Origin of the sequence: Sphingopyxis selenitireducens, from assembly GCF_051550705.1 — a bacterium.
Taxonomy (GTDB): domain Bacteria; phylum Pseudomonadota; class Alphaproteobacteria; order Sphingomonadales; family Sphingomonadaceae; genus Sphingopyxis.
The window spans coordinates 398557-626212 of the sequence record NZ_JBPULG010000001.1; the positions used below are offsets into that span (position 1 = coordinate 398557).

The 227656-nt window shown below is 64.1% G+C and carries 216 protein-coding genes and 1 tRNA gene (2 of these 217 running past the window's edge); 118 read left to right on the plus strand and 99 right to left on the minus strand.

Translation table 11 applies throughout. The annotated features are described in order from the left end of the window. Nucleotides 1-25 carry the 5' end (the start) of a TonB-dependent receptor plug domain-containing protein gene (locus ACSYDV_RS01805; protein WP_438322027.1) on the minus strand. Its footprint begins 2345 nt before the window's first position, so only the first 25 of its 2370 coding nucleotides appear in the window; its start codon is at nt 23-25; its stop codon lies beyond the left edge, outside the window. A 225-nt stretch (nt 26-250) separates the two neighbouring features. After that, a complete protein-coding gene (locus ACSYDV_RS01810) occupies nt 251-2323 on the minus strand; it encodes a TonB-dependent siderophore receptor (protein WP_438322028.1) in 2073 nt (690 codons plus the stop codon). A gap of 88 nt (nt 2324-2411) precedes the next feature. Between ACSYDV_RS01810 and ACSYDV_RS01815 the strand changes: the two genes are divergently transcribed. After that, complete coding sequence (locus ACSYDV_RS01815; protein ID WP_438322029.1) at nt 2412-3563, plus strand: acetyltransferase domain-containing protein; 1152 nt, start codon at nt 2412-2414, stop codon at nt 3561-3563. A gap of 109 nt (nt 3564-3672) precedes the next feature. Here the strand turns inward: ACSYDV_RS01815 and ACSYDV_RS01820 are convergent, their stop codons facing one another. The 11 genes from ACSYDV_RS01820 to ACSYDV_RS01870 form a co-directional block, all read right to left on the minus strand. Next, nucleotides 3673-4470 (minus strand): sulfite exporter TauE/SafE family protein, encoded by a 798-nt coding sequence (locus ACSYDV_RS01820; RefSeq protein ID WP_438322030.1) that lies wholly within the window; start codon nt 4468-4470, stop codon nt 3673-3675. Beyond that, on the minus strand, nt 4467-6047 hold the full coding sequence (locus ACSYDV_RS01825; RefSeq protein ID WP_438322031.1) for a bifunctional protein tyrosine phosphatase family protein/NAD(P)/FAD-dependent oxidoreductase: 1581 nt from the start codon (nt 6045-6047) through the stop codon (nt 4467-4469). The genes ACSYDV_RS01820 and ACSYDV_RS01825 overlap by 4 nt, the downstream gene beginning before the upstream one ends. A gap of 31 nt (nt 6048-6078) precedes the next feature. Then, nucleotides 6079-7029 carry an MBL fold metallo-hydrolase gene (locus ACSYDV_RS01830; protein WP_438322032.1) on the minus strand — a complete coding sequence of 317 codons (951 nt, stop codon included), beginning with the start codon at nt 7027-7029 and terminating at the stop codon, nt 6079-6081. After that, nucleotides 7026-7895: a creatininase family protein gene (locus ACSYDV_RS01835; protein ID WP_438322033.1), complete on the minus strand. Its 870-nt coding sequence runs from the start codon at nt 7893-7895 to the stop codon at nt 7026-7028. The genes ACSYDV_RS01830 and ACSYDV_RS01835 overlap by 4 nt, the downstream gene beginning before the upstream one ends. Beyond that, entirely contained in the window at nt 7882-10665 is a 2784-nt protein-coding gene (locus tag ACSYDV_RS01840) for a M14 family metallopeptidase (RefSeq protein WP_438322034.1), read from the minus strand. The genes ACSYDV_RS01835 and ACSYDV_RS01840 overlap by 14 nt, the downstream gene beginning before the upstream one ends. A gap of 31 nt (nt 10666-10696) precedes the next feature. After that, nucleotides 10697-12004, minus strand: a complete 1308-nt coding sequence (locus ACSYDV_RS01845) for an MFS transporter (protein ID WP_438322035.1) — start codon at nt 12002-12004, stop codon at nt 10697-10699. A gap of 42 nt (nt 12005-12046) precedes the next feature. Beyond that, complete coding sequence (locus ACSYDV_RS01850) at nt 12047-13501, minus strand: amidohydrolase family protein (protein ID WP_438322036.1); 1455 nt, start codon at nt 13499-13501, stop codon at nt 12047-12049. A gap of 113 nt (nt 13502-13614) precedes the next feature. Beyond that, complete coding sequence (locus ACSYDV_RS01855; protein WP_438322037.1) at nt 13615-14532, minus strand: polysaccharide deacetylase family protein; 918 nt, start codon at nt 14530-14532, stop codon at nt 13615-13617. 13 nt (nt 14533-14545) lie between these two features. Continuing rightward, on the minus strand, nt 14546-15304 hold the full coding sequence (locus ACSYDV_RS01860; protein ID WP_438322038.1) for an SDR family NAD(P)-dependent oxidoreductase: 759 nt from the start codon (nt 15302-15304) through the stop codon (nt 14546-14548). Next, nucleotides 15288-16316 (minus strand): ketopantoate reductase family protein, encoded by a 1029-nt coding sequence (locus ACSYDV_RS01865; protein WP_438322039.1) that lies wholly within the window; start codon nt 16314-16316, stop codon nt 15288-15290. Before ACSYDV_RS01865 ends, ACSYDV_RS01860 begins: the two co-directional genes overlap by 17 nt. Beyond that, a complete protein-coding gene (locus tag ACSYDV_RS01870; protein ID WP_438322040.1) occupies nt 16313-17080 on the minus strand; it encodes an IclR family transcriptional regulator in 768 nt (255 codons plus the stop codon). Before ACSYDV_RS01870 ends, ACSYDV_RS01865 begins: the two co-directional genes overlap by 4 nt. Nucleotides 17081-17181: 101 nt before the next feature. Here ACSYDV_RS01870 and ACSYDV_RS01875 point away from each other — a divergent pair, with 101 nt between their 5' ends. Further along, nucleotides 17182-18300, plus strand: coding sequence for a M20 family metallopeptidase (locus ACSYDV_RS01875; RefSeq protein WP_438322041.1), 1119 nt, complete (start codon nt 17182-17184; stop codon nt 18298-18300). 71 nt (nt 18301-18371) lie between these two features. Here the strand turns inward: ACSYDV_RS01875 and ACSYDV_RS01880 are convergent, their stop codons facing one another. Next, nucleotides 18372-20171, minus strand: a complete 1800-nt coding sequence (locus ACSYDV_RS01880; protein ID WP_438322042.1) for an amidohydrolase family protein — start codon at nt 20169-20171, stop codon at nt 18372-18374. 203 nt (nt 20172-20374) lie between these two features. Between ACSYDV_RS01880 and ACSYDV_RS01885 the strand changes: the two genes are divergently transcribed. The 5 genes from ACSYDV_RS01885 to ACSYDV_RS01905 all read left to right on the plus strand — a co-directional run bounded on the left by ACSYDV_RS01885 (nt 20375) and on the right by ACSYDV_RS01905 (nt 28214). Continuing rightward, on the plus strand, nt 20375-21661 hold the full coding sequence (locus ACSYDV_RS01885) for a dicarboxylate/amino acid:cation symporter (RefSeq protein ID WP_438322043.1): 1287 nt from the start codon (nt 20375-20377) through the stop codon (nt 21659-21661). A gap of 2 nt (nt 21662-21663) precedes the next feature. After that, complete coding sequence (locus ACSYDV_RS01890) at nt 21664-22128, plus strand: RidA family protein (protein ID WP_438322044.1); 465 nt, start codon at nt 21664-21666, stop codon at nt 22126-22128. A gap of 197 nt (nt 22129-22325) precedes the next feature. Beyond that, nucleotides 22326-25406: a TonB-dependent receptor domain-containing protein gene (locus ACSYDV_RS01895; protein ID WP_438322045.1), complete on the plus strand. Its 3081-nt coding sequence runs from the start codon at nt 22326-22328 to the stop codon at nt 25404-25406. 86 nt (nt 25407-25492) lie between these two features. Further along, nucleotides 25493-26959 carry an amidohydrolase gene (locus tag ACSYDV_RS01900; RefSeq protein ID WP_438322046.1) on the plus strand — a complete coding sequence of 489 codons (1467 nt, stop codon included), beginning with the start codon at nt 25493-25495 and terminating at the stop codon, nt 26957-26959. A gap of 1 nt (nt 26960) precedes the next feature. Further along, a complete protein-coding gene (locus tag ACSYDV_RS01905; protein WP_438322047.1) occupies nt 26961-28214 on the plus strand; it encodes an amidohydrolase family protein in 1254 nt (417 codons plus the stop codon). 27 nt (nt 28215-28241) lie between these two features. Here the strand turns inward: ACSYDV_RS01905 and ACSYDV_RS01910 are convergent, their stop codons facing one another. Continuing rightward, nucleotides 28242-28721: an Lrp/AsnC family transcriptional regulator gene (locus ACSYDV_RS01910; protein WP_438322048.1), complete on the minus strand. Its 480-nt coding sequence runs from the start codon at nt 28719-28721 to the stop codon at nt 28242-28244. Further along, nucleotides 28718-30064: a dicarboxylate/amino acid:cation symporter gene (locus ACSYDV_RS01915; RefSeq protein ID WP_438322049.1), complete on the minus strand. Its 1347-nt coding sequence runs from the start codon at nt 30062-30064 to the stop codon at nt 28718-28720. Before ACSYDV_RS01915 ends, ACSYDV_RS01910 begins: the two co-directional genes overlap by 4 nt. Nucleotides 30065-30380: 316 nt before the next feature. Between ACSYDV_RS01915 and ACSYDV_RS01920 the strand changes: the two genes are divergently transcribed. The 10 genes from ACSYDV_RS01920 to mnhG all read left to right on the plus strand — a co-directional run bounded on the left by ACSYDV_RS01920 (nt 30381) and on the right by mnhG (nt 42644). Beyond that, the gene (locus ACSYDV_RS01920; RefSeq protein WP_438322050.1) at nt 30381-31067 is read left to right on the plus strand and encodes an RNA polymerase sigma factor; all 687 of its coding nucleotides are present in this window, start codon (nt 30381-30383) and stop codon (nt 31065-31067) included. Between the two features lie 14 nt (nt 31068-31081). Beyond that, nucleotides 31082-32287, plus strand: a complete 1206-nt coding sequence (gene metC / locus ACSYDV_RS01925; RefSeq protein WP_438322051.1) for a cystathionine beta-lyase — start codon at nt 31082-31084, stop codon at nt 32285-32287. A gap of 75 nt (nt 32288-32362) precedes the next feature. After that, nucleotides 32363-34843 carry a TonB-dependent receptor plug domain-containing protein gene (locus tag ACSYDV_RS01930; protein ID WP_438322052.1) on the plus strand — a complete coding sequence of 827 codons (2481 nt, stop codon included), beginning with the start codon at nt 32363-32365 and terminating at the stop codon, nt 34841-34843. A 27-nt stretch (nt 34844-34870) separates the two neighbouring features. Next, nucleotides 34871-36364, plus strand: coding sequence for an FG-GAP repeat domain-containing protein (locus ACSYDV_RS01935; RefSeq protein ID WP_438322053.1), 1494 nt, complete (start codon nt 34871-34873; stop codon nt 36362-36364). A 270-nt stretch (nt 36365-36634) separates the two neighbouring features. Continuing rightward, nucleotides 36635-39562, plus strand: a complete 2928-nt coding sequence (locus ACSYDV_RS01940; protein WP_438322054.1) for a monovalent cation/H+ antiporter subunit A — start codon at nt 36635-36637, stop codon at nt 39560-39562. Continuing rightward, nucleotides 39562-39903: a Na+/H+ antiporter subunit C gene (locus ACSYDV_RS01945; protein ID WP_438322055.1), complete on the plus strand. Its 342-nt coding sequence runs from the start codon at nt 39562-39564 to the stop codon at nt 39901-39903. Before ACSYDV_RS01940 ends, ACSYDV_RS01945 begins: the two co-directional genes overlap by 1 nt. Next, entirely contained in the window at nt 39900-41525 is a 1626-nt protein-coding gene (locus ACSYDV_RS01950; protein ID WP_438322056.1) for a monovalent cation/H+ antiporter subunit D, read from the plus strand. The genes ACSYDV_RS01945 and ACSYDV_RS01950 overlap by 4 nt, the downstream gene beginning before the upstream one ends. Further along, nucleotides 41522-42004, plus strand: coding sequence for a Na+/H+ antiporter subunit E (locus ACSYDV_RS01955; RefSeq protein ID WP_438322057.1), 483 nt, complete (start codon nt 41522-41524; stop codon nt 42002-42004). Before ACSYDV_RS01950 ends, ACSYDV_RS01955 begins: the two co-directional genes overlap by 4 nt. Continuing rightward, nucleotides 42001-42282 carry a K+/H+ antiporter subunit F gene (locus ACSYDV_RS01960; RefSeq protein ID WP_438322058.1) on the plus strand — a complete coding sequence of 94 codons (282 nt, stop codon included), beginning with the start codon at nt 42001-42003 and terminating at the stop codon, nt 42280-42282. The genes ACSYDV_RS01955 and ACSYDV_RS01960 overlap by 4 nt, the downstream gene beginning before the upstream one ends. Next, nucleotides 42279-42644 (plus strand): monovalent cation/H(+) antiporter subunit G, encoded by a 366-nt coding sequence (gene mnhG / locus ACSYDV_RS01965; protein ID WP_438322059.1) that lies wholly within the window; start codon nt 42279-42281, stop codon nt 42642-42644. The genes ACSYDV_RS01960 and mnhG overlap by 4 nt, the downstream gene beginning before the upstream one ends. Before the next feature lie 32 nt (nt 42645-42676). Here mnhG and ACSYDV_RS01970 read toward each other — a convergent pair whose 3' ends face one another. The 5 genes from ACSYDV_RS01970 to ACSYDV_RS01990 form a co-directional block, all read right to left on the minus strand. Next, on the minus strand, nt 42677-43798 hold the full coding sequence (locus tag ACSYDV_RS01970) for a beta-barrel domain-containing protein (protein ID WP_438322060.1): 1122 nt from the start codon (nt 43796-43798) through the stop codon (nt 42677-42679). A 35-nt stretch (nt 43799-43833) separates the two neighbouring features. After that, the gene (locus tag ACSYDV_RS01975; protein WP_438322061.1) at nt 43834-45924 is read right to left on the minus strand and encodes an ATP-binding cassette domain-containing protein; all 2091 of its coding nucleotides are present in this window, start codon (nt 45922-45924) and stop codon (nt 43834-43836) included. Continuing rightward, nucleotides 45921-47093, minus strand: a complete 1173-nt coding sequence (locus tag ACSYDV_RS01980) for a TolC family protein (protein WP_438322062.1) — start codon at nt 47091-47093, stop codon at nt 45921-45923. The genes ACSYDV_RS01975 and ACSYDV_RS01980 overlap by 4 nt, the downstream gene beginning before the upstream one ends. Before the next feature lie 306 nt (nt 47094-47399). Continuing rightward, a complete protein-coding gene (locus ACSYDV_RS01985) occupies nt 47400-55502 on the minus strand; it encodes an Ig-like domain-containing protein (RefSeq protein ID WP_438322063.1) in 8103 nt (2700 codons plus the stop codon). 565 nt (nt 55503-56067) lie between these two features. Then, nucleotides 56068-58314: a YadA family autotransporter adhesin gene (locus tag ACSYDV_RS01990; RefSeq protein ID WP_438322064.1), complete on the minus strand. Its 2247-nt coding sequence runs from the start codon at nt 58312-58314 to the stop codon at nt 56068-56070. A 198-nt stretch (nt 58315-58512) separates the two neighbouring features. Between ACSYDV_RS01990 and ACSYDV_RS01995 the strand changes: the two genes are divergently transcribed. Continuing rightward, complete coding sequence (locus ACSYDV_RS01995) at nt 58513-59163, plus strand: response regulator (protein WP_438322065.1); 651 nt, start codon at nt 58513-58515, stop codon at nt 59161-59163. Beyond that, nucleotides 59150-61045 carry a sensor histidine kinase gene (locus tag ACSYDV_RS02000; protein ID WP_438322066.1) on the plus strand — a complete coding sequence of 632 codons (1896 nt, stop codon included), beginning with the start codon at nt 59150-59152 and terminating at the stop codon, nt 61043-61045. Before ACSYDV_RS01995 ends, ACSYDV_RS02000 begins: the two co-directional genes overlap by 14 nt. A 156-nt stretch (nt 61046-61201) precedes the next feature. Here ACSYDV_RS02000 and ACSYDV_RS02005 read toward each other — a convergent pair. The 4 genes from ACSYDV_RS02005 to ACSYDV_RS02020 form a co-directional block, all read right to left on the minus strand. Further along, nucleotides 61202-61278, minus strand: a tRNA-Arg gene (locus ACSYDV_RS02005). 35 nt (nt 61279-61313) lie between these two features. Beyond that, a complete protein-coding gene (locus tag ACSYDV_RS02010) occupies nt 61314-61784 on the minus strand; it encodes a DUF1178 family protein (protein WP_438322821.1) in 471 nt (156 codons plus the stop codon). A gap of 8 nt (nt 61785-61792) precedes the next feature. Beyond that, nucleotides 61793-62053, minus strand: a complete 261-nt coding sequence (gene grxC / locus ACSYDV_RS02015) for a glutaredoxin 3 (RefSeq protein WP_438322067.1) — start codon at nt 62051-62053, stop codon at nt 61793-61795. A gap of 4 nt (nt 62054-62057) precedes the next feature. Continuing rightward, nucleotides 62058-62840 carry a double zinc ribbon domain-containing protein gene (locus ACSYDV_RS02020; RefSeq protein WP_438322822.1) on the minus strand — a complete coding sequence of 261 codons (783 nt, stop codon included), beginning with the start codon at nt 62838-62840 and terminating at the stop codon, nt 62058-62060. A 129-nt stretch (nt 62841-62969) separates the two neighbouring features. Here ACSYDV_RS02020 and ACSYDV_RS02025 point away from each other — a divergent pair, with 129 nt between their 5' ends. Further along, nucleotides 62970-63821 carry a methyltransferase domain-containing protein gene (locus ACSYDV_RS02025; RefSeq protein WP_438322068.1) on the plus strand — a complete coding sequence of 284 codons (852 nt, stop codon included), beginning with the start codon at nt 62970-62972 and terminating at the stop codon, nt 63819-63821. A gap of 10 nt (nt 63822-63831) precedes the next feature. Here the strand turns inward: ACSYDV_RS02025 and ACSYDV_RS02030 are convergent, their stop codons facing one another. Further along, nucleotides 63832-64233, minus strand: a complete 402-nt coding sequence (locus ACSYDV_RS02030; protein WP_438322069.1) for a (deoxy)nucleoside triphosphate pyrophosphohydrolase — start codon at nt 64231-64233, stop codon at nt 63832-63834. Between the two features lie 194 nt (nt 64234-64427). Here ACSYDV_RS02030 and ACSYDV_RS02035 point away from each other — a divergent pair, with 194 nt between their 5' ends. Both ACSYDV_RS02035 and ACSYDV_RS02040 read left to right on the plus strand, forming a co-directional pair. Further along, nucleotides 64428-64598 carry a Flp family type IVb pilin gene (locus tag ACSYDV_RS02035; RefSeq protein WP_438322070.1) on the plus strand — a complete coding sequence of 57 codons (171 nt, stop codon included), beginning with the start codon at nt 64428-64430 and terminating at the stop codon, nt 64596-64598. Between the two features lie 137 nt (nt 64599-64735). Then, nucleotides 64736-64918 (plus strand): Flp family type IVb pilin, encoded by a 183-nt coding sequence (locus ACSYDV_RS02040; protein WP_438322071.1) that lies wholly within the window; start codon nt 64736-64738, stop codon nt 64916-64918. Nucleotides 64919-64994: 76 nt separating this feature from the next. Here ACSYDV_RS02040 and ACSYDV_RS02045 read toward each other — a convergent pair whose 3' ends face one another. From ACSYDV_RS02045 to ACSYDV_RS02065, 5 genes are all read right to left on the minus strand, one after another. Beyond that, entirely contained in the window at nt 64995-66506 is a 1512-nt protein-coding gene (locus ACSYDV_RS02045) for a M48 family metalloprotease (protein WP_438322072.1), read from the minus strand. 137 nt (nt 66507-66643) lie between these two features. Next, nucleotides 66644-67591 carry an acetyl-CoA carboxylase carboxyltransferase subunit alpha gene (locus tag ACSYDV_RS02050; protein ID WP_438322823.1) on the minus strand — a complete coding sequence of 316 codons (948 nt, stop codon included), beginning with the start codon at nt 67589-67591 and terminating at the stop codon, nt 66644-66646. A 10-nt stretch (nt 67592-67601) separates the two neighbouring features. Next, nucleotides 67602-68537, minus strand: a complete 936-nt coding sequence (locus tag ACSYDV_RS02055; protein ID WP_438322073.1) for a tyrosine recombinase — start codon at nt 68535-68537, stop codon at nt 67602-67604. Between the two features lie 23 nt (nt 68538-68560). Continuing rightward, entirely contained in the window at nt 68561-70384 is a 1824-nt protein-coding gene (locus tag ACSYDV_RS02060) for a hypothetical protein (protein ID WP_438322074.1), read from the minus strand. Next, the gene (locus ACSYDV_RS02065; protein WP_438322075.1) at nt 70381-70572 is read right to left on the minus strand and encodes a hypothetical protein; all 192 of its coding nucleotides are present in this window, start codon (nt 70570-70572) and stop codon (nt 70381-70383) included. Before ACSYDV_RS02065 ends, ACSYDV_RS02060 begins: the two co-directional genes overlap by 4 nt. A 64-nt stretch (nt 70573-70636) precedes the next feature. Here ACSYDV_RS02065 and ACSYDV_RS02070 point away from each other — a divergent pair, with 64 nt between their 5' ends. Next, a complete protein-coding gene (locus ACSYDV_RS02070; RefSeq protein WP_438322076.1) occupies nt 70637-71200 on the plus strand; it encodes a shikimate kinase in 564 nt (187 codons plus the stop codon). After that, a complete protein-coding gene (gene aroB / locus ACSYDV_RS02075; RefSeq protein WP_438322077.1) occupies nt 71188-72300 on the plus strand; it encodes a 3-dehydroquinate synthase in 1113 nt (370 codons plus the stop codon). The genes ACSYDV_RS02070 and aroB overlap by 13 nt, the downstream gene beginning before the upstream one ends. Here aroB and ACSYDV_RS02080 read toward each other — a convergent pair. Genes ACSYDV_RS02080 through radA form a run of 4 tightly spaced genes read right to left on the minus strand, consistent with a single transcriptional unit; the run spans nt 72286 to nt 76526 of the window. After that, nucleotides 72286-74172: a cation:proton antiporter domain-containing protein gene (locus ACSYDV_RS02080; RefSeq protein ID WP_438322824.1), complete on the minus strand. Its 1887-nt coding sequence runs from the start codon at nt 74170-74172 to the stop codon at nt 72286-72288. The genes aroB and ACSYDV_RS02080 overlap by 15 nt on opposite strands. 2 nt (nt 74173-74174) lie before the next feature. After that, entirely contained in the window at nt 74175-74606 is a 432-nt protein-coding gene (locus tag ACSYDV_RS02085; protein ID WP_438322078.1) for an iron-sulfur cluster assembly scaffold protein, read from the minus strand. Beyond that, nucleotides 74603-75154, minus strand: coding sequence for a CvpA family protein (locus ACSYDV_RS02090; RefSeq protein ID WP_438322079.1), 552 nt, complete (start codon nt 75152-75154; stop codon nt 74603-74605). Before ACSYDV_RS02090 ends, ACSYDV_RS02085 begins: the two co-directional genes overlap by 4 nt. Nucleotides 75155-75164: 10 nt before the next feature. Further along, nucleotides 75165-76526, minus strand: coding sequence for a DNA repair protein RadA (radA, locus tag ACSYDV_RS02095; RefSeq protein ID WP_438322080.1), 1362 nt, complete (start codon nt 76524-76526; stop codon nt 75165-75167). Between the two features lie 170 nt (nt 76527-76696). On the opposite strand from radA, the gene fsa reads away from it, so the two are divergent. The 4 genes from fsa (at nt 76697) to acs (ending at nt 82007) form a co-directional block, all read left to right on the plus strand. Further along, the gene (fsa, locus tag ACSYDV_RS02100; protein WP_438322081.1) at nt 76697-77347 is read left to right on the plus strand and encodes a fructose-6-phosphate aldolase; all 651 of its coding nucleotides are present in this window, start codon (nt 76697-76699) and stop codon (nt 77345-77347) included. A 232-nt stretch (nt 77348-77579) separates the two neighbouring features. Next, entirely contained in the window at nt 77580-78383 is an 804-nt protein-coding gene (locus tag ACSYDV_RS02105) for an enoyl-CoA hydratase-related protein (protein WP_438322082.1), read from the plus strand. 8 nt (nt 78384-78391) lie between these two features. Beyond that, nucleotides 78392-79900: an acetyl-CoA acetyltransferase gene (locus ACSYDV_RS02110; RefSeq protein ID WP_438322825.1), complete on the plus strand. Its 1509-nt coding sequence runs from the start codon at nt 78392-78394 to the stop codon at nt 79898-79900. A gap of 169 nt (nt 79901-80069) precedes the next feature. Beyond that, a complete protein-coding gene (gene acs / locus ACSYDV_RS02115) occupies nt 80070-82007 on the plus strand; it encodes an acetate--CoA ligase (protein WP_438322826.1) in 1938 nt (645 codons plus the stop codon). Nucleotides 82008-82121: 114 nt separating this feature from the next. On the opposite strand, the gene ACSYDV_RS02120 is transcribed toward acs, so the two are convergent. From ACSYDV_RS02120 to ACSYDV_RS02145, 6 genes are all read right to left on the minus strand, one after another. Further along, nucleotides 82122-82853, minus strand: coding sequence for a proteasome-type protease (locus ACSYDV_RS02120; protein WP_438322083.1), 732 nt, complete (start codon nt 82851-82853; stop codon nt 82122-82124). Nucleotides 82854-82888: 35 nt separating this feature from the next. Next, nucleotides 82889-83692 (minus strand): transglutaminase family protein, encoded by an 804-nt coding sequence (locus tag ACSYDV_RS02125; RefSeq protein WP_438322084.1) that lies wholly within the window; start codon nt 83690-83692, stop codon nt 82889-82891. Nucleotides 83693-83694: 2 nt separating this feature from the next. Further along, entirely contained in the window at nt 83695-84636 is a 942-nt protein-coding gene (locus ACSYDV_RS02130) for an alpha-E domain-containing protein (RefSeq protein WP_438322085.1), read from the minus strand. 130 nt (nt 84637-84766) lie between these two features. Continuing rightward, complete coding sequence (locus ACSYDV_RS02135; protein ID WP_438322086.1) at nt 84767-86209, minus strand: circularly permuted type 2 ATP-grasp protein; 1443 nt, start codon at nt 86207-86209, stop codon at nt 84767-84769. A 233-nt stretch (nt 86210-86442) separates the two neighbouring features. Then, on the minus strand, nt 86443-89178 hold the full coding sequence (secA, locus tag ACSYDV_RS02140; RefSeq protein WP_438322087.1) for a preprotein translocase subunit SecA: 2736 nt from the start codon (nt 89176-89178) through the stop codon (nt 86443-86445). Between the two features lie 109 nt (nt 89179-89287). Further along, nucleotides 89288-89557, minus strand: a complete 270-nt coding sequence (locus ACSYDV_RS02145) for a hypothetical protein (protein WP_438322088.1) — start codon at nt 89555-89557, stop codon at nt 89288-89290. Nucleotides 89558-89772: 215 nt separating this feature from the next. On the opposite strand from ACSYDV_RS02145, the gene ACSYDV_RS02150 reads away from it, so the two are divergent. Continuing rightward, nucleotides 89773-90579 carry an SDR family oxidoreductase gene (locus tag ACSYDV_RS02150; protein WP_438322089.1) on the plus strand — a complete coding sequence of 269 codons (807 nt, stop codon included), beginning with the start codon at nt 89773-89775 and terminating at the stop codon, nt 90577-90579. A gap of 36 nt (nt 90580-90615) precedes the next feature. Here ACSYDV_RS02150 and ACSYDV_RS02155 read toward each other — a convergent pair whose 3' ends face one another. Together ACSYDV_RS02155 and ACSYDV_RS02160 are read right to left on the minus strand one after the other, a co-directional pair. Beyond that, entirely contained in the window at nt 90616-91326 is a 711-nt protein-coding gene (locus tag ACSYDV_RS02155) for a head GIN domain-containing protein (protein WP_438322090.1), read from the minus strand. Nucleotides 91327-91369: 43 nt separating this feature from the next. Next, complete coding sequence (locus ACSYDV_RS02160) at nt 91370-92128, minus strand: head GIN domain-containing protein (RefSeq protein ID WP_438322091.1); 759 nt, start codon at nt 92126-92128, stop codon at nt 91370-91372. A gap of 121 nt (nt 92129-92249) precedes the next feature. Here ACSYDV_RS02160 and ACSYDV_RS02165 point away from each other — a divergent pair, with 121 nt between their 5' ends. From ACSYDV_RS02165 to ACSYDV_RS02185, 5 genes are all read left to right on the plus strand, one after another. Next, a complete protein-coding gene (locus ACSYDV_RS02165; protein WP_438322092.1) occupies nt 92250-92726 on the plus strand; it encodes a GreA/GreB family elongation factor in 477 nt (158 codons plus the stop codon). Further along, nucleotides 92723-92902: a hypothetical protein gene (locus tag ACSYDV_RS02170; RefSeq protein WP_438322093.1), complete on the plus strand. Its 180-nt coding sequence runs from the start codon at nt 92723-92725 to the stop codon at nt 92900-92902. The genes ACSYDV_RS02165 and ACSYDV_RS02170 overlap by 4 nt, the downstream gene beginning before the upstream one ends. 8 nt (nt 92903-92910) lie before the next feature. Next, nucleotides 92911-94089 (plus strand): BaiN/RdsA family NAD(P)/FAD-dependent oxidoreductase, encoded by a 1179-nt coding sequence (locus ACSYDV_RS02175; protein ID WP_438322094.1) that lies wholly within the window; start codon nt 92911-92913, stop codon nt 94087-94089. A gap of 65 nt (nt 94090-94154) precedes the next feature. Then, a complete protein-coding gene (locus ACSYDV_RS02180; RefSeq protein WP_438322095.1) occupies nt 94155-96032 on the plus strand; it encodes a DEAD/DEAH box helicase in 1878 nt (625 codons plus the stop codon). Nucleotides 96033-96133: 101 nt separating this feature from the next. Continuing rightward, nucleotides 96134-97111, plus strand: coding sequence for a quinone oxidoreductase family protein (locus tag ACSYDV_RS02185; protein WP_438322096.1), 978 nt, complete (start codon nt 96134-96136; stop codon nt 97109-97111). Between the two features lie 34 nt (nt 97112-97145). On the opposite strand, the gene fghA is transcribed toward ACSYDV_RS02185, so the two are convergent. The 11 genes from fghA to ACSYDV_RS02240 form a co-directional block, all read right to left on the minus strand. Beyond that, a complete protein-coding gene (gene fghA / locus ACSYDV_RS02190) occupies nt 97146-97994 on the minus strand; it encodes an S-formylglutathione hydrolase (protein WP_438322097.1) in 849 nt (282 codons plus the stop codon). After that, nucleotides 97991-98500, minus strand: coding sequence for a prolyl-tRNA synthetase associated domain-containing protein (locus ACSYDV_RS02195; RefSeq protein WP_438322098.1), 510 nt, complete (start codon nt 98498-98500; stop codon nt 97991-97993). The genes fghA and ACSYDV_RS02195 overlap by 4 nt, the downstream gene beginning before the upstream one ends. Then, the gene (locus ACSYDV_RS02200) at nt 98500-98880 is read right to left on the minus strand and encodes a VOC family protein (RefSeq protein WP_438322099.1); all 381 of its coding nucleotides are present in this window, start codon (nt 98878-98880) and stop codon (nt 98500-98502) included. Before ACSYDV_RS02200 ends, ACSYDV_RS02195 begins: the two co-directional genes overlap by 1 nt. 51 nt (nt 98881-98931) lie before the next feature. Then, nucleotides 98932-99801, minus strand: coding sequence for a formyltetrahydrofolate deformylase (gene purU / locus ACSYDV_RS02205; protein WP_438322100.1), 870 nt, complete (start codon nt 99799-99801; stop codon nt 98932-98934). Next, nucleotides 99801-100184 carry a VOC family protein gene (locus ACSYDV_RS02210; RefSeq protein ID WP_438322101.1) on the minus strand — a complete coding sequence of 128 codons (384 nt, stop codon included), beginning with the start codon at nt 100182-100184 and terminating at the stop codon, nt 99801-99803. Before ACSYDV_RS02210 ends, purU begins: the two co-directional genes overlap by 1 nt. A 7-nt stretch (nt 100185-100191) precedes the next feature. Further along, the gene (locus ACSYDV_RS02215; RefSeq protein ID WP_438322102.1) at nt 100192-101304 is read right to left on the minus strand and encodes an S-(hydroxymethyl)glutathione dehydrogenase/class III alcohol dehydrogenase; all 1113 of its coding nucleotides are present in this window, start codon (nt 101302-101304) and stop codon (nt 100192-100194) included. 425 nt (nt 101305-101729) lie between these two features. Further along, a complete protein-coding gene (locus tag ACSYDV_RS02220) occupies nt 101730-103109 on the minus strand; it encodes an L-serine ammonia-lyase (RefSeq protein ID WP_438322103.1) in 1380 nt (459 codons plus the stop codon). 258 nt (nt 103110-103367) lie between these two features. Then, entirely contained in the window at nt 103368-103982 is a 615-nt protein-coding gene (locus ACSYDV_RS02225) for a superoxide dismutase (protein ID WP_438322104.1), read from the minus strand. Between the two features lie 92 nt (nt 103983-104074). Beyond that, nucleotides 104075-105643, minus strand: a complete 1569-nt coding sequence (locus tag ACSYDV_RS02230; RefSeq protein WP_438322105.1) for a cisplatin damage response ATP-dependent DNA ligase — start codon at nt 105641-105643, stop codon at nt 104075-104077. Then, nucleotides 105640-106668 carry a ligase-associated DNA damage response exonuclease gene (locus ACSYDV_RS02235; protein ID WP_438322106.1) on the minus strand — a complete coding sequence of 343 codons (1029 nt, stop codon included), beginning with the start codon at nt 106666-106668 and terminating at the stop codon, nt 105640-105642. The genes ACSYDV_RS02230 and ACSYDV_RS02235 overlap by 4 nt, the downstream gene beginning before the upstream one ends. 90 nt (nt 106669-106758) lie before the next feature. Beyond that, a complete protein-coding gene (locus ACSYDV_RS02240; RefSeq protein WP_438322107.1) occupies nt 106759-108279 on the minus strand; it encodes a sensor histidine kinase in 1521 nt (506 codons plus the stop codon). Nucleotides 108280-108499: 220 nt separating this feature from the next. On the opposite strand from ACSYDV_RS02240, the gene ACSYDV_RS02245 reads away from it, so the two are divergent. Next, nucleotides 108500-109306, plus strand: a complete 807-nt coding sequence (locus tag ACSYDV_RS02245; protein WP_438322108.1) for a response regulator — start codon at nt 108500-108502, stop codon at nt 109304-109306. 55 nt (nt 109307-109361) lie between these two features. Here the strand turns inward: ACSYDV_RS02245 and ACSYDV_RS02250 are convergent, their stop codons facing one another. Further along, nucleotides 109362-109964 (minus strand): sigma-70 family RNA polymerase sigma factor, encoded by a 603-nt coding sequence (locus tag ACSYDV_RS02250; RefSeq protein WP_438322109.1) that lies wholly within the window; start codon nt 109962-109964, stop codon nt 109362-109364. 194 nt (nt 109965-110158) lie between these two features. On the opposite strand from ACSYDV_RS02250, the gene ACSYDV_RS02255 reads away from it, so the two are divergent. The 4 genes from ACSYDV_RS02255 to ACSYDV_RS02270 all read left to right on the plus strand — a co-directional run bounded on the left by ACSYDV_RS02255 (nt 110159) and on the right by ACSYDV_RS02270 (nt 113140). Then, the gene (locus ACSYDV_RS02255) at nt 110159-110413 is read left to right on the plus strand and encodes a NepR family anti-sigma factor (RefSeq protein WP_438322110.1); all 255 of its coding nucleotides are present in this window, start codon (nt 110159-110161) and stop codon (nt 110411-110413) included. Further along, nucleotides 110413-111048: a sigma-70 family RNA polymerase sigma factor gene (locus ACSYDV_RS02260; RefSeq protein WP_438322111.1), complete on the plus strand. Its 636-nt coding sequence runs from the start codon at nt 110413-110415 to the stop codon at nt 111046-111048. Before ACSYDV_RS02255 ends, ACSYDV_RS02260 begins: the two co-directional genes overlap by 1 nt. Nucleotides 111049-111147: 99 nt before the next feature. Then, entirely contained in the window at nt 111148-112326 is a 1179-nt protein-coding gene (locus tag ACSYDV_RS02265) for a PQQ-dependent sugar dehydrogenase (protein WP_438322112.1), read from the plus strand. 64 nt (nt 112327-112390) lie between these two features. Beyond that, nucleotides 112391-113140, plus strand: a complete 750-nt coding sequence (locus tag ACSYDV_RS02270; RefSeq protein ID WP_438322114.1) for an alpha/beta hydrolase family protein — start codon at nt 112391-112393, stop codon at nt 113138-113140. Between the two features lie 3 nt (nt 113141-113143). On the opposite strand, the gene ACSYDV_RS02275 is transcribed toward ACSYDV_RS02270, so the two are convergent. Continuing rightward, the gene (locus ACSYDV_RS02275) at nt 113144-113662 is read right to left on the minus strand and encodes a GNAT family N-acetyltransferase (RefSeq protein WP_438322115.1); all 519 of its coding nucleotides are present in this window, start codon (nt 113660-113662) and stop codon (nt 113144-113146) included. Nucleotides 113663-113907: 245 nt separating this feature from the next. Here ACSYDV_RS02275 and ACSYDV_RS02280 point away from each other — a divergent pair, with 245 nt between their 5' ends. From ACSYDV_RS02280 to ACSYDV_RS02290, 3 genes are all read left to right on the plus strand, one after another. Beyond that, nucleotides 113908-114372, plus strand: coding sequence for an RrF2 family transcriptional regulator (locus tag ACSYDV_RS02280; protein ID WP_438322116.1), 465 nt, complete (start codon nt 113908-113910; stop codon nt 114370-114372). After that, nucleotides 114365-115060 (plus strand): class I SAM-dependent methyltransferase, encoded by a 696-nt coding sequence (locus tag ACSYDV_RS02285; RefSeq protein WP_438322117.1) that lies wholly within the window; start codon nt 114365-114367, stop codon nt 115058-115060. Before ACSYDV_RS02280 ends, ACSYDV_RS02285 begins: the two co-directional genes overlap by 8 nt. A gap of 276 nt (nt 115061-115336) precedes the next feature. Further along, complete coding sequence (locus ACSYDV_RS02290; RefSeq protein WP_438322118.1) at nt 115337-115783, plus strand: hypothetical protein; 447 nt, start codon at nt 115337-115339, stop codon at nt 115781-115783. 76 nt (nt 115784-115859) lie between these two features. On the opposite strand, the gene ACSYDV_RS02295 is transcribed toward ACSYDV_RS02290, so the two are convergent. Both ACSYDV_RS02295 and ACSYDV_RS02300 read right to left on the minus strand, forming a co-directional pair. After that, a complete protein-coding gene (locus ACSYDV_RS02295) occupies nt 115860-116180 on the minus strand; it encodes a 1-deoxy-D-xylulose-5-phosphate synthase (protein WP_438322119.1) in 321 nt (106 codons plus the stop codon). Nucleotides 116181-116428: 248 nt separating this feature from the next. After that, nucleotides 116429-116863, minus strand: a complete 435-nt coding sequence (locus ACSYDV_RS02300; protein WP_438322120.1) for a VOC family protein — start codon at nt 116861-116863, stop codon at nt 116429-116431. A gap of 167 nt (nt 116864-117030) precedes the next feature. Between ACSYDV_RS02300 and ACSYDV_RS02305 the strand changes: the two genes are divergently transcribed. Then, complete coding sequence (locus ACSYDV_RS02305; RefSeq protein WP_438322121.1) at nt 117031-118350, plus strand: S41 family peptidase; 1320 nt, start codon at nt 117031-117033, stop codon at nt 118348-118350. Next, nucleotides 118334-118801 (plus strand): MarR family transcriptional regulator, encoded by a 468-nt coding sequence (locus ACSYDV_RS02310; RefSeq protein WP_438322122.1) that lies wholly within the window; start codon nt 118334-118336, stop codon nt 118799-118801. Before ACSYDV_RS02305 ends, ACSYDV_RS02310 begins: the two co-directional genes overlap by 17 nt. Here ACSYDV_RS02310 and ACSYDV_RS02315 read toward each other — a convergent pair whose 3' ends face one another. Genes ACSYDV_RS02315 through ACSYDV_RS02330 form a run of 4 tightly spaced genes read right to left on the minus strand, consistent with a single transcriptional unit; the run spans nt 118802 to nt 121473 of the window. Then, nucleotides 118802-119296: a GNAT family N-acetyltransferase gene (locus ACSYDV_RS02315; protein ID WP_438322123.1), complete on the minus strand. Its 495-nt coding sequence runs from the start codon at nt 119294-119296 to the stop codon at nt 118802-118804. Further along, nucleotides 119293-119781, minus strand: a complete 489-nt coding sequence (locus tag ACSYDV_RS02320) for a GNAT family N-acetyltransferase (protein WP_438322124.1) — start codon at nt 119779-119781, stop codon at nt 119293-119295. The genes ACSYDV_RS02315 and ACSYDV_RS02320 overlap by 4 nt, the downstream gene beginning before the upstream one ends. Then, a complete protein-coding gene (locus tag ACSYDV_RS02325; protein WP_438322125.1) occupies nt 119778-120179 on the minus strand; it encodes an acyl-CoA thioesterase in 402 nt (133 codons plus the stop codon). Before ACSYDV_RS02325 ends, ACSYDV_RS02320 begins: the two co-directional genes overlap by 4 nt. A gap of 43 nt (nt 120180-120222) precedes the next feature. Then, complete coding sequence (locus ACSYDV_RS02330; protein ID WP_438322126.1) at nt 120223-121473, minus strand: threonine ammonia-lyase; 1251 nt, start codon at nt 121471-121473, stop codon at nt 120223-120225. A 59-nt stretch (nt 121474-121532) separates the two neighbouring features. Here ACSYDV_RS02330 and ACSYDV_RS02335 point away from each other — a divergent pair, with 59 nt between their 5' ends. From ACSYDV_RS02335 to ACSYDV_RS02350, 4 genes are read left to right on the plus strand one after another with little or no spacing between them, the layout of a single operon-like run. Continuing rightward, nucleotides 121533-122411, plus strand: a complete 879-nt coding sequence (locus ACSYDV_RS02335; RefSeq protein ID WP_438322127.1) for an NAD(P)-dependent oxidoreductase — start codon at nt 121533-121535, stop codon at nt 122409-122411. Next, nucleotides 122408-124054, plus strand: coding sequence for an amidohydrolase (locus ACSYDV_RS02340; protein ID WP_438322128.1), 1647 nt, complete (start codon nt 122408-122410; stop codon nt 124052-124054). Before ACSYDV_RS02335 ends, ACSYDV_RS02340 begins: the two co-directional genes overlap by 4 nt. 4 nt (nt 124055-124058) lie before the next feature. After that, nucleotides 124059-125321 carry an NAD(P)/FAD-dependent oxidoreductase gene (locus ACSYDV_RS02345; RefSeq protein ID WP_438322129.1) on the plus strand — a complete coding sequence of 421 codons (1263 nt, stop codon included), beginning with the start codon at nt 124059-124061 and terminating at the stop codon, nt 125319-125321. Nucleotides 125322-125339: 18 nt separating this feature from the next. After that, complete coding sequence (locus ACSYDV_RS02350; protein WP_438322130.1) at nt 125340-126488, plus strand: alpha-hydroxy acid oxidase; 1149 nt, start codon at nt 125340-125342, stop codon at nt 126486-126488. 81 nt (nt 126489-126569) lie between these two features. On the opposite strand, the gene ACSYDV_RS02355 is transcribed toward ACSYDV_RS02350, so the two are convergent. Further along, nucleotides 126570-127328, minus strand: a complete 759-nt coding sequence (locus tag ACSYDV_RS02355) for a TorF family putative porin (RefSeq protein WP_438322131.1) — start codon at nt 127326-127328, stop codon at nt 126570-126572. Between the two features lie 257 nt (nt 127329-127585). On the opposite strand from ACSYDV_RS02355, the gene ispG reads away from it, so the two are divergent. The 3 genes from ispG (at nt 127586) to ACSYDV_RS02370 (ending at nt 130279) form a co-directional block, all read left to right on the plus strand. Beyond that, nucleotides 127586-128737, plus strand: coding sequence for a flavodoxin-dependent (E)-4-hydroxy-3-methylbut-2-enyl-diphosphate synthase (gene ispG, locus ACSYDV_RS02360; RefSeq protein ID WP_438322132.1), 1152 nt, complete (start codon nt 127586-127588; stop codon nt 128735-128737). Nucleotides 128738-129201: 464 nt separating this feature from the next. After that, complete coding sequence (locus tag ACSYDV_RS02365) at nt 129202-129663, plus strand: host attachment family protein (protein ID WP_438322133.1); 462 nt, start codon at nt 129202-129204, stop codon at nt 129661-129663. A gap of 133 nt (nt 129664-129796) precedes the next feature. Continuing rightward, a complete protein-coding gene (locus ACSYDV_RS02370; protein WP_438322134.1) occupies nt 129797-130279 on the plus strand; it encodes a GNAT family N-acetyltransferase in 483 nt (160 codons plus the stop codon). Between the two features lie 9 nt (nt 130280-130288). On the opposite strand, the gene ACSYDV_RS02375 is transcribed toward ACSYDV_RS02370, so the two are convergent. The 3 genes from ACSYDV_RS02375 to ACSYDV_RS02385 form a co-directional block, all read right to left on the minus strand. Beyond that, a complete protein-coding gene (locus ACSYDV_RS02375) occupies nt 130289-130486 on the minus strand; it encodes a hypothetical protein (RefSeq protein WP_438322135.1) in 198 nt (65 codons plus the stop codon). 13 nt (nt 130487-130499) lie between these two features. Then, a complete protein-coding gene (locus ACSYDV_RS02380; protein WP_438322136.1) occupies nt 130500-131633 on the minus strand; it encodes an acyltransferase family protein in 1134 nt (377 codons plus the stop codon). Between the two features lie 102 nt (nt 131634-131735). Beyond that, on the minus strand, nt 131736-133253 hold the full coding sequence (locus tag ACSYDV_RS02385; protein ID WP_438322137.1) for an acyl-CoA carboxylase subunit beta: 1518 nt from the start codon (nt 133251-133253) through the stop codon (nt 131736-131738). A 239-nt stretch (nt 133254-133492) separates the two neighbouring features. Here ACSYDV_RS02385 and ACSYDV_RS02390 point away from each other — a divergent pair, with 239 nt between their 5' ends. The 3 genes from ACSYDV_RS02390 (at nt 133493) to ACSYDV_RS02400 (ending at nt 135973) form a co-directional block, all read left to right on the plus strand. Continuing rightward, nucleotides 133493-133993, plus strand: a complete 501-nt coding sequence (locus tag ACSYDV_RS02390; protein ID WP_438322138.1) for a thioredoxin family protein — start codon at nt 133493-133495, stop codon at nt 133991-133993. 10 nt (nt 133994-134003) lie between these two features. After that, nucleotides 134004-134783: an SDR family NAD(P)-dependent oxidoreductase gene (locus ACSYDV_RS02395; RefSeq protein ID WP_438322139.1), complete on the plus strand. Its 780-nt coding sequence runs from the start codon at nt 134004-134006 to the stop codon at nt 134781-134783. 287 nt (nt 134784-135070) lie between these two features. Then, nucleotides 135071-135973, plus strand: coding sequence for a DMT family transporter (locus tag ACSYDV_RS02400; protein ID WP_438322140.1), 903 nt, complete (start codon nt 135071-135073; stop codon nt 135971-135973). Between the two features lie 169 nt (nt 135974-136142). On the opposite strand, the gene ACSYDV_RS02405 is transcribed toward ACSYDV_RS02400, so the two are convergent. Further along, on the minus strand, nt 136143-137075 hold the full coding sequence (locus tag ACSYDV_RS02405) for an L-threonylcarbamoyladenylate synthase (RefSeq protein WP_438322141.1): 933 nt from the start codon (nt 137073-137075) through the stop codon (nt 136143-136145). 345 nt (nt 137076-137420) lie between these two features. Between ACSYDV_RS02405 and ACSYDV_RS02410 the strand changes: the two genes are divergently transcribed. From ACSYDV_RS02410 to ACSYDV_RS02445, 8 genes are all read left to right on the plus strand, one after another. Beyond that, nucleotides 137421-139163, plus strand: a complete 1743-nt coding sequence (locus ACSYDV_RS02410) for an acyl-CoA dehydrogenase family protein (protein ID WP_438322142.1) — start codon at nt 137421-137423, stop codon at nt 139161-139163. A 113-nt stretch (nt 139164-139276) separates the two neighbouring features. After that, entirely contained in the window at nt 139277-141565 is a 2289-nt protein-coding gene (locus ACSYDV_RS02415) for an EAL domain-containing protein (RefSeq protein ID WP_438322143.1), read from the plus strand. A gap of 727 nt (nt 141566-142292) precedes the next feature. Further along, nucleotides 142293-144233 carry a ribonucleoside-diphosphate reductase subunit alpha gene (locus ACSYDV_RS02420; protein ID WP_438322144.1) on the plus strand — a complete coding sequence of 647 codons (1941 nt, stop codon included), beginning with the start codon at nt 142293-142295 and terminating at the stop codon, nt 144231-144233. A 65-nt stretch (nt 144234-144298) separates the two neighbouring features. Further along, the gene (locus ACSYDV_RS02425; RefSeq protein WP_438322145.1) at nt 144299-144736 is read left to right on the plus strand and encodes an endonuclease domain-containing protein; all 438 of its coding nucleotides are present in this window, start codon (nt 144299-144301) and stop codon (nt 144734-144736) included. 63 nt (nt 144737-144799) lie between these two features. Beyond that, complete coding sequence (locus ACSYDV_RS02430; protein WP_438322146.1) at nt 144800-145864, plus strand: ribonucleotide-diphosphate reductase subunit beta; 1065 nt, start codon at nt 144800-144802, stop codon at nt 145862-145864. A 127-nt stretch (nt 145865-145991) separates the two neighbouring features. After that, nucleotides 145992-146222 (plus strand): hypothetical protein, encoded by a 231-nt coding sequence (locus tag ACSYDV_RS02435; RefSeq protein WP_438322147.1) that lies wholly within the window; start codon nt 145992-145994, stop codon nt 146220-146222. A gap of 60 nt (nt 146223-146282) precedes the next feature. Beyond that, nucleotides 146283-147713, plus strand: a complete 1431-nt coding sequence (locus tag ACSYDV_RS02440) for a P-loop ATPase, Sll1717 family (protein ID WP_438322148.1) — start codon at nt 146283-146285, stop codon at nt 147711-147713. Nucleotides 147714-148007: 294 nt separating this feature from the next. Beyond that, the gene (locus ACSYDV_RS02445) at nt 148008-148538 is read left to right on the plus strand and encodes a DUF4440 domain-containing protein (protein WP_438322149.1); all 531 of its coding nucleotides are present in this window, start codon (nt 148008-148010) and stop codon (nt 148536-148538) included. A 28-nt stretch (nt 148539-148566) separates the two neighbouring features. Here the strand turns inward: ACSYDV_RS02445 and ACSYDV_RS02450 are convergent, their stop codons facing one another. After that, nucleotides 148567-149196 (minus strand): hypothetical protein, encoded by a 630-nt coding sequence (locus ACSYDV_RS02450; RefSeq protein WP_438322150.1) that lies wholly within the window; start codon nt 149194-149196, stop codon nt 148567-148569. 29 nt (nt 149197-149225) lie between these two features. On the opposite strand from ACSYDV_RS02450, the gene ACSYDV_RS02455 reads away from it, so the two are divergent. Then, nucleotides 149226-149372: a hypothetical protein gene (locus ACSYDV_RS02455; RefSeq protein WP_438322151.1), complete on the plus strand. Its 147-nt coding sequence runs from the start codon at nt 149226-149228 to the stop codon at nt 149370-149372. A gap of 138 nt (nt 149373-149510) precedes the next feature. Further along, nucleotides 149511-149975, plus strand: a complete 465-nt coding sequence (locus tag ACSYDV_RS02460; protein ID WP_438322152.1) for a hypothetical protein — start codon at nt 149511-149513, stop codon at nt 149973-149975. Nucleotides 149976-150087: 112 nt separating this feature from the next. Here ACSYDV_RS02460 and ACSYDV_RS02465 read toward each other — a convergent pair whose 3' ends face one another. Continuing rightward, on the minus strand, nt 150088-150345 hold the full coding sequence (locus ACSYDV_RS02465; protein WP_438322153.1) for a DUF2171 domain-containing protein: 258 nt from the start codon (nt 150343-150345) through the stop codon (nt 150088-150090). 162 nt (nt 150346-150507) lie between these two features. Here ACSYDV_RS02465 and ACSYDV_RS02470 point away from each other — a divergent pair, with 162 nt between their 5' ends. Further along, nucleotides 150508-151281, plus strand: coding sequence for a hypothetical protein (locus ACSYDV_RS02470; RefSeq protein WP_438322154.1), 774 nt, complete (start codon nt 150508-150510; stop codon nt 151279-151281). Then, nucleotides 151235-151909 carry a hypothetical protein gene (locus tag ACSYDV_RS02475; protein ID WP_438322155.1) on the plus strand — a complete coding sequence of 225 codons (675 nt, stop codon included), beginning with the start codon at nt 151235-151237 and terminating at the stop codon, nt 151907-151909. Before ACSYDV_RS02470 ends, ACSYDV_RS02475 begins: the two co-directional genes overlap by 47 nt. Here the strand turns inward: ACSYDV_RS02475 and ACSYDV_RS02480 are convergent. After that, complete coding sequence (locus tag ACSYDV_RS02480) at nt 151906-152379, minus strand: thermonuclease family protein (protein ID WP_438322156.1); 474 nt, start codon at nt 152377-152379, stop codon at nt 151906-151908. The genes ACSYDV_RS02475 and ACSYDV_RS02480 overlap by 4 nt on opposite strands. A gap of 315 nt (nt 152380-152694) precedes the next feature. Between ACSYDV_RS02480 and ACSYDV_RS02485 the strand changes: the two genes are divergently transcribed. Beyond that, nucleotides 152695-153069: a hypothetical protein gene (locus ACSYDV_RS02485; protein ID WP_438322157.1), complete on the plus strand. Its 375-nt coding sequence runs from the start codon at nt 152695-152697 to the stop codon at nt 153067-153069. Nucleotides 153070-153102: 33 nt separating this feature from the next. On the opposite strand, the gene ACSYDV_RS02490 is transcribed toward ACSYDV_RS02485, so the two are convergent. The 5 genes from ACSYDV_RS02490 to mnmA all read right to left on the minus strand — a co-directional run bounded on the left by ACSYDV_RS02490 (nt 153103) and on the right by mnmA (nt 156190). After that, entirely contained in the window at nt 153103-153414 is a 312-nt protein-coding gene (locus ACSYDV_RS02490; protein WP_438322158.1) for a hypothetical protein, read from the minus strand. A 125-nt stretch (nt 153415-153539) separates the two neighbouring features. Beyond that, complete coding sequence (locus ACSYDV_RS02495) at nt 153540-154232, minus strand: DsbA family oxidoreductase (protein ID WP_438322159.1); 693 nt, start codon at nt 154230-154232, stop codon at nt 153540-153542. A 43-nt stretch (nt 154233-154275) separates the two neighbouring features. Beyond that, nucleotides 154276-154416 carry a hypothetical protein gene (locus tag ACSYDV_RS02500; RefSeq protein ID WP_438322160.1) on the minus strand — a complete coding sequence of 47 codons (141 nt, stop codon included), beginning with the start codon at nt 154414-154416 and terminating at the stop codon, nt 154276-154278. A 121-nt stretch (nt 154417-154537) separates the two neighbouring features. Then, entirely contained in the window at nt 154538-154963 is a 426-nt protein-coding gene (locus tag ACSYDV_RS02505) for a hypothetical protein (RefSeq protein ID WP_438322161.1), read from the minus strand. An 87-nt stretch (nt 154964-155050) separates the two neighbouring features. Then, nucleotides 155051-156190 (minus strand): tRNA 2-thiouridine(34) synthase MnmA, encoded by a 1140-nt coding sequence (gene mnmA, locus ACSYDV_RS02510; protein ID WP_438322162.1) that lies wholly within the window; start codon nt 156188-156190, stop codon nt 155051-155053. 144 nt (nt 156191-156334) lie between these two features. Between mnmA and ACSYDV_RS02515 the strand changes: the two genes are divergently transcribed. The 3 genes from ACSYDV_RS02515 to ACSYDV_RS02525 all read left to right on the plus strand — a co-directional run bounded on the left by ACSYDV_RS02515 (nt 156335) and on the right by ACSYDV_RS02525 (nt 157492). Then, nucleotides 156335-156718, plus strand: a complete 384-nt coding sequence (locus ACSYDV_RS02515; RefSeq protein ID WP_438322163.1) for a hypothetical protein — start codon at nt 156335-156337, stop codon at nt 156716-156718. 2 nt (nt 156719-156720) lie between these two features. Next, nucleotides 156721-157020, plus strand: a complete 300-nt coding sequence (gene sciP / locus ACSYDV_RS02520) for a CtrA inhibitor SciP (RefSeq protein ID WP_088473560.1) — start codon at nt 156721-156723, stop codon at nt 157018-157020. A 181-nt stretch (nt 157021-157201) separates the two neighbouring features. Continuing rightward, on the plus strand, nt 157202-157492 hold the full coding sequence (locus ACSYDV_RS02525; protein WP_438322164.1) for a hypothetical protein: 291 nt from the start codon (nt 157202-157204) through the stop codon (nt 157490-157492). A gap of 264 nt (nt 157493-157756) precedes the next feature. Here the strand turns inward: ACSYDV_RS02525 and ACSYDV_RS02530 are convergent, their stop codons facing one another. Beyond that, nucleotides 157757-158410 (minus strand): GNAT family N-acetyltransferase, encoded by a 654-nt coding sequence (locus ACSYDV_RS02530; RefSeq protein WP_438322165.1) that lies wholly within the window; start codon nt 158408-158410, stop codon nt 157757-157759. A gap of 139 nt (nt 158411-158549) precedes the next feature. Here ACSYDV_RS02530 and ACSYDV_RS02535 point away from each other — a divergent pair, with 139 nt between their 5' ends. The 3 genes from ACSYDV_RS02535 (at nt 158550) to ACSYDV_RS02545 (ending at nt 162417) form a co-directional block, all read left to right on the plus strand. Further along, nucleotides 158550-159890, plus strand: coding sequence for a hypothetical protein (locus ACSYDV_RS02535; RefSeq protein WP_438322166.1), 1341 nt, complete (start codon nt 158550-158552; stop codon nt 159888-159890). Between the two features lie 596 nt (nt 159891-160486). Continuing rightward, entirely contained in the window at nt 160487-161767 is a 1281-nt protein-coding gene (locus tag ACSYDV_RS02540) for an AAA family ATPase (protein WP_438322167.1), read from the plus strand. Then, nucleotides 161767-162417 (plus strand): RloB family protein, encoded by a 651-nt coding sequence (locus ACSYDV_RS02545; protein ID WP_438322168.1) that lies wholly within the window; start codon nt 161767-161769, stop codon nt 162415-162417. Before ACSYDV_RS02540 ends, ACSYDV_RS02545 begins: the two co-directional genes overlap by 1 nt. Nucleotides 162418-162580: 163 nt before the next feature. Here the strand turns inward: ACSYDV_RS02545 and lepA are convergent, their stop codons facing one another. The 3 genes from lepA to ACSYDV_RS02560 all read right to left on the minus strand — a co-directional run bounded on the left by lepA (nt 162581) and on the right by ACSYDV_RS02560 (nt 168549). Next, nucleotides 162581-164404, minus strand: a complete 1824-nt coding sequence (lepA, locus tag ACSYDV_RS02550) for a translation elongation factor 4 (RefSeq protein ID WP_438322169.1) — start codon at nt 164402-164404, stop codon at nt 162581-162583. A 139-nt stretch (nt 164405-164543) separates the two neighbouring features. After that, a complete protein-coding gene (locus ACSYDV_RS02555) occupies nt 164544-167435 on the minus strand; it encodes a M16 family metallopeptidase (RefSeq protein WP_438322170.1) in 2892 nt (963 codons plus the stop codon). A 43-nt stretch (nt 167436-167478) separates the two neighbouring features. Continuing rightward, nucleotides 167479-168549: a diguanylate cyclase domain-containing protein gene (locus ACSYDV_RS02560; RefSeq protein WP_438322171.1), complete on the minus strand. Its 1071-nt coding sequence runs from the start codon at nt 168547-168549 to the stop codon at nt 167479-167481. Between the two features lie 230 nt (nt 168550-168779). Between ACSYDV_RS02560 and ACSYDV_RS02565 the strand changes: the two genes are divergently transcribed. Next, nucleotides 168780-170774, plus strand: coding sequence for a lipoxygenase family protein (locus ACSYDV_RS02565; protein WP_438322172.1), 1995 nt, complete (start codon nt 168780-168782; stop codon nt 170772-170774). Between the two features lie 87 nt (nt 170775-170861). Here the strand turns inward: ACSYDV_RS02565 and purC are convergent, their stop codons facing one another. Continuing rightward, nucleotides 170862-171641: a phosphoribosylaminoimidazolesuccinocarboxamide synthase gene (gene purC / locus ACSYDV_RS02570; RefSeq protein WP_088472761.1), complete on the minus strand. Its 780-nt coding sequence runs from the start codon at nt 171639-171641 to the stop codon at nt 170862-170864. A gap of 245 nt (nt 171642-171886) precedes the next feature. On the opposite strand from purC, the gene ACSYDV_RS02575 reads away from it, so the two are divergent. Then, a complete protein-coding gene (locus tag ACSYDV_RS02575) occupies nt 171887-172810 on the plus strand; it encodes a crotonase/enoyl-CoA hydratase family protein (RefSeq protein WP_438322173.1) in 924 nt (307 codons plus the stop codon). Nucleotides 172811-172989: 179 nt separating this feature from the next. Here ACSYDV_RS02575 and ACSYDV_RS02580 read toward each other — a convergent pair whose 3' ends face one another. Further along, nucleotides 172990-174621, minus strand: coding sequence for an alkaline phosphatase D family protein (locus ACSYDV_RS02580; RefSeq protein ID WP_438322174.1), 1632 nt, complete (start codon nt 174619-174621; stop codon nt 172990-172992). Nucleotides 174622-174678: 57 nt separating this feature from the next. Beyond that, nucleotides 174679-175803: a DUF3667 domain-containing protein gene (locus tag ACSYDV_RS02585; RefSeq protein WP_438322175.1), complete on the minus strand. Its 1125-nt coding sequence runs from the start codon at nt 175801-175803 to the stop codon at nt 174679-174681. 78 nt (nt 175804-175881) lie between these two features. Between ACSYDV_RS02585 and ACSYDV_RS02590 the strand changes: the two genes are divergently transcribed. The 23 genes from ACSYDV_RS02590 (at nt 175882) to ACSYDV_RS02700 (ending at nt 196144) form a co-directional block, all read left to right on the plus strand. Next, nucleotides 175882-177168, plus strand: a complete 1287-nt coding sequence (locus ACSYDV_RS02590) for a glutamate-5-semialdehyde dehydrogenase (protein WP_438322176.1) — start codon at nt 175882-175884, stop codon at nt 177166-177168. Continuing rightward, the gene (locus ACSYDV_RS02595; RefSeq protein ID WP_438322177.1) at nt 177132-177827 is read left to right on the plus strand and encodes a nicotinate-nucleotide adenylyltransferase; all 696 of its coding nucleotides are present in this window, start codon (nt 177132-177134) and stop codon (nt 177825-177827) included. The genes ACSYDV_RS02590 and ACSYDV_RS02595 overlap by 37 nt, the downstream gene beginning before the upstream one ends. Further along, nucleotides 177824-178222: a ribosome silencing factor gene (gene rsfS / locus ACSYDV_RS02600; RefSeq protein WP_438322178.1), complete on the plus strand. Its 399-nt coding sequence runs from the start codon at nt 177824-177826 to the stop codon at nt 178220-178222. Before ACSYDV_RS02595 ends, rsfS begins: the two co-directional genes overlap by 4 nt. A 145-nt stretch (nt 178223-178367) precedes the next feature. Continuing rightward, nucleotides 178368-178796, plus strand: coding sequence for a 23S rRNA (pseudouridine(1915)-N(3))-methyltransferase RlmH (locus tag ACSYDV_RS02605; RefSeq protein WP_438322827.1), 429 nt, complete (start codon nt 178368-178370; stop codon nt 178794-178796). Then, nucleotides 178793-180007: a murein hydrolase activator EnvC family protein gene (locus ACSYDV_RS02610; RefSeq protein WP_438322179.1), complete on the plus strand. Its 1215-nt coding sequence runs from the start codon at nt 178793-178795 to the stop codon at nt 180005-180007. The genes ACSYDV_RS02605 and ACSYDV_RS02610 overlap by 4 nt, the downstream gene beginning before the upstream one ends. Nucleotides 180008-180117: 110 nt before the next feature. Next, entirely contained in the window at nt 180118-181506 is a 1389-nt protein-coding gene (locus tag ACSYDV_RS02615) for a S41 family peptidase (protein WP_438322180.1), read from the plus strand. Between the two features lie 12 nt (nt 181507-181518). Beyond that, on the plus strand, nt 181519-182001 hold the full coding sequence (locus ACSYDV_RS02620) for a disulfide bond formation protein B (protein ID WP_438322181.1): 483 nt from the start codon (nt 181519-181521) through the stop codon (nt 181999-182001). Further along, on the plus strand, nt 181998-182513 hold the full coding sequence (locus ACSYDV_RS02625) for a demethoxyubiquinone hydroxylase family protein (protein ID WP_438322182.1): 516 nt from the start codon (nt 181998-182000) through the stop codon (nt 182511-182513). The genes ACSYDV_RS02620 and ACSYDV_RS02625 overlap by 4 nt, the downstream gene beginning before the upstream one ends. A gap of 81 nt (nt 182514-182594) precedes the next feature. Then, a complete protein-coding gene (locus ACSYDV_RS02630; RefSeq protein WP_438322183.1) occupies nt 182595-183194 on the plus strand; it encodes a hypothetical protein in 600 nt (199 codons plus the stop codon). Nucleotides 183195-183540: 346 nt separating this feature from the next. Next, nucleotides 183541-183861 carry a hypothetical protein gene (locus ACSYDV_RS02635; protein WP_438322184.1) on the plus strand — a complete coding sequence of 107 codons (321 nt, stop codon included), beginning with the start codon at nt 183541-183543 and terminating at the stop codon, nt 183859-183861. Nucleotides 183862-183923: 62 nt separating this feature from the next. Then, nucleotides 183924-185267: a TldD/PmbA family protein gene (locus ACSYDV_RS02640; RefSeq protein ID WP_438322185.1), complete on the plus strand. Its 1344-nt coding sequence runs from the start codon at nt 183924-183926 to the stop codon at nt 185265-185267. Between the two features lie 12 nt (nt 185268-185279). Beyond that, nucleotides 185280-186071, plus strand: coding sequence for an inositol monophosphatase family protein (locus ACSYDV_RS02645; protein WP_438322186.1), 792 nt, complete (start codon nt 185280-185282; stop codon nt 186069-186071). Between the two features lie 197 nt (nt 186072-186268). Continuing rightward, nucleotides 186269-186637, plus strand: coding sequence for a 30S ribosomal protein S13 (gene rpsM, locus ACSYDV_RS02650; protein ID WP_088472778.1), 369 nt, complete (start codon nt 186269-186271; stop codon nt 186635-186637). An 82-nt stretch (nt 186638-186719) separates the two neighbouring features. Continuing rightward, nucleotides 186720-187109: a 30S ribosomal protein S11 gene (gene rpsK, locus ACSYDV_RS02655; RefSeq protein ID WP_003040416.1), complete on the plus strand. Its 390-nt coding sequence runs from the start codon at nt 186720-186722 to the stop codon at nt 187107-187109. A gap of 109 nt (nt 187110-187218) precedes the next feature. Beyond that, entirely contained in the window at nt 187219-188277 is a 1059-nt protein-coding gene (locus ACSYDV_RS02660; RefSeq protein ID WP_438322187.1) for a DNA-directed RNA polymerase subunit alpha, read from the plus strand. A 148-nt stretch (nt 188278-188425) separates the two neighbouring features. Continuing rightward, a complete protein-coding gene (gene rplQ / locus ACSYDV_RS02665; RefSeq protein ID WP_438322188.1) occupies nt 188426-188848 on the plus strand; it encodes a 50S ribosomal protein L17 in 423 nt (140 codons plus the stop codon). A gap of 205 nt (nt 188849-189053) precedes the next feature. Continuing rightward, complete coding sequence (locus tag ACSYDV_RS02670) at nt 189054-191213, plus strand: prolyl oligopeptidase family serine peptidase (protein ID WP_438322189.1); 2160 nt, start codon at nt 189054-189056, stop codon at nt 191211-191213. Between the two features lies 1 nt (nt 191214). Then, nucleotides 191215-191718 (plus strand): GAF domain-containing protein, encoded by a 504-nt coding sequence (locus ACSYDV_RS02675; RefSeq protein ID WP_438322191.1) that lies wholly within the window; start codon nt 191215-191217, stop codon nt 191716-191718. A 115-nt stretch (nt 191719-191833) separates the two neighbouring features. Next, the gene (locus ACSYDV_RS02680; RefSeq protein ID WP_438322192.1) at nt 191834-192727 is read left to right on the plus strand and encodes a glycine zipper 2TM domain-containing protein; all 894 of its coding nucleotides are present in this window, start codon (nt 191834-191836) and stop codon (nt 192725-192727) included. Between the two features lie 176 nt (nt 192728-192903). Next, the gene (locus tag ACSYDV_RS02685; protein WP_438322193.1) at nt 192904-193455 is read left to right on the plus strand and encodes a hypothetical protein; all 552 of its coding nucleotides are present in this window, start codon (nt 192904-192906) and stop codon (nt 193453-193455) included. A 196-nt stretch (nt 193456-193651) separates the two neighbouring features. Beyond that, the gene (locus tag ACSYDV_RS02690) at nt 193652-194185 is read left to right on the plus strand and encodes a hypothetical protein (RefSeq protein WP_438322194.1); all 534 of its coding nucleotides are present in this window, start codon (nt 193652-193654) and stop codon (nt 194183-194185) included. 97 nt (nt 194186-194282) lie between these two features. Then, complete coding sequence (locus ACSYDV_RS02695; protein WP_438322196.1) at nt 194283-195605, plus strand: M20/M25/M40 family metallo-hydrolase; 1323 nt, start codon at nt 194283-194285, stop codon at nt 195603-195605. Between the two features lie 104 nt (nt 195606-195709). After that, complete coding sequence (locus tag ACSYDV_RS02700) at nt 195710-196144, plus strand: PilZ domain-containing protein (protein ID WP_438322197.1); 435 nt, start codon at nt 195710-195712, stop codon at nt 196142-196144. A 278-nt stretch (nt 196145-196422) separates the two neighbouring features. On the opposite strand, the gene ctrA is transcribed toward ACSYDV_RS02700, so the two are convergent. Both ctrA and ACSYDV_RS02710 read right to left on the minus strand, forming a co-directional pair. Then, nucleotides 196423-197130 (minus strand): response regulator transcription factor CtrA, encoded by a 708-nt coding sequence (gene ctrA, locus ACSYDV_RS02705; RefSeq protein WP_438322198.1) that lies wholly within the window; start codon nt 197128-197130, stop codon nt 196423-196425. Between the two features lie 186 nt (nt 197131-197316). After that, complete coding sequence (locus ACSYDV_RS02710) at nt 197317-198252, minus strand: LysR family transcriptional regulator (RefSeq protein ID WP_438322199.1); 936 nt, start codon at nt 198250-198252, stop codon at nt 197317-197319. Nucleotides 198253-198387: 135 nt separating this feature from the next. On the opposite strand from ACSYDV_RS02710, the gene ACSYDV_RS02715 reads away from it, so the two are divergent. From ACSYDV_RS02715 to ACSYDV_RS02745, 7 genes are all read left to right on the plus strand, one after another. After that, a complete protein-coding gene (locus ACSYDV_RS02715; RefSeq protein WP_438322200.1) occupies nt 198388-199083 on the plus strand; it encodes a pirin family protein in 696 nt (231 codons plus the stop codon). A 90-nt stretch (nt 199084-199173) separates the two neighbouring features. Continuing rightward, nucleotides 199174-199776, plus strand: a complete 603-nt coding sequence (wrbA, locus tag ACSYDV_RS02720; RefSeq protein ID WP_438322201.1) for an NAD(P)H:quinone oxidoreductase — start codon at nt 199174-199176, stop codon at nt 199774-199776. Between the two features lie 4 nt (nt 199777-199780). After that, nucleotides 199781-200611 carry a DODA-type extradiol aromatic ring-opening family dioxygenase gene (locus ACSYDV_RS02725; RefSeq protein WP_438322202.1) on the plus strand — a complete coding sequence of 277 codons (831 nt, stop codon included), beginning with the start codon at nt 199781-199783 and terminating at the stop codon, nt 200609-200611. Between the two features lie 6 nt (nt 200612-200617). Beyond that, nucleotides 200618-201301 (plus strand): RluA family pseudouridine synthase, encoded by a 684-nt coding sequence (locus ACSYDV_RS02730; protein WP_438322203.1) that lies wholly within the window; start codon nt 200618-200620, stop codon nt 201299-201301. Then, a complete protein-coding gene (arfB, locus tag ACSYDV_RS02735) occupies nt 201294-201695 on the plus strand; it encodes an alternative ribosome rescue aminoacyl-tRNA hydrolase ArfB (protein ID WP_438322204.1) in 402 nt (133 codons plus the stop codon). The genes ACSYDV_RS02730 and arfB overlap by 8 nt, the downstream gene beginning before the upstream one ends. Before the next feature lie 7 nt (nt 201696-201702). Continuing rightward, complete coding sequence (locus tag ACSYDV_RS02740) at nt 201703-202293, plus strand: SOS response-associated peptidase family protein (protein WP_438322205.1); 591 nt, start codon at nt 201703-201705, stop codon at nt 202291-202293. An 87-nt stretch (nt 202294-202380) separates the two neighbouring features. Next, nucleotides 202381-202704 carry a PilZ domain-containing protein gene (locus tag ACSYDV_RS02745; protein ID WP_438322207.1) on the plus strand — a complete coding sequence of 108 codons (324 nt, stop codon included), beginning with the start codon at nt 202381-202383 and terminating at the stop codon, nt 202702-202704. 15 nt (nt 202705-202719) lie between these two features. Here ACSYDV_RS02745 and ACSYDV_RS02750 read toward each other — a convergent pair whose 3' ends face one another. Beyond that, nucleotides 202720-203145: an EVE domain-containing protein gene (locus tag ACSYDV_RS02750; RefSeq protein ID WP_438322208.1), complete on the minus strand. Its 426-nt coding sequence runs from the start codon at nt 203143-203145 to the stop codon at nt 202720-202722. A gap of 125 nt (nt 203146-203270) precedes the next feature. Between ACSYDV_RS02750 and ACSYDV_RS02755 the strand changes: the two genes are divergently transcribed. Next, nucleotides 203271-204200: an isopenicillin N synthase family dioxygenase gene (locus ACSYDV_RS02755; RefSeq protein ID WP_438322209.1), complete on the plus strand. Its 930-nt coding sequence runs from the start codon at nt 203271-203273 to the stop codon at nt 204198-204200. A 22-nt stretch (nt 204201-204222) separates the two neighbouring features. On the opposite strand, the gene ACSYDV_RS02760 is transcribed toward ACSYDV_RS02755, so the two are convergent. Genes ACSYDV_RS02760 through ACSYDV_RS02770 form a run of 3 tightly spaced genes read right to left on the minus strand, consistent with a single transcriptional unit; the run spans nt 204223 to nt 205862 of the window. Beyond that, nucleotides 204223-204825: a Slp family lipoprotein gene (locus tag ACSYDV_RS02760; protein WP_438322210.1), complete on the minus strand. Its 603-nt coding sequence runs from the start codon at nt 204823-204825 to the stop codon at nt 204223-204225. Between the two features lie 6 nt (nt 204826-204831). Beyond that, nucleotides 204832-205233 carry a ribose-phosphate pyrophosphokinase gene (locus tag ACSYDV_RS02765; protein ID WP_438322211.1) on the minus strand — a complete coding sequence of 134 codons (402 nt, stop codon included), beginning with the start codon at nt 205231-205233 and terminating at the stop codon, nt 204832-204834. Nucleotides 205234-205235: 2 nt separating this feature from the next. Then, nucleotides 205236-205862, minus strand: a complete 627-nt coding sequence (locus ACSYDV_RS02770) for a lysophospholipid acyltransferase family protein (RefSeq protein WP_438322212.1) — start codon at nt 205860-205862, stop codon at nt 205236-205238. A gap of 125 nt (nt 205863-205987) precedes the next feature. Between ACSYDV_RS02770 and ACSYDV_RS02775 the strand changes: the two genes are divergently transcribed. Further along, on the plus strand, nt 205988-207400 hold the full coding sequence (locus ACSYDV_RS02775) for a M20/M25/M40 family metallo-hydrolase (RefSeq protein WP_438322213.1): 1413 nt from the start codon (nt 205988-205990) through the stop codon (nt 207398-207400). A 12-nt stretch (nt 207401-207412) separates the two neighbouring features. On the opposite strand, the gene ACSYDV_RS02780 is transcribed toward ACSYDV_RS02775, so the two are convergent. Next, the gene (locus tag ACSYDV_RS02780) at nt 207413-208228 is read right to left on the minus strand and encodes a ferredoxin--NADP reductase (protein WP_438322214.1); all 816 of its coding nucleotides are present in this window, start codon (nt 208226-208228) and stop codon (nt 207413-207415) included. Nucleotides 208229-208457: 229 nt separating this feature from the next. Here ACSYDV_RS02780 and parC point away from each other — a divergent pair, with 229 nt between their 5' ends. After that, nucleotides 208458-210758 (plus strand): DNA topoisomerase IV subunit A, encoded by a 2301-nt coding sequence (parC, locus tag ACSYDV_RS02785; RefSeq protein ID WP_438322215.1) that lies wholly within the window; start codon nt 208458-208460, stop codon nt 210756-210758. 88 nt (nt 210759-210846) lie between these two features. Further along, a complete protein-coding gene (locus ACSYDV_RS02790) occupies nt 210847-212526 on the plus strand; it encodes a putative bifunctional diguanylate cyclase/phosphodiesterase (protein WP_438322216.1) in 1680 nt (559 codons plus the stop codon). Here ACSYDV_RS02790 and ACSYDV_RS02795 read toward each other — a convergent pair. From ACSYDV_RS02795 to ACSYDV_RS02810, 4 genes are read right to left on the minus strand one after another with little or no spacing between them, the layout of a single operon-like run. Continuing rightward, nucleotides 212499-213701, minus strand: a complete 1203-nt coding sequence (locus tag ACSYDV_RS02795) for a CCA tRNA nucleotidyltransferase (protein WP_438322828.1) — start codon at nt 213699-213701, stop codon at nt 212499-212501. The two genes, ACSYDV_RS02790 and ACSYDV_RS02795, sit on opposite strands and share 28 nt — an antisense overlap. Before the next feature lie 2 nt (nt 213702-213703). Further along, the gene (locus tag ACSYDV_RS02800) at nt 213704-214294 is read right to left on the minus strand and encodes a CoA pyrophosphatase (protein WP_438322217.1); all 591 of its coding nucleotides are present in this window, start codon (nt 214292-214294) and stop codon (nt 213704-213706) included. After that, complete coding sequence (locus ACSYDV_RS02805) at nt 214294-214878, minus strand: DUF1285 domain-containing protein (RefSeq protein WP_438322218.1); 585 nt, start codon at nt 214876-214878, stop codon at nt 214294-214296. The genes ACSYDV_RS02800 and ACSYDV_RS02805 overlap by 1 nt, the downstream gene beginning before the upstream one ends. 46 nt (nt 214879-214924) lie before the next feature. Then, a complete protein-coding gene (locus tag ACSYDV_RS02810; protein ID WP_438322219.1) occupies nt 214925-215428 on the minus strand; it encodes a GNAT family N-acetyltransferase in 504 nt (167 codons plus the stop codon). A 90-nt stretch (nt 215429-215518) separates the two neighbouring features. Between ACSYDV_RS02810 and ACSYDV_RS02815 the strand changes: the two genes are divergently transcribed. Then, the gene (locus tag ACSYDV_RS02815; RefSeq protein ID WP_438322220.1) at nt 215519-215902 is read left to right on the plus strand and encodes a dihydroneopterin aldolase; all 384 of its coding nucleotides are present in this window, start codon (nt 215519-215521) and stop codon (nt 215900-215902) included. Further along, a complete protein-coding gene (locus tag ACSYDV_RS02820) occupies nt 215899-216663 on the plus strand; it encodes an SDR family oxidoreductase (protein WP_438322221.1) in 765 nt (254 codons plus the stop codon). The genes ACSYDV_RS02815 and ACSYDV_RS02820 overlap by 4 nt, the downstream gene beginning before the upstream one ends. 44 nt (nt 216664-216707) lie before the next feature. On the opposite strand, the gene ACSYDV_RS02825 is transcribed toward ACSYDV_RS02820, so the two are convergent. Together ACSYDV_RS02825 and ACSYDV_RS02830 are read right to left on the minus strand one after the other, a co-directional pair. After that, on the minus strand, nt 216708-218141 hold the full coding sequence (locus ACSYDV_RS02825) for an NAD-dependent succinate-semialdehyde dehydrogenase (protein ID WP_438322222.1): 1434 nt from the start codon (nt 218139-218141) through the stop codon (nt 216708-216710). Between the two features lie 151 nt (nt 218142-218292). Continuing rightward, nucleotides 218293-218892 carry a TIGR02466 family protein gene (locus ACSYDV_RS02830; RefSeq protein WP_438322223.1) on the minus strand — a complete coding sequence of 200 codons (600 nt, stop codon included), beginning with the start codon at nt 218890-218892 and terminating at the stop codon, nt 218293-218295. A 46-nt stretch (nt 218893-218938) separates the two neighbouring features. On the opposite strand from ACSYDV_RS02830, the gene ACSYDV_RS02835 reads away from it, so the two are divergent. After that, a complete protein-coding gene (locus ACSYDV_RS02835; protein WP_438322224.1) occupies nt 218939-219859 on the plus strand; it encodes an SMP-30/gluconolactonase/LRE family protein in 921 nt (306 codons plus the stop codon). 7 nt (nt 219860-219866) lie between these two features. Then, nucleotides 219867-220556: a VIT1/CCC1 transporter family protein gene (locus ACSYDV_RS02840; protein ID WP_438322225.1), complete on the plus strand. Its 690-nt coding sequence runs from the start codon at nt 219867-219869 to the stop codon at nt 220554-220556. Here ACSYDV_RS02840 and ACSYDV_RS02845 read toward each other — a convergent pair. Beyond that, complete coding sequence (locus tag ACSYDV_RS02845; protein ID WP_438322226.1) at nt 220553-220924, minus strand: DUF488 domain-containing protein; 372 nt, start codon at nt 220922-220924, stop codon at nt 220553-220555. The genes ACSYDV_RS02840 and ACSYDV_RS02845 overlap by 4 nt on opposite strands. A gap of 97 nt (nt 220925-221021) precedes the next feature. Here ACSYDV_RS02845 and ACSYDV_RS02850 point away from each other — a divergent pair, with 97 nt between their 5' ends. Beyond that, the gene (locus tag ACSYDV_RS02850) at nt 221022-222125 is read left to right on the plus strand and encodes a DUF2855 family protein (RefSeq protein ID WP_438322227.1); all 1104 of its coding nucleotides are present in this window, start codon (nt 221022-221024) and stop codon (nt 222123-222125) included. On the opposite strand, the gene ACSYDV_RS02855 is transcribed toward ACSYDV_RS02850, so the two are convergent. Next, nucleotides 222115-222861, minus strand: coding sequence for an SDR family oxidoreductase (locus tag ACSYDV_RS02855; RefSeq protein ID WP_438322228.1), 747 nt, complete (start codon nt 222859-222861; stop codon nt 222115-222117). The two genes, ACSYDV_RS02850 and ACSYDV_RS02855, sit on opposite strands and share 11 nt — an antisense overlap. 118 nt (nt 222862-222979) lie before the next feature. On the opposite strand from ACSYDV_RS02855, the gene ACSYDV_RS02860 reads away from it, so the two are divergent. After that, nucleotides 222980-223627 (plus strand): HAD-IA family hydrolase, encoded by a 648-nt coding sequence (locus ACSYDV_RS02860; RefSeq protein WP_438322229.1) that lies wholly within the window; start codon nt 222980-222982, stop codon nt 223625-223627. Here ACSYDV_RS02860 and ACSYDV_RS02865 read toward each other — a convergent pair. Continuing rightward, complete coding sequence (locus tag ACSYDV_RS02865; RefSeq protein WP_438322230.1) at nt 223624-224439, minus strand: universal stress protein; 816 nt, start codon at nt 224437-224439, stop codon at nt 223624-223626. The two genes, ACSYDV_RS02860 and ACSYDV_RS02865, sit on opposite strands and share 4 nt — an antisense overlap. A 55-nt stretch (nt 224440-224494) precedes the next feature. Next, entirely contained in the window at nt 224495-225409 is a 915-nt protein-coding gene (locus ACSYDV_RS02870) for a LysR family transcriptional regulator (protein ID WP_438322829.1), read from the minus strand. Between the two features lie 88 nt (nt 225410-225497). Here ACSYDV_RS02870 and ACSYDV_RS02875 point away from each other — a divergent pair, with 88 nt between their 5' ends. The 3 genes in view from ACSYDV_RS02875 to ACSYDV_RS02885 are tightly spaced (at most 27 nt apart) and all read left to right on the plus strand, a layout consistent with a single transcriptional unit that may run on beyond the window. Beyond that, on the plus strand, nt 225498-226208 hold the full coding sequence (locus tag ACSYDV_RS02875; RefSeq protein WP_438322231.1) for a CoA transferase subunit A: 711 nt from the start codon (nt 225498-225500) through the stop codon (nt 226206-226208). Then, nucleotides 226208-226858, plus strand: a complete 651-nt coding sequence (locus ACSYDV_RS02880) for a CoA transferase subunit B (RefSeq protein ID WP_438322232.1) — start codon at nt 226208-226210, stop codon at nt 226856-226858. Before ACSYDV_RS02875 ends, ACSYDV_RS02880 begins: the two co-directional genes overlap by 1 nt. A gap of 27 nt (nt 226859-226885) precedes the next feature. Further along, nucleotides 226886-227656, plus strand: partial view of a hypothetical protein gene (locus tag ACSYDV_RS02885; RefSeq protein ID WP_438322233.1) — the 5' portion only. The gene runs 147 nt beyond the window's last position; only the first 771 of its 918 coding nucleotides appear in the window; the start codon lies at nt 226886-226888; the stop codon falls past the right edge of the window.

The window sequence follows — 227656 nt, forward strand, 5'->3', positions numbered from 1 at the left end:
TGGTGACAATCGTGGAACGAAGCATGGGGGGAGTCCTCCTGGTCTGGGCAACTTGCTCTTGGCCGGCATCCTCAGTCGCAGGAGCGACAGACGGGGCAAAACAGGTGTAGCATCGCCTCGCCCGCCGACGCGGCCAAGATTTCTTACCGAAACCGAAGAAAAACTTTCATCTCAATTAAATTGATTGAATTCACTTGGTAGCCCGCGACAATCTAGCGGTCCCGGCCGGGCGTGCTCTGCGCTGCGACCGTCAATATCGAAGCTCGAGCGAAGCCTTTACCGTTCGCGGCGCCCCCGGGAAAATCCAGACGGGACTGTAAGAGCTTTGCGCATAACGCGCGTCGAACAGATTGTCGGCGACGAGGCGGACCGAGGCATGCCGGGACAGCCGGTAGTCGGCCCCGACCTTGGCCTTCGCATAGCCCGGCAGGACAAGTCCGCTCATGTCGATCGCCCCGGCCCGCGGGCCGATATAGCCGAGGCCGGCACTGAGGGTGAGTTCGCGATCCCCGGCGCCGGGGAAACGCGCCGACACGAACAAGGACCCCGCATGTTCGGGCACGTTGAGCACCGCATCGGTAGCGAACGTCGCGTCGTCGGCGCGCGCTTTCGTCCAGGCATAGTTGGCCACGATCTGCCAGCGGCCACCGAGCTTGATCGCCGCGTCCAGTTCGATCCCGCGGCTGGTGAGCCGACCGACCGGCGCAAGATAATTGGGATCGACGGGATCGTTGGTCAAAATTCCCGACTTCGCAATATCGAACCATGTCGCGGCCACGTCGATACCCGGCCAAGCGGCGGTGATGCCGAGTTCATAACCCTTGCCCCGCTCGGGCGCGAAACCTTCAAGCTCGCGGCTGGTGCCCGAGTTAAGAAGGAAACTCTCGCCCCAATTGGCGTGGAGGGCAAAAACGTCACTCAGCCGATACCGGCTGCCGATCCGGAAATTGAGCGGTTCGCCGACCGCCGTCGCTATCGCGCCCGTTCGCTCGTTCAAGATGCGTTGGCGATAGGCATCGAGGCGGATACCGCCCGATAAAGTCAGCCGGTCGGTCGCATCCCACATATCCTGCAGGTAGAGTGTCCCCGACCAGCGGCGTTCGCGGTTCTGAGTGAATGGCAAGAGCGGCGCGGCGCTGCCGCCATAGACGGGATCATATATGTCGATCGCGTGCGGGTTTTCCGCCGTCGGGTTGCGGCGCAGCCAATGCTCCTGATAATCCAGTCGATAGCCCTTGGCCCCAACGCTCAAACGATGCGCCCCAAGCTCGCCGGACAGTTCGAACCGCGCAGAAAGATCGTCAACGACGAAGTCACGCTGGCGCCGCTGACGCCACAAGGTCTGCCCATCGACAAGGCGCGACTGATCGGACGAAAAGCCCTTCAGCGAACCCGTGCGCCATGCAACCCCGCCATTCAGCGTCCAGCCGCCGCCAAGTTCGGCGAGCGCGGTCAGTTGATGCCGGCTGTTGCGGAAACGTGTCGTGCCGTCGCCCGGTTCGCCATAGAAGCGCGACGCGGGAAGAGCGTTCGCATCGCCATTCAGCGCCGGGATACCGCGATCGAACGGCGCATCGAAATGCGTGATCTCGCCCACATAGGTGAGCCGCATACCTCCCGCCGGCTCCCAGGTTAGCGACGGTGCCACCACGTGACGCTTCAGGGTCACATGATCGCGCCAGCCGTCGCTATCCTCTGTCGCCACGACGATCCGGGCGGCAAACTGGTCGGACAAGGGACCGGTCACGTCGAGTTCAACGCGACGCGTGTCGAATGAGCCATAGGTGAAGATCGCACTGGCCGACGGCGAGAAGCGCGGGGTTTTCGACACGATGTTCACGCGGCCCGCCGGATCGATGTCGCCGAACAGCGCACCCGCCGGCCCCTTGAGCGCCTCGATACGCTCGGCGGTCGCCGGATCGCGTGGCGGCCCCATGCCGCGATTGGCGAGGAAGCCGTCGACATAATATTCGGCGCCGCCATCGGGCGTGCCCAGAAACCCGCGGATCGCGAAATTGTCGAGAAAGCCGCCACGATTATTCTGATTGCTGACCCCGCTCACCAGTTCGAGCGCATCGGAGAGGCGCGAGACCGCCGCCGCGCTCAGAAGGTCGCGTTCGAGCGACCTGCTCGACGGCGACATGCGTTCGGTCACGATGTCCGACGAGAGCGTCCGGTCGACACGGCCGCTACGCGTACCGATGACGACGATTTCGCTCACTTCGGCTTCGGTCGTCGAGGGGCCGGCGGGCTCCGCAGCGGCAGGCACAACGGGGGCAGCGGCAGCGAACACCGCCGCAGCAGAGAATTGGGAGAGGGACAAGGGCTTGCCTTTTTTGTTATGATGTATCATTACGCAATGCGAAATGAATATCGTCTTGTCAACCGCCGCCACGCCGGGGCCCATTCGCATGCCCGTCCCTGCCCACACCCGTTCGCGCATCGAGTCCATCGACGCTTTGCGCGGCCTCGTCATTCTGTTGATGCTGGTCGATCACGCACGGGAGTTCTTTTTTCTCCACGCGCAAGTCAGCGATCCGATGGACGTCGCGACCACCTCACCCGGCCTCTTCGCAACGCGCATGGCTGCCCATCTCTGCGCTCCGGTATTCGTCGCGCTCACCGGCCTCGCCGCCTTCCTTTATGGCGATGCCAAGGGCAGTTCGGGGGCAGCCTCGACCTTCCTGTTCAAGCGCGGCCTTTTCCTTGTGGCGCTGGAATGGACGGTGATCAATTTCGCCTGGACCTTTGATCTGACGCCGGCGACGATCTTCCTGCAGGTCATATGGGCCATCGGCCTGTCGATGATCGCGCTGGCGGCCCTCCTCCACCTGCCCCGGCCCGTGCTGATCGCCGTCGGCCTCGGGATCGCGCTCGGACATAATTTGCTCGACGGACTGGCCTTTGCCGACGGAAGCTGGGGCGGGACGATCTGGGCGGTACTCCACGAGCGCGGTCATATCGCCCTGCCATGGGGCGGCACGGCGCGGACCTCCTATCCCCTTCTCCCCTGGATCGGGGTCATCGCGCTCGGCTACGCCATCGGGCCCTGGTTTCGCCGCGACGTCGATCCCGCGGTCCGGCGCACCCGGCTGGTCGCCGCCGGTCTAGGCGCACTCGCAATCTTTCTGCTGCTCCGGTCCGTCAACCTATATGGCGAGCCACTGCCCTGGACGGTCGAGGCGGATACGGTGCGCAGCGCGATGAGCTTTTTCAATCTCACCAAATACCCACCCTCGGCCAGCTTCCTGCTGCTGACGCTGGGTATAGGTGCGCTGCTGCTCGCGGGCTTCGAACGGCTTCCGGCGACCGCTCGCACGGTCCTCGTCACCTTCGGTTCGGTGCCGCTCTTCTTCTATATCTTCCACCTCTATCTCTTGCATATCCTGAACCGCCTCGCCGCAACGATCTGGCCGGTCGGCGAGACGGGGTTCGTCAGCGTTCCCGGGGTCGGCGGCGTGTGGTTGCTTGCCGCAGCCGTCGCCATCCCGTCCTGGTTCGCCTGCCGATGGTTCGCGGCCCGCAAGCGAGCAAGCAACCGGTGGTGGATGCGCTATCTTTAGGAGCTGGCGGGCGTTGACGGGGCCCGGTCCAATAACAGCGGCCCCGACCGCCCAACAATTTTCTCCTATTTTTCGGGACAGCGCGAGCCTCGTGGCGGACGGTGCCGACCTACCCGCCGGCGCCAGCAAAAACCGCGCTTGCGCTGCGGAAGAGCATATAGGCCGCCACCGCGAAGATCAGCCCCGCGAAGATCGCAGTCAGCACACCGCGTCCCGACATTGCGCGCGCGGCGCGCGCTCCCGCGACGCCCCCGACAAGCCCGCCGGCGATAAAGACCCCGGCAAGCGTCCAGTCGATCAGCCCCGATGCAGCATAGCTGAGCGCGGTGGTGAGACCGAAGGCGGTTACCGCGACGAGACTGGTTCCGACCGCGTTGAGGATCGGCATCTTTGTCGATGCGATGAGCCCGGGCACGATCAGGAACCCGCCGCCGATGCCGAAGAAACCTGAAAAGCCCCCAGTCCCGAGACCATAGCCAAGCACCTGAGGCGCATTGTGACGATTGCAGGCAGCCCCCTCGACCCCGGGATTATGGCGTCCGCGCAGCATGAGCACCCCGACACCCAGCATCAGCAGCGCAAAGAGGAAAAGCAGCTTCTGCCCGTCGATCGCCTTTCCGATGGTCGAGCCGGCGAGCGCGCCGACGATGCCGCTTCCCGCGTAGAGGAAACCGCAGCGCCATTTCACCGTTCCAGCGCGCGCGTGCTGCGCAAGACCCGAGGCGGCGTTGGCGGCAACGGCAAGCGCGCTCGTCCCGATCGCGACATGGGGACTCGCGACCCCTACGAGATAGACCATGAGCGGCACCGCGAGGATTGAGCCGCCACCACCGACGAGGCCGAGCGTGAAGCCGACGATGCCGCCCGACACGCCGCCGAGCAGATATTGGAGCGTATCCAGCGTCACCCGCCCGAACCGATGGGCGCCGGCGCGGCAAGCCATTCGCGGCCGCGGAGCATGCCGTGCCAGTAGACGGGAGGCAGGATCTTCTCCTTGAGCAACCACGAAAGACGTGAGGGCCGCGTCCCTTCGATCAGCCATTTGGGAAAGGTCGGGAGCAATTTGCCCCCATAGCCGAACTCGGCCAGCACGATGCGTCCCGCCTCGACCGTCAGTGGGCAACTGCCATAGCCATCATAGACCGCCACTGGCGGTGCGCCGTCGAGCGCCGCCAGCACATTGAGCGCAGCGACAGGTGCCTGTTTGCGCGCGGCGGCCGCGGTTTTGGCATTGGTGGTCGCCGCGACGTCGCCGAGCGCGAAGACGTTCGCATAGTCGGGGTGTCGAAGTGTCGCCACGTCCACCGCGACGAAGCCCGAGGGGGCAGCGAGCGGGCTCGACGCGATGAACGCGGGCGCCACCTGCGGCGGTACGACATGGATCATGTCGAAACGCTCCTCAACGCGGCGCACGTCATCGCCGCGACGCTGTTCGAACAGCGCGATCTTTGCTGCGCCATCGACCGATATGAGGCGCGATTCCAGCTGCATGTCGATGCCGTAACGCGCGATGTAGGCCTGGAGCACCGGGACATAGGCGGCGACGCCGAACAGCGACGGCGTCGCAGTATGAAATTGCACATTCATCTGCCCCAACAGCCCGGCGCGCTCCCAGCGGTGGCATGAAAGATACATCGCCTTTTGCGGCGCGCCCGCGCATTTGATCGGCATGGGCGGCTGGGTGAAGAGCGCGCGCCCCCCGCGAAGCCGGCGCACGAGCCGGTCGGTGTAGGGGGCAAGATCATAGCGATAGTTGGAGGTCACTCCGTCCGAACCCAGCGTTTCGGTCAGCCCCGGAATAGCGCCCCAATCGAGCTTCAGCCCCGGACAGACGACCAGCGCGCGATAGGCGATCACCCGTCCGTCGGCGAGCGTGACCTGGTCCCCGGCGGGGTCGAAGGAGGCGGCCGCGCCGCGGATCCACTCGGCCCCTTCGGGGATCAGGCCCGCCTCGCCGCGCCGTGTCGCCTCGGCTGCGAAAATGCCGCCACCGACCATCGTGAAGCCGGGCTGGTAATAATGATCCTCGCTCGGTTCGACGATCGCGACCGTCACGCCCTTCCGGCGACGCAAGATGCTGGCGGCGGTCGCAAGTCCCGCGCTGCCCCCGCCGATCACAACGACGTCATAATGCGCCACGCCGCCGTCGGCTCCGCGCGCCGCCGCCATCCCGGCGAGCTGTTCGGACCGCGCACCCGAGCGGCAATAGGCAAGCACCGGCGCCGGGAGGTCGGCGAGCGCACGCGCCATCGCGGCGGCGTCGCTTTCGTCGATCCTTCCCCGCACGACGGGTATATGGACAAAGCGAAGACCGTGCGCCTCAGCTGCGGCGGCGACGGCCGCCGCGGTGGGCTGGCCAGCTTCCTCGCCATCTGGACGATTGCAGACGATCGAGCGGAAACCCGATGCGGCGAGCGCGGTAACGTCCGCCGGATCGATCTGCGGCGATACGCGAAGCGTCGGCGTCAGAGTCCTGATGGTCATAATCTCTCCATTCGGGGAAGGGCCCCGGCGTTCACAGCCGGTCGACCGGTATCTTGAGATAGGCGACGCCATTGCTCTCGGCAGGCGGCAGGCGTCCCGCGCGCATGTTGACTTGCACCGCGGGCAGCAGCAGGCCGGGCATCGCAAGTTCGGCATCGCGGGCACGGCGACGTGCGACGAATTCATCCTCGGAAATGCCGTCGCGCGCGTGGACGTTGCCCGCCCTCTGTTCGGCGACGCTCGTTTCCCAGCAATGTTCGCTCCGCTCGGCGGTCAGATAATCGTGACACATGAAGAGCGGCGTTTCGCGGGGAAGTTCGAGAATGCGGCGTAACGACCTGAAAAGGGTCTGGGCATCGCCACCCGGAAAATCGGCGCGCGCCGAGCCGTAATCGGGCATGAACATCGTGTCGCCGACGAACACGACGTCGCCCACGACATATGCGACGCACGCCGGAGTATGGCCGGGAACGTGGAGGACGGTCACCGGAAGTGCGCCAATGGCGAACCGGTCACCGTCCGACCAGAGGCGGTCGAAATCCGATCCGTCGCTCCGAAAATCGGGACCGGCGTTAAAAATGTCGCCGAACACCGTCTGGACGTCGCAGATATGCTCACCGATTGCGATCGCACCGCCAAGGCGATTTTTGAGCCATGGCGCCGCCGAAAGATGATCGGCATGCGCGTGCGTTTCGAGAAGCCAGTCGATGACGATCCCCGTAGCGCGCACATAATCGGCGATCGCCTCGGCCGACGTCGTCGAGGTCCGTCCTGCGGCCGCTTCATAGTCGAGCACGCTGTCGATCACCGCCCCGCGCATCGTTGCAGGGTCGTGGACGACATAGCTGATCGTCGAGGTTGAGGGATCGAAAAAGGCGTGTACCGCCGCCGCGCCCTTTGCCGTACCGCGCAGTTGATCGGTGGCAGACGCCAACGCGGCATCGCCATGCCCGGCGCCGTTCGGGCCGTCCGCCGCGCTCATGACGGGAGCGGCCCGAGATGCGGTTGCGCCGGATCACAGCGCCGGAAATGGGTTGCGAAGTCGGCTATTGCGCCGATGATCCATTCGGAGAAGCGCGCGCCAGCTTCGGCCGAAGCGAGCGCGGGGTCGCCCTGCCCGACCCCGTTCGAGGCAACCTCGGTAACATCGAGCGGCAGCGCAACCTCGAAATCGCCGAACATCACGCTCGCAAACTGACTCGTCGTCGGAAGACCGAGCGCGCTCGAACGCTTTGCCGGCTGCGCTGCGCCCATCCGCATCAGTTCCGGTGTCAGGTGCATCCCGACCGAAGTGACGGGATCGGCGCCATGCCCGCGTGCGTCGGCAGCATGGGCACCATGCACATCGTGCCACAGGCCGTCGGGGATCATCCGCCACAGGTTGAGCGACGCGATCATGATGCCGCGCTGGCGGCGGATCGCGTGCGCGACCTGCGCGATCAGCGGCGCGTTGGTCGAATGGCCGTTGCAGACAATGATGTGGCTGAGGCCATGGTCGAGAAAAGCGGTAACCATATCCTCAAGCAGCATGGTGAAGGTTTCGGCGCGCAACTGGACCCCGCCGGCCGCGCCGCGAAAGAAATCGGCATGACCGAAAGGCAGCACCGGTGCGCAAATCGCGCCGGCACGCTCGGCCGCCGCGAGAGCGAGGCGTTCGGCGAGCACGAAGTCACCCATCGGTGCATGCGGCCCCTGTTGCTCCTGGCTCCCGAGCGGAAGCAGGATGGGCGGATTGTCGGAGAGCCGCGCGCGAAATTCCGGCCAGCTCAGGTCCTGCAACGCGTGGAGCCGCTTGTGCGGGACCTGCGCCCCACCGCCGCCGCCCGCTCCAGCCTCAACGCCCGCCATCGGCGGCGCCCATATAAATGGCGTTGAACAGCAGCTTGAAGGCGCCGTGCGTCTGGGCGCGCAACGCGACCTCGGGACCGAAAAGAATGATGCGACCGTCGCCGCGATCCACCTCGACGATCGCAGCCGCGCCGTCGAGCCGTTCGAGCCCATGCGCCCAGCCGCTTCGCAGCCTCGGCACGCCCGCGAAACGCACCGGCACCTGAACGCCCGGCGCACCCGGCTTGACCTTCCAGACCGGGCTGTCGTCGAAGAAGACATCGACCTTCGCAGGCATGCCATAGGCAAAGGCGGAGGACCGATCGACCGATGCTTCGAGGAGCGCGCCAGGCACATAGAATTTGCTGCGCGGAGGACGCGCCGTTTTGCCGTCCGCCGTCTCGGCAACCGCGTCCTCGACCGGCAGGTCCATCGCCTTTGCGACCGCCTGTGCCGAACCGCCCATCGCGATCAGCGATCCGCCCGCATCGACAAAGGCCTTGAGCGCAGGAACCGTCTTTTCGGTGGTCACCGAACCAAGCCAGCTGCGATATTCAGCAGGAATCGCTTCGGGCTTCGGCTGTTTATCGTCGCCGCGGCCGCGAAACATGCCGTCGCCGCTGGCGCGCGCGGCCGACGGCTGGAAAGCCGCGTGCGGCAAGATGATCAGGTCGAAATCCTTGCGGAGCCTCCCGGCATCGAGCTGTTGCGGACGAACGATGGTGAAAGGAAATTCATGCTGGTCGAATATCCAGCGCATCCAGCCCGTCGGCATTAATCCGCCATAGATATCAACCAGCGCGATACGCGGCCGCTTCATCGCGGCGCGTTCGCCCGCCGGAGCCGTCGCCGCGCGCTCTACGTCAAGCCCGAGGTCGGCGGCACTCGCCTCGACAATGCGTTTTGCCGCTGGGCTGGCAGGCACCCACAGCGCGCCCGGTTCGGCAGCCGCGCCCGCGACTGCGACCGGATCGTGTAGCCACGACACCGGCTGGCCGGCTTTCAGAAGGCGGTTCGAGAGGATGAAGCTGTTGTTCGTGCCGTGCCCGACAAGATAACCAGCCTCGCCTTCGCCGACGATCCGGCCCGGGCGATTGGCGAGGATTGTGCCGACCCGTTCCGATGGCACATCCAGCGCATCGAGAACGCGATCGAAGCCCACGCCCATCTGGAAAGCCGGGGTATAGCCCGTCGCATCAGCCGGCGGGATCGGCGGACCACCGGGATATTCAAAATTCTCGGGATAATCCTGAGGTTCGAACATATCGAGGATATGCGGGCGATAAGCTTGGGCGGTGCGGACGAAATAGGTCCCGGCGGGCCAGGATTTCCCGTTCGCGCTGAAGGGCGCACTGGCGCGGTCAACGTCGACACCAAGCTTGATCAGCGCGTTGAGGAAGCGGATCGCGGTCGGATAGTCGCGCTGGCCGGGGTCGATGACATAAGCGCGTGCATCGCGATTCGCCGGATTCTTCATCACCGCATCGTAGAAGCGGGGGTCGATCGAGCTGCTGCCGCGCGTTCGCGTCGCGACGGGCTTGGCACCGGTCGCAGCGCTCGCGGCGTGCATCTCGGCAATGCGCGTCGGCGTCATCGTCCAGCTGTCGGTGCTGCCGCGCGCGATGCTGTTCGCACCCATGCGATAGATGTTGAACAGCAGTTTTTCGCGGTTGGCGGCGGCATAGCTCAGTACCGCGCGATTGATCGTCATGCTGTATTCTAGCGACTGGCCGATGTGCCATTTCTGCGGTGCGATCGGCGCAGGCTGGTTGTTACCCGGAAGCTGGCGTTCGGGAACAAGCTCTATGTCAATCGGGACCGGCTTGCCGATCGTCTCGGTCAGGATACCGATTGCGTTATGGAAATAGGAGATCGAGCGCAGATTGCCGTTGTACCAAGTGTCATAATGCGCGCCATCGCGTGAGGTGCCCCCACGCTTGCCGTCGGCGAGCAGGCGCGACTGCATCGCTGCCCCCACCTCTTCGAGGCTTGTCATCACGAGTGGATCGAAGTTGAAATTAAACGGGTCGCGGAACGGCGGGATGAAGACAACGGTGCCAGCAGGACCGGTCTGATGCTGGTTGAGCACGACCTGCGGGCGCCAGTCGCGGAACAGAACACGCGTGATATTCTGCGTCTCGGGCATTTCGGCCATATAGAAGTCACGGTTGTTATCGTGGCCGACATAAGCATGATACAGTTTGGGCAGGCTTTCAAAGCCCGCCTCGCGCTTTGCCGGATCCTTGATCCGCATATACCAGTTGGCGACAAGTTCCTGCCCGTCGGGGTTGTTCGCGACGAAGAGCATGATCACATTGTCGCGGATGCGCTTTGCTTCGGCGTCGTCGCTGTTCACGAGGTCGTAGACCTGCTGGATGATCGCCGAATGGGTCAGCGTCTCGGTCGCGTGAATTCCGCCATCGACCCAGATCACGGCCTTGCCCTCGGCCGCCAGCGCGCGTGCCTGCTCGTCGGTCAGCCCTTCGGCGCGGCCGAGCCGTTCCGAGATATCCTTATATTTGTCGAGCATCGCGAGATTTTCCGGCGAAGAGACGATCGCCATGAGCTGGCGCCGCTTTTCGACCGTCGGGCCGATGTCGACGAGCTTGATGCGATCGCTGACGTCGGCGAGCTTCTTCCAATAGGTCGACGTCTCGCTGTAGCTGGCAACATAGCGATCCTCACCCATGTCGTGACCCAGCACCTCCTTTGGCGTCGGGACCGGCCCTGCGATCGCAGCGCTCGTTGTCATCAGCCACGCGCAAGTGGCGGCAACTGCCAGTCGTTTCATAGTCGGGACCCTCTTGGTTGACAGGTGGTGCTTAGCGATCGAGCGCGGTGGCCTGATCGGGCGCTTTCATGCGGAGCAGGAAGACGAGTGTCAGCGCGGCGGCCGACATGACGTAGAAGGCGGGCGAAGCGAGCGCGCCCGTCTGCTGGATCAGCAGGGTCGCGATGAAGGGCGCGAAGCCGCCGAACAGCATCACCGCGCCATTATAGCCGACCGAGAGCGCCGAATATCGCACCCGCGTCGGCAGCAGCTCGCAGAGAAAGGTCGGCGCGCAGCCGCTGTAGAGGCCGCTCAATATTCCCGCCGCAATCGCCGTCGCATATATGGTCCACGGCGTCTGGAAGGTGGCCATCGCATAAAAAAGCGGAAAGACGAGCAGCAAGAAACCGGTTGCGCTGGCAACGAGGAAGGGCTTGCGGCCGAAGCGGTCCGACAGATGGCCAGCGAGCGGGATGACCGCGATATTGACAAGCGTGCCTGCGGTGATCGCCAGCAGCACGGTGCCGCGCTCGATGTGCAAGAGTTCGGTCGCATAGCTGATCAGGAACGCGCCGAAAGTATAGCCGGCGACGCACCAGATGATCGCGACACCAAAGACGTTGGCGACCGCGCCGCGATGATGCGCGAGCACTTCGCGCATCGGGCTGATCGAGCGGTCCTCGCTCGCGGCGCGGTAACGCGGCGTCTCGCGGACGCTCCGGCGCAGATAGAAACCGACCGGTGCGACGAGGAAGCCAAGGAGGAACGGAATGCGCCAGCCCCAGTCGATCATCTGTTGTTCGGTGAGGAGCGCATTGAGCAGGAGCGACGTCCCGAGCGCGGACAGGATGGCAAGGCTCGTGCTGAGTTGCTGCAGCGCGCCATAAAAGCCGCGCCGGTGCGGCGGCGCATATTCGACGAGGAAGGTGGTTGCGCCGCCCCATTCGCCGCCCGCGGCAAAGCCTTGCAACAAGCGGCAGAGGACGAGCAGGATCGGCGCCGCAATCCCGATCGTTGCGTAGGATGGGATGAGCCCCGTCGCGCCGGTCGCGCCGGCCATGAGCAACATGGTAAAGACGAGCGCGGTCTTGCGGCCGTGAAGATCGCCGAAATGACCGAGAACCATTCCGCCCACCGGGCGCATGACGAAGCCGACCCCATAGGTCGCGAAGCTCGACAGGATGATCGTCACCGGGTCGGCCTCAGGAAACATCGCGCGCCCGATCTGGGCGGCGAAATAGCCGTAAATGATGAAATCGAAGAGCTCGAACCAATTGCCTATCATCGCCGAGCCGAGCGCGCGCGCGGTTTCACGGCGCGTCGGTTCGACAGGACTGGCGGGAACCTCGGTCGCGTCCATCGCTCGCTCTCCCCTAGACGGCCGCACGCGCCGCGCCGCGCATCACTTCACGTCCGCCGGGGGCGAGGGCTTCACGAGCGGGGTCGAGACATGGCGCGGCGTGACAAGCGCGCCATCCTCGATCAGCCACTGGCCATCCTTGATAACCTGTTCGACCCTGGCCAGATCGTCGAGATTCTCATCCGGACGCCCGTCGACGACAATGATGTCGGCCAGCTTGCCGGGTTCGATGCTGCCAAGTTCGTCGCCCATGTCGAGGAGCCGAGCGTTGACGATCGTTCCCGCTTTCAGCGCGTCGGTTACCGAATAGCCGCCCCGCACGAACCATTTGAGTTCGGCGATATAGCTGTTGGGCACCATCAGGCTCGCCTCGCCGATCGAGTCCGTGCCGACACCCATGACGATGCCAGCAGCCTTCATTTTCTTGAATTCGTCGAAATTGCCCTGACTGGTCATCGTAAAGCGGCGCGAAGTAGAGCCATAGAAGCCGCCGGCGCGGTCGAGCAGATTCTGATAGACCTGCAGCGTCGGCACGGCGGAAATCTTCTTCTTTGCCATCTTGGCGATCGCGGCATCCGAGCGCGGCAGCGGATGCTCGATCATGTCGATACCCGCGTCGACCGCCATCTCGGTGTAAATCGTTTCGCAGTCGCAGGTGACCTTGAGCCCGAGCAGATGCGCTTCCTCGATTCCGGCGCGGACTTCGTCCGGCGCGAAGTGGCTCGCGATCTTGATGACGCTTGCGCCCTCCTTGAATGCCTTGCGCACCATCCCGCGCCAGGCATCGGGACCATCGACTTCTTTCGCATAATCGGGACCATGGCTGGGGATGACCGGGCGCTCGGTCGCATGGCCGCCGGTGCCGGTGATGATCCATCCTGCAGCGAAAACGCGGGGAGCCGGGATCATACCCGCCGCGCTCCACTGGCTGAGAAGGAATGGCGCGTTGCTCACGCCATTGAGATCGCGCACCGAAGTGAAACCGGATTCGAGGAAATAGCGAAGATTGCGCTGGCCGCGCAGCGTCCCCGCCCCCTCGCTGCCCTGTTCGTCGAAAGGCGAGGCGCGGTCGGGATAGGTGACGTGCGTATGCATGTCGATCAGGCCCGGCATCACGGTTTTGCCCGTGGCATCGATGATCTTCGCGTCGGCACCCCAACCGGTCGCATCAGGCGGCAGCACCGCCTTGATCCGGTTTCCCTGGATAACCACGGTCGCGGGGCGGACACTGCCACTCACCGCATCGAACAGCCGCCCGCCGCGAATGACGAGCTCGGAACCGGCTGCGGCGACGGGCATCATCGGAATACGGAGGGGATCTTCGCTCGTCCGCGCATCGGGTGCGATGAAGGGGCGGCGGTCATTGAGCTTCGCGACGGAGTCGCCGGCGGGCGCCTGCGCGGAGGCGGCGGCCGAAAGGGCAAGAAGAGCCGCTGCGGCCGTGGCCCCGAAACAGGTCCCTACAAGGGACGACTGGAAGGACAGTTTCGCTTTCATGGCGGACAGCGGCTCCTTTGAAGTGAGGACGGGCGCTCGATTCGGCCTGAAAGGCCCGCCCTCGTTGGTTAAGACGCAGCCTGACGGGTTCACCCCACCAGACATTTTCAGGTTCATGCTTTTTCTTCGCCCTCACCCGCTGTGGCGGTGCGGGCATGGGCGACGATGTCGCGGTGCGTCGCGAACCACGCCCCGCGATCGGCAGCGTGGCCGAGAAGCTCGTCGAGAATCCAGATGCGCGACCGCGCGGCGATGATGTGCGGATGGAGCGTGAGCTGGAACAGCCCGCCCGCCTCGCATGCGGCATCGAGTTCGCGGCGGAAGATGTCGAACACGTCAGCGGGTGCAAGGTGCGGCCGTGCCGAACCAAAGCGATCCATCAGGAAATAGGGTGCATCGTCGCGGATCCATTCGACCGGAAGCTCGGCAACGCCGCATTCCTCGCCGTCGAGCAGCAGCTCGTAGCAATCCTCGTCGGCCATGAGCGAGCTGTCATAGGCGAGCCCCATGTCGCGGATCGTGCGAAGCGTGCCCGGACCGAAATCCCAGGACGGTGTACGGATGCCAACGGCGCGTATCCCGCAGACCCCCTCGATCGTATCAGCGGCGCGCAGCATAAGATCGCGCTCGGCCGCTTCGGGCAGCACCGAATTGCGTTCGTGGATCCATCCGTGAAGGCCGATTTCATGACCCTCGGCGACGACGCGGCGCTGTTCCTCGGGATGGAGGAGCGCCGCCACGGCTGGCACGAAAAAGCTCGCGGGGACGCCGCGGCGCGCCAGCAACTCCAAAATTCGCGGCACACCGACGCGCGCACCATATTGACCCCAGCTCAGCCGCGAGATGGAACGTCCACCATCGCGCAGTTCATTGGTCTCATGATCGCTGTCGAACGAGATGGCGACCGCGAATCCCTTGCCGTCCGGCCAGGCTGCAGGCGCAAGCCGGCGTCCCGCGCGCACCCGGTTCACTCGCCCGCGCCATTCGTCTTCGCCCCATTGCCATGGCTCGCGCATTGCCTCGTCGGTCATGCCTGTCGCTCCCTCATCGGCTGCCGCCATCAACGCTCAAAATCTGGCCGGTCACGAACCCCGCCCAATCCGAAGCGAGAAACAGCGTTGCGCCCGCGATGTCCTGCGCGCTGCCAAGCCGGCGCATCGCGATGCCGCCGAGAATGTCCGCCTGTCGCTCGGGGCCATAGGCATCCCATTGGCGGCGCGTGGCTTCGCCGGTGAGAACGAGGCCCGGCGCGATCGCATTGACCCTGATGCCTTGCGGGCCGAGTTCGTGCGCGAGTTGCCGAGTCAGCCCGAGAAGCCCGTGCTTCGCGGCGCAATAGGCCTGAATTCCGGTGAGCGATGCTCTGAGCGACGCGCCCGAACAGATGTTGACGATCGCGCCCGAGCCCGCCTTCGCCATCGGACGAACACAGGCACGCGATAGCGCCATCGCGGCATTGAGGTTGATGTCGAGGACCATATCCCAGTCGCTGTCCGACAGCGTCTCGAACGGCCGATGCGTCTGACCCGCCACGCCGCCCGCATTGTTGACGAGAATGTCGATGCCCCCCGCCGCGCCGACAATCGACTCAATCCAGCCCGCCGCCGCGGCGCGGTCGCAAAGATCGACCACCATGCATTCGACGCCAGCCGCGCTGAGGGCTGGAAAGGCGGAAGGATCGAGATCGCATCCGAACACCCACGCGCCCTGCGCACGAAAGGCCTGGGCAATCGCTACGCCGAAGGCCGAACCCACCCCGCTGACAGCGACGGTGCGGTTTGCCAGATCAGGCAATGATGGCATCGGCGAGTTCCGCAAGATGGGCGTCATCCTGTACCGCCGTGCCATTCTCGATCCGGTGGATGAGCGCGATCAGCCCCGACAGCGCAGGTGTCGCGATGCCGCGCGCGGCCGCGATGTCGGCGACCATGCCGAGCTGCGCATCGACCTCGGTCTTTCGGCGATGGATCGCGAGGTCGCGCCAAACGCCCGAATGCGGCTTGGCGCCGCCGCGATAGAAATCGGCGATCGCCCGGATACTCGCCGCGCTCTCGGCCGGGCGCGCCCGAGCGCCAAACGCAGCGGGGTCAAAACCGTTGAAGCCGGTGGGTTCGACGCCTTCGGCGCGCGCGGTCCTGATCGCCTCACCGGCGAGCGCGCGCCAGAGTGGCAGCAGTTCGGGCCGGTCGAGCGTGGCAGCGATTCCTGCGGTTGCGGTAGCCTCCGCAAACAGCAGCGCGGCATATGCAAGCTTGCCCCAGATGAAGGCCCATATGTCGGGCGTCGCGACCGCTTCGGGTTCGAAGTCGCCGAGCAACCGCCAGAACGCATCGAGACGTGCGGTCGTCGTCCCGTCCCATTCGCCGAGCGCCACCGCGCCGCGATTGCCGAGCATGATCTTGCCGTCGCCGATCCGGTCGGCCCCGAAGTTGACGAAGCCGACGACAACGCGTTCGCGCCCCAGCACATCGGCGGCGATGCGCGCCGCAAGGCCGTTCTGCAAGGTGAGCAAGCAGCCGCTATCGGCGAGATGCGGTGCGATCATCGCGGCGGCGGCGGCGGTGTGATGCGCCTTCACGCAGAGCATGACCTGGTCCCACTGCCCCGCAAGTTCGCCGGGCAGCCAGGCGCGGACCGCACCCGCCCGCACGCGTACCGGACCTTCGACGATCAAACCCCGCGCTGGGTCGCGGAGCGCCGCGACATGACCGGCGTCCATGTCCACAAAGTCGACGCTATGACCCGCATCGACGAGCGCGGCGCCGATCGCGCCGCCCACTGCCCCCGCTCCGCAGATGAGGATGCGCCCGCTCATGCCGCGCCGCGATTGTCGAGACGCGCCGCGATGGCGGAAGCCGCGGCACGAAGCGCGCGCTCGATCTCCTCTTCCTTGCCGACCACGCGCGGCGAGATGCATCCCGCGTTGACCGCGCCGACGACGCGGCCGTCGGCGAGCCGGATCGGCACCGCGACGCCGGTGCCCCCGAGTGCATATTCCTCGGCGACGACCGAGATGCCGCTGCGCGCCGCTTCGTCGATCCGCGCCTCGATCATGGCGCGGTCCGTCAGGCTGTGCGGCGTGATCGGCATCGGATCGACATGATCGAGTAAGGACGCGCGCGCCTCGGGCGGCATTTGCGCGAGCAAGACGCGGCCGATCGCAGTGCAATAGGCGGGCAGTTCCCGGCCAAGATCGATGTCGTAGCGGATATTTTCGTGGGTCACCGCCTTGGCAAGCAGACGGACCATTCCCTTGTCGGTGAGCGTTGCAACGATCGCCGTCTCTCCGATCGCGTCGGCGAGTTCGCGCAGCACCGGCTCGGCAACCGCGATGAGCCGCGCCGCCTGCCCGCCCCATCCGAAACCGCCGCTGCGAAAATTGTCGTTGAGCCGATAGCGATCGCCTTCGCCGCGCACCGCATAGCCCCGCCCGGCGAGCGTGCGCAGCAACATCAACGTGCTGCTCTTGGGCGCGCCGAGCCGCTCGCACGCCTCGGCAAGCGACAGCCCGTCCTCGGCACCTGCGAGCAGTTCGAGAAGGTCAAGCACACGTGAGGCAGATCGAACGCTATCGTTCATATATGTGAACCATATTTGTCATGTTGAACGAGATGGCAGCAACGCCTATGAGTCGTCAAGCCCTTCGGCCGGGCATCGACTCAGCAGCAAGAAGGCCCATCATGACATCAGACGAACAAGCAGTCGCCACGCTCAGCCATTGGCTGGCGCTCGAAAGCCCGACCCACGATGCCGCCGCGATCAACGCGATGCAGGACATGATCCTGGCTGAAATCGCGAACGAGCCGATGACGGTCGAGCGGATTCCGGGCCGCGACGGGCTGGGCGATTGCGCGGTACTGCACGCGGGTGCGGACAATGGCCGGTCCGCGATCCTTGTCGTCACCCATGTCGATACCGTGCACCCGGTCGGCACGCTTGCGGGCGCGCTTCCGGTGCGCCGCGATGGTGACCGGCTTTATGGGCCCGGCGCCTATGATATGAAGGGCGGCATCTATCTTGCGCTGATGGCATTTCGCAACGCCGCTCGCCTCGGCGCGGCGATCGGCCGGCCGATCCGCTTTCTCCTCTCGCCAGACGAGGAGATCGGCAGCCCGACGACGCGCGCGCTTGTCGAAGACCTTGGACGCCGGTCGAGCCACGTTCTCGTGATGGAGCCCGCCCGGCCCGGAGGCGCGGCGGTCACCGCGCGCAAGGGTGTGGGCTGGTTCGACGTCGAAGTCGAAGGCCGGCCCGCGCACGCGGGTTCGCGCCACCAGGACGGACGCAGCGCGATCCGCGAAGCCGCGCGGCAGATTCTCAAGGTCGAGGAAATGACCGACTATGATCGGGGCACCACTGCAACGGTGAGCCAGATCGGCGGCGGCACCGCGATCAATGTCGTGCCGCACCAGTGCCGCTTCGCAGTCGATGTGCGCATCACCAACGCCGCCGAGGGCGAGCGGATGGAACGCGCGATCCTCGGGCTCGAGGCGATGGGCCCCGATGTCGCGCTTCGGGTAGGAGGCGGGATCAACCGGCCCGCCTATGAACGGAGCGAGGGCGTTGCGCGGCTGTTCGAGACGGCGCGGGCCGAGGCCACCACGCTCGGTTTCGATCTGACTGAAGTGCCGATGGTCGGCGGCGGGTCGGACGGCAATTTCACCGCGGCGCTCGGCATCCCGACGCTTGACGGGCTGGGCGTCGATGGCGACGGCGCGCATACGCTCGACGAATATTGTCTCATCTCGTCGATCGAGCCCCGGCGCCGGCTCGTCGAACGGCTCCTCCAGACGCTCTGACCGAGAAGCCCGGCACTGGCGTCGCGGCGAACCGCGAAGCCGGTGCGGGATTCAGCGCGGCATGTTCCGCGTCAGTAAAAGCCGAGATTGTCGATTTCGCCCCAGGCGCTGGCCCCGGCGTCGCGCTGGACGACGACCCCCACCTGCACGAGATCATCGCCGCGCCAGGACGGCGTATCGCCGCGCCCCGGACGCGTCGCCGCGAGGGCGGTGAATGGCACGCGCAGTTCGGACCAATCCTCCTTCGCCTCGATCGGCGCGGTGAATTCGCCGGCGAGCGTGTTGACGACAAGGAGATAGCGGCCGGCGCCGCGCATATCGAGCCGGACGCCCGCGAAGTTGCGCGCATCGACCGGACGGACCAGGCCGCGGCTCAGGGGCACGAGAATGCCGCCCTCGGGCTTGTCCTTGAGCGACATTTGCACCGCGAAGGCGAGAGCCGAACCCTCGCCGCCGGCGTGGAGAACGCGGTTGGAGACCACAAAGGAACGTTCGACGCCGCCGTCCATGTCGGTCAGGCGCAGCGTATCGAGCGCGCTGCGTCCATCGGCACGTTCGAAATCGTCGATCAGCGCCGCGGCGGGCGATGCCGGCAGCCTGGTGGCGAGATTGCCCGCCGGCAGTTTGACCCCACCGCCGTGGACGAGCTTGCCATCGATATAGACGCGGTCGATCCGCTCGACGTCGCCGATCGTCTCCCACGGCTTGCCGTCGATGAGGACCAGGTCGGCGCGCTTGCCCTTCTCGATCGTGCCCCGGTCGCCCGCAAGGCCCAAGGCGAGCGCGCTGTTCGAGGTGCCAGCGAGCAGCGCCGCCTTCGGCGTGAGACCAGCCGCGACGAGCAATTCCATTTCCTGGAGAGTCGAGACGCCATGCTTGGCGCCGCCGATCCCGGCATCGGTGCCGACCGCGATCGTCACGCCTGCGGCGTGGAGATTGCGGACATTTTCTTCGGCGAAGCCATATTTGCGGATACGGAGACGCGTCGCGGCATCATCCTTGCGCCCGGGGCCCATCTCATCGGGTTTCAGCTGATAGATGGCGAGCGTCGGGGCGTAGAAGGTGCCCGCTTTCTTGATCCGGGCGATAGCGTCAGCGTCGAGTACGCCGTCCTGGATACTGTGCGCGATCACGTCGATCCCGGCATCGGCCGCGAGCTTGCCGCGTTCGACGGTCACCGTGTGGGTGAGGACGCGCTGGCCATGCTTGTGCGCCTCGTCGGCAAGTGCGGCGAGCGTTTCGACATTCATCGAAGTTTCCTCGGGCAACTGGCCGTAGCGCCAGCCGTCGGCGAAGGCCTTGATATAATCGGGCCGGTAAGGCTGGAGGGCCTGCACCTCGCGTCGCGCGCTTTCGGGGGTCGCAACCCATTTGGTGGTATGGGTGTCGCCCCAGTCCGCCCCGTGGCCGCCGGGCGTGCTCATGCGTGCGACGAAATTGACGTGGGGCGCGTAAATATCCGCAAGCCAGGCGCGGCGCGGCGCGAAAGCCTCGGGCTGCTGGTGGAAGTCGTTCACCGTCGTAACACCGCTCGCGAGATAGGCGCTGGCGATCTGTGGCAGGGGGCCGGGTGAGCCCGATGGCGACCAGTGCGTGTGAACGTCGATAAAGCCCGGCAGCAGCGCCTTGCCGTCGGCGCGAACGACCTTGGCCCCTTTCGGAACCTTGACGTCGGTGCCGACCGCTTCGATCCGGCCGTCACGCACGACGACGGTTCCGCGATAGGGGTCCTTTCCGGTCGCATCGAAGATCGTCGCGCCGGTGATCGCGAACACCTCGCCGCCCGGTTCGGCAAGCACCGACTGGCTGGCCCAGCCAAGGCCCGCGGCAATTGCCGTTCCCGTTACGAGCATCTTCCGAAAACTGGCCACGCATGTCTCCTCGATCATCTGATTGTCACCCTGCCCTGCTTTGACGCAGTGGCGGCGCATAACCCCACCAGCCTGTTCGGTCCCTGCCCGCCATGTCGCAACAAAATGCGCTTGTCGACCGCATTGCTGCTGCGGAACCTCGCCGCGCCTGCGTCTCTGCTTCCTGTACGCCCCGGCCGGGGCGAAGCCGGAACGGGACAGTCATGAACAGAGCTTTCGCCTTCATCCTTATCTTCGCCATGGTCGCGGGCATCGCGGCCGGCTGGTTCGTCAACTCGAATTTCCCCGCGGCCAAGGCGGCCGAAATCGCCGACAATCTCTCGATCCTCACCGATCTCTTCTTGCGCCTCATCAAGATGATCATCGCCCCGCTGGTCTTCGCGACCCTCGTCGCAGGGATCGCGCACATGGAAGACGCCGCCGCGATCGGCCGCGTCGGCGCAAAGACGATGGGCTGGTTTATCGGGGCCTCGATCGTGTCGCTCTCGATCGGGCTCGTCATGGTGCATCTGCTCCAGCCCGGCGCCAGCCTCGCGCTCGAGCTGCCGACGACGGGAGCCGACGGCATCGTCGCGACGGGCGACTTCTCGCTTAAACAGTTCGTCACCCACCTCATCCCGCAATCGATCGTCCAGGCAATGGCGGAGAATGAGATTTTGCAGATCGTCGTATTCTCTGTTCTCGTCGGTTCGGCGGTGGCCGCGATCGACGACAAGGCACCCGCCGTGCTCGCGCTGGTCGAGCAGGTCGCCGCAATCATGCTGAAGGTCACCGGTTTCGTGATGAAAACCGCGCCGGTCGCGATTTTCGCTGCGCTCGCCTCGACCATCGCGACCCAGGGGCCCGGTGTACTCGTAACCTATGCGGGCTTCGTGTCCGGCTTTTATCTTTCGCTCGGCGTACTCTGGCTCGTGCTGTTTCTCGCTGCGCTCGCCATCATCGGGGCACGCGCCTTCGGCCTTTTTCGCGGCATCCGCACCCCGGTCCTGCTGGCCTTTTCGACCGCGAGTTCGGAAGCCGCTTATCCCAAGACGATGGAGGAGCTCGAGAAGCAAGGCGTCAATCGACGCATAGTCTCCTTCGTCCTGCCGCTGGGCTACAGCTTCAATCTCGACGGTTCGATGATGTATTGCACCTTCGCCGTGCTTTTCATCGCGCAGGCCTATGGCATCGACATGACCATTGGCCAGCAGATCACCATGCTGCTCCTGCTCATGGTCACGTCGAAGGGAATGGCGGGCGTCCCGCGCGCCTCGCTCGTCGTGATCTCGGCAACGCTCGCTTATTTCAAGCTGCCCGAAGCCGGACTGCTCCTCATCCTCGCGGTCGACCATCTGCTCGACATGGGCCGCTCGGCCACGAACGTCGTCGGCAATTCGGTCGCCGCTGCGGTCATCGACCGCTGGGAAGGCCGACGCATGGCGCGCGAAGCCGCCGCGGGCGAACCCGCACCCGCCGAACAACTACCCTCCCTCGCAACCAAGGAATAATCATGTCGCGTATCGAAAGCCGCCTCGCCAGCCTGGGAATCGAACTGCCCGAGGTCTGCCCGCCCGTCGCCAACTATGTTTCATCGACGCGCTCGGGCAACGTCGTCCAGATCTCAGGCCAGCTCTCGACCCATACGGGCGGCGGGATCAAGGGGACCGTGGGATCCGACTGCAGCCTTGCCGACGGCATCATCGCGGCACGATTTTGCGCGATCAATCTCATCGCCCAGTTCAAGGCCGCGGCCGGCGGCGATCTGGGCCGCGTCGCGCGCGTCCTCCGGCTCGGCGGCTATGTTCAGGCCGGCCCGGAATTCTATGAAATTCCGTCGGTGATGAACGGTTGCTCGGACCTTATCGTCGATGTGTTCGGCGAAGCCGGCAAACATGCTCGCTCGGCCATCGGCGTCTATCGCCTGCCGTTCAATTTCGCTGTCGAGGTCGATGCTTCGATTGAAATTGTCGATTAATTTAGTAGACAATCACACTAAGATTGCTAAGGGCTCGTCCCACATAAAGTTGCCTTCGCGTAAGGCCGGTTGAAATTTTCTGCCGCACATTGGTGGGGATTTCATCCGGCGTTGCGTCAGAGTGAATTGAGATGGGCGTCCACGACCCATCCGCTCGCATGGAGGACGACACAGGGTCGACAATCAGGGGACATTGCATGCTTACGCTTCATACACCGCTTCGCCGAGCCTTGCTGCTCGCATCCTCTTCGCTCTGCCTTGTCGGCGCCGGGACCGCTTATGCGCAGGACAGCGGAGCCGAAGAAACAGGTGCCGCCGATTCGGCAGGTTCCGAAATCGTCGTGACCGGCAGCCGCATCGCCGGGTCGAAGATCACCGATGCGCTGCCCGTCACCGTCGTCGGTGAAAGCGAAATCGCCGCCACTGCCGCCGTCTCGGGCGACGACCTCTTCCGTTCGATCCCGCAGATGGGCGACGTCTCCTTCAACAGCAGCAACGGCCAGACGAGCAGCAACTTCGCGCGCGGCGACATCGGCTCGGTCGATCTGCGCGGCCTGGGCGTCGGCAACACGCTCGTGCTTCTCAACGGCCGTCGCGTCGTCCAGCATCCGGGCAGCCAGGCCAGCGCTTCGCTCGCCCCCGTCATCACCTACAACACCAATGCGATCCCCGTATATGGCATCCAGCGGGTCGAGGTGCTGCGCGACGGCGCTGCGGCCCTCTATGGCACCGATGCGGTCGCCGGCGTCGTGAACACGGTGCTGCGCGACAATATCGACGGCGGCAGCTTGTCATTTCAATATGGCGGCGGCGAAGGCACGGGGCTGCGCGAATTCAATGCTTCGGGCTATCTCGGCAAGGATCTCGCCGAAAACCGCGGCAATATCTCACTCCTTTTCAACTACACCCGCCGCACCGCGCTGACCTCGCAGGACCAGGATTTCACCGCAACCGGCGATCACCGCGACTTCTCCGATTTCGCCGGCACCGTCTTCGCGGGAAACAATGCCCTCGATGACCGCAACACGCTCTCGCCTTGGGGCGATTTCACCACCGGTGTCCGCGTCCGCCAGAATGGCGCCAACGTCACGACCAATGCCGGTGTCTTCTCGATCCAGCCAACCGCTAATGGCGGCTGCTCGGTCGCGCTGGCGGGCGGCATATGCATCGATGACGGCACCCGCGCAACGACCGGCGCCGACCGCAACACGCGCTGGAACGCGCAAGCAAATTACCCGATCTCGATCTCGCCGAAACTCGACCGCGTCAACCTGTTCGCGAGCGGCCATTATGATCTGTCGGACAGTGTAACGCTGTTCGGCGAAGCCGGCTATTATTACGGCAAGACGCGCAGCGTGCAGGACAGCGTTTTCACGATCGGCTCGATCCGCATGTCGATCCCCGGGTCGAACTATTGGAACCCGTTCGGACCGGTCACCTTCGCCAACGGCAGCATCAACCCGAACCGCCTTCCCGGCATCGACGCGCCGGCGGCGGGCCTGCCCGTCACGATGACCAACTATCGCTTTACCGACATGGGGCCGACCATCGTCGATGTAACCAATCGCCAGTTCCGTACCCTCATCGGGCTGCGCGGCGAGGCACTCGGCTTCAACTGGGAAACCGCCGCCGTCTATTCGGAGGCCTCGGTGCGCGATACGCAGGACGGCATCAGCGCGACATTGCTCCAGCGCAACCTCGCGCTCTCCACCCCCGATGCCTATAATCCGTTCAACGGCGGCAACCCGGCCGATCCGACCGGCATAGACACCAGCCCGAGCAATCAGGCCGCGCTGGATGCGATCCGTGTCAAGAGCGTGCGGCGCGGCAAGGCAACGCTCGCCATGTGGGATTTCAAAGCTTCGAAGGCCGATCTGTTCGCACTGCCCGCAGGCAATGTCGGCATGGCGATCGGCGGCGAGGTCCGCCGGGATTCGCAACTCGACGATCGCGACGAGCGCATCGACGGGACGATCAAATGGACCGACACAGTCACCGGTGTCGTCCAGGACAGCGACCTCTTCGGCGTCAGTCCGACCCCCGACACCAAAGGTTCGCGCACTGTGTTCGCAGCCTACGCCGAGCTCGCGGTGCCGCTCGTCGCGCCCGAGATGGACGTGCCGCTCATCCGCAGCCTCGAGTTGCAGTTTGCGGGTCGCTACGAACATTATTCGGACTTCGGCAGCATCGCCAAGCCGAAGGTCGCAGCGGCATGGGATCTTTTCGAAGGCTGGCGCATCCGTGGTTCGTGGGCACAAGGCTTCCGCGCGCCCAACCTTGAGCAGACCAACGCGACGATCATCACCCGTGGCAATACGCGCACCGATTACATCCGCTGCGAGGCGGATCTGCGCGCCGGACGCATCGCGACCTTTGGCAATTGCGCACAGAGCTTCGTGACCACGGGCCGCCGGGCGGGCAATCCCGACCTCAAGCCCGAGACGTCGAGCACCTTCACCGTCGGCACCGTGCTCCAGCCGCCTATCTTCAATAGCGGGAGCGTTCGTACCACCTTCACCGTCGACTATTGGCAGGTGAAGCAGAAGGGCATCGTCGGCGTCTATGGCGAAGGCAATGCGCTCATCAACGACTATCTCCAGCGCCTGCAGGGCTCGACCGATCCGAATGTGGTGCGCGCCGCCCCGACCGCCGACGACATTGCGTTGTTCGCCGGAACGGGCATCGCGCCGGTCGGCCAGGTGCAATATGTCGACGACATCTATCGCAATCTCGAACCGCAGACGGTGCGCGGTATCGACTTCGGTTTCAACCTGTCGGTCCGCGACACCGGCATCGGCACTTTCGATTTCGGCGCCAATGCAGCCTATCTGCTGAAATATTTCCGCGATGCGTCGCCCGATATCCAGACCCTGCTCGATGCCCGCGCGGCGGGAACGATCAATGTCGACACGATTATCCCCGAAGGCGGCAGCCTGATCCGGCAGGACGGACTTCCGAAATGGCGCGGCTCGGCCTCGCTGACATGGAAGCTCGGGCAGTTCACTGCGGGCGGCTTCGTAAGCTACACGGGCAGCGTCCTCGACAATGATATCTCGGTCAACGGCGAGAATCTGCTCCTCAAGGCCTACACCACCGGGAACCTCTATCTCCAATACGACCTCAAGGGCGGTTTCACCGACGGTACGCAGATCAGGGTGGGGGTCCGCAACATCACGAATGCGCGGCCGCCACTCGATTCAAGCGCCTTCGGCTATATGGGCTCGCTCTATTCGCCCAACCCGCGCTACTGGTATGCCAGCGTGAAGAAGAATTTCTGATCGCTCTCCCGTCCCACCGCCGCGCTTTCCGGCGCGACGGTGGGATTGCCGCCCTTCCCATCGTTTCCGCACAAGGTGATCCCGGCGTGACACGAAAGCTTACCGACAACTTCTTCCGTCTGCACGGCCGCCGCGCCGCGCGAACCGCGCTCCTTGGTACCGCGCTCGCGCTGCTTGCCGGCTGTTCGGCCGCCGCCACCTCGGCGCGTCCAGCCGATACGCCGCCGCCCGTCCCCCAGCCAAGCGAGGCGGCCACCCCGGCTCCCTTCGCGAGTACCTATCGGCCACGCCCCGCGGCGGACACCGCGATCGTCGGCGCCTCGATCCTGACTGGTACGGGAACGCGGATCGACAATGGCACGGTGCTGATGGCGGCGGGCAAGATCGTCGCGGTCGGCGCCGATATCGCGGTCCCCGATGGCGCGCGCGTCATCGACGGCCGCGGCAAGTGGGTCACGCCCGGTATCATCGACGCGCATTCGCATCTGGGCGTCTTTGCGGCGCCGGGTGTTCAGGGCCATGCCGACGGCAATGAGAATATCGACCCTTATACCGCGCATGTCTGGGCCGAGCATTCGGTCTGGCCGCAGGACCCGGTCTTCACCAAGGCACGCGCCGGCGGCGTCACGAGCCTGCTCATCCTTCCAGGCTCGGCCAATCTCTTCGGCGGTCGCGGCGTCAGCGTGAAGAATGTCCCCGCGGTCACCGTCCAGCAGATGAAGTTCCCCGGCGCTCCCTACACGCTGAAAATGGCCTGCGGCGAGAATCCGAAGGGCCGATACGGCAGCCGTGGCCGCGCGCCTGCGACACGCATGGGCGAAGTCGCGGGCTTCCGCCGCGCGTGGATCGATGCCGCCGAATATGGCCGCAAGGTCGATGCCTATGAGAAGAAACGCGCGCGCGGCGAGGCTGCCGAGGCGCCCAAGCGCGATCTTGGGATGGAGACGCTGGCGGGCGTTCTCAAGGGCGACATTCTTGTCCAGAATCATTGCTACCGCGCCGATGAGATGGCTGTGATGCTCGATGTCGGCCACGAGTTCGGTTACAAGACGCGCGCTTTCCACCATGCCGTCGAGGCCTATAAGATCGCCGATCTGCTCGCCGCCGATGACGTCTGCGTAGCGACTTGGGCGACGCGCTGGGGCTTCAAGATGGAAGCTTATGATGCGATCGAGGAAAATGCCGCGATCCTCAGCAGGGCCGGCGTCTGTGTGGCGATCCACTCAGACGAGCAACGCCTCGTCCAACGCCTCAATGTCGAAAGCGCGGTGGCGATCGCCGCCGGGCGCCGCGCCGGCATCGACATTTCGCAGGAAGAAGCGATCAAGTGGATCACCATCAACCCCGCGAAGATCATGGGGATCGCCGACAAAACGGGGTCGCTCGAGCCCGGCAAGATGGCCGACGTCGTGCTGTGGAGCAAGAATCCCTTCAGCGTCTATGCGATCGCCGAGAAAGTTTTCATTGATGGCGCGCTCGTCCTCGACACCAGCGATCCCGCCACCCGCTACAAGAGCGACTTCGAAATCGGCCAGCCGGTCGGGGAGGAATGAGATGAAACGCCACTTTCCGGCCTGCGCCGCGCTTGCCCTGATCCTCACCGCGACGGCAGGCGCCTCCCCCGCCATCGCCCAGTCCTTCGCAATCACCAATGCGCATCTCGTCACCCCCGGCCCGGTCGGCGAGGTCGAAAACGGCACGGTCGTCGTGCGCGATGGCCGCATCGTCGCGGCCGGCCCCGGCCTCGCGGTTCCCGCAGGGCTGCGCACGATCGACGCCAGGGGCGCGACGGTTACGCCCGGCCTGATCGCGGTCAACACCGCGCTCGGGCTCGTCGAAGTCAATTCGGTGCACGGGTCGGTCGACACCAAGACCGGGAATTCCGGGATCAGCGCCTCGTTCGACGTTCAGTACGGTCTGAACCCGGCCTCGACGCTCATCCCGATCGCCCGCCTTGGCGGGGTCACCCATGCCGTCGTCATGCCCGATTACGACGACAGCGATCAGGAACGCGAGCTGCCCTTTGCCGGCAAGGCTGCGATGATCTCGCTCGGCGAGGGCGCGAACATCCTCCACCGACCGGGCATCGGCATGATGCTCGAACTCGGCGAGGACGGCGCTGCGCGCATCGGCGGCTCGCGCGCCGCAGAATTCGTCCAGCTACGCCAGATCTTCGACCTGGCACGCCAGGCGCCGCGCGACGAATATCCGTTCGAAATGTCACAAGCCGACGTCGCGGCGTTGAAGCCCGTGCTCGCGGGCACGATGCCGCTGATCGTCGTCGTGCACCGTGCCGCCGACATTCAGCAAGTGCTGAGGCTCGCTCGCGACTATAAGCTCAAGATCATCTTGAGCGGCGCGGAGGAAGCCTGGCGCGTGGCCAGCGAGATCGCGGCGGCAAACGTGCCCGTCCTCATCAACCCGACCTCGAACATACCGTCGAACTTCGACATGCTCGGCGCTTCGCTGCGGAATGCCTCGATCCTGAAGGCGGCGGGGGTCGATATCGCGATCGGCGGCAACGACGCCGGCCACCGCGTGCGCGAGATGCGCTACAATGCAGGGCTCGCCGTATCGCGCGGCCTTCCCTACGCCGCAGGTATCGAGGCGCTCACGCTTGCGCCCGCGCGGATCTTCGGCGTCGCCGACCATATGGGCTCGATCGCGCCCGGCAAGGCGGCCGACATCGTGATCTGGGACGGCGATCCGCTCGAACCGCTTACCCAGCCGAGCGCGATCTTCATCGCCGGAAAAGAACAGCCGCTGACTTCGCGCGCCACCGAACTCGGCAAGCGCTACACGCGCTGACGATCAGCGTTGCGCCCGTCCTGCAGGTCAGGACGGGCGCGCCTTGAGCGGCAGCGCCGTGGTGAACTTGATTTCCTCCATCGAAAAAGCCGAGCTTACGTCGGTCAGCCGGATCGATCGGATGATACGCCGGTAGACCGCGTCATAGGCGGCCATATTCTCCACCCTCAGCTTGAGCAGATAGTCGACATCACCGGTCATGCGGTAGAATTCGACCACCTCGGGAATGTCGCGGATCGCCGAGTTGAGCATTTCAAGCCAGGCCTCGCTATGCTCGGAGGCCCGCAGGCTCACAAAGACGGTCAGGTCGAGGCCAAGCGCGGCCGCGTCGAGGATGGTAACGCGGCGCAAGATCACCCCGCTCTCCTCGAGCCGCTTGATCCGCCGCCAGCATGCATTTTGCGACATATTGGCCTTGGCCGCGACGGCAGCGACCGACAGCGTGGCATCCTCCTGGAGTATCCCCAATATCCGGACATCGGCGTCGTCGAGGGAAACGCGGGTCATGCCAATCCTCCTTGTGTGTTCTGAGCATCCGTAGCGCCCGCCGCAAGAGCGGGCTGCGGCACTGCGGTCCCCGCATCTGCCATATCTTCGTTGTCCAGCGCATCGCCGTCACGAAGCGCTGGTCCCATCCGCGCGATCGCCGTCGTCGCAGCGACGTCCATCGTCACATTGCCAACAGTCCGCACAAGATCGGGAATCATTTCGACCGCGATGAGGAGCGCCAAGGGTTCGATCGGAATACCCATCGCCACGCAAATCGGCGCGACCGAAGTCAGGAAACTCACCTGTCCTGGGAGGCTCACCGACCCGATCGTCGTGATCGCTGCGACCGCCGCACCGGCCGCGATCGCCGACGGGGCGAGTGAGAGGCCGAGCCAGTGTGCGACATAAATGGCAACCGCAAGGTTCATTGCCGGGCTCGTCACCCGAAAGATTGCGACCGCCACCGGAAGGGAGACGCGCGACACCGAGCGTTCGACCCCGAGATCGGCCGACGCCTTTAGCATCGGCGGCAGCGATGCGAGCGACGACTGGGTGCTGAGCGCGACCGCCTGCGCGGGCGCCACCGCCTTCGCAAAAGCCAGAAGCCGCACGCGGCCGCCAAATACCGCGACAGGATAGGCCAGCGCCCAGGCGGCAAGACCCGCGCTGGAGACGATCACGACATAATGGGCGAGCGCGCCGATCGCCGAGGTGCCAGCCCGCGCGCCGACGCCAAAGGCCAGCGCAAGCACGCCGATCGGCGCGAGCGCGAGCACCCAGCCCACGATAAGCAGGACCGCGCTTGCGGTCGTGTCGAAGAAGGCGGTCACCGGCTCGCGCTGCGCGGCGGGAAGCCGCGCGAGCGCCACAGCGAAGACGGCGGTGAACAGAATGAGCGGCAGCAGCGCATCGTTCGCGGCCGCGGCAATCGGGTTAGTGGGTACGATCGAACGCAGGAACGCCCCGATCCCGACCGTCGGTGCGCCGACATCAGCGCCGGTCGAGAGGCTCGCGGCAAGCGAACGCGCGGCTTCGGTGGGCATAGGGAAGATGCCAAGCAACGCGGGCACGAGGACCGCTGCCATTGCGGTCGAAATCCAGAGCAGCGCGACGAAAGTAACCACAGAGCGCAGCGCGACGCGATCGCCGCGTGCACTATCGACGGTCTTTGCGATCCCCGTGATCAGGAGCGAGACGACAAGCGGAATGATCGTCATCCGGAGGCCGTCGAGCCAGACGCCGCCGATGCTATCGGATATGGCGACAGCATCGTCCAGACCCGCCAGCCCGAGCCGCGTCCATCCCACGCCCAGCGCCAGCCCGGCGACCAGCGCCGATAATATAAGCCAGGTTCTCGTCATGCGACCACTCCTCCTGCCTCCGCGAAACGGAAGGCCCCTTGGCTTTGACGCGGCGAATACCGAATACCCCATCGCCCAAAACACCATTCCGCGAGGAAGTTTCTCACCCGGCGAGCGATTATTGCATTTCAAAGGCGATTTCAGGACAGACGATTCGACCGAACAAACGTTGCCTATCCCATTATTCGATCAAACAATCGAAGGAATAGCGATTTTTGAGTTCATTTATCCCAATAATCGATGAAACCACCTCAAAGTCGGTAATGAAATCACCCTGATAATCATGTCATAAAATGTCGCCAAGAGGGGACATAAGATGACATTCAGCGCCTACGGGGCCGACCATGGGAATGAAAACGTCATCGACGATGTCGGGCAGGCGTTCGAGGTTACGGCGCCGCCCACGGAAAAGCCGCAGGTTGCTTACCGCTCGGCCTCGGGCGGGTCCGCTCCCGACCTCGTCGAGGCCTTTTGGCCCCACGTCCCCCTCCTCAGAAAATATCTCCGTCGCCGCGTACCGGTCTCCGATCTCGACGACGTCTTGCAGGATGTGCTCCTCAACATCGTCCGGCGCGCCGACGCTGCGGCGGTCGCCCATCCCAAATGCTATCTTTTCCAGGCGGCGCAAGCGACACTCATCGATCGGCATCGCCGCCAGACGACGCGCCGCAAAGACTGTCATTGCCCGCTCGACGAGCCCGACCATCCGGTCGATGACATCTCGCCTTTGCGGATCCTTCTTGCAAAAGACGAGGTTCGCGCAGTCGAGACCACGCTCAGCCAGCTCCCCGAGCGCACACAGGAAATTCTCGTCGCGATCCGCGTCGAAGGGTCAAGCCTGAAGAGCCTCGCGACCCGCTATAATATTTCGACGAGCGCGATCGAAAAGCACGTGACCAAGGCCGCCAAGGCGCTCTCGGTCGTCCGCCGCAGCGATCTGGTCGCGGCGAGCCGCAATGGCCTTTCGCGGCAGCGACAGAAACTCCTCTCCAATTCCATCTGAGAAAGAAAAGATAAATGACGCTTTGCAGCACGGTTCACGAGCAGACGCGGCTCATCCACGGCGACAGTCCGTGCGACGCGCTCCAGCGCACGCCGGGCCCTCCCATCCAGCGCGGCTCGACGGTGCTGCTGCCGAGCTGCGAGGCACTCTATGACGGCGGCAAGGTCACCTATGGCCGTGTCGGCCTCTCGACGCAGCGCACGCTGCGCGATGCCCTGCGCGACCTCGAAAATGCCGACGAGGCGTTCATATACCCCTCTGGCCTCACCGCGATCACCGGCACCTTGCTTGCGCTCCTCTCGGCGGGCGACGAGGTCCTCGCCTGCGACACCGTCTATAATCCGACCCGGCGCTTCCTCGCCGGCACGCTCGCACGCTATGGCGTCACCGCCCGCTATTTCGATCCGGCCGACGACGCCGAGGCGATCCGGGCGATGATCACGCCGGCCACCCGCGTGATCTTCCTCGAATCCCCCGGTTCGCTGACCTTCGAGATGCAGGACGTTCCGGCGATCGCCGCGATGGCGAAGGAAGCCGGCGTGATGACCGTCATCGATAACACCTGGTCGGCTGGCGTGCTGTTCAAACCGCTCGATCACGGCATCGACGTCAGCATCCAGTCGCTCACCAAATATGTCTGCGGACATTCGGACGTGTTCATGGGCCTTGCCGCTGCCAAGGGACATGCCGCCGACCTTCTCGCGACGTCGAGTTACGAGACCGGCTGGGCGGTTTCGCCCGACGATGCCTATATGGCGATCCGCGGGCTGCGCACGCTTCACACCCGTCTCGCGCATCATGGCGCCGCGGCGCTCCGGGTAGCCGAGTGGCTCGAAGCACAGCCCGAGGTCCGCTCGGTCATGTGTCCGGCGCTGCCAACCGATCCCGGTCATGCCATATGGAAACGCGATTTCACCGGCATCTGCGGCCTTATCGGGGCAGTTCTCGAACCCGTATCCGACGCTGCGGTCGCAGAGATGGTCGAACGGCTCGAACTGTTCGGTCTGGGGTTCAGTTGGGGCGGTTACGAAAGTCTCGCGATCCCCGTCGATCCGCAGCTGAAGGCCCGGACCCACAAGCTTAACTATCCCGGCCCCTTGCTAAGATTGCACATCGGGCTCGAAAGGGTGGATGACCTTATCGCCGATTTGCGGCAAGGGCTCGACACCCTTTCGCAGGACACCGCCGCGTCGCAGCCCAGATTGCGGGCCGCAGGATAAACGCCGGAAACGGCAAAAACGAAAATCGAGCAGGTTCACCAGGGGGAACATTTTTCCGTGTTCAGGAGCAAGGCCATGAAAACATATACAAGACTGCTGATGGGGGCGTCATGCATCGCCGGCGCCATGTCGGCGCCCACCTTCGCGCAGGATGTCGCCGCAGACGATGCCGGCGAATCGGTATCCCAATCCGAAATCATCGTGACCGGCACCCGCGGCCAGGGTCGCACCGTCATTTCGAGCCCGACCCCGATCGACGTGATCGGCGGCGAAGAGCTGGAAAAGCTGGGCGGCGGCATGCAGCTGCGCGACGCGCTTACCCAGCTCGTCCCGTCTTTCCAGTCGACGACGGTCGGCAGCTCGTCGTTCAACAGCCTGACGCGGCCTGCCGGCCTTCGCGGTCTGTCGGGCGTCCACGTCCTCGTGCTCGTCAATGGCAAGCGCCGCCACAACAGCTCGATCATCGACTTCAACTCGGGCGCCACCTCGCAGGGCGGCAACCCGGTCGATCTCGACCTCATCCCGTCAAGCGCGATCGAGCGCATTGAAGTGCTGCGCGACGGCGCGTCCGCGCAATATGGCTCGGACGCGATCGCGGGGGTCATCAATATCATCCTCAAGACCAACGATAGCGGCGGCCGCGCGACGATCGAAGCCGGCCAGCGTTATGGCCGCGACGGCAGCGGCAGCGATGGCGAGACTATTTCGGGCAGCGTTTCGCACGGCTTCGCGCTCGGCGATGATGGCTCTTTCACTCTGTCGGTCGAGGGAAAGAAGGCACAAACCGCAATTCGCAACACGGCCATTCCCGATAACATCAATTTCTATGCGCCCCTGCCCGGCGGCGCACGCGATCCGCGCGAGCTGACCGTCAATCGCCGAACTTATCTCGGCGGTCTCCCCGAAGTGACCGACATCAAGGTCGCACAGACGCTCGTTCTGCCGATCGGCAACGTCACATTCTATTCCGACGGCACCTTCGGTTATCGCGACGCGCGCGTCGGCCAAGCCGGTCGGCGCCCAAACACCAATCAGAATATCCTCGAAATCTATCCTGACGGCTTTTCGCCTTTCTACACGCTTAAAGAGACGGACTTTCAATTGACCGGTGGCCTGCGTGGCGAAGCGGGTGGCTGGAACATCGATCTCAGCAGCACCTATGGGCGCAACTATGCGGAGAATGGCGCGGACAATACACTCAACGCGTCGATCGGGCCGTCGAGCCCGACCGAATTCAAGACGTTCAGCTCGGCATTCGACCAGTGGACGAACAATCTCGACATCACCCGCCGCGTCGAGCTTGGCGGCGAGATGGCGCTGCAGGTCTCGCTTGGCGCCGAATATCGTTATGAATCCTATGTGACCAAGCCGCTCGACGTCGACAGCTACCGCAATGGCGGATATTTCTATTCCAGCGGGCCGCTCGCAGGAACTCCCGCACAGGTCGGTGCGCAAGGCGCGATCGTTGTTACGCCCGACGATGCCGCCGACGTGAACCGCAATGTGTGGGCGGGTTATGTCGATCTGGCACTCGACGTCAGCCCTCGTTTCCTCGTCACCGCAGCCGGCCGTTTCGAACATTTCGACGACAGCTCGGGCAGCGTCTTCAGCGGGAAGGTCAGCGCGCGCTATGAGCTGACGGACTGGCTGGCGTTCCGCGGGGCGTTCAGCAACGGCTTCCGCGCTCCCTCGCTTGCCCAACAGGATTTTGCTCAGACATCGACCTCGATCAACCTCGTCGGCGGCGTCTATATCCCCGTGCTCACCAAGATTGTGAAGACGGGTTCTCCCGTCGCGCAGGCGCTGGGGGCGCAGCCGCTGAAACCCGAAAAGTCGAAGAATTACAGCCTCGGCTTCACCCTGACCCCGGCGGCGGGGCTTTCGCTGTCGGTCGATGCCTATCAGATCGATCTCGACGACCGCATCACCCTCACGGGTCTGTTGTCGGGCGCAGGTATCCGCAACATCCTGGTCGCCAATGGCTTCTCCGGCGACCAGTCTGTGCGCTTCTTCACCAACGCCGTCGATACCCGCACGCGCGGGATCGACGTGGTCGGGACCTATGCGTTCGATGTCGGAAGCGCCGGGCGCCTGCGCACCAGCGTCGGCTTCAACTATAATGATACCGATATCAAAAGGATCGCCGCAAACCCGACCGAACTCGCGGGCCTTGGCCTGACCCTGTTCGACCGGCGCACGCAGGGCTGGTTCACTTCGGGTCCGAAGACCAAGCTGATCCTCGGTGCCAATTTCGAATCGGGTCCGTTCGCGATCAATCTCAAGGAAACCCGCTACGACAAGTTCAAGTCGCTCGATAACCTCGTCAACAACCGCCCGGACAACGACCAGAGCTTCGGCGCCAAATGGATCACCGATCTTGAAGTGTCTTACGGCGTGACCGAAAAATTGCGGGTCGCCGCGGGCGCCTATAATATCTTCGACGTCTATCCCGACAAGACGACCGTCGCCAACACCATCGGGCTCGCTCCTTATGGCGCCGGACCGTTCGGCCAATATGGCGGATATTATTATGGACGGATTTCGCTCGATTTCTGACCCCCACCGTCCACGGGAGCCCGCATCATGCGCGATAAACTGATGCGGGCACTGTCGTGGGCCGTCCTGTCGACCGGCGTCGCCGGCGGCGGGGCGGCCCAGACGACGGCCCCCGCGTTCACGCCCGTTCAGGCGGCGGACTTCAGCCTGCCCGGCTCGCTTTCGAACAGCTGGGCCGATTTCGACCGCGACGGCGACCTCGACCTCGCCGTCTCGCTCAAAAACGGGGAGATTCGTCTCTATCGCAACGATCGCGGTCGCTTCACGAGCATCGGCGTCGCGATGGGGCTGCCCGTCACAGGCGCCGAGATGCGCGGCCTTGCGTGGGGGGATTATGACGGCGACGGCTGGCCCGATCTTTATGCGGGCGCCACCAACGAAAGCGCCGCCAACCTTCTTTTTCGCAACAACGGCGGCCGCGGCTTCGTCGCACAGACGGCGGAGCCCGTCGCGGCGGGCCGCTCGGCTCGCCAATCGAGCTGGGTCGATTTCGACAATGACGGCGACCTCGACCTCTTCGCCGCTAACCGCTCTGGCCCGAACGCCCTGTATCGCCAGGATGCAGGCCGCTTCGTGCGCGTCCCTGCCGAGCAGGCCGGCGACGACGCGAGGCCGACCGTCGGCGCCTGCTGGTTCGATTTCGACCGGGATGGCGATCTCGATCTCTTCCTCGCCAACCAGTCGGGCGCAACCGACGCGCTGTGGCGCAACGATGGCGATCGCTTCACTGACGTCGCTCCTGCGCTCGGCATGGACCGTCCAGGCCGCCCGCGTGCCGAAGGCAGCGTTGGCTGCGCGGTTGGCGATTATGACAATGACGGCGAGCTCGACCTGTTCGTCGCGAGCTATGGCCTCAACATCTTGTATCGTAACTTGGGCGATGGCCGCTTCGAGGATGTCGCGTCGCGCCTCGGTCTCGCCGAGGACAATCACGCCGTCGGCGCAGCTTGGGGCGATTTCGATAATGACGGTTGGCTCGACCTCTTCGTCTCCGCCTACACCGGCAAATCGGGCGCTCAGCAGCCCGCGAACCGGCTCTACCGCAATCTCGGCGGAAAGGGGTTCGTCAACATTTTGCCCGCCGGTTCGGCACTCGACGTAGCCGACCACGGCGTTCAGTGGATCGATTATGACCGCGATGGGGCGCTCGATCTCTCAGTCACGCGTGGATACACCGATGTGGGCGGCCATTTTCTTTTCCGCAACGCTCTCGACAAGGTGATCGCCCGGCGCAGCCTCGCCGTTCGCGTCCTCGACAGGGCCGGGCGCTTCACGCGCATGGGCGCCGAAGTCCGCCTGACCGACACCGCCGGAAAGATCATCGCCACTCGCCAGGTTTCGACCGGCGAAGGATATAATTCACAAGGCGCGCAGCCGCTCCATTTCGGTCTTGCGTCGTCCGCGCCGGTGAATCTCGAAGTGACCTTCATGGATAAATCGGGCCGCAAGCGGCAATCGATAGAAGCTGTTGACCCAGCACATTATGTCGGCCGTGAATTGGTCATACGTCTGCATAGATAGACTGCAGACGCTGCGCTTTGAGGCGCAAGGCAGCAATTGCGAGACGTGAAGATAAAATATCAGAATCGGCACCCGAAGGCTTTCTTCTCCGCTGCGGCCCTCGCCAAAACCGTCATCTTCGGGCTTTGATCAATGGGTCCTGACGCGGGCCCAAAACACTTGCGCTGCATTTAATCGGAGAAAAATGCCGACCACACCCTTGCCCCGACACAATGACCGTCTTTAAGACGGATCGGACATCTCACCGTCAGCAGGAGTTCTTTCTCACCGATGCACGACCCGCAATATCTGTTGGCCGTGCTGAGCCTTCCGTTCCTCGGTGGCGTCATTGTGGCGGCCCTGCCGCAGGCCGGGCGCAACTGGGCCTCGGCGATAGCGGGTTCGATCGCGCTGACCGGACTCCTCCTGATCGCGGCGCTTTACCCCGCCGTGGCCGCGGGCGGCATAATCCGCCATGAAGCCTCCTGGCTGCCGTCGCTCGGTCTTCAATTCACGCTGCGGCTTGACGGATTTACCTGGCTCTTCGCGCTCATGGTGCTGGCAATCGGCTCGCTCGTGATTCTCTATGCGCGTTATTATATGTCCCCGGAGGACCCCGTTCCGCGCTTCTTCGCATTTCTCCAAGCCTTCATGGGCGCGATGCTCGGCATCGTCCTCTCGGGCAATCTGATCCAGCTCGCCTTCTTCTGGGAACTGACAAGCCTCTTCTCCTTTCTGCTCATTGGCTATTGGCATCATAATCAGGGCGCACGCGACGGCGCGAGAATGGCCCTGATCGTCACCGGCTTCGGTGGCGTATGCATGCTCATCGGCTTCCTGCTGCTCGGCAGAATAACGGGAAGCTATGATATCGACGCCGTGCTGGCTGCGGGCCCCATCATTCGTGCACACGATGCCTATCTCCCCGCATTGATCCTGATCCTTCTGGGAGCTTTCACGAAGAGCGCCCAATTCCCGTTTCACTTCTGGCTCCCGCACGCCATGGCGGCGCCGACGCCCGTCTCGGCCTATCTTCATTCGGCTACGATGGTGAAGGCAGGCATATTCCTGCTCATCCTTCTGTGGCCCGCGCTGTCGGGGACCGAGAGCTGGTATCTGATCGTGACGACCGCCGGCCTCGCAACGCTGCTCGTCGGTGCCTGGTCGGCCATTTTCCAGCAGGACCTCAAGGGCCTGCTCGCCTATTCGACGATCAGCCACCTTGGCTTGATCACGCTGCTCCTCGGCCTCGGCAGTCCGCTGGCCGCGGTCGCGGCGATTTTCCACACCGTGAACCACGCGACCTTCAAGGCATCGCTCTTCATGGCGGCCGGCATTATCGATCACGAAACCGGCACCCGCGACCTCAAACGACTAAGCGGCCTTGCGAAATTCATGCCGATCACCGCGACGCTCGCCATGGTGGCGGCCGCCGCAATGGCAGGAGTTCCGCTCCTCAACGGATTTCTGTCAAAGGAAATGTTCCTTGCCGAGGCACTCGAGGCGCATAGCGGCACGATCATCGATCTTGTCCTGCCCTATCTGGCAACGCTCGCCAGCGGCTTCAGCGTCTTTTACTCGATCCGCTTCATCCACCAGACCTTCTTCGGCCCTCCCCCCGTGGACCTGCCGCACACGCCGCAGGAGGCGCCCCACTGGATACGGCTGCCGATCGAAATACTGGTGCTCGCGTGCCTGCTCGTCGGCATCCTGCCCACCCTCACCATCGGCCCCCTGCTCGGGATCGCCGTCGAGGCGGTGCTGGGCGAGCGAACGCCGACCTATAGCCTTGCGATCTGGCACGGCTTCAACCTGCCGCTGCTGATGAGCGTTGCCGCACTCGTCGGCGGAGCGTTGGCCTATGCGCGTTTCGGGGCGCGCCTCAATAAGGTCGAGCGCTCGCCGGTGATCGGCCGCCTCAAGGCGCGGCGCACGTTCGAGGCGGTGCTCGCCGCGATCGTCGATGCGGCACGCGACCTGCACCGGATATTGGGGACGCAGAAACTGCAGGTCCAGCTACGGCTTCTTATCGGGGCCGCGATCCTTCTCGGCGCGCTGCCCTTCCTGTTCCTGGGTTACCACCCGGGGTCCGAGCGGATCACGCTGATCGATCCGGTGTTTGCGCTCCTCTGGATCATCGGCGGCCTTTGCGCGGTCGGGGCGGCGTGGCTCGCAAAATTCCACCGCCTCGTCGCCCTGTCGCTGATCGGCGGGGCGGGTCTGGCAACCTGCATCAGCTTCGTCTGGCTCTCGGCACCCGATCTGGGCCTCACCCAGTTGCTGGTCGAGATCGTCACGCTCGTGCTTCTGCTGCTGGGGCTGCGCTGGCTGCCGCTGCGAAAGCCCGATATCTGGCCGGAAGCGCGAACACCGCTGATGGTCCGGATACGCCGCAGTCGCGACCTCGTGCTGGCGATTGCCGGGGGTGCGGGAATGGCCGCGCTCTCCTATGCAATGATGACCCGCCCGCCCGTCGACAGCATATCGCGATATTTTGTCGAAAACGCCTATGCCGAAGGCGGCGGTGCGAACGTCGTCAATGTCATCCTCGTCGATTTCCGCGGCTTTGACACGCTCGGCGAGATTACGGTCCTGGCTATCGTCGCACTGACCGTTTTCACGCTTCTTCGCCGCTTCCGCCCCGCGCCGGAAAGCATCGAACTTCCGCATCAGCAACAGCGCCAGAACGATTTCGACCATGCGGAGGAGGAACGCTCGCACGGCGATACGCTGGCCCATTATCTTTTCGTGCCGCGGATCATCATGCAGTGGCTGTTTCCGGTCATCCTGACCTTCGCCATCTATCTCCTGATGCGCGGGCACGATCTGCCGGGCGGCGGTTTCGCCGGCGGCGTGACAGCCTCGATCGCCATCCTCCTGCTTTACATGGCCGGCGGGACGCGCTGGGTCGAGGCGCGCCTCGACATCCGGCCGCTGCGGTGGATCAGCATCGGCCTTCTGCTCGCGGTGGGGACGGGGCTCGCGGCGTGGATCGCGGGTTATCCCTTCCTGACGAGCTATTTCAGCTATTTGCCGGTCCCGCTGATCGGCAATGTGCCGATCGCCAGCGCGCTGCTGTTCGATATCGGGGTGTTCGCCGTCGTCGTCGGGACCACGGTCCTGATCCTGATCGCGCTTGCACACCAGTCGATCCGGTCGCCGCTCAAAAAGAAGGCGGGCGAAGATCAACCGGCGCCCCCGCCGGAAAGGAACGCCTGATGGAAGTCGTCCTTTCGCTCGCCATCGGCGTCCTGACCGCGTCGGGACTCTGGCTGTTGTTCCGGCCGCGAACCTTTCAGGTCATCCTGGGGTTGTCGCTGCTATCCTACGCGGTCAACCTCTTCATCATCGCGGCGGGGCGCCTTCGCACCGATGCGCCTCCCGTCGTCGGCAAGGGTCCCGCCGATCCGGCGACGTATGCCGACCCGCTCCCGCAGGCGCTGGTCCTGACAGCCATCGTGATCTCGTTCGCGACCACCGCGCTTCTGGTTGTCGTGCTCATGACCTCGCGCGGCCTGACCGGGACCGACCATGTCGATGGCGAGGACGGCGAGCCATGACGGGATGGTTCCAGCACCTGATCATCCTGCCGATCCTGCTGCCGCTGGTCGCCAGCGCGCTGATGCTGTCGCTGGATGAACGGCGCCGTGCGACAAAACGGGTGCTCAGCCTTGGCGCCGCAGCCCTGCTGATCGCCGTCGCGGCAATCCTCCTGTGGTTTGCCCGCGAGGGCGGCCCCGTCGCTTACCGGCTCGGCGACTGGCCCTCGCCCTTCGCGATCACGCTCGTCGCCGACCGCCTGTCCACGATGATGCTGCTTTTGACCAGCATCCTCGGCTTTACGTCGCTCTTTTACGCAACTGCCCGCTGGGACCGATCGGGACCGCGCTTCCACGCGCTGTTTCTGCTTCTGCTGATGGGGATCAACGGCGCCTTCCTGACCGGCGACATCTTCAACCTTTTCGTATTTTTCGAGGTCCTGCTCGCCGCATCCTACGGCCTCATCCTGCACGGGTCGGGGACCGAGCGCACCAGCGCCAGCCTTCACTATATCGCGATCAATATCGCGGCATCGCTGCTGTTCCTTGCCGGCGTGGCCCTCATCTATTCGGTGACGGGCACACTCAACATGGCCGATCTCGCCGTGCGTGTGAGCGCGGTAGACAGCGAGGATCTTGCGCTTCTGGAATCGGGAGCGGCGATCCTTGGCGTCGCCTTCCTCGTCAAGGCCGGCATCTGGCCGCTCAGCTTCTGGCTGCCGCGAACCTATGCCGCCGCCTCGCCTCCCGTCGCGGCGGTGTTCGCGATCATGACGAAGGTCGGCATCTATATCATCCTGCGGCTGTCCTTTCTGCTGTTCGGAAAGGATTCGGGCGGAGCGGCGGGCTTCGCCAACGACGCCCTGCTTTTCGCGGGCCTCGCAACAATGGCGTTCGGCATTCTGGGCATCATGGCCGCGCGCCAGCTGTCCCGGATCGCAGGCCATTATGTGCTGGTGTCATCGGGCATCCTGCTCGCCTCGATCGGTATCGGAGGGGAAGCGCTGACCGCGGCCCTCCTCTTCTACCTCGTCAGTTCGACGCTGGCGGTCAGCGCCTTCTACCTCATCATCGAGCCCACCGAGCGCAACGCCGACGAGGACGATATGATCGAGGGTATCGCAGAGCCGGTGTTCGACGATGAATATGTCGGGGCGATCGAGGAAAAGGATACCGAGATCGGGGTGGTGATCCCCGGGACGATTGCGATCCTGGGCGGCGGCTTCATCTTTTGCGCCCTGCTGCTTGCGGGGCTGCCCCCATTGTCGGGGTTCATTGCGAAGTTCGCGCTGATCGACGCGCTGTTCAGCCATGTCGTGATCGCGCCGTCACACTGGGTCATGATCGCGCTCATCATCCTGTCGGGGCTGGCAACGATGATCTCGATGACGCGCGCGGGCATCGACCTGCTCTGGACGCCGGGGGAGGATTCGCCTTCGCGCCTCAGTCTGATCGAAGTCACGCCGATCGGGCTGCTCCTTGCCGTCTGCCTCGCGCTGATGCTCGCTGCCGGGCCGGTCATGGATTTCATGGAGGCGACAGCCGCCGCGCTTCACGATCCGGATGGCTATATCAAAGCCGCCGGTCCCGCTGCTCCTGTCGTGGACGAGAGCGTGGCAGCAGCCGTGGGTGCCCGTCCATGAGACGTCTCGTGCCTTTTCCGTTTCTGACCCTTTGCCTGTTCGTGATGTGGATTTTGCTGACCGGTTTCTCTCCGGGCCATGTCCTGCTCGGCGGGCTGGTTGCAGTGCTGGTTTCGCGTGCGATGCTGGCACTCCAACCCGAGGACACTGGGTTTAAGCCAAGCCTTGCTGTACTCCGGCTCGTCGGCCTGGTTTCGGTCGATATCGTCCGATCGAACATCGCCGTGGCGAGGATCGTGATGTTTCCGCGCGGCGAACGCAAATCGGGCTTTCTTCACCTGCCCGTTGATCTGCGAAACCCCCACGCCCTCGCGGCGCTGGCGGTCATCATCACTGCGACGCCGGGTACGTTATGGGTCCAGCATGATGCGGGCCGGCACGTCATCCTCATTCACGTCCTGGACCTCGTCGACGAGGAGCAATGGATCCAGCTGATCAAGGATCGTTACGAGCGTTTGCTCATGGAGATTTTTGAATGAGTACGCTGTTTCTGGCCCTCGTCATCACGGCCGCGCAAATTCTGCTGGGGCTCTCGATGCTGTGCGCTACCTACCGGATGCTCCGCGGCCCGCGCGCGCAGGATCGGGTGCTGGGCCTCGACGCGCTCTATCTCGGCGCGATGCTGCTTCTCGTCACCTATGGTGTCCAGACCGGGCGAACGCTCTACTTCGAAGCAGCGCTCGCCATCGGCCTGCTCGGCTTCGCGGGCACCGTCGCGCTCAGCAAATTCCTCATGCGCGGCGAGGTGATCGAATGATCCAGGCACCAAACCTTCCGGTCTGGGCGGCGCTTCTCGTCGGCCTGCTGCTGCTGGGCGGCGCGGGCATCACGCTGATCGGGACATTGGGACTGCTGCGGCTGAAGACGTTCTACGAACGCGTTCATGCGCCCACGCTTGGCTCCACGGTGGGTGCGTTGCTGATCCTCGCGGCATCGATGATCTGTTTCACCGTGCTCCAGTCGCGTCCCGTCGTTCACGAAATCCTGATCGGGATATTCGTCACGCTCACGACGCCGGTCACGCTGATGCTGCTGGCCCGGGCCGCCATCTATCGCGATCGCAGCGAAGACACCGCGCCCGTGCCACCGGACAGCCCGACTACGAAGGGCACCGAATAAGCTGGCCGGCTGCGCGCGCGCCATTCAAGTGCTCAGCGTTCGTTCATCGATTCATCGAATGTTTTCGATATGGGTTTCATCAGATATCCAAGCACCGTGTTCTTGCCGGTCTTGATCTCGACCGTGGCGGTCATACCCGGCTGAATTTCGATCGCTTCGCCCACCCGGGGGCGCAGCGATCGGGCATCCGCGGTGACATTGACGCGATAAAACACCTGCTCACCGGTCGGCTTTTGTTCGCTAAGCGTGTCGGGGCTGATGTAAGTGACAAGGCCGCGCGCCGACCCATAGATTGAGGAATCATAAGCGTCGAATTTCACAGACGCATTCTGACCGACCCGCAAATAGGCGATATCCGTCGGGGACACTTTGGCTTCGATGATCAATTTGTCGCCGGTCGGCACGATCTGCAACACCTCGTCGCCCGGGCGCAGGACGGCGCCGATCGTCGTGAAGCGCACATTTTTGACGACCCCGTCGGTGGGCGCGAACATGATGGAGGCATCCAGCGCAGCCAGCCGCTGCTTCAGCGTCTGCTCGGCGACGACAAGCTCTTCTTCGGTTCGGCTATATTCGGCCTGAAGGTCCTGAAGATATTTATTCTGCCGGTTGGCAATTTGCCCCTCGATATCCGCAACCGACCGCTGAAGACGCATGATTTCGCTGCGGCTGACGTCGCCAAATTCCAGCAGCGGCATGTTCATTTCCAGTTCGCGGCGCGCGATCCCCTGCATGTTCCGCAATGTGCCGATATCCTCGGCCTGGGCCGTGCGCCGACGACTGAAGAGCTGCCTCTGGTTCGCGACGAATTCCGGGAACGCCTGAACATCGTCACTGAAGACGAGCGGGCGGTTGAATAGCTCGGCCTCGATCCGGCTCTTTATGGTGCGATAACTTGCGACCTTCGCCCGCGACTCTTCCACCGCCGCCTGAATCCGGACGGGATCGAGGACGACGAGCTTTTGCCCGCGACGAACGCGATCACCCTCGCGCACCAGGATTTCGCCGATCACACCGCCATCGGCGCTCTGGATCACCTGCACGCGTCCCGCCGGAATCACCTGTCCCATCGCGCGGCTGACCTGATCGATCTCCGCCCAGCCAGCCCAGATGAGGAGGCCGACAAGCGCGACCCCAGTCATATTGATAACCATGCTCGATCGCTGAAGAATTTTGGGAAATGGCATCCTCAACTCCCGGCCTGCGGTTGCGGAATGGCGGACGCCGCCTTCTCTCCGCGGCGCAATTTTTCGATCACCGATGCCGTGTCGCCGTCGAGGACGAGCCGGCCCCCCTGCATGACGAGCAAGCGCGACATGGCGCCGAGAAATTGCAACTTGTGCGTGACGATGATGATCGATGTCGATGGCTCGCTCGCCTTCGTCAGAAATTCCAGAACGCGCGCCTCATTTTCCTGATCGAGATTTGACGTCGGTTCGTCGAGCAGCAGAAAACGGGGCCTCAGCAGGAAGACACGGGCCAGCCCCACCATCGTGCGCTGCCCCCCCGACAATCCGCCGCCACCTTCGAATATCGGAAGATCGAGGCCTTTCGGATGCATGCGGACCAGATCGTCAAGCCCCGTCCGCGACGCGGCTTCCATCAGTTGATCGTCCGAAACGGCCGGCAGGCCCATCGTCAGATTGTCGCGCAATGTTCCCGACACCAGCCGGTAATCCTGCGGGAAATAACAAATCTCCCGCCGCAGACTGTCTTCGGCGATCTGGTCGAGTGCGACGCCGCCAAGCATCACATGCCCCTTTTGTGGCGGGACGAGGCCGGCGAGCAGCCGCAGCAAAGTCGACTTTCCGGCGCCCACCGAGCCGATAATTCCGACGCGTTCGCCCGGCCCGATTTCCAATTTGGGAATGGCGAGCCCGAAACGCGATTCTCCATGCGCGAACGCGATATTTTCCACCTTCAAAGCCGATCCAAGTGAGTCCGGCCGGATTTTTTGCCGATCGAGCGGCTGATCGCTCGGCATCGCCAGCAATTGATCGAGTGCGCGAAGCGACGCCCGGGCATAGCCCCATTGGACGACGAAACCGGGGAGCGATGCGACCAGCGGCCCGTTTATCCGGCCGCTGATGATCGTGCAGGCAATCAGCCCGCCCATCGTCATATCGCCCTGATTAACGCGGTAAGCGCCCCAAACGACGATGCCGACATAAGCGAGTTGCTGCAGGAACGAGAATGTCTGGCTGGCGAAAACCGACCAGCGCTGGACCTTCACATCATGGCTGTTCACCGCATCGATCAGATTGTTCCACGCGGCGAGCATATGCCACCCGCCCCGGTTGGCCTTGATCGTTTCCGAGGCATCGAGCGCCTCGACCAAAAGGCCGTTCTTGCGATTTCCGGTCACCTGCGTTCGGTCGGCATGCTCGCGAATCCCCTTCGAAAACAGAACGGCAAGCAAAAGCGAGAGCATGAAGATTGCCAGCGGCACGATCACGATCACGCCGCCAATCACCCCCATCACGACGAGGAAGAGCAGCGCGAACGGCAGGTCCGCCATAACGAAGACCGAAGCCGACGAAAAAATCTGGCGCACCTGCTCGAGCCCGCGCAGCTGCGCTGCCATCGTCCCGATCCCCGGCGGCCGCGCATCGAGGCGGACCGCCTGCATGCGATCGAAGAAATATTCGGAGACCTCGGCATCGATCGCCATCGCTTCACGCCCGACCATCAACGCGCGGATGACTCGCATCATGAAGTCGATGAGCAGCGCAAAGCCGATCCCCGCAGTCAACACCCAGAGCGTTGCGAAGCCCCCGCGCGGGATGACGCGGTCATAGACCTGCATCGAATAGAGCGAGGTCGCGAGCGCAAGTGCGTTGACCACCACCGTCGCAACGACCGTCTCGAACAAGACATGCTTGCGGCGCATGATGGCCGACCAGAATATGCTGCGCGCACGCGCGAAGCTCTGGCGCTCGGCCATTGCGGGGAAGCGCATTTCGACCAAAAGACTGTTCCGGTCCCACACCACCTCTTCGATACCGCCTAACGCCAGCGCCCGGATCGTCGTCCGCGTTTCCCATTGCTCGGCCAGCGCCCAGCCCGACGAGGTGAAGATCAGCATCGGGAAGGCATTGGCGCGCGGCCTTGCCCCCACCGGTTGCGGCTCCGGCCAGCCCAATGCCGCCGCCAGCCTGTCCGCAGCGTCCCGATCATCCAGGTCCAGGTCATCGGGGGCGCCCGACGCCCAGTCCGGCGCAAGGGTGACGCCGCGCCTGCGCGCGAGCGCCTCGATCAATTCCAGAAACGGCTGGCTCATTGGCTATCCGCCCGTTCGGCCGGTTGCCACTGCCCCGTCCGCATCATGAGCCGGCTCAAATAGACGAGCATATTCACTTGCGCATCCAGTGCGTCGATCTGCGCAGTCGTGCTCTCGCGCACCGCATTCATCACGTCGAGCCATGTGCGCCTGCCGCTCGTGAACTGACGCATATAGGATTCGGTGACGCGCTGCGACGCTTCGGCCGAAAAGCGTGTCGTCGTGGCCCTCGCCGAGGCCGCCTCATATTCGACATGGTCGATCACCAGAATATCGCGCAGTTCGCGCTCGGCAGTTCCGATCCTTGCCTCGCTCGACGCCTGTCGCAGGCGCGCCGCATCGGCGGCGGCGAAGCGCGAAAGCCCGCCATCCATTTGCATCCGCAGCGCGAGGCCCACCTGATGGCCGTTGAACTCGCCATAGCCATATTGGGCGTTGAGCTGTGGCAGGGTCTGCGCTTTGGCGATCCGCGCGTCGGCGTCGGCGACCTCGGCCTCGAGCCGCACGCGGCGGAGACCAGGGTCGAAGATCAGGCCCGCCGCGACGATCGCTTCGCGGTCGAGTTGCGGCAGGTCGGCGGCCTCCCGGTAGGGCGAGGTGACGATGTAGAACGGATCGCCCACAAGTTCGCGCAGGCGCTGCATGGCGGATTGCTGCTGCGCAACCGTCAGATTGATCTGCTGCGACACTTGCGCGGTGCGTGCGCGGACCAGCTCGAGATCGGATCGCGGGCTGACTTCCTGCGCCACGCGCCGTTCCATCGACTCCAGGAGACGCTGGTGCTGCTCCAGACTATTGTCGAGAATAGTTCGACGTTGCGTGGCCCGGAAAAATTCATAATAGGCGCCCGCCACCTGCAAGGTGATATCGAGTACCGCCTGTTCATATCCCGCCAGCGCCGCCTGCTCCGCCGCCCTCGCCCGGCTGATCGAACCCCTGATCCGGCCGCCGGTCCATAGTGGCTGTTCGACCGTGACCGTCGCTTGCGCTCTGTCGGTACGTTGCCCGAGGATCAGGCCCTCGACCCCAAGGCTGGGGAAACGTTGCCATCGCGACGCCCGGAGATCCGCGCCCGCAGCGCGGGCATTCGCTTCGGCCGCGATGATCGAGGGATGGTCCGATGCGGCGCGACCGGCCAATTCTTCGAGTTGCGGATCGAACCACGGCAAGCCTTCGACGCGGTTTTCCGTTGACGGAGGCGGGCCATAGACAGGCTCCGTACCGGACTGCGCAAATGCTCCCTCCGTCAGCGGGAGGGACGAGCAACAAAGCGCCGCAAGTGCGAGCGACGCGCGGCGCCGTCTTCGCGCGAACCTGCATATCTCGATTGCGCCTTCTTTCCCCGACGCCTGGCTCGTCATATTTCAGTAGCTCGCTACATGATGGGAACAAATATTCTGACGCTGTGACGGTTCCGGTCGGTTCCGATGGAGGGGGTGGGCCCGGAACCGACCGAAGGGGGATGTGCAAAAGAGCTACGCAATGACGTGGACGCCCTGTTCGATCAGGACGGTGGTGCCGTTCAGCATATATTGGTCATAGATGGTGCCGCCGATATTCTGGCTCGCACCGGCCACCCATGCCCCGTTCAGGTTGACGATATCATTCGCGTCGCCCGTCACCTGCAGAACGCCGCCGCCGGTTGCCGCCACAATGCCGGCATCGGTGATATTGAGTGTGTTGCTCTGATCGTCGAAGCCGAGATCGATGCGTTCGATATTGCTGATATTGCTGGTGGCTCCGAGCGAGAGATCGATGCCATCGAGTATCAGCGTATCGAAATCGGCATTCCCATTGATCGAAGCGAAATTCAGGCCCGAAAGGACGATGATGTCATTGCCGGCGCCGCCATTGAAGATATCGGCGCCATTGCCGTCGATCAGGATGTCATTCCCCGTCCCACCGGTGAGCACGTCATTCCCGGCACCGCCCACCAGAAGGTCGTTGCCGCTGCCCCCGTCGAGCGTGTCGTCGCCGTCATAGCCGTAAAGACGTTCGAATATTGAGCCCGCGGGCGTCGCCGTCAGATTGTCGTTGCCCGCCGTCCCTTGAACAATGTCGGGGCTGCCACTCGCGCCGAGCAGCCCCTGCAGCACGTCGGCATTTGCGAGCGTCGAGATCAGGTCGGTATCGACCGCTCCGTCCGAATCGGTCGCGGTAACCCGGAAGGTTCCGAGCACGCTGACGTCGAGGCTTGCCGGCGGCAGAAGCGAAAGCAGATTGACGCCCGATTCCAGATGTATCGTTGCGAGCAGTTGATTCACCGCGAAATTGTCGATCAACCGTCCATCGGCCGATGTGATCGTCAGTGTCGAGGTCGGCCCGACGACCCCCAATACCCCCGAAGTGTTGACGACCGAAACCTTCAATCCCAGTTCTGCGGCCAACGCACTCGACACGGCCAGTTCCGCTTCGCCGAGATTGAGGCTGACGAGTGCGGCGTAGGATACGACGACCTGTTGCAGATTCTTGTCGGGGTCGAACGCAACAATCGCCTGTTGGCTGAGGTCGATAATGTTGAGCGCGCTGAGACCGACCAGCCCGAGGAGATCAACGTCGGTGGCCTGTGCGATCGGCGCCCGATTTCCGGGTGTCACCGTTTGCGCGCGGCCATCGAACGACACAGAGGTCGATGCCGTGTCGCCGTCCTTGTCCGCGATCACGGCACCGAGCGTCGTCAAGCCATTTGACTGCGCCGCACTCGTCGCCTGATCGACCACAAGATTGCCACCGGCGAGCAGTTTCCCGATAATCTCCTGCTGTGACGCGAGCCCGCCGACAAGATTGACACCGGTCAGCTGGATTTGCTGGTCAGCGAGCGCCGCGTTGAAGCCTCCGGCGAAACCGCCGCTGGCGCTCAGCGAGATGACCGTATTCCCGCCGACAACAGCGATGTGGATATAGTTGGCAAGATTGCCCGACAGATGGCCGACAGCGCCTTCACCCTGCAGTATTCCGGCAAGATTGATGACATCTCCGCCCCCGTTTACAGGCGCACCATTGAAGTCGGTGATCACATCCAGCGCCGGCGCGCCAACAGTCCCCTGGTCGCCCGCCTCCCATATGAAGCGGTCGTTACCCGTGCCGCCGGTCAGCGTGTCGTTCCCGCGGCCGCCGACAAGGATATCATTACCGGTATTGCCATTGAGCACATCGTTGCCGAGGCCGCCGCGCAGCAGGTCGTTGCCGGCGCCCCCGCTGAGATTATCTATTCCGGCATAGCCATAGAGGCGATCGTCGGTGGCGGTGCCCGCCAGCGTGTTGGCTACACCCGTTCCCTCCGTGATCCCCGAGGGGTCGTTGGCAGGCCCGAGCAAGCTCGTTCCCAGCAAATCCCGTTCGGAATCGGATCCCACAGCGCCCAGTGTGTCGGTCGCCGTGATCGAAATATTGGGCAGCAGGTTGAGCGCCGCGAGATTGAGCCCGCCGGCTTGTTCAACATAGACCGTCGCCAGAAATTCATTCAGCCGCAGATTGTCGATCGGCTGACCATTGGCCGATGTGATCGAAAGGTTTGAGAAAGACTGTGTATTGACGCTGATCGCCAGGGGCGGAATGCCGATGGTGATCGCGAAAATATTGTTGGTCTCGACAACCGTAAGGCCGAATTCGGCGGCCATGGCGGCCGACCATGCAAGGTGGTAGCCCGCATTGATTCCAAGGCTGAGCCCCACTCCGAGCACCGCTTCCGCCCGAATTTGCACCTGCGCAATATTGTTATTGGCATCGACGGCCGTCAGCATCTGATCGCTGCCGATGCCAATCAGACCCAGCGCGTCGGCGTTGACCAGACCGAGCAGACTTGCCGACGCGTTGACATTGACCACCGGCGCCGCGGCCTGCGAGGCGGCCGTCGCGAGCGCCGCATAGCTATATTCGCCCGTCAGCATATCGACTGCGATCGTTTCGCCGGCCGTTGTGTTGATCAGCAACTGGTCACTTACGGCGTTGAAACTCCAGCTGGCGACCGTGCCGAGCGCCCCCGACCCTGTGACGGCGTCGGCGGCTGGATTATATGTGAGCGTATAGCTTCCCACGGTGATCGACTGGACATGCCCGCCGTCGGCGCCATAGCCGACGACCAGATCGCCCGAGGCCTGTCCGGGGACGCCAACGATATGATGTGCAGCCGGCTGAGCCACGGGGGCATCATCGCGGACTTCGACCGTGAGCAGGCCGTTCGAAGACGCGCCGCCATTATCGGTTGCCGTGACCGTGAAGCCCAGCGCCAGCAGATCCTGACCTGCTGCCGCATGGTCGAGCGGGCGCGCGAGGTCGAAGGTATAGGCACCCGAAGCGGCGAGCGTAAGCACCGCAACGGTCGCCCCTCCCGCGGTTCCGGTAAGCGTATAGACGCCGCCCGCGAAACTGCCCGCCCAACTGACCGGCACCCCATTGGACGTCAGCCCTGTCGGGCCGGTTACCGCGACGCTCGTCACCGTCCCGTCGATATCCGAAAGCGACATCGTGCCGGTCGCTCTTGTCGGGGCCGGCTGCCCCCCGCCCTCTAGCAATCCATCGGGCAGGCCCGACTCCGCCACGCCCGCAGTCGCATTGACGACGACCGGCGCGTCATTCACCGGGGCAACGGTCACAGCCACCGATCCCGACGCAGTGCTGCCATTGCCGTCGCTGATCGTGTAGCTGATCGTATCGCTGCCGTTGAAATTGGCATTGGGGGTGTAGGTCAGAGCACCTGTAACGGGATTGATCGTTACAACGCCATTGGTTGCCGTGGCGCCGGTGACCGTCAGCGGATCGCCATCGACGTCGCTGTCATTGGCAAGAACGTCGATCACCACGGGGACGTCTTCCGCCGTCGACGCCGTGTCGGCGGCTGCCACCGGAGCGTCATTCGACGCGGTGACGGTGAACGTCACCACGCCGGTATCCGTCAGCGCGCCATCGGTCACCGTGTATGCGAAACTGTCGGTGCCGTTGAAGTTCGCAGCGGGGGTGTAGACATAGCTGCCATTGGAGGCGATCGTGACGCTGCCGCCCTGCGCTGTCGCGAAGGTCCCTGCGACAGCCGTCAGTACATCGCCGTCGGCATCGGTGTCGTTCGCGATCAAGCTCACCACGGAGGTGAACGGCGTATCTTCGCTCACCGTCACCGCATCGTCGGCCGCGACCGGCGCATCGGCGACCGGCGAGACGGTGACTGCGACCGTTCCTGCGCTGGTGCCACCCGCCCCATCGCTCACGCTATAATTGATCGTGTCGCTGCCGTTGAAATTGGCATTGGGCGTATAAGTCAACGCGCCCGTCACCGTATCGATCGTGACGCTTCCGTTGGCCGCTGTGGCGGCGGTGACCGTCAGCGGATCACCATCGACATCGCCGTCATTCGCCAGCACGTCGATAACAACCGGCGTATCTTCGGCTGTCGATGCCGTGTCGGCGCCCGCAGTCGGTGTGTCATTGACGGCGCTCACGGTCACCGTCACCCTTCCGGTATCGGTCAAGGTGCCGTCGGTTACGGTGTAAATGAAGCTGTCGGTACCGTTGAAGTTCGCAGCGGGCGTATAGACATAGCTGCCGTCGATGGCGATCGTGACGCTGCCGCCCTGCGCCGTCGCGAAAGTGCCCGCGATCGCCGCCAACGGGTCGCCATTCGCATCGCTGTCGTTGGCAATCAGGCTGACCACCGACGTGAACGGTACGTCTTCGGTGGCGCTGACCGATTCGTCGACGGCGATCGGCGCCACCGCGCTCGACGAGACGACGACGATCGCCGTTCCGCCGGCCGTTCCGCCAGCGCCATCGTCGAGCGTGTAATTGATCGTGTCGGTGCCGTTGAAACCCGCATTCGGGGTATAGGTCAGCGCGCCCGTGACCGGGTCGATCGTGACGCTTCCGTTGGCCGCAGAGGCGGCCGTGACCGTCAACGGGTCGCCGTCGACGTCGCTGTCATTGGCCAGGACGTCGATGACCACCGGCGTATCTTCCGCCGTCACGGCTGTGTCAGCCCCGGCGAGCGGAACGTCATTGATGGCGCTCACGGTCAGCGTCACCCGGCCGGTGTCGGTCAGCGTACCATCGGTCACCGTATAGATGAAGCTGTCCGTCCCGTTGAAGTTCGTGGCGGGCGTATAGACATAGCTGCCATCGGCGGCGATCGTCACGCTGCCACCCTGAGCCGTCGCGAAAGTGCCCGCGACAGCCGACAAGGCGTCGCCGTCACCGTCAGTATCGTTCGCGATCAGGCTGACGACCGACGTGAATGGCGTGTCCTCCGCCGCTGTCACCGCATCGTCGATGGCCACGGGCGCATCGAGGACCGGCGAGACAGTGACGGCAACGCTGCCCGTACCCGTGCCACCCCCGCCATCGCTGACGGTGTAGGTGATCGTGTCGCCGCCGTTGAAATTTGCATTAGGGGTGTAGGTCAGCGCGCCGGTCACCGGATCGATCGTCACCGTCCCGTTGAGAGCGGTGGCGGCCGTGACCGTCAGCGGATCACCATCGACATCGCCGTCATTGGCCAGCACGTCGATGACCACCGGCGTATCTTCGGCTGTCGATGCCGTGTCGGCGCCCGCGGTCGGCGTGTCATTCGCCGCGGTCACGGCGAACGTCACCGTGCCGGTATCGGTCAAGGTGCCGTCGGTCACGGTATAAGTGAAGCTGTCGGTACCGTTGAAATTCGTGGCGGGCGTATAGACATAACTGCCATCGGCGGCGATCGTGACGCTGCCGCCCTGCGCCGTTGCAAAGGTGCCCGCGACTGCCGTCAGCGTGTCGCCATCTCCATCCGTATCGTTCGCGACCAGGCTTATGGTCGAGCTGAACACCGTGTCCTCGATCACCGTGGCCGTATCATCGACCGCGACCGGCGAGTCCGGAACGGGTGATACCGTCATTGCGACCGTGCCGGTGCTTATTCCCCCGCTGCCATCGCTCACCGTATAGCTGATCGTGTCGGCGCCATTGAAATTTGCATTCGGGGTGTAGGTCAGCGCGCCCGTCACGGGATCAATCGTCACCGTACCATTGGCTGCGCTTGCGGCCGTTACGGTGAGTGCAGCACCCTCGGCATCGCTGTCGTTCGTCAGCACGTCGATAACCACCGGCGTATCTTCGGCTGTCGATGCCGTGTCGGCTCCCGCGATCGGAGCGTCATTCACGGCCGTCACGGCGAATGTCACCGTGCCGGTATCGGTCAAGGTCCCATCGGTCACGGTATAAGTGAAGCTGTCGGTGCCGTTAAAGTTCGCGGCGGGCGTATAGACGTAACTGCCGTCGGCGGCGATCGCGACGCTGCCGCCCTGCGCCGTTGCAAAGGTGCCCGCGATCGCGGACAAGACGTCGCCATCGCTATCGGTGTCGTTGGCGATCAGGCTGACGGTCGAGCTGAACGGCGTATCCTCGATCACCGTCACGGCATCGTCGACCGCGACCGGCGCGTCCTCAACCGGGGACACGGTGACCGAAACTGTCCCGTCGCTTACCCCCCCATTGCCGTCGCTGACCGTGTAGGTGATGGTATCGCCGCCGTTGAAGTTCGCATTCGGCGTGTAAGTCAGCGCGCCCGTCACCGGATCGATCGTCACGCTTCCGTTGAGCGCGGTGGCGGCGGTTACGGTCAACGGGCTGCCTTCCGCATCGCTGTCATTCGCAAGGACATCAATCTCGACCGGCGTGTCTTCCGCCGTCGTGGCGGTGTCGGCGCCGGCTGTCGGAGCGTCATTGACCTCCGTCACTATAATCGTGGCCGTGCCGGTGGTTGTGCCGCCGGCACCATCGCTGACCGTATAGGAGAGCGTGTCGCTGCCGCTGAAGTTCGCGTTCGGCGTATAGGTCAGCGCGCCGGTCACCGGATCGATCGTCACGCTTCCGTTCGCCGCGGTTGCAGCCGTCACCGTCAGCGGATTGCCATCAACATCGCTGTCATTGGCGAGCACGTCGATGACAACTGGCGTATCTTCTGCCGTCGTGGCGGTATCGGGCCCAGCGGTTGGGGCGTCATTCACTGCCGTCACGGTGAATGTCACAGTGCCGGTATCGGTCAAAATGCCATCGGTGACGGTATAAGTGAAGCTGTCCGTCCCGTTGAAGTTCGCTGCCGGAGTATAGACATAGCTCCCATCGGCAGCGATTGTCACGCTGCCACCCTGCACGGTCGCAAAAGTGCCCGCGGCCGTCGTCAGCGTGTCGCCGTCGCCGTCGGTGTCGTTCGCGATCAGGCTGACGACGGATGTAAACGGCGTGTCCTCCACCACCGTCACGGCGTCATCTATAGCGATGGGCGCATCGGGGACCGGCGAGACGGTGACGGCAACGCTACCCGTACTCGTGCCACCCCCACCATCGCTCAACGTGTAGCTGATCGTGTCGGCGCCGCTGAAGTTCGCATTCGGCGTGTAAGTCAGCGCGCCCGTCGCCGGGTTGATCGTCACCGTCCCGTGGAGAGCGGTGGCGGCGGTCACGGTCAACGGGCCGCCTTCCGCATCGCTGTCATTCGCAAGGACATCAATCTCGACCGGCGTGTCTTCCGCCGTCGTGGCGGTGTCGGCGCCGGCCGTCGGCGCGTCATTGACCTCTGTCACTATAATCGTGACCGTGCCGGTGCTGGTGCCGCCGCCGCCATCGCTGACGGTGTAGGTGATCGTGTCGCCACCACTGAAATTCGCATTCGGCGTATAGGTCAGCGCGCCCGTCACCGGATCGATCGTCACCGTACCATTGGCTGCGGTCGCGGCGGTTACGGTGAGCGCAGCACCCTCGGCATCGCTGTCATTGGCGAGCACGTCGATGACCACCGGTGTATCTTCGGCTGTCGTGGCGGCATCCGGCCCAGCAGTTGGCGCATCATTGACCGCGGCCACGGTCAGCGTCACGGTGCCGACGTCGCTCCCGCCCTTCCCGTCGTTCACCGTATAGTTGAAACTGTCGGTGCCGTTGAAATTGGGGGCGGGCGTGTAGACGTAACTGCCGTCGGCGTTGATCGTGACACTGCCGCCCTGCGCTGTTGCAAATGTCCCTGCCACGACGGTCAGCGTGTCCCCATCGGCATCGGTATCATTGGCGACGAGGCGCACGGTCGAACTGAACGGCGTGTCTTCGGTGGCGCTGGCCGTATCGTCGACCGCAACGGGCGCCCTGTTGACGTTTCCTCCATTGCCGGGGCCTTCATTCTCATTGCCACCCCCGCCGCCGCCTGCGGCAACCCCGATCAAGCCGGCAAGCGCGCCCGCGCCAATAAGGATCGGGGCGATCGAATGACCTTCTTCCGCAACCAGCAACGATTCGATCGACTGCAGCGGCACCAGACCATCGTCGTCCGTACCGGTGGCGCTCCATTGCCAAAGCGCGCCGCTCTCGCGGTCCTCCAACACGAGGTCGTTGGGTATATTGCTGTCGTCATTGAAGAAATGTTCGATCGTCAGCACGTCGCCATTGTCGAACTGTATAATGAGGTTTTCGCCGTCGCGGACGACGTCCTTCACCTCTTCGCGCCGCGCAGTCATCTTCACGACCGTAGGCGACTTCAGCGTTATTCGATTTCCCGAGACAGATATCTGGCGACCCGAATTTTTATCGATCAATACATAATCGACAAGTTTCCCCTGCACCATCTCTAACCTCCCAAGATTAAACGATAATATTTGTCCTATATTTAGATCTATTGTTTTTGATATTTAGGATTAAGCGCCAAAAATACTAATAAAATGTTAATAACTTAACTAACATATGTTACATAGATAACTAACTTATGCTATGTTGAGAAAAAATTACATTTATATTCCTACGGCCTTACTCATAGATTGGCAACTACGCCCTGATACTCCGGACCCGGCAGTTAGTTGCATAGTCGCGACCGCGCCGGAAATCGCCTGAATTCGGGTCATATACGGCAATGGCACGCCGTCGGAGGGGCCCGATATCTATTGTCGGGGAAAAGAAATATTTTCCATTTTCAGATATTATTCTTCACCCTAAGCTGGTCCGGCGGACTGGCTATCTCAGAGCAAATAACAAAAGGCAGAGGCCGCGCCGTTCGTCGGCCAACCTCCGCCAGTAACATTTCCCTTCTGCGGCGCTGCCGCCCGTCTCAAGCGGCTTTGCGCAGGATCGCCCCCGATCCGGCGACGTGGTTGCCGATCCACGCCGCCGTCTCGAGGATATTCGAGCGTGCCGGGCTTAGAACTCCCCGGCCACACCGACCCGCACGGCGGTGTTTTTGCTGCCCGCATAAGAAACGCCGGCGGTGAAAGCCATCGGCGCCCCGGTGTCGAAGCGATGTGCGATCGACGCGCCGGCCGCCTGCTCGCCGCGGAAGGTCGCAAGGTTGAAGGTATAGCTGGTCTTACCTGGCTCCGAAGGCATCGGCGCGGCGGTTAGAGCCACTGCGGCGGCCGTACCGCGTTGCGCCTCGCGGCGATCGCGATCGGTGATCGCATAAAGGTCGCCGATCTGGGCGCTGTGCGTTGCGGCCAGCGCCTGCAGCGCCGGAAGGGCGGTCGACGTCATGGTCTCGAGCGACGTGATCCGGCCATTTTGGGTCGCATTGACCGTCTGCACAGTGGAAATCTGCGCGTCCTGTAACGTGTTGACATCCTCCACAGCCGCGATCCGCCCGTCCTGCACGGCATTCTGGGCCAAGGCCGCGCTGGCATCGGTCGCGGCGCCCGTGGCCGTGGCCTGCGCCGCCGCCGCCTCGGTCCGCGCGGTGTCTGCGGTCGTCTGGGCGGCGGCCGCGTTGGCGACAGCCGCGTCGGCGGTGGCCTGTGCGGCGGTGGCACTTCCAGCGCCGGCATTCGCCGCCGCCAGCGCCGAATTGGCGGTTGCCTGCGCCGCAGAGGCCTTCGCATCAACGACATCAAGCTGTGCCTTGTTCACGGCATCGGTCGCGCCCGTTCCGGCGGCGACGTTGACGACACGGCGTTCGCCGCCAACCAGCCCGACCGAAACGCTATTGGCCTGATTGGCCACAGACCCGTTGCCCAATGCGACGCTGTTCAACGCGGTGGCCCGGCTGCTTGCGCCAAATGCGCTGCTGTTATTCGCCGACGCCGTGGCGCCTATGCCATAAGCCGAGCTGAACCCCCCGGATGCCGTGGTGGAGGAGAAGGTGGTGGAATCATATCCCCCCATCGCGGTGCTCGAAATTCCGGACGCTTGGACGCCATTGCCGACCGCGGTGCTGGAATCCCCTGATGCCGCGCCATGGCCGAGCGCGGTGCCGAAAAACCCCGCCTTGCTCTGCCCACCGACGGAAACCCCGAAATTGGTCGCCTCTGCATTCAGTCCCAGCGCGACCCCGAATTCGCCGGTGACCTTGCTGTCCCGGCCGATGGCCACGCCGTCGGCATGGCTGACCGACGCGCTCTGGCCGATGGCAATGGCATTGCCGCCAAAAGCAACCGCGTCGGCGCCCGTACTGTTGACTTTCACATAAGGATTCGCTGCGGACGCGATGGCGCCTTTGAGCTGCCCCACCGTAGCCGCGTCGCTATCCGCACTGCCCGCCGCGACATTGGTGATCTGGCGAAGATTGAGCCGCGGCGTCAGCGTGGCATCTTCATAAGCGCCGCCGATGGAGAATTCGCCCGACGAAAATTGCGGAGCGGCCAGGCCATAAGCGGTGTAGCCGGCAACTGCGCCCCGGTCTGCATTGGAGTTGGCACCGATCGCTACGGAATTGCTCAGGGTCGTTTTGGCGCTACCGCCGAGGACCACCGCATCATCCGCTCCGGCGGACGCATTGCTGCCGAGCGCCGTGGCGTTTCGCGCGTTGGCCCTCGCCAGGAAACCGACGGCGGTGGCATCGGTTTGCGTGTCATTGCCGGCGCCAGCCTGGGAGAATGCGCCAATCGCCGTGCTTCGGTCGGAGAGGATCAGGCTGGTAGAGCCGATTGCGGTCGCATCGTCAGGTTCGATCCCCGGCTCGGACAAAGTACCGCCGACCCTTGCGTTTCCGCCGATCACAACTGTGCGATTGCCATCCGCCTGCGCCCGATAACCAATGGCGACGCTGGCGTCCGGCACATTGGGAAGACCGTCGGGATTGGGATTGAGTTTGGTCAAACCGACGATGTCGACGACGGCGCCCGTCCCCACGGCGGTTGCGCCATCGGCATAGGTCAGGGCACTGGAGCCCAGCGCTACGGAATTTTCGTTGTTCGCCCTGGCCCTGTAACCAACCGCGCTGCTGCCGTCCCCAAGCGCCTTGGCGTTGGAGCCGACCGCCGTCGCCTTCACCGCGACTTGCGTGCCGTCGTCGCTGGTCACGGTGGCGTCGACCCCGCATTCGGTGGAACTGGGCGCCAGCGGATCGCCGATATTGCATTCGGGGGTCGGATCGGCATGAGCAACGCCCGGTGCCAGCAAGGAAGCAGCAAGCGCCAAAGGCGCGGTTCTGGTCAGAAAATGCTTGGTCTTGATCATGTTCATGGCTCCAAAAATGGGAAGCGCCGCTTGCTTGGCACGGCTTGCTGTTCCCGCACGCTGACCCTGCGACGCGGTTAGCGCGGACGGCGAAGCCTCGCCCCACATGAGCATGTGGCCCCCACCTACCCATTCATGTGGGTTTACTGCGGGCGCCGCGCGGCTATCGTTCGCGAGACAAAAGGACTGGAGACGGTGATGGTGATACGCGTTGCGATTATCGAGGATGATCCGATCCTGGCCGGACGTTTCGCCGAAGCCGTCAACGCAGCGACCGGCATGATGGTCGTCAACACTGCGAACAGCGTGATCAGCGGCAGCGGCCTTGTCGATGCGGGCGGATATGACGTGCTGCTGTGCGACCTTGGCCTGCCTGACGGCGACGGCACCACGCTGATCGCCAAGGAGGCCGCCAAAGGGCGTGACACCGACATTTTGGTCATCACCCAGTTCGCCGATCAGCAAAAGGTTCTCGACAGCATTCGCGCCGGTGCCCGCGGCTATCTCCTCAAGGACCAGCGCATCGAATCCTGTGTCGAGGCGATCGTGGAAATCCGGCGCGGCGGCTCACCGATATCGCCCGTGATCGCCCGCCGTATCATGGAGCAGATGGTCGATGACCGTTCGCCCGCGCTGCCCCCGCCCATTTCGCCCCTGTCGGAACGCGAGACCGAGGTTCTGCATTTGCTGGCGCGGGGATTTTCCTATGCCGAATGCGGCGACATCCTGCACGTCTCGCTCAACACGATTGGGTTTCACGTGAAGAATATCTACCGTAAGCTTGAGGTGAACAGCAGGGCGGAGGCATTGTTTGAAGCTGGAAGTCAGGGCCTTATTGCGCGCAATTAAGGCGCTGTTCCTGTTGCTGTTGGTTTGGCCCGCGCTGGCGCTGGCCGAGCCCCCACTCAACAGCTTCGTCCGCGAAAGCAGTCATGGCGCGACGATTCTGCGCTTTACCGATGCCGATTATATGCGCACCGACAGTTCGAACCTGCCGACGAGCGAATGGGAGCGCGGTCCGGCGCGCAGGGGGTTCGCGTTCGAGAAGATGGGCGCGACCTCGACGACCAAAACGCTCTGGCTGCGACTGCGTTTCGATCGCCGGATATTGCCCCCCGGCCCGATCGCGCTCTACACCGAGAATAATTACGAACGCATCGCGGTCCTGCTCAACGGGCAGGAAATCTTCCGCAACTTCACCGAGGGCGACGATCGCGCGCTCGGCTGGTATCGCCCCGAGATCGTTCGCCTGCCCGCCCCGTTGCTTTCCGAGGGAACCAATCATTTACTGGTCAAAATCGAAAGCAATTACGATCTGGTCAGCGGCGATTATTACATCGGCCCCGCCGCCGCCCTCGATGCGCGGCATGAGCGAATTCATTTCTGGCGGATTACGGGCGTACAGGCCGCCAATCTGACGATGGTCGTACTCGCCGCGGCCGCGCTCTGGTTCTGGCTGCTTCGCCGGGGCGATACGGAGCTGCTTCTCCTCGCCATCCTCGGTTTGATGTGGTTCGCCCGCGACTACAACTTCACGGCCGTCCGGGCGCCCTTCAACATTATCGCGTTCAAGGCGATGACCTATTACGCCGTCTATCCGGCCATGTCGGCGAGCCTTGCCTTTTGCCTTGTCTATGTCCGCCTGCGACGGTGGAAGCTTCATAGTGCGATTCTGCTGACGGCGGGCGTACTTCTGTGTCTGATCCGGTTTGCGACGGTGGAGTGGGGCTGGACCGGCGCCTTTGGCACGGACTCGATCGGGAATTTGCTGGCCGTAGCCTGCGTTGCCTATACCGCCTTCCTGCTACTCATGCATTGGCGTCGGACCCGCGATGCGGGCGCCGCACTGATGACCGCGTGCCTGGCAGCGATCATCGCCGGCACGACCCATGACATCGGCAGGCAATGGGACAGCCGGCTTTGGGACGGTCTGGGATTTTTCTTGCAGCCTTATATCGGCAGCCTCTTCTGCCTCGTCCTGCTGCTGTCGTTCGGGAGGCGGGCCAACCTCGCCTTTGGACGGCTGGAAGGCATTAACGCCGAGCTCGAAACCAGGGTGGAGGATGCGCGCGCGGCCCTCGAGGAACGCGAAAGGGAAGTCCGCAAGCTGGAGGTTGCGCGGGCGATCGAAACCGAACGCGGCCGCATCATGCGCGAAATGCACGACGGAATAGGATCGAACCTCGTCGCCGCCCTGACCGTAGCCGAGCGCCAGAATCACCCGCCCGCATCGATCGCGACGTTGAAGCGCGCGCTTTCCGATCTGAAATTGACTGTCGATTCACTGGAACCCCTTGCAGGGGATGTCGTCGCGTTGCTGGGGAATTTTCGTCATCGGGCCGAGCCCGACCTGATCGAAGCAGGCATCAAGCTCCACTGGAACGTCGATAGTTGCGACAGAATAGAGTGGCTCGATGCGACCAATTCACTGCACCTGCTTCGCCTGTTTCAGGAGGCACTGGCGAACGTGATGGTGCATTCGGGCGCGACAAGAATCGATCTGGCGTGCGTCGAGGATAGCCGTGACACGGCATCCGGGGTGACCGTCTCCATAAAAGACAATGGATCCGGTTTCGACACCGGCCGCATCCTGTCCGGTGGTCAGGGACTCAGCGGAATGCGAAGCCGCGCCGAAGCGATAGGCGGCGCGTTTCTTTTATTCTCCGTTCCCGGCGAAGGAACCGCCATTTCGGTTTGGCTTCCCTACGTCAGGACGACCGGAATTCCTTGATCCGCACCTGCCGCGCTGGCCAAGTTGTCAGGCGGGTCCGCTGAGGCTCATACTGTCAAAGCGCCGCAATGGCGCCACAGCGCAACGGTCGGCCACACCGCCAAGCAGGAAACGACCGCCGGCACTTCCTGCGCCGATCAGCACGATCAATATGGATGGTGCACCCGGCGGGATTCGAACCCACGGCCCCCAGATTAGGAATCTGATGCTCTATCCTGCTGAGCTACGGGTGCGCCGGGGTCCGTGTAGCGGCTGTGCGCCGTCAGCGTCAATTGGCCAAGTCAGGCGGGACGATGGGGACCAGCAACGGCATTGCCGCGATACCGTCGTCGCGCAGCGCCTCGGCCTCTTCGGGCGAGGCCTGGCCATGAATCAGATCCTCGGCGGCGCGGCCTTCGTGCATCGCGCGCGCCGCATTGGCAAAATCGCGGCCGACCCAGCGCGACTGAGGCAGCATTTCGGCCTGTTTGGCCGCGATCTCGGCAATCAGCTTGCGCACCAGTTCAGGCGCAGGTCCGTCCACCTGCTGCTGCTCGCCAGCGGCCGGTTTCACGGACACGCTGACCTGCCGGTTCGACTTGGCGCCGATACGCGGGGCCATCACCGCTTTCCTGATCGCGCTATCACCGCAGATCGGGCAGGAAATCAGCTCGCGCGCCTGTTGGTCGGCGAAGCTGTCGCTGCTCGCGAACCAGGCTTCGAACCGGTGATCGCCGGCCGCACAGCAGAGATCGAACACGATCAAGGTCAGGCGGTCCCCAGCAACGGATCGAGCCCGCCGCGCGCATCCAGCGCCGCCAGATCGTCGCTGCCGCCGATATGCTTTCCATCGATAAATATCTGAGGCACCGTGCGGCCACCGCCCGCGCGTTCGACCATCGCGACGAAGCCCGCGCGATCCATCGTCACGTCAATCTCTTGATAATCGGCGCCCTTGCGGTCGAACAAAGCCTTTGCTCGCGTGCAATAGGGGCAGAGGAATTTGGTATAGATTTCGATCTTTGCCATACGGCTATCCTGTCATCCTTTCATCATCGATATCGGAATCCAACGACGCAAAGTCAAATATGTTGCTTGTCATCAGCGCATCCGGGACGACACGAGCCCAGGTCAGCGCCGATACGTGCGTCGCGCCGCCGCGCCGTAGCACGCGTGCTGCCGCACGCAAGGTCGCCCCGCTCGCATGGACATCGTCGATCAAGACCAGATGTCTGCCCGCCAACCGGGTTTTCGCTTCCGGTGCCAGCGCAAAGGCGCCCGCGACGATCCGCTCGCGTTCGCGGCGGCCCTTGCCGCGCAGCACGGCCGTCGCCTTGGTCCGCAGCAACAGATGATGGTCGTGCGGCACGCCGGTCGCCTGCGTCAGCGCATCCGCGACCAGCGCTGCCTGATTGAATCCCCGCGACCACAACCGCCAGCGATGCAGCGGCACCGGAGCCAGCAACATCGCCTCTGGCGCGCCCAGCGCGGACAGGTGCCGCGCCATCAGCTGTGCCATCAGGCGGGCATGACCGAGCCGGCGGCCATATTTGAACCGCAGCGCGACGGTCCGCGCCACGGGGCCATAGGCAACCGCCGCCGGTGCTCCATCGAAGGGCGGCGGACTGGCAAGACAGGCGCCGCACGCGATCGACCCGCCGGGCAAAGCGGTCGGTAGCGGGATAGAGCAGAGCGAACAGGCCGGGCCATCGAGAAAATACAGCGATGTCCAGCAGGTCAGACAGAATTGCCGGTCTTCGCCGACAATCACGCCGCACCCGGGACAACGCGGCGGCAGGGCATAATCGACGATCATGCGCGCCGCCTTGCGCAGGCCGCGCAACACCCCCTCACCAGCCTTCGCGGGCGTATCGATTTCGGCGTCCCCCGTTTGCGTCGCCATGACGGACTTGTGAAGCATCGCCGGGGGCGGCACAAGCGCCGCATGTCGCAGCCCCCGAACCAGCTCTTTTCCCCCGCCCGCACCCGCGCCCAGCGCGACCGTATGGCGCGCCTGCCCGCCACCGCCAATTTCCTCGCACCGATCATCGCCGAAACCTTGCTCGACCGGCTAACCATGGTGACCCGCGAATTTTCGCGCACCTTGCTGATCGGCGCACATGATGCGGCGCTGATCGGGCACCTGCGCGGAACCGGTACCGAACTGACAATTACGGAAACGGGCCCGCGCCACGCGGCGGCGCAGCAAGCCCTGACGGTCGAGGCCGATGCGATCGACCTGCCCTTCGCCAGCTTCGACCTCATCCTGTGGCCCGGCGGACTCGACAGCGTGAACGATGTCCCCGGCGCGCTCCTCCGCCTGCGCGCGCTACTCGCGCCCGACGGGCTGTTGCTCGGCGCCTTTGTCGGCGACGGCAGCCTGCCCCGGCTGCGCCGCGCGGTGATGGCCGACGGCGTGCGTTCGATCGCAAGAATGCATCCGCAGATCGACCTCGCCGCGATGGGAAACCTCCTCCAGCGAGTCGGCTTCGCGCTGCCCGTCGTCGATGTCGAGGCGCTGACCGTTCGCTATGCCGACGCCTTCGCGCTGATCCGCGACCTGCGCGCGGGCGGCCTGTCGAGCCGGCTGTCCCCGCCCCCCCCGCCGCTGACGCGCGAAGAGGCCGCGCGGATCGCCGCGGCCTTCGCGGCGGAATCCGACCCGGACGGCCGCATCGGCGAACAATATCGCCTTGTCCATTTCAGTGGCTGGGCGCCGCATCCCGACCAGCCGCAACCCGCACGGCGCGGCAGCGGCACCGCATCGCTCAGCGACGCGCTGAAGCCCAAAGCCTAGCCCCCAAAACCTAGACTAGCGCCTCCAGCAATCCGATCAGCGGCTTGTCTGCGGGCGGCATGGCAAGGCCATGGAGTTCGACCGGCCGCACCCAGCGCAGCGCGCTCGCATGCTGCGCCACCGGTGTCCCGCGCCATTTGCGGCACACATAGAGCAGCAGGAGCAAATGCCTGTCGCCCAGCGGTTCGCTGGCGAAACAGGCAGGGGCAAGACAGGCATGATCGACGTCGATGGCGAGTTCCTCTTCCAATTCGCGAATCAGCGCCTGTTCGGGGGTTTCGCCGGGTTCGAGCTTGCCGCCCGGAAATTCCCATAATCCGGCCATCGACAGGCCTTCGGGACGCTGCTGCACCAACAGGCGGCCGTCACGGTCCACCAGCGCCGCCGCAACCACAATAAGACAATTTTCCAACGATTTTCCCTGCATCGAAACCGACAAATTATTAACCCTCCTGTGCCACGACGGGCATGATCGGGAACTCTAGGACCAGAATCCCCGGATTGCACGGCTGAGGTTTCAGGCGATCGGGGCCAGACCGATCGAAGCCAGGCGAGCGCCGTGCGGTCCGGAGATGATGGTTCCGGTCAGAGCCAGGGGCGGGAACGATGAAGATATATGCCGAACTGATACGGTCGACCAGAGCCGCGACGGCGATCGAATATGGCCTGATTATCGCGCTGATTTTTCTCGCGTCCATGGTAGCGATAGCAGGCGTCGGCGACGAGACGGGCAAAATGTGGCGCCACGTGGGTTCGGAGATCGATGGCGCGATGTAGTGCCACAGGGTCGGCAATTATTCCGCCTTTCTGTTATCCTGGCGGATTAAGGATTTCAAAACCTATTCGACCTAGACCGGCGATGTTGACCACGACCAGACCGTCAACAGGGTAAGTGAATCGTCAGGAGACCAGACATGAAATTCTTCAAAAAATTTGTCCGTAACAACAAAGCCGCAACTGCGATCGAATATGGCCTGATCGCCGCTCTCATCGCTGTGGGTTTGATCAGCACGCTTGGGCTCGTTGGCGGTGAAGTCAACAACACCTTCAAGAAGGTTGAAACCGGCCTGAAGGCTACTCCGGCTCCGGCTCCCTAACGGGGCCTGCCTCGGCAGACCAAAAACAAGGGCGGTGGAGCAATCCACCGCCCTTTTCTTTTGTCGCGCGCGCCCCTTACCGGGCCGCGTAAACGACCAGTTTCACCTTCTGCCCGGGCGTCAGGCGGCTGCTGGCGGTCAACCGGTTGAGGACCTGAAACCGGTCGGCCTTGTAATTGCTGTACGCCATGCGCTGCGCAAGCGTCGCCACCGTATCGCCGCGACCCACCGTCACGACATCGATCCGCCGCGGCTTGATCGCCGCCGCCTCGGCCGTGCTCAGACGCCGGACGCTGTTGAACATCGAATTGAACACGCCCGCCCCGCCAGCTTTCGTCAACGCAACGAAGTGAAAGGCGCTGCTGCGCGAAAATTCATAGGCAAAGACGGTGACATCGACCTGTCCCGACTGGCTATTGGCCCGCGCCGTCGAATAATAAGCGGGAATGCCGTTCACCGTAGTGCGCTGCAAGCTGCTCGGGCTGATCGAGGTATTGCCGGCAACGCCCCTGAACACCGCCGAAACATAGGCATTCATATCCCCGCTATAAGGCCCGGTCGAAAATTGCGCCTGTCCGCCATTCCCGCTGACCGTCACTGCATCGGCGCCATTTTGCATGCCATAGCCGTTCGGCACCGCGAATTTCAGCTTCATGTCGGGGTGCAGAAACTCATTGCCCTCGACCACCCCCTGCACCGGGTCGTCGCCGTAGAGTATATTATCGACCGAAGCGAGAAAGGCATCGGCGTTGCGATTTCCGCCCGTCCCGCCCACCCGGGTCGCCAGCGTCTGGGCGTTGCGGACGCGCGACGCGGGGTCGGGGTGAGTGCTCGCCCATTCGGGCAGCGAACGCGCGTCGCCGCCCGCCAGGCGCGCTTCGAGGCTGGTCTGGTTGGCAAGGCTGGCGAGCATCGTCGACAGCGCCATCGGATCATAGCCCGCGCTGCGCAAATATTGGACGCCAAGCTGGTCGGCCTCCAATTCCTGCCCGCGCGAAAAGCCCAGCGTCGCCATCTGCGCGACCCGCATCGAATTATTCTGAAGCAAGCCGCCAAGCCCGCCAAGCAAACCGCCATTGTCGCCGATCGCGCCGCCCAGCACCGCGCCGAGTACACCCAAAATCTGGTTGCGCGTCGCCGCCGACTGGCGCTTTTTGCTGTGCCGCGCCGCGACATGCCCGACCTCATGCCCCAGCACGCCCGCGAGTTCGGCTTCGTCGTTCATCAACGCCATTAACTGGCGAGTGACGTAAACATAGCCGCCGGGGATCGCGAAGGCGTTGTTCACCGGCGAATTGAGCAGGGTGACGGTGAAGTCGCTGGGCGAGCGCGACAGGCCCGACTGGACGGCAATATTCTGTCCGATGCGATTGACGTAGCTCGCCTGCGGCCCGCTATATGCGCCGCCGAATTCGGCCATCAACTGCGGATGCGCCTCGCTCCCCTGCTTGCGGTCGCTGGCCGAGATATTCGTCGCGGTCTGGATCGCCTTGAGCTGGGCATCGGCCACGCCGCCAAAGGCCAAGCTTCCCAGCGCAGCCGATGCGACAAGCGTCATCGCTAGGCTTTTTCTCGTTTTGCGGGTCATCAAAGCGCCTCCCTCATGCGTGTCTGTCAGGGAGTATCCCCGATTCACCGCAAGGCAAGCTGCGGATGAAGCGGACATCCCGTCTTTTCCGGCAATTAACGCAAAGGCTGTGGATCGGGTTCCAGCGAAGCGCCGGGTCAAGCCCGGCCCATGGCGAGGAATTTTTCCTCACGCGCGGCGAGCAACGTGTCGCGCGGCAGGCCCGACAGCGCGTCGAGTTCGGCCGCGATCGCATCGCCGAGCGAGGCGATCGCCAAATCGGGCGCGCGGTGGGCGCCGCCGACCGGTTCGGGAATAATCCGATCGATCACCTTCAACGCCAGCAAATCCTCGGCCGCCATCTTCATCGCGGCGGCAGCATCGGCCGCCTTGTCCGACGTGCGCCACAGGATCGACGCGCAGCCTTCGGGCGAAATCACCGAGTAAACCGCATGTTCGAACATCAGCACGCGGTTCGCGGCCGCGAGCGCGATCGCTCCGCCCGATCCGCCTTCGCCGACGACCGCAGCGATCATCGGCACGCCCAGCGCCAGGCATTGTTCGGTCGAGCGGGCAATCGCTTCGGCCTGCCCGCGTTCCTCTGCCTGAATGCCCGGAAAGGCGCCCGACGTATCGACGAGCGTCACCACCGGCAGGCCGAAGCGATCGGCAAGCTGCATCAGGCGGATCGCCTTGCGATAGCCCTCGGGCTTCGCCATTCCGAAATTATGCTTCATGCGCGACGGAATATCGTCGCCCTTTTCATGGCCGATCACCATCACGCGGCGGCCGCGAAAACGCGCAAGCCCGCCCATGATCGCCTGATCGTCGCCGAAGTTGCGGTCGCCGGCAAGCGGCATCCAGTCGTCGAACAATCCCCCGACATAATGTTTGAAATGCGGGCGATCGGGGTGGCGCGCGACCTGCGTCTTTTGCCACGGCGTCAGCTTTGTATAGATGTCGCGCAGCATTTTGGCCGATTTGGCCTCCAGCCGTGCGATGTCATTGTCGATGTTGAGCGTCGGATCGTCGCCCATCTCGCGCAATTCGGCGATCTGGCGGTCGAGCGCCGCGACGGGTTTTTCAAAATCGAGAAAGGCTGTCATCGTCGGACCGCTAAGCCGATGGCGCCGCAACGTCAACGTCTGGCGGCGCGTCATGCCCGCTTGCCATGCGCGCAAGCGGATGCCGCCGGTTCACCAGTTCGACCAGTCGGCGGCTGTCGACATGGGTATAAATTTCGGTCGTCGCGATGTCGGCATGGCCCAGCATCAGCTGCAAGGCGCGCAAATCTGCGCCGCCTTCCAGCAAGTGGGTGGCAAAGGCGTGGCGCAGCACATGCGGGCTGACCCCCGCCGGGTCCAGCCCGGCGCGCGCGGCCAATTCACGCAGCATCTGGAACAATCGTACCCGCGACAAATGCGCCTTGCCCGAAGGGAACAGCCACAGCGCCCCATCGGCGACCAGCGGCAGCCAGCGATCGAGCGCCGCGCCCGACCGTTCCGACAGCGGTACCAGTCGCTCCTTGTCGCCCTTTCCCCGCACGATCAGATATTCACGCCCGCCCGCAATCGCCCGGCGCGGAAGCGACACCAGCTCACTCGCGCGCAGCCCGGACCCATAGAGCAGCTCGAGGAGCAACAACATGCGGACCGCCGCTGCGGGCGGCGCCTCACCTTCAGCCTCCTCGCCCGCCTGCGCGAACAGCCGGTTCACATCGTCGTGCGTCAGGATACGCGGCAGCGGGCGCCGCGTCGTCGGCCGCGCGATATCGAGCGCCGGATTGTCGGCGCGTTCGCCCTCATCGTACAGAAAAGCGAAAAACTGGCGCAGCGCCGACAATTTGCGCGCCGCGCTGCTCGCCGCCAGAACATGGTAATCGGCCATCAGCTTGCGCAGACCCGCCGCATCGACGTCGACCAGCGCCCCTCTGGTCCATTCGGCCGCCTGTTCGAGGTCGCGGCGATAGGCCGCCAGCGTGTTACGCGATGCACCGCGCTCGGCCGCCATCATCTCGAGAAAGCGCTCGATTAAAACTCTGTCAGACATCATAGATGCCTGACATCACGCCCAACTCAGACACGCACCAGCGCTTCGGCCGCGATCATCCGCGCTTCGTCCGCCAGCCCGACCTCGCGCAACGCGCGGACGATATAATAGAGATGATAGGGCGGCATTTTCGACCAGTCGCCCTGCATCCCCGCGGCCGCGATCAATGCCACCATCCCCGGTTCGCGCCGCTCGGCCGCGGACATGATTGCACGCGACCAGCGCGTCTGCTTGCCCAGATCGATATCCAGATCGTTCGCCGCCGACGCTGTATCGCTGGCGTTGATCCGGCCAAGCCCGGCAAGCCCCGCCAGCAGGAATTTCGAGCGCAGATAGTCCGCGCTGTCATCATTTCCCGAAAAATCGCCGATCCGGCCCGCCGACGTGCCATTGAGCGGCCGCGGCGATCCGACCGCAAGCACACCCCAAGCGCGGCTACCGACCGAAACCTTTGGCACCCACGCCATCGCGTTGCGATCATAGCCGCCCGCCAGCATCGATCCGACAAGCTGCCACGGATCGTCGCCGACCTCGGTGCTGGTCGGCAGCGCCGCCGCCGCGCGCGCGGTTGCGACCAGCGCAGCATAGCTTTGCGCCGGGCTCGCGGCCCACAGGCTTTCCATCGCGGCATAGCGATCGGCGCCGCCCGGTGCGCCAAAGGCACTACGCAACTGGCTCGTCTGATTGGCGAGCGCGTCGCCCGGCTCTTCCTCGCTCGCCGCCGCGCTCAGCAACGAGACATAGGCTTCGCTCGACAACACCCCGCGCGCCGCAGCGTCGGGCGCAGCCGCCACGCGGTTCGCCATCTCGGTCATCGGCGCAAGCACCGTCCAGCCCTGCATATAGGCGGGCGCCGACGCCCGCAGCGGATCGGGAATCGGAATCGCCGTCGCCGTCGCCATACCGAAACGCCAGCTGGTCAGCCGGTCGACCTTGTCCCACTCGATCGTCGTCGAGCGCCGTCCGGCCCCCGTCGCGCCGAGCACGCGTTCCGCCAGCAATATGTCGAAATTCGATATCTTTCCGCTCGACCGGACGCGGCCGATCGCCCAGCCCGCCGGTCCGGCGTCGCCCTGCAGCCCCGAACAAATAGCGGCAGACAGCCGCCACGCCTGCTGGTCGCCATGGGCAAGGCCCGCGGGGACATAGGGGCAGAGGCCCGCCGGATCGGCATTGGCGAGATAGGTTTGCTGTGCAACCGACACCAGCCGCGGGCTCGCGCGGTCATAATCGACCGACTGCACAATCCAGCGCGCGGCGATCGATTCGCCCATACGCAGCAGCAACGCCGCGCGATCGGCGGCAAGATCGGCGCCATTGATCGTGGCGGGTGTGTCGATCGCCGAGGTCAGCGACCGGCGAAGCAGAATCTGCCCCCAGCGCGACGCCATCGTCCCGCGCGTGCCGCGCATTATCGCGGCGGCATATTGCCCCCGCACGCCAAAGGCGTCGGGCGCAAGCCCGCCCGTTTCGGGGGTCAGCGGACCGATGCGCGTCAGCAATCGCCGCGCGCCCGGCGGCAGATCATATTTCAGCGTACCGGGCGCAACCTCTTCGCCCTCTGCACCCTCTTCACCGGTTGCTGCAGCAGTCACCGGCGCGGCGCCCGCCCCCGTGCTGCCGACCGTCGGCGTTACCGTCGGCGCAGGGCTTCCCGCCTTCGGCGTCGATGTCGGCGCCGGGGTCGCCGAGGGCGTCGGCGAAGGACGCGGCGCGGGCGCCGGCGTGTCCGCCGGCTTGCCAAAGCCCTCCGGCAACAGCGATTCCTGGGCGAGCGCGGGTAACACCAGCGCGGCGGCAAGCGCGGCGCCCGACAGGCCGAGGCTCAGCGAGACAATTTTTTTCTTCATCGCGGAGCGCTTTCGGCAATCTTGTCGGTCACATCAACCTCAATCATTCGCGGCGCGATCGGCCGACCCATGTAGAACAGCAGCAGCCAGAAGGCGGCCAGCAACAGTGCCAGCACGATCGACCGTGCAATCCAGCGACCTTTTCCCGATCGGTTCTTCGCGTGCAATATCCCATGCCCACAGCTCATCCGGTTCCCGCCACGAAGCAAAAACATTGTCCCGCGCGGTTCGGGCGGTATAGCCGCGCACACCATGACGCGAAACCCGAAAAGCCCTGCATCAGCGATCCCGCCGTCGATCCGGCAGCGGCCGATCGTACTCGTCGGGCTGATGGGGTCGGGAAAATCGACAATCGGACGCCGGCTGGCGGCACGGCTGGGCATGGCTTTTGCCGATGCCGATGACGAGATCGAACATGCGGCAGGGATGACGATTTCGGAAATGTTCGCCAAATTCGGCGAAGCGCATTTCCGCGACGGCGAACGCCGCGTGATAGCCCGCATCCTCGAAGGAAAGCCGCTGGTGCTGGCGACCGGCGGCGGCGCCTTCGTCAACGACGAAACCCGCGCGCTGATTCTCAAACGCAGCCTCTGCATCTGGCTCGATGCCGACATTCCGACGCTGGTCGAACGCGTCGGACGCCGCAGCCACCGCCCGCTGCTCAAGGACCGCGACCCCGCCGAAGTGCTCCGCGAACTCGCGGCGGTCCGCAATCCCATTTATGCCGAGGCGCATCTGCGCGTCAGTTCGGCAAGTACGCCGCACGAACACACGGTGCAGGCGATATTGGAGGCTCTCGCAACATGCAAAATGTGACCGTCGATCTGGGTGCGCGCAGCTATCCGATCCTGATCGGCGACGGCCTGATCGCCCAAATCGGCGCGCATGTTGCACCGCTGCTGCGCCGCCCGCGCACGATGGTTGTCACCGACAGCCATGTCGCGCCGCATTATCTGACCACCGTCGAAACTTCGCTGACCGCGGCCGGGATCAGCGTCTCCTCGCTCGTCCTCGATCCCGGCGAGGGCAGCAAAAGCTGGGCGGGCCTCGCGCGCCTGACCGAATGGCTGATCGGCGAAGGCGTCGAACGCAGCGATCATGTTATCGCGCTCGGCGGCGGCGTGATCGGCGACCTCGTCGGTTTCGCGTGCAGCATCGTCAAGCGCGGCTGTGCCTTCGTCCAGGTTCCGACCACCTTGCTTGCGCAGGTCGACAGCAGCGTCGGCGGCAAGACCGCGATCAATGTCCCCGCGGGCAAGAATCTGATCGGCGCCTTTCACCAGCCCGCTCTCGTGCTGATCGACCCGGAAACGCTGACCACCCTGCCCCGCCGCGAACTCGCCGCCGGCTATGCCGAAGTGGTCAAATATGGGCTGATCGACGATGCGGAGTTTTTCGCCTGGTGCGAGGAACATGGCGCCGCGCTGCTCGAAGGCGACAGCAAGGCACGCCACCGGGCCATCGCGCATAGCGTATCGGCCAAGGCGCGGATCGTCGCAGCCGACGAACGCGAGACGCAGGATGTCCGTGCGCTGCTCAACCTCGGCCACAGCTTCGGCCACGCGCTCGAGGCCGATACCGGCTATTCGGACAAATTGCTCCATGGGGAGGCGGTCGCGGCAGGGATGGCGCTCGCGCACCGCTTTTCGGCCGCGAACGGCCTGTGCTTGGCCGCCGACGCCGACCGCGTTGCGGCGCATCTCGCCGCCGTCGGCCTGCCGCACGATCTCGCCAGCGCCGGGGTCGATGCCGATGGCGCAACGCTCGCGGCGCATATGGCGCATGACAAGAAGGTGCGCGGCGGCAAGCTGCCGCTGATCCTGACGCGCGGGATCGGCCAGTCGTTCGTCACCGACGAATATGGGCTCGATGTCGTCGCCGCCTTTCTTGACGGCGAAAGGTCAGCCCGCGGCTGACTGGCCAGCGCGTTCGGCTTCCTCTTCCTTCGCGGCCTTGGCCGCAAGGCGCCGCTGACGCAATATTTCAAGGACGCTCGCCGCTTCGCGCCCGCCACCGGGTTTGAACCGGTGGTCCATGCCCGCCGACAGGTCGCCATCGACCATCTGCGCATCCAGTCGCGTCCGATCCATATGACGTAGCGCGGTCTCGACATCCTCCATTTCGCGCGGATCGACATCCAGCTGCTCCAGCGCCATCAGCCCCAGCGCGATCGAGCTTTCATATACTTCGCGCACCGCGCCGCTCGCCCCCGCCCCGTCGATCGCCATCAGCTGGCGGCGGTCGAAGACGCGCATCAGCACCTTCGCCTGTGGAAAGGCATCGACCACCGGCTTGAGCGTCGCCGCATCGACCGAAGCGTCATCGATGCAGAAAATGATCAACCGCGCCTCGTCGGCACCCGCGCGCCGCAGCAGATCGACGCGCAGGCCGTCGCCGAAATAGACTTTGGTATCAAAACGCCCCGACCGTTCGATCTGGGCCGCTTTTTTGTCGATCAACGTCACCGAGCACGCGACTCCGTGCAGCATCTGCGCGACCGTCTGCCCAAAACGGCCATAGCCGATCACGATCGCCGAGCCGCGCGGCGCATCGGCGGGATCTTCGAGTTCGGGGCCGTCGCGGTCGGGCGCAAATTCCAGATTGCGCGCGAACAGCATCAGGAAGGGCGTCGTCACCATCGACAGTGTAACGACGGCACTGAACAGGCTCGCTGCTTCGGGTTCAATCAGCAACGCCTCCGAGGCCTGGGTGAAGAGCAGAAAGCCGAATTCGCCGCCCTGGCTGAGCAGCAGGCCAAGCCCAAGCGCCGCCTTCCACGTCTGGCCGAACAGGCGCACGATCACGGTGAGCACCGAAAGCTTCACCGCAACCAGACCGATCGCCAGCCCGACGACGAGCAGCGGGCGTTCCATCACAGCGCCGATATCGAGCACCATGCCGACCGCGAGGAAGAAGAGGCCGAGCAGGATCAGGCGGAAGGGTTCGACATCGGCCTCAATCTCGTGCCGGTACGGCGAATCGGCGAGCATCACGCCCGCAATGAACGCACCGAGCGCGGGCGACAGGTGCAGGCTGTGCATCAGCGCCGCGCTGGCCAGCACGGTGAGCAGGCCGACGACGACGAACAATTCGCGCTCGCCATAACGCCCCACGATGCGAAGCAGCGGGTTGAGGATGAAGCGCCCCGCCAGCACCAGCCCGACAATCGCCAGCACTGTATAAAGCGCCATCATCGCGCCCGGCGGCGCCGACGGGTCGGCGGGCGCGCGCGACAATGCCGCGACGATCGTGATCATCGGAACGATCGCGAGATCCTGAAATAGCAGGATCGAAAAGGCTTTTTCGCCAAAAGGCGAATTGATCCGGCCCGAACTTTTGAGGCCGGGCAACACCTGCGCCGTCGACGACAGCGCAAGCGGCAACCCAAGCGCGAGCGACGCCTGCCAGCTGAAGCCCAGCGTCAGAAAGATCAGCCCGGTCAGAATCACGCCCGTCACCACGACCTGTGCGAGCCCCAAACCGAAAATCGCGCGCCGCAATTGCCACAAGCGCCGCGGATGCAGTTCAAGCCCGACGAGGAAGAGCAGAAAGGCGATGCCGATCTCGGCAAAGGCCAGCTTCGATTCGCCGCCCCCGACCAGCCCCAGCCCATGCGGGCCGACGAGCGCACCCGCGACCAGATAACCAAGCACCGCACCGAGCCCGAGGCGGCGGAAAATCAGCACGAACAGCGTCGCGACCCCCAGCAGGATCGCACCTTCGATCAGTTGTGCGTCGGCAGCATTCTCGGCCGCGACCTCCACGGCGGCGGACGCAAGGCCGAGCATCGTCATGCGCCGACCGCCTGCTCCTCAAGCGCCTGGATCGCCGCGTCGAAGGGCAGCAGGATCGCGCCGTGCCGCGCCGGATAATCGCGTGCCGGGGCGAGCAGTTCGAAACCCGGCCAGTCTGGCGGCGCGCTATCCGATCCGCCGAACCACGCCGCGATCGCATCGCGTGCGCTGCGCAATTCGGTAAGGTCGCGTCCCGGCGCATGCCGCGCGAGCAGGGTCGCCGCCGCCTGCCCCAGCGCGCACGCCTCGACATGCATCCCCACCGTCGTCACGCGCCCGGCGGGGTCGGTATCAAGGTCCAGAAGGATCGCGCTGCCGCACAATGGTGCGCGTGCGCTTACGCGATAGCGCGCGTCCGGGTTCGGCAGATGCTCGGCCGCCGCAACCGCCAGCGACAGGATATCGCGATTGTAGAGCGGCGCGCTCATTGCCCGTTCGTGTCCTGCCGCGCCGCCTCGGCCTCGGCCGCGCGGGCCTCGGCGCGGCGATCGGCAATCACCTTGCTCATCGCCTGGCTGGTGGCGCTCAGCGCCGGATAACTGCGGCTGTCGGTCAGCCAGGCCGGGCGCTGCGCATTGCCATAGCCGATATCGTAAAGCAGCGTCGCGATCATGAAGCCGATGGTTGCAACGATCAGCCCCTTCACCGCACCAAAACCGGCGCCGAGCCCACGATCGAAACCGCCGACGATCGACGCGCGGCTGCGCTGCCCCATCGCGCGCCCGCCCCATTTGGTGAGGACGAATACCCCGCCGAACAACAACACGAACGCCAGCATCGCCGCGCCGCCCTCGGTCCCGACCCAGCCGCTGACGAAATCCGTCACGACAGGGTGAAAAAAGCGTACCGCCGCGATCGCAAGTATCCAGGCGAGAAGGCTCGTCACCTCCTGCACCAGCCCGCGCATAAAGCCGAGCACCGCAAAGCCGCCGACCAGCGTCAGCACCGCAATATCCAATGATGTCAGACTTCCCATTTGCCGTGCGCTAATCGCGCCCAAGCATCAGGTCAACGAGTTCGCCAAGCCGGCCGAAACCGGAGACGCTGATTCCCTTGACAGCCTTCATCCCCTTCGGTCCCCAGCCGGTTGAAAAACCAAGCTTTGCCGCTTCGCGCAGGCGCAGCGCGTCGTGCGAAACCTGACGCACTTCGCCCGACAGCGACAATTCGCCAAAGACGATCGCGTCGGCGGGCACCGGCCGTTCGGTGAATGCGGAGATCAGCGCCGCTGCCACGGCGAGGTCGGCGGCTGGGTCGGTCAACCGGTAACCGCCCGCGATATTCAGATAGACTTCGGCGGCTCCCATCTGCAGTCCGCAGCGCGCTTCGAGCACCGCCAGCACCATCGCCAGCCGTCCGCTGTCCCAGCCGACCACGGCCCGGCGCGGCGTTGCGCCGCTTGCCAGCCGCACCGTCAGCGCCTGCACCTCCACCAGCACCGGACGCGTGCCTTCGAGCGCCGGAAACACCACCGATCCCGGGACATCGCGGCTGCGATCGGTCAGGAACAGGCTCGACGGATTCGAAACCTCGCCCAAACCCTCTTCGCCCATCGCAAAAACGCCAATCTCGTCGGTGCCGCCAAAGCGGTTCTTCACTGCGCGCAAAATGCGATATTGATGGCTGCGCTCACCTTCGAACGCCAGCACCGTATCGACCATATGTTCGAGCACGCGGGGCCCCGCGATCGTCCCGTCCTTCGTCACATGACCGACCAGCACGATGGCCGCACCGCCATCCTTGGCATAACGGATCAGTTCCTGCGCGCTCGCGCGCACCTGGCTCACCGTGCCGGGCGCGCTGTCGATCAGATCGCTGTGCATCGTCTGGATCGAATCGATCACGACGAAATCCGCCGACTGCCGATCGAGCGTGGCAAGAATATCGCGAACCGACGTCGCGCTCGCCAGCGCGACCGGCGCATTGCCGAGCCCCAGCCGCTGCGCGCGAAGCCGCACCTGCGCCGCAGCTTCCTCGCCGCTGATATAAACGACCGACTTGCCCGCCTTTGCGAGCCGGCCCGCCGCCTGCAACAGCAAAGTCGATTTGCCGATGCCGGGATCGCCGCCAATCAAGGTCGCCGACCCCGCGACGAAGCCGCCACCCAGCGCCCGGTCGAATTCGGCGATACCGCACAGCATGCGCTCGGGCATTTTGCTTTCGGCGTCGAGCGTTTCGAGCGTCAGCGTGCGCCCGCCCTTGCTCAGGTCATGCTTCGCCGAAAAAACGGTCTCGCCCGCCTCCTCGACCAACGTGTTCCATTCGCCGCAATCGGCGCACTGCCCCTGCCAGCGATAGGTTGCGGACCCGCAATTCTGACAGACATATTGACGTTTCGCTTTGGCCATGGCGCTTCGCTTAACTGGAACAAAGAACGAACGCCACCCCTTTCCCAATCTGGTCACCCCGGACTTGATCCGGGGTGACGAAGAGAGGCAGCGACGGTTCATTTTGCGCGCCCGTTGCTCTAGGGGGTTGGGCAACGACCGAATCACCTTCCCAAAGGAAAGCCCGCGCCATGAAATTCTTCGCCGACACCGCCGAAATCGCCGACATCCAGGAACTCGCCGCGACCGGCCTGCTCGACGGCGTCACCACCAACCCGTCGCTGATCGCCAAGTCGGGCCGCGATTTCAAGGAAGTGACCCGCGAAATCTGTGCGCTGACCAACGGCCCCGTTTCGGCCGAAGTCGTCGCGCTCGACCATGCGACGATGATGCAGGAGGCCGAAATCCTCCGCAAGATCGCCGACAATGTCTGCATCAAGGTCCCGCTGACGATCGACGGACTCAAGACCTGCAAGGCGCTGACCAGCGACGGCACGATGGTCAATGTCACGCTCTGCTTCTCGGCGGCGCAGGCGCTGCTCGCCGCCAAGGCCGGCGCGACCTTCGTCTCGCCCTTCGTCGGCCGTCACGACGACAATGGCTTCGACGGCATGCAGCTGATTGCCGACATCCGCCTGATCTATGACAATTACGCCTATGACACCGAGATCCTCGTCGCGAGCGTACGCCACGGCATCCACGTGCTCGAAGCCGCCAAGATCGGCGCCGACGTGATGACCGCGCCGCCGTCGGTGATCAAGGGGCTGTTCAAGCATATCCTGACCGAAAAGGGCATCGAAGGCTTCCTCGCCGACTGGGCGAAGACCGGACAGTCGATCTGACTCTAACCGTCGCCCCCGCGTCCATATCGTCGCCCCCGCGAAGGCGGGGGCCGCTGGTAACCTTGCGCAAGGCCGATAGCGGCCCCCGCCTTCGCGGGGGCGACTGTCTCGATCCTTGCCCTCGCGTTCCTCTCACCCTTTACAGTTGACGTAAACGTTAACTTCGGTCGATAGTTTTCCCTGACAGCCGGGATTCGCCTTATCGCGGCCCCGGCCCATGGGAGAGAGATGCATGACCGACACCGCCGCACCCGCCGTTCTCACGGAGCGTCAGGGCCACGTCCTGATCGTCACGATCAACCGGCCCGAGGCGCGCAACGCGATAAACGCCGCGGTTCATACCGGCATCGGACTCGCTCTCGAAGAAGCCGAAAACGACCCAGAAATCCGCGTCGTGATCGTCACCGGCGCGGGCGAGAAAAGCTTTTGCGCAGGCGCAGACCTTGTCGCGCTGTCGCGCGGCGAGATGCTTCAGCCCGAAGACAAGGCGCAGCAGGCGTGGGGTTTCGCGGGCATGGTCGCCCACCCGATCTCGAAACCCATCATCGCTGCGGTCAACGGCTTCGCCTTTGGCGGCGGCTGCGAAATCGCGCTGATGAGCGACCTTGTCGTCGCCGCCGATCATGCCCAATTCGGCCTGCCCGAAGTCAAGGTCGGGCTGTTCGCCGCAGCCGGCGGCGCCTTCCGCATCGTCAAGCAATTGCCGCAGAAGGTCGCGATGGAGCATCTGCTCACCGGCGACCCGTTCGATGCGCAGGCCGCACTACGCTATGGTTTTGCCAACCGCGTAGTTCCGCTCGCCGACCTTCTCCCAACCGCAATCGCGCTCGCCGAAAAAATCGCGGGCAACGCCCCGCTGTCGGTGCAGGCGTCGAAGCGCGTCGCGCTCCGCATCGCCGACGGCCAGATCGCCGGGGACGACGCGCATTGGGCCGACAACAGCCGCGAACGCAAAAAACTGATGGCCAGCGAAGATGCGCGCGAAGGACCGCGCGCCTTCGCCGAAAAGCGCAAGCCCGAGTGGAAGGCACGCTGACCATGACGATGATCATGACCGATCCCGAACGCATCCCCGTCATCATCGGTGTCGGACAGGTCAACGACCGGCCCGAAGACCCCGACCTGGGGCTCGACTCGCTGGGGCTGATGGTCGCGGCGCTCAAGGTCGCCGAGGCGGACGCCGGCGGCGGGATTCTGGCCGATCTCGACAGCCTCGCGATCGTCGACCAGATCAGCTTTCGCGACCTTGGCAACCTCTGCGAACCGCTTGCCGCTGCGATCGGCGCCACCCCGGCGGTCAATTATCAGTCGGCCGCGCCGCACGGCGACACGCCGGTTCGCCTCCTCAACGAAGCGGCAAACCGCATCGGCGCTGGCGAAATCAAGCTCGCCGCGATCGTCGGGGGCGAAGCGCTGCGCACCGCCGCCGGCCGCGCCGCCAAGCGCGCGCTGGGTGAGGACAAAAGCTATAATGCGGTGCGCGCGGTGTCGAACCGGCGCGAGCCCAATTATGCACAGCTCCACGGCCTGTCGGCGCCGGTCGATGTCTATCCGCTCTATGAAAATGCGACCCGCGCTGCCTGGGGTCAGAACCTCACCGAAGCACAGGGTGAAAGCGCCGCCATCTGGTCGCGCTTCTCCGAAGTCGCCGCGGCGAACGATGGCGCGTGGATCCGCAAACCCGCGAGCCCCGACGCCATCCTGACCATCGACGAGCGCAACCGCCCGATCGCCTTCCCCTATTCCAAGTTGATGGTCGCCAATTCGTCCGTGAACCAGGGCGCGGGCTTTGTCGTCACAAGCATCGCCGAGGCGTGGCGGCGCGGCATCCCCGAGGACCGGCTGATCCATATCGGCATGGGCGCTGCGGCGAAAGAAACCGCGAACATCCTTCACCGCGACCGCTATGACGGCAGCGTCAGCATGGAGACGAGCATCAACCGCACGCTCGATCTCAACGGCATGACCGCTGCGGATTTCGACCATGTCGAACTCTACAGCTGCTTCCCCTGCGTGCCCAAAATGGCACGGCGCACCCTCGGCTGGCCGGTCGACCGCCCCGCCACTGTATTCGGCGGACTGACTTTCGGCGGCGGCCCGATCGCCAATTATATGAGCCACGCGATCGTCTCGATGGTCGAAAAGCTGCGCAGCGAAGGCCGCTATGGCTTCCTGTTCGCCAATGGCGGTTTCGCGACCGACAATCATTGCATCATATTGGGCAAAGAGCGCATCGCCGCCGCCAGCTTTCCGCAGGATTTCGACTATCAGGCCGAAGCCGATGCCGCGCGCGGCGCGGTGCCTGAACTGGTCAAGGATTATGCGGGACCGGCAACGATCGAAACCTACACCGTCTTTTACGGCCGCGACGGGAGCCCGAAGGCCGGTGTCGTCGTCGCACGGACCCCCGAAGGTGCCCGAACGCTGGCGCATGTCGATGTGAGCGACGGCGCAATGCTGGCCTTTCTGACCGACGGGGCCGCCGAACCGGTGGGTACGGCGGGGCAGATCGTTTCGCTGGGCGAGGATCGCTTCGGCTGGCGCGCGGCCTGATCTTTCTCCCTTCCGCCTGCGGGAGGGGGACCGGTCAAATCGCGAACGACACCCCTTGGCATAGCTTTGCAACTTGCGGTTCGCCGGTTATCGCAGCACAGGGGCGAGGCAAAGCAAACCGAAAACGGGAGAGTCCGCCGTGTCGTCCGAATTGCCCCCTTCCGAACCCCTGATCCCGGTCCCGGCCGACGCCGCCGCGAACACGCACTGCACCGCTGCCGACTATGACCGGCTCTATGCGCAGAGCATCGACGATCCCGACGCCTTCTGGGCCGAGCAGGCGAAGCGTATCGACTGGATCAAGGCGCCGACGAAGATCGCGGGCTGGTCGTTCGATCCCGTAGAGATCAAATGGTATGAGGATGGCGTCCTCAACCTTTGCCACAACGCGGTCGACCGTCACGTCGCCGCCGGGCATGGCGACCGCACCGCCATCATCTTCGAGCCCGACGCCCCCGATGGCGAGACGCGGACGATCAGCTATGCCGCGCTGCTCGCCGACGTCATTCGCATGGCGAACACGCTGAAAAAGCTGGGCGTCCAAAAGGGCGACCGCGTCACCATCTATATGCCGATGATCCCCGAGGGCGCGGTCGCGATGCTCGCCTGCGCGCGCATCGGCGCAGTCCACAGCGTCATCTTCGGCGGCTTTTCGCCCGAGGCGATCCACGGCCGGATCGAGGATTGCGCGAGCGACTGGGTGATCTGCGCCGACGAGGGTTTGCGCGGCGGCAAGCGGATTCCGCTGAAGGCCAATGTCGACAAGGCGCTCGAACGCGTCGATGTGAAGGCCGTGCTCGTCATCGCGCACACCGGCGGCGACATCGTCATGAAGGAAGGCCGCGACCATTGGTATGACGCGCTGTCGTCCGAGGTCGGCGACACCTGCCCGTGCGAGCCGATGAATGCCGAAGATCCGCTGTTCATCCTCTATACCTCGGGCTCAACGGGCAAGCCGAAGGGCGTGCTCCACACCGTCGGCGGTTACAGCGTCTGGACCGCAAGCACCTTCCATTATGGTTTCGACTATCGCCCCGGCGAAATTTTCTGGTGCAGCGCCGATATCGGCTGGGTCACCGGCCACAGCTACGTCGTCTATGGCCCGCTGCAAAATGGTGCGACGAGCCTGATGTTCGAGGGCGTGCCCAACCATCCCGGCCACGACCGCTTCTGGCAGGTTGTCGACAAGCATCGGGTCAACATCCTCTATACCGCACCGACCGCAATCCGTGCGCTGATGCGCGAGGGCGACGATTATGTGACCCGTCACGACCTCAGCTCGATCCGCCTGCTGGGCAGCGTCGGCGAGCCGATCAATCCCGAGGCATGGCGCTGGTATCATCAGGTCGTCGGCAAGGGCCGCGTTCCCGTCGTCGATACCTGGTGGCAGACCGAAACCGGCGGCATCATGATCACCACCCTGCCCGGCGCGCACCCGATGCAGCCGGGCAGCGCGGGGCGCCCCTTCTTCGGCATCCGCCCGCAGCTCGTCGATGCCGAGGGCGGCGTGCTTGCCGACGAACAGATTGGCGGCGCGACCGAGGGCAATCTGTGCATCACCCACAGCTGGCCGGGTCAGGCGCGCACGCTTTACGGCGATCACAAGCGCTTTGCCGAGACCTATTTCTCGACCTATCCCGGCAAATATTTCACCGGCGACGGCTGCCGCCGCGACGGCGACGGCTATTGGCGGATCACCGGGCGCGTCGATGATGTCATCAACGTGTCGGGCCACCGCATGGGCACCGCCGAAGTCGAAAGCGCACTCGTCCTGCATGACCTCGTCGCCGAGGCTGCGGTCGTCGGCTTCCCGCACGATATCAAGGGTCAGGGCATTTACGCCTATGTCACATTGAACGCCGGGGTCGAGCCGACCGACGCGGTTGCCGCCGCGCTCAAGCAACAGGTCCGCACCGAAATCGGTCCGATCGCGACCCCGGACCATATCCACCTGACCGCGGCGCTCCCCAAGACCCGCTCGGGCAAGATCATGCGCCGCATTCTGCGCAAGATTGCCGAGAATGATTTCGGCTCCTTGGGCGACACGTCGACGCTCGCCGATCCGAGTCTGGTCGACGGGTTGATCGAAGGGCGAAAGAATAGGTAGTCCCTTAAATCCCGTTCGCATCGAGCGAAGTCGAGATGCCCGTCGGTGTTGCGCAAGGCCGAGAGGTGTCTCGACTTCGCTCGACACGAACGGGACGTGGGCTTCGTTCGTTTCCTAAAAATGAAAGTCCGGCAGTTCGGCCAGCGCCATTCCCAGCGCCTCGGCCCAACCGTCGGCAACGCTGTCGAAATAGGGATCGTCGCGCTCGAACCGCCGTTCGCGCACCGTGGTGAAATCGTCGCGCTCATGAACGCGCAAGTCGATCGGCAAATCGACCCCGGCATTGGCGCGGATCGTCGAATCGAATGAGACGCAAAGCAGTTTCACGGCATCCTCGAACGACATCGCGGGGTCATAGGACCGCACGATGATCGGGCGTCCATATTTCGTCTCACCGATCTGGAAGAAGGGATTATCCTCCCCTGCCTCGATGAAATTGCCCTCGGGATAGATCAGGAACAGCCGCGGTTCGGCGCCCTTGATCTGCCCGCCGACGATCAGCGAGGCGCGGAACAGTGATTCGGCGGCCGGCCCTTCGGCGCCGTGGCGCATCACGATCTGGCGCAGCGTCTCGCCGATGATCGTTGCGACCGCGAACATCGACGGCGCCGCAAGGATCGACGGATTGCGTTCCTCGGGCGCCTTGGTGCGCTCGTCGAGGATGCTCACCACGGCCTGTGTCGTCGCGAGATTTCCCGCCGACATCAAGGTGATGACGCGCTCGCCCGGCATGTGCCAGCTGCGCATTTTGCGGACCTGGGAAATGTCGTCGACACCGGCGTTGGTGCGGGTGTCCGACATGAACACCAGTCCCTTGTTCAAACGCATGCCGACGCAATAAGTCATGTTCTTCCGGTTTCCTGAGGCTGCCCCGGTCCGGCTTATTGCTGGACCTGCAACTGAACAACCAGATTTTCCTGCGCCGCACCATAGCGCATGCCGCGAACCGGGGCGGCATCGCGATAATCGAGCCCGGTCGCGACGCGGATATAGCGCTGGTCCGGCGAATGGCCATTGCTGACGTCAAAGCCGATCCAGCCAATATGCTCGAAATGCGCCTCGGCCCACGCATGGGTCGCATCCTGATGCGTCCGGTCGTTCATCATCAGATAGCCCGAAACATAGCGCGCCGGATGGCCCAGGTGCCGCATCGCGGCGATGAAGATGTGCGCATGGTCCTGACACACGCCGCCTTCACCCCCCAACGCCTGCTCGGCAGTCGTCTCTGCATCGGTCAGGCCGATGCGGTATGCCAGCCGGTCGATGATCAGCCCCGACAGCACGTGCGCGCGCTCGATCTCGCTGGCATGATCGCGGCCGAGTGCGGCAACCAGCCCGCGCACCTGCCGCCCCGCACGCGTGAGCGCAGTCGGGCGCAAAAAGCTCCACAGCGGCATCGCCCCGCGGTGCGCCCCGATTACCCCGTCCCATGTCTCCAGCTCGACCTCGCCGCGACAGCGGATGACAAGCTCGCTGGCTCCGCCCTGCACTGTGATCAGGTCGACGCCATTGCCATGATGATCGGTATAATGAAGCTGTTGTTCGCCGCCCTCGACCTCGATCGTCCAGTCGACCACGCGCTGTTGCCCGGGCCGGTCCTTGGGCATCAACCGGAGCTGCTGCAGCGCATAGCCGACCGGAGCGTCATATTGATAACGGGTGGTATGTTCGACACGCAGCTTCATGGTCATTCCACAAACCGGTAATCGCGCTCGATCTGCCGCGCGAGCGCGGCATTGGCGCGAAGAAAGCCGGTGACATATTCGTGCAGCCCGCCATCGAAGATCGACTGGATCGGCCCGGCGAGCCTTTCGCGGTTCAGCGCCGCCGCCATCCGCCCCGCCTCGGTGGGTTCGCCATAGCCCTCGGCCAGCTGCGCCAGATTATCCTCCATCCGCTCGCAGCAAAAGGCCAGGCTGCGCGGCATCTGGCGATAGAGGATCAGGAATTCGGCGATCTTCAGCGCGCTGATCTCGGCGCCATAAAGCCAGCGATAGGCGCGGTGCGCCGACACCGAACGCAGGATCGTTTCCCACTGCACATTGTCGATCGAGGTCCCAATGTGCGCGACCGAGGGCAGCAGCAGATAATATTTGACGTCGAGGATGCGCGCGGTGTTGTCGGCGCGCTCGAGCAACGTGCCGAGCAGCGAGAAATAATAGCCGTCGTTGCGCAGCATCGTCCCGTTGATGGCGCCCCGCACCTGCGCGCTTTGCTGACGGATCGTCGTCAGCACATCGGGCAGGTCATCCTCGCGCACCGGGCGCTTGAGCAGCGCGACGAGGGTCATCCAGCTGGTGTTGACCGCCTCCCATGTCTCGCGGGTCAGCGCCGTGCGCGCAGTACGGGCATTGTCGCGCGCCTGCTTGACCACCGACATGATGCTCGACGGATTGGCCGGGTCGCGCAGCAGGAAATCGATCACCCGCGCCGAGCTATAGTCGCCGTGCGCGGCCTGAAACGCCTGATTGACCCCCGCGGTGACCAGCACCGATTTCCATTCGGCAGCAGCGGTCGACGAACGGGTGAGAGCGATGCGAAACCCCGCGTCGATCAGCCGCGCATTATTCTCACTGCGCTCGAGGTAACGCGCCATCCAGAAGAGCGAACCAGCGGTTTTGCCTAGCATATGACCACCCACGTCGCCCCCGCGAAGGCGGGGGCCGCTTGCGATTTACGCAGCCGCGAAGAGTAAGACCGACAACGGCCCCCGCCTTCGCGGGGGCGACGATCCAAGTGCGAAACGACACCCACCCCCATCAATCCTCCAGCACCCAGGTGTCTTTGGTCCCGCCGCCCTGACTGCTGTTCACCACCAGCGAACCACTGGTCATCGCCACACGCGTCAGGCCGCCCGGCGTAATCGTCACCCCCTGCGGCGACATCAACACAAAGGGCCTGAGGTCGACGTGGCGCGGCGCCAGTCCCTTTTTGGTGAAGATCGGCACGGTCGACAGCGACAGCGTCGGCTGCGCGATATAATTGCCGGGGTTTGCCTCCAGCTTCGCCCGAAAGGCCGCGAGTTCCTTCTTGCTCGCGGCGGGGCCGACGAGCATCCCATAGCCGCCCGACCCATGGACTTCCTTGACCACCAGTTCGGGCAGGCGGTCGAGTACCTCGCGCAGATGCTCGGGCTCCGAACAGCGCCACGTCGGCACGTTGGGCAGCAACGCCTTCTCGCCCGTATAAAATTCGATGATGTCGGGCATATAGCTGTACAGCGCCTTGTCGTCGGCGATGCCGGTCCCCGGCGCATTGGCGATGGTGATGCCGCCGGCGCGATACACGTCCCAGATGCCGGGTACGCCGAGCATCGAGTCGGGGCGGAAATTCAGCGGGTCGAGATAATCATCGTCGACGCGGCGATAGAGGACGTCGATCGCCTTATACCCCTGCGTCGTGCGCATCGCGACGCGTCCGTCGACGACGCGCAGGTCATGCCCCTCGACCAGTTCGGCGCCCATATGGTCGGCGAGGAAGCTATGCTCATAATAGGCGCTGTTGTGGATGCCGGGGGTCAGCACCGCGACCGTCGGGGTTCCCCCGCACGCCGGCGGCGCGCACGCCGCCAGTGATTTGAGCAGGTTGATCGGATAATCGCTGACCTCGCGCACCGGAATTTTCGCGAACAGTTCGGGGAACATCTGGAGCATCGTTTCGCGATTTTCCAGCATGTACGACACGCCCGACGGGGTGCGGGCATTATCCTCCAGCACGTAAAATTCGTCGGCGCCGGTACGCACGATATCGGTCCCGCTGATATGGGTATAGATGCCGCCCGGCGGGTCGAGCCCCATCATCATCGGCAGGAAAGCGTCATTCCCGGCGATCAACGCGGTCGGCACCCGGCCTGCGCGCAAGATTTCCTGCCGGTGGTAAATGTCGTGAAGAAAGGCGTTGAGCGCGCGGACCCGCTGTTCGATCCCGCGCGACAGGCGGCGCCACTCGCTCGCCGCGATAATCCGCGGCACGACGTCAAAGGGGATCAGCCGCTCGTCGGCGTCGGCCTGACCATAGACGTTGAAAGTAATCCCGGTGGTGCGGAAAAAGGCTTCGGCCTGCTGGGTCTTGCGCTGGATGCGCGCCGGTTCCTCGGCCTCGAACCACCCGCAATAGTCTCGATAGGGCGACCGGGTTCCGCCCTCCTGGCTCATCATCTCATCGAAAAAAACGGAAATGCGCCAGCCCTTTCCACGCAACATGCCATCATCCGGCCGCACCCGATTCGGTATGCGCGGCCCCTTATGTTCCAGCTGCTGCGTCGCCCGGCCGCTACATGGCGGCCAAGCTTATGGGAAAGATGCTAGTCATGCGCTCGCACCTTGGCAAGCGGCGTCGCGACCTGTGTCCGTCGCCCCCGCGAAGGCGGGGGCCGCTATCGGCCTCGTACAAGGTTTCCAGCGGCCCCCGCCTTCGCGGGGGCGACGGCCTGCAATCAAATCGCCCCGTGGCAATGCTTGTATTTGCGGCCCGATCCGCACGGGCACGGCGCATTGCGGCTGAGTTCGAGGTCCGCATAAGGATTCTCGCCCTGCGGCATATCGGGGCGCGGGATCTGCATCGGCGGCAGCGTGTTGGCGATCACCCCGATCGACCCGTCATCGATATCGGCGCTGTTGTCGTCGCCGGTGAAGGGATCGATGTGCGTGGTCAGGAAGTCGGGCAGCTCGGGAAGCGGCATCGGCTCGGGCTCTTCCATCCGCAGCTCAAGTCGGGCGATCGTCCGCGTCACATCCTCGCGAATGTTCGACAGCATGCGTTCGAACAAAGCAAAGGCTTCCTGCTTATATTCGTTGATTGGCTGTTTCTGCGCATAGGCGCGCAGGAACACGACCTGACGCAGTGCGTCCAGGGTCGACAGATGCTCTTTCCATTGATGGTCGAGCGTCTGGAGCAGAACCGATTTTTCGATTCCCTTCCAGGTTTCCTCATCAACCTGCGCGGCCTTTTCGGCTGCGACCGCATCGGCCAGCTGCTGGATGCGTTGCTCGAAGATTTCGGGATCGACCGCGTCTTCCTGCATCCAGTCGTCGATCGGCGGCTGAAGGTCGAGGATGTTCGCGACCCGCTCCTTCATCTGCTCGATATTCCATTGTTCGGGATAGCTGCCTGCGGGGCACGCGTCGGCGACGATCGCATTGACCGTTTCGGCACGCATCGCGATCATCACCTCGTCAACGGTTTCGCTGTCGATGATCTCACCGCGCTGTTCATAGATGACCTTGCGCTGGTCGTTCATGACGTTGTCATATTCGACGACCTGCTTGCGGATGTCATAATTCCGCGCTTCGACCTTCTTCTGCGCGGTCTCGATCGCCTTCGACAGCCACTTCGACCCGATCGCCTCGCCGTCCTCCAGATTCTTGTTCATCATCTTGGAAAACAGCGTGTCGGGACCAAAGATACGCAGCAGATCATCGTCGAGGCAGAGGTAGAATTTCGAAAGCCCCGGATCGCCCTGACGCCCTGAACGGCCGCGCAGCTGGTTATCGATACGGCGGCTTTCGTGGCGCTCGGTCGCGAGCACGAACAGCCCGCCCGCAGCCTTCACCGCTTCGCGTTCGGCGGCGACTTCCTCATGGATGCGCGCGATCCCGGCTTCGCGCTCGGGGCCCTCGGGAACATCCTTCAGTTCGTCGTCGATACGGAATTCTTCGTTGCCGCCGAGTTTGATGTCGGTGCCGCGACCCGCCATGTTGGTCGCGATCGTCACCGCGCCGGTACGCCCGGCCTGCGCGACGATATGCGCCTCACTCTCATGGAAACGCGCGTTCAAGACGCTGTGCGCGACATTTTCCTTTTCGAGGAAGGAGGAGAGAAGCTCCGACTTTTCGATCGATACCGTGCCGACGAGCACGGGCTGGCCGCGCTCCTGCGCCTGCCGGATCGTCTTGGCGATGGCGCCGAACTTGTCGGTGATATTCTTGTAGAATTCATCCTCGTCATCCTGCCGCGCAATCGGCCGGTTGGTCGGAATGGTGACGCAGTTCATCTTGTAAATGTCGAAGAATTCCGCCGCTTCGGTGGACGCGGTGCCCGTCATCCCCGAAAGCTTCGGATACATGCGGAAATAATTCTGGAAGGTGATCGACGCGAGGGTCTGGTTCTCGGGCTCGATATTCACGCCCTCCTTCGCCTCGACCGCCTGGTGCAGGCCGTCGGACCAGCGGCGTCCGTCCATCATGCGGCCGGTGAATTCGTCGATGATCACGACCTTGTCGTCCTTGACGATATAGTCGGTGTCGATGCGGAACATCTGGATCGCCTTCAGCGCCTGATTGACGTGATGAACGATCTGGGTGTTTTCGATGTCGTAAAGATTATTGCCCTGAAGCAGTCCGGCGTCCTCGAGCAGCCGCTCGACATGCTCGGTGCCGTCTTCGGTCAGATTGATCGACTTGGACTTTTCGTCTTTCTCGAAATCATCGTCGGTCAGATTGAGGACGACCTCGTTGACGCGAATATACAGCTCCGACTTGTCGTCGGTGGGTCCCGAGATGATCAGCGGGGTGCGCGCTTCGTCGATCAGGATCGAATCGACCTCGTCGACGATGCCGAAGTTGAATTCGCGATGGACCATCTGCTGACGGTCGAACTTCATATTGTCGCGCAGATAATCGAAACCCAGCTCGTTGTTCGTCGCATAGGTGATGTCGGCATTATAAGCGTCGCGCCGTTGCATTTCGTTGAGGTTCGGAACGATGATCCCGGTCGACAGACCAAGGAAGCCATAAACCGCGCTCATCCATTCGGCATCGCGGCGGGCGAGATAGTCGTTGACGGTCACGACATGGACGCCCTTGCCCTCGATCGCGTTGAGATAGGCGGGCAGCGTCGCCATCAGCGTCTTGCCCTCACCCGTCGCCATTTCGGAAATTTCGCCGCGGTGAAGGACGATGCCGCCGATCATCTGGACATCGAAATGGCGCATCTTCAGCGTGCGCTTCGCCGCTTCACGCACCGTCGCAAAAGCTTCGGGCAGAATATCGTCGAGCGTCTCGCCGCCGGCCAACCGGTCGCGAAACAACTGCGTCTGTCCGCGCAACGCCTCGTCGTCGAGTGCCTCCAGCGCGGGTTCGAAAGTATTGATCTTCTCGACGATCTTGCGGATCGAGGCGACATAACGGTCGTTGGACGAACCGAACAGGCTCTTGGCGAGGCCAGCAAACATAAAAATTTCCTTGGATATTTATACGGTTATCGCGGCCGAACGGCCGTTTGAATAGGGATAAGCCCCGTATGACGAGGCGGCGTCTGCATGCAGACGCGGGGCAGCGCAGCTATTCGAGCGCGCGATCGCTGCCGATGAGAAATCCGGGAAGATGCGGGGCAGCGGTTTTGCGCACCTTGCGGCCGGAACCGCTGGACGTGCGCCGCGTCGGGGTCGTCGCGGCGGGGCGGCGTTCGTTGTCGCCCATCTCGGCCTGCGCACCCGTCTCGGCAAGCAGGACAAGTGCGCCCATCGCCGCCGGAACGGCCGGCGCGGCAACCGCCCGGTCGGCGGTCGCCAGGCCGGTCAGCAATGCCAAAAGGGTCAGCAACAACCGCAAGAAAAGCCCCTGTTTACGTCGAACGCAAAATTTATAGCGCTCTGGACGCTGAACATAGGGTGAAAGCGCCAATCCGTCCAGAGCCTGTCCGCCCGATAACCAGCGGCCCGATAACCGCCAGAATACGGCCGTCATCCCGAAACATATATATTTGCACCTTGACCTTCGCCGCGGCTTTGCACCATCTAATTGACAATTATGTAAGGAGAGCCAGGGTGGCGCGGAAGGCAATTTTCATTACCGGCGGCGGGTCGGGCATCGGCCGCGCAGTCGCGCGCCACTTTGCGGGTCAGGGCTGGTTCGTCGGAATCGCCGACGTCAATGTGCAGGGGATAGACGAAACCGCGGCCCTGCTGCCCGACGGTGCGTCGTCACGCCATGTCATGGACGTGCGCGACCGCGATCAGTGGAGGGCCGCGCTCGACGCCTTTGCCTCGGCCAGCGGCGGCCGGCTCGATGTGTTGTTCAACAACGCAGGCATCGGGTCGGGCGGCCAGTATCTGGACATGGATCCGGCCGAGGCCGACCGGCTGATCGCGATCAACTTCGGCGGTGTCGTCAACGGCGTCTATGCCGCAATGCCGCTGCTGCGCGCGACGCCGGGATCGACGATCCTCAATACCGGATCGGCATCGGGCTTCTACGGCGTCGCGGGCCTTGCCGTCTATTCGGCAACCAAATTTGCGGTGCGCGGGCTGACCGAGGCGCTGGAGATCGAGTTCGACAAATATGGCATCAAGGTGCGCTCGCTGATGCCAGGATTCATCGACACTCCGCTGCTCGATCAGGTCAGCGCCGACAGCAATGAACCCGCACGCAACCGCCTGTCAGAAGGCGGCTTTGAAATCGCTCCCGTCGAACGTGTTGCCGAGGCCGCATGGGAAGCCGTGCATGGCGACCGGGTCCACACGCCGGTCGGCAAAATGGCGAAACGCATGTCGCGCATCGCGCGCTGGTTCCCCGGACTGATCATGCGCCAGGCGAAGAAGATCGACCGGCTGGGCGCAGTGGGCGGACACTAAAACGGACGCCCCCTCCCGCGATCGGGAGGGGGCCGATCACTTCCCCGTCCCGCACGTCACCGTGCCGCTGCCAATATTACGCACCGTGCACACCGGCTTACCCAGCACGACCGTTTTCCCGACGCCCCGCGCGGTGATTGCGGCGCTCTTGACCGCACGCATCATATGCTCGCCCGCGCCCTCGCTGTCGCTGGTCAGCGCATCGACCGACAAGGCGGCCGCATCCACGCTGCCGGCGCCCGACAAGGTCATCTGCGCCTGCTTGACCTGTCCGCCCAGCTTCATCGCGCCATTGCCGATCATCGCGACCGACAGCCGGTCGCTGCTCACTGTGTCGACCGTCAACCGCCCCGGACCGCGCAGTCCGATCGCGACGCGCGTACCCTTCAGCCGGTCGATCTGCAGCGACCCCGCCCCGACGAGCGTCGCCGATCGCAGATTGGCCGCGTTGATGCGGATCGTTACCGCGCCGCGCGGCGCCCGGCGCGCCTCGTCGCCCGCGAATTTTCGCTCGCTGATCACCAGCCGCCCATCGCGCGCCTCGATGCTGATCCGGTCGAGTGCGTCCTGCGGTCCGGTCGCGATCGCGCTCACCGGCGCGCGGGCCGTTACTTCGACCGCAACATCGGCCAGCACCTCAACCGCCTCGAAACTGGTCAGGCCATAGCGTTTTTCAGCCGCCGACGCGGGGCTGATCGCTAGCAGGGTCATCGTCGCCATCGCGGCGCATCGCAGGGCAAAGGTCATGGCGCCGCCTTAGCCGCTTCGCCGCAGCGGCGCCACGACATCGTCATTTGCAGGTCGCGGTGCCCGACCCCATCTGCTTGGTCGTGCAAGTCGCACCACCAGCGATCTTGGCGTCGCCCGATCCCAATATGCGAATATCCGCGGTGTCCGTTGCCTGTGCATCGACATTCCCGGAACCGGTGATGGAAACCTTCAGCGTTTTAGCAACCAAACCGTCCGCATCGACGTCGCCCGATCCAGTGACGCTGATCTCGCCCGCTCCGACAGTCCCGCCGCCAATCTCGAGATCGCCCGACCCCGATAGCGTCATCTCCGCACGGTTGCCGGAGAGCTTGGCGACCTTGAGGTCACCCGATCCGGTGACCACGGCCTCGACAGCGTCGCCATCGACACGGTCGGCGTCGATCGAACCCGAACCGGTCAGCCGCGCCTTGATCAACCGCGGCATGGTGATCGCAATATCCAGATCGTCCTCGTCGCGATTTGAAAGGCTGAAACCTTCGCGCTTGCGCCCGATCGACAGCGTCGCCCCGTCGAGCTTGATATCCAGCCGGTCGAGGGTTTCCTTGCGCCCGCGTGCCGTGATTGAAAACGCATCGCCCTGGCGAATGGTAATATCGTCGGGCCCGGTCACCTCGACGCCGGTAAAGCCGGTCAACGCATACGACTGACTGACGATGGGGCCGACATGCGACGGCGGGCCCGCTTCGCTCCGCTCGCCCTGCTTCTGGTCGCCTGGCGCGGCACCGTTACATCCCGTCACGAGAGCCAGCGGTAAAATCGCCATCATCCAGTTACGCATCGCAAATCTCCTTCGTGTATTATCCGCATAACACGCAATTGACGCGACTGTCCAGCAGCCTGCCATCTTGTCGCCACCTTCACGTTGCAAAGGCAAGTCTTCCCTTCACGTGAGAACGACCATGAGTGTGGCATTCCGCCGCGAAAGCGACGACGAGCATAAGGAACCCGCGTTCGAGCTGCCCATCGCGGTCGGCCCGAATCTGGTGACTGCGCGCGGACTACGACTGCTTGGTGAAGAGGTCATGCAGATCGAAGCGGAGATTGCGACGACGCCGGATGAAGAAGCGCGCAAGAAAATGCAGCGCCGGCTGCGCTATTTTCACACCCGGCAATCCACCGCCGAAGTCCAGACCCCGCCCGAGGAAGGCATCGTCGGCATCGGCGCGCGCGTAACCTATCGCCTCAACGGCGCCGAACGCACCGTCACCATCGTCGGCGGCGATGAAGCAGATCCGGCGCGAGGCCACATCGCCTTTTCGGCCCCGCTCGCCCGCGCGATGATGGGCGCCGAGTCCGGCGAAAGCGTCGAGTATCAAGGCCGTGAGGATGCGATCGAAATCCTCGCCGCAAACGCCGACCCGGAGGTACAGGCATGAAGGACAAGTTCGAGCGCCATCGCCAGTCGTGGACCGCGGCCGAGATCGACAAGCTGCACACGCTCGCGAAGAAGGGCATGGCTCTGAAAGCCATCGCCAAGGCGCTGACGCGCAGCGAGGAATCGGTGAAGGATCGCGCCAAAGCGGATGGCCTCCCGATCGCGAAGCTGCGCTAGGCCCTTCTATGTCCACCAATGAATTTGACGCCATCGTGCTGGGTGCCGGCGCGGCCGGACTGATGTGCGCCGCGACCGCAGGACAGCGCGGGCGGCGCGTGCTGCTGCTCGACCATGCCGATCAGGTCGGCAAGAAGATCCTGATTTCGGGCGGCGGACGCTGCAACTTCACCAATGTGAACACGCGCCCCGATCGCTTCCTTTCGGCGAACCCGCATTTCGCCAAATCGGCGCTCGCGCGCTACACGCCCTCCGATTTCATCGCGCTGGTGAACGCCCATGGTATCGCATTTCACGAAAAGACGCTGGGCCAGCTCTTCTGCGACGGATCGGCGAAGCAGATTGTCGCGATGCTACTCGACGAAGCCGCGAAAGCCGGGGTCGATGTCCGCTGCGGCCAAACGGTCGGCGAAGTCACCCACGCCGACGGCCGTTTCGGCGTCCGTTTCGGCGATCAGAATTTCACCGCCCCCAACCTCGTCATCGCGACCGGCGGGCCATCGATCCCCAAAATGGGGGCGACCGGCCTTGCCTACGATCTCGCCCGCCAGTTCGGATTGAAGGTCGTCGAGCCGCGCCCCGCGCTCGTCCCGCTGACGCTCGGCGGCGACGACGTGCTTTTCCGCGAACTTTCGGGCATCGCCGCGCCGGTCGAGGCACGGGCGGGCAAGGCGGCGTTCCGCGAAGCCGCGCTCTTCACCCATCGCGGGCTCTCCGGTCCGGCGATCCTGCAGATCAGCAGCTATTGGCGCCACGGCGAACCGGTCACGATCGACTTTCTGCCCGACATGCCATCTGGCTGGCTGACAGACGCCAAGCGCAGCCGCCCACGCACCACCGTGCGCGCAGTGCTCGGCGCACAGCTTCCCGACCGGCTCGCTGAAACGCTCGCCGAACGGCTGGCGCTGCCCGGCGAACTTGCCGCCCAGACCGACCGCAAGCTGGCCGATGCCGAAGCGCGTCTCGCGCGCTGGAGCTTCCATCCCAATGGCACCGAAGGCTTTGCCAAGGCCGAGGTGACCGTGGGCGGAATCAGCACCGCCGGCCTGTCATCGCAATCAATGGTGGCCAAAACCGTTCCTGGGCTGTATGCGGTCGGCGAGGCCGTAGATGTCACAGGGTGGCTGGGCGGCTATAACTTTCAATGGGCCTGGGCCAGCGGCAACGCTGCCGGTCAGGCGATTTGACCCATTTAGGCCCCTTTCCCCCTGCCCCTCACCCATTTGGGTGACGGCAATCTATTGAGATCATAATGTCTTTTGAAAATCTGTCCCCCGTCCTTTCGGACGCGCTCAGCGCGCGCGGCTATGAAGCCCTCACCCCCGTTCAGTCGGCCGTTATCGAATCGGAAGCGCATGGCCGCGACCTGATCGTGTCGGCGCAAACCGGTTCGGGCAAGACCGTCGCCTTTGGCCTCGCCATGTCCGATCAGTTACTTGAAGGCGACAAACTGCCCTTCGCGACCTCGCCGCTGGCGCTGATCATCGCGCCGACCCGCGAACTCGCGCTTCAGGTCAGCCGCGAACTCGGCTGGCTCTATGCCAAGGCCGGCGCGCGCATTGCGACTTGCGTCGGCGGGATGGACGCCAGCAAGGAACGCCGCGCGCTCGGCCAAGGCGTCCAGATCGTCGTCGGCACCCCTGGGCGTCTGCGCGACCACCTCGAGCGCGGCGCGCTCGACCTGTCGGCACTGCGCGTCGCGGTGCTCGACGAAGCCGACGAAATGCTCGACATGGGCTTTCGCGACGATCTCGAGGAAATTCTCGACGCCACGCCGGCGACCCGCCGCACCCTGCTTTTCTCGGCCACCATGCCGAAGCCGATCGTGCAACTCGCCAAGCGCTATCAACAGAATGCGCTGCGCATCTCGACCGTCGGCGAAGATCGCGGCCATGGCGACATCGCCTATCAGGCGGTTACCGTTGCGCCCGCCGACATCGAAGGCGCGGTGATCAACCTGCTGCGCCTGCACGAAGCCGAAACCGCGATGCTGTTCTGCGCGACACGCGACAATGTGCGTCGTCTGCACGCCAGCCTCGTCGAGCGCGGTTTCGCCGCCGTCGCCTTGTCGGGCGAGCATAGCCAGAACGAACGCAACCACGCGCTGCAAGCGCTGCGCGACCGCCGCGCCCGCGTCTGCGTCGCGACCGACGTCGCCGCGCGCGGTATCGACCTTCCGACACTCAGCCTCGTCATCCACGTTGAAATCCCTCGCGATGCCGAAGCGCTTCAGCACCGTTCGGGCCGCACCGGCCGCGCGGGCAAAAAGGGCACCGCGGTCATCATCGTCCCCTACCCGCGCCGCCGCCGCGTCGACGGCATGCTGCGCGGTGCGCGGATCAACGCCGAATGGATGGACGCTCCGACCGCCGCAGACGTGCGGGCACGCGATCAGGAACGACTGATCGAGAAACTGCTCGCTCCCGTCGAGCATGAGCCGGAAGATCTGGAGCTCGCGCAGCGCCTGATGGCCGAGCGCAGCGCCGAAGATATCGCCGCATCGCTCGTCCGCGCGCACCGCGCGCTGATGCCGCCGCCCGAAGATCTGCTCGACAACAGCCCGCGCGGCCGCGAGCGCCCCGAGCGTGGTGAGCGCGGAGAGCGCCCCGAACGCGGCAGCGCCGATCGCCGCGACGGCTTCGAGGACAGCGTCTGGTTCAAGATCAATATCGGCCGTCACCAGAATGCCGATCCACGCTGGATCCTGCCGCTGCTCTGCCGCCGCGGCCATGTGACCAAGGGCGAAATCGGTGCGATCCGCATCGGCCCCAAGGAAACGATGTTCAACATTCCGCGTGCGATCGCCGATCGCTTTGCCGAGGCCGTGGTGCGCAGCGCCAATGAGGATGGCGAGGACGACAGCGGCGTCGCCATCACCCCGGCACCCGACGGCCCGACCTATCCGCCGCGCCGCGACAAGGGTGGGCATCAAGGGGGTCCGCGCGACAGCGCGCCGCGCGCAACGCTGGGCCGCGCGCCCGGCGGCGAACGCGGCTTCGGCGATCGTTCGGGCCCGCGTGGCCCGGGCGGCTTCGGCGATCGCTCCGGCCCCCGTGGCCCCGGCGGCAAGCCGCCTTATAAGGCGAAGCCCTTTGGCAATAAGGGCGGACCGCGCAAGCCGAGCCGATAAACATATTCAACCCCTCCCCTTCGGGGGACGGTCTTTGATCGCACCGCCCTTGCGCCGCCCTCCCTGCTGCCCCAAATGGACCGGACAGCAGGAGAGCGGCGATGCAAGCGATCGAAGCCTTTATCGAGGAACAGGGTGGCCCCGAGGTCATCCAGTGGCGCGTGCGGACGCTCGGCGATCCCGGCCCCGGCGAAGTCCTCGTGCGCCAGCGCGCCGTCGGGCTCAACTATATCGACATTTATCATCGCGACGGCACCTATCCGGTCAGCCTTCCCGGCGGACTCGGGGTGGAGGCCGCAGGTGACGTGCTGGCGGTCGGCGAAGGGGTCCACGGCCTCGAACCCGGCGACCGCGTCGCGACCTTCGGCCCCGAGCGCAGCGCCTATGCCAGCGTGCGCATCCTGCCGGCCGCATCGCTTTTCAAACTTCCCGCCGCGATCGACGACGAGGTCGCCGCCGCCGCGCTGCTCAAGGCCTGCACCGTCGAGGCGCTCGTCGAACGCTGTGCAAAGATCGAGGCCGGTGCGCAGGTCCTGGTCCACGCCGCCGCGGGCGGGGTCGGGCTGATCCTCGTCCAATGGCTGAAGGCCATCGGGGCGACGGTGATCGGCACCGTCAGCACCGAGGCGAAGGAACATGCTGCACGCGAAGCCGGCGCCGATCATGTCATCCGATACAAGCAGGATGATGTCGCGGCGCATGTCCGCGAAATCACCGACGGTCAGGGCGTGTCCACGACCTTCGACGGCATCGGCATGGCGACCTGGCCGGTGTCGCTGAAAGCCACCGCACGGCGCGGGCTGATCGTCAGCTATGGCAATGCCGGCGGGCCGGTGACCGGGGTCAATCTGGGCATCCTCGCGCAGCACGGCTCCCAATTCGTGACCCGGCCGACCCTGTTCGACTATTATATCCACTCCGGCGAACGTGCGGCAGGTGCGGCGCGGGTGTTCGAGATGATCGAAAGCGGCGCGGTCAAGGTCACCGTGGGCCAGCGCTATGGATTGCAGGACGTGGCAAGGGCGCATGCCGATCTGGCGGCGGGACGGACGACGGGTTCGACACTGTTGATACCGTGAAAAGCCCCTCCCCCGAGGGGGAGGGATTTTCTCTTCAAACCTTCAACCGCTCCGCATGCCACGCGACATGTTCGGCCATGAAGGTCGAGATGAAATAATAGCTGTGGTCATAGCCCGGCTGCATGCGGATCTCGGCCTTTTGCCCCGCCTGCTCGCACGCCTCGGCCAGCAGATGCGTCTTGAGCTGTTCCGCCAGAAAGCCATCGGCCTCGCCCTGATCGACCAGCAGGTCGGGAACCCGCGCCCCGCCCGCGATCAGCGCGCACGCGTCATAGGCGCTCCACGCTTCGCGATCCGCGCCCAGATAATGGCCGAGCGCCTTCTCGCCCCACGGGCATTGCAGCGGCGCGACGATCGGCGAAAAGGCCGACACCGACCGAAAGCGGTCGGGGGTGCGCAGCGCCACCGTCAGCGCGCCATGCCCGCCCATCGAATGGCCGCTGATCCCCTGCCGCGTCATATCGGCGGCGGGAAATTCGCGCAGGATCAAGGACGGCAGCTCGTCCTCGACATAGGAGCGCATGCGATAGTTCGCCGCCCAGGGTTCCTCGGTCGCATCGACATAAAAGCCCGCGCCCAGCCCGAAATCCCACGCGCCCTCGGGATCGTCGGGGACGCCCTCTCCGCGCGGGCTGGTATCGGGTGCGATGAAGATGATGCCATGCTGCGCACAGGCGGCGCGATATTCGCCCTTTTCCATCACATTGGCGTGGGTGCAGGTCAGCCCCGACAGATACCAGAGCACAGGCAACTTAGCGCCCGGCGCGTGATCGGGGATAAAGACCGCAAATGTCATGTCGGTGCCGGTGGTCGCGCTGGCATGTTTGTACACGCCTTGCGTCCCGCCATAGCTGCGAACGGTGGAGAGGATTTCGAGGGTCATTGGGGTTCCTGCACGGGAATGGAAGCGACGATCGGTTGATGCCCCCAATGGCGCAGCAGGTCCAGTATCGCCGCGCCCGAAAGCCCCAGCGTCGCGGTGTTGCGCAGCGGATGGACGTTGACCGGATCGGATACCGCAAGCCCGGCGTCGAGAACGACCGCGATGCTTCCGGGCGCAGCGTTGATCGCGGCGAGCGGAGTTACCGAGCCCGGCGCGATGCCGAGCAGCCGTTTCATATCGTCGGCCTTGCCGAAGCTCACGCGCTTGCTGCCGATCGCGGCGGGCAAAGCCTTCAGGTCGACGCGCGCTTCGGCGGGCACGGTGACGAGCCAAAAGGCGCCGCCGGCGTCCTTCAGGAACAGATTTTTGGTGTGCGCTCCCGGCACGGCGGCGTTCACGGCGTCGCTCTCGGCCACCGTGAACACCGCATCATGTTCAAAGGCGGCGAAGGGGACGCCGAGAATGCCCAAATCCGCCAGCAATCCCGCTTCGCCGCGCATCATCATCAGGGCATGCGATGCATGGCGCAGACCTTGTTGCCGGTCGGGTCGCGCAAATAGGCGAGATATAATTTCATGCCATTGCCTTCGCGCACGCCCGGCGGGTCTTCGATCGCCTTGCCGCCAGCGGCAACGCCCGCCGCATGCCATGCGTCGGCCTGTTCGGGGCCGCTCGCGGCGAAACCGATGGTGCAGCCATTGCCGACCGTCGCGGGCTCACCGTCGATCGGCGCGGTGACAAGAAACAAGCCGCCATTATGCACATAGATCAGGCGGCCCTTGTCGTCCTGGAACCCCGGCTTGCCACCGAGCGCCTGGAAGGTCGCATCGTAAAATTTCTTTGCGGCGTCGAGGTCGTTCGCGCCGACCATATTGTGACTGTACATCGCTCTCTCCTTTTTTTCGTTGCGAATCGCTACTGACTTGTGCGCGCAGTCTCAGCGAAAAACCACTGTCTTTCGCCCGTCGATCAGCACCCGCTGTTCGGCGACCCAGCGCACCGCCTTCGCCAGCACCTGCGCCTCGATATCGCGGCCGGTGCGGATCAGATCCTCGACGCTGTTGCGGTGATCGACGCGCTCGACCGCCTGTTCGATGATCGGCCCCTCGTCGAGGTCGCCGGTGACGAAATGCGCGGTCGCACCGATCAGCTTGACCCCGCGTTCGTGCGCGCGGTGATAGGGTTTTGCGCCCTTGAAGCCCGGCAGGAAGCTGTGGTGAATATTGATGCAGCGCCCCGCCAGCTTCGCCGACAGGTCGCTCGACAGCACCTGCATATAGCGCGCGAGGACCAGATAATCGGCGCCCGCATCGGCCATGACCTGCAGGATCGCCGCTTCCTGTTCGGCGCGGTTCGCATCGCTGACCGGCAGATGGTGAAAAGGCACGCCATGCCATTCGGTCAGCCGCCGCAGATGTTCGTGGTTCGACACGACGCCCGCAATGTCGATCGCCAGATTGCCCGTCGACCAGCGATGGAGAAGGTCGTTGAGACAATGGCTGCCCTGCGACACCGCAATCACGAAGCGCGGCTTGGCGGCGCTGTCGCTGATCCGTGCGTCCATCGCAAAGCGTTCCACGATCGGCGCGAACGCCGCTTCGATGCCGGCGAGATCGTCCGGAAAGGCCGGTCCCGCGCCGCGAAACGCGACGCGCATGAAGAAGCGCCCCGAACCGAGATCGGCATATTGCTGGCTGTCGAGGATGAAGCCCTCGCGCTCTGCAAGCAGCCCCGTCACCGCCGCGACGATACCGACCGCATCGACGCAGCTGAAGGTCAGGACGAAGGCAGGCTGATCCGTTTCCATCAGGCGACCCGGTGCGTTGCGCAGAGCTTGTTGCCCGCAGGGTCGCGCAAATAGGCCAGATAAAGCTGCCGCCCCTCGGTTCCGTGACGGATGCCCGGCGGATCTTCGATCATCATGCCGCCGTTCGCGGCGCCCGCGGCATGCCACGCATCGACCGCCTCGGTCGACGCGGCGGCGAAACCCAGCGTGCCGCCATTGGCGCCGTGCGCGGCCTGGCCGTCGAGCGGTTTGGTGATCAGGAAGCGTCCGCCCGCGTGCGAATAGATGAGCCGCCCCCACGCATCGACGGCGCCCGGCGGAACGCCAAGCGCGCCGAGGGCTGCGTCATAGAAACGGCGCGCGGCCTCGATATCGTCGGCGCCCAGCGCCACATGACTGAACATGCCGGCCTCAGAACACGACGACGGAGCGGATGCTTGTCCCCGCATGCATCAGATCAAAGCCCTTGTTGATTTCCTCCAGCCCCATGACGTGGGTGATCATCGGGTCGATCTCGATCTTGCCCTGCATATACATGTCGACGATCTTGGGAACGTCGGTGCGGCCCTTCGCGCCGCCGAACGCGGTGCCGCGCCAGTTGCGCCCGGTGACGAGCTGGAACGGGCGCGTCGCGATTTCCTTGCCCGCCTCGGCGACGCCGATGACGATCGAGGTGCCCCAGCCGCGATGGCAGGCCTCCAATGCGGTGCGCATCACTTCGGTATTACCCGTGGCGTCGAAGGTGTAGTCGGCGCCGCCGTCGGTCAGCTGGACGATTGCCGCGACAACTTCCTCCCGGCTCATGCCCTTGGTGTTCAGGAAGTCGGTCATGCCGAACTTGCGGCCCCATTCCTCGCGGTCGGGGTTGATGTCGACGCCGATGATCTGATTCGCGCCCGCGAGCCGCGCGCCCTGAATGACATTGAGGCCGATCCCGCCGAGACCGAAGATGACGACATTGTCGCCGACCTGCACCTTTGCCGTGTTGATGACGGCGCCGACGCCGGTGGTGACGCCGCAACCGATGTAGCAGCTCGACTGGAAGGGCGCGTCCTGACGGATTTTCGCGACCGCAATCTCCGGCAGCACGGTGAAGTTGGAGAAGGTCGAGCAGCCCATATAATGGAAGATCGGCTGGCCCTTGTACGAAAAGCGCGTGGTGCCGTCGGGCATCAGCCCCTTGCCCTGCGTCGCACGGATCGCGGTGCAGAGGTTGGTCTTGCCCGACAGGCAGCTTTTGCACTGGCGGCATTCGGGGGTGTAGAGCGGGATGACATGGTCGCCGGGGACGACGCTGGTCACGCCCGCGCCGACTTCGCGCACGATCCCGGCGCCTTCATGGCCGAGAACGCTCGGGAAAATGCCCTCGCTGTCGAAGCCGTCGAGCGTATAGGCATCGGTGTGACAGATGCCCGTCGCCATGATTTCGACCAGCACTTCGCCCGCCTTCGGGCCTTCGAGGTCGAGTTCGACGATTTCGAGCGGCTTTTTCGCTTCGAACGCAACGGCAGCGCGGGTCTTCATGAGCGGGTCTCCTTTTCAGCCGTCCCAATCAGGCAAACGCCGCAGCAATGCAAGATGCGAGCGCGTCGTGCCCCGCCATGCACGTCGGGCCGGTCGCCGAACGGGCGCGTAATTTTATTCCAAAGTATAGGAAGTACAGGGCGCGTCCCCCCTTGTTTCGCCTCCCCGGCAGCGGTTGCGGGCGGCAGGATGGCGGGTGCAACGCGCATGCGGGAAAGGGTGAAACATGTCACGAGGGACAGGTATGCCCGCGCAATATTGTAGGACAGCATTTTCCGGGTGCGGCTTCCCCTATTTCGTCTTGCCCCCTTTTTCGTCACCCCGGACTTGATCCCGGGTCCAGCTGTTGGAATTACAGCCTGCCGATGCATTCAAAAGCGGGACCCCGGATCAAGTCCGGGGTGACGATGGAAGTAACCTGGTGATCAACATTCCACGACGCTGACCGCCAGCCCGCCCTTCGAGGTTTCCTTATATTTGTCGCGCATGTCGCGGCCGGTTTGCAGCATCGTGACGATCACCGTGTCGAGGCTGACGACATGGGTGCCGTCGCCGATCATCGCGATGCGGCTGGCGTCGATCGCCTTGATCGCGCCCATCGCATTGCGTTCGATGCACGGGATCTGGACAAGGCCGCCGATCGGATCACAAGTGAGGCCGAGGTTGTGCTCCATGCCGATTTCGGCGGCATTTTCGACCTGTGCGTTAGTGCCGCCCAAGGCCGCCGTCAGCCCCGCCGCCGCCATCGAGCAGGCGACGCCGACTTCACCCTGGCAGCCGACCTCGGCGCCCGAGATGCTGGCGTTGCGCTTGTAGAGTGCACCCACCGCGCCCGCGGCGAGCAGGAAGGTGCGGACCCCGGCGGCGTCGCCGCGATAGCCGCGGCGGTAGAAGCGGATCACCGCGGGGATGATCCCCGCCGCGCCGTTGGTCGGCGCGGTGACGACCTTGCCGCCTGCAGCATTTTCCTCGTTTACCGCCATCGCCCACAGGTTGATCCAGTCCATCATCGCGAGCGGATCGATCAGATTGGTTTCGTGGCGGTTGCGGATGTCGTCGGCGATCTGCGGCGCGCGGCGCTTGACCTTGAGGCCTCCCGGCAAAATTCCGGTGCTCGAACAGCCCGCGTCGATCGAGGCATCCATCGCCTCCGCGATCGCATCGATACCCGCCGTCACCTCGTTCGGCGGGCGGTGACGCACTTCGTTGGCGAACATCATTTCGGCGAAACTGAGGCCCGACGCCTTGCCCATCGCGATCAGGTCGGCGCCCGAGGTGAAGGGATAGGGCAGTTCGACCTCGTCCTCCGCGCCGCGGCTGTTGCGGCCCGCCTCATCCTCGTCGACGACGAAGCCGCCGCCGATCGAGAAATACATGCGCTTGGCGAGGATTTCGCCCTCCCCGTCGCGCGCCGTCAAGCTCAAGGCATTGCTGTGGAACGGCTGACGCTGGCGCATCTGGAAATGCAGGTCGCGCTTTGGCTGGAAACGGACGCGCTGACGCCCAAGGAGATAGATGCAGCCTTCGTCACTCGCGCGGTCCCAATGGGCGCGGATCGCGGCGAGGCTGGTCGATGCGGGAATTTCGCCCGCGAGGCCCGCGACGATCGCGGTATCGGCGGCGTGGCCCTTGCCGGTCAGCGCGAGCGAGCCATAGAGATCGGCTTCGACATGCGTGGTGCGATCGAGCAGTTCTTGCTCGTCCAGCCAGACGGTGAAACGGCGGGCGGCGACCATGGGGCCGACGGTGTGCGAGCTGGAAGGGCCGACACCGATTTTGAAGAGTTCGAAGAGGCTGATCGTCATCGCGGCGCTATAGGAGAAGCCACGCCGTCGGGATAGGCCCGCGGGGAGCAATTTTCGTTACGGCTTGCAAGAAAAATCTTCCCTGCCGCGAGGCGATGGGGAAGGATGCGCAGCCTTGCCGCAAAGCGACTGGGCGAAGTGGGATGGAGGTGCGGGTGCGACCTGGCGCCATGCCAAGATCACACCCCCACCGCTGCGACTAGCGAACAAGTTCGCAAGTCTCTCTGCCTCCCCCATCAAGGGGGAGGCGTTTGGGCATCAGGCCGGGTAGGCCCAAGTCGTCTCGCGGGCGAAATTCTCCGCCGCGAAATCCCAGTTCAGCAGTTCGTCGACCACGGCATCGACATAGGCCGGGCGCAGATTCTTGCGGTCGATATAATAGGCATGTTCCCACACATCGATCACGACCAGCGGCTTGATGCCGGTGGTGAGTTCGGTGCCCGCGTCATGCGTGTCGGTGACCGACAGCGTGCCTTCGCGCGAGACGAGCCATGCCCAGCCCGACGCGAAATGATTGACGGCGGTTTCCTTGAGCTTCTTTTTCAGGTCGTCCAGCGAACCGAAATCGCGCTCGATCGCGGCGAGCAGGTCGCCTTCGGGCGCGGTCTTGGTCGGGCTCAGGCTTTCCCAATAGAAAGCGTGGTTCCACGACTGGGCGGCGTTGTTGAACAGGCCCTTGTTGCCCGCGCCTTCGGCGTGGTGAACGATTTCCTCGAGCGACTTGTCGGCGAGTTCCGTGCCTTCGATCGCCGCATTGACCTTGTCGACATAGGTCTTGTGATGCTTGCCATGATGGGTCGCGAGCGTGTCGGCCGAAATATGCGGCGCCAGCGCGTCCTGAGCATAAGGCAGGGGAGGATGGGCGATCGTCATGGCAGTCTTCCTTTTTTATGAATTCCGGCCCTTAACTCGGGACGCACCCCGGCGGTTGCAACCCCGGAGCGCGGAATTTTTGCGGTTATTTTTCAGCTCACCATGGCCAGGAGCGTCGCGATACGGTCGGCCTCCTCCGCCGGCTTGTCGCGGCGGATGCGTGCGATACGCGGGAAACGCATCGCAAGGCCCGACTTGTGGCGCTTTGACGCATGGATCGAATCGAAGGCGACTTCGAGCACCAGCGACTTTTCGACCTCGCGCACCGGGCCGAAGCGGTTCAGCGTGTGGTCGCGGACGAATTTGTCGAGCCATTTCAACTCCTCGTCGGTGAAGCCCGAATAGGCTTTGCCGACGGGGAGCAACTCGCCCGCCTCGTTCCAGCAGCCGAAGGTGTAATCGGAATAGAAGCTCGCGCGGCGGCCGTTTCCGCGCTGTGCGTACATCATCACGCAGTCGGCGGTGAGCGGGTCGCGCTTCCATTTATACCAGAGGCCGGCGCGGCGGCCTGCCACATAAGGGGCATCGCGGCGCTTGAGCATCACCCCCTCGATCGCCGCATCGCGCGCACCGGCGCGGCGTTCGGCGAGGTCGTCCCAATCCTTCGCCTCGATCAGCTGCGACAGGTCGAAATGGCTGTCGGCGAGACGCGGGACAAAGGCCTCCAACTGCCGTCGCCGTTCGGTCCAAGGCAGGCCGCGCAGGTCGTTGCCGTCGAGGCCAAGCAGATCATAGACGCGGACGAAGGCCGGATAATCGGCGAGCATTTTCTTCGACACCGTCTTGCGCCCGAGCCTTTGCTGGAGCGCGTTGAAGCTGGCAGCTTGGCCGCCCTGCGCTTCGCCGCGCACGAGCAGTTCGCCGTCGATCACCGCATCCTGGTCGAACGCCGCGACAAGTTCGGGAAAAGCGCCGCTGATCTCTTCGCCGCCGCGGCTGTATATCCGCGTTTCGCCGCCACCATGGACGATCTGGACGCGGATGCCGTCCCATTTCCATTCAGCGGCATAATCGGCGAGGTCGACGCTTTCCTCCTCGAGCGGATGCGCGAGCATGAAGGGGCGGAAGAAGGCGACATGCTTGAGGTCGGGGCGTTCGGCCCGCCCCTCGCCCCATGCGAACAGCGGTGCATAGGGCGGCGGAATCGCGTGCCACAGTTCCTCGACATCGTCGACGGGGACGTCGAAGGCCTGTGCGAACGCCTGTTTCGCGAGCCGCGCCGAAACACCGACGCGCATGCCGCCAAGCGCGAGCTTGAGCAGCGCATAGCGGCCGTCGGCGTCGAGCCGGTCGAGCAGCGACGCGACGGCGGCGGGGGCGTCGCTGCGGCTGGCGGAGGCTAGCGCATCGACCGCCGCCGCAACGCTGAGATCGTCTTTCGGCCCCGGAGCATCGGGCCAGAGCAGCGCCGCCGTCTCCGCCGTATCGCCGACAAAATGCCGCGACAGGCGAAACAATTCCTCATCGACGCGGGTCGCGAGCAATGCCCGCACCATCGCCGATTTCACCGCCGGGAAATCGAGGCTTTCGGTCAGCGCCGCGATCGCCCAGCCGCGATCGGGATCGGGGGTGTGCTTCAAATAGTCGGCGATCAGCGCAAGCTTCGTATTGCGCGAGCGGGTGTAGACGAGCCGGTCGATCAGGGCCGCGAAGCGCTTCACGCCTCCTCCTCCCCACCCTCATCTTCAACGTCGCGCCCGACGAGGTGCAGCGCGCGCGCCTTGCGCTGGGTAAGTTCGCACCAGCGCAGGAGGCCTTCTTCGCTGCCATGGGTGATCCAGCTTTCCCTAGGATTCACCTCCGCGATCGTCGTCGTCAGCTCGTCCCAGTCGGCATGGTCGGAAATCACCAGCGGCAGCTCGACCATGCGTTGCCGTGCGCGCTGGCGGACGCGCATCCAGCCCGACGCCATCGCGGTCACCGGATCGGGCAGCCGCCGCGACCAGCGATCCCCCAGCGCCGACGGCGGCGCGATCACGACCTGCCCCGCCATTTCGGCCTTGTCGGTTTCCGAAACGAGCCGCAGCTCGCCGAGGTCGACGCCATGCGCGGCATATAGTTCGCACATTTTTTCGAGCGCGCCGTGGATATAGATGGGCGCATCCCATCCCGCCGCGCGGAGTTCCGCCATCACCCGCTGTGCCTTGCCCAGCGCATAGGCGCCGACGAGGACAGAGCGATCGGGCTCGGCGCGCAATGCGGCGATCAGCTTGGCAATCTCGTCACCCGTCGGCGGATGGCGGAACACCGGGAGGCCGAATGTCGCCTCGGTGATGAATATGTCGCACGGCACGACCTCGAACGGCGCGCAGGTCGGGTCGGGCCGCCGTTTGTAATCGCCGGTGATGACGATCCGCTCGCCCGCATATTCCATCAAGATCTGCGCGCTTCCCAGCACATGGCCTGCGGCGTGAAAGCTGAAGCGCACCCCGCCGCGCTCGAAACCGCCACCATAGGGAAAGGCCTGATTATGACTCGCCTCGACATCGACGCCATAGCGCAGCGCCATGATCGCCAGCGTCTCGGGCGTCGCGAACACCGCCCCATGCCCGCTGCGCGCATGATCGGCATGGCCGTGAGTGACCGCCGCGCGTTCGACCGGACGCGACGGGTCGATCCACAGGTCGGCGGGCCGGACATAAAGCCCGTGCGGATGCGGTTCGAGCCAATGGCCGGTTTTCGCCATCAGCCGCCGCCTGCCGGTAACGCCGTCGTCATCCTGATCATCTCGTCCGCATAGCATATCGAACAAAGAAGGAACAAATTTCCGATCGGGCTATGCTTCGCGCCATTTGGCGGGCAGCGCGATTTCGCACACCAGTCCGGTCGGTTCCCAATGACGCGCGATCGAGCCGCCCAGATTGTTGCGCACGCTGCGTTCCATCAGCAGCGTGCCGAAACTGGTCCGGTCGGGAGGTCCCACCAGCCCCGGCGTCCCGGTTTCGGTCCAGGTCAGCCGGAACATCCGCGCCTCCTCGCCCTCTGCATCCTGCGACCAGTTCACCTCGACCTGCCCCGTGTCGCTGATCAGCGCGCCATGCTTGACCGCGTTGGTCGCCAGTTCGTTGAACACCAGCGCCATCGCGACCAGCGCATTTTCGGGAAGCAGCAGATCGGGGCCCGACCAGCGGATGCGCGGGAACGCCGCCTGCACCTCGCGCATCAGCGCATGCATCGACCCCGTCATGAAATTGGCGCCAAGCAGCACATTTTGCGCGCGGTTGAGCGCGTCGAGACGGCTGCTGATCCGCTCGACATAATCGTCGACGTCGCGCGCCGCGTGGCGGGTAAGCGAGATGATCGCGCTGACCGTCGCGAACAGGTTGCGCATCCGGTGATGCAATTCGCGCATCAGCAGATTGGCGTTTTCCTGCCGGCTTTTCTGTTCGGTGATATCGACGTTGATCCCGGTCAGCATCGCATCGTTCGACCGCACATCCCAGTCGCCGCGCCCGGCGATCCAGCGTACCCCGCGTTCGGGGTGGATGATGCGATATTCGGTCGCATAGGGGGTCCCGTTCGCGATCGATTCGCCCAGCACGTCGGCCACTCCGGCGCGGTCGTCGGCGTGGACGCGGGCGAGGAAACCGTGGACGTCCGCAAGTGCAGTTTCGAAATCCGCGCCCCACAGATCGGCGACCGCGCCGCGCCAGCTCAGCGCCTCGGTCCGGGGATCGACCTGCCACGTCGCAATCCCCGAAAAATCGAGTGCGCGTTCGAGCATGCGGCGCGCATCGTCGCGCTCGGCCGCGGTGCGGCGCAGATCGGCCTCCGCCATGATGATCGCCGCGAAATCGCCCAGCCGCGCGAGTTCATGATCGGTCAGCGCCGGTCGTACCTTGCGGTCGATGATACACAGCGTCCCCAGGATCGCGCCATTATAGGCACGCAGCGGCATCCCGGCGTAAAAACGGATGTGCGGATCGCCCGTGACCAGCGGATTGTCCTGAAAACGCGGATCGCCGGCGACGTCGGTGACGACCAACGGCTCGCCGTCGGCCAGCACATATTGGCAAAAACTGATTTCGCGCGGGGTTTCGGGGACATCGAGGCCATGCGCCGACTTGAACCACTGACGGCAATCGTCGACCAGCGACACCAGCGCGATCGGCGCGTCGAACAGGTCGGCAACCAGCTTGGTCACCCGGTCGAAAGCGGGTTCGGGGGCGGTATCCAAAATGCGGTATTCGCGCAGGGTCGCGAGCCGCAAGCTTTCGGTCTGCGCTGCAGTGCTGTCGCCGCCGTCCGCCAAGTCCCGCCCCTCATTCGATCGCGATGCGGCTGCATCTTCGTTCATTCGGGGCCGCTGTGCCACGAATATGGCTCCTGCAAAAGCATCCTCGCCGGTATACAGAGAAACTGTTCCATTCCACTCGCTTACACTGGCGTCATCGCGTCCCGGCTGACTCTACGCACCGGAGCGTGACAAGTTGCAGTCATTGCACGCGCTTTGACGGCGCGAGGGGGAACCGACCTGCGCGGGGGGCGTATGAAGAAAGATCAAAGGGAGGAATTGCATGCCACTGGGTGAAGAAATTCGCGGACATCTGCCCTTTCTGCGCCGATATGCGCGCGCGCTGACCGGCAGTCAGCAACATGGCGACAATTTCGTTCATACGACGCTGGAAGTCATCGTCGCCGCCCCCGACGAATTTTACATGGGCGGCACGACCGGCAACGACACGCGGATCGACCTTTACCGCCATTTCCACCGCATCTGGGAAAGCGCCTATATCGACGATGGCGAGGGTAGCGACGATGGCGAAGATCCGATCGTCCGCGCCGCCAATCGTCAGCTTGCACGGATCACCCCCTTGGGGCGGCAGATATTGCTGCTCACCGCGCTGGAAGGCTTTACGGTCGACGAAGCCGCGACCGTCACCGGCACCAATGCCGCGACCGTCGAGGCCCTGCTTGCCGAAGCGGTCGGCGATCTCGACCGCGAGGCGCCGACATCGGTGCTGATCATCGAGGATGAGCCGCTGATCGCCATGGAACTCGAACAGATTGTGTGCGCGCTGGGCCATACGGTCGCGGGGATCGCAACCACCCATGAAGATGCCGTCGCGGCATTTGCGGCGACCGACGCCGGGCTTGTCCTCGCAGACATCCAGCTGGCCGACGGGTCGTCCGGAATCGATGCGGTCGAGGAGATACTGGCGCTGGCCCCGGTCCCGGCGATCTTCATCACCGCCTTTCCCGAAAGGCTGCTCACCGGTCATCGGGTCGAGCCGACCTTCCTGATTTCCAAGCCGTTCCGCGAAAACACCGTTCGCGCGGCGATCAGCCAGAGCCTGATGTTCACCCCGCAACTGGCGGCGTGATTCGAATCGCGGGCGGCGGGTTCCGGCCCCCGCCCGGCTTTCGCCGAAAACAGAGCTAGTCCCCGCTGGGGCCGTTCGCGGTCAATTCGTCGATATCGTGCATGATCGCGGCAAAAGCCTCGCTGGCCGGTGAGATGTCGCCGCTGCGCAGCGGCATCGTTCCGCTGTCCAATATCGTCTGCAGCGCGAGGCGCCCGCGCGACACGCGGCTTTTCATCGTCCCGATCGCGCAGCCGCAAATCTCTGCGCCCTCTTCGTAACTCAGCCCGCCGGCCCCGATCAGCACCAGCGCCTCGCGCTGATCGACCGGCAGCATCAACAGCGCGCGCTGCACATCGGCGAGGTGCAGGCTGTCGTCCTGATCGTCGGGAGCGACCAGCAGCCGTTCGGCCGCCTGCTCGTCATATTCGGCGGTGAATTTCTTGCGGCGCATCTGCGACAGGAAGCAATTGCGCAAGATGACGAAGGCCCAGCTCTTCATGCTCGATGGCCCCGGCACATATTGCGCGCGCGCCTTCCATGCCTTCAGCATCGTTTCCTGGACGAGATCATCGGCAAGATCGGCATTGCCGCACAGGCTGCGACCAAAGGCGCGCAAGTGCGGCAACATGGCCGCCAATTCGCGCTTGAAACTGTCATCGTCGAGGGGTTGAGGCACTAAATCGCTGATAAACTGACCTTTATTGCAATATCATTGTCTTGGACATGACACAGGCTTAGCGCCTTGCTCGGCCGATGCAAAGCCTAAGCGCAAATCGGCACGAACCGCCGCCACTGTGCCCTGCCCGCAACACCCCGTCGCAAAATTAAAGATGGGCGGGAACTTGCGCCGTCCTGTGTCGTTGCTTCGACATGGCAACCCACGGCAACAACAGGATCAACGGTAAGGAAGCGCTCCACGCGACGACCGACGCACCGCGCCGGACGCGGGGCAGCTTTCCCGGAACCGGCGGCGATCAGTGGCACCGGACGCTGACCGGACGGCAATCGCCCGAGCCGGTGAGCGCCAAGCTGCGCATGATCTATGGCAATATCGTTGCCGAAAAGCTGCCCGACAATATGCTCGACCTTCTGTCCCAGCTCGATCAGAAAAGCCCGAAGCAGTAATGACCCGTATGACCGCTGCGTCCCAGGAGGAGGCTGACACCAGCCTCTCCGACAGCGAATTCAAGACGCTCCTCGCCAACGTCATCCCCCATTTGCGCGCCTATGGCCGCAGCCTGTCGGGCAACCCCGACCTGGCCGACGATCTGACGCAGGACACGATGGTCAAGGCATGGGCGTCGCGCGACCGTTTCGAGCGCGGAACCTCGATCAAGGCATGGACCTTCGTCATCCTGCGCAACACCTTTCTGTCGCAGATGCGCCGCAACAAATTTCGCGGCGAATATGACGAGGGCGTTGTCGAACGGACGCTGGCGACCCCGGCAAGCCAGGAAGACAGCGGCGAAATGGCCGATTTGCAGCGCGGTCTGATGGAATTGCCCCAGGACCAGCGCGAGGCGTTGATCCTCGTCGGCGCGGGCGGCATGTCCTATGAAGAAGCCGCACAAATTTGCGATTGCGCGCTGGGCACGATGAAAAGCCGGGTGTCGCGCGCGCGCGCCGCGCTGGAAGATATTATGACGGGCGGGCAATTTTCGCAGAAGCGCGCCGACGCGACGCCCGCGAGCGAGGCCATGGACGCGATCATGGACAGCGTCGAGGCGATCACCGCAAGACGGGAAGCGGAGAGCCGCTAATCCCGCCGCCCTGCCTTCGGCGGGGCGACGACATGTCTCGACTTTGCCACGCCACCGCGCCAAAATGACGCATCCTTCCCCAGCAAAGCGAATTCACCGATGACGAAGATCCCTGCCCTCGCGCTTTCCGCCGCAATGGTCGTCGCCGCCTGTTCGGCGGGCACGACGAGCAGCAACGCCGCCCCCGCCGACACCGCGAAACTCGATGCGTCGGGCGCACATCCAGCCGCCCCGGTCGCCAACGCGCCCTTCACGATGCAGGAAATCGCCCGCTTCAAGGAGCCTTGGGCGATGGCCTTCATCCCCGGCACCCCCCTTGCGCTCATCACCGAACGGGCGGGCAAGCTGAAACTGTGGGAGGAAGGCGGCGCGGTGCTTGACGTCGCGGGCGTGCCGAGCGTCGCTTATGGCGGTCAGGGCGGCTTTGGCGACGTGATCCTCGCGCCCGACTTTGCGACCAGCGGCCATATCTATCTGAGCTGGGTCGAGGCGGGCGATGGCGGCACCTTTGGCGCCGTGGTTGCGCGCGCGAAGCTGGAACAGGGCGCAGCGCCGAAACTCACCGGCCTCCAGACGATCTGGACGCAGAGCCCCAAGGTCACCGGGCGCGGCCATTTCTCGCACCGCCTCGCCTTTTCCCCCGACGGCAAATATCTGTTCATCGGATCGGGCGAGCGGCAGAAGTTCGACCCCGCGCAGGATATGAACGCCAATCTCGGCAAGATCCTGCGCCTGAATCCCGACGGCAGCATTCCCGCCGACAATCCTTTTGCCGATCGGGGCGGGGTCACCGCGCAAATCTGGTCGCTCGGCCACCGCAACATCCTTGGCCTCGCCTTCGACGGCACCGGAAAATTGTGGAACCAGGAAATGGGGCCGAAGGGCGGCGACGAGGTCAATCTGGTCGAGGCGAAGGCCAATTACGGCTATCCGATCGTGTCGAACGGTGACCATTATGATGGCAAGGATATTCCCGACCATTCGACGCGCCCCGAATTTGCGGCGCCGAAACTGTGGTGGAACCCGTCGGTCTCGCCCGGCGGGCTCGTCTGGTACGGCGGCGACGTCTATCCGGGCTGGAAGAACAGCCTGCTGATGGGGGCGCTGTCGGGCGAAGGGCTGGTGCGGATGGCCGTGGACGGCGACACGCTCCACAAGTCGGACCGCTGGGACCTTGGCACCCGCATCCGCGAGGTCGAGGTGCGCGAAGACGGCACCGTCTGGCTGCTCACCGACGGCGAGGACGGCAAGCTGGTGAAGCTGGTACCGAAGAAATAGCCGGTCTCCGGCGAAAGCCGGGACCCGCCTTTCGCCGGGGGACAGCAATGACTATATCCCCTCCATGATCCGCAGCTTCCTCTCCCGTCGCAGCGAATGGCCCGCGCGCATCCCCGATCCCGACGCCGCGCCGCCGCTGAAGCTGCTGTGGAGCGAGATCGGCGGGTTTGCCCGCGCGATTGCCGGACGCATCCGGCCGATGCCGCCCGAGCCCAATCCCGACAGCGATCACCCCCCGGTGATGGTGCTTCCGGGATTTCTGTCGGGCGACTGGGCGACGAAGGCGCTGCGCGCGGACCTGCGCCGATCGGGCTTTCGCTGCTATGCCTGGGGCCTTGGTTTCAACCGCGGCGCGACCCCCGACATCATCGAGCGCATCGACACCCGCGTCCAGTGGATCATCGACCGTACCGGCCACGCCCCGGCGCTGGTCGGATGGAGCCTCGGCGGGATTTACGCGCGCGAATATGCCAAGCACCACCCCGGCAAGGTCGCGCGCGTCGTCACCCTGGGTTCGCCCTTTTCCGGATCGCGCCGCGCCAATCGGGCGTGGCGGCTTTATCACCTTGTCGCGCGCCACCCGGTCGACAATCCGCCGATCGACTTTCACCCCGCGCCGCGCCCCGAAATGCCGACCTTCGCGCTGTGGTCGAAGCATGACGGGGTGGTCGCGGTGAACAGCGCGCGCGGGGGAGCGCATGAAAGCGACCGGCAGGTCGAGGTCGACTGCGGCCATATGGGCTTTGCCTATGCCCCCAATTCGGTGACGGCGATCGTCAAGGCGCTGACCGAAGAGGTGGCGCGGGCGGACTGACGCTCAGCACACGTCGATGCGATACGCCGGCGCGGCGCGCCACGACAGCAGCATCCGCCCCGGACGTCGCCCCGCCAGCCCCGTCGGCACGAAACCGATCCGCCGCAGCAGGGCGCGCGAGCGATCATTCTCCGGACGGCATTCGGCGACGATCGAACAGCCGGGCCGCGACGCGACGAGCGTGTCGATCACCGCGCGCACCGCCTCGGTCGCGATGCCGCGACCGCGTGCCCGCGCGGCGAACCAATATCCGATCTCATATTCCTCCCCTGCGCGGCGATGGACGCCGATCACCCCGTTGAGTTCGGCGCCGCTGGGATCGCGCACCGCGTGAAAGACGTCGCCGCCGCCCGACCGGGCGATCAGCGCGCGGGCATCGGCCTCTGTGAACGGGGTGGGCAGGAAATGGACCTGCGCGGTCACCGATTCGTCGGTGATCTCGGCGAGTGCGCGCGCATCATCGGCGTGCAACGGCGCGATGCGGCAATTTTCGGTCGACAGGGCAAGCAATGTATCGGTCATGTCGCGTCTTCTTCAAAAGCGCACGCCGTGACCGGGGGTAAGTGGTGTGATGATGACCATTCGCCTGTCCGAACACGGCGGCGATGGTCATAAGGTGATGCCATGCCGCTCCTATGTAAAGGAGCGCCAATACGCCTTGAATCGATTGGATCGGTCGTTGGTCATCGTGGGCGGACCTATCAGCGACGGTGGCCGCGATCAAGCCCCCGCTTGACGATGCGATTTCACGCACTATATAAAGTTACATGAAACGAGACAGCCGACTTTCGGGCGTACTCCACCTGCTGCTCCATATGGCAGAGCGGGATGCGCCGATGACATCCGAACAGCTTGCGAAAGCGATGCAGACCCACGCGGTGGTCGTCCGCCGTATCCTCGGCGGGCTGCGCGAGGCGGGCTTCGTCCATAGCGAGAAGGGGCATGGCGGCGGCTGGACGATCGCACGCGACCTTTCGACCATCACGATGCGCGACATTTACGATGCGATCGGACGCCCGGCGCTGATGGCGATGGGCAACCGCACCGAGGCGCCCGGCTGCCTCGTCGAACAGGCGGTCAACGCCGCGCTCGACACCAGTTTTCGCGACGCCGAAGCGCTGCTTCTGACCCGCTTCGGCGAGGTGACGATCGCCGAGCTGGCCGCCGATTTCCACGCGCGCATGGCCGCACGATTCCCCTCCCCCACCCCGCAGGAGCATATCCATGGCTGAAGGCGCCCAACATTTTCTCGACAGTTTCAAGGACCCCGAAGCGGTCGCGCGCTATACTGAAGGGCCGCGGCGTTTCGTCCCCGGCCTCGACGGCCTCCACCGGATGACCGGACTTTTGCTGGCCGAGCGCGTCCCGCGCGATGCCCATATCCTCGTCCTCGGCGCGGGCGGCGGCAGCGAGCTGAAGGCGATGGCACAGGCATATCCCGGCTGGCGCTTTACCGGCGTCGACCCGGCAGGCCCGATGCTCGACCTTGCCGCCGATGTGATGGGCCCCGACGCGCCCCGCGCCGAGCTGATCGAAGGCTATATCGACGACGCCCCCGCCGGCCCGTTCGACGGCGCGACCTGCCTCCTGACCCTCCATTTCCTCGATACCGAAGAACGCATTCGCACCGCCGCCGAAATCCGTAAACGGTTGAAACCCGGCGCGCCCTTCGTCGCCGCGCACGGCAGTTTTCCGCAAGGACCGGACGAGCGCGACCGCTGGCTGGACCGCTACGCGGCCTTTGCCATCGCCTCGGGCGGCGATCCCGACCAGGTCGCCAAAGGCCGCGAGGCCGTCGCCACCCATGTCGCCATGCTGAGCCCCGAGGCCGACATCGAAGTGCTGCGCGCCGCGGGTTTCACAGGGGTCGAACAATTCTACGCCGCCTTCACTTGGCGCGGATGGGTGGGTTATGCCTGACGGCGGGTAAGGAGCGGAAGCTGCGGTGGATCCCGGATCAAGTCCGGGATGACGAAGTGGGAATGGCAGCTAGCGACCGTTAGAAGACGTTAACCGCTGGGATTTATCCCGTTTGTCGAAGCACGTTCGAAACGGGGAGGTAAAATGACGCTGGATCGTAGAGAAGCCATCGCGCTAGCGTCAGGCCTCGTGGCCCTATCGGCTATACCAGATCGCGCGGTAGCCTGTGCCTCCATAACACTTCCTTTCTCAGTAGCTGGGAAAGATCGCGAGAGAATGTCCCATAAGTTTGAAGCTTTGCGGCAACATTGGAACGACGGCTCCATCGAAGAATTCGTTCGCAAACATTGCGCTCCGCGCGTCAATCTCGATATCCGAAGTGACGTTATGGGAGAGCGCTGGGGAAACGCAAACACACTCGGTCTTTTCCACGAACGCTTCCCCGAAATAGTCGGAGATTTTAGTGGCCTGATGTTCGACCCGCTCCAGCCCATCCTATATTCCATGGCTGTTTTCAACGCTGGGCCAAATCCTCCTCCTTACTCTCCTAGCGATCTCCGCTGTGGGAGATCGGATTTTCCCCCATCCTTCGTCGTCGCCATGAGTTTCAAATTCGACCTAAGCGCCGAGGGGAGCACGCTTGGCGGCGGAGATAATATCGTCACCGCGCTTACGTTCCGGGCAAGCTTGGATTTCGATCAGAGTTTTTACCGCACCACATAACAGGCGACCGCTTCCCACCCCATTCCCGATATTCGCTGTCGATCCGGCGCGGATTACCGCTAACGACCGGTTGCGCTCATTGCGCGCCGGCTCGACCTCGAATGTCGCTCCAATATTCGTCGTGAACGTCAGGGTCGATTTCCACCGACATAGAACTGGATGGATATAGCCGGTCTTGGCCATCTTTTCGGGGGCCGGAGATCCAAAAGTGATCGCCTGTGTCGGCGTCGAAATAGTTGGCCTTAAATCCGTCACCACCCAGTCGTTGAAAGGTGCGACCTCCGTAATAGATCGACTGGCCAGTTTTTGAATAAGTCACCCGGCCGATTCTTGCTGGCCCATTGAGACCTTCCGACTTGTCTTCGATGTACATTATCCGCGTTTTCTTGGCGCTCATTGTATGAAGCCTCCTTGGGCCAGAGACTTACCAATCCTATGGCGGCTTTCCATCCCGTTTCGGTTGATCACAGCCGATCCGGCTTGATGGCCTAAAACGACCGACAGCAGCCGAACACTTCCCGTCACCCCGGGCTTGACCCGGAGCCTGCCTTGCCTTTGCAAGGTCGAGGGGGAGGAAGGCGGGTCCCGGGTCAAGCCCGGGATGACGAAAGGAGGGAGCGACAGATTCCCACCCCATAGCCAACATCAGCCCTCGAACCTTATCTCCACCGACGGCGCGCTCCGTTCATGCGCGCCATGATAGACCGCCTCGATATTATTCCCGTCGGGATCGAGCAGGAACGCGGCGTAATAGCCCGGATGATAGGGCCGTTCGCCCGGCGCGCCATTGTCGCGGCCGCCCGCGGCCAGCCCCGCCTTGTGAAAGGCGTCGACCGCTGCCCGGTCTGCCGCCTGGAACGCCAGATGGTGCCGGCCGGTCAGCTTGCCGAGCGCGGCTTCGCTATCGGCGGTCGAGACGAACAGTTCGTCGGCCCAGAAATAATCCTCGGCCTCGCCGCCGATCGGCACCTTCAGTACTTCGAACAGCGCGCCGTAAAAGGCGCGGCTCGCCTTCAGGTCGGCGACCACCAGCTGGATATGATCGATCAAACGGCCGCGATGCAGCATTTGCGTTTCCATCCGCTTCACTCCTTTTTGACGCCCGCCTGCCGCCCTCGAAAACCCGCCCGGCGCGGATATGGTTCCGCGCTTTGCGCCGCCCGGATTCATCGCCCCCTCTTGCGCACAGGATTTTTACAACATATTGCGCAATATATTGTACGAATCATCCGACAGGCAGAAACCCGATGAAAAACAAGCGCTGGCCCCTCCTCCTGACCGTCACCACTCTTTGGCTGGTGCCGGTCGCCGCAGCGCAGGAAGCGCCGCTCTCCGCCGCCGACAAGCGCGCCGTCGTCGATCAGCTCGGCCAGACGCTCGAAGCCAATTATGTCTTTCCCGACAAGGCGAAGACGATCGCCGCGACGCTGCGCCGCCACCTCGATGCCGGCGATTATGATGCCGCGCCCGACCAGCGCGCGCTCGCACGCGCGTTGACCGACGATCTGATCGAGGCGAGCAACGATCTGCATTTCGCCTTGGGGGTCGATCCGGCATGGGTCGCCGACTATGCCGCGCGGCAGGACCCCGCGCGCGTCGCGGCATTGCGCGAAGACGACCGGCGCGAGGAGGCCCGGCAGAATTTCGGCTTTGCCGGCCTGCGCCTTCTGGACGGCAACATCGCCTATATCGACCTCAGGCATTTCGCCGACCCCGAACTTGGCTATGATGCCGCCGCAGCGGCGATGCGCTTTATCGAGAATGGCGACGCGGTGATCTATGACCTGCGCTATAATAATGGCGGCCATCTGGAGATGGCGCAATTGCTGGCGAGCCAGCTCTTTCCCGGCGACAAGGATCAGGAGCTGTTCGATTATTATTACAACCTCGACGGCCGCCGCGTCGAACGCGGCCAATGGGTCCTCCCCGCGCTTCCGGCGAAACGCCTGACCGGAAAGCCAGTCTATATCCTGACCGGATCGACCAGCTTTTCGGCGGCCGAATGGTTCGCCTACACGCTGAAGAAGCTGGGCCGCGCCACACTGGTGGGCGAACGCACCGCAGGCGGCGCGCATCCGGTCGACCGCAAGCCCGTCGGAACCGACTTCTTCCTTCAGGTACCGATCGGCCAGATTCGCGATCCCGTCGATCGCGGCGATTTCGAGGGACAGGGCGTCACGCCCGACCACCCGATGCCGTCCGCCGACGCACTGGCCGCCGCGCATCGCCTCGCGCTGGCCGACCTTGCCAAAACCGATCCTGCCAAACGCGCCGACGCCGACTGGTTCGCTCCCGAACTCGCCGCGCGCCCGCAGCCGTCCGCCGCCGCGCTCAAGGCGATCGCCGGCCGCTACGAAGGGCGGCGCGTCGACCTTGTCGACGGAAAACTCCTCTATACCTGGCGCGAACGCTTCCGGCTGGCGCTTGAACCGCTCGCTGGCGATTTGCTGGCAGTCGAAGGCGTGCGCGATTTCCGCTTCCGCGTCGTTCGCAAAGGCGGCAAGGTCACCGCGCTCGAACGCATCGACCGCGACGGAACAACCCAGACCTATGCCCGCATCGACTGATCTCGACGACATCTCGTTCCTCGGCCGCCTCAGCGAAGCGCTGAGCCAGCGGATCGAGGAACAGACGCGCCCGCTGTTCGACGATATGGGAATTACCGTCCCTGTCCGCTCCTGCTCCCTGCTCGCCGCGCTGGAGGCGGCAGGTGAAGCCACGGCAGCCGAGCTCGCCCGCGCGCTCGGCCAGTCGCATCAGCTGGTGATCCAGAAATGCCCGGCGCTGCTGCGCCTCGGCGTCATCACACAGCACGCCGACCCCGCCGATGCGCGGCGCAAGATTTTCCGGCTGACCGCCGAGGGGCGCAGGCAACAGGACCGGATCGAGGCCTATAGTGTCCGGATTTCGGAGGTATATCGCGACCTCTTCGACGAAGTCGGCGACGTCCATAGCGCGATATTGAAGGCGCTGAACGCGCTCGCCGACAAGCCGCTGGCCAAACGCTTCAAGACATAGTCAGAGCGGCCGGACCATCACCAGCGCGTCGACGAAGCCGTCCGCCGGGTGCGCAAACGCGCCCGGCAGGCGGCCGACCACGTCGAACCCCAGCGACTGCCACAGCCCGACCGCACGGACGTTGGTGCTCACGACGAAATTGAACTGAATGGCGCGAAAGCCGCCCCGCTTTGCATGGTCGATCGAATGGAGGCACATCGCCCGCGCGATTCCGCGCCCGGTCGACCGGGCTCCGGTCATATAGCCCGCATTGCAGACATGACGGCCGCCGCCCGCCTGATTGGCGCGCAAATTATAGGTACCGAGAACAACACCGTCTTCCTCCGCGACGAACACCTCCTTGTCCGACCCGAACCAGTAGGCGAGCGCGTCGGTCTCGCTCATATCACGATCGAGCGCATAGGTTTCGCCCGCGCGGATCACCGGTTCTAGGATGGCCCAGATCGCGGGGGCGTCGTCGGCGCGCGCAGGCCGGATCCGCAACGATACGGTCATGCCGCTTCGATCGCGCGCTGCATCAGATATGAGCCCGGCCCATAGGGTTCGGCCCCGGCATAATCGAACCCCTGTCGGTGCCAATAGCTGTCGGCGCCCTGAATCGCGACGAGCCGCACGTCGCGGCAGCCTTCGGCCTGTGCCTGATGCACGACGAAGGCGGTTGCCGTGGCCCCGGCCCCGGTTCCGCGCGCCGCAGGCAGCAAGGCGATGTCGTGGAGATAATAGCTGTCCGACGCCGGAATCGCCGCCATCCGCACTCCGAGCTTTGGCGGCGCCGCATCGCGCGGCCAGGGGTGGCTGATCAGATAGCCCAGCGCCTCGCCATCGCGTTCAAGGATCGCGCAGCCCGCGGGATAATGCGCGAGGCGGTCGGCAAAGGTTTCCAGCGGCTCCGTAAACTCGCCGTGAACCACATCGGAAATGCGGACGACGGTCGGCAGATCATCCGCGCGCATCGGCCGCCACGCGCCCGCGCCGCTCATTTCGCATCGCCGAGGAACGGCGCGACCACGTCAGCGGTCACGCGGAGCGGCCGGCCGCTTGCCTTGTCGAGCAACGCCCACACCGTTCGCGCGCGGACATGGACTTTGCCGTCAGCGCCGGTGAATTCCATATGGCGGTCGAACTTCGCGCCCTGCGGCTTGTCGGCGACCCATGTGCGCGCGGTGACGCTTTCGCCGGGGCCGAGCGCGCGCAGATAGTCGATCTCGTGCCGCACCACGACCCAGATATAGGCGTCCTTGTGGCTCTGCGGCGCCGCGGCGTCCCAATGGCCGGTCGCGACCTGCTGGATCCACTGGACCCAGACGGCATTGTTGACATGGCCGAGCTCGTCGATCGCATCGGGGGTGGCGGTGAGCTGGAGGGTAAATTCTTTCATCGGCTATCCATAGCAATCCCCTCCCGCCAGCGGGAGGGGTGAGCTAAGCCAGTTCCACCGTGGTCACCATATAGCCCGCTTCGCGCAGTGCGGCGACGAGGCTGTCGAGATGTTCGCGGTCGCGCGCTTCGCATTCGATGTCGGTGATCAGCCCCTTGGCGGGCAGCGTCGTGAAGATGCGCTGGTGATAGATTTCGATGATGTTGACCTGTTTCTCGTCGAACAGCTTCATCACCTTGAACAGCGCGCCGGGGCGATCCTGCAAGCGGATACGCAGCCGCGCGATGCGGCCCGACCGCGCCAAATCGCGCAGCAGCACATTCGCGAGCAGGCGCGTGTCGATATTGCCGCCGGTGAGTACCAGCCCGACCTTGCGCCCCCTGAACTCCTCGGGATGCGCGAGCATTGCGGCGAGCCCCGCCGCGCCCGCACCCTCGACCACCGTCTTTTCGATCTGGAGCAACAGGCTGACCGCGCGTTCGAGGTGGCGTTCGGCCACCAGCACGATATCGTCGTTGAGGTCGGCGACGATCTTGCGCGTATATTCGCCGGGTTCCTTGACCGCGATCCCCTCGGCCAGCGTGTCGCCCTCGCACGCCATGTCCACACCATTAAGTTCGGCGTACATTGAGGGATAAAGTTCGGCCTGCACGCCGATCAGCCGCATGTCGTTCTTGATCCCGCGCGCCGCGGTGCCCATGCCGGTGAGCAGTCCGCCGCCGCCGATCGGCACGATCAGCGTGTCGAGATCGGGCACATCCTCCAGCATTTCGAGTGCGACCGTTCCCTGCCCCGCCGCAACATGCGGATGGTCGAAGGGATGGACGAAGGTGAGGCCGCGTTCGACCTCCAGCACGCGCGCATGGGCATAGGCATCGTCGAAGGTCTCGCCATGCAGGACGATCGTCGCGCCATGGCTCGCGGTCTGCGACACTTTCACCTGCGGCGTGGTGCTGGGCATCACGATGGTGACCGGAACGCCGAGCCGCTTGCCATGATAGGCGAGGCCCTGCGCATGATTGCCCGCCGAGGCCGCGATCGCGCCGCGCGCCTTGGCTTCGTCACTGAGCAGCAGCAGCGCGTTCAGCGCCCCGCGCTCCTTATAGGCGGCGGTGAATTGCAGATTCTCGAACTTCAGCCACACTTCGGCGCCGACCAGTTCGGACAGCGTCTGCGAATGCAGCGTCGGGGTGCGGACCACCGAACCGTTAATTCGCTCCGCCGCCGCGCGCACATCGTCCAGAGTGATCGCCGGATAATCGGCAACAGCGGTCAGGGTGAGTTGATCTGTCATAGCGATAGCGGCCCTACCGCATCTGGCGCGCCGCGCAAACTATGCTTATGAACTCCCCCATGAACGAACAAAAATTGCGCGTCAGCTTTATCGGGACCGGCGTCATGGGCGGACCGATGGCGGGCCACCTCGTCAAGGCGGGGCACGACCTCTCCGTTTACAACCGCACCCGCGCCAAGGCCGACGCCTGGGTGGCGCAATATGGCGGCGCGGCGGCGGCAACCCCCGCCGAAGCCGCGAAGGACGCCGATGTCGTCCTCGCCTGCGTCGGCAATGACGATGATCTGGCGCAGGTGACATTGGGCCGCGATGGCGCGTTCAAGGCGATGCGCCGGGGGGCGCTGTTCGTCGATCACACCACCGTTTCCGCCCGCATCGCGCGCCAATTGTCGGTCGAGGCCGAAACACTGGGGCTGCTCTGCGTCGACGCCCCCGTATCGGGCGGCGAATCGGGCGCGCAGGCGGGAACCCTCTCGGTCATGTGCGGCGGGTCGAAGGCCGCGTTCGAAGCCGCCGAGCCGGTGATGCGCGCTTATGCGGGCCGCATCGTCCATATCGGCGGCCCCGGCGCGGGGCAGACAACCAAGATGGTCAACCAGATCGCGATCGCCGGTGTGCTTCAGGGTCTGTCCGAGGCGCTGCGTTTCGCACAGGCGTCGAAGCTCGACACCGACAAGGTGTTCGAGGCGGTATCGGGCGGCGCGGCGGCCAGCTGGCAGATGCTCAACCGCTGGGGCACGATGTCGAAGGATGAATTCGACTTCGGCTTTGCCGTCGACTGGATGCGCAAGGATCTGGGCCTCGCGCTCGACGAAGCGCGGGTCAATGGCGCGACGCTGCCCGTCGCGGCGATCGTCGATCAGTTTTACGCCGATGTGCAGGATATGGGCCATGGGCGGCGCGACACGAGTTCGCTGGTGACGAGGCTGCCGAAGTGAAGCGTCTTGCTCTCACTGCGTTGGCTTTGACCCTCGCCGTCCCCGCGCACGCCGACACGCTGGTCGACAATGTTAACGGCGTTACATTGGACAAGGACGGCAAGCTCGTCCGCTTTACCGGGCTGGTCATCGACACGCAGGGCAAGGTCAAGCAGTTGCTCGACCGCAAGGACAAGCGCCCCGAGCGCCCCGATTTCAAGGAGGACGGCAAGGGCCGCACCCTGATCCCGGGGCTGATCGACGCGCACGGCCATGTCATGGGGCTGGGCTTCCAGCTGATGCTGCTCGACCTCAGCGAGACAAGCTCGCTCGCCGAGGCGCAGGCGGCGATCCGCAAATATGCCGCCGACAATCCCGAAATGCCGTGGATCATCGGGCGCGGCTGGAATCAGGAAAAATGGGGTCTTGGCCGTTTTCCGACCAGCGCCGACCTCGATGCCGCGGTACCGAACCGCCCGGTCTGGCTCGAACGCGTCGATGGTCACGCCGGCTGGGCGAACAGCGCCGCCATGGCGTCGGCCAAGATTACCGCCGCGAGCAAATCGCCCGAGGGCGGTCGCATCGAAATGGCGGGGGGCAAGCCGAGCGGGGTCTTCATCGACGCCGCGATGAGCCTTGTCGACGCCGCCAAGCCCAAACCGCTGGCGCGCGACCTCGACCGCGCGCTCTATCTGGCGCAGCAAAAGCTGATGGCGCAGGGCGTGACCAGCATCGCCGACATGGGCACGTCGATCGCCGACTGGCAGGCGTATCGCCGCGCCGGCGACAAGAAACAGCTGGCAATCCGCATCCTCTCCTATGGCGGCGACATCGACAATATGGCGCTGATCGCCGGGGGTGAGCCGACGCCGTGGCTCTATGACGACCGGCTGCGCATGGTCGGGGTGAAGCTTTACCTCGACGGCGCGCTCGGATCGCGCGGCGCGTGGCTGAAGGCGCCCTATAGCGACGCGCCGGGGCAAAAGGGCCTGCCCCTCCTCACCCCCGCGCAGCTTCGCAACAAGATGGTCCGCGCGTCGATGGACAAATTTCAGGTCGCGATCCACGCGATCGGCGACGCGGCGAATGCCGAGGCGCTCGACGCGATCACCGACCTGACCGCCGACCTGCCGGGCGAGCGCCGCTGGCGGATCGAGCATGCGCAGATCATCGACCCCGTCGACATCCCGCGCTTCGCGCAGCTGAAGGTCATCGCCTCGATGCAGCCCGTCCACCAGACGAGTGACCGCCTGATGGCGGAGGCGCGGCTCGGCCCCGACCGGCTGAAGGGCGCCTATGCGTGGCGCAGTCTGGCCAATGCCGGGGCGCGGCTGGCTTTCGGATCCGATGTGCCGGTCGAGAGCGCGAACCCCTTTCCCGGCATCGCCGCCGCCATTTCGCGCACCGACGCCGCGGGCCAGCCCTTTGGCGGCTGGCGTCCCGAAGAAACGGTGAGCCGCGAAGTCGCGCTCGACGGCTTCACGCGCAACGCGGCTTATGCGGCCTTTGCGGAGGACCGGCTCGGCACGCTGATGCCCGGAATGCGCGCCGATTTCCTGATCGTCGATGCCGACCCGATGCTCGCCAGCCCCGACGAAATCCGCCGCATGGTCCCGCTGGAAACGTGGATCGGCGGCTATCGTTATTACAAGAAGAAGGACTGACGCGATGGCGATCAACCGCCGCCGGATGCTGGGCGCGCTCGCCGTCGTCCCCGCCGCGCTCGCGCTCGGCGCCGCGAAGAAGGAACCCAAGCGCAAGGACCCGCCCGAGCCCCGCGCGTCGCGCCGCCGTAAGGGCGCGAAGGCGCCCGAAAAGCATGTCGACGTCGCGGTGATCGGCGCCGGTGCGATCGGCGCATGGACCGCATGGCACCTCGTCCGCGCCGGACAGAGCGTGCGGCTGTTCGACGCCTATGGCCCCGGCGGCGGCCGCGCCGCATCGAGCCTGTCGTCGATGATGCTCGATCCCGTGCAGGGCGGCGACACGCTCTATGCCGCGCTGGCGGCAGAGAGTCTTGGCGCGTGGCAAAAACTCTCCGACAGCGCCAGCCTGCCGATTGTCACCCGCTGCGAAGCCCTGACCACGCTGGCCGCCGCCGACGCGATGGCCGATCTGCGCGACACCAACCGCGAGAGCGGAGCGAAGCTGCGCCATCGCTATCCCCAGATCGCGTGGCGCGAGGATGAAAGCGCGCTGATTGCCGAAAAGGCCGCGATCCTCGCCGGCCAGCGCGGCGTGCTCGAAACCATTCTCGACGCGCAGATCGCGGTCGAGGATGTCGTGATGCCCGCGCCGCTCCGCGACAAGAAACGCGACGTCTATATGCTGCCCGACGGCGGCACCGCGCGCAGCATCGTCTATGCCACCGGCGCGTGGCTGACCGAGTTGTTCCCGCAGATACTGACGCCGCAGCGCTTGTCGGCGGTGCGCCAGCAAGTCTTCCATTTCGGCCCCGGGCAGGGCGACACGCAGTTCCGCCCGCCCGCGATGCCCGCACTGATCGACCGCGCCTATGGCTTTCACCTGATCCCCGATGTCGAGGGCGCCGGGGTGCGCTGCTGGCGGAGCGCCGCCGATGCCAGCGTCGATCCCGACAGCTTCGACCGCCGCGCCGACGAACGCGCGCTGGCCGATATCCGCCAGTGGATTGCCGGCCGCCTGCCCCACCTTGCCACCGCGCCGGTGATCGCGAGCGCCGCCGTGCATGATTGCCGCACGACGACCGGCGACCTGCTGCTCGACCGTTTGCCGAACCAGCCGCGCACATGGGTCGTCGGCGGCGCTGCGGGCCGCGCCTTTGCGCTCGCCCCCGCGATCGGCGCGCGGGTCGCCGCGCATGTCACCGACGCCGCGCGCCCGATCGAGCCGCGCTGGGCGCTCGCGCGGTTGACGGGGGGCGTCATTGCACCGCCCCCGCCGCCATCCTGATTTTTCCGGGGGGATCCAATGCGCCTGAACGAATGCCATAATATCGACGATTTCCGCGCGCTCGCGAAGCGGCGCCTGCCCTGGCCGGTGTTCGACTATATCGACGGCGCCGCCGACGACGAGGTGACGCGCCGCCGCAACCGCGCGGCCTTTGACGATTGCGACCTGATCCCGCGCGTTCTGGCCGGTGTCGACAGCGTCAACATGACCACCACCCTGTTCGGGCGCGAGATGGCGATGCCGCTGTTCCTGTCACCCACCGCGCTGCAGCGGCTGTTCCACTGGCAGGGCGAGCGCGCGGTATTACGCGCCGCCGCCGATGCCGGAACGATGGCGGGGATCAGCAGCCTCGCGACGATCAGCCTGGCCGAAGCCGGCGCGCTGACGAACGGCCCCAAGCTGTTCCAGCTGTATGTCCACCACGACGAAGGGCTCAATCGCGCGATGCTGGAGGCGGCACGCGATGCGAAATTCGATGCCGTCGCGCTGACCGTCGATACGATCGTCGGCGGCAACCGCGAACGCTGCCTGCGTTCGGGCTTCACCTCGCCGCCGCGCTTCACCCCGGGCAATATGCTGAGCTATGCGATCAAGCCCGGCTGGGGGCTCAACTATGTGCTGCGCGAGAAGTTCAGCCTGCCCAACCTCGCGACCCATGTGTCCGAGGGATCGAGCGTCCCCAAATCGGTCGCCGAATATTTCACGACGATGCTCGACCAGAGCCTCGACTGGAAACGCGCCGAGGCGATCCGCAAGCAATGGGACGGCCCCTTCTGCCTGAAAGGCATCGCCGCGGTCGAGGATGCAAAGCGCGCCGTCGACATCGGCGCGACCGCGATCATGGTGTCGAACCATGGCGGACGCCAGCTCGACGGCAGCATCTCCCCCTTCGATGCGCTGGCGGAGATTGTCGACGCGGTCGGCGACAAGGTCGAGGTGATCTGCGACGGCGGCATCACGCGCGGGACCCATGTGCTCAAAGCCCTGTCGGTCGGGGCGAAGGCCTGTTCGGGCGGGCGCCTCTATCTCTATGCGCTCGCCGCGGCGGGCGAGGATGGCGTCGCGCGCGCCATCGCGCTGCTCCGCGCCGAAATGGAGCGCGGCATGAAACTGATGGGGGCAAAGTCGCTCGCCGACCTTGGTCCCCATAATCTACGCTGGCGTTAATTCCGCCCGTCTCCACGAAAAAGGGGGCGGCCTCCCCCGAAGCCGCCCCCTTCACGCATGGTCCCTTATTCCGTCAGGCGGTCAGAAAGACACGCCGAGGGTAAAGACCACGGTTGGATCATACAATGTATCGACCGCTTTGACGCCCGTCTTTTTGACGTCGGTGTCAACATATTGGACCGAGAGGGTGAACGGACCGGCGGGAACCGAAGCGCCGACCGACCAGTCGACATAATTGCCGTCGGGGGCGACGAGGCCCAGCGAGCCGTCGGTATAGCCGACCGCGGCCGACAACGTCACCGGCGTATTGGGCACGCCAAAGCCGGCACCGAGATTGAGGTAGATGCTGTCGTCGTCGCCGAGCGCGCTCTGCTTCGGCGCATAAGCGACCTGACCCGTCACCGAAAGCGGGCCGATGTCGTGCGACAGCTTGCCGATGCCTTCGAAATAATCGGTCGGCGCGCCGCCGTCGTGGCTGCCCGGATAGGTGTAATAGGTCACGCCCAGATCGACGGTCGTCCCTGAAGCGATTTCGGTGGCGAAGCCGCCATAGACGTCGAGTTCGAACTTGCCATAAGCGGGGCTGTTGGGAAGCGAGGAGCCCCACACGCCAACATAAAAACCGCTGTCATGGCTGGCGGTCAGCGTCGGCTGCACCGCAACTTTTTCGTTCGAGAGCGAAACGCCGCGGAAACGATAGTCAGATGTGACCGCAATGCCGCCCGACAGGGTGAACGGGCCGATGGCAGCCGTATCTTCTTCGTCCTGGGCGAAGGCAGGCGTCGACATGGCCGAAGCCGCGAGCAGCATGCCAAAGCACGCTTTGTTGAGAAACTTCATGGGTGATCCCCCTAATGGCTGAAACGGATCGTCCCACCTGCAGTAAGCGTCCATACCTCTTGTTGCGGGCCTGTGACGACGAACGCGTTCGAAATTGCCGATTTTGCTGCAATGCACAAACGAAAATTGCGTCGAGGTGCACAATCGGCAATCAACTGTGACTTTTTCGCAACACGCGCTCTGCGCGCGCTTGGTCTTTGCCAAGCTGCGGCCGGGCGGCTAAAGAGCGCGCATATCCCCTCTGTCGAGCAGCAACCATGAGCGATCACAATCCCGGCCTGCGCCCCTGGCGCGACATTGCGCGGCGGACCAGCCGCCAGATCATGGTCGGCGCCGTCCCCGTCGGCGGCGGCGCGCCGATCAGCGTCCAGACGATGACCAACACGCTGACCAGCGACGCGGTCGCGACGATCGACCAGATCCGCCGTTGCGAGGAGGCCGGCGCCGACCTGATCCGCGTGTCCTGCCCCGACACCGAATCGACCGCGGCACTCGGCAAGATCGTCCGCGCTTCGCGCATCCCGATCATCGCCGACATTCATTTTCATTATAAGCGCGCGCTGGAAGCCGCCGATGCGGGCGCCGCGTGCCTGCGCATCAACCCCGGCAATATCGGCAGCAGCGAGCGGGTCGGCGAAGTCGTCCGCGCCGCGAAGGCGAATGGCTGTGCGATCCGCATCGGGGTCAACGCCGGCAGCCTCGAAAAGGATCTGCTCGAAAAATATGGCGAGCCCTGCCCCGAGGCGCTGGTCGAAAGCGCACTCGACCATATCAAGCTGCTGCAGGACCATGATTTCCACGAATATAAGGTCGCGGTGAAGGCGAGCGACGTCTTCCTTGCCGTCGCCGCCTATGCGCAGCTTGCCGACGCGGTGGACTGTCCGCTGCACCTTGGCATCACCGAAGCGGGCGGGCTGATCGGCGGCACCGTCAAATCGGCGCTCGGCATCGGCAACCTGCTGTGGGCCGGGATCGGCGACACGATCCGCGTCAGCCTGTCGGCCGAACCCGAGGAAGAAATCCGCGTCGGTTACGAGATACTGAAATCGCTGGGCCTGCGCACCCGCGGCGTCCGTGTCGTCAGCTGCCCCAGCTGCGCGCGGCAGGGTTTCGACGTCATCCGCACGGTGCAGGCGCTCGAAGAAGCGCTCGGCCACATCAAGACCCCGATGTCGCTCTCGGTCCTCGGCTGCGTCGTCAACGGCCCCGGCGAAGCGCGCGAAACCGACATCGGCATCACCGGCGGCGGCAACGGCAAGCATATGGTCTTCCTGTCGGGCGTCACCGACCATCATGTCGAGGACGCCGACATGATCGCGCATATCGTCAAGCTGGTCGAAGCCAAGGCCGCCGAGATCGACGCGGGCAGTTCGGTGAGCATGGACACGCTGCACGGCAAGGCGGCGTAGAGGCGGTTCTTCGACCTGTCGGCCGGGATTGGCGGCAATGGGGTGGTAATCTGTCGCTGTCCCTTTTCGTCACCCCGGACTTGATCCGGGGCGCATGACTTCAACGCTGCTGTGGATCCCGGATCAAGCCTGTCCTGAGCTTGTCGAAGGGTCCGGGATGACGATGATAGAGGCGGCTGCTTGGGGTGGAAACCTGCCATTCCCCACCTTCGTCATCCCGGGCTTGACCCGGGACCCGCCTTCCTTCTTTCCAGCGGCGAAAGATAAGGCAGGCCCCGGGTCAAGCCCGGGGTGACGGAAATTGGGCGTCCACCTTCGGTCGTTTCGCGACATTGCCATCGGATCGGCATCACAGGGGTGGGGCCCGAACAATTGCTCCAAAGCGTTGATGCATCCGCTTGCCAGGCGCGACCGAGAAACTTCCACGTCATCCAGTGCGTTGCTCTTGAAGAAGGAGCTTGATGATGACACTCCCCAATAACGCACTCATACTCGTTGCCGACGGCCGCAAGGCCCTGTTCCTGCGCAATCAGGGCGATGCGCGCCAGATCGACCTGCGCACGACCGCCCATCAGGAGCGTGAAGACCGCAAGGATAGCGACATTAAAACCGATGCCTCGGGGCAATCGCCAGCACCCGCTGGCACCGGCCTCGCCGGCGGGACGATGGGCGAAACGGATTTCCATCAACAGGAAGAGGATCGCTTCGCCCGGGACCTTGCCGACAAGATCAACGCCATGGCACTGGCGGGCAAGTTCGACGCACTGGTCGTGATTGCGCCCGCGCGCACGATGGGCGAATTGCGCCCTCTTTGGCACCAGCAAACGGCTGCCCGCTTGATCGGGGAGCATGTAAAGGAAATGACCGACAGGCCTCTGGCCGACATCGAGGCGCTGCTGCTCGGCCAAGGAACCCCGCCCACCTGAACTCCACCGCTACCTTAGGGGCCGATGCCCCCGCGGTGATCGGTCAGCCGGCGCTCGTCATCAGGGCGCTCGCGATATTGAAGGCGCGAAAGCGCATTTGACAGGCGCGGTGGCACGCGACAGGAGGGCGCGTATGACCCTGTCGATCCGCCCCGCCACGCCCGCCGACCTGCCGCTGATCGCGCAGTTCATCCGCGACCTCGCCGATTATGAAAAGCTCGCCCACGAAGTGCGCTTCGACGAAGCGACGCTCGGCGCAAAGCTGTTCGGTGCGCGTCCCTATGCCGAGGTGGTGATTGGCGAGCTTGCCGGCGTGCCGCAGGGTTTCGCGCTGTTCTTTCACAATTTCTCGACCTTCGAGGGGCGTCCCGGCATCTATCTCGAGGATCTGTTCGTGCGCCCCGAGGCGCGCGGATCGGGGCTGGGCAAGGCGTTGCTGGTCCACCTTGCCGCGCTTTGTACCGAGCGCGATTGCGCGCGGCTCGAATGGAGCGTGCTCGACTGGAATGCGCCCGCGATCGGCTTTTACCAAAGCCTTGGCGCGCGGATGATGGACGAATGGACGGTGATGCGCGTCGATGGCGACGCGCTCACGTCCCTCGCCGCTTCCGCCTGAGGTCGCGCCTCAGCGCCTGCGCGCAAACCAGACCAGCACGGCGCCGACGACCGCCGTTATGACGCCGTTGCGCGTCCATGTCGTGTCGCCGAGCATGAAGCTGCTTGCCGGCCAGCGGACGATGTCGAGCCCCTGCAGCGCCCATAATCCGCCGACCAAAATCATCGCGACGCCGACGATCGCCAATATGCCCTTTACCGCCCCCATGCCCGCTCTCCCCCTATTTGCGCTGCAGTCCGATCAACGGCCGTAGCCAGCCGATGCTGCGCCCGATCGCATAGAAAAGCCAGCATCCCGTGACGGTGGCGACGAGCAGGATTGCGAAGGACGCCAGCGCGCCGACGCCGGCGCGGAGCAGATACCAGCCGGTCACGACGATGATCGTCTGATGGATGATGTAAAAGGGGAAGACAGCCTCTGCGAGCGTCGTGCGCCACGGGTGGTCGCGGTTCCCATAGGCGTCGGCGATCCCGACCAGCGCGACGATCGTCGCCCACCCCTGCACCAGCCGCGCGGCGGCGAACGGGGCCGACAACCAGTGGGGCGCCGGCATGGTCCCCGGCCAGTTCCACTCGGCCCATGCGACGAAGGCAAAGGCCGCAATCCCGATGGCCAGCGCGGCGCGCCAGCAGCGGGCGATCGCCGCGAACAACGCCGGCCGCACGCGCAGCAGCCAGCCGATGGCAAAGGGGATCAGATAGTGGAGATGCGATGGCCCGTCGTCGAACAGCGCATGCGTCTCCTCATGCCCCGGAAACAATGCGAGGATCAGCAGCCACGCCGCGAGCGGGACGATCAGCAAGCGCCAGCCGCCGAGCCCGCGCGCGGCGCCGTCGGCAATCCGGGTCCGCATCCGCTGGGGCACCCACGCCAGCAGCGCTGCCGCCAGCAGCGTATAGACCCACAGATAAACGACGAACCACAGATGCTGCCAAGTCGGCAGGATGATGCCGTCCAGCGCGCCGAAGCGGAAATAATCGTGCAGCCAGAAATGCGCGAGGCCATGGGCATAGCCATGCTGCCCCATCAGCTCGATCCATGGCTGCGGCGGGATGATGACGATGATGCCAAAGGCCAGCGGGATCAGCAGCCGGGCGCTGCGCGACCGCACGAACGCCCCGGCGCCGCCAAGCTTCGCGAACAAGGCGGCGCTGGCATAGCCCGAGACGAGGAACAGCAGGGGCAGCCGCCAGCTGTTGGTCGCCAGCATCGGGATCGCCACCCCGTCGATCGGCTGCGCGATCTTCACATGCCAGTCCCACGGCACGAAAAACATGCCGATATGATAGAGGATGAGGAGGCCGAACGCCCCGATCCGTAGCCAGTCCATGCCAAGGTGGCGTTGCGTGGTCACAGAACCATCCCCTCTATCGTCATCCCGGACTTGATCCGGGATCCCCGCAACATCGCGCGAATGGATCCCGGATCAAGTCCGGGATGACGGCGGGGAATATATCTATTTCAGCACCCGCCACGCCAATTCCGCAAATTCGCAGAGCAAAGGCCGCGTGTCGCGCGGGTCGATGATATCCTCGACCCCATATTTCTCCGCCGTCCGGAACGGCGAGCGCACGCGGTTCAGCCTTTCGCGGATCGCCTCCAGATGCGCCGCGGGATCGTCAGCCGCCTCCAGCTCGCTCTTGTACGCGACCTCGACCCCGCCCTCGATCGGCAGGCTGCCCCAGTCGCCCGAGGGCCAGGCGAAGCGGTACTGGAACCGCTCGGCGTTCGACATCGCGCTGCCCGCGATCCCATAGGCGCGGCGCACGACGACCGACGCGAGCGGCACGGTCGCGCGGTAGATCGCGTTCATCGCCTGCACGCCATAACGGATCGTCCCCGTCCGCTCGGCCTCGCCGCCGATCATGAAGCCCGGATTGTCGACGAGATGGACGATCGGCAGCCGGAACTGGTCGGCCATCTTCACGAAACGCTCGGCCTTTTCGCTCGTCTTCGCATCCCATGATCCGCCGAGATAGCTGGGATCGCTCGCGAGCACCGCGACCGGATAGCCGTCGAGCCGCGCAAAGGCGGTGATCGCCGCGCGGCCCCAGCGCGCGCCCATTTCAAAGAAGCTGCCCTTGTCGAACACCGCGTCGGCGATGCGGCGCATCGAATAGACCTGCTTCGCCTCGCGCGGCACCGCCGACAGCAGGCTCTCCTCGCGGCGGCCCACCGGATCGCTGCACCGTGTCCGCGCCGCGCGGTCGTGGATCGACGACGGCAGATAGGAGAGGAAGCGCCGCGCCGCCGCAAACGCCTCCGCCTCGCTCGCCACCTCATCATCGACGACGCCGTTGCGCGTGTGGACGTCGGCGCCGCCCAGCTCCTCGCGGTCCAGCGTGTCGCCGATCGCCGCCGCGACCGCCGGACCCGCCGCGAACAGTTGCGACAATCCGCGCACCATGATGCTGTAATGGCTCGCGACGACGCGCGCCGCGCCGAGCCCCGCGGTCGGCCCGAGTGCGAGCGCGACGACCGGCACCGTGTCGAGATTGGCGATGATCTCATGCCAGCCCGGAACATGCGGGATATAGGTGTAGCCCATATCCTCGAGCGTCTTCACCGACCCGCCACCGCCGGTGCCGTCGATCATGCGGATCATCGGCAGGCGATATTCATGCGCCATCGCCTCGCACTGGATGAACTTGCGGTGCAACGCCGCATCGGCCGCGCCGCCGCGCACGGTGAAATCATCGGCCGAGGCGACGACGGGCCGCCCGTCGATATTGGCGCGGCCGAAGATGAAATTGCTCGCCGCCAGATCTTCCAGTTCGCCTTCGGTACCATAGGTGCCGCGCCCGGCAATCTTGCCGATCTCGCGAAAGCTGCCTTCGTCGACGATCGCCGCGAGCCGCGCCCGCGCGTCCATCTTGCCCCGGCTGTGCTGGCGCGCGACCTTCTCTTCGCCGCCCATCTTCTCGGCCATCGCGCGCCGCGCGGCCAGTTCGTCGATCTCGTTTTTCCAGCTCATGGGGCGAAGGCTATCTTACGTTGACGGAAACGTCATGTCGTTTCTCATCCCTCCCGCAGGCGGGAGGGAATGCGAGACTTGGTCCGGCAAAGCCGGGCCTTAGTCGCAGCAGGGTGGGCATCAACGCACAGCCCACAAGCCCACCCCGCTGCGACTAGCCAGCAAGCTGGCAAGTCTCGCTGCCCCTCCCGCTTGCGGGAGGGGGTTGAGGCTGGTTGCTCCCCTGCTATCGTCGGGCGATGACACGCAAACTCCCCCTCGCGATCGCCGCTGTTCTCCTGACATTTTCCGCACCGCTGACCGCCGCAGAGACTGCTCCGCGCACGATCTCGGGTGTCGAAGATCCCTTCAAAACAGGCGCTTTTACGGAAAGCGCCGACCCGATGGCGGCGATCGACGCTGCGCTGGCCGCGGCGCGCCAGTCGGGCAGGCAGGTGCTGCTGGTAATGGGGATGAACGATTGCCACGACAGCGCATGGTTCGCCAATCTGGTCGCGAGCGAACGCTTTGCGCCGGTCCGCGCGCGCTATCATATCGTCTATGCCGACATCGGCATGCCGCATCGCGGCATCATCCGGAACGCCGACATACCCAAACGCTTTGGCTTCAAGATCAAGGGCACACCGACGGTCGCGATCCTCGACGCCGACGGCAACGTCCTCAACCGCAAGGCGGCGCCCCAATGGCGCAACGCCGCGAGCCGCAGCGACGACGAAATCTATAATGAACTGATGCAATAGGGAGAGAGATATGGCCAACATCAACCTCGCGGGCCGCACCGCGCTCGTCACCGGCGCCTCGCGCGGGATCGGGCGCGGTATCGCGATCGCGCTGGCCCAGGCGGGCGCCGATGTCGCGGTCAATTACACCCGCGACGAAGCGGCCGCAGGCGAAGCCGTCGCCGCGATCAAGGCACTGGGCTGCAAGGCCAAGGCGTATCAGGCGTCGGTCACCGACGAGGACGCCTGCGCCGCGATGATCGCCGGCATCGAGGCCGACCTCGGTCCGATATCGATTCTGGTCAACAATGCCGGGATCGCAAGCCGCGGCAAAATAGTCGCCGACACCGACGCAACCGAAGTCGAAAAATTGCTGGGCGTCCACGCCGTCGGCGCTCACCGCCTGTCGCGCCTCGCGCTGCCGCAACTGCGCAGCCATGACCGCAGCGACATCGTTATCATCTCGAGCGTCGCGACCCTGAGTCATGCCGCGAACGGCGCGCCTTACAATATGGCAAAGGCGGCGGGAGAGGCGCTTGCGCTCACCCTCGCCAAGGAAGAGATGAAGAATGGCGTCCGCGTCAACATCGTCGCGCCGTCGCTGACCGTCAGCGACATGGGCGAAAAGCTGTCGCGCGCGATCACCGGGCAGGACGACATCCATCATCTCGACGCCCAATTCCCCTTCGGCCGCGTCCCGACCCCCGACGATGTCGCGGCGGCGGTGCTGTGGTTCGTGAGCGATGCCAACCCCTATTGCTCGGGGCAGAAGCTCAACATCGATGGCGCGGGGATGGCGAGTTTCCGGTAGGTCTTTCCCGCGGGCGCAGAGTGATTTTCGCGGGATTTCGGGGGTGGCAGCGAACGACCGATTGCAGCCGTAAAAGCCCTCTCCCTTTGGGAGAGGGTTGGGTGAGGGTGTGTGAGGTTTCGCAACCGTCAGTTTCAGCAATCTACCGGTGATCCCCTCACCCAACTTCGGCTAGGTTGCTACGCAACCAAGCCTGCGTATCCCTCTCCCGACGGGAGAGGGGAATGACGGCTCACCACCCAAAAGGAAGCAGGGCCTCATCGCGCAATCTCCGCTACAGCCCATTCATGCGCCCCGATTCGCCCTCCCCGCTCATCCCCTTTCTGATCGCATGCGCGGGCATCGCGACCTATTCGGCGATGGATGTGCTGATGAAGGGGCTGTCGATCGGTATCGGCGCCTATAACACCGTGCTGTGGCGCAATACGGCCGGAACCTTGCTGTGCGGCCTGATCTATTTCGCGACGCGGCCGAAAATGCCCGACCGGGCGACGATGCGGATTCACGCCGTCCGCTCTTTCTTCGTCGCGGGGATGGCGTTGTTTTTCTTCTGGGCGCTCGCGCGGTTACCGATGGCGGAGGCGATCGCGCTGGCCTTTGTCGCGCCCTTGCTGGCGCTCTATATGGCCGCGATTTTCCTGGGTGAGCGGATCGGACGGCGGTCGATCGCGGCGTCGCTGCTCGGCCTGATCGGCATCATCGTCATCGTCACCGGCAAACTCGGGACCGGCCATTATGCCGACGACGCGCTCTGGGCGGTCGGCGCGGTATTTCTGTCGGCGGTCTTTTACGCGTACAACCTTATTCTTGCGCGGCGGCAGGCGAAGATGGCCGAGCCGCTGGAGATCGCCTTTTTCCAGAATTTCTTCGTCGCGCTGATCCTGGCACTCGGCGCGCCATGGTTCGCGGTCGTTCCCGATGCCGCACAGGCACCGAATATCTTCGGCGCCGCGACCCTCGCGATCCTGTCGCTGCTGTGCCTGAGCTGGGCCTACGCCCGCGCCGAGACGCAGATATTGGCGACCACCGAATATACGGGATTTCTGTGGGCGATGCTGTTCGGCTGGATATTCTATTCGGAGCCGGTGACGCTGCCGACGCTCGCCGGCGCGATACTGATCGTCGCAGCGTGCCTGATCGTGGCGCGCAAGGTTCCGCACAAGGACCCTGTCGATCCGGCGGCGGCTTAGAAGGGGTTCACACAAAGACACGAAGACACGAAGATTTCGCGCCGGTTTACGCACGAAGGCTTGTCGCCGCAGGCGACCTTCAAAAAGGCGCTTCACGCAATGGGCAGACGAAGCGAACGCCATGCGCCCACCCCTTTGTGTCTTCGTGTCTTTGTGTGAACGAAAAAAATCACACCGCCGCGCGCGAAAGCCGGTCGTTGATTGCCGCACCCAGCCCGTCGGCCGGGATCGCCGCGACCGCAATCCGGCTCTTCGCGCTCGCAGCACCCGCATGCAGCGCGTCGAACAGGCGCGCCGCGGCCTCGGTCAGATCGCCCGCCGCGCTCAGATTATAGTCGCCCGCGACCGCCCCGAAGCCGATGCCATATTCGTCCGCCGCAAAGTCTACCGCGCCCAGCCGCACTGGCTTGCCCGGCGCATAATGGCTGGCGAGCATCCCCGGCGCGACGACTTCAGAGCCTTTCACCCCCGTCACCGGCAATCCGCTCGCCCCGGCCAGCATCCCGGCGGTCACGGGCCCCGGCCGCAAGATTTCGACCGCGCCGTCCTTCACCCGCGCAATCGTCGATTCGACCCCGGCGGTCGTCGGTCCGTCGTCGATCACCATGGCGACCCGTCCGTCGAGGCTGGCGAGCACATGCGCCGCCGTCGTCGGGCTGACCCGCCCGCTCGCATTGGCGCTCGGCGCAGCAAGCGGTGCGCCGCTTGTCGCGAGCAATGCCTGCATCGCGCGGTGCCCCGGCACGCGCAGCGCGATCGTGTCGAGCCCGGCAGTGGCAATGCTGGCGACCGGACAATCCATAGTGCGCGGCACCACCAAAGTCAGCGGCCCCGGCCAGAAATGCGCCGCCAGCGCGCGCTCGACCGCGCCGAACACGCCCAGCCTTTCGGCGTGGGCAAGGTCCGGCACATGGACGATCAACGGGTTGAAATCGGGCCGCCCTTTCGCCGCATAGATGCGCGCGACGGCTTCGGCATTGCGCGCGTCGGCGCCGAGGCCATAGACCGTCTCGGTCGGCACCGCGACCGGCTGCCCCGCCTCCACCAGCGCGGCGGCACGCGAAATCGCGTCCATGTTAAATGGCCGGATTTCGGTCTTCATGCTCTCGTTCGTTTGACGCTCGATCATGCCGCGCTATAGCGCGCGCGAATGGGGATTCACCAGCAAAGTCGGGATTAAGGGTCAGCATCCCTTGTTGGCGCATTCGAGGTTTGAGGCGATTTTGTTCAGGGCAAGGAAGCGAGGCGCGGTAGTATGTCGATACTTCCAGGCTCGCTGACGCGGCCATGGACAAAATCGACCAAATCCCGCAGGGACGCCGAAATGGCTTCGATCTCGCCTCCGCGCGGTCTTGCGGATGGAACCACCATCCGCGGCGACCACGCGAAGCCGAGATCTTCGCCATTTCGACGCCTCGAATGTGCCAACAAGGGATGCTGACCCTCTATGACCTACACGCCGCCCACCACCGAACAGCTTTTCGTTCTTGGCCATATCGCGCGGGTCGATGCGATGGCGAGCCACGAGCGTTTTGCCGCCGCGACCCCCGATATGGTCGAGGCGATCGTCGCTGGGATCGGCGATTTCGCGGCCGAGGTCTATGCCCCGCTCAACCGCGTCGGCGACGTCACCAACCCCAAATGGGCGGACGGCAAGGTCACCATGCCCCCGGGCTTCAAGGAGGCGTATCAGGCGTTCGTCGACAATGGCTGGGGCAGCATCGACGGCCCCGCCGCCTATGGCGGACAGGACCTGCCCTTCACCCTCGCGACCGTTGTGGTCGAGGCGCTGGGCAGCGCGAATATGGGCTTTACCCTTTGCCCCATATTGACGGCGGGCGCGATCCACGCGCTGATGGCCTATGGGACGGAAGAACAGCGTCAGACCTGGCTGCCAAAGCTGGTCAACGGCGAATGGAACGGTACGATGAACCTGACCGAGCCCGCCGCCGGCAGCGACGTCGGCGCGCTGCGCTCGACCGCCGAGAAAGTGACCGAAGGCCCGAACGCCGGGCTCTACAAGGTCAAGGGGCAGAAGATTTTCATTACTTTCGGCGAGCATGACCTCACCGACAATATCGTCCATCTGGTCCTCGCGCGCACCCCGGGCGCGCCCGAGGGAACGCGCGGTATCTCGCTGTTCCTCGTTCCCAAATATCGCCTCGACGACGTCGGCAATCCGACGATTTCGAACGGAGTCCATTGCGCCTCGATCGAACACAAGCTGGGCATCCACGGATCGCCGACCGCGGTGATGGTCTATGGCGAGGACGAGGATTGCCTCGGCGAGATCGTCGGCGCCGAAATGGGCGGCATGCGCGCGATGTTCGTGATGATGAACAACGCCCGTCTGATGGTCGGCTGTCAGGGCGTCCAGATCGCCGAGCGCGCGACCCAGCAGGCGCAACGCTTTGCCGCCGAACGCGTCCAGTCGGCGCTCGCGGGCGGCACCGACCGCAATCCCGTCACCATCGACCAGCACCCCGACGTGCGCCGCATGCTGTGGCGGATGCGCGCCCAGACCGAGGCGGCGCGCGCGCTGGTCTATTATGCCGCCGCGCGGACCGATTTCGGCAAATTGGGCGACGAAGCCGCCGCGATGCGTACCGAAATCCTGATCCCGCTGGTCAAGGCGCACGCCACCGACATCGGCTGCGAGGTCGCCAGTCTTGGCATCCAGGTCCATGGCGGGATGGGCTTCATCGAGGAAACCGGCGCCGCGCAGCATTATCGCGACGCGCGCATCGCCCCGATCTACGAAGGCACCAACGGCATTCAGGCCGCCGACCTTGTCGGGCGCAAGCTCGGCATGGCGGGCGGCGATCTCGTCCGTGCGCTGATCGACGATATCGCGCATGGCGCCGCCGATTTCCCGGAATTGAGCCAGCTTGTCGACGCGTGCCGCGCGGTCACCGACTGGATGACGAATGCCGATATTCCCGACCGCCTCGCGGGCAGCTATCCCTATCTGACCATGCTATCCACCGCGACCTGCGGCTGGCTGATGGCGCTCCAGCACAAGGCCGCACGCGCCGAACTCGACGCGGGACAAGGCGATGCCGCCTTCCTCGAGGCGAAGATCGCCTCGACGCGCTTCTATCTGCAACAGATTGTGCCCGAGGCGACGGGCCTCGCCGCCTCGGCGCTGGCCGGCGACGCCGCGCTCACGCCGCTGCCCCGGCTCGCCTGAAAAACCGGAAACGCGGGGGACGATCCTCCGCGTTTCTGGCAAGATTTTGTTCATAATTAACGCGATGATAACCATCGGGGATTAGGCACGTCCGGAAATATCTGGAGACGTGCGTGTTGAAGCTGGGCAACAGGATGATTGTCAGTTGGCGGACCCTTGGGGTGTCGCTGCTGCTCAGCATCATTGTCGGCTTTACGGCTGCCGGCGAGCCGATCGACCGCATGATCGAGACCGCGGTCGGCCGCGTCGCCTGGCGGCCTGTGTCGGGCGACACCGTCGTCGTCGCGATCGACGACAAGACGCTGCAAGCCGTCGATAATCAGGACTTTGATGTCGCCGATCACGCGCGTTTGATCAGCGCGGTCAATGCCGCGGGTGCCAAACGCCTGTTCGTCGATTTCTCCTACGAGCGGCGGATCAAGGACGCCGATTTCCCCAAACTGACCGCCGCCGTGAAGCAGATGGACGACCGTATCGTCCTCGCCGTTCCAGCGCGCAGTTTCCAGGGGACCGAAGCCATCGTCGACAATTGGCCCGACCCCGCGTTCGGAACCCGTGCGAAGCAAGCCTGTATCTGCTGGGAATATGAATTCTGGCAGGTCTGGAAAGTGCCGCTCGCGGTGATCGCCGATGGGCGCCTGTTGCCCAGTTTTTCGGCCATGCTCGCCAACCGGCCTGTCGATCAACCGGCGCAATTCACGCTCGACTATTCCTATAACACGCGCTCGATACCGCAATATAGCGCGATCGATATCATGGAGGGCAAGGCCGGGACGGCGCTGCGCGGCAAGGATGTGATGTTCGCTGCCGCATCCACCGCCTCGCCCGATCAGCATTATCTGCCGGGGCATGACAAGGTACCGGGCGTCTATATCCATCTGATCGCGGGCGAAGCGCTCAAGCGCGGTAACCCCGTCAATATCGGGTGGGTCCCCGGTTTTGCCGTCGCGCTGCTCATTCTGCTGGCCGCGCTCGGTTATCGGGGCGGACGCTGGTATGCGCGCATCGCGCTGACGACGACGGTCATCCTGATCGCCGCCAAGATATTCCTCAGCCTGTCGCTGATCTCGACGCAGGTCGGCGCCGCCTGCTTTTTCATCGCGGCGCTCAGCGCCAATGTGTCGCGCACCCGGCGCCGCAAATCCGCCCAGCGCGAAAATCCGGTGTCGGGCCTGCCGAATTTCGAGGCGCTGCGGTCGCAGCCGCCATTCGACAGCGCGACCATCATCGCGGCAAAAATCGTCAACTTCGAAGATCTGGCCGCCTTCATCCCCGGCGACGGTATCGGCAAGCTCGTCGAACAGGTCACGCGCCGCCTCCAACTCGCGTCGCAGGGCACGTCCCTCCACCACGACCTTGACGGCACCTTTGCCTGGCTTGTCCCCTATTATCAGCACAGCCAGATCGAATCGCAGCTGGCGGGGCTTGCCGCGCTGTTCAATGCCCCGCTGACGATCGGCGACCTGCGCGTCGACGTCGCGATCGCTTTCGGGGTCAATGACGAATTCGAAGGGTCGAACGCCCAGCGCCTCGCTGCGGCACTTGTCGCAACCGAACGCGCGATCCGCACCCGTTCGCTGTGGACCAAATATACACCGCGGCAAAAAGATGATGCCGGCTGGCAATTGAGCTTTCACTCGCAGCTTGAGGATGCACTCACCGGCGGCGACATATGGGTCGCCTTCCAGCCGCAATATTCCATCGCGAGCCACAAGCTGGTCGGTGTCGAAGCGCTGGCGCGCTGGACGCATCCCGTCCGCGGGCCGATCCCGCCCGACGAGTTCATCCTTCAGGCCGAAAAGAGCCAGGACATATATCGCCTGACCCTGTTCGTCATGGATCAGGCGATCCGGTCGGCCGCGCAATTCCATAGCCGCGGCCTCCGGATCAACATGTCGGTGAACCTGTCGGCGGCGCTACTCGATCACAGCGACCTTGTCGGCACCATCCGCGTCATGCTGACCGCGCACCATCTTCCGCCCGAACTTCTGACGATCGAAATCACCGAAACCGCGCAGATCGAGAACAGCCGTCAGGCGCGCCAGACGCTGGCCCAGCTCCGCCGTGCGGGCATCCGCCTGTCGATCGACGATTATGGAACCGGCCAGTCGAACCTTGAGTATCTGACCGAGATCGAGGCCGACGAAATCAAGATCGACAAGCGATTCGTGATGACCATGCGCGATTCGCAGCGCAACTTCGAAGTGGTGAAATCGACGATCGATCTGGCCCATCGTCTGGGTGCCGTTGCGGTTGCCGAAGGCATTGAAAATGCACCGACAATGGCATTGCTCGAACAACTCGGCTGCGATGTGGGACAAGGCTATCACCTTGGTAAACCACAGCTATTTTCCGAACTACTGGCGACTCTGTCGCCCCCTCCCCACAGCCGCTCCGCTTAACTGCCAAACTGGCAGCATTGCCCGTGCGAAAGACTCGATTAACCTTACCAAATATGGTAAACATCTCATTAACTGTTCTTCTTGGGCAGTGGCGACAGGAGAATTATTATGGGTTGGTTTTGGAAATGGGTTGGCGGCGGCGGCTCCGGTAACGGTGGCGGCCAGGCGTAAGCCAGACCGAATTTGTGAACAGGGCCTCGGCATTGCCGGGGCCCTTTTCTTTTGTCCGTCGTTCGTGTGGCACCGCTCGTGTCGCCAAGGCCATTTTCACGGCGTTGCGTCCTTGACAATCCGGCTCCTTCAAACCGGCCGATCCGCCGGCCTCGCGAGCCGCAAAATTTTCACTCCCTGCCCCCATCCGCACCGATCCGCCGCGAAGCCGCGGAAAGGCTGAACTTTCACGTCCCGCCCCGGCCCCGGACGCGACAGACCGAATCAAAATATCGACGAACCGAGTCTCTTAAATGTCATTTACCGTCTTGCATCGCAGCGCCGACGTGGCACTATAGATGGTGGGTCAACCAAGGGGGCACCCCAAGAAATAGTATCAGGCTGCAAGTGGCGGATTTCCGTCGTCCATCGCATATGGACACGGGAAAACCCTTTGTGCGCCCAAAAATATGTCCCACGCGGGACGGTTTAGATGCTAAGACCGGGGCTTCGTCCCGAGTCGAACAAGACAGGAACATTTGCGCCGTATGGCGCAGGTCATACGGGGACGAATTCGATGGATTTTCGGGAAACGGAACGGGTGGAGACGAGCGACGTGGCGACGATGGAACTGGCAAAGAATGACGCTCCGGCGAGCGCCGAATCGGCCGCCGATTCGCCGGTCTCGGCGAAGCTGAACGACAGCGGCGCGGCCAAGGTCCACGCACGCCGGTTCAACGTCGTCACCGACAAGAGCCGCGACGCGCTGCTCACCGATTTCGGCAAGGAAACGCTGGAGGACCGCTACCTGCTCCCCGGCGAATCCTATCAGGACCTCTTCGCGCGCGTCGCCGACGCCTATGCCGACGATGCCGAACACGCCCAGCGCCTCTATGACTATATCTCGAAGCTGTGGTTCATGCCCGCGACCCCCGTGCTTTCGAACGGCGGCACCGGCCGCGGCCTGCCCATTAGCTGCTACCTCAACTCGGTCCCCGACAGCCTTGAGGGCATTGTCGAAACGTGGAACGAGAATGTCTGGCTCGCCTCGCGCGGCGGCGGCATCGGCACCTATTGGGGCAGCGTGCGCGGCATTGGCGAGCCGGTCGGCCTCAACGGCAAGACCAGCGGCATCATCCCCTTCGTCCGCGTGATGGACAGCCTGACCCTCGCGATTTCGCAGGGCTCGCTCCGCCGCGGCTCGGCCGCCTGCTACCTCGACATCAGCCACCCGGAGATTGAGGAGTTCCTCGAAATCCGCAAACCCTCGGGCGACTTCAACCGCAAGGCGCTGAACCTGCACCACGGCGTGCTGATCACCGACGAGTTCATGGAGGCGGTCCGCGACGGCACGGAATTCAACCTGCGCAGCCCGAAGGACCAGAGCGTCCGCGGCAGCGTCGATGCGCGCAGCCTGTTCCAGAAGCTCGTCGAAACGCGCCTCGCGACCGGCGAGCCCTATATCATCTTCATCGATCAGGTGAACCGCATGATGCCCAAGCATCACCGCGACCTGGGCCTCAAGGTCACCACCTCGAACCTCTGCTCGGAAATCACCCTTCCGACCGGCCGCGATCATCTGGGTCAGGATCGCACCGCGGTCTGCTGCCTCTCCTCGCTCAACCTCGAAACCTGGGACGAGTGGAACGGCGACAAGCAGTTCATCGAGGATGTCATGCGCATGCTCGATAACGTCCTTCAGGATTATATCGACCGCGCCCCGCCCGAAATGGCGCGCGCCAAATATAGCGCCAGCCGTGAACGCTCGGTCGGGCTTGGCGTCATGGGCTTCCACAGCTTCCTTCAGGCGCGCGGCCTGCCGTTCGAGGGCGCGATGGCGAAATCGTCGAACCTGCGCATCTTTAAACATATCCGTGCGCAGGTCGATCAGGCATCGATGCTGCTCGCCAAGGAGCGCGGCCCCTGCCCCGACGCCGCCGATCAGGGCGTGATGGAGCGTTTCAGCTGCAAGATGGCGATCGCGCCGACCGCGTCGATTTCGATCATCTGCGGCGGCACCAGCGCGTGCATCGAGCCGATCCCCGCGAACATCTATACCCACAAGACACTCTCGGGCAGCTTCTCGATCCGCAACCCGCACCTCGAAGCCTTGCTCGTCGACAAGGCGAAGAACAGCGACAATATCTGGAACTCGATTCTGGAAAAGGGCGGCAGCGTCCAGCACCTCGACTTCCTGACGCAGGACGAAAAGGACTGCTACAAGACGAGCTTCGAGATCGACCAGCGCTGGCTGCTCGAACTCTCGGCCGACCGCACGCCCTATATCGATCAGGCGCAGTCGCTGAACCTGTTCATCCCCGCCGACGTCGAGAAATGGGACCTGCTCATGCTCCACTACCGCGCGTGGGAACTCGGCATCAAATCGCTTTATTATCTCCGCTCGAAATCGGTGCAGCGCGCCGGCTTTGCAGGCGGGGTCGAGGCCGATAACACCCCCGAGGCGGCGGTGTATCAGCTGGAAAGCACCGATTACGACGAGTGCCTGGCTTGCCAGTAAGCAATCCCTCTCCCCACGGGAGAGGGAGGGAGGCGCAAAGCGCCGGAAGGGTGAGGGTGACGCATATGCGGACCTATCGAAATCATCCCTCCGGCACCGTCACCCGCGCGCGGACCCTGCGCAAGGACGCCACCGAAGCCGAAAAGCGGATGTGGCGCGCCCTGCGCGAAACCTTCCCCGCCGCAAAGTGGCGACGGCAGGTTCCGATCGGTCCCTATTTCGCCGACTTCTTCAACTTTTCGGCGAAGCTGGTGATCGAGGTCGACGGCGGCCAGCATGGCGAAGCGGTGTCTTACGACGCCCGCCGCACAGATTTTCTCCGGAAGCAGGGCCTCACCGTCCTCCGCTTCTGGAACAATGACGTCCTCGCCAACACGAACGGCGTCATGGAAACAATCTCCCTCTCCCTCCGGGAGAGGGAAGGAGCGACGCAGTCGCGGAAGGGTGAGGGCGACCAAATGCCGGCACCCTCGTCCGCGACACCCTCACCTTCCCAAGGCTGACGCCTTGGGCCCCTTCCTCTCCCGGTGGGAGAGGAGTAAAGATAGCAGTCCGGAGATCGTCAGATGCCCCTTCTAGAAGCCCGAAAAACCTACAAGCCCTTCGAATATCCGTGGGCGTTCGATTTCTGGAAGCGCCAGCAGCAGATCCACTGGGTTCCCGAAGAAGTGCCGCTGGGCGAGGATTGCCGCGACTGGGCGCAGAAGATCAGCGACCATGAACGCAATCTGCTCACCCAGATTTTCCGCTTTTTCACGCAGGCCGATATCGAGGTGCAGGATTGCTACCACGACAAATATGGCCGCGTGTTCAAGCCGACCGAAATCAAGATGATGCTGACCGCGTTCAGCAACATGGAAACCGTGCACATCGCGGCCTATTCGCACCTGCTCGACACGATCGGCATGCCCGAAAGCGAATATGGCATGTTCCTCGAATATGACGAGATGCGCGCCAAGCATGATTATATGCAGCAGTTCGGCGTCGACAGCGACGAGGATATCGCGCGCACCCTCGCGATGTTCGGCGGCTTTACTGAGGGGCTTCAGCTCTTCGCCAGCTTTGCGATGCTGATGAACTTCCCGCGCTTCAACAAGATGAAGGGCATGGGCCAGATCGTCAGCTGGTCGATCCGCGACGAAAGCCTCCACTGCGAAGGCATCATCAAGCTGTTCCACAGCTTTACCAAGGAACGCGACTGCCTGACCAAGGCGGTGAAGGAAGACATTATCGACACGTGCCAGAAGACGGTGCGGCTCGAGGATGCGTTCATCGACCTCGCGTTCGAACAGGGCCCCGTCCCCGGCATGACGCCGAAGGAAATCAAGCGCTACATCCGCTACATCGCCGACTGGCGTCTGGGGCAGCTCGGCTTCCAGCCGATCTACATGATCGACGAACACCCGCTCCCTTGGCTCGCCCCGCTGCTCAACGGCGTCGAGCACGCCAACTTCTTCGAAACGCGCGCGACCGAATACAGCAAGGGCGCGACGCGCGGCGAGTGGAACAATGTCTGGTCGAGCTTCGACAATCGCAAAAAGGCGAAAGCGAACGACGACGGCGGCGCCGCCCCCGAAACCGAGAGCGATGGCGAAGACATGTTCGCCAAGGCCGGCATCGCCGCCGAATAAAACGCTATAAACCCCTCCCCTTGTGGGAGGGGCCGTGAGACTTGGGAACTTGTTCCCTAGTCGCAACGGGGCGGGTCAAGAGCGCAAGTTCGCCCTCCACCCCACAAGAAAAAGCAGAAGAACAAAAATGACCGAAGAGAAAAAACCCAAACTCCTGATCCTCAGCCAGCCGCAGCGCGCCAGCCTCGAAGGCCTGTCAAACCGCCGCCCGCAACTCCCCAATGACCCGATCCGCGACGAACTCGTCACGCTGGGTCTGGTCGTCAAGCAGGGCGCCAAATGGGCGCTGACCCCGACGGGCAAGAAGGTGCTGGCGGCGAACTCGAACCGGCGGAATGCGGGCGGGTTTTCGGTTTGAAAACTTCGCGCGGCAAAATGACCGCCGCTAGAGCAAAATCGCTCACTATGGAGCACGACAATGACCCCAGAAGCGTTCGATCAAATTCGAAAGTGGAAACTTGAAGCAAATGAGGAAAATTCTTCTCGTTATTTCTACCGATTGCCGGAGCTAGCTGACCTTGAAGCAGGAGAGCTTTGCTTTGTAATCGGACGAAAGGGGTCAGGAAAAACGGCAATTGCGGCGCATATCAGCGAGCGCGCAAGTTTCGATAGATTTTTTGCTAATTTATCGTTCAAAAATTTTCCTTTTAATCTTCTTTATGAGCTATCTGACACAAGGTTTCCTGTATCAAGTCAATACACTACTCTTTGGAAATACGCAATTTACGTCTCTATAGCGAGCTTGATGGCTCAAAATGAAGCGATTTCTGAAAAGACAAAAAATCAGCTATCATCGAGTTTCAGCCAATCTTTTTCTGAAGCAATCGGAAACGCAAAGAGGCACTCTGGCTCTTCAAGCGTAAACGTCAACTTGGCTGGAATTCTCACCCTCGATTTTGGAAAAGATCCCGCTGAACGATCATTAAACTTGAGCGTTTCCGAGAGAGTTGAAATACTAGAAAGACTTATTTCTGAAAATATTGATGAATCTGAATACTTTATCACATTTGACGAACTAGACGATGACTACGAATCAATTCTTGGCCGAGAAGACAGAGGTTCTTATTTTGAACTTATGGCCGGCCTATTCAAAGCAGTTATGGATGTTCGAAAATCTTTTAAAGGAGGCGCAAAGCTGAGGCCGATCGTTTTTCTTCGAGATGATATATATTCACTAATTACGAACAACGACCGGAATAAATGGGATGACCTAAGACTCAATTTGAATTGGGACATCGACAATCTAAAAAAACTCATCGCCTTTAGAGTATTTAGGGCTTCAGATCAAAACTCAACTTCATCAAATTTCAATATTATGGCCAGTCAAATATTTAAGACACAGTCTATCAGGTACGGAACAAATAGGCGCCGGCTTAGGCCAATTGTAAATCATATGCTTGATCGAACACTACTTCGTCCAAGGGATATTATTTCCTATTTCAGAGAGTGCGCAAAGATAGCTTTCTCTAGAAACATGCCTGCAATACCTCCTAGCGTGATCAAGGAAGCGGAAGAGCAATATTCAAGACGTTTTCGGCAAGAATTAGTTGATGAAATGCAATCAATAATTCCTGACATATCAAATGTTTTTGATGCAATTTCAGTTATTAGAAAACAACTTTTTTCTTTAAGTGAGATTAAAAGAGCCATAGATCGCAGCGGCTCCAACCTTGGCGGCCTCACCACAGAAAAAGTAGTAGAGCTTCTTTTCCATTTTAGCGTTATAGGAAACGTACCATCACAACATAGTGATAGAATATTTAAATATAAAAACGAACATGCCAAAATGAGCGAAAGAGAGAGATTTGTTATTCACCCAGGATTGATGAAAGCACTAGAAATTACTTAGCATAGATAAGTTATTAAAAATTGGGGCTACAGTAAAGTCGCAGTAAATACTAAGTCCCCCAATTGGCCTGCGCCGCTTGGATACCGGATCAAGTTCAGCATGACTATCCGAAGAGAAGCCTCCAATCCGTCCCAATCTTCGTCACCCCGGACTTAATCCGGCATCCATTCCTGCAGCTGTTGATAGGCCCCAGATTAAGTCCGGCGTAACGAAGGAGAGGGGTGGAGCAAGACCCGGGCCTTGCCTTCTCACCACCCTGCTGTATTAAACAAATAACACAGCAGGAAACCCGCCATGCCCCTCACCCTTTTCCTCGCCGCCGCGCTGGGTGCATCGACGCCCGCCCCCATGCCCACCGGCGAAGCCCTCACCGCGCAGATCACCACGAACGACGCCCGCCTGTTCTGGGCCGTGTTCGAAGGCTGCGACGCAAAGGCTCTCCCCGACCTGCTCGCCCCCGAATTCCGCATGATCCACGATAAGGGCGGGCTTGCCGCGGCCAGCCGCGATGCGATGATCGCCGATGTGGCGAAGGGGTGCGCCAGCCGTCAGCCGGGCGGCGCGCAGGTGGGGTACAGGAACCGCCGCCTGCTCGTCCCCGGGTCGCACCGCGTCCGCGCGATGGGCGACTGGGGCGCGCTGGAGGAGGGCGCGCATGTCTTCTTTGAATGGAACGCCCGCGACGCGCGCTGGGATATGGTCGGCGGCGCGCATTATATGCATCTGTGGCAATGGATGCCCGCCGAAGCGCGCTTTCGCCTGTCGCAAAGCTATAGCTATGATCATGACGGCGCCGCCGCCTATCCGCCGGTGTCCGTTCCCTGACCCGGCGCTTCGCGTCAGCCGCGCGGGATCAGTTCATCACCGACCCTGCCGGAAACCCGCGCACGCCCGCGACCGCGAACAGCACCGCTTCGCGCACGACCTCGGGCCGGTCCTCGAGCAGATAGAGCTTCACCAGTTCGCGCGTCACTTCGCTGTCGTCGTCGACGACCAGCCGCAGCGAGGACAGGCCCAGTTCGCTCCTGGCGATGACGACATCGCGGATCAGCGGCAGCGGCCACCCCTCGATACTGCCCGCGTAGAGCCGCGCGCCGTCGTGAAAGATACGCGCCCGGCGCCGCCGCCACAGCCGGTGGAAATGGACCAGCCCGGCCGCCGCCGCGACGATCAGCGCGGTGACGATCAGATTGCCGAACAGGATACTGCGCACGACCTGACCCGCGCCATCGCCCCACGCCGCCGCCGCCTGCCGCACCAGCAGCCCGGCCAGCAGCAACGCGCACAGCGCCTGCCACACCAGCAGCGGCTTCGCCTTGAGCCGCCCCAATATCACCATTCGTCGATCCCGCCGCATCATCGCGGCAACATAGGAAGCCCCGCGCCGCCGCGCCACCCCATATGGGTGGAGCGCGGGCGCAAACCCATCGGGGTTAAGCGCCCCGCCGCTGCGGCGAAACGCTGCCCGGCGTGGGCGATCCATGCTATGATCGCATCGAAAGGAGAAAGCCCATGCAGGCCGTAACCGAAGGCGACCGCCGCAAGGAGGTTCGCGTGCTGCTCGAACAGATTCAAGCACACCCCGAGCGCGACTGGACCGAGGCGCGCCAGCGCATCAATATTCTCAACAAGCTGATCGCCGTGCCCAAGCCGCACTGATTGCAGGCAAAAAGGCGCCCGGGGTTCGTCCCATCGGCGCGGCGGCTGGCCGCGTTTGATGCAACATTCGCCCGCGCCCACGGGTTTCTCCCGCACGCGCCCGTCCCCCCGGGCGCATGACCCGCAAGGAGAAGAGCCATGCGCCACCCCCTCGTCCTGCTGGCGGCCGGAACCGCCCTTATCGCCGCCCCCGCGCTCGCCCAACTGGGCGCCGACGGCGTCGCCAACGTCAATCTGGTCGGTCAGGTCCGCGCCAATCCCGCGGACACGGTGAGCGGCCTTGCCGAACCCGTCGGCGAAACCGTCGAGCGCGTCGATCGCACCGCGACAAAGGCGCTCGATCCCGCGACGCTGGCCCTCGCCACCCGCGAACAGGTTCGCGCCGGGGCCGAAATCCATGACAGCGGCGGCAACAGCGTCGGCACGGTGCAGAGCGTCGACGGCGGCACCGCGATCGTCGTGCGCGACGGAACGCTTTATGACGTGCCCTTGTCGGAAATTTATCACAATGCGGCCGACCCCGCGCACGCGCTGGTGACGAGGTTGCCCGGCGCCAGCATCAAGGCGCGCGCATCGGCGGGCGCGGCGATGGATTCGCGCTAAACCTGGGCCAGATCCCCAAAAAGAAAATGGCCCGCCCTGAGGGGCCGGGGCGGGCCAGTTTCAGTGCCGGCGCGCCCGATTGCGCCGCCGGCTCTCTGTTATTCCGGGATTGCTATTCGGCCTCTTCGAACAGGCCGGCCGCATTGGCGGCGGTTGCCGACAGGTGCACCGTGTCGCCATCGACCGATGCCACCAGCCCGGCGGGCAGATAATGATGCTTCGCGCCTTCGCCGTCGCCCGCCTGCGGGCTGTCGGCCTTGGTCAGCTTGATACGCTCGCCGTCGAGATGGTCGACGGTGCCGACATGGACGCCATCGGCGCCGACGACGTTCATATGTTCCTTGATCGCGCTATGGTCATGCTCGGCCATCGTCATTCTCCTTGAGGCTGCCCGGTGATTGCCCGCAGGAATCGCCACGGGCGTCATGGCGATCATACGCTTGGGAGGCGCCATTCGATCCACGTCGTTCGACGATCCGCCCGAAAGCCGCGCCCGCTTCCCATTCGCGGCGCAAAGGCCTAGCCTGACGCCATGCGTACCCCCCTCGCCCCCCTCGCCCTCACCGCGCTTGCGCTCCTCGCCGCGCCGCTGCCCGCCGCCGCCTGTTCGGTGGCCGCCGGTTATCGCATCCCGACCAATATGGAGCTGGTCGAGAGCGCCGACCTGATCCTGCTCGCCACCGTGTCAGAGGGCGAGGCCGCTTCCGACGACGCGGCAGAACCCCGGATCGATATCCAGCCCCTCGCCGCGCTGAAGGGCGAGATGCCGGCCGAGCCGCTCACCTTGACGGGGATGATCGCGACCGGCGCCGACCCGCTGCTCAGCAATCCCTATGAGCTGAGGGAAGCGCACCCGCAAAGCTTTGCCGGCGGATGCTTCCGATATGAATTCCCGCGCGGCTCGCGCGTCCTTTTCTTCCTCAGCCAGCGGGACGGTCACTGGGGCGCCGCGGGCGGCCCGTTCAGCCGCTGGGCCGAAGATACGCTGTCCGACGAAGCCCCCTGGTTGCAGGTCGTGCGCCTCTATGCCGAAGCGGCAGGACTGCCCGCCGCCGACCGCGCCGCCTATCTGACCGCGCGCCGCGCCGAATATGGCGCCGAGGGCAATAATCCGGTGGCGCAGCTGATCGCCGCCGATATCGACCGCCAGCTCGCCGGCCCGAACCCGCCGCTGCGCGGCGAACTGCCCGCGATGGAGGATGCCGGGGAGCCGGCCGAGGCGGCGGCCGATGCCGCGGATGCAGCCGAAGCGGCGGCCGATGCCGCAGCAGACGCCGCCGCCCCCGCTGCCGGTGCGGATCGCTGACGCACCGATGCGGCTGCCGACCTATGTCTACAGCCTGATCTATCCCGGCTTTCTCGGCAGCTTCCTCTATGGATCGCTCACCGCGCCCTTCCCCGACGCGCTGCACGTCTGGGCCGCGCTGTTGATGCTGCTCTATTTCGGCGCCCAATATGGCGAGGGCGCGATCGCCGCCTTTCCCGGCCCCGACGGCAAGCCGCGCTATGGCGCGCCCGAGGCGATGGTCGATATGGCGGAAACGCTGGCGATGGCCGCGATCATGGCGGCGATCGGCGTTTTCGGCGGCGCGCCGACCGGTCTGGTCGGACGCCTGTTCGACGCCGGGAACACCGCCGACCACTGGCTCTGGATGGCGCTCGCTTTCGCGCTGCCGCCGATTGCCCGCGTCGCGCTGTCGATCGTCGGCCGCGCCGCCGACCGGCGCAGCCACGATCTGAAGGCGCACAAGCGGCTGACCCTGTTGTCGCTATCGGCGGCGGCGGGGGCGCTGATCGGCCTGATCCAGCCGGTCGCGGGGCTTTCGGTCATCACCCTCGCGCTGGGCCTTTACCTCTTCGCCTATATCTTCAAACCGTCGCTCGGGCGCGGTACGGTGCACGAGGCCTTATGGGGAACGCCGGGCGACGATTAACACCAGCCGCGCCGGCGCCCCTCCCACGGCCGCGCCAGCCCTTCGTCGATCAACACCGACCCGACGCTCGCGCCGCCGCGCGTCACGATGCGCAGCTTGCGGCCATAGCGGTCGGTGTCGCGCCCGGTCTCTTCCAGACTGAATGCGCCCTCGTTCAACCATGCGCGCAGCCGCCCGGTTGCGGCATCGCCAAGCGCGGCTTCATCGGCGCAGCGCGCGGGGTGGGTTTCGGGCGTATCGATATCGGCGATCCGGTATTTCTCGCCCGCAAACCAGAATGTGTCGCCATCGACGACGCAATTGCGCCCGCCGCCGCTGTGGCAAAGGCCGAAGCGCGCCGAGAGCGCATCCGCTGCCGCCGGTGTATCCCCGGGCATGAGCGGCATTTCGAACGCCGCCTGGGTCCGGTCCGGCGCGCCACCCGGCAGGCGCTGGAATCCCGCCAGCGCTGCGACGAATACGACAGCCATCATCGGGGCCAGCCACCAGTTCGATCGGGCGCTCCGCCGCGAAGGCATCGGCTTGCGGCGGCGCGTGGCGCCGCGGCGCGGCCTGTGAAAATCGGGTCCTGACATGCCGCCGACCCTAGCGGCGGATGCTTAGCAAAATGCTGACGAGGCGGCTCCATTATGGCGGGCATAGCGGCGCAATCGCGCCCATCGCGGCGCCGTTTCCGATCCTTTGAAAAGGATGCGCGCCGCTCCGTTCATCACGGGCCATTTGACCTGACGCACCGGCTGCGCCATGCGGGAGACCGGAATTATTTATATAAGAGAACAGCTTATATGCGCAAAAATCCCAAGCTGCTGATCCTCATCGGCGCCTTGCTGCTCGCCGCCGGCTTTGTCCTCGATCTGGGCGCGGGCGGAGAGGCGCAGGCCACGCCGCAGCAGGAACAGGCATGCCGCACCGAAATGACGGGTCGCGGTGCCGAGGCGGCGGCGCTGGCCGAAAAATGCAGCGAGGCCAATTTCGCCATCGCAACCATCGCCAGCAGCGCCGGTTCGGGCATGAGCGCGCAGGACGCCGCCGCCATGATTTCGCAGAATAATCAGGCCGAAGTCGGCGGCAGCACGCTGTCGAAATTCCTGATGGGTCTGGGCATCGGGCTTTTCATCGCGGGCGTCATCGGCCTGGTGGTACGCAAGAACAAGGGCTGACACGGCCGGACGGCCGGATAGCAGCCGCTCCGGTCAGGGGGCGCCGCGCGGTTCGTCGTCCTCGACGCCGCCCGGCCCCAGTTCATTCTCGTCATCATCGTCGCTGCGTTCGCCGCGATAGGCATCCATGTCGATCCGCCCCGACCGTTCCATCTGGCGCATATGGTCGACCAGATCCTGCGCGTCGTCGCTGTCGCCGCGCGCCGGGGTCTTGCGGCTGTCTTCCTGAAGGCGCGCACCGCGCGCGTCTTCGGCGACGCTCTGCGCCTGTGCGTCTTCATCCTCCTGCTCGCGGTTGATCGCTTCGGGGGCTTCGCTGTCGGGAAGGCGCGAGGTTTCGGTCATGACCGGCTCCATGGCTATTCATGACGGGGCCCGGGCACGATGCCCGGACGGGCCATGACGGGGTCCGGGCACGACGCCCGGACGGGGACATGCCAATGGAACGCGCGCGGCGACGGCGTGGTTCCTCAGGCGGCGTTCGCCAGCACCTTATTCTCGATCACGCGGATAAAGGCTTCGGGGTCCTGTGCGCCGGGCACCAGCATCCGCCCGCCCAATATAAAGGCAGGCACGCCGGTGATATTCTGGTCGATCCAATAGGCTTCCTCGGTCCGCACCATCTCGCCAAATTCGCCCGAGGCCAGAATGGCCGCCGCACGGTCGCGGTCGAGCCCGACCGACGCCGCGACCTCGGCCAATACCCCATGGTCGCTGACATCGCGATTGTCGGTGAAATGGGCGCGAAACAGCGCGAGCTTCAGCGCGGTCTGCACCCCCGTCGCGGCTTGCTGCTCGGGTTCCTCCAGCGCGCCCGCCCAGCTCAGCAGGCGGTGGGCGTCGAAACTGTTGCGCATACGGAAACCGGGGCCGCGGTTGAAGACGAAGCCCAGATCGGCTGCGGCACCCGCCATCCGCCCGCTATTGGCGCGGCTCTGCTCGGCGCTGATGCCATATTTGCGCATGACATGTTCGGCGGCATCCTCTCCCTCGGGCGGCATGTCGGGATTGAGTTCGAACGGGTGCCACTGGACGCGAAAGTCCAGCCGCCCGGCGAAATGCGCCATGACCCGTTCGAATTTCAACCAGCCGATGATGCACCAGGGGCACATGACGTCGGACACGATATCGATGGAAAGGCGCGGCAGGCGCGGTTCGTTCATGGCATTTCTCCCGCAGGAACGCCCGCGTCATACCGCGCCGCGCTCATGCGGTCGAGCGGCGATCCTCGCGCGCGCGCCGGTCGCCCTTGCGGCGCTCGGGCCCCTTATAATCCGGATGGTCCATGACGCGCCGATCCTCCGACCGCCGCTCTGCAAATATTCGTCTTTCTACGTCGGACTGCATATGCTTCCCCCTCCACCACAAAAGGAAACTGAAAAGCGACCCGGCGCCGTTACACCAGAAAAACGTTAAAAAAGACCGATATGCGCGGATATCCGCCGTTTTTGACGCGCCAACATATTGTTTACAGGGCCTTGTCGGCCTCGACGCCCACCGCATCGCCCCCGGCCGACCGCGACAAAATCCACCAGCTGCCGATCATCAGCCCGACCGAAAGCGCCTCGACGATCATCGCCTGAATGACCGCGAAATTCACCACATCGCCCATCATCGCGCCCAGCAGGCGGCCGAGCAATGCGGTGCCGTAAAGCGCGGCGGGGACCAGCAGTGCGCGCGACCAGCCGGGCACCAGCGCCCCGATCGCGGCGGCGCCCGCCGACACGAGGAAAAAGGCCGACAGGTCGGCGCGGATCGTGTTCGTCGCGACGCCCTCGACGATGATGCCAAAACTTTCGGTGTAGCTTGCGGGGTCGAACACCCCGCGCAGGCCGATGATGGCGAAAAGGGCCGCCCACAGAAGGACGGCGCCGCGCATTACCCAGTTGATCATGCTTCTTCTCCCTTGTTGCTGCAAAGGCTGCGGCATCGAAGGGAAAAGTTCAATCAATTCCGCGCGCGGCGGTTCAGGCGGCCACGTTCAAGCGGCCACAGGGAATGTTTCGTCGATCCAGCCGCCGCCGAGGACGCGGCTGTTGTCCGCGGCATCGTAAAGCACCGCCGCCTGCCCCGGTGCGACCCCGAATTCGGGGGCGGCGAAGATCAGCCGGTCGCCCTCGACGCGCGCCGGCACCGGCCGCGCCATGCTGCGCACCTTTGCCATCACCTCGCGCCCGTCGACCGCGTCCAGCCAGTTCACCTCGCCCAGCCGCGCGCCCGACACGGCCAGCGCGCTGCGCGGGCCGACGACGACCTGCTTCGCGGCGGCGTCGAGCCGGATCACGTACAAAGGCTCGGCCTGTCCGCCGATCTCGATCCCCCGCCGCTGGCCGACGGTATAATGAATAAGCCCCTTGTGCGCGCCCAGCACGGTGCCGTCGACATGGACGATCTCGCCCTGATCGTCGGCCTCGGGGCGCAGCTTGCGCACCAGCGTCGCATAGTCGCCATCGGGGACGAAGCAGATGTCCTGACTGTCGGGCTTGCCCGCGACGCCAAGCCCCAGGTCGCGCGCGATTTCGCGCACCACGCTCTTTTCGAGCCCGCCGAGCGGAAACCGCAGGAAGTCGAGCTGGTCCTGCGTCGTCGCGAACAGGAAATAGCTCTGGTCGCGCGCCGGATCGACCGCGCGGTGCAGTTCGGCGCCCTTGGGTCCGATCATCCGGCGGACATAATGGCCGGTCGCAAGGCAATCGGCGCCCAGTTCCTTCGCCAGCGCGAACAGGTCGGTGAACTTCACCCCCATATTGCAGCGCACGCAGGGGATCGGCGTCCGCCCGCTCAGATATTCGTCGGCGAACTGGTCGATCACCGTGTCGCGAAAGCGGCTTTCATGATCATAGACATGATGCGCGAAGCCCAGCCGGTCGGCGACCGCGCGCGCGTCGCGGATATCCTGTCCGGCGCAGCAGGCGCCGACACGCTTCGCCTTCGCGCCATGGTCGTACAGCTGCAACGTCACGCCGATCACCTCGGCGCCCGATCGCGCCGCCAGCGCGGCGACGACGCTCGAGTCGACTCCGCCCGACATGGCGACGACGATTCGCCGGTCTTTCAGCGGCATCGCCAGCTGAAAGTCGGCCTCTGCGAGGCCCGCGGGGGAGGAAATCGTCTCGATCATGATCGGCGCCATCTAGGGATGCGGCGTCCAAAAATCCAGCTTTTCCGCGCGATGTGTCAAAATATTGACGCGGGTTAAGCTTGGCTAACAAGCCATGAAATGGGCATTTACTGGACCTTAGGTGGTTCGGCGTAGACCAGCCTCATGAACCTCAACCCGTCCGATCATCCGCGCCTTGCCGGTGCCGTCAGCTTGTCGAGGCCCAGCTTCGACATCGTGTCGGCGGTGGCTGGTGCGCGGCAGGCGATGTTGCCGACGGTGCGCATGCTGCGCGCCCACGCGACTCGTGAAGCGTATCGGGCCCATGTGAATGCACGCCTTGAAATATTGGGTGGACGCGGTCCGGGCGAGGAACAAATTGTGGCCCAGCCCGTTCGCTTTTTCGACCTGTCCGATGATGCGAACGCCTTGCCCGAAATTATGAACAGCCTGTTTACCAGAGGGTTTCAGCCGATGTTGAGTCCCTCGCATATAGAACGAAACGCGTCGGTCCCCCCGACATCCCCCGACGTTGAAAACATGGAATGAGCATGATCGAGAACCAGAAAATCCGGCCCGCTCAGGTTATCGGCCCGCTAGGCGAACCGCTGACCTTGGACTCCCTGCCCCCGCCCACCACCACCCGCTGGGTGGTCCGCCGCAAGGCGGAGGTCGTGGCTGCGGTCAACGGCGGCCTCCTGACCGTCGACGAAGTGTGCGAACGCTACAGCCTGACGCTCGAGGAGTTCGCCGGCTGGCAGCGGTCGATCGATCGCAGCGGCATGCCGGGGCTGCGCGTCACGCGCATCCAGCATTATCGTGATCTGTACGAGCGCCAGCAGCGCTTCTGATCGCGGCATGCATCACGATATGAAGAGGGCGCTTCCGGCGCCCTCTTTTTTTGCGCTTTCGCAGCGCAATCCCGGAAATCCATGAGAAATAATTCATTATTTTCAATGCTTTGACTTTTCCCTGCAACCCTCGCCCGCACCGCCGCGTTAAGCCCCCGAGTCAACATTGGGAGTCACTCATATGCGCAAGATGTTCATCACCCTCGCCGCCACCTCCGCCCTCGCTCTCGGCGCTTGCCAGAGCCCGCAGGCCGACAAGGTCGAGGATCAGGCCGAAGCTCAGGCCGAAGCCATTGATGCACAGGCCGACGCGATGCCCGAAGGCCCGGCCAAGGAAGCCATGGAAAACAAGGCTGACGTCGTCGAAGAAAAGGGCGAAGAAAAGGCCAACGCCATGGACGATAACGGCGAAATCGCTCCGTCGGAATCGGGCATCGGCGACACGCAAAAGACCGACGCCGCCAAGAAATAAGTCAAATAAAACAAGGGCTGCCTACCCTAAAGGGCAGGGTGAAGGGCGCCGGAGAGTATCCGGCGCCCTTTGTCTTGCCAAAATATTTTCGCAAAAAGGCGCGACCTGTGATCCTGGTCACTCTTAAGTTACTTTTTCGCGCTAAAAGCTTCGTGTGGACCGGAAACGGCTCTACGGACTTTCCCTTCCGCCGCTCCCAGCGACCCAAAGCGGCGGAAGGGACTTAGCCCGCCCCAGCCGCGGGCGCGCCCATCTCCCCCGCCCCTAACCGCCCTCCCCCAACTCTCCTTCAAGCGTCCGCAGCACATCCTGCACCCCGCGCGCGTCGCTATCGGCGCGCAGCACCGCGATCGCCCCCGCCACGTCGAGCAGATATTCGGCGACCCCCGCCCCTTCGGTCTTCCATTGCGCGCCCAGCGATTTGACGAGCTTCGCCGCGGCGCGATTTTCGGACAGGATATGGACGTCCAGAACCGTCAGCCCCTCGGCCAGGCACTGGACGAGCAGCGCCGCGGTCATCATCCGCGCCAGCCCCTTGCCCTGAAAGGCGTCGAGCACCGCGACCGAATATTCGCCCGCGCGCCCGCCGTGGCGATAGCGCACCGCATGCACCGCGCCGATCGCCGGCTGCCCCGGGCATTCGGTGCAGATCGCCCCCCACGCGATATGGTCGTGCCCGTCGACGTCGAGCAATCGCTCGATCACATCGTCGGGCAAGCTCGGCGCGGGCGAGAAAAAGCGCAAATATCGCGATTCCGCCGACAGTTTCGCGACCCCCTCGCGCAGCAGATCCTCATCTTCGGGGGTGATCGTGCGCAGGCACACGACGGTGCCGTCGTTCAGCGCGCTGCACACGATGATATCGTCGATCCTCCGTCCGGGGATATCGTCGATCGGCCGTCCGGGCGCATCCGCCATCCGCTTGCCTCCCATGGAAGCGCACAGGCTAGCCGCCCCGGACGCGCCTGACAATTCACCCGATGCGCAATTTCCGCTTTCCTACATTGTTCCAATATGGTTCGTTGCACCTATTTTCCAAACCATGATGGGAACCGCGATGAAACAGACGATCCTTCCGCCGCTGTCCGATCCCGACGATGACGGCCCCGACCCCATGATCGACCCCGACGATCTGCCGCCCGGACTCGCCTTCACCGCCGTCGAACAACGCACCAAGCGCTGGAGCGGCATCACCGCGCAGAAACAGCGCCTCTTCATCGCGCATCTCGCCGCGACCGGCGCGGTGACGATGGCGGCCAAGGCGGCGGGTCACTCGGCCTCGGCCTTTTACCAGCTCCGCCGCCGCGAGGGCGCGTACAGCTTCGGCGCCGCATGGGACCGCGCGGTCGAGATGGGCGCGCGCCGCGTCGCCGACCTGCTCATGGAATATGCCATTTATGGCGTCCCCGAAACCTGGTCGAAGGAAGGCCGCGTCACGATGGAGCGCCGCCGCCCGCACATCCGCGCGATGCAGCATATTGCGCGCAACAATTTTCCCGAAAGCTTCGGCGACGCCATCAATATCGACGGCATGCCCGCCACCGCCCTTCCCCACGGCATCCGCCGCCTGAAGGCGCGCTGGCAGGCCGAATGGGAAAAGGAACGCCGCGACCGCGCCGCCGCCGACCGCCTCGAATATGACAAGCTGCAACAGCGTCAGGAAACCGGCCTCGACGACCGGCTCCGCTCCATCCGCACCGCCTTTCAACGCAAGATCGCGCATGATCCGGTCAAGCGCGCCGCATGGGACCTGCTCACCGGCCCCGGCACCGACTGGCAAGCGGTGATCCGGGCCGACGCCTATATTAACCCGCAAAAGCACGAATGGCACATGCACCACCCCGACATGATCGTCCCGATCGGCGCCGGCGCGGCCGATTCCGATTGGCAGGAGGAAACCGGCGGCGACGACGAGCTGCCCAACGTCGAATGGCGCCCGCCCGCCGACGATCCCGACGGCAGCAAGGGCCAAAGCGACGAAATCTGGTTCAACCGCTACGCCGACCATATCGTCGAGGACGGCGACGCGATCGGCGATGCGATCGGTGACGGGAGAGACGACGGGAATGGCGGCGAAAAAGACAAAGCGCGCAAGGACGGCAAATTCACGCGCAGCGAGATGCGCACCGCCGCCGCCACGCTGCGCGCCCGGGCCGAGGCATGGCAACAATCGCGCCAGCCGGTGATCCAGCACCCCCCGGACTTTCTGGCCAACCCACATCATCAGGGCGGCCCCACCACCCCCGAACGCGACGCCGCCCGCCGCCGCATCGACCGCGAGATCGAGGCGCTGGAGCGCGAATGGAACGCGGCCTACAGCGAAGAAAGCTGGGCGGCATGGAAAGCGGGCGATGGCAAAGCCGCAACGCCGGATGCCGGGACAGCGGACGGCACATAAGCCTCCCCCACCCCCCAAAGAAAAGCCATCCCGCGAAGCCCCCGACGATGTTCCCCGGCGCAAGCCGGGGCCCATCCGTCAACGCACCACGCTCTGGCCCCCGGCCTTCGCCGGGGAACGGCCACATCGCGCAAACCCACTGGCGGCTGGGTCGAGGGCGCCCATCTCGAACCGCGCCCGGTCCAGACTTGCCTGTCCGTCGGCCGCCTCGTCTACGATGATGACAGCGTAAAAACCCTCTCTGCGTCAGCGATGATCGTCGCCGACGATGAACGGCTGATGCTCAGCGGCTTGATCCAGATTCCAGAGCGGTGTGTGGTGCAGATTACGCGGATGGAGAAGAAGGAGCAGCGGTAGTTACTCAGCAACGGAATGAATGTTTGTGGGCTGAGATGCGGAAAGCCGCCGATTGAACCAAATACCTATGGGGCGCAAACCTTTGCGCGAGTGGATCGAATCACTCACCGCTCGCAGTCGTTCGCGGCACCTCAAATGTCGATAAAATCGATTTTACCGCCAAATTTACGGTCGATTTGGTAGAATATTTACCAAAATTGGATATAAATTTGTACTCAAGCTGATTCGGGAGTTCAAAAATGTTGTTGAGATTCAGCGCTAAGAATTATCTCTCTGTGGCCGATACCGAGGAAATTTCGCTAGTTGCTTCAAGCCTCAAGGGCCCCGAGTGCAGCTTAGTGCCCATTCCCGGGACGAACCTCTCCACTTTACCGAGCGCGATAATCTATGGTGCCAATGCGTCAGGAAAAACAAATTTCTTGAAAGCCTTCAGCTTCCTGAAACGCGCCATCCTGCAGTCGCATACACGGGGCAACCCGGAAGGGGGCGTTCCACGCGTTGCCTTCAAACTTAACCCTACTCACGCGTCAAAAACGACAATGCTCGAAGCTGAATTCGTACTCGAGGGCGTACGGCTACAATACGGCTTCGAGTGCAACGACGATGCGTTTACTGCCGAGTGGCTGTACGCTTACCCGGAAGGAAAGCGGAGGCGATTGTTCGAGCGCACCGGAAACGAGGTCGAGTTCGGGTCTCATTTCAAGGGTCCGAAGAAGATACTCGTCGATCTCATGCGGCCTAACAGCTTATTTATTTCGACTGCAACGCAGAACGATCATGAAGAACTAAGCAAGATTGTCGGCTTTTTCCGGCGGACCCGTTTCAGCATGAATGTCGCAGTGGCAAAGGAGTTAATTAACAACACATTTAAGGAGGACCAAGTTGACCCGAGAACTATCGAGTTTCTAAAATCTATCGGTACAGGGATCACAGGATTTAGACAAACAGATATTGAAATTCCCGAATCCGTTAGGATGTTAACGAAGGAATTTATCGCAGTTGCTCGTAAACATATGGGAGAAACTTCCTCTATAGATGAAGAGCAACCCGATCGCTTGCGCGATGTTGCGATAGAGTTCGCGCATTCCAGCGCCTCTGGAGAACCCTGCTATTTTGGACTTGAGCGCGAGAGTTCGGGAACTCGGCGATTAGTTCTTATGATGAATACGGTTTTCAAAGCGCTCGACGAGGGAACCCTTGTCGTAATAGACGAGCTCGACGCGAGTCTTCACACCTTCGCCGCAGCGCAGATTTTGGAGCTTTTTGAAAGCCCCAAGATTAACCGGAAGGGCGCTCAGCTCATCGCCACGACGCACGACACAAACTTACTTAGCCTATCCAGATTGCGACGCGACCAAATCTGGTTCTGTGAAAAGGATGACGCTGGCGCATCCCATCTTTTTCCCTTATCCGATATCAAATCGCGGCCGACTGACAATTTCGAGCAAGGCTATCTGGAAGGCCGTTACGGTGCGGTTCCCCATTCGGGCGATCTCGTTACACTTTTTGAGGCCCGATAATGCGGCAACGAAAATCTCTCAGACGCGCAGCACCCAAACGCGCACCGAAAGCGAAGTTTATTATTTACAGCGAGGGCAAGAATACTGAGCCCGATTATTTTAAAGCTGTGCGTCGTGATCTCCTAGGAGCGCTCGTAGACCTTGAGGTAATCGATGCGGCAGGTGTTCCGATAACGATCGCCGAAAAAGCTTGCGAGCGCGCAACAGCAATGAAGCGGGCGCGCGGACGAAGGTCATCATTTGAGGAAGCTGATCAGATTTGGGCAGTATTTGATCGCGATGAGCACCCAAAAGTTCCCGAAGCGATTGAAAGATGCCGTGCCTCGTCCGTAGAAGTGGCGTTTTCTGATCCATGCTTCGAACTTTGGCTCTTACTACATTTCGACAACTTCGATCGTCCAGATGATCGTCATCAGGTCCAAGCTGCACTGGCGAAAGTATGCAAGGATTACGATCCTAAGGGTAAGAAATCAGCAGATTTTGGCCAGTTTTTGTCGAAGGTCGAAGACGCAGAAAATCGGGCTCAACAACAGCTCGCACGTCGAGAGGATGAGGGCATTCCACCGCGACGTCCCTTCACTACTGTTTTCAACCTGACTCAGGAGATGCGAAAGGCTCACCTTGCCTACAAGGGCTCAGACGCCGTCTGACACCCGCCAGTTGTAGCAAGGCCTTTGCATCGGGTTTTCAGAAGGTATTCACTGAGCGCGGAGATGGCGCTCAGTGCAAAATCTGCCACTAAGCGTCGTCCGCAGCACGGCAATAAGCGCAGCGGCAGGCGAAGCCGCCTTTCTGCTTCATGAAAAAAGCGGATTAGGTGTCGTCACCCATACGAAGCGCTGCAATGAACGCCTCCTGCGGGATGTTGACGTTGCCGTACTCGCGCATCCGCTTTTTGCCCTCTTTCTGCTTTTCCAGCAGCTTTTTCTTGCGGCTCGCGTCGCCGCCATAGCATTTGGCGGTCACGTCCTTGCGCAGCGCGGCGATGGTTTCGCGGGCGATCACCTTGCCGCCGATCGCGGCCTGGATCGGGATTTTGAACATGTGGCGCGGGATCAGGTCTTTCAGGCGCTCGCACATGCCGCGGCCGCGGCTTTCGGCGGTGCCGCGGTGGACGATCATGCTCAGCGCGTCGACCGGCTCGTTGTTCACCAGGATGCTCATCTTGACGAGGTCGCCGGGGCGGTGGCCGATCTGGTGATAGTCGAACGACGCGTAACCGCGGCTGATGCTTTTCAGCCGGTCATAGAAATCGAACACGACTTCGTTGAGCGGCAGTTCATAGGTGATCTGCGCGCGGCCGCCGACGTAAGTCAGGTTTTTCTGGATGCCGCGGCGGTCCTGACACAGTTTCAGGATCGGGCCCAGATATTCGTCGGGGACGTAAATCACCGCCTCGATCCACGGTTCCTGAATTTCGTCGATGCGGTTCGGGTCGGGCATGTCGGCGGGGTTGTGGAGTTCGATCTCCTTCGCCGCCTCATTCTTGGTATGGCCCAGCTTCAGCTTGTACACCACCGACGGCGCGGTGGTGATCAGGTCGAGGTCATATTCGCGGCTCAGCCGCTCCTGAATAATCTCGAGGTGGAGCAAGCCAAGGAAACCGCAGCGGAAGCCGAAGCCGAGCGCGGCCGAGCTTTCCATCTCGAACGAGAAGCTGGCGTCGTTGAGGCGCAGTTTCTGGATTGATTCGCGCAATTTCTCGAAGTCGTTGGCGTCGGTCGGGAACATGCCGCAGAAGACAACGGGCTGGACTTCCTTGAACCCCGCCAGCGCCTGCGCCGCGGGCTTCTTCGCGTCGGTCACCGTGTCGCCGACGCGCGCCTGCGCAACGTCCTTGATCTGCGCGGTGATGAAGCCGATTTCGCCGGGGGCGAGTTCGGTCAGCTGTTCGATCTTGGGCGTGAAGCAGCCGACGCGGTCGATCAGATGCGTCGTTCCCGACTGCATGAACTTGATCTGCTGACCCTTTTTCAGCACGCCGTCGATCACGCGGACAAGGATGACGACGCCCAGATACGGGTCGTACCAGCTGTCGACGAGCATCGCGAGCAGCGGCGCGGTCGCGTCGCCCTTGGGCGGCGGGATGCGGGTGACGATCGCCTCCAGCGCCTCCTCGATGCCGATCCCGGCTTTGGCGCTGGCCAGCACCGCATTGTCAGCAGGCAGGCCGATGATATCCTCAATCTCGGCCTTCACCTTGTCGACGTCGGCCGCGGGAAGGTCGATCTTGTTGATAACAGGCACGATTTCATGGTCATGCTCGATCGACTGATAGACGTTCGCCAGCGTCTGCGCCTCGACCCCCTGCGCCGCGTCGACGACCAGCAGCGCGCCTTCGCACGCGGCAAGGCTGCGCGACACTTCATAGGCGAAGTCGACGTGGCCCGGGGTGTCCATCAGGTTGAGCTGATAGGTCTCGCCATCATGCGCCTTGTACGACAGGCGCACCGTCTGCGCCTTGATCGTGATCCCGCGTTCCTTCTCAATGTCCATATTATCAAGGACTTGCGCCGACATCTCACGCGCGGTCAGCCCGCCGGTGAACTGGATCAGCCGGTCGGCCAGCGTCGACTTGCCATGGTCGATGTGCGCGATGATGGAGAAGTTGCGGATATGGGACAAAGCTGTGGTCATGCGCCGCGCACTAGCAGCGGAAACGGGCGCTGTCAGCAGGGGAAGCACCACCGCCCGCCAGCGCCTGCAATCGCCGCGCATCCGGGCATCGGCGTCGCCCGAACCGCGCCCGATCGCGACCGAAGCTGCGCGCTTCCCCCTACTTCGCCGCCTTGTCGCTCACCGCCTTGATCACCAGCGCCTTGTCGTCGATCAGATAGCGCCGCGCGAGTGCCTGCAGCTCCGCCGGCGTGGCGGCTTCGACCTCGGCAATGCCCTTGCGGCTGCGGTCGAGGCGGTCGGCCTCGCTTGTCGCCTCCGAAACATAGTTCAGCCAATAGCTGTTCTCGCGCCGCGACTTGATCATCGCTTCGAGCAGCGGCCGCCGCGCACGGTCGAGCAGGTCGGCGTCGATCGGCGCATCGCGCAGTTCTCTGGCGATCGCGAAGATCGCCGCGCGCGTCGTCGCCAGATCCTTGTAATCGACGTTGCTGGTGGCCAGCAGATGGCCATAGCCCGGAAACTCCTCCGACAGGCTGGCGCCCGCCCCGGGGCTGTAGCTTTCGCCGAGCCGTTCACGCAGTTCCTCGGTCAGCTTCAATTGCATGGCGCGCGCGAGGAGGCTGAGCCGCATCGCCTCGCCAAGGTCGCTGTCGTCGCGCGCGGGCCAATACACGCGCAGTTCGGCCTGATCGGCGGGGCCCTTGTGGATCAGCGTGCGTTCGCTGCGATCGGTCGCATATTCGCGGATGCGCGCGGCGGGGCGTGGATCAAAGACGGCGCGGCGTTCGGGCAGCGCGCCGAAGGTTGCGGCAATCGCGTCGATCGCCGCCTGTTCGTCGATGTCGCCGACGACACCCACCTCGATCGCGCCATGGTCGAAACTGTCGGCAACCACCGACTTCAGCTGGGCCCAGTCGAGCGCCATCAGTTTCGCGAGCGGCGGTGTCTGCGAGCGGGGGTCGTCGTTGGCGAGAATGCCTCCCGCGTCGCGCGCCATCACCGCGGCGGGGGTCGCATCGTTCGCGGCATATTGCTGCGGCAACGAGCGGCGGATCAGCGCGAGACCATCGGCGCGATAGCCGGGATGGGTCAGATAGGCTGCCATCAGCTTGGCCTGCAGTGCGAAATCCTCGGGCGAGGTCAGCGCGGCCCCGCCAAAGGCATCGGTCCCGCTGCCAAAACTGGAACTGACCGTCTTGCCGGCAAGGATCGTGCGCAATTCGTCGAGGCTGTGCGCTTCGAGCCCGCCAAGAGTGAGCGATCCGGCGAGCGCGACGCGGGTCGGATCGTCGCGCGTCGCAAGCAGATTACCGCCATCGACGCGAAGCGAGAGATAGACGCGCTCCTTCTGAAAGTCGGTTTTCTTGATGTTGAGCATGACATTATTGGCGAAGCGGATGCGGCGGATGCCCAGATCCTCGACCAGTTCGTCGCTCACGACCTTTCCGGGCGGACCGAAATCATCATAGGCGAAGGCGATGCTGGCCGATGCGTCGGGCGCGGCGACCGCCACCTGCTGCGACGCGTTGAGCGCGGCGAGAACCGCCGCCGTGCCGCCTTCGAGCGGCTTTTTCGCGGTCACATAGGCGAGCGGGGCGCTCAGCCCGTCCATCCGTTTGCGGAAGGCGGCGCCGACCGCTTCGGCGGTCAGCGCGGGCGCGGAGGCTTCGAACAGCGACTGCGAGGTTTCGGGGCGAACGACGACGAAATCGCCTTTCGCCGCCTGAACGAGCACATCGGCCATCGTCGTGCTGCGCCGCGTCGTCACTCCGGCGACGGCATTTTTAAGCGACGTGCGGCGGTTCGCGAGTTGTTCGTCGACCTCTGCCTGCGTGAAGCCGTGCAGCATCGCGCGGCGAAGCTCCTGCTCGGCAAGCGCCAGCGCCTCCGGCCATGCACCTTCCTTGGCGACCGCGCCGACCGACACCTGATCGAAGATCTTCCAGCCCGATGCGTCGCTGAGATAGCCCGCGAGGATCGGCGAATCCTCGGCCAGCGCGATTTTCGCGAGGCGGCGACTGACGATCGCCTCGCCGACATCTTCGGCCAGACTGCGCGCGCGCTTTGCCTTGGTATCCAGTTCGTCGACCCATGGCTTGAACGCGGAGATCGTCACCGCGTCCTGAATCGCGGGGTCGATAAACGCATGCGCCGCCTCTGGCCGGGAATAGTCGATCGTGCCGATATCGGGATCCGCGCCCGCCGGGCCGCGCCCTTTCCAGTCGGTAAAGCGCGCCTTGATCTTCGCCTCGATCGCCGCCGGATCGAAATCGCCGACCATCACCAGTGTCGCGCGTTCGGGACGGTAATAGCGATCATACAAGTCGCGGATGCGCGCGGCGGGGGCGGTGCGGATCACCTCTTCGGTCCCGACCGGTATCCGGTTGGCAACCGTCATTCCCTCCATCTGGAACCCCAGTTGGTCGATCAGGCTGCGCAGTTGATAGGTGTCGCGCGCGCGCCTTTCGGACAGGATGATACCGCGTTCGCGGTCGACCGCGGCAGGGTCGATCGTCAACTCGCTCGCGGTTTCGCGCATCAGCATCAGACCGGTGTCGATCAGATCGTCCGACGCATTGGGCAGGTCGAGCTTATAAAGCGTCTCGTCGAAACCGGTCGAGGCATTGGTGTCGGCGCCGAACGCCAGCCCCTTGCGCTCGAGCAATTTGATCATCTCCCCCTCGGGCACCCCCTTTGACCCATTAAACGCCATATGTTCGAGGAAATGAGCGAGGCCGCGCTGATCGTCGGCCTCGGCAAAGCTGCCGACATCGAAGCGCATGCGCAGGACGACGCTGTCCTTGGGGGTGCTGTTTTTCAGCAGCGCATATTTCATCCCGTTGGGCAGCACCCCGAAGATGATGTTCGGATCAACCGGAATGTCGCTCGCGGCAAAATTCCATGCCTTAGCGGCAGCGGTTTGCGGATTGACCGCCGCGTTCTCCGCCCGCGGCGCCGAGGGCGCACGTGCCTCGACCGGAACGACAAGCGCGATAAGGACGAGGGGCGACAGCGCGGCCGAGGCGCGCCGGAAAATCTGGGAGTTCATGACGACAGATGTGGCTAGCCGCCGCCCTTCGGTCAAGCCATGGTCAGGCGATGCGATGAATGGGTTCGACCGACGACATCGGTTCGCGATCGGCCGCCTTCGCGGCATAGAGCGCGCGGTCGGCAACATCGAACAACTGACGCCCCGTCCGGCCATCGTCGGGCCAGCGTCCCACACCGACGCTGGCGCCGACATGGATGAGCTGATCCCCGACACGATAGGGCGCGGCGAGCGTAGCCAGAATATGATCGGCGATCGCGGTCGTCAGCAAGGGCGAGCCGGCGGGCGCAAGAATCGCAAATTCATCGCCGCCTTGGCGCGCGACCATCGCATGATCGCCGCAGGAAGCGCGCAACCGCGCCGCGACTTCGCAAAGCAGCGCGTCGCCGACAGCATGGCCGTGGCGGTCGTTGACCGGCTTGAAGCCGTCGAGATCGAGCAGCGCAATCGCAAAGCGCGACCCTGCTCCCGCAGCCGCAACTTCATCTTCGAGCCGCATGTCGAACTCACGCCGGTTCGCAAGGCCGGTCAACGGATCGGTATGCGCCAGCTCGCGCATCTGACGCTGAAGCTGCAACAGATCGATCAGCTGGCCGTGCTGCTGAATCATCATCCGCATCAGGAACAGCGTCGCCATGACCAGACTGGTTCCCGCAGCGATTTCGGGCGGATTGCCCGAGGTCAGCATCAACAGCGAAATCGGGCCGAGGCCGATCGTCAGATTGACGAAGGTCGCGAAGCGGATCGACGACAGGCAATAAGCGGTCGCGAGCGACCCCATCGCCATGACCATCGCATAATAGCTGTGTGTTTCGGGCGGCGCGGCGAGCCAGTTGACCACCGTCCAGCTGCTGCACATGAGCCCCGTCGTACCCGACAGCCAGGTCGCTTCCTTGATCATCCGGCGCGCGCGGCGCGGGCTCATCCGCCGGCCGCGATTATGCATCAGGAACAGAAATCCGAGGAGGCCAATCACTGCGAGCGTGACCGGAAAACCAACACGGATGATGGGGTGCACCGTCGCCACACCACCGTAAATGGCGGTCGGCGTCGTCGCCGCAAGCAGCAGAAACAGCATCGGCGTCAGCGTTTCGACGCGATTGGCCCGCAGCACCGCAACATCGTCGCGAATTTGCCGCGGAACAGGCGGAAAAAACCGCCGCTTCAATTTGATAAAGGCCCCCGTCATGGCTGCGAGGTAGCAAGCGCCGGTAAAACAACGGTTAAGGACATGAAACATAGCCTGTATTTGATGCAGGCAAGTATCGAGGCCGGGTCGTCAAAATATTAACCATGTTCGACGAAAGGAATCTTCATTTCATAACCATTGCGAGAGTTTCACCCATGTCCTTTGCTTCGCCAGACTTCCCCTCGCCTGTTCAGGTGGCTGCGTCGCCTCTGCCTTCCTCCCACCCCAGCTTGCCGCAACAGGATACGCCCACCGAACGGGCGGCGCGCGCGGCGCAGCTGGCGGCAGCACAAAGTGTCTATGTATGGACGACCGACGTGCCGACGCTTCCCGGCGTCCCACTCGCAACCCGGGTGCCGAAGAACGACACGCCGACGATCGCATGGTTCGCGATCCTGATCGGCGTCGGGCTGAACATCGTGCGAAACGCGCTGACGGTGAAGTTGGGCGGGGTCAGCAAGGGCGAACTCACCATTCCGCGAGCCACATATGAAGCCGCGCTTGCCGATTGTGATGCGATCGAGGCGTCGACCAGACATATCGCAATCGAGCATGGCGTCCACAGCGGCGGCAATATCTTCGAACGCGCCATCGGCGATGTCGAAAATGCGGTCGCGGCGGCCGAACGCGACCTGCATGTTACCCAGCTGAAGGAATATCGCGAGCGGATCGAGGATCTGATGAAGGTCAGCGAAGCCGAAGCAATGGAGCTGGGCAGCAAGACACCGCGCAGTATCGAGGCATATCGCGCGCTGTTTGCGACGCTGCCGGTTCCCGGCATCAGCTATATGTTCCAAGACGACAGTTGCTTCGCCCGGCTCCGCGTACAGGGGCCCAACTGCATGCTGATCGCCGCGGTGACGGGCGGGCTTCCCGCCAATTTTCCGCTGAGCGAAGCGAGATATCAAACGGTGGTGAACGGCGACACGCTGGCGTCCGCGCTTGCGGAGGGCCGCCTTTTCATGCTCGATTACAAGCCGCTCGAAATCCTGGACGCCGGAACCTGGCACGGAATGGCCAAATATGCGTGGCAGCCAATGGCGCTGTTCGCGGTGCCGCCGGGGGGATCATCGCTGGTCCCGGTTGCGATCCAGTGCGGACAGGACCCCGCCGACTATCCGATGTTCACGCCTTCACCCGCCGCCGACAGGCAATGGGGCTGGGAAATGGCGAAGCTGGTCGTACAGGTCGCCGACGGCAATTATCATGAACTGTTCACCCATCTCGCGCGCACCCATCTGGTGATCGAGGCCTTCGCGGTCGCCACGCATCGCCATCTGGCTGAAATCCACCCGATCTGGGCGCTGCTGGTCCCGCATTTTGAGGGAACGCTGTTCATCAACGAAGCGGCGGCGACCTCATTGATCGCCGCCGATGGCCCGATCGACCATATTTTCGCCGGCACGATCGCGTCGAGCCAGATGGCGGCGGTCGATGCGCGACTGGCGTTCGATTTCCACGGCAAGATGCTCCCCGCCGACCTCGCCGCGCGCGGAGTCGGTATCGACTCGGCGCTCGCCGACTATCCGTATCGCGACGACGCGCTGCTGGTGTGGAACACGATCCACGAATGGGCGCGGCAATATGTCGATCTTTATTATACGGACGACGCCGACGTCGCCGGCGACACCGAACTGGCCGCATGGGCGGCATGCCTCGCGGGCGAAGCAAAGATCAAAGATCTGGGCCCGGTCACCACCCGCAGGCAGCTGATCGATATATGCACGATGGTGATGTTCACCGCGAGCGCGCAGCATGCCGCGGTCAATTTTCCGCAAAAAGACATCATGGCCTTTGCCCCCGCCGTCACCGGCGCGGGGTGGCAGGCGGCGCCGACCGGACAGCGCGGCCACGACAAGGCCGGGTGGCTGGCGATGATGCCGCCGATGGCCCTCGCGCTCGAACAATTGAATGTGCTCGAGCTGCTGGGGTCGGTGCATTATCGCCCCCTCGGCGACTATCGCAGCAACGCTTTCCCCTATCCCAAATGGTTTCAGGACCCGCGCGTGACCGCGAAGGAGGGACCGCTCGCCTGGTTTCAGGCGGCGCTGGTCGGTGTCGAGACGCAAATTGTCGCGCGCAATGCGAACCGGATGCAGCCTTATCCGTATCTGCAGCCGAGCCTGATCCCGACGAGCATCAATATCTGACGGGGCAAAAACGAGAACCCCGGCAAAAGCCGGGGTTCCCTGCTCGCGCTCGGAAGTATCCCGGCTTTCGCCGGGATACAGCGTGGCTTAGCTGCCCTTTTTCTTCCGGTGGCTGTCGAGGTCGAGCACGGCATTCTCGCTGCCTTCGGGCAGCAGACCAAGGCGGCGCGCGACTTCCTGATAGGCTTCGACTTCGCCGCCAAGGTCACGGCGGAAACGGTCCTTGTCGAGCTTTTCGTTCGTCGTCATGTCCCACAGACGGCAGCCGTCGGGGCTGATTTCGTCGGCGAGGATGATGCGGCTGAATTCGCCGTCATACAAACGCCCGAATTCGAGTTTGAAGTCGACGAGGCGGATGCCGACCGCGGCGAACATGCCCGACATGAAGTCGTTGATGCGGATCGCCATGTCCTGAATATCGTGGAGCTCTTCCTGGCTGCACCAGTTGAAGCAGGCGATATGCTCTTCGGCGACCAGCGGATCGCCGAGTGCGTCGTCCTTGTAGCAATATTCGATCAGCGTGCGGGGAAGCTGCGTGCCTTCCTCGATCCCGAGGCGCTTCGACAGCGTGCCCGCGGCGACGTTGCGCACGATGACTTCGATCGGCACGATCTCGACCTGACGGATCAACTGCTCGCGCATGTTGAGGCGGCGGATGAAATGGTGCGGAACGCCTATATTGCCGAGCAGCGTGAAGACATGCTCCGAAATCCGGTTGTTGAGCACGCCCTTGCCGCTGATCGTACCCTTTTTCTGGGCGTTGAACGCGGTCGCATCATCCTTGAAATACTGGATCAGCGTCCCCGGTTCGGGACCCTCGTAAAGGATCTTGGCTTTGCCTTCGTAGATCTGGCGGCGACGGGCCATGGCGTTCAAACTTTCTGTCGGAACCAAAATGAATGACCCCGGCGAAAGCGACTCACGAAGAGGCACGGCGCCGGGGCGATGCGCGGGCCTATAGCGCCAAAGGTTGCGCGCGTCATCCCCGCCATCGCGCTTGCCATTTTTCCGTCGTCGCCCGCGAAGCCCGCGCCATAGTTTACGTTTACGTAAAGTGCTTGCGCTTCGGCACCGCGCTTGCAACGATGCCAGCGAAACCAAGGAGCAGAGACATGAGCTATGACCAGATTCGCCTCGACAAGCACGAAGGCATTGCCCTCCTGACGCTTCACCGGCCCGACCGGATGAACGCCTTCACTACCGAGATGATGCTGGAAATCGTCGCCGCGCTCGACGAATGCGATGCCGACGACGGCGTGCGTGCGGTGATCTTCACCGGATCGGGTGACCGTGCCTATTGCGCCGGCGCCGACCTCGGTCAGGGCGCCGCCACCTTCGATTATGACAAGCGCACCGACAAGGTCGCGACGCTGCCCGACGGCACATCGGCGAGCCCGATCGCCGAAGATGGCACGATCGACTGGTCGCACCCGCTGATCCGCGATTCGGGCGGCCGCGTGTCGATGCGCATCTTCGACTGCAAAAAGCCCGTCCTCGGCGCGATCAACGGCGCTGCGGTCGGCATCGGCGCGACGATGACACTGTCGATGGACGCCCGTCTCGCCAGCGAGACGGCGCGTTACGGCTTTGTTTTCGCCCGGCGCGGGATCGTCCCCGAAGCGGCATCGAGCTGGTTCCTGCCGCGCCTTGTCGGCATCCAGAACGCCGTCGACTGGTGCTTTTCGGGACGGCTGATCGACGCCGCCGAAGCGCATGAAAAGGGCCTTGTCCAGTCGGTGCACAAGCCCGGCGAGCTGGTCGACGCCGCCATCGCCAAGGCACGCGAGCTGACCGCCGACAGCGCCCCCGTGTCGGTCGCCCTCACGCGCCATATGCTGTGGCGGATGCTCGGTGCGCCGCACCCGATGAGCGCACACCGCTGGGACAGCCGTGTGATCTTCGCGCGCGGGCGCAGCCCCGATGCCGCAGAAGGCGTCACGAGCTTCCTCGAAAAGCGCCCACCCAATTTCTCTTCGAGCGTCGCGAACGACTATCCCTGGTTCGCCGAGTTCGAGGATACGCCGCCGTATAGCTGATTATCCTTCGCCCGCCGGAAGAAGGATAGGGAGCGTTGGGGCGCAGCGCTTAAGCGGACTTGGGTGAGAGGCTCAGACCAAGCGCATGTCCCCGACGACACCCCCTCACCCAGCTTCGGCTAGGCGGCAAGCCGCCAAGCCTGCACAACCCTCTCCCTCAAGGGAGAGGGGATAGGGGATTACGCCGCGTCGTACATCCGCCGCCCGTGCGCCGCCGTCATGCTGTGCGAGTTTTTCAGCGCCGGGCTGTGGCGGCGGATCGTCTCGACATTGTGCCAGCTGGCGGTCACCCGGTCGGGGGTGAGCGCCACGGTTACATAGCCGCGATCTTCGGTGTTCGCCCATTGAAGCTGCGGCGAGGAGGCACGCAGCGCCGCGACGCGCGCAGCGTCCGAGACCCCGGTCGTATAAGCCTCGAAACCCGGCGAAGTGACGCTGTGGCCGCCGATCTCGATCCCGGCCGGCCGGCCGTCGTGCGCCAGATCGAACGCCCAGGCGTTGTGGCTGTCGCCCGCGAGCATCACGAGATTGGCGTCGGCGGATTGCGCCGCGCCGAGCAGGCGGCTGCGCGCCGCCGGATAGCCGTCCCAGCTGTCCATATTGAGCGGCAGCCCTGCCTTGGCCGCGAGTTGCGAAATCTCGACCCGGCGTTTCACATAATCGGGTTGGTCGGCGCCGAACCAGCTCGCCGATTCGGGTGGGGTAAAGAGGGCGCCCGCCAATATCTGCTGCGCGCAGACCTGCCAGCGCGTACCGGCTTTGGATGACGACGCCAGCCCGCCGAACAGCCACGCCTCCTGATCGGCGCCGAGCAATTGACGCGCCGGATCGCGATAGCCGGTATCGGCGAATTGCCGCAGTTTCGCCGCCGCATCGCCGCCGCCCGCCAATATCTCGCCAAGCTCGAACGGCTTGTCGCGCGCAGTGATACGCGTTTCAGGAAGGAAGATCGTCGCGAGGTCCCCCACCTGATAGTCGCGCCAGCGTGCTTCTGCGATGGGCATCCATTCGCGATACGCACGCTCGGCGGCGGCGGCGCGGTCGCTCCAGCTGCCCTCGCCTTCATTGTGATTTTCGGCGCCGCCTTTCCAGGTGTCGTTGGCGAATTCATGATCGTCCCACTGGGCGATCATGGGGAACAGCTGGTGCAGGCGCTGCAGGTCGGGATCGCTGCGATAGGCGGCGTAGCGCAGGCGATAATCGGCGAGCGCGACCAGTTCCTGCGTCGGCTGAACGTCACGGCCGGGCAACGCATCCTTGCGCGACGGGTAATCCCCGGCCTTATATTCATAGAGATAATCACCGGCATGGACGACAAGGTCGATGTCGCCCCGCGCGGCGGCATGGCCATAAGCGTTAAACCAGCCGAACGGCAGGTTCGAACAGGAAAACAGCGCGAGAGTGAAGGCGCTCGTCGGCCCCGAGGGGAGGGTGCGGGTGCGCCCGGTAACCGATTTCGTGCCGTCGGGCGCGACGAAGCGATAGAAATACCAGCGCCCGGGCTCGAGCCCGTCGATCATGATCTTCGCGATATGATCGCGCGCGCCGCTTGCGGTCACGGTGCCGCCGCCGACGATATGAGCAAAGTCGGTGCTCTCGGAAATTTCCGCGGTCAGCGCGCTGTCGTTCGCCGCCGCATAGCGCGTCCAGAGGAGGATGGAATTCGGCCCCGGCTCACCGCTCGCGACGCCATGGGTAAAGCCCTGCGCCATCATCGCGGCGGCAGTACCGGGCAAGGCCAGCGCGGCGAGACCCGCCGTGCCGATGCCGATCAACTGGCGCCGCCCTATCTCTTGCCAAAGTTGATGCATCGCCGTCCTCCTGCAAATTTCTCGGGGCCTATGCCGGGCCTTTGTTACAGTCCCGCGCTAGCCCATGATGCCGAGTGCGAGCAGGAGCAGCATGAAGGTGACGACAGCATAAATGCTGAAAAACACCAGCAGAGAGGCGCGCACGAACGCCGCGAAACCCGACGAGCGATACGCCCCGCGCAACTGACGATACATATGGAATGGCACATAGAGGAGCGCCGCGGCAGTCGCGATATCGGCGAAAATCGTCAGGTTGAGCAGCCGGACCACGACAAAGAGGAGCAGCATGAAACTGATCGAATAGGTGACGAAGACGAAATGGTCGTATGTGTGGAAGCGCCGGCTGAACGGAAAGAGCAACCACATGAAAGGCAGTGACAGCGGAATCAGCGCCCAGGCGAATTTATAGGCGTTGGCCTGGAGCTTGTAGAAAAGCAGCCCCGGGTTCGCGATCGCCTTTTCAAGGCCATGATCGATGAAAGCGACCCCGGTATCGATCTTTGTCCGCGAAAGGAAATCGACCCCGGTCATCACCTGCTGCGTCGGATCGTCGAGCACCGGGGGCCCCTTGTCGAGCTCCGCCTTGCTCAAATTGCGCGCGACACCCAGATAGTCGGCGCTCTTCTGGAGTGCGTCGCGCTCTTCCTGCAATCGCTTCCGTTCGGCGGGTGGCAGATCGCGCTGCGACAAACGCGAATCGACGCGATCAACCTCTTCCTGAAAACCGGTCTTGATCGCATTGGCCTGCGTCTGTTCGGCTGCGGCCTTCTGCACATCGAGGCCGCCGACCGACCCCACGCCGACCATCGCGATCACCGCATAGGTCAGGAAGACCGCGAACAAAAACAGCGCGAGCGGCGAGATGAAGCTCGCGCGTTCACCGTGGATATAGCGACGGGTCAGATCGCCGGGCCGCCAGGCGAGCAAAGGCAGCGTGTTCCAGATCTTGCCTTCGAAATGAAAGATCGCGTGGATCAGGTCATGCCCGATCGCGCCGAAACTGCGATGGATATCGGCCTTTTGCCCGCAGCGATGGCAATGCGAACCGACGAGACTGGTCCCGCAATTTAGGCAACGCTCTTCGCCATGCCCGCCTTGCACCGCGCCATGTCCCGGCTCCACCGCCGAGCCTGCCAGCCCGGCTGTGATCGCTGCCCCAATGCCTTCGATATCCCCGCTCATACCCCCTGACTAAAGGCGCATGGGTTGCCGCGCAACGGGACTTTCGCAGCCCGCGCAAAGCATGATAGGGCGAACGCCATGAACGTCGAAACCCTGACCCCGCCGCCGTCGCTGGCCGATGCCGATACCCTGATCGCCGACATGGGCGCGCGCGCGCGCGTCGCGGCGAAACGGCTCGCGGTCGCCGCGACCACCGAAAAGGCGGCCGCGCTTCAAGCGGCCGCGCGCCAGTTGCGCGCAGAGGCGGCGGCTATCCTCGAAGCAAATGCCCGCGACATGGCGGCCGGCGAGAAAGCGGGACTCACGGGGGCGATGCTCGACCGGCTGCGGCTCGATGACACCCGGCTCGGCGGGATTGCCGATGCGGTCGAGGCGGTCGCTTCGCTGGCCGACCCTGTCGGGGCGGAGATCGATCGGTCGGTGCGCCCGAACGGGATGGCGCTCAGCCGCGTCCGCGTTCCGCTGGGCGTTGTCGGGATCATCTATGAAAGCCGCCCCAATGTCACCGCCGACGCAGCAGCGCTCGGGTTGATGTCGGGCAACGCCGTGATCCTGCGCGGCGGCAGCGAGGCGGTGCATTCGAACCGCGCGATCCACGCTGCGCTCGCGGCGGGCCTCGCCGAAACGGGCCTGCCCGCTGATGCGGTGCAACTGGTGCCGACGCAGGACCGCGCGGCGGTCGGCGCGCTGCTGCGCGCGCAAGGCCTGATCGACATCATCATCCCGCGCGGCGGCAAGGGGCTGGTCGCCCGTGTACAGGACGAGGCGCGCGTGCCCGTGCTCGCGCATCTCGACGGCATCAACCATCTGTATATCGATGGTGCCGCCGACCCTGCCAAAGCCGTCGAACTCGCGGTCAACGCCAAGATGCGCCGTACCGGCATCTGCGGCGCGACCGAAACCATCCTGATCGACCGCGCCTATCCCGCGCCCACCGCGATCATCGACGCGCTGATCGCGGCCCGGTGCGAAGTGCGCGGCGACAAGGCGATTGCGGCGCTCAGCCCGCATGTCGAACCTGCGACAGTGGGCGACTGGGACTGCGAATATCTCGACGCCATCGTGTCGATCGCCATGGTCGATGGCATAGGCGGCGCGCTCGCGCACATCGACGCGCATTCGAGCCGCCACACCGATGCGATCGTCACCGAGGATCGCGCCGCCGCCGAGCGCTTCCTCGCCGAAGTCGACAGCGCGATCGTCATGCACAACGCCTCGACCCAGTTCGCCGACGGCGGCGAATTCGGCCTCGGCGCCGAAATCGGCATCGCCACCGGCCGCCTCCACGCTCGAGGCCCTGTCGCTCTCGAAGGGCTGACGACGTATAAATGGCTGGTACGCGGCACGGGTCAGGTCCGGCCCTGAGACGCCGAATCCCCACCGGCCTTCTGGGCGGCAGTTTCAATCCCGCGCATGGCGGACATCGCGCGATCAGCCTCAATGCCATCGACGCGCTGAAGCTGGACGAACTATGGTGGCTGGTGTCGCCGGGCAATCCGCTGAAGCCCAAGGCCGGGATGGCGCCCCTTCCCGCACGCCTCGCCTCGGCGCAGCGGATGGCGCGGCGGTCGCCGATTCGCGCTACGGGAATCGAGGCCGAACTTGGCACGCGCTATACCGTCGACACGCTGAAAAAGCTGGTCCGCCGATACCCCAACCGCCAGTTCATCTGGATCATGGGGGCCGACAATCTGGTCCAATTGCCCCAGTGGCGCGACTGGCGGGGGATCGCGCGATTGATGCCGATTGCGGTTATCGCCCGTCCGGGCTATAATGACCGCGCCCATGCAAGACGTGCGATGGGATGGCTGCGACGATTTGTCCGCCCCGCAGACCTGAAAAGCCAATGGACAGACTGGAGACCGCCCGCCCTCGTGTTCCTGCGTTTTTCGCCCGATGTGCGATCCGCAACTGCGATACGGCAGGCAGACCCCCGCTGGTTTGAACGCTATGAAGGCCGCGCCTTGCGCGACCCGCTGACACGTTTGCGCCTGTCGGGACCCATCAGGAAAGGACGCATTTGATCTCCGCCCCCCAGGATGCCGCGCACGGCGCCGCACCCGCAAATGACAGCGTGGACGCGCTCCACGCGCTGATCCTCCACCAGCTGGACGAGGACCAGGCCCAGGAAACCATTTCCATCCCGCTTGCCGGTAAAAGCAGCATCGCCGATCATATGGTGATCGCGAGCGGCCGGTCAACGCGCCATGTCTCGGCCATCGCCGACAAGCTGGCGCAGCGGATCAAGCAGGAAGCGGGCCGTCTTGTTCGCGTCGAAGGGCTGCCCAATGCCGATTGGGTGCTGATCGATGCGGGCGATGTCATCGTCCACCTGTTCCGTCCCGAGGTGCGTAGCTTCTACAACCTCGAACGCATGTGGTCGTTCGGCGACGCGCCGCCGGTCCCCGCAGCAAATTGACGTGTTTGATCTGTTCGGCCTAAAGCCCGAACAGAAGCGGCACCAGCCCACTCCCCCTCCCGGCCTCCCATAGGCTACTATCGTCAGGGAGGCCGGGAGGGGGAGTGGGCTGGTGCCGCTTTCACCGAAGGTGAACGAAAACGTCATGTTGCTGCACATCATCGCGCGGGGGCGCATCGGGCGCGGGCCCGAGGCCGAGCTGGTCGAGCGTTATATGAAGCGCGTCGCCTGGGCGCAGAAAATTTCCGAGCTTCCGGATACGGGCGGTCGCATGCCTGCCGCAGCCGCAGGCAGCCGCACCATCCTGCTCGATGAGGGCGGCGAGCAGATGAGCTCGCTCGAATTCGCCAAATTGCTGGAAGTCTGGCGCGACGGCGGGGTACGCGAGGCGCGCTTCTGCCTCGGCGCCGCCGACGGCTTTACGCCTGAAGAGCGCGAAGGCGCCGCCAAGGTGATCGCATTTGGCCGCGCGACCTGGCCGCACCTGATGGCACGCGCGATGCTCGCCGAACAATTGTGGCGCGCCACCAGCATCATCGCGAACCACCCGTATCACCGCGAAGGCCGCCAATGAGGCGTAGCTTCGCCATATTGACGATCACTGCGGCCTTCGCCGGCGGCGCGTTCGCGCTGGCGCAGAGCGACATTTTCGACCCCGCCGCGATCGCCGTTCGCGAACAACAGCAATTGCTGGCTGCGAAAGAACAATCGGCCGCAGCGATGGCGCGTAGCGCCGCGCTGGAAAAACAGGCTGCGATGGCAATCGACGAAGCCGACCGGCTGAAAAAACGCAGTGCAGCGCTGGCCGCGCGCATCCAGTCGGCCGAGGCTGACATCAGCGCGGGCGAGGCGCGCGTCGCCCTTGTCCGCCGCCGCCTTTCCGCACAGCAGGCGCGGTTCGAACAGCAGCAGCGGCCGCTGCTCGAACTCACCGCCTCGCTCCAGCAACTCTCGCGCCAGCCGCCGGTCAGCGTGCTCGCGCAGCCGGGATCGCTGACCGACATGGTCCACGCGCGCGCGGTACTCGACGCGGTGATGCCCGTAATCGAACAACGCACCGCCGGTGTCCGCCGCGACCTGGCCGCACTACACCGAACGCGGCGTCAACAGGCGGTGGCCCTGAAGGCGCTGAGCGGCAGCAAGACGCAGCTCGCCGAGCGGCGCGACGCGCTGACCCGGCTCGAAAATGAGGGCAGGCTGCGGTCGCGCGAGTTGATGAGCAGCGCGCAGCTGGAGGCCGACCGCGCACTCGGTTTGGGCGAAAAGGCACGCGACATTGCCGAACTGATGGACGAGCTGGAGGCCGATGGGACGGTTCGTGCCGAGCTGGCGCAGCTCGCCGGACCGGCGCCGCGACCGCGCGATCCCACCAGCGCGATCCCCCACGCCGCCCCGCCCGCCACGAAAACCGACGAATTGACGCGCGGCGCCTATCGCCTGCCCGTCGTCGGGCGCATCGTCGCCGGACTGGGCGAGGTCAATGACAGCGGGGTGCGTTCGCGGGGATTGACGATCGCCGCGCGGCCCGGCGGCCAGGTCGTAGCCCCTGCGCCGGGCCGCGTCAGCTTTGCCGGCGACTATCGCGGCTATGGCAAGATCGTCATCATCGACCATGGCGGCGGCTGGATATCGCTGATGACCGGGATGATCGGCCTGTCGACCAATGTCGGCGACACGCTGGACGCCGGGGCGCCGATCGGCCGCGCCGGGTCCGACGACAGCCGGATCACAGTCGAACTGCGCCGCGCCGGTCACCCGATCGACATCGCCGCGATGCTTGGCTGAAGCGCCTCTTCCGGCCGGGACAGCACGCTTGACCGGCGCAGAAAGGCGTAGGAGGATGACGGACCGGGGATTATAAGGCGGGACATTTCTCGCGTGACTGAAAGACGCCCATGACCGAATCGACGAAGATCGCCACCACCCCGAAGCGCCGCTTTGCCCTGTGGCAGGGTGCTGCCGCGCTGAGTACGCTGGCGCTGGTGCCGCTGGCGACGGGTGCGATGGCGAGCGTCGATGCATCGACGCAAGCAGAAATCGCGCGCTTCATGGACGTCTATCTGGAAGTGAAGGCCAATTATGTCGAGCCGGTCAGCGACGACAAGCTGATCGAGGGCGCGATCAACGGCATGCTGGCCAGCCTCGACCCGCATTCGGGTTATCTCGATGCGCGCGGCTTTTCGAACCTGCGCACCCAGACCGACGGCGAATATGGCGGCCTGGGCCTGTCGGTGACGATGGAAGACGGCGTGGTCAAGGTGATCACCCCGACCGCCGACACCCCGGCCGCAAAGGCGGGCATCAAGGCCGGCGACTACATCACCCATATCAACAAGGAACTGATCTTTGGCATGACGCTCGACGAAGCGGTCGAGCAGATGCGCGGCCGTCCGGGCACCAAGATCGACATCACCATCGTCCGCGAAGGTCAGGACAAGCCGATCGAAATGTCGCTGACGCGCGAGATTATCGACCTGAAGCCGGTCAAATGGGAAGTGAAGGGCGACGTCGGCGTACTGACCGTCACCAGCTTCTCCGCCGACGCCACCCGCGACCTCAAAGCCGCAATGCTCGCGACCGAAAAATCGCTGGGCAAGAAACCGCGCGGCTGGATCCTCGATCTGCGCTCCAACCCCGGCGGCTTGCTCGATGAAGCCGTGGGGATCAGCGACCTGTTCCTCGAACGCGGCGAAATCGTGTCGCAGCGCGGCCGCAAGAAGAGCGATATGGAACGCTATTTCGCCGAACCCGGTGACGTCGCGCAAGGCGCTCCGGTGATCGTGCTGATCGACGCCGGTTCGGCCTCCGCCTCCGAAATCGTCGCCGGCGCATTGCAGGACCAGCATCGCGCGGTGGTGATGGGCGAGCGCAGCTTTGGTAAGGGATCGGTGCAGACGGTGCTGCCGCTGAGCGACACCACCGCACTGCGCCTGACTACGGCGCGCTATTACACGCCATCGGGGCGCAGCGTGCAGGAAGGCGGGATCGAGCCCGACATCCGCGTACCCCAGCTGTCCGATCCCGACTATGCCGCGCGGCCGAAGTTCCGCGAAAGCGACCTGCGGCGCCACCTCGTCAATGAGAAAAAGGTCGACGACGGCCTGCTCGAAAAGGATGAAAAGGCCGATCCGCGCTTTACCGAGACCCCCGAGCAACTGAAAGCCAAGGGGATCGAGGATTATCAACTGCATTATGCATTGCAGACGATCGGCCGCATCAATCCGGCGACGCCGCGGATGGCGCAGGGCACCAAGCCCGCCGCCAAGCCGACCCGCCGCAATTAAGGAAAGGCGTCGATGTTGAACTCGCGCCTTGCCGCGCCGCTCGTCGCGCTCGCCGCCCCGATCCTGCTTTATGGCGGGGCGCTGGTGTCGCAATATGGCTTTGGGCTTCACCCCTGCGAAATGTGCTATTGGCAGCGCTGGCCGCATCAGGTGGCGATCGTGCTGGCGGTGATCGCGCTGCTGCTGCGCGGCAACGACCGGGCGATGCGCATGCTGACCTTCCTTGCCGCCGTCGCCATCGCGATCAGCGGCGCCATCGGCATATTTCACGCCGGGGTCGAATATGGTTTCTGGGAAGGACTGACGACCTGCAGTTCCGGCGCCAGCGGACCGATTTCGCTCAACGACATCATGGCGGCCCCGATCACCCGCTGCGACGTTCCGCAATGGACGCTGGGCGGTGTTTCGCTGGCGGGTTTCAACGCCATCTTCTCATTCGGCGCGGCGGCGTTCGTCTTGACCTTGCTGCGCCGCCGGACCACATCGGCAGCATGAGCAACAAACGCACAGCTTCGATGATCCGCGTCGATCAGGCGGGCGAATATGGTGCTACGCGCATCTATGCAGGCCAGCTTGCGGTGATGGGCGATCGTCACCCGATGGCGCGCGAAATTGCGCATATGGCCGATCAGGAAGAGCGCCACCGCAAATTCTTCGACGATATGGTCGCGCGGCGCGGCGTGCGCCCGACCGCGCTGCAACCGGTCTGGAAGGTCGCGGGCTTCGCATTGGGCGCGGTCACCGCCGCGATGGGTCCGCGCGCCGCGATGGCGTGCACCGCCGCGGTCGAGACCGAAATCGACCGCCATTATCGCGACCAGCTCGACGAACTGGGCGACAGCGACCCCGAACTCAGCGCCGCGGTCGCCGATTTTCGCGCCGAAGAACTGGAACATAAGGAAGCCGCGCTCGCCGCCGGTGCCGAAAGCGCGCCCGGTTATCCGCTGCTGAGCTTTGCGATCCGCGCCGGTTGCCGTGCAGCCATCGCGCTGTCGAAGCGTATCTGATAAAGTCCACCGCGCCTGCCCGTTCACGGCGGATGCAGGGTCGCAGTGCCAAATGCCCGTGAAACGACAAAGGATGATCCGATGACCCGCCTCCCCATTCTTGCGCTGATCCTGGCCGGTAGCGCCCTCGCCTTGCCCGCCGCAGCGCAGGAAGCAGCGACTGAAGGCGAAAAGATCAACCAGGTCATCATCTATGGCAACGACAAGTGCGAACAGAGCAGCCCCGACGAGATCGTGGTCTGCAACCGCTTGCCGGAGGCCGAGCGTTATCGCGTGCCGCAGATGTTCCGCGGCGGCAGTGTGCTGGACCCGCGCAATCAGGCATGGGCCAACAAGGTGGTCGCACTCGAGCGCGTCGGCCGTTTTGGCACCGACAGCTGCTCGCCGACCGGGCTCGGCGGCTTCACGGGCTGCACCCAGGCGCTGGTCGCAGGCGCGAAGGCCGAACAACAGGCCGCCGACAAGACCGACTGGCAGGCGATGATCGCCGATGAACGCGCCAAACGCATCGCTGGCATCGACGCCGCTGCGGAAAATGTCGAGGCTGCGGTCGTCGCCGAGGAAAAGGCGCTCGAAGAACGCCAGCGCCGCGCCGCCGAACTCGAAGCGCGCGGCGGCGCCCCGGCAGACGACGCCGGCGACCCCGACGCCCAGCCGCTGCCTGTCCCGCCCCCGCGCTGAACCGGGGCGGAAACGGCAACGGATTTCCGAGTCGTTCGGGACATTTTCAGACGCCCCCCAGCCTCTGTCGAACATGGTCAATTCGCACGGTTTCGACGCCCGATATTACCAAAATTGCACCATTTTTTGCAGCTTGGCGCGATTTTGTTCCGAATCCGGGGCGAATCGAATTTAAATTTTAACGAATCACGTGCAACCTGGCTTGACTCGGGAGTTTTTGAGGCAAATCGTGGCGTTTCTGGGAATCGCCAGCCTAAGGGGGCTGAATATGGCATCAACATTTGGACCGCGCCTTTGGAGGCGCTCGACCGCTAGCGTGCCTGCGGCACGCAGCCTGGGTCGCCGAATGACACTGCATGCCGCAACTGCGCTGATCGCTTTTGCTGCCCTGCAAATCTGGCTTGTGTCGAGCGCGATCTCCGCCGGCGCGCCTTCCGCGCTGATCATCGTCGCGCTGGTCATCCTGATCGCGCTCGCGCTTCCCGTCACGCGATCAGTCGAACGGCGCTGGTACCATCTCAGCCGTCAGGCGCTGGCCAGCTGGGGCCTTCACGCCCGCTTCCGCCGCGACGTCCGCCGCCTGTGGGCTGCGGCGCTGGCGTTACCCTTCCTGTGGGTCAGCGGCGCCATGGCGGCCACCGACGCGATCGCCAAAATCGCGGGCTGATCCGGCGCCCTGCCACCGACTTTGATTTTGACGGTTCCGCCTGCGCCGTATAGGGCGCAGAAATGCTGACCGTTTCCGAAGCCCTCGACCGCGCGCAAATGCTGTGCGACGCCGCAGCCAAAGCGGGCGCAGATGCCGCTGACGCGCTTTATTATTGCAACGCCTCCACATCGGTTTCGATGCGCCTCGGTGCGCTCGAGGATGTCGAGCGGTCGGAGGGACAGGATATCTCGCTCCGCGTCTTCGTCGGCCAGCGCAGCGCCAGCGTATCGACGGCCGACATGGACGCCGGCGAACTGGCCAAGCTGGTCGAACGCTGCGTCGCCATGGCGCGCGAGGCCCCCGAAGATCGCTATGCCGGGCTCGCCCCCGAAGAATTGCTCTTTAAAGGTACTGCCCCCGATCTCGACCTCGACGATGGCAGCGAGGCCGATCCGCAAGCACTGCGCGAAGCCGCGCTCGCGGTCGAAGAAGCCGCACGTGCCGTCGCGGGCGTCACCAACAGCGAAGGCGGCAGCGCGAGCCACAGCCGTACCCGCTTCGCGCTCGCGACCAGCCATGGCTTTGCCGGTGGCTACGGGTCGAGTGGCCACAGCCTGTCGGCGAGCGTGATCGCCGGCGAAGGCGCGAACATGCAGCGCGATTATGGCTGGCACAGCGCCCATTATCTGGCGGACCTCGAAAGCGTCGCCGATATCGGCACGCGCGCGGGCGCGCGCGCCGTTGCGCGGCTGAACCCCGGCAGGGCGCCAGTCGGCAAGGTTCCCGTGCTGCTCGATCCGCGCGTCAGCGGCGGGATGGTCGGCCATCTGCTCGGCGCGATCGCCGGCCCCGCAATCGCGCGCGGCACCAGCTTCCTGCTCGGCAAGGAAGACCGGATGCTGTTCGACAGCGGCATCGTCATCCGCGACGATCCGCACCGCCTGCGCGGCCTGCGCAGCCGCGCCTTCGACGGCGAAGGCCTGCCGACCGCGCCGCGCGACATCGTCGCCAATGGCAAGGTCACCGGCTGGCTGCTCGACACCGCATCGGCGAAGCAACTTGGCCTTGCGCCCACCGGTCATGCCAGCCGCGGCGGCGGCGCATCGGGGGTCAGCGCGAGCAACCTCCACCTCGCCGCTGGCAGCCAGTCCCCCGCCGAGTTGATGGCGGGCATCAAGGAGGGCGTCTATGTCACCGAGTTGATCGGTCAGGGCGTCAACATGACCACCGGCGACTATAGCCGCGGCGCTTCGGGCTTTCTGATCAGGGATGGCGAGATAGCCGGGCCGATCGCCGAATTTACCATCGCGGGCAATTTGGTCGATATGTTCGCTGCGATCACTCCGGCGAACGACCTGATATTCCGCCACGGCACCAACGCGCCGACGTTGCGCATCGACGGCATGACCGTCGCGAGCAGCTAAGGACGATATCGGGTGCCCGGCCGCAACCTCGAAGCCGTGATCGCCGCGACCCGCGAGGTCGGCGACATGGCGATGGCGCGCTGGCGCGGCGAGGGCAAGGCGGTCAATGTCTGGAACAAGTCGCACGACAATCCGGTCAGCGACGTCGATCTGGCGGTCGATGCGCGACTGAAGGCCGTACTCGGCGCAATGGTGCCCGAGGCGGGCTGGCTGTCCGAAGAAACCGCCGACAATGCCGACCGCCTTTCGCGGCGCGCCATGTGGTGCGTCGATCCGATCGACGGCACCCGCGACTTCATCCGCGGCCGCCCGGGCTGGTGCGTATCGGTCGCGCTGGTCGTCGACGGAGCGCCCGAAATCGGCGTCCTCTATGCGCCCGCGCTCGACGAACTCTGGGTCGCGCGCCGCGGTCAGGGGGCGCAGCTTAACGGCGAGGCACTGCACGCCAGCCAGCGCACGAGCTTTGACGGCGCCCGCGTTCCCGCCGACAGCCTGCCGAGGATCGACCGCGATCTGGTGATGGTCACCAAGCCGAACAGCATCGCGCTGCGTATGGCGCTGATCGCCGACGACCGCGCCGACCTTGTCGCCACGCTGCGCTGGGGCTTCGAATGGGACGTCGCCGCCGCCGCATTGATCGCGACCGAGGCGGGCGCCAGCGTCACCGACGCCTTCGGCCAGCCGCTCGTCTTCAACACACCGCGCGCGCAAGCCTTTGGGGTCATCGCCTGCGCCCCGGCTATTCATCAGGCCGTCGTCGACCGCTTGCGCGATCGCGCCGTCGCGCTTACAGCGCCCTCCTGACCCGCAGTTTTGCGGGCTCCAGTCGCCGCAGTGCGCTTGACAATCCACCCGACTCGCCGTAACGGCACCCCTATTCCGACATCTTGACCGGACGGCGAAGCGCGCCTGCGCATCGTGGTCCGTTTTTTGCGTTGGAAGTCAGACGCTTTGAGATGGGGCTGTTTGCCAGCGCCCTGTGGAGCAGGAGAAAGTTTACCATGGCACGTATTGCGGGCGTCAATTTGCCCACCAACAAGCGCGTAATCATCGCGCTCACCTACATCCACGGCATCGGTCGCAAGACTGCCGTCGATATCGCCAACAAGCTCGGCATCGACCACACGCGCCGCGTGCAGGACCTGTCCGACGCCGAAGTGCTCCAGATTCGTGAAACGCTCGACGCCGATCACACGGTCGAAGGCGATCTTCGCCGCACCGTGGCGATGAACATCAAGCGCCTGATGGATCTCGCCTGCTATCGCGGACTGCGTCATCGCAAGGGCCTTCCGGTCCGTGGCCAGCGCACGCACACCAATGCGCGCACCCGCAAGGGCAAGGCCAAGGCGATCGCCGGTAAGAAGAAGTAAGGTCCGAGCGCGTCCGCCCCTCTCCAAAGGGCACGCGCTTCCTTATTTTTCGCTTCAGATATTCAGGATTTAGGATAGCAACATGGCACGTGAACCGCAGCGCCTTCGTCGGCGCGAACGCAAAAACATTTCGTCGGGCGTCGCCCACGTCAACGCGACCTTCAACAACACGATGATCACCATCACCGACGCACAGGGCAACGCCATTGCCTGGTCGAGCGCCGGCATGATGGGCTTCAAGGGCAGCCGCAAGTCGACTCCCTATGCGGCACAGGTCTGCGCCGAAGACGCCGGCAAGAAGGCCGCCGAACATGGCGTCCGCACGCTGGAAGTCGAAGTCAAGGGCCCGGGCGCCGGTCGTGAATCGGCGCTGCGCGCGCTGCAGGCGGTTGGTTTCCACATCACCTCGATCCGCGATGTGACCCCGATCCCGCACAATGGTGTCCGCCCGGCCAAGCGCCGCCGCGTCTGACGCCTCTTCCGGGCGCGCCCCACCCCCGGGGCGCCGCCCGACCACCTCTCTACGCCGGACCGGTCGGATCACCGTCCCCGCCCGTCCCGCCAAAAGCAAAGGGAAGACCATGACTGTCAATATCCGGAACTGGCAGGAATTGAAGAAGCCCAGCAACCTGGAAATCAAGGCTGGCAGCGACGGCAAGCGCAAGGCGACCTTCGTCGCCGAACCGCTCGAGCGCGGCTTTGGCCTGACGCTGGGCAACGCGCTGCGCCGCGTTCTGCTCTCGTCGCTTCAGGGCGCAGCGATCACGTCGATCAAGATCGAGAACGTGCTGCACGAATTCTCGAGCCTGGCCGGCGTGCGCGAAGACGTCACCGACATCGTGCTGAACGTCAAGCAGATCGCACTCAAGATGGAAGGCGAAGGCCCGAAGCGGCTTCAGCTGTCGGCAACCGGTCCCGCGACCGTCAAGGCCGGCGACATCATGGTGTCGGGCGACATCAAGGTGATGAACCCGAACCACGTCATCTGCCACCTCGATGACGGCGCGACGCTGAACATGGAACTCGTTGCCGACACCGGAAAGGGCTATGTGCCCGCCGTCGCCAACCGTCCCATCGACGCGCCGATCGGCCTGATTCCGATCGATTCGCTTTACTCGCCCGTGCGTCAGGTCGCCTATAAGGTCGACAATGCCCGCATCGGTCAGGAACTGGACTATGACAAGCTGAACCTGACCGTCGAAACCGACGGAACGGTCACCCCGGAAGACGCCGTCGCTTATGCTGCGCGCATCCTCCAGGACCAGCTCCAGGTCTTCGTCCACTTCGAAGAAGCGATGAACGACAGCGGCCTGATCGGCATGGCAGCCCCCTCGGCAGCCAGCGACGAATCGGACGTCAACCAGCTCAACCGCTTCCTTCTCAAGAAGGTCGACGAGCTGGAACTGTCGGTGCGTTCGGCCAACTGCCTCAAGAACGACAACATCATCTATATCGGTGATCTCGTTCAGAAGACCGAAGCCGAAATGCTTCGCACCCCGAACTTCGGCCGCAAGTCCTTGAACGAAATCAAGGAAGTGTTGTCGTCGATGGGTCTGCGTCTCGGCATGGACATCCCCGGCTGGCCGCCGGAAAACATCGAAGAAATGGCCAAGAAGCTCGAACAAGAGCTGCTCGGCTGATCTGGCACCCCGGCGTAAGCCGGGGTCCACAACGGGAAAGGGTCGGCCCGTATATCGACCTGGCTTGGGGTACCAGATGGGCCCCATCAAAGTATTACTTTGATGGGAACCCGCTAAACGGCCCCTCTGACAAACGAAGGAATGGATTATGCGTCATAAAGTTGGTGGCCGGAAGCTTCAGCGCACGAGCGCACATCGCACCGCAATGTTCCGCAACATGTCGGCATCGCTCATCAAGCATGAGCAAATTCTGACGACCGTCGCCAAGGCGAAGGAACTGCGTCCCTACGTCGAAAAGCTGGTCACGCTCGCCAAGCGCGGCGGCCTTGCCAATCGCCGTCTGGCGATGGCCCGCCTGATGGACGACAAGCAGCTCGTGAAGCTGTTCGACGTTCTGGCCGAGCGTTACAAGGACCGCGCCGGTGGTTACACCCGCGTGATCAAGGCCGGCATCCGCGCTTCCGACGCGGCTTCGATGGCCGTCATCGAATTCGTCGATCGCGACGTCGATGCGAAGGGCCAGGATTCGGGTCCGGTCGATCAGTATGACGAGGATATGGCGGAAGCCTGAGCCTCGCATCCCGCGACACAAGATCAAGGGCGGCCTCCGAAAGGATGCCGCCCTTTTCTTTTGCCTCGGCGCGCGGCGGCAATGCGCCGGATATCGCCCCCTCACTCCGACAAGGGGCGCCCAATTCCCCTTGCCCGTCGCTTGCTGATGCTTACATGAGGACGCACGATTATTTCCTTCCCCAGACGATGAGGATCGCCTTGCCATGTCCCGCAAAACCCTGTCCGCGCCGTTGGCGCTGGCCCTCCTGATGTCGACGCCGACAGCGGCGCAGGCCGCCGACGCAGCGGGGGCACCGGTCCCGGCATCGGGGATCGCCTATCCCGACACGGCGCGCGGCGACACGGTCGATCCGCAGTTCGGCGTCGATGTGGCCGATCCCTATCGCTGGCTGGAGGACGATGTTCGCGTCAATCCAAAGGTCGCGGCATGGGTCGCCGACCAGAACAAGATCACCGACGCTTATCTGGCGACATTGCCCGGCCGCGACACCCTCGCCAAGCGCATGACCGAACTTTACAATTACGAACGCTTTGGCCTGCCGACCAAGGCGGGCGATCGATATTTCTATACCCGCAACGACGGACTGCAGCCGCAATCGGTACTCTTCGTCCGCGACGGGTTGAAAGGCGAAGGCCGCGCGATGATCGACCCCAATGGCTGGGCCAAGGATGGCGCGACCGCGCTGGCCGAATGGACGCCGTCCGAAGATGGCAAACATCTTCTCTATGCGGTTCAGGACGGCGGTACCGACTGGCGCATCGTCCGGGTGATGGACGTCACGACGGGCAAGGACCTGGCCGACGAGATCCGCTGGGTCAAATTCTCCAGCCTCGCCTGGGCGAAGGACGGTAGCGGCTTTTATTATTCGCGCTTCCCCGAACCCGCCGAAGGCGCGGCATTCCAGTCGCTCAATGAAAACCACGCAGTATATTTCCACAAACTCGGCACCGCCCAGAGCGCCGACCTGCTGATCCATGCGACCCCCGACAAGCCAAAGCTCAACAACAGCGCGGTGGTCACCGACGACGGCAAATATCTGCTCGTCGTCGGGTCCGAAGGCACCGACGAACGCTATGGCCTGACGCTCTATCCGACCGGAAAGCCGGGCGCGAAGCCGGTGCTGCTCGTCGACGATTATGCGAACAACTGGGAATATGTGACCAACGTCGGCACGCGCTTCACCTTCCTCACCAACAAGGGCGCGCCGCGTCAGCGCATCGTGTCGATGGACGTCAAAAAGCCCGGCGCACTGACCGAACTGGTCCGCGAGGAAGACGCCACCCTCGTCGGCGCCTCGCGCGTCGGCGACCGCATCATTCTCTCCTACCTCGGCGATGCCAAGTCGCAGGCGCGGATCATCGCGCTCGACGGCAAGCCGGTCGCGAATATCAACCTCGCCGACATCGGCTCGGCGGTTGGTTTTGGCGGTAAGGCCAGCGACCCCGAAACCTTTTATGCCTTTTCCAGCTACGCCCAGCCGACGACCATTTATCGTCTCGACACGGTCAGCGGAAAAGCCGAGGTGTTCGCCGCGCCCAAGCTGACCTTCGACCCCAAAGAATTCACCGTCGAACAACGCTTCTATAAATCGAAGGACGGCACCGAAGTGCCGATGTTCGTGGCGATGAAAAAGGGGCTGGACCGCAGCAAGGGGTCGCCGACGATCCTCTATGGTTATGGCGGCTTCAACGTGTCGATGGTCCCCGGCTTTTCTCCCACCAGGCTTGCCTGGCTCGACCAGGGCGGCGTCCTCGCGATCGCCAATCTGCGCGGCGGCGGCGAATATGGCAAAGCCTGGCACGACGGCGGCCGCCTCGCCAACAAGCAGAATGTCTTCGACGATTTCATCGCCGCGGGCGAATATCTGATCGCCGAAGGCATCACCGGCAAGGGTCAACTCGCGATCGAGGGCGGATCGAACGGCGGCCTGCTCGTCGGCGCAGTCACCAACCAGCGCCCCGACCTGATCGCCGCGGCGCTCCCCGCCGTGGGGGTGATGGACATGCTGCGCTTCGACCGTTTCACCGCCGGGCGTTACTGGACCGACGATTATGGTTTCCCGGCGAAGGAGGCGGATTTCCGCAATCTCCTTACCTATTCGCCTTATCATAATATCAAGGACGGCACGGCCTATCCCGCGGTGCTGGTGACCACCGCCGACACCGACGATCGCGTCGTTCCGGGGCATAGTTTCAAATATACCGCGCAGCTGCAGCACGCCGATGTTGGCGAAAAGCCGCACCTTATCCGCATCGAAACCCGCGCCGGTCACGGATCGGGCAAGCCGACCGACAAGATCATCTCAGAGGCGGCGGACAAATATGCCTTTGCCGCCAAATGGACCGGGCTGGCGGTCGAATAGCATGTCCTATGCCCTGTCCTTTTCGGCCACCGATCCCGCGGCGCTCTGGGCCGAGGCGGCCGACGCCGCGTCGGCACTGGTCGCAGGCGAGCCCGACGGCATCGCCAATATGGCGAATGTCGCGGCGCTGATCTGGCAGGCGATCCCCGACCTCAACTGGGCGGGCTTTTATCGCTTCGACGGGACCGAGCTCGTGCTCGGCCCGTTCCAAGGCAAGGCGGCGTGCATCCGCATCCCGCTCGACAAGGGGGTATGCGGCGCCGCAGCCCGGCTGCGCGCGACTCAGCGCGTCGACGATGTCCACGCCTTTCCCGGTCATATCGCCTGCGACGCCGACAGCCGCAGCGAGCTGGTCGTCGCGATCGTCGCCGACGACCGACTGATCGGGGTGCTCGATCTGGACAGCCCGACGCCGTCGCGCTTTACCGCCGACGATCAGGCGGGCGCGGAAAGGCTGATTGCACGCGTCGCCACCGCGCTCGCGTCCCCATCCCCTGCCCCATAATGGGGCAATGGATCGAAGGTTAATAGATTCGCGATGAATCGTTAAATTTGCTAACAAACTGTTAACTAAACGGTTATCCCGCAGCTGCGGCGACCGTTGGAACGGGGAGTTTGGCATGCGTATCGTTTTGCTTTTGGGAGTGGCCGTCGGGTCGCTGTTGCTGGCGGGACGCGCGGGAAGCGCAGAGCCTGTCTCGCCCCCCGTGCCGGTTCGATCGACAACCACCCATATCGGCGAAAATGCGCGCCCGGTCCTGGATTATGGCGCCCCGACATCGACCGATGTCCGCGTCTACACAGGCTATCCCGACCGCGTTCCGAGCGAAGCCGATTATCGCAGTGTCGAAGGTTATGATGCCGAGGGTCGCTGGACCGGACGCTGGACGGGCACTTATGAAGCGCCCGATGGTCGCCGCTATGACGGCACATATGAAGGCACGGTCGAGCGCCACGCCGGCACCGACTATGCGCCGCCGCCTGTCTCTGGCCCGGCCTATGATGGCGCGATTCGCAGCCGATATGGATATGATTCGCGCTACTATGGATATGACCCGCGCTATGACGCCGAGATGGAACAACGCTGTGGCCGGGGGGGCACAGCGGGCGGTGCGGTTGTTGGTGGAGCCGTGGGAGGCTTCGCCGGCAACCGCATCGCCGGACGCGGAAACCGCACGGCGGGAACGCTGATCGGCGGTGCGCTGGGCGCGGTGGCCGGCGCGGCGATCGGCAATGCATCCGACCGCAAGCGTTGCGACGACTGGTGGGCAAGCCGCGAAGCCACTTACCAGAGCGGCGCATATCAGAACGGCCATGGCTATGGCCATGCCTATGGCTACGGCTATTACACGCCCGGGGTCGTCATCACGACGACGACCACGCACGGCGCACCGCTGGTGACCGAACGGGTCGAAACCAGCACCCGGACCTATTATGAAAATGTCCCGGTGCGCAAACGCTATACCGCCCGGAAAAAGCCGGTCGTCAGAGCCAAACCGCGCTGCGCCTGCTGAACCCACGGAATTCAGCGGCCTTTTGGGCCCGCCGTCCTAGCGGATGGCGGGCCCTTTGCATTTCCACGGCTTATCGCGCGTCCGCAACGGTTCAGCGACGCGAAAGTATCGCAAGCCTAATCCTCGCGGATCATGGGCCGGACCGTCCTTTGCCCATTGCGTGGGGAGTATCCTCGATGCGTCGTTTCACCAGCCTGACCGCTGCCGCCGCGGTCCTCCTTACATCGGTCGGGCTCAGCGCCACGCCCGCCGAGGCGCGTAGCCGCCACGGTGGATGGGGACAGGGCGGATGGGGTCACCGTGACCGCGACCGGATCAGCGTCGGCGATGTGCTGGGCGGCCTCCTCGTCATCGGCACCATCGCAGCGATCGCCAGCGCCGCGACCAAGGACAAGCGCGACCGGCCCGATCGCGATGATCGCTATATTCCGCCCTATCGCGGCGATGACGATCGGGAGTCTCAATACGAACCCCGGAATGAGAATGATTCAGGAGCGGATAACGGCGCCTATGGCCGCGGCGCGCCCGAAACACGCGCCGCCGACGCCTGCAGCTGGGCGGTCGAAGGCGAAATGGGCGAAGATGCCCATGTCGACAGCATTACCGGGACCGAACCGAACAATGGCGGCTGGTATGTGACCGGCACCGCGTCGCGGCTTGGCGGCGAAGTGCGCAGCTTTGGTTGCAGCTATCGAGGCGGCCGCGTCGTCGACGTCAATTTCGGCTGACAATCCCGCGTTCTTAACGGACGAACGACAGACCCTTCGCCAGCGATGGCGGAGGGTCTTTTCCTTTATGAACCCCGGCAGAACGAAGGCTGAACGCCAGATAAGCGAGGAGTTCAGGACCGCGTCACGCCGTCATCGGTAGAAAGTTTCCAACAGGCGCACTCGACGCTGCCTGCGCTTTCAAGGAGACCGAACCATGGCATTGCTGACCAAATCATCTTTCACCAAGGCCGCTGTTGGTGCGGCCACCGCCGGCGCCATGCTGATGAGCGCCACCCCGGCCACGGCGCGCGATCGACATGACCGCGACGGGATCAGCGCGGGCGAGATCATCGCCGGCGCGGTGGTAATCGGCGGCCTCGCCGCGATTCTGTCGAGCGGCGATAATGACCGCAATGACCGTCGTTACGATGATCGCTATCGCGGCCGCTACAACGACGCGCGCTATGGTTATGGCTATGACTATAACCGCTATGGCAACAGCCGCACCGCGGTCAGCCAGTGCGTCCGCGCCGTCGAACGCGGCAGCGCGCGCTATGGCCGCACCGACGTTACCGAAGTGACGAGCATCGACCGCAAGCGCGACGGCTATAAGGTCAAGGGCCGCGTCGTCGTTCGCGACGGATATGGCGGCCGTTGGGGTCGCGGCGGTTCCTACGACAAGGGCAAGTTCAACTGCGACATCCGTTATGGCCGCGTCCAAGACGTTCGCTTTTCAGGCCTGCGCTAAGTCGCGGGCGATCCAAGGCAAACCAACTTCGGCCCGCCCGTGTTCCGGCACGCGGCGGGCCGCTTGCATCGGCTTTGGGCGAGCGCCATGATGGGGCATGATCAAGCACAGCCTGCTCGCCGCCCTTTTGCTTTCCACGCCGGTTGCGGCGCAGACGAAAGACGATCCCGGTCCTGCCGCCGACCCCGCGCGGCTGAAAGCATCGGTCGAAAAGCTCGTCTCTTTCGGTACCCGCCACACTTTGTCGTCGGCGACCGATCCCGAACGCGGAATCGGTGCGGCGCGCAATTGGGGCGCGGCCGAATTCGAACGTATCGCCAAAGCGTGTGGCGGCTGCCTGAGCGTCAGCCGCATCAGCGATCGCTTTGAAGGCCCGCGTGCACCGGCGGGCGTTATCGTCGAAAATGTGCTGGCGATCCAGAAAGGCACAGGCGATCCCGCGCACGTCATCATGATCGCCGGACATATCGACAGCCGCGTCACCGACCCGATGGATTTCACCAGCGATGCCCCCGGCGCCAATGACGACGGATCGGGAACCGCGCTGGTGCTGGAGGCGGCGCGATTGCTGTCGAAGCACCAGCATCGCGCGACGATCGTTTACGCGCTGCTGTCCGGCGAGGAACAGGGATTGTGGGGCGGAAAGCTGCTCGCCAAACATGCGCGGGACCAGAATTGGCAGGTCGCGGCGATGCTCAACAACGATATCGTCGGCGGCACGCATGGGACCGACGGCACCATCGTCAACAACCGGGTGCGCGTGTTCAGCGAAGGCATTCGCGCGTCGGAGGATCTGGCGGCGCAACTTGTCCGCCGCGGCATCGGCGGCGAAGATGACGGCCCGTCGCGCGCGCTGGCCAAGGCGGCGAAGCGCGCCGCCGAACAGGCCCCGGCGATCGGACTCGAAGTTCTCGCGGTCCGCCGCCCCGACCGCTTCCGCCGCGGCGGCGACCATTTGCCATCGCTTGAGCTGGGCTATCCGGCAATCCGCTTCACCGTCGGGATCGAGGATTATGATCACCAGCATCAGGATCTTCGCACCGAGAACGGCCGCAAATATGGCGACACGATCGACGAGATGGACTTTCCCTATCTGGCGCGCGTAACCGCGCTCAACGTCGCGCTGGTGCGCGAACTCGCCGACGCTCCGCCCGCTCCCGCGAGCGTGAGCATCGACGGCGCCGTCAGTTCGGACACGACCATAAGCTGGACGGCGGTGAAGGACGCCGCGGCCTATCGCATCCACTGGCGCCGCGCCGACCGCCCCGACTGGACCGACAGCCGCGTGGTGCAGGCTGGCGGCGCGACCGAACTCATGCTGCCCGGCGTAATCGTCGACGATCATTTCTTTGGCGTGGCCGCGATATCGGCGGACGGCGCCGAAAGCATCATCACCTTTGGCGGGCTTCCGGCGAAATAGTAACAAACACGATATATGAAAATTTACCTTCCCCGTTTATGACTGACCGGGGACCATCATTACCGTCTGGCGTGGGGCACAGGCGGACAGAACCGGGTCGCATCATGTCGCACAATGAGGCGGATACAGCCTCGAAGACCGCCACCGAAAAACGCCAGCCGCGTCAGTCGCGTCTGGTGAAGGCGGCGTTTAACTGCGAGCGGTTCGGCCGCTTCGACATCACCATCCGCAACGTGTCGGAAACCGGCATCGGCGGGCAAGCGCCGCACGCGCTGCTGATCGGCGAACGGGTCACTGTCTATCTGCCCGGCCATGCCCCGATGATGGGCACGGTTCGCTGGGTCGTCGACCGGCGCTTTGGCGTCGAGACCGACGTGAAGATCGAACCCGGCCGCCTGCGTACCGCCAGCGGCGAACAGCTTGTCGCCGCCGACAGCAGCCTTGAATTCCAGCTCTTCACCCCGCCCGAGGCCTCCACCTGGCGCCCGGGGCTGACCATCGCGACCAACCTGCCCGGCCATTTCGGCCGCAAACGATAGGACGGGTTTTCGCCCCCACCACGGCTGAGTGAAGCAGGAAGCGAACAGAATGGTCTGGCGATGAAGGGCCGGTTTGGAGGCATCGACCAGCGCCCGGCGTCAAGCGGGACCCCGGATCAGGTCCGGGGTGACGATTAAGGACAGGTCGATTCTCGGTCTCGACGCGCCATTCCCTCTCCCCGGCAGAAGCCGGGGCCCAGCGAGTGAACAGCACAAACAGAAACCGGCGCGGATTGCTCCGCGCCGGCCATCCGACAGGATTTCAGGGAAATGCGGCGTCAGGCGACGCGGCGCACTTCATTGCCTTCATCGTCGATGTCGCGCAGCACATAGCCGCGACCCCAGACGGTCTCGATGTAATTTTCGCCTTCGCACGCCAGCGCCAGTTTCTTGCGCAGCTTGCAGATGAAGACGTCGATGATCTTGAGTTCGGGTTCGTCCATTCCGCCATAGAGGTGGTTCAGGAACATTTCCTTGGTCAGCGTCGTGCCCTTACGCAGGCTCAGAAGCTCTAGCATCTGATATTCCTTGCCGGTCAGATGCACGCGCGTGGTGTCGACCTCGACCGTCTTGGTATCCAGATTGACCTGCAGCTTGCCGGTCTTGATGACGCTCTGGCTATGCCCCTTCGAACGGCGGACGACCGCATGAATGCGGGCGATCAGTTCGTCGCGGTGAAAGGGCTTGGTGACATAATCGTCGGCGCCAAAGCCGAACGAGCGCACCTTCGAATCCATTTCCGAAATGCCCGACAGGATCAGCACCGGCGTCTGCACCTTGGCGGTGCGCAGCTTCTTCAGCACGTCATAGCCGTGCATGTCGGGCAGGTTGAGGTCGAGCAGAATGATGTCGTAATCATAGAGCTTGCCCAGATCCAACCCCTCTTCGCCGAGATCGGTGGAGTAGACGTTGAAGCCTTCGGTCGTGAGCATCGTATCGATCGCTTTCGCAGTCGTCGGCTCGTCCTCGATCAGCAATACACGCATTGGGCACCCCTTGATTGCTTCCCACGATGATCCCGCAATCCCTCCGCACGGTCATCATGTGATGTTGCCGACGGACCCGCTATTCGGGACTGCCGGAACATTAACCACGAAACTAATGAAGGGAAAAGGTTAATTTTGAATTAATCGTTGGATTCCCGCGAGTCGCGGCCAATCTGCAACAGTCTTTCACGTTTGACCGAGTGCCAGATATTGCTCGTGTGCACCCGTGCACGATCGTTTGAGCGTGCCGACCAGATGGTCGGACAGCGCCCGCACACGCGCCGGGCGCAACCGCGACGGCGGCGACAAAAGGTGCAGATGCGCCTGCGGCATCGACCAGTCGGTCAGGATCGGCACGACCGCCCCCGACGCCAGTTCGGCCGCCGCGATAAAGTCCGGCAACACCGCAATCCCGCCGCCGGCAACGACCAGCGGCACCGCGATATCGCCATTATTCGCAAACAACGGCCCTGTCGGCAACACCGTCACCTCCTCGCCCTTGCGGTGGAAATGCAGCGGCATTGCGCGCTGGCGATGGCCGTAACCGATCAGCCGGTGCCCGGCGAGTTCGAGCGGATGCTTCGGAACCCCGTTCTTTTCCAGATAGGCGGGGCTCGCGATAACCGATGCAGAGACCGGTGCGATGGTCCGCGCCAGCAGACTGGAATCGGCGAGCGGCGCGATGCGCAGCGTCAGGTCGATTCCTTCGGCGACCGGATCGTTGCGCGCATCGCTCAGCAGCACCTCGATCTCGACCGCCGGATGCTGCGCCAGAAACGCCGCAAGCGGAGGGCCCAGCACCTTGATCCCGAAGCTCATCGGCGCACCGAGGCGGATCGGCCCCGCCAGGTCGATCCGGTCGCCGCGCGCCGCCTCGGTCGCCGCGGTCGCCGCAGCGACCATCGCGCGTGCCTCGCCCAGCAGGCCAGCCCCCGCAGTCGATAAGGTCACCACCCGCGAGCTTCGATGGAGCAGGGTGATGCCCAGCGACGTTTCGAGCCGCGTCACCGCCTTCGATACGCTCGCCTTCGACAGGCCCAGCGCAGCAGCGGCGGCGGTAAAGCTGCCGCCATCGGCGACGGCGACGAAACAGGCCAGGCCTTCATAATCGGGAAGCGCCACGGAACACCTCAAAAATGGAAACGATGATTTTCCATCTACGCTATTTCAGAAACAATCCCAATCGCTATTTTGGCATCAACAAGACGGCGCCGCCGGGCATCATGCCAGTGAGCGGGCCGATGGAAAGGAACGGCCATGATCGACATTCGCAAATTCGACACGCTGGGCCATGCCAATCACGGCTGGCTCGACGCCCGTCACCATTTTTCCTTCGCGGACTATTATGAGGAAGGCCGCATGGGCTGGGGCGCGCTTCGCGTCTGGAACGACGATGCCATTGCGGCGCAGGCGGGTTTCCCCCCGCACCCGCACCGCGACATGGAAATCATCACCTATGTCCGTACCGGCGCGATCACCCATCGCGACAGCATGGGCAACACCGGCCGCACCGCAGCGGGCGACGTCCAGGTGATGAGCGCCGGCAGCGGCGTGACGCACAGCGAGTTCAACCTTGAGGACGAAGAAACGACGCTGTTCCAGATCTGGATCATGCCCGACCGTGACGGCGGCAATCCCGGCTGGGGTGCACGCCAGTTTCCGAAGGCCGACCGTTCGGGTCAGTTTGTGACGCTGGCCAGCGGGATCGGAGGCGATGACGCATTGCCGATCCGCGCCGATGCCCGCGTCGCTGCGGCAACGGTGAACGCCGGCGACACCGTCTCCTACGACCTCGGTGCCGGTCGCCACGCCTATCTGGTCGCCGCCAAGGGCCGCATTCGCGTCAATGGCGAAGAAGCCGATCCCCGCGACGGCATCGCAATCCGCGATGTCGGCACGATCAAGGTCGAAGCGCTCGACGACGCCGAACTGGTGCTGGTCGACAGCCTTTAACGAGCCTCCCCCGGGCCGCCGCTCAGTCCCCCTCCCCCAGGGCGGCGGCCCACCCCCATTTTGATGACGAAGACGAAAAGGACAAAGACAATGGCAAAAGTTCTGGTGCTCTATTATTCCTCCTATGGTCATATCGAGCAGATGGCCGATGCTGTTGCCGAGGGCGCGCGCGCTGCGGGCGCCGAAGTCGATATTCGCCGCGTCGCCGAAACCGCCCCCGCAGCCGTGGTTCAGGCCGCCGGTTTCAAGACAGACACCGCGCACCCGCTGCTCGCCGATCCCAATGAACTGGCAAATTACGATGCGATCGTCGTCGGCACCCCGACGCGCTTTGGCCGCATGTCGAGCCAGATGGCGAGTTTCTGGGACACCGCGGGCGGCGTCTGGGCGCAGGGCAAGCTGAACGGTAAGGTCGGCGCGGCCTTCACCTCGTCGGCATCGCAGCATGGCGGTCAGGAAACCACCCTGTTCAGCATCCTCACCAATTTGCTGCATTTCGGCATGACGATCGTCGGGCTCGACTATGGCTATGCCGGCCAGATGGGTGTCGACGAGGTCAAGGGCGGTGCGCCCTATGGCGCGACGACGCTGGCCGATGGCGACGGATCACGTCAGCCGAGCGAAACCGACCTTGGCGGTGCACGCTATCTGGGCGAGCGCGTCGCCCGGACCGCGGCCAAGCTGACGGCCTGAACCGATGCGCCGTCTCCCGAGCCTTTTCGTTTCGCACGGCTCGCCGATGATGGCGCTCGAGCCGAGCCCGGCGCGGACCTTCCTCGCCGGGCTCGGCAACCTTCTCCCGCGCCCGCACGCCATACTGATGGTCTCGGCGCATCATGACGCGGCCTATGAAGGCGGACGGGCGACGGTCACCGCTTCCCCCGCCCCGCCGACGATCCATGATTTCGGCGGCTTTCCCGACGAATTGTTCGCGATGCGTTACCCGGCGCCGGGCGATCCGGCGCTGGCCGAACGCATCGTCGCCCTGCTCGGCGCGCAGGGCCTTTCCGTCACCGCCGACCCGGCGCGGGGGCTCGACCATGGCGCATGGGTGCCCCTGTCGCTGACCTGGCCGCAAGCCGACATTCCGGTGATCCAGCTTTCGATCGCCTCGAACGCCACGCCCGAATGGCATTATGCGTTGGGGCAAGCGTTGGCGCCGCTCCGCGACGAAGGCGTGCTGGTGATCGGATCAGGCAGCATCACCCACAATCTGCGCGCGCTCTTCTCCGCGCGGCTGCCCATCGACGCCCCCGCGCCCGATTGGGTGACGGCGTTCACCGATTGGGTCGCCGAGCGTATGGCGGCGGGCGCAATCGACGATGTGCTTCACGCGGTCGACCGCGCGCCGCACGGACACGACAATCATCCGACGATGGACCATATATTGCCGCTGTTCGTCGCCATCGGGGCCGGGGCGGGCGCGGACGGAATGCCACTCGAGTCCGAGCGCCTTCACGCCAGCATCACCTATGGCCTGCTCGCGATGGACGTTTACGCTTTCGGTGGGGAGACAGCGCGCCTATAGCGCGCCATGCTCCTTTCAGACCGTGTTCTTTTCCTCGATGGCGAGGCCCTCGTGATCGACAAGCCCGCCGGCCTGCCGGTCGATGCCCCGCGCGACGGCAGCCTCAGCCTCGAGAATCATCTCGACTTGCTGAAGTTCGGCTTCAAACGGTGGCCGCTCGCGGTCCACCGGCTCGACCGTGACACCTCGGGCTGCTTGCTCCTCGCCCGCAATCCCAAGGCGCACGGCCGTTTCACCCGCGCATTCGAAGCCCGCGAGGTCGAGAAGCAATATCTCGCGATCGTCGACGGTGTGGTCGAAGGCGACGGCGGCACGATCGACCTGCCGCTTTCCAAGGTATCGACCGCCGAAGAAGGTTGGCGGATGGTCGGCGATCCGAAGGGCAAGCCTTCGATATCGCATTGGGAAAAGCTGGCGGTCGTCGATGGCCGCAGCCTGCTGCGCTTTCGTCCCGAAACCGGCCGCACGCATCAACTGCGCGTCCATGCGCTCGAAGGCCTTGGCTTTCCGCTCGTCGGCGATCCTGTCTACGGGCGCGGCGGCACCAAGACGCGCACCCTGCTCCACGCCGAACGGCTGGTGGTCAAACGTGACGCCAAGCCGTCGATTATCGCCGAGGCGCCCTTCCCCGACAGCTTCACCGCGCTGGGTTTCACCGCACCCGAAGGCGCCGCGCCGACCCGTGGCTGAGATCCCCGAAAGCGCGATCAGCGAAAAATTTCTCGCCGGGACGGGGCCCGGTGGTCAGAATGTCAACAAGGTCGCGACCGCGTGCCAGTTGCGCGTCAACGTCTATGCGCTGGGCCTCGCGCCCGATGCCTATCGGCGGTTGAAGACATTGGCGGGCAGCCGGATGACGACCGAGGGCGAGTTGATCATACTCGCACGCCGTTATCGCACCCAGGAAGCGAACCGCGCCGATGCCCGCGAACGGCTCTCCGAATTGGTGGATGCAGCACTGGTGCGTCCAGAACGGCGGATCAAGACCAAACCGAGCAAGGCCGCGAAGGCGCGCCGCGTCGACAGCAAGAAGGCCCGCAGCAGCGTGAAGGCCGGGCGCGGGCGGGTGCGCGGGACCGACTAGCGCATATATGACCAGCCTCTACCGCCTCGACGCACCGGCCAGCCGCATCGCCGCGACATTCGGGGCCGACGCCGGCGAAGACCCGTGGACCGGCGACTATGTCGCACCCGCGCGCCCTGCCCCGATCATCGTCAGCGACGGACGCGGCGGATCGCGCCGCACTCTCCGCCCAAAGCTGTGGGGCGTCCCGCCGCCGCCGCAGGGCGACCGCCCCGTCACCACCGTCCGCAATCTCACCAGCCCCTTCTGGATCGGCACGCTGCGCCACGCCGAACTGCGATGTCTTGTCCCCGCGACCGCCTTTGCGCTGTGGTCGGGCCCGGCGGGCGCCAAGAAGCAGCGCTGGTTTTCGGTGCCGTCGCGGCCGGTCTTCGCCTTTGCCGGCGTTTTGCGTCAGAGGGAGGACTGGCCGTGCTTCGCCATATTGACCACCGACGCCAACCGGCTGGTCGAACATCATCATCCGGGGGCCATGCCGGTGATCCTGCATCCCGAAGATTATGCCTGCTGGCTGTCGGGCGAATGGCGCGATGCAGTGCGGCTCGCCACTCCCTATCCCAGCCAGTTGATGACGGTCGGCGACGCCCCGCCCCTATAGCAAAAATTCACTCTGTTTCTTCACTTCGGGATAACCAACGATCGCCTAAATTCCCGCGAATCCTGACAATCACCGGGAAGAGGAAACGTGCCGGGGACTCGCATCGCCACCGTCAAAACAGCGCCATCGTGCGAGCGCCGTGCCGAACGCGCGCCCGTAACCGCGCGCGCGCGTTTTCGCGAAGCCGGATTCAACCCGTTCGACGTCGAACTGTTCGACCTATCCTTCACCGGCTTTCGCATGCTTACATTTGCCCGGCCGCAGATCGGCAAGCATATCTGGGTGACCCTGCCCGGCCTGCAGTCGCTGGAGGCCGTTGTCCGCCGCGCCGAGGGCAATGAATATGGCTGCGAATTCCTCTATCCGCTCCACCCGTCGGTGGCGAAGCATCTGCAGGTCAAGCTGCGCTGACGCCGCAGGCTGGAATCAACCCTCCGGCGTTTCCGATTTTTTGAGGATATGATCCCACTCGTCGGGGCGCACGCGCCCGACCGACAGGCGCGACAGGCGAATGAGGTCCATGTCGGCGAGCTTCGGATCAGCCTTGATCGCCGCGAGCGTCACCGGATTTTCAAGCGGGCGGACGGGGGCGACGCGCACCACGACCCAGGGAGATCCCTCATCGGCGGTCGGGTCCGGGAAATGCTCCTCGGTAATCTTCATGATCCCGACGCATTCCTTGCCGATGTTGCTGTGATAGAAAAGCGCCTCGTCGCCGACCTTCATCGCCATCATGTTCAGCTTGGCGCTATGGTTGCGCACGCCGTCCCACATGCCGGTGCCCTCGCGCACCAGTTGCTCCCACGGATAGGCGTCGGGTTCTGATTTCATCAGCCAGTAGTTTTTGCTCATCCATCCCTCTTACCGTCTGCGCCCGGTTTGAAAAGAGCGGCGCCCCTTTCCCTGCATCGCCGACCGTCCTAAATGCGAAGCCATGGACTCACGGGACGCGCGCCCGCTGCAAGATGGATAAAATGATGACTGCCGCCGTTCCGATTATTTCCATGTCGCTTCCCGCCGACCGCTTCGCCCAGGATTTTGGCGCCTCGTTCGAACGCTTCGGTTTCGCAATGATCGCCGACCACGGGATCGACCCCGCGCTGATCGACGAGGCGTGGGACAAGGCCAAAGCCTTTTTCGCGCTGCCCGAAGAGGTCAAGCGCGCCTATCATATCCAGGGCGGCGGCGGCGCGCGCGGCTACACTCCCTTTGGCACCGAAATCGCCAAAGGCGCGAAGGAAGTCGACCTCAAGGAATTCTGGCACGTCGGCCGCGACCTGCCCGCCGGACACCGCCTCGCCGCGCAACAGCCGAACAATGTCTGGCCGGCCGAGATCGAGGGATTCCGCACCGCCTATGACAAGCTCTTCGCCGAGTTTGACCGCGTCGGCGGGCGGCTGCTGTCGGGCATCGCAACCTATCTCGGGCTCGATCCCGATTTCTTCGACGACACGATCGCCGACGGCAACAGCGTGATGCGCCTGCTCCACTATCCGCCCGTCGAAGCTCCCGCCAAAGGCATCCGCGCCGAGGCACATGAGGATATCAACACGATCACCCTCCTTCTCGGCGCCGAAGAGGCCGGGCTCGAAATCCTCGACAAGGACGGCAGCTGGCTTCCGGTCTCGCCGCCCGCGGGCGCGATGGCGGTCAATGTCGGCGACATGCTGCAGCGGTTGACCAACAACAAGCTGCCCTCGACCACCCACCGCGTTCGCAACCCCGATGCAGGCCGCGCGAGCGTCGCGCGCTATTCGATGCCCTTTTTCCTCCACTTCCGTTCGGACTATCCGATCGAGACGCTGCAAAGCTGCGTCGATGCGGCGCATCCGAACCTCTATCCAACGCCGATTACGGCTGATGACTATCTGCAACAGCGGCTGCGCGAGATCGGGTTGATCAAATGAGCAGGCGGAGAGCTGCCGGCCTCTATTGATCGTCGGCAGGCGCTTCCGGGGTGAGAAACCCGTATTTGCAGCCTGGGCTGCTATCCCCGGCAAGGCAATCGGACCAGCGAAACAGCTTTTCGATCGTGACGACAGGCCCGACACTGCCGCCACCGCCCATGCCAATATAGGTCTCGCCGGCAATGGTGCCGACAATCGTGACATTGGTGGAATCGTGAACAAGCTCCGGATCGTAGGAACCGGTCGTACAGGCTTCGAAGCTTTGATAAGTCGGTTTGAGTGTCCAGCGCGGCTCGGCATAATCGCCGCTCAGGGCATAGAGGATCGTCAGGCACGCCCCGTCGTCCGATCGAGACATATGATACACGCTGCCAGCCCAGCGGACGCGCTTGCCAATATGCCGTTCGCCGACCGCCTGATCGGGCGTCAGCGGGACGACCGCGATCTTTTGCAGCATCTCGATTTCCTGCGCCGGCGTGGGCGCCGGCGCGGGGTCTTCGGCCGCCGCCTGGCTTCCCTTCTGCTCAGACGCGGCGATGGGCTGGACGCAAGCGAGCAAAGCCGGGCCGAAGCAAAGCGCACCGAGCATCTTCCGGCGGATCGATTGGATCGGATCGCCTGTCATTTCACGCTACCGTCCATCCCAATAATCATAAGCCAATTGCTGCTGCTCCCTGATAAAGCGGGCCGCCGCCGCGCCCTCCCACGGGCCGTCATAACCAAGCAGCAACGCCGCCCCCCCGACCCACCAGCCCTGCCCCGGCAAGCGATCGCTTTCGCGCACCACCAGCACCGCCAGATCGGGCTGACCGTCCATCGCGCAAAGCCGGTCGACCTCGCCCAGCGTCTGGCACACCGCGCGCATCTTGGGCCGCGTGAAGCGGAAGCCGAGGTCGCCGAGCAGTTCGGAGTAGCTGACGTTGCGCCCCTCACGCGCCGCCTCGATCAATATCGCACGAATGCGCGGCGCGTCGCCGAGCGCGCTGACGTCCTCCGGGACCGGCGCATCGCCAAGGCCCTCGTCGCGGGGCATCGCTATGCGTCCCGCCCTTCGTCGCGGCCGACAATATCGTCGATCGAACGTGCCGTGCGCTCGGGATATTTGGCCGTGCAATTTTTATAGACGTCGAAAACCTTTGCCATGTCGGCGCGAAAATCGCCGGTCGGCCAGATCATATGGCCGAGCCCGCCGGTCTTCTTGCCATAATCCATGAAGCCAACGACGATCGGCACCTTCGCCGCTATTGCAATCTGATAGAAGCCGGTGCGCCATTTCTGCGCTTTGCCCCGCGTCCCCTCCGGGGCGACGGTCAGCATGAACTCGCTGCGGCGTGCGAATTCATCGACCATCTGCTGTACCATATTGCTGCCGCCGCGCTGGTCCACCGGAACGCCGCCCATCTGTTTCATGAAGCCGGCGAGCGGCCATTTGAACAGCGACAGCTTGCCCATGAAATGCGCGCGAATACCAAGGTCCGCAGTCAGGCCGAGGAAATTGACGAAATCCCAGTTGCTGGTGTGCGGCGCCGCGATGATGATGAAGCGCCGCGGTTCGGGCACGACCCCCACGGCTTTCCAGCCGCGCATGCGGTACATCAAGAGCAGGAGCCAGCGTACCGCCCGCGCAACCGGCCCCGGCGGATCATCGTCGACACGCGCCACAAAATCTCCCCTTCCAGACCCGCCGCTTGCGCGAAACCACGCCGGTTCGCAAGGGGCGGCGATCACCGCTTGCGGCGCGGAGTGCTTTCTGCTCCTTTCGCTTTGAAAATGGGGAGGCTTTCGTGATGAAAAAATTGTCCGCGCTGCTGGCGTCAACGATGCTGCTGGCGGTTCCTGCGATCGCGGCCGAGACGCAGCCACGCCCCGATCAGCTGGCCTTTCGCGATCTTTACCGCGAACTCGTCGAAACCAACACAACGCTGTCGTCGGGCAGTTGCACGCTGGCGGCCGAACGCATGGCGGCGCGGTTGAAGGCGGCGGGCCTGCCCGACAGTCAGCTGACTTTGTTCGCGACCACCGAGAACCCGAAGGAAGGCGGCCTCGTCGCCGTCTATCCGGGCACATCGAAGACCGCGAAACCGATACTGCTCGTCGCGCATATCGACGTCGTCGAGGCGAAGCGCGAGGATTGGGAGCGTGACCCGTTCAAGATGGTCGAGGAGAACGGCTATTTCTATGGCCGCGGGACCGCCGACGACAAGGCACAGGCTGCCGTTTGGGTCGACGCGCTGATCCGGTTCCAGAAAGAGGGCTATAAACCCAAGCGCACGGTCAAGATCGCGCTGACCTGCGGCGAGGAAACCAACGGCGCGTTCAATGGGGTCGAATGGCTCGCGGCGAACAAGCGCGATTTGATCGACGCCGAATTTGCGTTGAACGAAGGCGGCGGCGGTGACAGCGACGGCAAGGGCAATGTCATCGGCCAGTCGGTGCAGGTCGGAGAAAAGACCTTCGCCAATTTCCGGCTCGAAACGCGCAACCCCGGCGGCCACAGCTCGGCGCCGGTTCCCGCCAATGCGATCTATCAGCTCGCCCGCGCGCTCAACAAAGTCGGCGAATATGATTTTCCGCTCGAAATGACCGACACGACGCGGCGCTTCTTTGCCGAAGTCGGCGCGGCGCGCAGCGACGAAACCGGAAAGGCGATGGCCGCGCTCGCAAAGAACCCGGCCGACAAGGCTGCGGAGGCGATCGTCAACAAGGACCCGTTCCTGCACAGCAATTTGCGCACGACCTGCGTCGCGACCTTGCTGGACGGCGGCCATGCACCGAACGCGTTGCCGCAGCGCGCCGGGGCGAACATCAATTGCCGCATCTTTCCCGGTCACAGCATCGAATCGATCCGGGACGAGCTGGCCAAAGTGATCGGCGATACCGGCGTCACCATCACCCAGCTGCCGCCGAAACGCCCGGCCCCGCCGGCGCCGCCGCTCGACCCGAAAATCATCGGCCCGATGCAGAAACTGGTCGATAAATATTGGCCGGGACTGAAGGTCATCCCGTCAATGGCCAACGGCTATACCGACGCGACCTTCCTCGGCGCGGTCGGCATCCCGACCTATGGCATCCCCGGCATGTGGGGCGATTCGGACGGCAATGGCGCGCACGGCCTCAACGAACGCATGGAAGTGCGTTCGGTCTATGTCGGGCGCGACTATATGTTCGACCTGGTGAAGGCCTATGCCGACAAGCCTTGAAGGGGCTTTGCCTTAGCCGACGAACGCGCGTTCGATCACGAAGTCGCCCGGCGCGGCGTTGGAGCCTTCCTTGAAGCCCAGCGCCTCGAAACGCGCTTCGAGGTCGCGGATCATCGCCATGCTGCCGCACATCATGATGCGGTCGGTTTCGGGGTCGAACTGCGTCGGCCCCGTCAGCGGGTGACCGAAGAGCGCGCCGCTGTCGATCAGCGCGTCGATGCGTCCCGAGGTACGGAAGGGCTCGCGCGTCACGGTCGGCAGATAATGGAATTGCAGCAGCGCCTGATCCTGCACCAGCGGATCGCCGGCGAGCTGGCTTTCGAGTTCATCGCGGAAGGCGAGGTCGCTGACCTGCCGCACACAGTGGACGAGCTGGATCTGGCTGAAGCGGTCATAAATATCGGGATCGCGCGCCAAGCTGAGGAACGGTGCAAGACCGGTACCGGTCGACAGCAGGAACAGCCGCTTGCCGGGGAGTAGCGCGTCGGCGACCAGGGTGCCGGTGGGTTTGCGGCCAAGATAGACCGGATCGCCGGGCTGGATTTTCTGAAGCCGCGAGGTCAGCGGACCATCGGGCACCTTGATCGACAGAAATTCCAGCTCGTCGGAATAGGCGGGGCTGGCGATCGAATAGGCGCGGAGCAGCGGGCGCCCCTCGCCCGGCAGGCCGATCATCACAAATTCGCCCGAGCGGAAACGGAAGGACGGTGGCCGGGTGATCGTGAAACTGAACAAATGTTCGTTCCAATGGCGCACCGAAAGCACTTCCTCGACGGTCAATGACGCGGAGGGAGCCAGTTTGGCTGCGGCAGCGATACGGTCGCTCATCTATTTCGGCTTTCCTGATGTTACATGGTGTCAGCGGACAGATCGAATCGCACCGAAATGTCGCAAGGACGGGCGGCCCATATCGAGTCGCGCCGCGTTTATCTCTTATTGCAAATCATTTGCAATAAACTTATTCTTGGGCAACGCCTAGTTTCAGCGCGGGTGCCCGGCTGCCAATCGCAACAGCCCCTTTGCCTTGGCGCTCCAGCCTTGCTATCGCGCGGCGACCATGGCGAGCACGACCGACGATCCCGACAACAATGATCCCGCCCCCGGCATGATCGACACACCGTTCGGCAGTGCGCTGTCCGAACGTTATCTCGTCTATGCTCTTTCGACGATCACCGCGCGCTCGCTACCCGATCTGCGCGATGGTTTGAAGCCCGTCCATCGCCGGCTTTTGTGGGCGATGCGTGCGATGCGGCTCGACCCGTCGCAGGGTTATAAAAAATCGGCGCGCGTCGTCGGCGACGTCATCGGTAAATTCCACCCGCACGGCGATACCGCGGTCTATGACGCGATGGTCCGCCTCGCGCAGAATTTCTCGCTGCGCTATCCGCTCGTCGACGGCCAAGGCAATTTCGGAAATATCGACGGCGATAATGCCGCCGCCTATCGTTACACCGAGGCACGGCTGACCCGCGTCGCCGTCGATCTGATGCAGGGACTCGACGAAGGAACGGTCGATTTCCGCCCGACCTATAATGGCGAAGATGAAGAGCCCGAAATCATGCCGGGCCTGTTCCCCAATTTGCTCGCCAATGGCGCAAGCGGGATCGCGGTCGGCATGGCGACGAACATCCCGCCGCACAATGCCGCCGAAGTCATCGGCGCGGCGCTGCTGTTGATCGAAAAGCCCGACGCCGAGCTTTCCGAACTGCTCGAACATGTCAAAGGCCCCGATTTTCCGACCGGCGGGATCGTCGTCGACAGCCCCGAGACGATCGCCCACGCCTATCAGACCGGACGCGGCGGTTTTCGCGTTCGCGCCCGTTTTTCGACGGGCAAGCAGGATGACGGCTGGGAAGATAGCGGGATCGAGAAACAGGCGGGCGGCACCTGGCAACTGGTCATCAGCGAAATTCCTTACGGGGTCGCCAAGGGCAAGCTGATCGAACAGATCGCGCAGCTGATCGCCGATAAAAAGCTGCCGATACTCGAGGATGTCCGCGACGAGAGCGCCGAGGATTTGCGCATCGTCCTCGTTCCCAAGAGCCGCAACGTCGACCCCGAGATTTTGAAGGAAAGCCTGTACCGGCTGACCGACCTCGAAAGCCGCTTCGCGCTCAATTTGAACGTCCTCGACGCGACGCGCACGCCCAAGGTGATGGGGCTGCACCAGCTGCTCACCGAATGGTTACAGCACCAGATCATCGTCCTCGTCCGCCGCGCCGAACATCGTATCGCGAAGATCGACGACCGGTTGGAACTGGTCGCGGGTTACATCATCGCCTTTTTGAATCTCGACCGGATCATCGAGATCATCCGCACCGAGGACGAGCCCAAGCCGGTGATGATCGCCGAATTCATTCTGACCGACCGTCAGGCCGAAGCGATCCTGAACATGCGCCTGCGCAGTCTGCGCAGGCTTGAGGAAATGGAGCTGAAGCGCGAGCAGGCCGAGCTCACCGCCGAACGCGAAGAACTGGCGAAGCTGGTCGAGAGCCCGGCGCGGCAGCGCACCCGGCTGCGCAAGGATCTGGAGAAACTGCGCACCGTCTATGGCCTCGAAACGCTGCTCGGCGCGCGGCGCACGACGATTTCCGAAGCCGCACCGGCGCGCGACATTCCGCTGGATGCGATGATCGAGAAGGAGCCGGTGACGGTCATCCTGTCGAAGCGCGGCTGGATTCGCGCCCAGCGCGGCCATGTGACCCCCGATCAATGGGCCGAGTTCAAATTCAAGGAAGGCGACGAACTGCTGTTCGCGGCGCACGCCCAAACCACTGACAAGCTGCTGATCGCGGCGAACGACGGGCGCTTTTTTACCATCGGCACCGACAAGCTACCCGGCGGGCGCGGTTTCGGCGAGCCGCTGCGGTTGATGGTCGATATCGACCCCGAAGCACGAATCGTCGCGATGATCCCCGCCAGCGCCGACGGCCGCCTGTTGCTTGCCTCGACCAGCGGTCACGGCTTCGCCGTTCAGATGAGCGAAGTGATCGCCGAGACGCGCAAGGGCCGCAACGTCGTCAATCTGAAACCCAAGGCACAGCTGGCAATCGTAAGGCCGATCGCGGCGACCGACGACAGCGTCGCGGTCGTGGGCGAGAATCGCAAACTGGTGGTCTTCCCGATCGCCGAAGTTCCGGTGATGGCGCGCGGCCAAGGCGTCATGCTGCAACGCTATCGCGATGGCGGCTTGTCCGATGCGATCAGCTTTGCCTTCGCCGAAGGACTGAGCTGGGCGATGGGCGGAGAAACGGGGCGCACGCGCACCGAAACCGATTTGATGCCGTGGCGTGTCGCGCGCGGTGCGGCGGGCCGGATGCCGCCGACGGGTTTCCCCCGGAATAACCGCTTCGACTGATCCCGTTTTCATGTAGCCGTAAACAGCTTGTTTACTCGAGCGGCATAGGCTCTTGCCAATGGGGAAAGGTCGCGCAACACCCGCTATTATGCCTATTGATAAAACCGGCGAAGACCGGCCCTTGCTGTTTGTCGGCTGGATCGACGCTTTGCCGGTTCCGGCGGCGCTTATCCGTCCGCTGACACGCGGCAATTTTCGTCTTCATGCCAGCAACACTGCATTCGACCGATTGAAGCTGTCGCCCGCCGGGGCCGATGCTCCGATCGAATTGCTGCGCGCTATCGAACGAGCGGCACAATATCCCGATCGTTCCCAGGAATTTTCCTGCCAGCTGGGCGAAGGCGTCGCGGCGCGCGACCTGCGCGGGTCGATCGGGCCGCTGCAGACCGAGACCGACGATGACGGGCTGTTCCTGCTGACGCTGATCGACCGCACCCAGGAAATGATGACAGAGCGCAACCTGCGCCGCGAACTGGTGTCGGACAGCCTGACCGGCCTGCCCAATCGCGCCGGGTTCGCCGAACTGGTCGAACAGCGCGCGGCGGGCGATGGCCCTGCCGATCATGTGATCCTGCTGCTCGACCTCGCGCGGTTCAGCCGTATCAACGAACATATCGGGCCGATGGCGGGCGATGAGCTGATCATCACGGTCGCGCGGCGACTGAAATCCAGCCTGCGCAGCGGCGACATATTGGCGCGCACCGGCGGCGACGAATTTGCGATTTCGTCACGCGTCGCGGGCGGAAGAGCCGATGTTCGCGAAATGGCGCGGCGCATCCGCGGCTGTTTCGACCACCCCTTTCGCATCGGCGAACTGAAAGTCAGCGTCGATTGCGCGCTTGGCTGTGCGATTCAGCCCGCAATTGACACCGCTATCGGAGACCAGATTCGCCACGCACAGATCGCGCTGAAACGCGCGAAGCAGACCGACCGGATCGAAATTTACGAGCCCGAAGCTGCAATCCTGTCGGACAATCGCTTCGGACTTGAAACTGCGCTGCGTAACGCGATCGAGGAGGACCGGCTCCACCTCGCCTTTCAGCCGCTGATCGAACTGGCCTCGGGCCGGGTCGCGGGCTTCGAGGCGCTGGCACGCTGGGATCATGACGACGGTCAGGCCATATCGCCCACCGAATTCATCCCGATCGCCGAGGATTCGGGCCTGATCGTCCCGCTCGGCCAATGGGCGATCAGCAAGGCGGCGGCGGTGATCGCCGACTGGGACAGCCAAAATGACGGCGAGCCCGTCGATTGCTATTTCTCGGTCAATGTGTCCGCAATCCAGCTCGTCCGCGACGATATCGCGGCGGTTGTGCGCAGCGCGCTCGCCGACAATGGCATCGGCGGCGAACGGTTGATGATCGAACTGACCGAAAGCGCAATTATCGGCGATCCCGACCTTGCGATGTCGGTGCTCAGCGAATTGAAGACGCTGGAGACCCGCGTGGCGATGGATGATTTCGGCACCGGCTATTCGAACCTCGCCTATTTGCAGCGCCTGCCGATCGACGTGCTCAAGATCGACCGCAGCTTCGTCGAACATATGGTCGAGGACCGCGACAAGGTGGCGATCGTCCGCACGATTCAAAGCCTTGCCGAAGTGCTGGGAATGAAAACGACCGCCGAGGGCGTCGAAACCGCCGATCAGGCGCGACTCCTGTCGGCGCTCGGCTGCGATTTCGGGCAGGGCTTCCTGTTCGCGCGGCCGATGGACAGCGCCGCCGCGTTTCAATATTGGCGTCAGTCGCTGCTACGCCCGATCATCTGATCGACGAGCTTCGCGACGCGCTCGTCGCCCGGGAAATCCTCCACCACCCAGGCCGCCTCGATCGCTTTCAATATGCGCGCGACCTCCGGGCCAACGCCAATTCCGCGTGCGACAATGTCTCCGCCCTTCACAGGAAGCATCGGCGCTTCCCATCCGTCGAGCGCGGCAACAGCCGCCGTTGCCGAAGCGCTGTTGCTGCCCAGAAGATGGACGTCGCGCGCCGTATCGACGCCAATCTCATAGGCGAGCTGGCGCGCAGGTCGCGCGGTGTCGGTCCGATGGCGGGCGACCGCTGCAAGATGCTTGCGCTGACGCGTCGAAAACCGCAGCCGGCTCGCGACCTGCTCCGCGATGGCCGGATCGGCTGGAAGCAACGCCGACAGGCGGCGCAGCGACGCTGGTTCCACCGCGGTTTCGATTTCATTCGCAAGCAGCCGGTCGAACGCATCGGCGAAACCCGCGTCGAGTTCGGGCAGCAGCACCGCGAAAATGCCATCGGCAGCCATCTGGCCCACGATCATGCGCGGATCGGGCAGCGCCAATATCTTTAAAAGCTCGTCGGCAATGCGTTCGCGCGACAGGCTTTTAAGCGACTGGCGCGCCGCGATCACCGCATCATGGCTGACCGCATCGAAATCGCCGCGTCCGAAGCGCGCGGCGAAACGATAAAAGCGCAGGATACGCAGATGGTCTTCGGCAATCCGCGTCGCGGCGTCGCCGATAAAGGCAATCCGCCCTGCGTTCAGATCGGCGATGCCGCCGAACCAGTCATCGACAGCGCCGGTGTCGGCGTCGGCATATAGCGCGTTGATCGTGAAATCGCGCCGCGCCGCATCCTCGCGCCAGTCGTCGGCGAAAGCGACAGTCGCGCGGCGTCCGTCGGTTTCCACGTCGCGCCGCAGCGTCGTGATCTCATGGTGATCGCCGCTCGCGATCGCGGTGACGGTGCCATGTACGATGCCGGTCGGGATCACCTTGATATCGGCCGCCTCCAGCCGCCGCGTTACCTCATCCGGAAGCAGCGGAGTCGCCATATCAATGTCGGTCACGCCAAGGCCGAGCAGCGTATCGCGCACCGCGCCGCCGACAATTTTCACCGCGCCGCCATCAGCGGACAGCGCCGCAACGATGCGGCGGAGCCCCGGGCGGGTGCGCCATTCGGCGTCCGGAAGCATCGTCACCGGTGCCACCCCGCCGGCATCCGCCGCGCCAGATTGATGATGATCCCCGCCGTCACGCCCCAAATCCGTCGCCCTTGCCAGTTCATGTCATAATAATGCCGGTCATGGCCCTGAAAATGGGCATGCTGCTGCACATAATTTCCCGGGTCGAAGAGGATGTCGAGCGGCACCTCGAACCAGTCCTCGACCTCGTCCGGGTTGGGATCGAGCGGCAGGTCGGGCGGAATGACGCCCAGCACCGGGGTGATGTGATAGCCGCTGCCCGAACGATAGGCCTCGGTCGGGCCTGCGATCATCACGTCGCGGCGGTTCAGCCCGATCTCCTCCTCCGCTTCGCGCAGCGCGGCATCGACCGCATCGCGATCGCCAGGGTCTATCTTGCCGCCCGGAAAGGCCACCTGCCCAGCATGGCTGCGCAGCCATTGCGGGCGCTGGGTCAGGATGACACCGGGGTCGGGACGGTCGGTAAAGGCGATCAGCACCGCCGCATCGCGCAGCGTGCCGGCGCCATCGGACAGATAAGCCTCGTCCTCCCCGACGTCGGGCAGCAGATTGGCGAGCGCGACGCGCAATTTTTCCGACAGCATCAGACGTCCACCAGCGGAAAGCGGGCACCATTCGACCAGATGGCAAGCGGGTCGCCCTCCTCGGCGAGCGCGATATCGACAATCTCATAATAGAGCGCACGGTCGATCCGCGCCTCCAGCCCGTTTCCGATCGCGCCGCGAACATGAAGGCGCGGGTCGGGATGATCGGGGTCACCGCCAAAACTCAGCGGATGATCGGCGCCAGCGATGATCAGATCGTCGGTATCGAGGCGAAAGACCAGCTTGCGTCCTTCGCCTGTCCCCTCGCTCTTCATCTCGACCGCGCGAAAGGCGGTATCCTCGACCGCGATGTTCAGCTTTTCCGCCGGGGTGACGAGAACATGGCCGCCATCGGGTTCGCGGCGCAATATCGTCGAGAACAGCTTGACCATCGCCGGACGGTTGATGCGGCCGCCCTCATGATACCAGCTGCCGTCGGCGCGAATCTCCATCGCGCTGTCGCCGCTATGATCGGGATGCCACGTATCGACCGGCGGGAGTTTGCGGGCCGCGAGCAATTCGGCGGCCTCGGTCAGCGACAGTTGCGAAAAATCTTTGGGGAGCGATGGGGCGGGACTGACCATATATCCGACATAGGCAGACGAGCCGTGGGCGCAACCCCCGCGCGGGTCAACGCGCGCCGATCATCCCGGCCGCCATCGGCAGCTGATGGCCGTTGACCGCGCGCGCAAGCAGGCGGCGGCGCTCGAAGGGCCCCGGCAAATCCCACGCGCCTGTCGCGTCGGCGTCGAAGCCGAAAAAGCGGCCATAATATTCGGGGTCGCCGATCATCATCAACGCGCCATCGGCCCGGGTCTCCGCAGCATCCAGCATATGCGCCATCAACGCGCGGCCGTGCCCTCCACGCTGGACGTCGGGGCGCACCGCGACGGGGCCAACCATGACGAGCGGGGTCGCCGCGCCATCCGCCGCCTGATGGACGACCGGCCAGCACTGGATGGTGCCGATCAACAGGCCGCCCTCGACCAACGCGAAGCTGAGGTCCGGCACGGCGGCGCTTCCTTCGCGCAGGCGATAGGCGGTGCGTCCGAACCGGTCGGCACCAAAGGCCGCGTCGAGCAAATCCTCGACCGCCTGCACATCTATCTCTGCCAATGGAAGTAACTCGACCAACGCTTGCCCTTTCGCTAATGCGGCGGCGCTTTAGGGTCCGGCGTCGGTATTGCAAAGCCGAATGTCGTCCCCGTTCGACAGGATGATCGCGTGACCGATACATTATGGCTGGAAGTGGACGGGCTGACCGTCCAGGTGCTGACCGGCATTTACTCCGAAGAAACCCATTTGCCGCAGCCGCTGCGCATATCGGTGCGCGCGAAGCTGGCGATGGCCGATCATTATGATCCAACCACGCCGCTGAACGCGTCGAAAAATTACATGCACCTGAAATTCGCGGCGACCGAGGGTATCCCCAAGGATGTCCATTTCGTGCTGATCGAAAGCGTCGCCGACCATATCATCGACACTCTGTTCCTGCAGGACGACAAGGTCGAAGAGGTCGAGGTCAAGATCGTCAAGCTCGCGATCGCCGAGGAAGGCGAACAGATTGGCATCACAATGCGCCGAAGTCGTTCGGGCACGCGCAAATGACGCAGAAGCTGGCGCTGGTCACGGGCGGTCTGCACCGCGTCGGTGCCGCAATCGCGGCGCGGCTGGCGCACGAAGGCTATGCGCTGGCGCTGCACAAACGCACGGCGGCGGAGGCCGATCCGGTGCTCGCCGAAGCGCTTGCTGCGACGGGGGCGCAGAGCCACCGCTTCGCCGCCGACCTCGCGAACCCGGTCGAGGTCGATGCACTGATCCCCGCAGTGATCGAAAAATTCGGCCGCGCGCCTGATCTGCTCGTCAACAACGCCGCGCTGTTCGCCGAGGGGGAATGGACCGATCTGTCCACCGATGCGCTCGCCGCGATGATGCAGGTCAACCATCACGCCCCGGTCATGCTCGCGAAGGCGCTGGTCGCGGCGAGTGAGGGAAAGAGCCGTCCCGCGATCGTCCACATCGTCGATCAGCGCGTCGCGCAGCCGGTTCCCGACCAGATCGCCTACAGCCTGTCGAAGTCAGCGCTGTGGCAGGCCACGCGGACGCTGGCGGTGGCATTCGGCGACAAGGCGCGGATCAATGCGGTCGCCCCCGGACTGACAATCGCGACCGACGATTATAGCGCGGCGCAGGTCGAGCGGCTGGCGGCGCGGATGCCGCTGGGCGCACTGCCGACCCCGGCGCAGATCGCCGATGCCGTCATCTATCTCGCGCGCGCCGAAGCGGTGACGGGTCAGACGATCTTCGTCGACGGCGGCGCGCATCTGGCACCGATGGGCCGCGATTTCGTGGCGCTGGACCGCGATTAAATAATTTCCTCCCCATCGCTACGCGACAGGGAGGATCATCTGCATCAATAAATATGCACCGCCTTGGTGACGAGATAGCCCTCAAGCCCCTCGGGGCCGCTCTCGCTGCCGAAGCCCGATTCCTTGATCCCGCCGAACGGCGCATCGAGCGCCGAGATGACGAAGCTGTTGATCCCGACCATCCCGCTTTCGAGACCATCAGCGATGCGGTTGATGCGGCGGCCATTTTCGGTGAAGGCAAAGGCGGCGAGGCCATAGGGCAGTCGGTTCGCCTGTTCCAGTGCCTCATCCTCGGTCCCGAACGGGCGGATCAGTGCCATCGGACCAAAGGGCTCATTGTTCATCGCATCGGCGTCGAGCGGCACATCGGCAATCGCGGTCGGCTGGAAGAAATAGCCGCCTTCGCCGGCCTCGCCGCCCGCGATCACGCGCGCGCCCTTCGCCTTGGCGTCCGCAACCATCGCTTCGAGCGCCGGGACGCGCCGCGCATTGGCGAGCGGCCCCATCTGCGTATCGGCGTCGAGCCCGCTGCCGACCTTCACCTTCGCGGTGCGTTCGGCGAAGCCCTTCACGAAAGCGTCGTAGATGCCGTCCTGAACATAGAAGCGGGTCGGTGAGATGCACACCTGCCCCGCGTTGCGGAATTTCTGCCACACGACCTTGTCGAGCGTGGCTTCGAGGTCGCAATCGTCGAAAATCAGCACCGGGGCATGGCCGCCGAGCTCCATCGTGATCCGCTTCACGCCATCGGCGGCAAGCTTCATCAGATGCTTGCCGACCGCGGTCGATCCGGTGAAGCTGACCTTGCGGATCACCGGGCTCGCCAGCAGATGGCGGCTGATCATGTCGGGATCGCCATAGACGAGCTGGACGGCGTCGCCCGGTACGCCCGCATCGACGATACAGCGCATGATCGCGCTGGTGCAGCCCGGGGTTTCTTCGGGCGCCTTGGCGATCACAACACAGCCTGCCGCGAGCGCGGGAGCAATCTTCTTGACCATCAGATTGACCGGGAAGTTCCACGGGCTGAAGCCCGCGACCGGACCGACGGGCTGCTTCAGCACCATCGCGCGCTGCCCCGCCGGACGCTGGAGCACGCGGCCGTCGATGCGCTTGCCCTGTTCGGCGAAATAATCGAACAATCCCGCCGCCGACAGCACCTCGCCGCGCGCCTCGGCGATCGGCTTGCCCTGCTCGAGGGTCAGCAGCGTCGCGATATGATCGACGCGGTCGCGGATCAGGCCCGCGACCTTGTGCATCAGCGCGGCGCGCTCGTCGGGGGTTTTGGCGCGCCATGCGGGCCAGCCGCGATCCGCTGCGGCAAGCGCATCATCAAGGTCAGCCGCGGTCGCCACCGGCAGTTCGGCGATCGTGCCAGCGGTCGCGGGGTTATACACCGGCCGCCCCTCGCGCCCCTCACCGCTCCGCCATGCACCGGCGATGAAAAGTTGCAGGTCGGCGTCGTAGGTCGCGGTCATGGAGCTTCTTTCTCTGAACGCCCTTCAGGTCCGTTCGTGTCGAGCGAAGTCGAGACACCCATCGTCGTTGGGCAAGGTCGAGAAGCGTCTCGACTTCGCTCGACGCGAACGGAAAGAGGGTTTGGTCTAACGCAGGACCATATAAGACGGCTCAGCGATAGTTAAAGCTGATACTAATCCGTTCGCCCTTGCCGCTGTGTGGCATCACTTCGTGGCGCAGCCAGCTTTCCCACAGAAAGACGCGGCCCGCCGCGGGTTCAGCATAGACGAAGGGCAGCAGGCATTCGGGCGCGTCGTCGGTGCGGCCGGGCGCCGCCATCAACATGGCGAGGCGCGGATCTTCGAGTTTCAGCGCCCCTGACCCCGGCGGGACGGCAACATAGAAAGTCCCCGACACGATGCTGTGCGGGTGGATATGCCCGCTGTGCGTGCCGCCGGGCTTCATGACATTGACCCACAGGCTGTCGAGTTTCAGCGGCTTCGCGAGATCGAAATGACACGCCTTGGCAAAGGCCTTCACCTGCTTGTCGAGCAGGCGCTTGAGATCGTAGAAGGCCGGGTCGCGCTCGGGCAGGTCGCCGAGGCTGGCGTAGCTGGTATAGCCCTTATAGCCATGCTCGCGGCTCCACCGCCGTCCCGCGCCATCCTCCTCGGCGAACAGGCGGCTGCTCTCCTCCAACTCCTCGATCAGATCGGGCGTGCCGATATCGGCTTCGTAGAAATTTGTGGCGAAGAGCGTGCGAACGGGCATGATGCGCGCAAAGCACAGCCAATGTGCAAGAGCAAGGGAGACGAGGATGGCCGAGTTTGAATTGATCGCCGACGGATTGCGTTTCCCCGAGGCGCCGGTGGTGATGGACGATGGCAGCGTCATTCTGGTCGAGATCGAAGCGGGGCGGATCACGCGTTGCTGGCCGGGCGGCAGGAAAGAGGTCATCGCGAGCCCCGGCGGCGGTCCCAACGGCCTCGCCTTCGGCCCCGACGGCAAGCTCTACTGCTGCAACAATGGCGGTTTTCACTATGTCGAATCGAACGGCTATCTCGCGCCACATGGCATTGCGCAGGATTATTCGGGCGGCCGGATCGAACGCATCGATATCGAAACCGGCGAAGTCGAAATCCTCTACAAGTCGGGCGACCATGGCGTGACCCTGCGCGGCCCCAACGATATTGTCTTCGACGCCCACGGCGGCTTCTGGTTCACCGATCATGGCAAGATCGACTATGCCACGCGCAGCCACGACATCGTCGGCATCTTCTATGCCAAGGCCGACGGCAGCTTCATCGAGGAAGTGATTTTCCCGTCGAACAACCCCAATGGCGTCGGCCTGTCGCCCGACGGCAGCACCCTCTATGCTGCCGAAACCTACACCTGCCGTCTGATGAAGTTCAATATCACGGCGCCCGGCAAAGTCGCCCCCGATGCCGGTCCCGGCGGTCCCGGCATCCCGCTCTATCGTCCCGCGGGCTATAAATTCTTCGACAGCCTCGCGATGGAGGCATCGGGCAATATCTGCGTCGCGACGATCGGCGAATGCGGAATCAGTATCGTGTCGCCCGCGGGCGAACTTGTTGATTTTGTTGCAACCGACGATATTTTCACCACCAATATCGCCTTTGGCGGATCGGATCGACAGGATGCCTATCTTACCCTGTCGGGTACGGGACGATTGGTGAAGACACGTTGGGTGCGACCCGGACTCCAGCTTCAATATTAGGGGCAATATGCACGAAGAAACCCACGCCGTTACGCGGATCGGCTGGCTGCGCGCCGCGATCTTAGGCGCCAATGACGGGATTGTTTCGACCGCGAGCCTGATCGCGGGCGTCGCGGCGGCCGGCGTAGCGCAATCTTCGATCCTCGTGACCGGCATCGCGGGCCTTGTCGCGGGCGCGATGTCGATGGCGGCGGGCGAATATGTGTCGGTGAGTTCGCAGGGCGACGCCGAAAAAGCCGATGTCGAGCTGGAGAAACGCCATCTCGCCGCCGACCCCGAGTTCGAACTGGAGGAGCTCACCCAGATATACGAACAGCGCGGGCTCGACCGCGCGCTCGCCGAACAGGTCGCGGTTCAGCTCACCGAACATGATGCGCTCGACACGCACCTGCGCGACGAGTTGGGCATGACCGATGCGATGGCCGCGCGCCCGGTGCAGGCGGCGGCGGCTTCGGCGCTGAGCTTTGCGATCGGCGCAGCGCTGCCGCTCGCGACCGTGATGCTGTTTCCGGGGCCATCGCTGCCATGGATCGTTTCGGGCGCGTCGCTGGTCTTCCTCGCGATATTGGGTGCACTCGGCGCGTGGGCGGGGAATGCGCCGATCCTGCGCCCGGTCATGCGCGTCACCTTCTGGGGCGCGCTTGCCATGGCCATGACGATCGCGATCGGGTCGCTGTTCGACGCCCCGGTCGGCTAGCGCCGTTCCAGCCATTCGCGCAGCGCGACGGCATTGTTCCGCTGTTCGTCCTTCGCCGCATAGAGCAACGTCACTGTGCCCGACTTCGCCGTAGCATCGAGTACGAAAAGCGCTGCCTTGACCTCCTCACCGCCCGTATCGAGTTCGGCGAAATAGTCACAGCGGAAGGCATCCCAGGCCGTATCCGAATCCGCCGTTTCGCCATGATAGGTCTTGCGCAGCGCATTGCTCGGCGACAGCGGCTTCAGCCACGCCGCCAGCGCCGCACGCTCCTTCGACACGCCGCGCGGCCACAGGCGATCGACCAGAAAGCGCGCGCCGTCCGCTGCGTCGGCGGGCTCGTGGATACGCTTGACCGCGATTGTCATATATTGGTCCCCTTCGACGATTGTCAGTGGCGCCCGCTTCTGCGACTGTATCGGCCTTCCCGCGTTCGCGGGCAAGATTCTCGAATGGGAGACAGAGATGAGCGATGCCGCCTGGGCGATCGATATCGATCGCGACGACATCACCCACGCCGTGCTGTTCGCCGAACCCGCCACGCCGCTGGAACCGGGCCAGATCCGGGTGGCGATCGACAGCTATGCGATGACCGCGAACAACATCACCTATGCCGTGTTCGGCAAGCCGTCGGGCCTGTTCGGCAATGATCAGGGTTATTGGGATTTCTTTTCCGGGCGCGGCGAACCGGGGCGACTGCCCGTGTGGGGCTTTGCCACCGTCACCGAAAGCGCTGCCGACGGCATCGCGGTCGGCGATCGTTTCTACGGCTATTATCCCATGGCGAGCCACGCCGTGCTGACGGTTGGCAAGCCCGGTCCCGCCGGCTTTGTCGATGTGACGCCGCGGCGCACCACCCTGCCCCCCATATATAACAATTATCAGCGTATCGAGGCGCTGCCCGATTATCGCGCCGAACATCATGATTATTGGCCGGTGTTCCGCCCCCTGTTCCTGACCGGCTGGCTGATCGCCGACCAGTTCGAGGATGAAGGCGACTATGGCGCCGGACAGATTTTGATCGCCAGCGCGTCGAGCAAGACCGCGATCGGGCTTGGCTTTGCGCTCGCACAGCGCGCCGAACGACCCGAAACGATCGGGCTGACCAGCGCCGCCAATGTCGACGCGCTCGCCGCACAGGGGATTTACGACCGTGTGATCAGTTACGACCAGATCATGACGCTGAACGCCGCGAACCCCGCCGCGCTCGTCGACATGGCGGGCAATGGCGCGGTAACGCGGACGGTGCACAGCCATTTCGGCGACCAGCTCGAGGCGTCGATCATCGTCGGCAAATCGCATTGGGATGCGCAAGTCGATGGCGAAGGCCTGCCCGGCCCCGAACGGCAGGGCTTTTTCGCGCCCGGACGCAGCCAGAAACGGATCGCCGACTGGGGCGGCGCTGTTTTCGGGCAGAAGATCGCCGAAGCATGGCTGGCGTTCATGGCTGTAGCGCCGCGCCTCGCCACCATCGACAAACGTGGCGGTGGCGAGGCTGCGCTCGCCGCCTATCAGGAAATGCTGTCGGGAAGCGCCGATCCGAAAGCGGGAATCGTCGTCACAGCTTGACCGCAGCATTTCCGCCCTCGGCCCAGAGCGCGGACCCGGTGACGAAACTCGCCATGTCGCTGGCAAGAAACAGCGCGGCCTGTGCGATCTCATCGGGTTGCGCGATGCGTTTCATCGCGTGCAGACCTGCCGCCCATTTCTTGTTCTCGGCGCTACCCGCCATGGCCGTATCGGTCCCTCCGGGCAGCAGGGCGTTGGCGCGGATGCCTTGCGCCGCATAGTCGGCAGTGATCCCCTTGACCAACCCGAGCAGGCCCGCTTTCGCCGCACCATAGCAGGCCATGCCGGGCAGGCCGACGCTGCTGCCGACAAAACTCGAGGTAAAGATCAATGATCCGCCGCCACGCGCGATCATCGCCGGAATCTGCGCCCGCGCGGCCAGAAAGGCGCTTCCGAGATTGACCGAAAGCACCCTGTTCCAATTGTCCGGATCCTGTTCGGCCAGCGGCGCGGCGATGCCCGTCATGCCGACATTGTTGAACGCGATATCCGGCCCGCCCCAGCAAGCCGATGCTGCGACGATCGCCGCATGCGTCGCTGAATCCGCGACATCGCCCGCCACGACGATCGCTTCGCCGCCGATGGCCGCCACCTCGTCCGCGACGAGCCGCAACCGCTCGCCGTCGCGGGCATTGAGCAAAAGCCGGGCTCCCTGACGTGCAAACAGCAGCGCCGCCGCACGGCCTATCCCCGAACTCGCGCCGGTGATGATCACAACCTTATTCTCCAACAGCATTCTGGTCCTCCGAAATGATCTCGGAGGTAGTGTTGCCATCCGCCCGGAAGGGCGGCGTCCCGAAACATGCGGTCAAATTTCCTTGATCTTGGGGATCATGGCGCGGCATGGCGCTGTCATGTCCTTTTCAACTGTCATCTTCGACTTTGGCGGCGTCATCACCGCCTCCCCCTTTGAAGCGTTCAACCGGCTGGAGGAGGAACGCGGGCTGCCGCGCGATTTCGTCCGCCGCGTCAACGCCGCGGATCCCGACCACAACGCCTGGGCGAAATTCGAACGCGCCGAGATCGACGCCGCCACCTTCGATAGCCTGTTCGCCGAAGAAGCGCGGACGATGGGGCATGAGCTGGAGGGCGAAGCGGTGCTGGCGGTGCTGGCGGGCGCGGTGCGCCCCGCGATGGTCGCCGCGCTCGATACGCTGAAGGTCAAGGGTTTCAGGATCGGGTGCATCACCAACAATGTCCCGTCGGGCAAGGGCGCCGGCATGGCGCGCAGCGAGACGATGGCGGCCGAAGTCGCGGGCATTATGGCGCGCTTCGAACATGTCATCGAATCGAGCAAGGCTGGCGTGCGCAAGCCCGATCCCGCGATTTACCGGATGATGTGCGATGCGCTGGGCGTGGAGCCCGAAAACTGCATCTACCTCGACGACCTCGGCATCAACTGCAAACCCGCCGCGGGGCTTGGCATGCATGCGATCAAGGTGACGAGCGGCGAACAGGCGCTCGCCGACCTGTCCGCCGCGCTGGAGATACCGCTGCCCTAATGCGCCAGCAGCAGCGGGAAGCCGCTGTTTTTCAGCATATTTTGCGTCGTACCGCCGAACAGGGTCTCGCGCAGCCGGCCGTGGCCAAAGGCGCCCATGACGATCAGCCCGGCGTCGAGCGAGCGCGCTTCCTGCTCCAGCCGCTCGGCGACCGGCGCCGCTCCGCGATCGAGGAGGTCGAGCTCGGCGTGGATGCCGTGGCGCGACAGATAGCGTAGCGCATCGGTGCCGGGGAACGCGCCTTCCTCCTCGGCGCCCACGGCCGCCAGCACGACCTGCCGCCCGCCGCCGAGCAGCGGCAAGGCGGCGCGCAGCGCCTGCGCGGCTTGCGGACTGCCGTTCCACGCGACCAGCGCGGGGGCATCGAAATCGATCGCCTTTGCCGTACCCGGCAGCGCGAGAACCGGAACTGGTGTCGCCAGCGCAAGGTCGCCGGCGAGCATCGGCGGCCCCTGACGAAGATCATGCTTCGGGCCCGTCAGGCTGACGATCGTCAGGTCGGCGAGCGCCGCCGCGCCTGCGAGGCCGCCGATGATATCGCCGTCGGCCATTTCGATCGTCCACGGCACATCTTCCTTGGCGAGCCGGTCGGCGAGTCGGCTTTCGAGGGCAAGGTCGTCAGCTTGCGCCTTCGCCAGCGCCTCGGCGGCGAAATAGGTACCGCCAAAAGGATCGAAACTGACAAATTGCTGGAGCGGAGTCGCGATCATCAGCGTGACATGACCCTCGAAATGCCGGGCGATGTCGAGCCCGACCTGATAGCGTCCCTCGGACGCGGCGTCATTGTCGGCGTGAACCAGAATCGAGCGCATATCGGCCTCCTGTGGTTGTCTGATAATAGGCTAATGCACGCGGATACGCATCAGTTCATTGATCGGCGTCAAAGTCGCTGCGCGTGGCCGACAGGCGCAGCCGGGCCGCCTCGTCGAAGATCCGCATCAGCACCGGTTCGGTATCGGCGACGCGCATCGCAACGTGAAATTCAACCGGCGCGAGCGCCGGCATATCGGCGAGCTCGACCAGCGCCCCCCGCGCAATATCGTCGCGAACCATCGGTTCGGGAAATATGCCAACGCCGCCCTCGGCCTTGGCGATGTCGATCATCATCCGGGCATTGTTGCACAGGTTCAGCGACTTCTGCGCGATACGCGAGGCCTGAATCGCATCGCGCATCCGGCCGTGGATCGGCGAATGGCTGGCAAGCGACCAGACCGGAACCGGGATGGCATCGCCGCCGCCGAACGCCGCCGCAACCGCGGGGCTCGCCAGCCAGACCAGCGCAACCGCGCCGATCGGGCTGGTCCTGAGCGCCGGATGCGCGATCGGTCCCGCAGCGAAAGCCAGATCGGTGCGCCCGGTGAGCAATTGCTGGATCAGGTTCGCGGTCAGGTCGATCTCGATCTCCAGCCCGACGTTTGGCATCTCGGCCTTCAGCGCCGCGACGAAGGGCGGCAGGCAGCTCGCCGCCGCAATCTCGCCCGCGCCGATCCGCACGACCCCGCTCGCCTCGGCAAAACCCCCGCTGCCGAGCAGCGCCAATTGCATATCGCGGAGCAACGGGTCGCAATCGCGCACCAGCTTACGCCCCGCGGCGGTCAACGACATGCTGCGCCCGTCGCGGCGGAACAGCTTTGACCCCAGTCGCTGTTCCAGCTCGCGCATTCGCGCCGACACCGCCGGCTGCGTCGTATTGAGCCGCTCGGCAGCCGCGGAAAATGTCCCCAGCCGATCGATCCACAACAAGGTTTCGAGATGATAGAGCGAGATGCGATTGATAGACATCATTTATGAATAATCTAAAATTACTAAGATTAGAATTGATGATTGTGATGCGCCACAGTCACCCCCGACAACAGGAGGAACCCGTTCCATGGCGAACAAGCGATATCCCGACGCCGCCGCCGCACTCGAAGGCATTCTCTTCGACGGCATGCAGATTTGCGCGGGGGGCTTCGGCCTTTGCGGCATCCCCGAGCGGCTGATCGACGCGATCCGCGACGCCGGGACCAAAGACCTGACCATCGCGTCGAACAACGCAGGCATCGACGGCGAAGGCCTCGGCAAGCTGCTCCGCACGAAGCAGGTCAAAAAGATGATCTCCTCTTATGTCGGCGAGAATAAGGAATTCGAACGCCAGTATCTGGCAGGCGAGCTTGAGGTCGAATTCTGCCCGCAAGGCACGCTGGCCGAACGCTGCCGCGCGGGCGGCGCAGGCATTCCCGGTTTCTACACCAAGACCGGCGTCGGCACCGCGGTTGCCGAGGGCAAGGAGGTCAAGAATTTCGACGGGCAGGATTATATCCTCGAACGCGGAATCTTCGCCGACCTCGCGATCATCAAGGGCTGGAAGGCCGACGAAAGCGGCAATCTGATCTTCCGCAAGACCGCGCGCAACTTCAACCAGCCGATGGCGACCGCAGCGAAAATCTGCGTCGCCGAGGTGGAAGAGATTGTCCCCGTCGGCAGCCTCGATCCCGACAGCATCCACCTGCCCGGCATCTATGTGAAGCGCCTGATCCTCGGCGCGCCATATGACAAGAAAATCGAATTCCGCACCGTTCGCCAGAAGGATGCCGCATAATGGCCCAGGACACCAAGGGTTGGACCCGCGACGATATGGCGGCGCGCGCCGCAAAGGAACTGCAGGACGGCTATTACGTCAACCTCGGCATCGGCATCCCGACGCTGGTCGCGAACCACATCCCGGCGGGGATGGAAGTGACGCTCCAGTCGGAGAACGGCATGCTGGGCATCGGCCCCTTCCCTTTTGAGGGCGAGGAAGACGCCGACCTGATCAATGCAGGCAAGCAGACGATCAGCGAATTGCCGCAGTCGGCCTATTTCAGCTCGTCCGACAGCTTCGCGATGATCCGCGGCGGCCATATCGACCTCACCGTGCTCGGCGCGATGGAGATCGCCGAAAATGGCGACATCGCCAACTGGATGATCCCGGGCAAGATGATCAAGGGCATGGGCGGCGCGATGGACCTTGTCGCCGGGGTCAAGAAGATCATCGTCGTGATGGAGCATAATGCCAAGGACGGCAGCCCGAAGTTCATCCCGGCATGCACGCTGCCGCTGACGGGGAAGAATGTCGTCGATATGATTATCACCGATCTTGCGGTGTTCAAACGCGACGATCATTCGAGCCCCTTCCGGTTGATCGAGCTTGCCCCGGGCGTGACCGCGGAAGAAGTCGCCGAGAAAACAACAGCGCATTATATTGTATGACGCGATGAATTGCGTCAGGGTGGAGTGATGACAAACAAGGGGCGTTCGGGTCTGGTCGCGGTGGCGGTCGTGGGTCTATTGATCGGGGTGCCGGTTCCGGGCGCCGACCTTGCTGCCAAAGCGGCAGCGAAAAAGGCCGTCGTTAAACCGAAACCGATCAGATGGGTTCCGCCGCCTCCACCGATAGTCAGAACCCCGAGTGTCGTTCTCGACCCTCCGGAGAAGGCCCCGCCACCCCCGGTTCCGCTGCGACTGCCCAAAGGGTCGCCCGCCATATTGGTGTCGCCCCCCGCACGCTATCCGATGAGTCTGGCGCCGCCACCCCCGCCCATTCCGGCGAGCAAGGCAGGGCCACAGATCAAGGAAGTCGGCACGCTCCAATTTGCGCCGACCGTCGCCGACGTTCAGGCAGAGGGCTGGACCGGGAAGGAAAATGAAGACGCCGATCTGATGCTCACCGTCCGGTCCGATGGCCGGGTCGAAGACTGTGAAAAGGTCGAATATTCATCGCCCTTCAGCACCGCGATGTGCGCGCTCATCGTCAAGTCGGCGCGCTTCCAATGGACCGGCGAAGGCGACCCGCCTCCCTATGGCTATTTGTTCGTATCGACGCGATGGGACCTCTCGCCTGACATCGATGCAAAGCTTGACCTCATGCCTGAGGATCAGGGATTGCCGGTCGACATCATGTTTCGGCGCGGCAGTTATAACAATGGCTGCAACGTATTGATCAGGGGTATGTCGGTCGATCAGGAGAGCGACCTCTGCAACAAGGTCAAGCGCACGGCTGCGGGTTAT

Coding starts and splice junctions, on each gene's coding strand:
- ACSYDV_RS02480 (WP_438322156.1), bottom strand. CDS start 152,379: ATGGCTGTCGTATTCGTCGCAGCGCTGGCGGGATTCCAGCGCCTGCCG.
- ACSYDV_RS02730 (WP_438322203.1), top strand. CDS start 200,618: ATGCTCCTTTCAGACCGTGTTCTTTTCCTCGATGGCGAGGCCCTCGTG.
- ACSYDV_RS02840 (WP_438322225.1), top strand. CDS start 219,867: ATGCACGAAGAAACCCACGCCGTTACGCGGATCGGCTGGCTGCGCGCC.
- ACSYDV_RS02320 (WP_438322124.1), bottom strand. CDS start 119,781: ATGAGCGGCGCGGGCGCGTGGCGGCCGATGCGCGCGGATGATCTGCCG.
- ACSYDV_RS01920 (WP_438322050.1), top strand. CDS start 30,381: ATGACATTCAGCGCCTACGGGGCCGACCATGGGAATGAAAACGTCATC.
- ACSYDV_RS02830 (WP_438322223.1), bottom strand. CDS start 218,892: ATGCCCGTTCGCACGCTCTTCGCCACAAATTTCTACGAAGCCGATATC.
- ACSYDV_RS01845 (WP_438322035.1), bottom strand. CDS start 12,004: ATGGACGCGACCGAGGTTCCCGCCAGTCCTGTCGAACCGACGCGCCGT.
- ACSYDV_RS02385 (WP_438322137.1), bottom strand. CDS start 133,253: ATGAGCTGGAAAAACGAGATCGACGAACTGGCCGCGCGGCGCGCGATG.
- ACSYDV_RS02620 (WP_438322181.1), top strand. CDS start 181,519: ATGTTGAACTCGCGCCTTGCCGCGCCGCTCGTCGCGCTCGCCGCCCCG.
- ACSYDV_RS02080 (WP_438322824.1), bottom strand. CDS start 74,172: ATGCTCGGCCTTGCGTCCGCCGCCGTGGAGGTCGCGGCCGAGAATGCT.
- parC (WP_438322215.1), top strand. CDS start 208,458: ATGGCGAGCACGACCGACGATCCCGACAACAATGATCCCGCCCCCGGC.
- ACSYDV_RS02580 (WP_438322174.1), bottom strand. CDS start 174,621: ATGCATCAACTTTGGCAAGAGATAGGGCGGCGCCAGTTGATCGGCATC.
- ACSYDV_RS02535 (WP_438322166.1), top strand. CDS start 158,550: ATGAAACAGACGATCCTTCCGCCGCTGTCCGATCCCGACGATGACGGC.
- ACSYDV_RS02780 (WP_438322214.1), bottom strand. CDS start 208,228: ATGAGCGACCGTATCGCTGCCGCAGCCAAACTGGCTCCCTCCGCGTCA.
- ACSYDV_RS02855 (WP_438322228.1), bottom strand. CDS start 222,861: ATGCTGTTGGAGAATAAGGTTGTGATCATCACCGGCGCGAGTTCGGGG.
- ACSYDV_RS02195 (WP_438322098.1), bottom strand. CDS start 98,500: ATGATGATGCGCGGCGAAGCGGGATTGCTGGCGGATTTGGGCATTCTC.
- purU (WP_438322100.1), bottom strand. CDS start 99,801: ATGGAAACGGATCAGCCTGCCTTCGTCCTGACCTTCAGCTGCGTCGAT.
- ACSYDV_RS02285 (WP_438322117.1), top strand. CDS start 114,365: ATGGCTGAAGGCGCCCAACATTTTCTCGACAGTTTCAAGGACCCCGAA.
- ACSYDV_RS02640 (WP_438322185.1), top strand. CDS start 183,924: ATGCTGACCGTTTCCGAAGCCCTCGACCGCGCGCAAATGCTGTGCGAC.
- ACSYDV_RS02300 (WP_438322120.1), bottom strand. CDS start 116,863: ATGGAAACGCAAATGCTGCATCGCGGCCGTTTGATCGATCATATCCAG.
- ACSYDV_RS02680 (WP_438322192.1), top strand. CDS start 191,834: ATGCGTATCGTTTTGCTTTTGGGAGTGGCCGTCGGGTCGCTGTTGCTG.
- ACSYDV_RS02465 (WP_438322153.1), bottom strand. CDS start 150,345: ATGGCCGAGCATGACCATAGCGCGATCAAGGAACATATGAACGTCGTC.
- ACSYDV_RS02175 (WP_438322094.1), top strand. CDS start 92,911: ATGTCCACCAATGAATTTGACGCCATCGTGCTGGGTGCCGGCGCGGCC.
- ACSYDV_RS02595 (WP_438322177.1), top strand. CDS start 177,132: ATGGCTGGTACGCGGCACGGGTCAGGTCCGGCCCTGAGACGCCGAATC.
- ACSYDV_RS02540 (WP_438322167.1), top strand. CDS start 160,487: ATGTTGTTGAGATTCAGCGCTAAGAATTATCTCTCTGTGGCCGATACC.
- ACSYDV_RS02065 (WP_438322075.1), bottom strand. CDS start 70,572: ATGAGCTGTGGGCATGGGATATTGCACGCGAAGAACCGATCGGGAAAA.
- ctrA (WP_438322198.1), bottom strand. CDS start 197,130: ATGCGTGTATTGCTGATCGAGGACGAGCCGACGACTGCGAAAGCGATC.
- ACSYDV_RS01890 (WP_438322044.1), top strand. CDS start 21,664: ATGTCGCGTATCGAAAGCCGCCTCGCCAGCCTGGGAATCGAACTGCCC.
- ACSYDV_RS02805 (WP_438322218.1), bottom strand. CDS start 214,878: ATGGTCAGTCCCGCCCCATCGCTCCCCAAAGATTTTTCGCAACTGTCG.
- rpsK (WP_003040416.1), top strand. CDS start 186,720: ATGGCACGTGAACCGCAGCGCCTTCGTCGGCGCGAACGCAAAAACATT.
- ACSYDV_RS01945 (WP_438322055.1), top strand. CDS start 39,562: ATGGAAGTCGTCCTTTCGCTCGCCATCGGCGTCCTGACCGCGTCGGGA.
- ACSYDV_RS02295 (WP_438322119.1), bottom strand. CDS start 116,180: ATGAGCGCCAAGAAAACGCGGATAATGTACATCGAAGACAAGTCGGAA.
- ACSYDV_RS02850 (WP_438322227.1), top strand. CDS start 221,022: ATGAGCGATGCCGCCTGGGCGATCGATATCGATCGCGACGACATCACC.
- ACSYDV_RS01985 (WP_438322063.1), bottom strand. CDS start 55,502: ATGGTGCAGGGGAAACTTGTCGATTATGTATTGATCGATAAAAATTCG.
- ACSYDV_RS02390 (WP_438322138.1), top strand. CDS start 133,493: ATGACACGCAAACTCCCCCTCGCGATCGCCGCTGTTCTCCTGACATTT.
- ACSYDV_RS02265 (WP_438322112.1), top strand. CDS start 111,148: ATGACGAAGATCCCTGCCCTCGCGCTTTCCGCCGCAATGGTCGTCGCC.
- ACSYDV_RS01840 (WP_438322034.1), bottom strand. CDS start 10,665: ATGAAACGACTGGCAGTTGCCGCCACTTGCGCGTGGCTGATGACAACG.
- ACSYDV_RS02185 (WP_438322096.1), top strand. CDS start 96,134: ATGCAAGCGATCGAAGCCTTTATCGAGGAACAGGGTGGCCCCGAGGTC.
- ACSYDV_RS02610 (WP_438322179.1), top strand. CDS start 178,793: ATGAGGCGTAGCTTCGCCATATTGACGATCACTGCGGCCTTCGCCGGC.
- ACSYDV_RS02445 (WP_438322149.1), top strand. CDS start 148,008: ATGCCCCTCACCCTTTTCCTCGCCGCCGCGCTGGGTGCATCGACGCCC.
- ACSYDV_RS01990 (WP_438322064.1), bottom strand. CDS start 58,314: ATGATCAAGACCAAGCATTTTCTGACCAGAACCGCGCCTTTGGCGCTT.
- ACSYDV_RS02485 (WP_438322157.1), top strand. CDS start 152,695: ATGCGCAAAAATCCCAAGCTGCTGATCCTCATCGGCGCCTTGCTGCTC.
- ACSYDV_RS02630 (WP_438322183.1), top strand. CDS start 182,595: ATGACCCGCCTCCCCATTCTTGCGCTGATCCTGGCCGGTAGCGCCCTC.
- ACSYDV_RS02210 (WP_438322101.1), bottom strand. CDS start 100,184: ATGTTCAGTCATGTGGCGCTGGGCGCCGACGATATCGAGGCCGCGCGC.
- ACSYDV_RS02635 (WP_438322184.1), top strand. CDS start 183,541: ATGACACTGCATGCCGCAACTGCGCTGATCGCTTTTGCTGCCCTGCAA.
- ACSYDV_RS01815 (WP_438322029.1), top strand. CDS start 2,412: ATGCCCGTCCCTGCCCACACCCGTTCGCGCATCGAGTCCATCGACGCT.
- ACSYDV_RS02315 (WP_438322123.1), bottom strand. CDS start 119,296: ATGACCGTATCGTTGCGGATCCGGCCTGCGCGCGCCGACGACGCCCCC.
- ACSYDV_RS02450 (WP_438322150.1), bottom strand. CDS start 149,196: ATGGATCGCCCACGCCGGGCAGCGTTTCGCCGCAGCGGCGGGGCGCTT.
- ACSYDV_RS02670 (WP_438322189.1), top strand. CDS start 189,054: ATGTCCCGCAAAACCCTGTCCGCGCCGTTGGCGCTGGCCCTCCTGATG.
- ACSYDV_RS02755 (WP_438322209.1), top strand. CDS start 203,271: ATGACTGCCGCCGTTCCGATTATTTCCATGTCGCTTCCCGCCGACCGC.
- ACSYDV_RS02750 (WP_438322208.1), bottom strand. CDS start 203,145: ATGAGCAAAAACTACTGGCTGATGAAATCAGAACCCGACGCCTATCCG.
- ACSYDV_RS02675 (WP_438322191.1), top strand. CDS start 191,215: ATGTCCTATGCCCTGTCCTTTTCGGCCACCGATCCCGCGGCGCTCTGG.
- ACSYDV_RS02400 (WP_438322140.1), top strand. CDS start 135,071: ATGCGCCCCGATTCGCCCTCCCCGCTCATCCCCTTTCTGATCGCATGC.
- ACSYDV_RS02070 (WP_438322076.1), top strand. CDS start 70,637: ATGACGCGAAACCCGAAAAGCCCTGCATCAGCGATCCCGCCGTCGATC.
- ACSYDV_RS01955 (WP_438322057.1), top strand. CDS start 41,522: ATGAGACGTCTCGTGCCTTTTCCGTTTCTGACCCTTTGCCTGTTCGTG.
- ACSYDV_RS02775 (WP_438322213.1), top strand. CDS start 205,988: ATGAAAAAATTGTCCGCGCTGCTGGCGTCAACGATGCTGCTGGCGGTT.
- ACSYDV_RS01865 (WP_438322039.1), bottom strand. CDS start 16,316: ATGAGCGGGCGCATCCTCATCTGCGGAGCGGGGGCAGTGGGCGGCGCG.
- ACSYDV_RS02760 (WP_438322210.1), bottom strand. CDS start 204,825: ATGACAGGCGATCCGATCCAATCGATCCGCCGGAAGATGCTCGGTGCG.
- ACSYDV_RS02875 (WP_438322231.1), top strand. CDS start 225,498: ATGGCGAACAAGCGATATCCCGACGCCGCCGCCGCACTCGAAGGCATT.
- ACSYDV_RS02335 (WP_438322127.1), top strand. CDS start 121,533: ATGAACGAACAAAAATTGCGCGTCAGCTTTATCGGGACCGGCGTCATG.
- ACSYDV_RS02660 (WP_438322187.1), top strand. CDS start 187,219: ATGACTGTCAATATCCGGAACTGGCAGGAATTGAAGAAGCCCAGCAAC.
- ACSYDV_RS02455 (WP_438322151.1), top strand. CDS start 149,226: ATGCAGGCCGTAACCGAAGGCGACCGCCGCAAGGAGGTTCGCGTGCTG.
- ACSYDV_RS02220 (WP_438322103.1), bottom strand. CDS start 103,109: ATGACGATCAGCCTCTTCGAACTCTTCAAAATCGGTGTCGGCCCTTCC.
- ACSYDV_RS01950 (WP_438322056.1), top strand. CDS start 39,900: ATGACGGGATGGTTCCAGCACCTGATCATCCTGCCGATCCTGCTGCCG.
- ACSYDV_RS02105 (WP_438322082.1), top strand. CDS start 77,580: ATGACCGACACCGCCGCACCCGCCGTTCTCACGGAGCGTCAGGGCCAC.
- ACSYDV_RS02435 (WP_438322147.1), top strand. CDS start 145,992: ATGACCGAAGAGAAAAAACCCAAACTCCTGATCCTCAGCCAGCCGCAG.
- ACSYDV_RS02050 (WP_438322823.1), bottom strand. CDS start 67,591: ATGACAGCCTTTCTCGATTTTGAAAAACCCGTCGCGGCGCTCGACCGC.
- sciP (WP_088473560.1), top strand. CDS start 156,721: ATGATCGAGAACCAGAAAATCCGGCCCGCTCAGGTTATCGGCCCGCTA.
- ACSYDV_RS02045 (WP_438322072.1), bottom strand. CDS start 66,506: ATGACCCGCAAAACGAGAAAAAGCCTAGCGATGACGCTTGTCGCATCG.
- ACSYDV_RS01850 (WP_438322036.1), bottom strand. CDS start 13,501: ATGAAAGCGAAACTGTCCTTCCAGTCGTCCCTTGTAGGGACCTGTTTC.
- purC (WP_088472761.1), bottom strand. CDS start 171,641: ATGGCCCGTCGCCGCCAGATCTACGAAGGCAAAGCCAAGATCCTTTAC.
- ACSYDV_RS02090 (WP_438322079.1), bottom strand. CDS start 75,154: ATGGGAAGTCTGACATCATTGGATATTGCGGTGCTGACGCTGGTCGGC.
- ACSYDV_RS01875 (WP_438322041.1), top strand. CDS start 17,182: ATGACATCAGACGAACAAGCAGTCGCCACGCTCAGCCATTGGCTGGCG.
- ACSYDV_RS02375 (WP_438322135.1), bottom strand. CDS start 130,486: ATGGGGGCGGTAAAGGGCATATTGGCGATCGTCGGCGTCGCGATGATT.
- ACSYDV_RS02835 (WP_438322224.1), top strand. CDS start 218,939: ATGGCCGAGTTTGAATTGATCGCCGACGGATTGCGTTTCCCCGAGGCG.
- ACSYDV_RS02825 (WP_438322222.1), bottom strand. CDS start 218,141: ATGACCGCGACCTACGACGCCGACCTGCAACTTTTCATCGCCGGTGCA.
- ACSYDV_RS01995 (WP_438322065.1), top strand. CDS start 58,513: ATGGTGATACGCGTTGCGATTATCGAGGATGATCCGATCCTGGCCGGA.
- secA (WP_438322087.1), bottom strand. CDS start 89,178: ATGTTTGCTGGCCTCGCCAAGAGCCTGTTCGGTTCGTCCAACGACCGT.
- ACSYDV_RS02565 (WP_438322172.1), top strand. CDS start 168,780: ATGTCCTTTGCTTCGCCAGACTTCCCCTCGCCTGTTCAGGTGGCTGCG.
- ACSYDV_RS01970 (WP_438322060.1), bottom strand. CDS start 43,798: ATGGTTATCAATATGACTGGGGTCGCGCTTGTCGGCCTCCTCATCTGG.
- ACSYDV_RS01855 (WP_438322037.1), bottom strand. CDS start 14,532: ATGACCGACGAGGCAATGCGCGAGCCATGGCAATGGGGCGAAGACGAA.
- ACSYDV_RS02590 (WP_438322176.1), top strand. CDS start 175,882: ATGAACGTCGAAACCCTGACCCCGCCGCCGTCGCTGGCCGATGCCGAT.
- ACSYDV_RS02490 (WP_438322158.1), bottom strand. CDS start 153,414: ATGACCGAAACCTCGCGCCTTCCCGACAGCGAAGCCCCCGAAGCGATC.
- ACSYDV_RS01895 (WP_438322045.1), top strand. CDS start 22,326: ATGCTTACGCTTCATACACCGCTTCGCCGAGCCTTGCTGCTCGCATCC.
- ACSYDV_RS02395 (WP_438322139.1), top strand. CDS start 134,004: ATGGCCAACATCAACCTCGCGGGCCGCACCGCGCTCGTCACCGGCGCC.
- ACSYDV_RS02405 (WP_438322141.1), bottom strand. CDS start 137,075: ATGAAGACCGAAATCCGGCCATTTAACATGGACGCGATTTCGCGTGCC.
- ACSYDV_RS02245 (WP_438322108.1), top strand. CDS start 108,500: ATGCCACTGGGTGAAGAAATTCGCGGACATCTGCCCTTTCTGCGCCGA.
- ACSYDV_RS02305 (WP_438322121.1), top strand. CDS start 117,031: ATGAAAAACAAGCGCTGGCCCCTCCTCCTGACCGTCACCACTCTTTGG.
- ACSYDV_RS01915 (WP_438322049.1), bottom strand. CDS start 30,064: ATGACGAGAACCTGGCTTATATTATCGGCGCTGGTCGCCGGGCTGGCG.
- fghA (WP_438322097.1), bottom strand. CDS start 97,994: ATGACCCTCGAAATCCTCTCCACCGTTCGCAGCTATGGCGGGACGCAA.
- ACSYDV_RS02820 (WP_438322221.1), top strand. CDS start 215,899: ATGACGCAGAAGCTGGCGCTGGTCACGGGCGGTCTGCACCGCGTCGGT.
- ACSYDV_RS02255 (WP_438322110.1), top strand. CDS start 110,159: ATGGCAACCCACGGCAACAACAGGATCAACGGTAAGGAAGCGCTCCAC.
- ACSYDV_RS02525 (WP_438322164.1), top strand. CDS start 157,202: ATGCGCAAGATGTTCATCACCCTCGCCGCCACCTCCGCCCTCGCTCTC.
- ACSYDV_RS02515 (WP_438322163.1), top strand. CDS start 156,335: ATGAACCTCAACCCGTCCGATCATCCGCGCCTTGCCGGTGCCGTCAGC.
- ACSYDV_RS02425 (WP_438322145.1), top strand. CDS start 144,299: ATGCGGACCTATCGAAATCATCCCTCCGGCACCGTCACCCGCGCGCGG.
- ACSYDV_RS02085 (WP_438322078.1), bottom strand. CDS start 74,606: ATGAGCGCGCCGCTCTACAATCGCGATATCCTGTCGCTGGCGGTTGCG.
- ACSYDV_RS02460 (WP_438322152.1), top strand. CDS start 149,511: ATGCGCCACCCCCTCGTCCTGCTGGCGGCCGGAACCGCCCTTATCGCC.
- ACSYDV_RS01830 (WP_438322032.1), bottom strand. CDS start 7,029: ATGAGCGCGGCGGACGGCCCGAACGGCGCCGGGCATGGCGATGCCGCG.
- ACSYDV_RS02125 (WP_438322084.1), bottom strand. CDS start 83,692: ATGAAGCTGCGTGTCGAACATACCACCCGTTATCAATATGACGCTCCG.
- wrbA (WP_438322201.1), top strand. CDS start 199,174: ATGGCAAAAGTTCTGGTGCTCTATTATTCCTCCTATGGTCATATCGAG.
- ACSYDV_RS02420 (WP_438322144.1), top strand. CDS start 142,293: ATGGATTTTCGGGAAACGGAACGGGTGGAGACGAGCGACGTGGCGACG.
- ACSYDV_RS02330 (WP_438322126.1), bottom strand. CDS start 121,473: ATGACAGATCAACTCACCCTGACCGCTGTTGCCGATTATCCGGCGATC.
- ACSYDV_RS02270 (WP_438322114.1), top strand. CDS start 112,391: ATGATCCGCAGCTTCCTCTCCCGTCGCAGCGAATGGCCCGCGCGCATC.
- rplQ (WP_438322188.1), top strand. CDS start 188,426: ATGCGTCATAAAGTTGGTGGCCGGAAGCTTCAGCGCACGAGCGCACAT.
- ACSYDV_RS02350 (WP_438322130.1), top strand. CDS start 125,340: ATGCGCCTGAACGAATGCCATAATATCGACGATTTCCGCGCGCTCGCG.
- aroB (WP_438322077.1), top strand. CDS start 71,188: ATGCAAAATGTGACCGTCGATCTGGGTGCGCGCAGCTATCCGATCCTG.
- ACSYDV_RS02555 (WP_438322170.1), bottom strand. CDS start 167,435: ATGAACTCCCAGATTTTCCGGCGCGCCTCGGCCGCGCTGTCGCCCCTC.
- rpsM (WP_088472778.1), top strand. CDS start 186,269: ATGGCACGTATTGCGGGCGTCAATTTGCCCACCAACAAGCGCGTAATC.
- metC (WP_438322051.1), top strand. CDS start 31,082: ATGACGCTTTGCAGCACGGTTCACGAGCAGACGCGGCTCATCCACGGC.
- ACSYDV_RS02870 (WP_438322829.1), bottom strand. CDS start 225,409: ATGTCTATCAATCGCATCTCGCTCTATCATCTCGAAACCTTGTTGTGG.
- ACSYDV_RS02430 (WP_438322146.1), top strand. CDS start 144,800: ATGCCCCTTCTAGAAGCCCGAAAAACCTACAAGCCCTTCGAATATCCG.
- ACSYDV_RS02685 (WP_438322193.1), top strand. CDS start 192,904: ATGCGTCGTTTCACCAGCCTGACCGCTGCCGCCGCGGTCCTCCTTACA.
- ACSYDV_RS02615 (WP_438322180.1), top strand. CDS start 180,118: ATGACCGAATCGACGAAGATCGCCACCACCCCGAAGCGCCGCTTTGCC.
- ACSYDV_RS02025 (WP_438322068.1), top strand. CDS start 62,970: ATGTCGCAGCCCCCGAACCAGCTCTTTTCCCCCGCCCGCACCCGCGCC.
- ACSYDV_RS02790 (WP_438322216.1), top strand. CDS start 210,847: ATGCCTATTGATAAAACCGGCGAAGACCGGCCCTTGCTGTTTGTCGGC.
- ACSYDV_RS02495 (WP_438322159.1), bottom strand. CDS start 154,232: ATGAACGAACCGCGCCTGCCGCGCCTTTCCATCGATATCGTGTCCGAC.
- ACSYDV_RS02035 (WP_438322070.1), top strand. CDS start 64,428: ATGAAGATATATGCCGAACTGATACGGTCGACCAGAGCCGCGACGGCG.
- ACSYDV_RS02880 (WP_438322232.1), top strand. CDS start 226,208: ATGGCCCAGGACACCAAGGGTTGGACCCGCGACGATATGGCGGCGCGC.
- ACSYDV_RS02200 (WP_438322099.1), bottom strand. CDS start 98,880: ATGTACAGTCACAATATGGTCGGCGCGAACGACCTCGACGCCGCAAAG.
- ACSYDV_RS02260 (WP_438322111.1), top strand. CDS start 110,413: ATGACCCGTATGACCGCTGCGTCCCAGGAGGAGGCTGACACCAGCCTC.
- ACSYDV_RS02110 (WP_438322825.1), top strand. CDS start 78,392: ATGATCATGACCGATCCCGAACGCATCCCCGTCATCATCGGTGTCGGA.
- ACSYDV_RS01910 (WP_438322048.1), bottom strand. CDS start 28,721: ATGACCCGCGTTTCCCTCGACGACGCCGATGTCCGGATATTGGGGATA.
- ACSYDV_RS01960 (WP_438322058.1), top strand. CDS start 42,001: ATGAGTACGCTGTTTCTGGCCCTCGTCATCACGGCCGCGCAAATTCTG.
- ACSYDV_RS02310 (WP_438322122.1), top strand. CDS start 118,334: ATGCCCGCATCGACTGATCTCGACGACATCTCGTTCCTCGGCCGCCTC.
- ACSYDV_RS02505 (WP_438322161.1), bottom strand. CDS start 154,963: ATGATCAACTGGGTAATGCGCGGCGCCGTCCTTCTGTGGGCGGCCCTT.
- ACSYDV_RS01935 (WP_438322053.1), top strand. CDS start 34,871: ATGCGCGATAAACTGATGCGGGCACTGTCGTGGGCCGTCCTGTCGACC.
- ACSYDV_RS02160 (WP_438322091.1), bottom strand. CDS start 92,128: ATGCGTAACTGGATGATGGCGATTTTACCGCTGGCTCTCGTGACGGGA.
- ACSYDV_RS02130 (WP_438322085.1), bottom strand. CDS start 84,636: ATGCTAGGCAAAACCGCTGGTTCGCTCTTCTGGATGGCGCGTTACCTC.
- ACSYDV_RS02170 (WP_438322093.1), top strand. CDS start 92,723: ATGAAGGACAAGTTCGAGCGCCATCGCCAGTCGTGGACCGCGGCCGAG.
- ACSYDV_RS02290 (WP_438322118.1), top strand. CDS start 115,337: ATGTCCCATAAGTTTGAAGCTTTGCGGCAACATTGGAACGACGGCTCC.
- ACSYDV_RS02410 (WP_438322142.1), top strand. CDS start 137,421: ATGACCTACACGCCGCCCACCACCGAACAGCTTTTCGTTCTTGGCCAT.
- grxC (WP_438322067.1), bottom strand. CDS start 62,053: ATGGCAAAGATCGAAATCTATACCAAATTCCTCTGCCCCTATTGCACG.
- ACSYDV_RS02280 (WP_438322116.1), top strand. CDS start 113,908: ATGAAACGAGACAGCCGACTTTCGGGCGTACTCCACCTGCTGCTCCAT.
- ACSYDV_RS02370 (WP_438322134.1), top strand. CDS start 129,797: ATGACCCTGTCGATCCGCCCCGCCACGCCCGCCGACCTGCCGCTGATC.
- ACSYDV_RS02695 (WP_438322196.1), top strand. CDS start 194,283: ATGATCAAGCACAGCCTGCTCGCCGCCCTTTTGCTTTCCACGCCGGTT.
- ACSYDV_RS02040 (WP_438322071.1), top strand. CDS start 64,736: ATGAAATTCTTCAAAAAATTTGTCCGTAACAACAAAGCCGCAACTGCG.
- ACSYDV_RS02845 (WP_438322226.1), bottom strand. CDS start 220,924: ATGACAATCGCGGTCAAGCGTATCCACGAGCCCGCCGACGCAGCGGAC.
- ACSYDV_RS02715 (WP_438322200.1), top strand. CDS start 198,388: ATGATCGACATTCGCAAATTCGACACGCTGGGCCATGCCAATCACGGC.
- ACSYDV_RS02120 (WP_438322083.1), bottom strand. CDS start 82,853: ATGACTTATTGCGTCGGCATGCGTTTGAACAAGGGACTGGTGTTCATG.
- ACSYDV_RS01885 (WP_438322043.1), top strand. CDS start 20,375: ATGAACAGAGCTTTCGCCTTCATCCTTATCTTCGCCATGGTCGCGGGC.
- ACSYDV_RS02165 (WP_438322092.1), top strand. CDS start 92,250: ATGAGTGTGGCATTCCGCCGCGAAAGCGACGACGAGCATAAGGAACCC.
- ACSYDV_RS02690 (WP_438322194.1), top strand. CDS start 193,652: ATGGCATTGCTGACCAAATCATCTTTCACCAAGGCCGCTGTTGGTGCG.
- ACSYDV_RS02365 (WP_438322133.1), top strand. CDS start 129,202: ATGACACTCCCCAATAACGCACTCATACTCGTTGCCGACGGCCGCAAG.
- ACSYDV_RS01835 (WP_438322033.1), bottom strand. CDS start 7,895: ATGGCGGGCGTTGAGGCTGGAGCGGGCGGCGGCGGTGGGGCGCAGGTC.
- ACSYDV_RS02180 (WP_438322095.1), top strand. CDS start 94,155: ATGTCTTTTGAAAATCTGTCCCCCGTCCTTTCGGACGCGCTCAGCGCG.
- ACSYDV_RS02865 (WP_438322230.1), bottom strand. CDS start 224,439: ATGCGCTCGATTCTGGTTCACGCCGACAATGACGCCGCGTCCGAGGGA.
- ACSYDV_RS01860 (WP_438322038.1), bottom strand. CDS start 15,304: ATGCCATCATTGCCTGATCTGGCAAACCGCACCGTCGCTGTCAGCGGG.
- ACSYDV_RS02795 (WP_438322828.1), bottom strand. CDS start 213,701: ATGCTTCCGGACGCCGAATGGCGCACCCGCCCGGGGCTCCGCCGCATC.
- ACSYDV_RS02020 (WP_438322822.1), bottom strand. CDS start 62,840: ATGATCGTCGATTATGCCCTGCCGCCGCGTTGTCCCGGGTGCGGCGTG.
- mnhG (WP_438322059.1), top strand. CDS start 42,279: ATGATCCAGGCACCAAACCTTCCGGTCTGGGCGGCGCTTCTCGTCGGC.
- ACSYDV_RS02475 (WP_438322155.1), top strand. CDS start 151,235: ATGCCGCAGCAGACGCCGCCGCCCCCGCTGCCGGTGCGGATCGCTGAC.
- ACSYDV_RS02625 (WP_438322182.1), top strand. CDS start 181,998: ATGAGCAACAAACGCACAGCTTCGATGATCCGCGTCGATCAGGCGGGC.
- ACSYDV_RS02215 (WP_438322102.1), bottom strand. CDS start 101,304: ATGAAGACCCGCGCTGCCGTTGCGTTCGAAGCGAAAAAGCCGCTCGAA.
- lepA (WP_438322169.1), bottom strand. CDS start 164,404: ATGACCACAGCTTTGTCCCATATCCGCAACTTCTCCATCATCGCGCAC.
- ACSYDV_RS02800 (WP_438322217.1), bottom strand. CDS start 214,294: ATGCTGTCGGAAAAATTGCGCGTCGCGCTCGCCAATCTGCTGCCCGAC.
- ACSYDV_RS02225 (WP_438322104.1), bottom strand. CDS start 103,982: ATGACGATCGCCCATCCTCCCCTGCCTTATGCTCAGGACGCGCTGGCG.
- ACSYDV_RS02725 (WP_438322202.1), top strand. CDS start 199,781: ATGCGCCGTCTCCCGAGCCTTTTCGTTTCGCACGGCTCGCCGATGATG.
- ACSYDV_RS01905 (WP_438322047.1), top strand. CDS start 26,961: ATGAAACGCCACTTTCCGGCCTGCGCCGCGCTTGCCCTGATCCTCACC.
- ACSYDV_RS02575 (WP_438322173.1), top strand. CDS start 171,887: ATGAGCTATGACCAGATTCGCCTCGACAAGCACGAAGGCATTGCCCTC.
- ACSYDV_RS02235 (WP_438322106.1), bottom strand. CDS start 106,668: ATGGCGAAAACCGGCCATTGGCTCGAACCGCATCCGCACGGGCTTTAT.
- ACSYDV_RS02605 (WP_438322827.1), top strand. CDS start 178,368: ATGTTGCTGCACATCATCGCGCGGGGGCGCATCGGGCGCGGGCCCGAG.
- ACSYDV_RS02055 (WP_438322073.1), bottom strand. CDS start 68,537: ATGATGTCTGACAGAGTTTTAATCGAGCGCTTTCTCGAGATGATGGCG.
- ispG (WP_438322132.1), top strand. CDS start 127,586: ATGAGCGATCACAATCCCGGCCTGCGCCCCTGGCGCGACATTGCGCGG.
- ACSYDV_RS02500 (WP_438322160.1), bottom strand. CDS start 154,416: ATGCAGTCCGACGTAGAAAGACGAATATTTGCAGAGCGGCGGTCGGAG.
- ACSYDV_RS02585 (WP_438322175.1), bottom strand. CDS start 175,803: ATGAGCGGGGATATCGAAGGCATTGGGGCAGCGATCACAGCCGGGCTG.
- ACSYDV_RS02325 (WP_438322125.1), bottom strand. CDS start 120,179: ATGAAAGAATTTACCCTCCAGCTCACCGCCACCCCCGATGCGATCGAC.
- ACSYDV_RS02470 (WP_438322154.1), top strand. CDS start 150,508: ATGCGTACCCCCCTCGCCCCCCTCGCCCTCACCGCGCTTGCGCTCCTC.
- ACSYDV_RS02240 (WP_438322107.1), bottom strand. CDS start 108,279: ATGAACGAAGATGCAGCCGCATCGCGATCGAATGAGGGGCGGGACTTG.
- ACSYDV_RS01940 (WP_438322054.1), top strand. CDS start 36,635: ATGCACGACCCGCAATATCTGTTGGCCGTGCTGAGCCTTCCGTTCCTC.
- ACSYDV_RS02545 (WP_438322168.1), top strand. CDS start 161,767: ATGCGGCAACGAAAATCTCTCAGACGCGCAGCACCCAAACGCGCACCG.
- ACSYDV_RS02765 (WP_438322211.1), bottom strand. CDS start 205,233: ATGCCCCGCGACGAGGGCCTTGGCGATGCGCCGGTCCCGGAGGACGTC.
- ACSYDV_RS01930 (WP_438322052.1), top strand. CDS start 32,363: ATGAAAACATATACAAGACTGCTGATGGGGGCGTCATGCATCGCCGGC.
- ACSYDV_RS02530 (WP_438322165.1), bottom strand. CDS start 158,410: ATGGCGGATGCGCCCGGACGGCCGATCGACGATATCCCCGGACGGAGG.
- ACSYDV_RS02155 (WP_438322090.1), bottom strand. CDS start 91,326: ATGACCTTTGCCCTGCGATGCGCCGCGATGGCGACGATGACCCTGCTA.
- ACSYDV_RS02060 (WP_438322074.1), bottom strand. CDS start 70,384: ATGAAGAAAAAAATTGTCTCGCTGAGCCTCGGCCTGTCGGGCGCCGCG.
- ACSYDV_RS01825 (WP_438322031.1), bottom strand. CDS start 6,047: ATGACCATCAGGACTCTGACGCCGACGCTTCGCGTATCGCCGCAGATC.
- ACSYDV_RS02275 (WP_438322115.1), bottom strand. CDS start 113,662: ATGACCGATACATTGCTTGCCCTGTCGACCGAAAATTGCCGCATCGCG.
- ACSYDV_RS01975 (WP_438322061.1), bottom strand. CDS start 45,924: ATGAGCCAGCCGTTTCTGGAATTGATCGAGGCGCTCGCGCGCAGGCGC.
- ACSYDV_RS02860 (WP_438322229.1), top strand. CDS start 222,980: ATGTCCTTTTCAACTGTCATCTTCGACTTTGGCGGCGTCATCACCGCC.
- ACSYDV_RS02440 (WP_438322148.1), top strand. CDS start 146,283: ATGACCCCAGAAGCGTTCGATCAAATTCGAAAGTGGAAACTTGAAGCA.
- ACSYDV_RS02700 (WP_438322197.1), top strand. CDS start 195,710: ATGTCGCACAATGAGGCGGATACAGCCTCGAAGACCGCCACCGAAAAA.
- radA (WP_438322080.1), bottom strand. CDS start 76,526: ATGGCCAAAGCGAAACGTCAATATGTCTGTCAGAATTGCGGGTCCGCA.
- ACSYDV_RS01870 (WP_438322040.1), bottom strand. CDS start 17,080: ATGAACGATAGCGTTCGATCTGCCTCACGTGTGCTTGACCTTCTCGAA.
- ACSYDV_RS02740 (WP_438322205.1), top strand. CDS start 201,703: ATGACCAGCCTCTACCGCCTCGACGCACCGGCCAGCCGCATCGCCGCG.
- ACSYDV_RS02345 (WP_438322129.1), top strand. CDS start 124,059: ATGGCGATCAACCGCCGCCGGATGCTGGGCGCGCTCGCCGTCGTCCCC.
- fsa (WP_438322081.1), top strand. CDS start 76,697: ATGAAATTCTTCGCCGACACCGCCGAAATCGCCGACATCCAGGAACTC.
- mnmA (WP_438322162.1), bottom strand. CDS start 156,190: ATGATCGAGACGATTTCCTCCCCCGCGGGCCTCGCAGAGGCCGACTTT.
- ACSYDV_RS02135 (WP_438322086.1), bottom strand. CDS start 86,209: ATGTTGCGTGGAAAGGGCTGGCGCATTTCCGTTTTTTTCGATGAGATG.
- ACSYDV_RS02355 (WP_438322131.1), bottom strand. CDS start 127,328: ATGAAGTTTCTCAACAAAGCGTGCTTTGGCATGCTGCTCGCGGCTTCG.